The sequence below is a fragment of the Methylotuvimicrobium sp. KM1 genome (genome assembly GCF_044788715.1).
In the GTDB taxonomy this organism is placed as follows: Bacteria; Pseudomonadota; Gammaproteobacteria; order Methylococcales; family Methylomonadaceae; genus Methylotuvimicrobium.
Genome location: NZ_CP173170.1, coordinates 4,785,784 through 5,016,469 on the forward strand (window position 1 = coordinate 4,785,784; position 230,686 = coordinate 5,016,469).

The 230,686-nt window shown below is 49.2% G+C and carries 201 protein-coding genes, 1 tRNA gene and 2 pseudogenes (2 of these 204 running past the window's edge); 104 read left to right on the forward strand and 100 right to left on the reverse strand.

Annotated features, from left to right (window positions below):
* On the reverse strand, window positions 1-319 hold the 5' portion of the coding sequence (gene ftsH / locus ACINK7_RS20850) for an ATP-dependent zinc metalloprotease FtsH (protein ID WP_404358339.1). It extends 1,637 nt beyond the left edge of the window; 319 of the gene's 1,956 nt are visible here — the first part of the coding sequence; the start codon lies at window positions 317-319; the stop codon falls past the left edge of the window.
* Between the two features lie 122 nt (window positions 320-441).
* Here ftsH and ACINK7_RS20855 point away from each other — a divergent pair, with 122 nt between their 5' ends.
* The 22 genes from ACINK7_RS20855 to ACINK7_RS20960 all read left to right on the forward strand — a co-directional run bounded on the left by ACINK7_RS20855 (window position 442) and on the right by ACINK7_RS20960 (window position 25,522).
* Window positions 442-1,509 carry a TIGR03790 family protein gene (locus ACINK7_RS20855; protein WP_404358341.1) on the forward strand — a complete coding sequence of 356 codons (1,068 nt, stop codon included), beginning with the start codon at window positions 442-444 and terminating at the stop codon, window positions 1,507-1,509.
* A 152-nt stretch (window positions 1,510-1,661) separates the two neighbouring features.
* A complete protein-coding gene (locus ACINK7_RS20860; RefSeq protein ID WP_404358343.1) occupies window positions 1,662-2,420 on the forward strand; it encodes a rhomboid family intramembrane serine protease in 759 nt (252 codons plus the stop codon).
* A 45-nt stretch (window positions 2,421-2,465) separates the two neighbouring features.
* Window positions 2,466-3,029, forward strand: coding sequence for a Uma2 family endonuclease (locus tag ACINK7_RS20865; protein ID WP_404358345.1), 564 nt, complete (start codon window positions 2,466-2,468; stop codon window positions 3,027-3,029).
* A 338-nt stretch (window positions 3,030-3,367) separates the two neighbouring features.
* Window positions 3,368-3,931: a Uma2 family endonuclease gene (locus tag ACINK7_RS20870; protein WP_404358347.1), complete on the forward strand. Its 564-nt coding sequence runs from the start codon at window positions 3,368-3,370 to the stop codon at window positions 3,929-3,931.
* Window positions 3,915-4,967, forward strand: a complete 1,053-nt coding sequence (locus tag ACINK7_RS20875; protein ID WP_404358349.1) for a TSUP family transporter — start codon at window positions 3,915-3,917, stop codon at window positions 4,965-4,967. The genes ACINK7_RS20870 and ACINK7_RS20875 overlap by 17 nt, the downstream gene beginning before the upstream one ends.
* Window positions 4,967-5,530, forward strand: a complete 564-nt coding sequence (locus tag ACINK7_RS20880) for a hypothetical protein (protein ID WP_404358351.1) — start codon at window positions 4,967-4,969, stop codon at window positions 5,528-5,530. Before ACINK7_RS20875 ends, ACINK7_RS20880 begins: the two co-directional genes overlap by 1 nt.
* Before the next feature lie 2 nt (window positions 5,531-5,532).
* The gene (locus ACINK7_RS20885; protein WP_404358352.1) at window positions 5,533-5,739 is read left to right on the forward strand and encodes an addiction module protein; all 207 of its coding nucleotides are present in this window, start codon (window positions 5,533-5,535) and stop codon (window positions 5,737-5,739) included.
* Entirely contained in the window at window positions 5,740-6,036 is a 297-nt protein-coding gene (locus tag ACINK7_RS20890; RefSeq protein WP_404358354.1) for a type II toxin-antitoxin system RelE/ParE family toxin, read from the forward strand.
* Between the two features lie 39 nt (window positions 6,037-6,075).
* On the forward strand, window positions 6,076-6,705 hold the full coding sequence (locus ACINK7_RS20895) for a hypothetical protein (RefSeq protein WP_404358356.1): 630 nt from the start codon (window positions 6,076-6,078) through the stop codon (window positions 6,703-6,705).
* Entirely contained in the window at window positions 6,705-6,971 is a 267-nt protein-coding gene (locus tag ACINK7_RS20900; RefSeq protein WP_404358358.1) for a hypothetical protein, read from the forward strand. Before ACINK7_RS20895 ends, ACINK7_RS20900 begins: the two co-directional genes overlap by 1 nt.
* 292 nt (window positions 6,972-7,263) lie before the next feature.
* Window positions 7,264-7,911 (forward strand): LolA-related protein, encoded by a 648-nt coding sequence (locus tag ACINK7_RS20905; RefSeq protein ID WP_404358360.1) that lies wholly within the window; start codon window positions 7,264-7,266, stop codon window positions 7,909-7,911.
* A 1-nt stretch (window position 7,912) separates the two neighbouring features.
* Window positions 7,913-10,213: an MMPL family transporter gene (locus ACINK7_RS20910; RefSeq protein ID WP_404358362.1), complete on the forward strand. Its 2,301-nt coding sequence runs from the start codon at window positions 7,913-7,915 to the stop codon at window positions 10,211-10,213.
* 370 nt (window positions 10,214-10,583) lie between these two features.
* Window positions 10,584-13,010 (forward strand): N-6 DNA methylase, encoded by a 2,427-nt coding sequence (locus ACINK7_RS20915; RefSeq protein WP_404358364.1) that lies wholly within the window; start codon window positions 10,584-10,586, stop codon window positions 13,008-13,010.
* 305 nt (window positions 13,011-13,315) lie between these two features.
* Window positions 13,316-13,828 (forward strand): GIY-YIG nuclease family protein, encoded by a 513-nt coding sequence (locus tag ACINK7_RS20920; protein WP_404358366.1) that lies wholly within the window; start codon window positions 13,316-13,318, stop codon window positions 13,826-13,828.
* A complete protein-coding gene (locus ACINK7_RS20925) occupies window positions 13,803-15,203 on the forward strand; it encodes a restriction endonuclease subunit S (RefSeq protein WP_404358368.1) in 1,401 nt (466 codons plus the stop codon). Before ACINK7_RS20920 ends, ACINK7_RS20925 begins: the two co-directional genes overlap by 26 nt.
* Complete coding sequence (locus ACINK7_RS20930) at window positions 15,203-16,261, forward strand: YhcG family protein (RefSeq protein ID WP_404358370.1); 1,059 nt, start codon at window positions 15,203-15,205, stop codon at window positions 16,259-16,261. The genes ACINK7_RS20925 and ACINK7_RS20930 overlap by 1 nt, the downstream gene beginning before the upstream one ends.
* A 286-nt stretch (window positions 16,262-16,547) precedes the next feature.
* Window positions 16,548-19,580, forward strand: coding sequence for a type I restriction endonuclease subunit R (locus ACINK7_RS20935; protein ID WP_404358371.1), 3,033 nt, complete (start codon window positions 16,548-16,550; stop codon window positions 19,578-19,580).
* 342 nt (window positions 19,581-19,922) lie between these two features.
* The gene (locus ACINK7_RS20940; protein ID WP_404358372.1) at window positions 19,923-20,465 is read left to right on the forward strand and encodes a hypothetical protein; all 543 of its coding nucleotides are present in this window, start codon (window positions 19,923-19,925) and stop codon (window positions 20,463-20,465) included.
* Between the two features lie 9 nt (window positions 20,466-20,474).
* On the forward strand, window positions 20,475-21,797 hold the full coding sequence (locus tag ACINK7_RS20945) for an NAD(P)/FAD-dependent oxidoreductase (protein ID WP_404358374.1): 1,323 nt from the start codon (window positions 20,475-20,477) through the stop codon (window positions 21,795-21,797).
* An 852-nt stretch (window positions 21,798-22,649) separates the two neighbouring features.
* Window positions 22,650-22,877: a response regulator gene (locus ACINK7_RS20950; protein ID WP_404358375.1), complete on the forward strand. Its 228-nt coding sequence runs from the start codon at window positions 22,650-22,652 to the stop codon at window positions 22,875-22,877.
* Window positions 22,864-23,253, forward strand: a complete 390-nt coding sequence (locus ACINK7_RS20955) for a PleD family two-component system response regulator (protein WP_404358377.1) — start codon at window positions 22,864-22,866, stop codon at window positions 23,251-23,253. The genes ACINK7_RS20950 and ACINK7_RS20955 overlap by 14 nt, the downstream gene beginning before the upstream one ends.
* The gene (locus ACINK7_RS20960; protein ID WP_404358378.1) at window positions 23,240-25,522 is read left to right on the forward strand and encodes an EAL domain-containing protein; all 2,283 of its coding nucleotides are present in this window, start codon (window positions 23,240-23,242) and stop codon (window positions 25,520-25,522) included. The genes ACINK7_RS20955 and ACINK7_RS20960 overlap by 14 nt, the downstream gene beginning before the upstream one ends.
* Before the next feature lie 32 nt (window positions 25,523-25,554).
* On the opposite strand, the gene ACINK7_RS20965 is transcribed toward ACINK7_RS20960, so the two are convergent.
* The 13 genes from ACINK7_RS20965 to gnd all read right to left on the reverse strand — a co-directional run bounded on the left by ACINK7_RS20965 (window position 25,555) and on the right by gnd (window position 39,160).
* Window positions 25,555-25,926, reverse strand: a complete 372-nt coding sequence (locus ACINK7_RS20965) for a DUF86 domain-containing protein (RefSeq protein ID WP_404358380.1) — start codon at window positions 25,924-25,926, stop codon at window positions 25,555-25,557.
* Window positions 25,919-26,104 carry a hypothetical protein gene (locus tag ACINK7_RS20970; protein ID WP_404358382.1) on the reverse strand — a complete coding sequence of 62 codons (186 nt, stop codon included), beginning with the start codon at window positions 26,102-26,104 and terminating at the stop codon, window positions 25,919-25,921. The genes ACINK7_RS20965 and ACINK7_RS20970 overlap by 8 nt, the downstream gene beginning before the upstream one ends.
* Window positions 26,083-26,301 (reverse strand): nucleotidyltransferase domain-containing protein, encoded by a 219-nt coding sequence (locus ACINK7_RS20975; RefSeq protein WP_404358383.1) that lies wholly within the window; start codon window positions 26,299-26,301, stop codon window positions 26,083-26,085. Before ACINK7_RS20975 ends, ACINK7_RS20970 begins: the two co-directional genes overlap by 22 nt.
* Window positions 26,302-26,709: 408 nt before the next feature.
* Window positions 26,710-26,976, reverse strand: a complete 267-nt coding sequence (locus ACINK7_RS20980; RefSeq protein ID WP_404358385.1) for a hypothetical protein — start codon at window positions 26,974-26,976, stop codon at window positions 26,710-26,712.
* 41 nt (window positions 26,977-27,017) lie between these two features.
* A complete protein-coding gene (gene cas6e, locus ACINK7_RS20985; RefSeq protein ID WP_404358387.1) occupies window positions 27,018-27,884 on the reverse strand; it encodes a type I-E CRISPR-associated protein Cas6/Cse3/CasE in 867 nt (288 codons plus the stop codon).
* Window positions 27,884-28,669, reverse strand: coding sequence for a type I-E CRISPR-associated protein Cas5/CasD (gene cas5e, locus ACINK7_RS20990; protein ID WP_404358389.1), 786 nt, complete (start codon window positions 28,667-28,669; stop codon window positions 27,884-27,886). Before cas5e ends, cas6e begins: the two co-directional genes overlap by 1 nt.
* Window positions 28,670-28,678: 9 nt before the next feature.
* Entirely contained in the window at window positions 28,679-29,788 is a 1,110-nt protein-coding gene (gene cas7e, locus ACINK7_RS20995) for a type I-E CRISPR-associated protein Cas7/Cse4/CasC (RefSeq protein WP_404358391.1), read from the reverse strand.
* Between the two features lie 16 nt (window positions 29,789-29,804).
* Entirely contained in the window at window positions 29,805-30,392 is a 588-nt protein-coding gene (gene casB / locus ACINK7_RS21000; protein ID WP_404358392.1) for a type I-E CRISPR-associated protein Cse2/CasB, read from the reverse strand.
* On the reverse strand, window positions 30,389-31,969 hold the full coding sequence (gene casA / locus ACINK7_RS21005; protein WP_404358394.1) for a type I-E CRISPR-associated protein Cse1/CasA: 1,581 nt from the start codon (window positions 31,967-31,969) through the stop codon (window positions 30,389-30,391). Before casA ends, casB begins: the two co-directional genes overlap by 4 nt.
* Window positions 31,966-34,686 (reverse strand): CRISPR-associated helicase Cas3', encoded by a 2,721-nt coding sequence (gene cas3 / locus ACINK7_RS21010; protein ID WP_404358396.1) that lies wholly within the window; start codon window positions 34,684-34,686, stop codon window positions 31,966-31,968. Before cas3 ends, casA begins: the two co-directional genes overlap by 4 nt.
* Before the next feature lie 67 nt (window positions 34,687-34,753).
* The gene (locus tag ACINK7_RS21015) at window positions 34,754-35,734 is read right to left on the reverse strand and encodes a helix-turn-helix transcriptional regulator (protein ID WP_404358398.1); all 981 of its coding nucleotides are present in this window, start codon (window positions 35,732-35,734) and stop codon (window positions 34,754-34,756) included.
* A gap of 462 nt (window positions 35,735-36,196) precedes the next feature.
* Window positions 36,197-37,687, reverse strand: a complete 1,491-nt coding sequence (gene zwf / locus ACINK7_RS21020) for a glucose-6-phosphate dehydrogenase (protein ID WP_404358400.1) — start codon at window positions 37,685-37,687, stop codon at window positions 36,197-36,199.
* A gap of 27 nt (window positions 37,688-37,714) precedes the next feature.
* Window positions 37,715-39,160 (reverse strand): decarboxylating NADP(+)-dependent phosphogluconate dehydrogenase, encoded by a 1,446-nt coding sequence (gene gnd, locus ACINK7_RS21025; protein ID WP_404358401.1) that lies wholly within the window; start codon window positions 39,158-39,160, stop codon window positions 37,715-37,717.
* A gap of 633 nt (window positions 39,161-39,793) precedes the next feature.
* Between gnd and ACINK7_RS21030 the strand changes: the two genes are divergently transcribed.
* The 5 genes from ACINK7_RS21030 (at window position 39,794) to ACINK7_RS21050 (ending at window position 45,520) form a co-directional block, all read left to right on the forward strand.
* Complete coding sequence (locus tag ACINK7_RS21030) at window positions 39,794-40,429, forward strand: hypothetical protein (RefSeq protein WP_404358403.1); 636 nt, start codon at window positions 39,794-39,796, stop codon at window positions 40,427-40,429.
* Window positions 40,430-40,790: 361 nt separating this feature from the next.
* On the forward strand, window positions 40,791-42,155 hold the full coding sequence (locus ACINK7_RS21035) for a hypothetical protein (protein WP_404358405.1): 1,365 nt from the start codon (window positions 40,791-40,793) through the stop codon (window positions 42,153-42,155).
* A 586-nt stretch (window positions 42,156-42,741) separates the two neighbouring features.
* A complete protein-coding gene (locus ACINK7_RS21040) occupies window positions 42,742-43,728 on the forward strand; it encodes a Tim44 domain-containing protein (protein ID WP_404358407.1) in 987 nt (328 codons plus the stop codon).
* 62 nt (window positions 43,729-43,790) lie between these two features.
* Entirely contained in the window at window positions 43,791-44,519 is a 729-nt protein-coding gene (locus tag ACINK7_RS21045) for a response regulator transcription factor (RefSeq protein ID WP_404358409.1), read from the forward strand.
* 221 nt (window positions 44,520-44,740) lie between these two features.
* A complete protein-coding gene (locus ACINK7_RS21050) occupies window positions 44,741-45,520 on the forward strand; it encodes a methyltransferase domain-containing protein (RefSeq protein WP_404358411.1) in 780 nt (259 codons plus the stop codon).
* Here ACINK7_RS21050 and ACINK7_RS21055 read toward each other — a convergent pair.
* Complete coding sequence (locus tag ACINK7_RS21055) at window positions 45,517-46,761, reverse strand: mechanosensitive ion channel family protein (protein ID WP_404358413.1); 1,245 nt, start codon at window positions 46,759-46,761, stop codon at window positions 45,517-45,519. The genes ACINK7_RS21050 and ACINK7_RS21055 overlap by 4 nt on opposite strands.
* Window positions 46,762-47,323: 562 nt before the next feature.
* On the opposite strand from ACINK7_RS21055, the gene ACINK7_RS21060 reads away from it, so the two are divergent.
* Window positions 47,324-48,424, forward strand: a complete 1,101-nt coding sequence (locus tag ACINK7_RS21060; protein WP_404358415.1) for a hypothetical protein — start codon at window positions 47,324-47,326, stop codon at window positions 48,422-48,424.
* A 305-nt stretch (window positions 48,425-48,729) separates the two neighbouring features.
* Window positions 48,730-50,190, forward strand: a complete 1,461-nt coding sequence (locus tag ACINK7_RS21065; RefSeq protein WP_404358417.1) for a porin — start codon at window positions 48,730-48,732, stop codon at window positions 50,188-50,190.
* Window positions 50,191-50,443: 253 nt separating this feature from the next.
* Here the strand turns inward: ACINK7_RS21065 and ACINK7_RS21070 are convergent, their stop codons facing one another.
* On the reverse strand, window positions 50,444-50,998 hold the full coding sequence (locus tag ACINK7_RS21070; protein WP_404358419.1) for a chalcone isomerase family protein: 555 nt from the start codon (window positions 50,996-50,998) through the stop codon (window positions 50,444-50,446).
* A complete protein-coding gene (locus ACINK7_RS21075; RefSeq protein ID WP_404358421.1) occupies window positions 50,971-51,519 on the reverse strand; it encodes a nuclear transport factor 2 family protein in 549 nt (182 codons plus the stop codon). Before ACINK7_RS21075 ends, ACINK7_RS21070 begins: the two co-directional genes overlap by 28 nt.
* A 344-nt stretch (window positions 51,520-51,863) precedes the next feature.
* Between ACINK7_RS21075 and ACINK7_RS21080 the strand changes: the two genes are divergently transcribed.
* From ACINK7_RS21080 to ACINK7_RS21140, 13 genes are all read left to right on the forward strand, one after another.
* A complete protein-coding gene (locus ACINK7_RS21080; RefSeq protein WP_404358422.1) occupies window positions 51,864-52,811 on the forward strand; it encodes an acyl-CoA desaturase in 948 nt (315 codons plus the stop codon).
* The gene (locus ACINK7_RS21085; RefSeq protein WP_404358424.1) at window positions 52,808-54,049 is read left to right on the forward strand and encodes an NAD(P)/FAD-dependent oxidoreductase; all 1,242 of its coding nucleotides are present in this window, start codon (window positions 52,808-52,810) and stop codon (window positions 54,047-54,049) included. The genes ACINK7_RS21080 and ACINK7_RS21085 overlap by 4 nt, the downstream gene beginning before the upstream one ends.
* Window positions 54,046-54,813, forward strand: coding sequence for a DUF1365 domain-containing protein (locus ACINK7_RS21090; RefSeq protein ID WP_404358426.1), 768 nt, complete (start codon window positions 54,046-54,048; stop codon window positions 54,811-54,813). Before ACINK7_RS21085 ends, ACINK7_RS21090 begins: the two co-directional genes overlap by 4 nt.
* A 16-nt stretch (window positions 54,814-54,829) precedes the next feature.
* Window positions 54,830-56,095 (forward strand): class I SAM-dependent methyltransferase, encoded by a 1,266-nt coding sequence (locus ACINK7_RS21095; RefSeq protein WP_404358427.1) that lies wholly within the window; start codon window positions 54,830-54,832, stop codon window positions 56,093-56,095.
* Window positions 56,082-56,627, forward strand: a complete 546-nt coding sequence (locus ACINK7_RS21100) for a DUF2878 domain-containing protein (RefSeq protein WP_404358429.1) — start codon at window positions 56,082-56,084, stop codon at window positions 56,625-56,627. The genes ACINK7_RS21095 and ACINK7_RS21100 overlap by 14 nt, the downstream gene beginning before the upstream one ends.
* On the forward strand, window positions 56,620-58,449 hold the full coding sequence (locus tag ACINK7_RS21105) for a DUF1295 domain-containing protein (RefSeq protein WP_404358431.1): 1,830 nt from the start codon (window positions 56,620-56,622) through the stop codon (window positions 58,447-58,449). Before ACINK7_RS21100 ends, ACINK7_RS21105 begins: the two co-directional genes overlap by 8 nt.
* Window positions 58,446-59,753: a sensor histidine kinase gene (locus ACINK7_RS21110; RefSeq protein WP_404358433.1), complete on the forward strand. Its 1,308-nt coding sequence runs from the start codon at window positions 58,446-58,448 to the stop codon at window positions 59,751-59,753. Before ACINK7_RS21105 ends, ACINK7_RS21110 begins: the two co-directional genes overlap by 4 nt.
* A 239-nt stretch (window positions 59,754-59,992) precedes the next feature.
* Window positions 59,993-60,685, forward strand: coding sequence for a hypothetical protein (locus tag ACINK7_RS21115; RefSeq protein ID WP_404358435.1), 693 nt, complete (start codon window positions 59,993-59,995; stop codon window positions 60,683-60,685).
* A gap of 563 nt (window positions 60,686-61,248) precedes the next feature.
* A complete protein-coding gene (locus tag ACINK7_RS21120; protein ID WP_404358436.1) occupies window positions 61,249-62,490 on the forward strand; it encodes an acetyl-CoA carboxylase biotin carboxylase subunit family protein in 1,242 nt (413 codons plus the stop codon).
* A 28-nt stretch (window positions 62,491-62,518) separates the two neighbouring features.
* Window positions 62,519-64,534: a hypothetical protein gene (locus ACINK7_RS21125; RefSeq protein ID WP_404358438.1), complete on the forward strand. Its 2,016-nt coding sequence runs from the start codon at window positions 62,519-62,521 to the stop codon at window positions 64,532-64,534.
* 95 nt (window positions 64,535-64,629) lie between these two features.
* Window positions 64,630-65,229 carry a transposase gene (locus ACINK7_RS21130; protein WP_404358440.1) on the forward strand — a complete coding sequence of 200 codons (600 nt, stop codon included), beginning with the start codon at window positions 64,630-64,632 and terminating at the stop codon, window positions 65,227-65,229.
* Between the two features lie 16 nt (window positions 65,230-65,245).
* Window positions 65,246-65,500: a hypothetical protein gene (locus ACINK7_RS21135; protein WP_404358441.1), complete on the forward strand. Its 255-nt coding sequence runs from the start codon at window positions 65,246-65,248 to the stop codon at window positions 65,498-65,500.
* 619 nt (window positions 65,501-66,119) lie between these two features.
* Entirely contained in the window at window positions 66,120-67,691 is a 1,572-nt protein-coding gene (locus tag ACINK7_RS21140; RefSeq protein WP_404358443.1) for an FAD-binding oxidoreductase, read from the forward strand.
* A 390-nt stretch (window positions 67,692-68,081) separates the two neighbouring features.
* Here ACINK7_RS21140 and ACINK7_RS21145 read toward each other — a convergent pair whose 3' ends face one another.
* From ACINK7_RS21145 to gshB, 9 genes are all read right to left on the reverse strand, one after another.
* Window positions 68,082-68,810 (reverse strand): TIGR00730 family Rossman fold protein, encoded by a 729-nt coding sequence (locus ACINK7_RS21145; protein WP_404358445.1) that lies wholly within the window; start codon window positions 68,808-68,810, stop codon window positions 68,082-68,084.
* Between the two features lie 4 nt (window positions 68,811-68,814).
* Window positions 68,815-69,117: a c-type cytochrome gene (locus ACINK7_RS21150; protein ID WP_404358447.1), complete on the reverse strand. Its 303-nt coding sequence runs from the start codon at window positions 69,115-69,117 to the stop codon at window positions 68,815-68,817.
* The gene (locus tag ACINK7_RS21155) at window positions 69,110-70,399 is read right to left on the reverse strand and encodes a dihydroorotase (protein ID WP_404358448.1); all 1,290 of its coding nucleotides are present in this window, start codon (window positions 70,397-70,399) and stop codon (window positions 69,110-69,112) included. Before ACINK7_RS21155 ends, ACINK7_RS21150 begins: the two co-directional genes overlap by 8 nt.
* Window positions 70,399-71,361: an aspartate carbamoyltransferase catalytic subunit gene (locus ACINK7_RS21160; protein ID WP_404358450.1), complete on the reverse strand. Its 963-nt coding sequence runs from the start codon at window positions 71,359-71,361 to the stop codon at window positions 70,399-70,401. The genes ACINK7_RS21155 and ACINK7_RS21160 overlap by 1 nt, the downstream gene beginning before the upstream one ends.
* Before the next feature lie 3 nt (window positions 71,362-71,364).
* The gene (gene pyrR / locus ACINK7_RS21165) at window positions 71,365-71,883 is read right to left on the reverse strand and encodes a bifunctional pyr operon transcriptional regulator/uracil phosphoribosyltransferase PyrR (RefSeq protein WP_404358452.1); all 519 of its coding nucleotides are present in this window, start codon (window positions 71,881-71,883) and stop codon (window positions 71,365-71,367) included.
* An 8-nt stretch (window positions 71,884-71,891) separates the two neighbouring features.
* Window positions 71,892-72,338, reverse strand: a complete 447-nt coding sequence (gene ruvX, locus ACINK7_RS21170) for a Holliday junction resolvase RuvX (protein WP_404358454.1) — start codon at window positions 72,336-72,338, stop codon at window positions 71,892-71,894.
* Window positions 72,331-72,894 carry a YqgE/AlgH family protein gene (locus ACINK7_RS21175; protein ID WP_404361492.1) on the reverse strand — a complete coding sequence of 188 codons (564 nt, stop codon included), beginning with the start codon at window positions 72,892-72,894 and terminating at the stop codon, window positions 72,331-72,333. The genes ruvX and ACINK7_RS21175 overlap by 8 nt, the downstream gene beginning before the upstream one ends.
* Window positions 72,895-73,078: 184 nt before the next feature.
* Window positions 73,079-73,960 carry a TonB family protein gene (locus ACINK7_RS21180; protein ID WP_404358456.1) on the reverse strand — a complete coding sequence of 294 codons (882 nt, stop codon included), beginning with the start codon at window positions 73,958-73,960 and terminating at the stop codon, window positions 73,079-73,081.
* 212 nt (window positions 73,961-74,172) lie between these two features.
* On the reverse strand, window positions 74,173-75,120 hold the full coding sequence (gshB, locus tag ACINK7_RS21185) for a glutathione synthase (RefSeq protein ID WP_404358458.1): 948 nt from the start codon (window positions 75,118-75,120) through the stop codon (window positions 74,173-74,175).
* Window positions 75,121-75,822: 702 nt separating this feature from the next.
* Between gshB and rpmB the strand changes: the two genes are divergently transcribed.
* Together rpmB and rpmG are read left to right on the forward strand one after the other, a co-directional pair.
* The gene (gene rpmB, locus ACINK7_RS21190; RefSeq protein ID WP_014150285.1) at window positions 75,823-76,059 is read left to right on the forward strand and encodes a 50S ribosomal protein L28; all 237 of its coding nucleotides are present in this window, start codon (window positions 75,823-75,825) and stop codon (window positions 76,057-76,059) included.
* An 11-nt stretch (window positions 76,060-76,070) separates the two neighbouring features.
* A complete protein-coding gene (gene rpmG / locus ACINK7_RS21195; RefSeq protein ID WP_014150284.1) occupies window positions 76,071-76,226 on the forward strand; it encodes a 50S ribosomal protein L33 in 156 nt (51 codons plus the stop codon).
* A gap of 80 nt (window positions 76,227-76,306) precedes the next feature.
* Here rpmG and ACINK7_RS21200 read toward each other — a convergent pair whose 3' ends face one another.
* Window positions 76,307-77,677, reverse strand: a complete 1,371-nt coding sequence (locus ACINK7_RS21200) for a cyclic nucleotide-binding domain-containing protein (RefSeq protein WP_404358461.1) — start codon at window positions 77,675-77,677, stop codon at window positions 76,307-76,309.
* A gap of 268 nt (window positions 77,678-77,945) precedes the next feature.
* Here ACINK7_RS21200 and ACINK7_RS21205 point away from each other — a divergent pair, with 268 nt between their 5' ends.
* From ACINK7_RS21205 to ACINK7_RS21225, 5 genes are all read left to right on the forward strand, one after another.
* Entirely contained in the window at window positions 77,946-79,301 is a 1,356-nt protein-coding gene (locus ACINK7_RS21205) for a DegQ family serine endoprotease (protein ID WP_404358462.1), read from the forward strand.
* A 107-nt stretch (window positions 79,302-79,408) separates the two neighbouring features.
* Window positions 79,409-79,927, forward strand: coding sequence for a molybdenum cofactor biosynthesis protein B (moaB, locus tag ACINK7_RS21210; protein WP_404358464.1), 519 nt, complete (start codon window positions 79,409-79,411; stop codon window positions 79,925-79,927).
* A 1-nt stretch (window position 79,928) separates the two neighbouring features.
* Complete coding sequence (locus ACINK7_RS21215; protein ID WP_404358466.1) at window positions 79,929-80,306, forward strand: DUF423 domain-containing protein; 378 nt, start codon at window positions 79,929-79,931, stop codon at window positions 80,304-80,306.
* Window positions 80,307-80,539: 233 nt separating this feature from the next.
* A complete protein-coding gene (gene pepN / locus ACINK7_RS21220; protein WP_404358468.1) occupies window positions 80,540-83,188 on the forward strand; it encodes an aminopeptidase N in 2,649 nt (882 codons plus the stop codon).
* Between the two features lie 131 nt (window positions 83,189-83,319).
* Complete coding sequence (locus tag ACINK7_RS21225; RefSeq protein ID WP_404358470.1) at window positions 83,320-85,971, forward strand: UPF0182 family protein; 2,652 nt, start codon at window positions 83,320-83,322, stop codon at window positions 85,969-85,971.
* Window positions 85,972-86,042: 71 nt separating this feature from the next.
* Here the strand turns inward: ACINK7_RS21225 and ACINK7_RS21230 are convergent, their stop codons facing one another.
* Window positions 86,043-86,489 carry a sigma D regulator gene (locus tag ACINK7_RS21230; RefSeq protein ID WP_404358472.1) on the reverse strand — a complete coding sequence of 149 codons (447 nt, stop codon included), beginning with the start codon at window positions 86,487-86,489 and terminating at the stop codon, window positions 86,043-86,045.
* Between the two features lie 166 nt (window positions 86,490-86,655).
* Between ACINK7_RS21230 and ACINK7_RS21235 the strand changes: the two genes are divergently transcribed.
* The 4 genes from ACINK7_RS21235 to ACINK7_RS21250 all read left to right on the forward strand — a co-directional run bounded on the left by ACINK7_RS21235 (window position 86,656) and on the right by ACINK7_RS21250 (window position 91,128).
* Complete coding sequence (locus ACINK7_RS21235) at window positions 86,656-87,462, forward strand: hypothetical protein (RefSeq protein ID WP_404358474.1); 807 nt, start codon at window positions 86,656-86,658, stop codon at window positions 87,460-87,462.
* Between the two features lie 329 nt (window positions 87,463-87,791).
* On the forward strand, window positions 87,792-89,537 hold the full coding sequence (locus ACINK7_RS21240) for a GGDEF domain-containing protein (protein ID WP_404358475.1): 1,746 nt from the start codon (window positions 87,792-87,794) through the stop codon (window positions 89,535-89,537).
* 631 nt (window positions 89,538-90,168) lie between these two features.
* On the forward strand, window positions 90,169-90,405 hold the full coding sequence (locus tag ACINK7_RS21245; RefSeq protein WP_404358477.1) for a hypothetical protein: 237 nt from the start codon (window positions 90,169-90,171) through the stop codon (window positions 90,403-90,405).
* Between the two features lie 126 nt (window positions 90,406-90,531).
* Window positions 90,532-91,128 carry a DUF308 domain-containing protein gene (locus ACINK7_RS21250; RefSeq protein WP_404358478.1) on the forward strand — a complete coding sequence of 199 codons (597 nt, stop codon included), beginning with the start codon at window positions 90,532-90,534 and terminating at the stop codon, window positions 91,126-91,128.
* Window positions 91,129-91,234: 106 nt separating this feature from the next.
* Here ACINK7_RS21250 and ACINK7_RS21255 read toward each other — a convergent pair whose 3' ends face one another.
* The 3 genes and pseudogenes from ACINK7_RS21255 to ACINK7_RS21265 all read right to left on the reverse strand — a co-directional run bounded on the left by ACINK7_RS21255 (window position 91,235) and on the right by ACINK7_RS21265 (window position 95,190).
* Window positions 91,235-92,080, reverse strand: a complete 846-nt coding sequence (locus ACINK7_RS21255; protein ID WP_404358480.1) for a 2-oxoacid:ferredoxin oxidoreductase subunit beta — start codon at window positions 92,078-92,080, stop codon at window positions 91,235-91,237.
* Window positions 92,077-93,822 (reverse strand): 2-oxoacid:acceptor oxidoreductase subunit alpha, encoded by a 1,746-nt coding sequence (locus ACINK7_RS21260; protein WP_404358482.1) that lies wholly within the window; start codon window positions 93,820-93,822, stop codon window positions 92,077-92,079. Before ACINK7_RS21260 ends, ACINK7_RS21255 begins: the two co-directional genes overlap by 4 nt.
* A gap of 848 nt (window positions 93,823-94,670) precedes the next feature.
* A pseudogene (locus tag ACINK7_RS21265) lies at window positions 94,671-95,190 on the reverse strand (LexA family protein).
* A 765-nt stretch (window positions 95,191-95,955) separates the two neighbouring features.
* Here ACINK7_RS21265 and ACINK7_RS21270 point away from each other — a divergent pair.
* From ACINK7_RS21270 to ACINK7_RS21300, 7 genes and pseudogenes are all read left to right on the forward strand, one after another.
* Window positions 95,956-97,053, forward strand: coding sequence for an efflux RND transporter periplasmic adaptor subunit (locus tag ACINK7_RS21270; RefSeq protein ID WP_404358484.1), 1,098 nt, complete (start codon window positions 95,956-95,958; stop codon window positions 97,051-97,053).
* 21 nt (window positions 97,054-97,074) lie between these two features.
* Window positions 97,075-100,257, forward strand: coding sequence for an efflux RND transporter permease subunit (locus ACINK7_RS21275; RefSeq protein ID WP_404358485.1), 3,183 nt, complete (start codon window positions 97,075-97,077; stop codon window positions 100,255-100,257).
* Window positions 100,244-101,680 (forward strand): TolC family protein, encoded by a 1,437-nt coding sequence (locus tag ACINK7_RS21280; RefSeq protein ID WP_404358487.1) that lies wholly within the window; start codon window positions 100,244-100,246, stop codon window positions 101,678-101,680. The genes ACINK7_RS21275 and ACINK7_RS21280 overlap by 14 nt, the downstream gene beginning before the upstream one ends.
* Before the next feature lie 44 nt (window positions 101,681-101,724).
* A complete protein-coding gene (locus ACINK7_RS21285) occupies window positions 101,725-101,943 on the forward strand; it encodes an aminotransferase class V-fold PLP-dependent enzyme (protein WP_404358489.1) in 219 nt (72 codons plus the stop codon).
* Window positions 101,913-102,098: an aminotransferase class V-fold PLP-dependent enzyme gene (locus ACINK7_RS21290; protein WP_404361493.1), complete on the forward strand. Its 186-nt coding sequence runs from the start codon at window positions 101,913-101,915 to the stop codon at window positions 102,096-102,098. The genes ACINK7_RS21285 and ACINK7_RS21290 overlap by 31 nt, the downstream gene beginning before the upstream one ends.
* Before the next feature lie 131 nt (window positions 102,099-102,229).
* A pseudogene (locus ACINK7_RS21295) lies at window positions 102,230-102,805 on the forward strand (hypothetical protein).
* A 179-nt stretch (window positions 102,806-102,984) separates the two neighbouring features.
* Window positions 102,985-103,431, forward strand: a complete 447-nt coding sequence (locus ACINK7_RS21300; protein WP_404358491.1) for a hypothetical protein — start codon at window positions 102,985-102,987, stop codon at window positions 103,429-103,431.
* Window positions 103,432-103,837: 406 nt separating this feature from the next.
* On the opposite strand, the gene ACINK7_RS21305 is transcribed toward ACINK7_RS21300, so the two are convergent.
* Entirely contained in the window at window positions 103,838-104,068 is a 231-nt protein-coding gene (locus tag ACINK7_RS21305; protein WP_404358492.1) for a hypothetical protein, read from the reverse strand.
* Window positions 104,069-104,086: 18 nt separating this feature from the next.
* Window positions 104,087-105,037, reverse strand: coding sequence for an IS4 family transposase (locus ACINK7_RS21310; RefSeq protein ID WP_404358494.1), 951 nt, complete (start codon window positions 105,035-105,037; stop codon window positions 104,087-104,089).
* A gap of 279 nt (window positions 105,038-105,316) precedes the next feature.
* Between ACINK7_RS21310 and ACINK7_RS21315 the strand changes: the two genes are divergently transcribed.
* Together ACINK7_RS21315 and ACINK7_RS21320 are read left to right on the forward strand one after the other, a co-directional pair.
* Window positions 105,317-105,652: a type II toxin-antitoxin system RelE/ParE family toxin gene (locus ACINK7_RS21315; RefSeq protein ID WP_404358496.1), complete on the forward strand. Its 336-nt coding sequence runs from the start codon at window positions 105,317-105,319 to the stop codon at window positions 105,650-105,652.
* Window positions 105,649-105,966: a transcriptional regulator gene (locus ACINK7_RS21320; RefSeq protein ID WP_404358498.1), complete on the forward strand. Its 318-nt coding sequence runs from the start codon at window positions 105,649-105,651 to the stop codon at window positions 105,964-105,966. Before ACINK7_RS21315 ends, ACINK7_RS21320 begins: the two co-directional genes overlap by 4 nt.
* On the opposite strand, the gene ACINK7_RS21325 is transcribed toward ACINK7_RS21320, so the two are convergent.
* The 3 genes from ACINK7_RS21325 to ACINK7_RS21335 form a co-directional block, all read right to left on the reverse strand.
* Window positions 105,967-106,437 carry a hypothetical protein gene (locus tag ACINK7_RS21325; RefSeq protein WP_404358500.1) on the reverse strand — a complete coding sequence of 157 codons (471 nt, stop codon included), beginning with the start codon at window positions 106,435-106,437 and terminating at the stop codon, window positions 105,967-105,969. It lies immediately after the preceding gene.
* A 249-nt stretch (window positions 106,438-106,686) separates the two neighbouring features.
* Window positions 106,687-106,962, reverse strand: a complete 276-nt coding sequence (locus ACINK7_RS21330; RefSeq protein ID WP_404358502.1) for a helix-turn-helix domain-containing protein — start codon at window positions 106,960-106,962, stop codon at window positions 106,687-106,689.
* Window positions 106,949-107,311, reverse strand: a complete 363-nt coding sequence (locus tag ACINK7_RS21335) for a type II toxin-antitoxin system RelE/ParE family toxin (RefSeq protein WP_404358504.1) — start codon at window positions 107,309-107,311, stop codon at window positions 106,949-106,951. The genes ACINK7_RS21330 and ACINK7_RS21335 overlap by 14 nt, the downstream gene beginning before the upstream one ends.
* 947 nt (window positions 107,312-108,258) lie before the next feature.
* Here ACINK7_RS21335 and ACINK7_RS21340 point away from each other — a divergent pair.
* Entirely contained in the window at window positions 108,259-109,788 is a 1,530-nt protein-coding gene (locus ACINK7_RS21340) for a hypothetical protein (protein WP_404358506.1), read from the forward strand.
* 191 nt (window positions 109,789-109,979) lie between these two features.
* Here ACINK7_RS21340 and ACINK7_RS21345 read toward each other — a convergent pair whose 3' ends face one another.
* The 8 genes from ACINK7_RS21345 to ACINK7_RS21380 all read right to left on the reverse strand — a co-directional run bounded on the left by ACINK7_RS21345 (window position 109,980) and on the right by ACINK7_RS21380 (window position 117,016).
* Window positions 109,980-111,131, reverse strand: coding sequence for a hypothetical protein (locus ACINK7_RS21345; protein WP_404358508.1), 1,152 nt, complete (start codon window positions 111,129-111,131; stop codon window positions 109,980-109,982).
* A gap of 137 nt (window positions 111,132-111,268) precedes the next feature.
* A complete protein-coding gene (locus ACINK7_RS21350; protein WP_404358510.1) occupies window positions 111,269-111,556 on the reverse strand; it encodes a DUF2283 domain-containing protein in 288 nt (95 codons plus the stop codon).
* Window positions 111,557-111,579: 23 nt separating this feature from the next.
* The gene (locus tag ACINK7_RS21355; protein ID WP_404358512.1) at window positions 111,580-111,996 is read right to left on the reverse strand and encodes a hypothetical protein; all 417 of its coding nucleotides are present in this window, start codon (window positions 111,994-111,996) and stop codon (window positions 111,580-111,582) included.
* The gene (locus ACINK7_RS21360; RefSeq protein ID WP_404358514.1) at window positions 111,971-112,357 is read right to left on the reverse strand and encodes a helix-turn-helix domain-containing protein; all 387 of its coding nucleotides are present in this window, start codon (window positions 112,355-112,357) and stop codon (window positions 111,971-111,973) included. The genes ACINK7_RS21355 and ACINK7_RS21360 overlap by 26 nt, the downstream gene beginning before the upstream one ends.
* Window positions 112,358-112,472: 115 nt before the next feature.
* Entirely contained in the window at window positions 112,473-113,111 is a 639-nt protein-coding gene (locus ACINK7_RS21365; RefSeq protein ID WP_404358516.1) for a hypothetical protein, read from the reverse strand.
* Between the two features lie 147 nt (window positions 113,112-113,258).
* Entirely contained in the window at window positions 113,259-113,942 is a 684-nt protein-coding gene (locus ACINK7_RS21370; protein ID WP_404358518.1) for an NrdJb, read from the reverse strand.
* A gap of 168 nt (window positions 113,943-114,110) precedes the next feature.
* On the reverse strand, window positions 114,111-114,845 hold the full coding sequence (locus ACINK7_RS21375; RefSeq protein WP_404358520.1) for a DUF3800 domain-containing protein: 735 nt from the start codon (window positions 114,843-114,845) through the stop codon (window positions 114,111-114,113).
* A gap of 20 nt (window positions 114,846-114,865) precedes the next feature.
* Complete coding sequence (locus ACINK7_RS21380) at window positions 114,866-117,016, reverse strand: adenosylcobalamin-dependent ribonucleoside-diphosphate reductase (RefSeq protein ID WP_404358522.1); 2,151 nt, start codon at window positions 117,014-117,016, stop codon at window positions 114,866-114,868.
* 399 nt (window positions 117,017-117,415) lie between these two features.
* Between ACINK7_RS21380 and ACINK7_RS21385 the strand changes: the two genes are divergently transcribed.
* Window positions 117,416-121,651 carry a DEAD/DEAH box helicase gene (locus ACINK7_RS21385; protein ID WP_404358523.1) on the forward strand — a complete coding sequence of 1,412 codons (4,236 nt, stop codon included), beginning with the start codon at window positions 117,416-117,418 and terminating at the stop codon, window positions 121,649-121,651.
* 34 nt (window positions 121,652-121,685) lie between these two features.
* On the opposite strand, the gene ACINK7_RS21390 is transcribed toward ACINK7_RS21385, so the two are convergent.
* The 10 genes from ACINK7_RS21390 to ACINK7_RS21435 all read right to left on the reverse strand — a co-directional run bounded on the left by ACINK7_RS21390 (window position 121,686) and on the right by ACINK7_RS21435 (window position 131,307).
* Window positions 121,686-123,386: an NUDIX hydrolase gene (locus tag ACINK7_RS21390; protein ID WP_404358525.1), complete on the reverse strand. Its 1,701-nt coding sequence runs from the start codon at window positions 123,384-123,386 to the stop codon at window positions 121,686-121,688.
* 303 nt (window positions 123,387-123,689) lie between these two features.
* Entirely contained in the window at window positions 123,690-123,968 is a 279-nt protein-coding gene (locus ACINK7_RS21395; RefSeq protein ID WP_404358527.1) for an addiction module antidote protein, read from the reverse strand.
* Window positions 123,969-123,971: 3 nt separating this feature from the next.
* A complete protein-coding gene (locus ACINK7_RS21400) occupies window positions 123,972-124,181 on the reverse strand; it encodes a type II toxin-antitoxin system RelE/ParE family toxin (RefSeq protein WP_404358529.1) in 210 nt (69 codons plus the stop codon).
* A gap of 160 nt (window positions 124,182-124,341) precedes the next feature.
* A complete protein-coding gene (locus ACINK7_RS21405; protein WP_404358531.1) occupies window positions 124,342-124,518 on the reverse strand; it encodes a hypothetical protein in 177 nt (58 codons plus the stop codon).
* A gap of 22 nt (window positions 124,519-124,540) precedes the next feature.
* Window positions 124,541-124,930, reverse strand: a complete 390-nt coding sequence (locus ACINK7_RS21410; protein ID WP_404358533.1) for a type II toxin-antitoxin system VapC family toxin — start codon at window positions 124,928-124,930, stop codon at window positions 124,541-124,543.
* Complete coding sequence (locus ACINK7_RS21415) at window positions 124,927-125,151, reverse strand: hypothetical protein (RefSeq protein WP_404358535.1); 225 nt, start codon at window positions 125,149-125,151, stop codon at window positions 124,927-124,929. Before ACINK7_RS21415 ends, ACINK7_RS21410 begins: the two co-directional genes overlap by 4 nt.
* A gap of 55 nt (window positions 125,152-125,206) precedes the next feature.
* The gene (locus ACINK7_RS21420) at window positions 125,207-126,595 is read right to left on the reverse strand and encodes a hypothetical protein (protein WP_404358536.1); all 1,389 of its coding nucleotides are present in this window, start codon (window positions 126,593-126,595) and stop codon (window positions 125,207-125,209) included.
* Window positions 126,596-126,606: 11 nt separating this feature from the next.
* Complete coding sequence (locus ACINK7_RS21425) at window positions 126,607-129,084, reverse strand: tetratricopeptide repeat protein (protein ID WP_404358538.1); 2,478 nt, start codon at window positions 129,082-129,084, stop codon at window positions 126,607-126,609.
* 112 nt (window positions 129,085-129,196) lie between these two features.
* Entirely contained in the window at window positions 129,197-129,760 is a 564-nt protein-coding gene (locus tag ACINK7_RS21430) for a hypothetical protein (RefSeq protein WP_404358540.1), read from the reverse strand.
* Window positions 129,761-130,626: 866 nt separating this feature from the next.
* Window positions 130,627-131,307 carry a zinc ribbon domain-containing protein gene (locus ACINK7_RS21435; RefSeq protein WP_404358542.1) on the reverse strand — a complete coding sequence of 227 codons (681 nt, stop codon included), beginning with the start codon at window positions 131,305-131,307 and terminating at the stop codon, window positions 130,627-130,629.
* Between the two features lie 414 nt (window positions 131,308-131,721).
* On the opposite strand from ACINK7_RS21435, the gene ACINK7_RS21440 reads away from it, so the two are divergent.
* Window positions 131,722-132,090 carry a hypothetical protein gene (locus ACINK7_RS21440; RefSeq protein ID WP_404358543.1) on the forward strand — a complete coding sequence of 123 codons (369 nt, stop codon included), beginning with the start codon at window positions 131,722-131,724 and terminating at the stop codon, window positions 132,088-132,090.
* Window positions 132,091-132,285: 195 nt separating this feature from the next.
* Here ACINK7_RS21440 and ACINK7_RS21445 read toward each other — a convergent pair whose 3' ends face one another.
* From ACINK7_RS21445 to recC, 4 genes are all read right to left on the reverse strand, one after another.
* Window positions 132,286-133,797 carry a YifB family Mg chelatase-like AAA ATPase gene (locus tag ACINK7_RS21445; protein WP_404358545.1) on the reverse strand — a complete coding sequence of 504 codons (1,512 nt, stop codon included), beginning with the start codon at window positions 133,795-133,797 and terminating at the stop codon, window positions 132,286-132,288.
* Between the two features lie 178 nt (window positions 133,798-133,975).
* The gene (locus tag ACINK7_RS21450; RefSeq protein WP_404358547.1) at window positions 133,976-134,248 is read right to left on the reverse strand and encodes an accessory factor UbiK family protein; all 273 of its coding nucleotides are present in this window, start codon (window positions 134,246-134,248) and stop codon (window positions 133,976-133,978) included.
* A gap of 331 nt (window positions 134,249-134,579) precedes the next feature.
* Window positions 134,580-135,155, reverse strand: coding sequence for a MarR family winged helix-turn-helix transcriptional regulator (locus tag ACINK7_RS21455; RefSeq protein WP_404358549.1), 576 nt, complete (start codon window positions 135,153-135,155; stop codon window positions 134,580-134,582).
* A gap of 150 nt (window positions 135,156-135,305) precedes the next feature.
* Window positions 135,306-138,446: an exodeoxyribonuclease V subunit gamma gene (gene recC / locus ACINK7_RS21460; RefSeq protein ID WP_404358551.1), complete on the reverse strand. Its 3,141-nt coding sequence runs from the start codon at window positions 138,444-138,446 to the stop codon at window positions 135,306-135,308.
* A gap of 331 nt (window positions 138,447-138,777) precedes the next feature.
* On the opposite strand from recC, the gene ACINK7_RS21465 reads away from it, so the two are divergent.
* From ACINK7_RS21465 to ACINK7_RS21480, 4 genes are all read left to right on the forward strand, one after another.
* Window positions 138,778-138,954 (forward strand): hypothetical protein, encoded by a 177-nt coding sequence (locus ACINK7_RS21465; protein ID WP_404358553.1) that lies wholly within the window; start codon window positions 138,778-138,780, stop codon window positions 138,952-138,954.
* Between the two features lie 34 nt (window positions 138,955-138,988).
* The gene (locus tag ACINK7_RS21470) at window positions 138,989-139,501 is read left to right on the forward strand and encodes a hypothetical protein (protein ID WP_404358554.1); all 513 of its coding nucleotides are present in this window, start codon (window positions 138,989-138,991) and stop codon (window positions 139,499-139,501) included.
* Window positions 139,502-139,552: 51 nt separating this feature from the next.
* Complete coding sequence (locus ACINK7_RS21475; protein WP_404358556.1) at window positions 139,553-139,906, forward strand: hypothetical protein; 354 nt, start codon at window positions 139,553-139,555, stop codon at window positions 139,904-139,906.
* A gap of 116 nt (window positions 139,907-140,022) precedes the next feature.
* Window positions 140,023-140,400: a hypothetical protein gene (locus tag ACINK7_RS21480; RefSeq protein WP_404358558.1), complete on the forward strand. Its 378-nt coding sequence runs from the start codon at window positions 140,023-140,025 to the stop codon at window positions 140,398-140,400.
* A gap of 673 nt (window positions 140,401-141,073) precedes the next feature.
* Here the strand turns inward: ACINK7_RS21480 and ACINK7_RS21485 are convergent.
* From ACINK7_RS21485 to ACINK7_RS21500, 4 genes are all read right to left on the reverse strand, one after another.
* Window positions 141,074-144,088: an EAL domain-containing protein gene (locus ACINK7_RS21485; RefSeq protein WP_404358560.1), complete on the reverse strand. Its 3,015-nt coding sequence runs from the start codon at window positions 144,086-144,088 to the stop codon at window positions 141,074-141,076.
* A gap of 515 nt (window positions 144,089-144,603) precedes the next feature.
* Window positions 144,604-145,974 (reverse strand): nucleotide 5'-monophosphate nucleosidase PpnN, encoded by a 1,371-nt coding sequence (gene ppnN, locus ACINK7_RS21490; protein WP_404358561.1) that lies wholly within the window; start codon window positions 145,972-145,974, stop codon window positions 144,604-144,606.
* Between the two features lie 186 nt (window positions 145,975-146,160).
* Window positions 146,161-146,403, reverse strand: coding sequence for a hypothetical protein (locus ACINK7_RS21495; protein WP_404358563.1), 243 nt, complete (start codon window positions 146,401-146,403; stop codon window positions 146,161-146,163).
* A 78-nt stretch (window positions 146,404-146,481) separates the two neighbouring features.
* Complete coding sequence (locus tag ACINK7_RS21500; protein WP_404358565.1) at window positions 146,482-147,342, reverse strand: DUF3014 domain-containing protein; 861 nt, start codon at window positions 147,340-147,342, stop codon at window positions 146,482-146,484.
* 216 nt (window positions 147,343-147,558) lie between these two features.
* On the opposite strand from ACINK7_RS21500, the gene ACINK7_RS21505 reads away from it, so the two are divergent.
* The 4 genes from ACINK7_RS21505 to ACINK7_RS21520 all read left to right on the forward strand — a co-directional run bounded on the left by ACINK7_RS21505 (window position 147,559) and on the right by ACINK7_RS21520 (window position 150,345).
* Window positions 147,559-148,356, forward strand: a complete 798-nt coding sequence (locus ACINK7_RS21505; RefSeq protein WP_404358567.1) for a UDP-2,3-diacylglucosamine diphosphatase — start codon at window positions 147,559-147,561, stop codon at window positions 148,354-148,356.
* A gap of 3 nt (window positions 148,357-148,359) precedes the next feature.
* Entirely contained in the window at window positions 148,360-148,590 is a 231-nt protein-coding gene (locus tag ACINK7_RS21510) for a hypothetical protein (protein ID WP_404358568.1), read from the forward strand.
* A 178-nt stretch (window positions 148,591-148,768) separates the two neighbouring features.
* Window positions 148,769-149,296 carry a phosphatase PAP2 family protein gene (locus tag ACINK7_RS21515; protein ID WP_404358570.1) on the forward strand — a complete coding sequence of 176 codons (528 nt, stop codon included), beginning with the start codon at window positions 148,769-148,771 and terminating at the stop codon, window positions 149,294-149,296.
* A complete protein-coding gene (locus tag ACINK7_RS21520) occupies window positions 149,293-150,345 on the forward strand; it encodes an MJ1255/VC2487 family glycosyltransferase (protein ID WP_404358572.1) in 1,053 nt (350 codons plus the stop codon). The genes ACINK7_RS21515 and ACINK7_RS21520 overlap by 4 nt, the downstream gene beginning before the upstream one ends.
* A 118-nt stretch (window positions 150,346-150,463) precedes the next feature.
* On the opposite strand, the gene ACINK7_RS21525 is transcribed toward ACINK7_RS21520, so the two are convergent.
* Window positions 150,464-151,357: a CHAD domain-containing protein gene (locus tag ACINK7_RS21525; RefSeq protein WP_404358573.1), complete on the reverse strand. Its 894-nt coding sequence runs from the start codon at window positions 151,355-151,357 to the stop codon at window positions 150,464-150,466.
* Window positions 151,358-152,371: 1,014 nt separating this feature from the next.
* Here ACINK7_RS21525 and smbP point away from each other — a divergent pair.
* Complete coding sequence (smbP, locus tag ACINK7_RS21530; RefSeq protein WP_404358575.1) at window positions 152,372-152,728, forward strand: small metal-binding protein SmbP; 357 nt, start codon at window positions 152,372-152,374, stop codon at window positions 152,726-152,728.
* A 1,190-nt stretch (window positions 152,729-153,918) separates the two neighbouring features.
* Here the strand turns inward: smbP and cysI are convergent.
* Both cysI and ACINK7_RS21540 read right to left on the reverse strand, forming a co-directional pair.
* Window positions 153,919-155,625 carry an assimilatory sulfite reductase (NADPH) hemoprotein subunit gene (gene cysI / locus ACINK7_RS21535; RefSeq protein WP_404358576.1) on the reverse strand — a complete coding sequence of 569 codons (1,707 nt, stop codon included), beginning with the start codon at window positions 155,623-155,625 and terminating at the stop codon, window positions 153,919-153,921.
* A gap of 13 nt (window positions 155,626-155,638) precedes the next feature.
* Entirely contained in the window at window positions 155,639-157,435 is a 1,797-nt protein-coding gene (locus ACINK7_RS21540; protein WP_404358578.1) for an assimilatory sulfite reductase (NADPH) flavoprotein subunit, read from the reverse strand.
* Window positions 157,436-157,840: 405 nt separating this feature from the next.
* Between ACINK7_RS21540 and ACINK7_RS21545 the strand changes: the two genes are divergently transcribed.
* Window positions 157,841-158,233 (forward strand): thiol-disulfide oxidoreductase DCC family protein, encoded by a 393-nt coding sequence (locus ACINK7_RS21545; RefSeq protein WP_404358580.1) that lies wholly within the window; start codon window positions 157,841-157,843, stop codon window positions 158,231-158,233.
* A gap of 444 nt (window positions 158,234-158,677) precedes the next feature.
* On the opposite strand, the gene fba is transcribed toward ACINK7_RS21545, so the two are convergent.
* The 4 genes from fba to ACINK7_RS21565 all read right to left on the reverse strand — a co-directional run bounded on the left by fba (window position 158,678) and on the right by ACINK7_RS21565 (window position 162,777).
* Complete coding sequence (fba, locus tag ACINK7_RS21550; RefSeq protein WP_404358582.1) at window positions 158,678-159,691, reverse strand: class II fructose-bisphosphate aldolase; 1,014 nt, start codon at window positions 159,689-159,691, stop codon at window positions 158,678-158,680.
* Between the two features lie 124 nt (window positions 159,692-159,815).
* Window positions 159,816-160,640, reverse strand: a complete 825-nt coding sequence (locus ACINK7_RS21555) for a class I SAM-dependent methyltransferase (RefSeq protein ID WP_404358584.1) — start codon at window positions 160,638-160,640, stop codon at window positions 159,816-159,818.
* Window positions 160,641-160,688: 48 nt separating this feature from the next.
* On the reverse strand, window positions 160,689-161,858 hold the full coding sequence (locus ACINK7_RS21560; RefSeq protein WP_404358586.1) for an acyl-CoA dehydrogenase family protein: 1,170 nt from the start codon (window positions 161,856-161,858) through the stop codon (window positions 160,689-160,691).
* An 832-nt stretch (window positions 161,859-162,690) separates the two neighbouring features.
* Window positions 162,691-162,777, reverse strand: a tRNA-Leu gene (locus ACINK7_RS21565).
* A gap of 239 nt (window positions 162,778-163,016) precedes the next feature.
* On the opposite strand from ACINK7_RS21565, the gene ACINK7_RS21570 reads away from it, so the two are divergent.
* The 5 genes from ACINK7_RS21570 (at window position 163,017) to ACINK7_RS21590 (ending at window position 171,375) form a co-directional block, all read left to right on the forward strand.
* Window positions 163,017-163,688 carry a DUF3047 domain-containing protein gene (locus ACINK7_RS21570; protein WP_404358588.1) on the forward strand — a complete coding sequence of 224 codons (672 nt, stop codon included), beginning with the start codon at window positions 163,017-163,019 and terminating at the stop codon, window positions 163,686-163,688.
* A gap of 123 nt (window positions 163,689-163,811) precedes the next feature.
* Entirely contained in the window at window positions 163,812-167,129 is a 3,318-nt protein-coding gene (locus ACINK7_RS21575; protein ID WP_404358590.1) for an SNF2-related protein, read from the forward strand.
* A gap of 424 nt (window positions 167,130-167,553) precedes the next feature.
* Window positions 167,554-169,533, forward strand: a complete 1,980-nt coding sequence (locus ACINK7_RS21580; protein WP_404358592.1) for a GumC family protein — start codon at window positions 167,554-167,556, stop codon at window positions 169,531-169,533.
* 373 nt (window positions 169,534-169,906) lie between these two features.
* Complete coding sequence (locus ACINK7_RS21585; protein ID WP_404358594.1) at window positions 169,907-170,596, forward strand: TIGR04283 family arsenosugar biosynthesis glycosyltransferase; 690 nt, start codon at window positions 169,907-169,909, stop codon at window positions 170,594-170,596.
* On the forward strand, window positions 170,584-171,375 hold the full coding sequence (locus ACINK7_RS21590) for a sterol desaturase family protein (RefSeq protein ID WP_404358596.1): 792 nt from the start codon (window positions 170,584-170,586) through the stop codon (window positions 171,373-171,375). Before ACINK7_RS21585 ends, ACINK7_RS21590 begins: the two co-directional genes overlap by 13 nt.
* Before the next feature lie 230 nt (window positions 171,376-171,605).
* Here ACINK7_RS21590 and ACINK7_RS21595 read toward each other — a convergent pair whose 3' ends face one another.
* Window positions 171,606-171,812, reverse strand: coding sequence for a DUF6494 family protein (locus ACINK7_RS21595; protein WP_404358598.1), 207 nt, complete (start codon window positions 171,810-171,812; stop codon window positions 171,606-171,608).
* Between the two features lie 566 nt (window positions 171,813-172,378).
* Here ACINK7_RS21595 and ACINK7_RS21600 point away from each other — a divergent pair.
* From ACINK7_RS21600 to ACINK7_RS21645, 10 genes are all read left to right on the forward strand, one after another.
* Window positions 172,379-172,657, forward strand: a complete 279-nt coding sequence (locus tag ACINK7_RS21600) for a hypothetical protein (RefSeq protein WP_404358599.1) — start codon at window positions 172,379-172,381, stop codon at window positions 172,655-172,657.
* Between the two features lie 39 nt (window positions 172,658-172,696).
* Window positions 172,697-175,081: a TonB-dependent hemoglobin/transferrin/lactoferrin family receptor gene (locus ACINK7_RS21605; protein ID WP_404358601.1), complete on the forward strand. Its 2,385-nt coding sequence runs from the start codon at window positions 172,697-172,699 to the stop codon at window positions 175,079-175,081.
* A gap of 9 nt (window positions 175,082-175,090) precedes the next feature.
* Window positions 175,091-175,348 (forward strand): hypothetical protein, encoded by a 258-nt coding sequence (locus ACINK7_RS21610; RefSeq protein WP_404358603.1) that lies wholly within the window; start codon window positions 175,091-175,093, stop codon window positions 175,346-175,348.
* A 156-nt stretch (window positions 175,349-175,504) separates the two neighbouring features.
* Window positions 175,505-176,227, forward strand: a complete 723-nt coding sequence (locus ACINK7_RS21615; RefSeq protein ID WP_404358604.1) for a PEP-CTERM sorting domain-containing protein — start codon at window positions 175,505-175,507, stop codon at window positions 176,225-176,227.
* An 83-nt stretch (window positions 176,228-176,310) separates the two neighbouring features.
* Window positions 176,311-176,589, forward strand: a complete 279-nt coding sequence (locus ACINK7_RS21620; RefSeq protein ID WP_404358605.1) for a hypothetical protein — start codon at window positions 176,311-176,313, stop codon at window positions 176,587-176,589.
* Window positions 176,590-176,591: 2 nt separating this feature from the next.
* Window positions 176,592-177,590: a ChuX/HutX family heme-like substrate-binding protein gene (locus ACINK7_RS21625; RefSeq protein ID WP_404358607.1), complete on the forward strand. Its 999-nt coding sequence runs from the start codon at window positions 176,592-176,594 to the stop codon at window positions 177,588-177,590.
* Between the two features lie 317 nt (window positions 177,591-177,907).
* On the forward strand, window positions 177,908-178,456 hold the full coding sequence (locus ACINK7_RS21630) for a HugZ family protein (protein ID WP_404358609.1): 549 nt from the start codon (window positions 177,908-177,910) through the stop codon (window positions 178,454-178,456).
* A gap of 21 nt (window positions 178,457-178,477) precedes the next feature.
* Window positions 178,478-179,350 carry a hemin ABC transporter substrate-binding protein gene (locus ACINK7_RS21635; protein ID WP_404358610.1) on the forward strand — a complete coding sequence of 291 codons (873 nt, stop codon included), beginning with the start codon at window positions 178,478-178,480 and terminating at the stop codon, window positions 179,348-179,350.
* Window positions 179,347-180,417 (forward strand): FecCD family ABC transporter permease, encoded by a 1,071-nt coding sequence (locus tag ACINK7_RS21640; protein ID WP_404358612.1) that lies wholly within the window; start codon window positions 179,347-179,349, stop codon window positions 180,415-180,417. The genes ACINK7_RS21635 and ACINK7_RS21640 overlap by 4 nt, the downstream gene beginning before the upstream one ends.
* Window positions 180,418-181,221, forward strand: a complete 804-nt coding sequence (locus tag ACINK7_RS21645; RefSeq protein ID WP_404358614.1) for a heme ABC transporter ATP-binding protein — start codon at window positions 180,418-180,420, stop codon at window positions 181,219-181,221. It abuts the gene before it with no gap.
* A gap of 49 nt (window positions 181,222-181,270) precedes the next feature.
* Here ACINK7_RS21645 and ACINK7_RS21650 read toward each other — a convergent pair whose 3' ends face one another.
* The 3 genes from ACINK7_RS21650 to apbC form a co-directional block, all read right to left on the reverse strand.
* Window positions 181,271-181,429 carry a hypothetical protein gene (locus ACINK7_RS21650; RefSeq protein WP_404358615.1) on the reverse strand — a complete coding sequence of 53 codons (159 nt, stop codon included), beginning with the start codon at window positions 181,427-181,429 and terminating at the stop codon, window positions 181,271-181,273.
* A 594-nt stretch (window positions 181,430-182,023) separates the two neighbouring features.
* Window positions 182,024-182,590 carry a dCTP deaminase gene (gene dcd / locus ACINK7_RS21655; RefSeq protein WP_341326756.1) on the reverse strand — a complete coding sequence of 189 codons (567 nt, stop codon included), beginning with the start codon at window positions 182,588-182,590 and terminating at the stop codon, window positions 182,024-182,026.
* 397 nt (window positions 182,591-182,987) lie between these two features.
* Window positions 182,988-184,079 carry an iron-sulfur cluster carrier protein ApbC gene (apbC, locus tag ACINK7_RS21660; RefSeq protein WP_404358617.1) on the reverse strand — a complete coding sequence of 364 codons (1,092 nt, stop codon included), beginning with the start codon at window positions 184,077-184,079 and terminating at the stop codon, window positions 182,988-182,990.
* A gap of 201 nt (window positions 184,080-184,280) precedes the next feature.
* On the opposite strand from apbC, the gene ACINK7_RS21665 reads away from it, so the two are divergent.
* Genes ACINK7_RS21665 through ACINK7_RS21675 form a run of 3 tightly spaced genes read left to right on the forward strand, consistent with a single transcriptional unit; the run spans window position 184,281 to window position 186,121 of the window.
* Window positions 184,281-184,763, forward strand: a complete 483-nt coding sequence (locus tag ACINK7_RS21665; protein WP_404358619.1) for a hypothetical protein — start codon at window positions 184,281-184,283, stop codon at window positions 184,761-184,763.
* 12 nt (window positions 184,764-184,775) lie between these two features.
* On the forward strand, window positions 184,776-185,576 hold the full coding sequence (locus tag ACINK7_RS21670; RefSeq protein WP_404358621.1) for a hypothetical protein: 801 nt from the start codon (window positions 184,776-184,778) through the stop codon (window positions 185,574-185,576).
* A gap of 14 nt (window positions 185,577-185,590) precedes the next feature.
* Window positions 185,591-186,121, forward strand: a complete 531-nt coding sequence (locus tag ACINK7_RS21675; protein ID WP_404358623.1) for a hypothetical protein — start codon at window positions 185,591-185,593, stop codon at window positions 186,119-186,121.
* Between the two features lie 376 nt (window positions 186,122-186,497).
* Here the strand turns inward: ACINK7_RS21675 and ACINK7_RS21680 are convergent, their stop codons facing one another.
* Window positions 186,498-187,421: an HDOD domain-containing protein gene (locus ACINK7_RS21680; protein ID WP_404358625.1), complete on the reverse strand. Its 924-nt coding sequence runs from the start codon at window positions 187,419-187,421 to the stop codon at window positions 186,498-186,500.
* An 11-nt stretch (window positions 187,422-187,432) separates the two neighbouring features.
* The gene (locus ACINK7_RS21685; RefSeq protein WP_404358626.1) at window positions 187,433-188,749 is read right to left on the reverse strand and encodes a sigma-54 interaction domain-containing protein; all 1,317 of its coding nucleotides are present in this window, start codon (window positions 188,747-188,749) and stop codon (window positions 187,433-187,435) included.
* Window positions 188,750-189,086: 337 nt separating this feature from the next.
* Between ACINK7_RS21685 and ACINK7_RS21690 the strand changes: the two genes are divergently transcribed.
* The gene (locus tag ACINK7_RS21690) at window positions 189,087-189,758 is read left to right on the forward strand and encodes a hypothetical protein (protein WP_404358628.1); all 672 of its coding nucleotides are present in this window, start codon (window positions 189,087-189,089) and stop codon (window positions 189,756-189,758) included.
* Between the two features lie 133 nt (window positions 189,759-189,891).
* Complete coding sequence (locus ACINK7_RS21695; protein WP_404358630.1) at window positions 189,892-190,479, forward strand: hypothetical protein; 588 nt, start codon at window positions 189,892-189,894, stop codon at window positions 190,477-190,479.
* Between the two features lie 315 nt (window positions 190,480-190,794).
* Here ACINK7_RS21695 and ACINK7_RS21700 read toward each other — a convergent pair whose 3' ends face one another.
* Window positions 190,795-193,188, reverse strand: a complete 2,394-nt coding sequence (locus ACINK7_RS21700; protein WP_404358632.1) for a Lon protease family protein — start codon at window positions 193,186-193,188, stop codon at window positions 190,795-190,797.
* An 808-nt stretch (window positions 193,189-193,996) separates the two neighbouring features.
* Here ACINK7_RS21700 and ACINK7_RS21705 point away from each other — a divergent pair.
* The gene (locus ACINK7_RS21705) at window positions 193,997-194,833 is read left to right on the forward strand and encodes a PEP-CTERM sorting domain-containing protein (RefSeq protein WP_404358633.1); all 837 of its coding nucleotides are present in this window, start codon (window positions 193,997-193,999) and stop codon (window positions 194,831-194,833) included.
* 362 nt (window positions 194,834-195,195) lie between these two features.
* Here ACINK7_RS21705 and ACINK7_RS21710 read toward each other — a convergent pair whose 3' ends face one another.
* Entirely contained in the window at window positions 195,196-196,776 is a 1,581-nt protein-coding gene (locus ACINK7_RS21710; RefSeq protein ID WP_404358635.1) for a PAS domain-containing methyl-accepting chemotaxis protein, read from the reverse strand.
* A 275-nt stretch (window positions 196,777-197,051) separates the two neighbouring features.
* Between ACINK7_RS21710 and ACINK7_RS21715 the strand changes: the two genes are divergently transcribed.
* A complete protein-coding gene (locus tag ACINK7_RS21715; protein ID WP_404358637.1) occupies window positions 197,052-197,270 on the forward strand; it encodes a hypothetical protein in 219 nt (72 codons plus the stop codon).
* Here the strand turns inward: ACINK7_RS21715 and ACINK7_RS21720 are convergent.
* Window positions 197,259-198,353 (reverse strand): alkene reductase, encoded by a 1,095-nt coding sequence (locus tag ACINK7_RS21720; RefSeq protein WP_404358639.1) that lies wholly within the window; start codon window positions 198,351-198,353, stop codon window positions 197,259-197,261. The two genes, ACINK7_RS21715 and ACINK7_RS21720, sit on opposite strands and share 12 nt — an antisense overlap.
* A gap of 159 nt (window positions 198,354-198,512) precedes the next feature.
* On the opposite strand from ACINK7_RS21720, the gene mpl reads away from it, so the two are divergent.
* The 3 genes from mpl (at window position 198,513) to ACINK7_RS21735 (ending at window position 204,740) form a co-directional block, all read left to right on the forward strand.
* On the forward strand, window positions 198,513-199,865 hold the full coding sequence (mpl, locus tag ACINK7_RS21725) for a UDP-N-acetylmuramate:L-alanyl-gamma-D-glutamyl-meso-diaminopimelate ligase (RefSeq protein WP_404358641.1): 1,353 nt from the start codon (window positions 198,513-198,515) through the stop codon (window positions 199,863-199,865).
* A 212-nt stretch (window positions 199,866-200,077) separates the two neighbouring features.
* A complete protein-coding gene (locus tag ACINK7_RS21730; RefSeq protein ID WP_404358643.1) occupies window positions 200,078-204,151 on the forward strand; it encodes a hypothetical protein in 4,074 nt (1,357 codons plus the stop codon).
* A 124-nt stretch (window positions 204,152-204,275) separates the two neighbouring features.
* Window positions 204,276-204,740 carry a nucleoside deaminase gene (locus ACINK7_RS21735; RefSeq protein WP_404358645.1) on the forward strand — a complete coding sequence of 155 codons (465 nt, stop codon included), beginning with the start codon at window positions 204,276-204,278 and terminating at the stop codon, window positions 204,738-204,740.
* A gap of 622 nt (window positions 204,741-205,362) precedes the next feature.
* Here ACINK7_RS21735 and ACINK7_RS21740 read toward each other — a convergent pair.
* The 17 genes from ACINK7_RS21740 to ACINK7_RS21820 form a co-directional block, all read right to left on the reverse strand.
* Complete coding sequence (locus ACINK7_RS21740; protein ID WP_404358647.1) at window positions 205,363-205,776, reverse strand: Dabb family protein; 414 nt, start codon at window positions 205,774-205,776, stop codon at window positions 205,363-205,365.
* Window positions 205,777-205,945: 169 nt separating this feature from the next.
* The gene (locus ACINK7_RS21745; protein WP_404358648.1) at window positions 205,946-206,602 is read right to left on the reverse strand and encodes a potassium channel family protein; all 657 of its coding nucleotides are present in this window, start codon (window positions 206,600-206,602) and stop codon (window positions 205,946-205,948) included.
* A 2-nt stretch (window positions 206,603-206,604) separates the two neighbouring features.
* Window positions 206,605-208,071 carry a TrkH family potassium uptake protein gene (locus ACINK7_RS21750; protein WP_404358650.1) on the reverse strand — a complete coding sequence of 489 codons (1,467 nt, stop codon included), beginning with the start codon at window positions 208,069-208,071 and terminating at the stop codon, window positions 206,605-206,607.
* An 87-nt stretch (window positions 208,072-208,158) separates the two neighbouring features.
* A complete protein-coding gene (locus ACINK7_RS21755) occupies window positions 208,159-209,064 on the reverse strand; it encodes a F0F1 ATP synthase subunit gamma (protein WP_404358652.1) in 906 nt (301 codons plus the stop codon).
* Window positions 209,061-210,584: an alternate F1F0 ATPase, F1 subunit alpha gene (locus tag ACINK7_RS21760; RefSeq protein WP_404358653.1), complete on the reverse strand. Its 1,524-nt coding sequence runs from the start codon at window positions 210,582-210,584 to the stop codon at window positions 209,061-209,063. The genes ACINK7_RS21755 and ACINK7_RS21760 overlap by 4 nt, the downstream gene beginning before the upstream one ends.
* Window positions 210,574-211,374, reverse strand: a complete 801-nt coding sequence (locus ACINK7_RS21765; protein ID WP_404358655.1) for a F0F1 ATP synthase subunit B — start codon at window positions 211,372-211,374, stop codon at window positions 210,574-210,576. Before ACINK7_RS21765 ends, ACINK7_RS21760 begins: the two co-directional genes overlap by 11 nt.
* A 5-nt stretch (window positions 211,375-211,379) precedes the next feature.
* Window positions 211,380-211,658, reverse strand: coding sequence for a F0F1 ATP synthase subunit C (locus ACINK7_RS21770; protein ID WP_404358656.1), 279 nt, complete (start codon window positions 211,656-211,658; stop codon window positions 211,380-211,382).
* A 130-nt stretch (window positions 211,659-211,788) separates the two neighbouring features.
* Window positions 211,789-212,457 (reverse strand): F0F1 ATP synthase subunit A, encoded by a 669-nt coding sequence (locus ACINK7_RS21775; RefSeq protein WP_404358657.1) that lies wholly within the window; start codon window positions 212,455-212,457, stop codon window positions 211,789-211,791.
* 4 nt (window positions 212,458-212,461) lie between these two features.
* A complete protein-coding gene (locus ACINK7_RS21780) occupies window positions 212,462-212,746 on the reverse strand; it encodes an ATP synthase subunit I (RefSeq protein ID WP_404358659.1) in 285 nt (94 codons plus the stop codon).
* Complete coding sequence (locus tag ACINK7_RS21785; RefSeq protein ID WP_404358661.1) at window positions 212,736-213,074, reverse strand: AtpZ/AtpI family protein; 339 nt, start codon at window positions 213,072-213,074, stop codon at window positions 212,736-212,738. Before ACINK7_RS21785 ends, ACINK7_RS21780 begins: the two co-directional genes overlap by 11 nt.
* Window positions 213,067-213,471, reverse strand: a complete 405-nt coding sequence (locus ACINK7_RS21790) for a F0F1 ATP synthase subunit epsilon (protein WP_404358663.1) — start codon at window positions 213,469-213,471, stop codon at window positions 213,067-213,069. The genes ACINK7_RS21785 and ACINK7_RS21790 overlap by 8 nt, the downstream gene beginning before the upstream one ends.
* A 7-nt stretch (window positions 213,472-213,478) precedes the next feature.
* A complete protein-coding gene (gene atpD / locus ACINK7_RS21795; RefSeq protein ID WP_404358665.1) occupies window positions 213,479-214,864 on the reverse strand; it encodes a F0F1 ATP synthase subunit beta in 1,386 nt (461 codons plus the stop codon).
* Between the two features lie 615 nt (window positions 214,865-215,479).
* Window positions 215,480-216,961 (reverse strand): methyl-accepting chemotaxis protein, encoded by a 1,482-nt coding sequence (locus ACINK7_RS21800; RefSeq protein ID WP_404358666.1) that lies wholly within the window; start codon window positions 216,959-216,961, stop codon window positions 215,480-215,482.
* The gene (locus tag ACINK7_RS21805) at window positions 216,961-217,500 is read right to left on the reverse strand and encodes a PAS domain-containing protein (protein ID WP_404358667.1); all 540 of its coding nucleotides are present in this window, start codon (window positions 217,498-217,500) and stop codon (window positions 216,961-216,963) included. The genes ACINK7_RS21800 and ACINK7_RS21805 overlap by 1 nt, the downstream gene beginning before the upstream one ends.
* 836 nt (window positions 217,501-218,336) lie before the next feature.
* The gene (locus tag ACINK7_RS21810; RefSeq protein ID WP_404358669.1) at window positions 218,337-218,732 is read right to left on the reverse strand and encodes a glycine zipper family protein; all 396 of its coding nucleotides are present in this window, start codon (window positions 218,730-218,732) and stop codon (window positions 218,337-218,339) included.
* 237 nt (window positions 218,733-218,969) lie between these two features.
* Window positions 218,970-221,453, reverse strand: a complete 2,484-nt coding sequence (locus ACINK7_RS21815) for an ABC transporter permease (RefSeq protein ID WP_404358670.1) — start codon at window positions 221,451-221,453, stop codon at window positions 218,970-218,972.
* Window positions 221,450-222,142 (reverse strand): ABC transporter ATP-binding protein, encoded by a 693-nt coding sequence (locus ACINK7_RS21820; protein ID WP_404358672.1) that lies wholly within the window; start codon window positions 222,140-222,142, stop codon window positions 221,450-221,452. Before ACINK7_RS21820 ends, ACINK7_RS21815 begins: the two co-directional genes overlap by 4 nt.
* On the opposite strand from ACINK7_RS21820, the gene ACINK7_RS21825 reads away from it, so the two are divergent.
* The 3 genes from ACINK7_RS21825 to ACINK7_RS21835 all read left to right on the forward strand — a co-directional run bounded on the left by ACINK7_RS21825 (window position 222,141) and on the right by ACINK7_RS21835 (window position 224,502).
* Complete coding sequence (locus tag ACINK7_RS21825) at window positions 222,141-222,743, forward strand: arylesterase (protein ID WP_404358674.1); 603 nt, start codon at window positions 222,141-222,143, stop codon at window positions 222,741-222,743. The two genes, ACINK7_RS21820 and ACINK7_RS21825, sit on opposite strands and share 2 nt — an antisense overlap.
* A 64-nt stretch (window positions 222,744-222,807) precedes the next feature.
* The gene (locus ACINK7_RS21830) at window positions 222,808-223,230 is read left to right on the forward strand and encodes a heme-binding protein (RefSeq protein ID WP_404358676.1); all 423 of its coding nucleotides are present in this window, start codon (window positions 222,808-222,810) and stop codon (window positions 223,228-223,230) included.
* A 420-nt stretch (window positions 223,231-223,650) separates the two neighbouring features.
* The gene (locus ACINK7_RS21835) at window positions 223,651-224,502 is read left to right on the forward strand and encodes a DNA ligase (RefSeq protein ID WP_404358677.1); all 852 of its coding nucleotides are present in this window, start codon (window positions 223,651-223,653) and stop codon (window positions 224,500-224,502) included.
* 642 nt (window positions 224,503-225,144) lie between these two features.
* Here ACINK7_RS21835 and ACINK7_RS21840 read toward each other — a convergent pair.
* Genes ACINK7_RS21840 through ACINK7_RS21850 form a run of 3 tightly spaced genes read right to left on the reverse strand, consistent with a single transcriptional unit; the run spans window position 225,145 to window position 228,105 of the window.
* Entirely contained in the window at window positions 225,145-226,152 is a 1,008-nt protein-coding gene (locus ACINK7_RS21840; protein ID WP_404358679.1) for an ArsA family ATPase, read from the reverse strand.
* Between the two features lie 4 nt (window positions 226,153-226,156).
* Window positions 226,157-226,429 carry a cory-CC-star protein gene (locus tag ACINK7_RS21845; protein WP_404358681.1) on the reverse strand — a complete coding sequence of 91 codons (273 nt, stop codon included), beginning with the start codon at window positions 226,427-226,429 and terminating at the stop codon, window positions 226,157-226,159.
* Entirely contained in the window at window positions 226,426-228,105 is a 1,680-nt protein-coding gene (locus ACINK7_RS21850) for a carbon starvation protein A (protein WP_404358683.1), read from the reverse strand. The genes ACINK7_RS21845 and ACINK7_RS21850 overlap by 4 nt, the downstream gene beginning before the upstream one ends.
* Window positions 228,106-228,964: 859 nt before the next feature.
* Here ACINK7_RS21850 and pgl point away from each other — a divergent pair.
* Complete coding sequence (gene pgl, locus ACINK7_RS21855) at window positions 228,965-229,648, forward strand: 6-phosphogluconolactonase (RefSeq protein WP_404358685.1); 684 nt, start codon at window positions 228,965-228,967, stop codon at window positions 229,646-229,648.
* A gap of 104 nt (window positions 229,649-229,752) precedes the next feature.
* Here the strand turns inward: pgl and ACINK7_RS21860 are convergent, their stop codons facing one another.
* Complete coding sequence (locus ACINK7_RS21860) at window positions 229,753-230,241, reverse strand: DUF6515 family protein (RefSeq protein ID WP_404358687.1); 489 nt, start codon at window positions 230,239-230,241, stop codon at window positions 229,753-229,755.
* A 127-nt stretch (window positions 230,242-230,368) separates the two neighbouring features.
* Window positions 230,369-230,686, reverse strand: the 3' portion of a protein-coding gene (locus ACINK7_RS21865; RefSeq protein WP_404358689.1) for a hypothetical protein. Its footprint extends 66 nt past the window's final position; only the last 318 of its 384 coding nucleotides appear in the window; its start codon lies beyond the right edge, outside the window — the gene reads right to left on this strand; its stop codon occupies window positions 230,369-230,371.

Here is a 230,686-nt window from a genome sequence, read left to right on the forward strand (position 1 = left end):
TTTTTTCGGTGACCACGGCACGCTGGATTTTGTTATTCTTAACCAATTCGAGAAATTGGTTGTAGGGTAGTTCGTCTTTTTGCAGTTCGTTAGCCTGATTGAAGATCGATAGGATCATCAACACACCCAGGCCAATCAACAAATAGCGTGTCAATTTTTCGCTCTTATCGGGCTTTTCCGGCGCATTGATTTCCTTTTCCGGATCGGGCTTGAATAATGTCCGATAAAGACCGGTCAACGCCGTTTTGAGCGACTTCAGTAATTGAATCAGAAAACCGGTTAATATTTTCAGGAAATTATCGGAATTTTGCTTGTCCATAGTGATGACCTCGAATAACGGACGAAATGGTTCAATTATTTATTTCCACATAGTACCACTCAAATTATTACGCTCAACTTTTAAAAATTAGCTTTTCTTATGTATAACCGATGAGGATGTCAGTGCAATTCCTTCTAATCTTAACAAGATGTGCCGTTATTTTAAGTCTTTTATCGCTTGGCTTCAGCGTTTCGGCTCTCGGCGCAAGCGCACCGCAGATGCTAAGACCGGCTTCGGCGCTCACGGCCAATGATTTAGTTGTTATTGTCAATGAAGCCGATCCGCTTAGCGTTAAGATTGCCGATTATTATGGACGCAAAAGAGGCATTCCGAGCAATCAGATTGTTCGCGTTCGTTTCGACCCGGCAATGAAAGTCATGAAGCCGGAGCAATTCGAAGCGATCAAGACCGAAGTCGATGCGCAGACACCGGACCATGTTCAGGCATTCGTGTTGACTTGGCTGCAGCCGTTCCGGGTCGACTGCATGTCGATTACCACGGCATTCGCTGCCGGCTACAACCAAAAATTCTGCGCCAAAGGTTGCCTGAATACCCGCAAAAGTCCCTATTTCGCTTCGGAGAGCGCCAAACCCTACAAAGATTATCAATGGCGCCCCAGCATCATACTCGCCGGCAGAAATTTTGAAGAAGCTAAAAAATTAATCGATAGAGGTATCGCCGCCGATTATACGCATCCCAAAGGATCGGCCTATTTGCTGCAAACCAATGATAAGGCACGCAGCTCGCGTGCGGCATTATTTCCGAGAATAAGCGAGAGTTTTAGCGGTACATGGCCGGTTAATTTCCTTAAGCGCGAATTCATCAAGGACAAGTCCGATGTGATGTTTTATTTTACCGGCCTAACACATGTTCCGCACATACAAGATAATCGTTACCCGCCCGGAGCCGTTGCCGATCATTTAACATCGACCGGCGGCGTGCTAACCGGCAGTAAGCAAATGAGCATCATCGAGTGGATTGAGGCCGGCGTCACCGGGAGTTATGGGGCCGTAGTCGAGCCGTGCAATTTTCCGGAAAAATTTCCACACCCCGGTGTACTGATGTTTTATTATCTAAGAGGCAGTACGCTAATTGAATCCTACTGGAAAAGCGTGGCACGGCCCGGCCAAGGTATCTTTGTCGGCGAACCGCTTGCTAAACCGTTTGCCTACCCTGCAAAAAAGTTTTAGTGTGAGAAGCATTAAACCTAAAAAGAGCAGTTTGAGGCCTCACCAAGCCGGTGAAAGTATTGTAGACCCTTCATGCTTCGACTTAGCTCAGCACGAACGGTCTACAAAACATGTCAACAGCTCTTTTAAAGTTAAAGCCTACCGAGATAAAAATGATACCGATAAGAGACGATAACCCAACTGTTCGCCCTCCCGTGATCACGATCGTAATCATTGCGGCGAATATCGCGATATGGCTATTGCTTCAAGGTGCCGGCGGAGAGGCTGCATTGGTTAAGTCGCTGTGTCATTACGGCTTGATTCCGGGTGAATTATTGAATACGGTGCCTAAGGGCATGACAATTCAAGTGACTGCGAACTACGGCTGTATTCTGAGCGGCGAAACCGGCAATAGCACTCTGTTGACCCATGCCTTTTTACACGGCAGTTGGTTTCATTTAATCGCCAATATGTGGTTTTTATGGATTTTTGGCGATAACGTCGAGGATGTCATGGGTAGCTTTCGCTTCGTGGCATTTTATTTGCTGTGTGCACTCGCCGCGGCAGGGGCTCAAATTTATAGCAATCCGGGAGCCGCGATACCTATGGTGGGCGCGTCAGGCGCAATCGGCGGCGTCATGGGCGCTTATGCCCGCTTATATCCAAGAGCACGGGTACACACGATCATACCGATTGGCTTTTATATCACTTCGTTTTCCGTTCCCGCCGGCTTTATGCTGGGTTATTGGTTTTTGATTCAATTGTTGAGCGGCATTCCGGCAATCGGCGATGAGGCCGGCGGTGTCGCCTTTTGGGCGCATGCAGGCGGTTTTATCGCAGGACTGATTTTAATTAAGCCGATGCACCGCACCGACTATCTAGCCGAGCATAACGCGCTAATGGCTAGCCGTCGACCCGAAGATCGGTTTTGATTCGTTACCATTTTGTCATTTTAGATTCTCAGGATAAATAGATTTATGCAACAAGCAGAATCATTAACATTCAACGCCGATGACTTTTTGGCTTGGGAGGAATCCCAAACCGAGAAATACGAATTCATTGCAGGAGAGACCTTCGCGATGGTCGGCGCGCGGCGCGAGCATGTCTTGGTTAGCCTGAATTTAGCCTCTTCGCTTAAACAGCGATTACGCGGAACGCCATGCCAATCCTACATGGCCGACATGAAACTTCGGGTCGAGTCGGCCGACGCGTTCTTCTATCCCGATGTCATGGTAACTTGCCATCCGGAAGACCGCAATGCCGGGCAATTTTTAGCCCATCCGACGCTCATTGCCGAAGTATTGTCCGATTCCACAGCGGCATTCGACCGGGGCGATAAATTCGCCGCTTACCGAAGTTTGGAGTCGCTCAAGGAATATGTCATCGTCGATATCGACGCGCTCCGGGTGGAATGCTATCGGCGGACCACGGACAACGAATGGCTATTGCATGATTACACCGGCCAACAAGATTGCCGATTTGCCAGTCTCGACTTAACGGTACCACTCGCTGAAATTTTTGAGGACGTTCTCCCCGGCTGACCTAGTAAAAAAAAATTCATGTGCAAAAAATGAGCTCTTAGGATTTGGTCATAAATAACGTCCCTATTATTGGAGGGTTCGGTTGCTCGTTTGGCAGGTGTCGGCGGCAGGGAAAGCCGCCGTCAAGCCTACAAGGACGTATTCACCCAGCACCTAAATTCCATAGCCCATTGGCTATGGTTAACTATCTTAGATAATTTAGGTGCTGGGTTCACGGCGTCCTGCCAGGCGAGTTACCGAACCCTCGACAAAGCTCATAACTCCAGGAAGTTATTTTTCGCGAAATCCTTAGTTCATAACCAAGTGACTAATTACCGAATCTAGGATCAATAGACTCTATGCAACAAGCAGAAGCATTAACATTCAACGCCGATGACTTTTTGGCTTGGGAGGAATCCCAAACCGAGAAATACGAATTCATTGCAGGAGAGACCTTCGCAATGGTCGGCGCGCGGCGCGAGCATGTTCTCGTTACCGGTAACTTATTGGTCGCACTGAAGATACGATTACGCGGAACGCCTTGCCAATCCTACATGGCCGACATGAAACTACGAGTCGAGTCGGCCGATGCGTTCTTCTATCCCGATGTCATCGTGACTTGCCATCCGGAAGACCGCAAGGCCGGGCAATTTTTAGCTCACCCGACGCTCATTGCCGAAGTATTGTCCGATTCCACGGCGGCATTCGACCGGGGCGATAAATTCGCCGCGTACCGAAGTTTGGAGTCGCTCAAGGAATATGTCATCGTCGATATCGACGCGCTCCGGGTGGAATGCTATCGGCGGACCGCGGACAACGAATGGCTATTGCATGATTACACCGGCCAACAAGATTGCCGATTTGCCAGTCTCGACTTAACGGTGCCGCTCGCTGAAATTTTTGAGGATGTTCTTGCGGATTAAACGTTCACTAGCCTTGATCGACAATCAAGCGGTAATTCATCCAACCAGCCGTTTAAATAAACCATTACTGTTTAGCACGGCTTTGGCACTCGCGGTTTGGCTTGCCTGGTACGCCTACAGCTCGCCGGATAGTCTATCGATTATCGAAGAATATTGGGCCGTAACTTTGACGATGGTCTTCGGTTCGTTCATCGCCGGCGCGACCAGCGAAGGCGGCGGAGCGGTCGCTTTCCCTGTGTTCACGAAAGTACTGCATATCGCGCCGCTCGATGCCAAGGTCTTCTCATTGGCCATTCAAAGCGTTGGCATGACCGCCGCGTCGTTGACCATTATCGCGCTTCGCGTTCCGGTTGCCTGGCCGGTCATTGCCTGGGCCAGTTTGGGCGGCTTAGCCGGTGTAACGATCAGCTCGATGGCATTGGCGCCCTTGCTACCGCCCGGCCTGTTAAAAATGCTGTTTACCGCGATGATCGTTAGCTTCGCTTTGCCGTTGACGATCTTGACTTGGCAAAAACGACTGTATAACAACACGCTGCCGTTTTTCGGCGCGCGCGAAAAAGCCATTATGCTGTTGACCGGAACCGTCGGCGGCGGCATGACCGGCTTGGTCGGCAACGGCATCGATATCATTTGTTTTTCGGTGATGGTTTTGTGGTTCCGTTTATCGGAAAAAGTGTCGACGCCGACTTCGGTGATCTTGATGGCGGTCAATGCGCTGGCCGGATTTGCGCTACATGGGTTCTTGCTGGATAGCTTCACCGCGACAGTAGAGCGTTACTGGCTAGCGGCAGTGCCGGTCGTCGTGATCGGCGCGCCGTTGGGCGCTTATTGCTGTACTAAGCTGAATAGTCGGTGCATTGCCGTCATCTTGATCCTGTTGATCCTGGTCGAGTTGCTCAGCTCGCTGATATTGATTCCATTAACTGCTAATATTATCGGCATCAGCCTGACGGTTTTCGTCATTTTTTTGTGGTTCTATTATCGAATAACCCGGTCTACGCGTTACCGACCGGCTTGTGAAAGAGGAGAAGAATAATGATGCGTACGACTATTTACGGTTTATTTTTATTAATACTGTTTTCGCTGGCCTCCTGCACCAGGCCCATCAAGCCAGAAGCCCTGCCGTCACATATCTCATTGGGGGATAGCTACTACACGCAATTCGTGATGCGTTACGAAAAAGACGTCCATCCAACGACCAATTACCGGCGCGGCGCGTCGATTCCGGTCAATACCCCGGTTAGGCTATTGAAAATGACCAATAAAACGATCGAAGTCGAGGTCGATAATTCCAGCCAGCATTTGACGATAAAAAATGTTCAAAAACATACCGGAGATGACGTCTATCAGGCCTTCGATAAATTATTCGCGCCAAATAAGGTCGATTTATCAAGGTTCAACGCCTTGGAAAAGCAACATATTCAAAACGGCACGGCAGCCAAAGGCATGAGCAAGGATGCAGTACTAGTCGCGATCGGCTATCCACCGATCACCGAAACACCGAGCTTGGACGGCAACCGCTGGGTTTACTGGAGCCACCGTTTCAATCGTTTCAATGTGCATTTCAAAGACGGCAAGGTGAGCTGGGTCGAGGAATGATTATGAATACATTTGAAATCAACAAAATGACTACGACCGAACGTCTTGAAACCATGGAAGCAATTTGGGACTCCTTGGTTCGTGACGAAACTGAAATCGACATGCCCGACTGGCACCAAGATATTCTCGATGAAAGACGCTTGCGCATTGAACGCGGCGAAGCAACTTTTTTTTCCCTTGACGAGCTAAAATCCGGAAATGGTCGGTAAATGCCAATTATTCGCATGCTAGACGATGCCGTCAAGGATCTTGACGAGGGAAGAGTTTTTTACCAAAAACATGGAGTCGGCAACTATTTTTGGGATAGCCTTCTGTCCGATATCGAATCATTGCTAATACACTCAGGTGTTCACCTAAAGGAACACGGTTTTTACCGAATGCTGGCGAAACGATTTCCTTATGCAATTTATTACGACATTCGATTCAACTTCATTGATATCATCGCTGTCTTGCCTATACGCAGAAACCCTTTATGGATCCAAACGAAAATGAGTGGCAGGCGCTAACGCCCTTTTGTTTTTCCCTGCTATGTATCCTTGTTCGAAATGACCGCCCTCATTAAAAGCATTATCGCCACCGGCTTGTTCCTGACCTATCCGTACCTGGTTTACCGGGGAATCGAAAGCGGCATGGTCTGGTTGGCGCCGGCTATTTTTTCCGGCATCTATCTGATGCGGGCCTTGGCCGCGCCCAGCCTGAGAATCAAAATCTACAAAGGGTTGTTCGCTCTTGCCTTGCTTTTGGGCGCGTATTATCTGCAAACCGTCACCGCGAAAATATTGCCGGTATTGATTCAACTGATGTTGATGGGCGTTTTCGGGCGGACTTTGCTCAAAGACAAGGGGCCGCCGTTTATCGAAAGCTTCGTAAGGCTGGAGTTTCCCGAAATCCCTCCCGACATCCTGGTCTATTGCCGTCAATTGACCCTACTCTGGACCGGTTTTTTCGCATTCAATGCCGCGATGTGTACAGTCTTAGCAATCTGGGGCAGCGATTTTTGGTGGACGCTCTATAACGGTGTCTTGATCTATACGATGATCGGCGTGCTGACGATCGGTGAATACATTTATCGCCATTTCCGCTTTCCCGGCCTGAGCATTCCCGACCCGCGCTCGACGATTAAAACGATGATCGTCAACGGGCGAAAAATCTGGATGGATGCGCAGGCGCGTTAATGAAACAATTTCCCTCAATCTTGACCTGCCTTAAATCGGTTTCCAGCGTTCTCACGCTCTGCGCTCATCGTTATATACAAGTACCGTCATGCGTGTTGGCAACCGGTTATCGGAATATCCGGGAGCTGTGCTGTTTGATAAGTCACAGAACATTGCGCATCGGGGGCTTCGATAGTCGCGACGAAGGCGTCGCTCCCACAAAGGTTCCGAATGCTCTGTGGGAGCGATCCCCAGATCGCGATTTCGAAGCCGGGCGCGTTAGGTAACAATAAATGGTATCGAGGTCACATTAGCTAAGATGACATGACGGTAATACACCATTTATGTATAACAATGAACGCTCTGTATCACGGCCATTAAGTTAAGCTGTTCGTGGTGAGCCCTTCGGCTAAGCTCAGGAGAGCCCTGTCGAACCATGGGCGGCTTAACTTATCGACTCGGACTTTTCCATTCACCCTTCGACAAGCTCAGGGCGAACGGAAAAGTCCTTAACTTAATGGCAGTGACGCTCTGCATGGGAACTATTTGGGAATCCGGATGGATGCACAAACACTCTAAATGAATAAACCTAACCTAACCTCATTTTGCTCAACATTTGTTTTGCTGCTGTCGGCCTTGTTATCGGCAAATGCGGCCCATGCCGTCGATACCGAGTGGGAAGTCATGCAAAGGATGCAATCGGATACCGCGGTGCGAATCGCTTATCAAGAGACCCGCACGCTGGAACTTATCGACCAACCTTGGCAAGGCACCGGTTATCTGTACTCGCTGGCACCTGATTTGATGATCAAGGAACAATTGCAGCCGGAGCGGATATTGATGGGTATCAAGGGCGACCGGATGTTCTATTTCGATCCGGCGGCTAATATGCGCCATCGAGGCGAGCTGGATGCGGCAAACCCGTTAAGCTTGCATATCGCCTTCTTCAATGCCTTGGTCAATGCCGATATCGCCTTGCTGCACAGAGTTTATCGGGTCGATTTCGACGCCCGGGAGCAAGACTGGCTGATGACGCTGAAGCCCAGGCGGGGCGACCGGTCCGGATTGACTGTCGTTATTTCCGGCCTGCCCGGACAACAAGCCGAGCTTATCGAAATCAGGCAGGCCGACGGCGATCACAGCGAATTTTTGTTGAGCAAGGATGCCGAAGGCAAGACGATCGAAACCGAAGTGAATCGCTTGTATAAAGAATTGCTGGGGAACTGAATTGCCGAAGCTACGCAATAGCCTGTTTTATCTGTTGCCGCCATTGCTGACATTGCTGGTGGCATTAACGGTCGAATTCAAGACCGACCTTTCCGCTTTCATCATCGCCGGCGACAATGCCGAAGAGCTGATGCTCGCCAGCGAAATGCAGTCCGGCGCATTGTCGCGGCGTTATTTAATTTCGATCGGCTCGGATACAGGCGAGTCGGTGACCGGCGCTTTCATCGAGGCACTGCAAGAACGCTTGAATACCATCGACGGAGTGCTCGAAGCCTGGTCACCTGAAAGACAAAGCCAAAGCATCGAAGCGATGCAAACCCTCTACCGCGATTACGGTAGCGCGCTGTACAGTCTTGCGCCGGAGCAAGATTTAGCAGCGTTTTTTACTCAGCAAGGCTTGACGCAACGGGCCGAGTTTCTGAAACGAGCGCTCTTGTCTCCGCAAGGCGCGATGATCAAAAGCATCGCCTTGCAAGATCCCTTGTTATTGACGCTAAACGGCTTTCGCACCGTCGGCGCGCAAATGCAACAAGCCGGCATCACCAATACGCAATACCGGAATTTGATCCTGGAAACCGCGATGGCCGGCCTGGACGCACCGCAACAAAGCCGAATTCAGGCGGCGATCGATCAAGCCTTTAAAGAACTCATGCAAGCCCGGCCGGAAGCCTGGCGACTGGAAATGACCGGCGTTCCGGTGTTCGCGGTGGCAACGCAACAATTGATTCAGGGCGATATCGTCCAAATCAGCGTTCTGTCTTCCATTGCCTTAATGGCGTTGTTTCTGCTTTTGTTTCGTTCGTTCGGCGCGCTGCTGCAAGTATTCACGCTATTGATCATCGTGATCTTGAGCGCGATACTCACCACCGCTTGGGTATTCGGCTATGTGCACGGCATGACGGTCGCGATCGGCTCCACGCTGATCGGTATCTGCATCGACTACCCGATACATGCGGTTGCTCACGCGCAAACGGTTCGCGCCGAGGACAAGACCGCGGCAATTATTAGAATCTGGCCTAGTCTTTTACTCGGCGGTATTACAACACTGGTCGGTTATACGGCCTTGGGCGCGTCCGGTTATCCGGGATTTCAACAAATCGCGGTCTATGCCGGTACCGGCATCATTACCGCCTTGTTATTGACCCGCTTCATCCTACCGGGCTTGGTCGTCGCAGGCAGCCGTAGAACGTTAAAGGTCCCGCTTGTCGCGCGTTGGGCCAGCTTCTGCGCGCGTTTCCGGCCTTGGCTGTTGACCGTGCTGCTAGTGCTGCTAGGCTCATCGTTGTTAGGTTTGCAGTCGATACGCTGGCTCGAAGACATGCAGGATTTAACGCCGGAACTGGATTATCTGAAAGAAAACGACAAACGCATAAGGGCGCGCATGGTCAGCATCGAGCCGGGGCGTTTCGTACTAATTACCGGGCAAGACATCGAAGCCGCACTGCAAAAAGCCGAGCAAGTTTATCCCGTGCTGGACCGATTGAAACAACAAGGCGAACTGAACGAGTATTTCGGCCTGTATCCGTGGTTGCTATCGGCGCAACAACAACAGCGTAATCAAGCGCTATTTCAAGACTATCTGACCGACGATAACCGGCAGCTCTGGCAACAGGCCCTTCGGGAACAAGGCTTGTCGATCGAACGATTAGGCCAATTCGACTATCCGAAGCAGGACCCGCTGACATTGGAGCAGATATTCGAAACACCGGTCAAAAGACTGATAGACAGCCGTATCATCAGCACGGAGCGCCAAACCGTCGTGATGATCTGGTTGGCCGAACATAAGCCCGAAGCGCTACGGGCAGCGCTAGCGACGATTGAGGACGCACGTTATTTCAGCCAGCGCGATATGCTCAACGACATGACCCGCGACTATACCGAAAGAGCCCGGATCTTGCTGGCGGTCGGTTTATTCATTATCGTGCTGCTATTGGCCGTACGCTACCGAAGCCTGTTAAAAACGCTGCAAACCCTATTGCCTGCGGTATTGGCGGCGCTGTTCATTTTAAGTCTCTGGTCCTTGAGCGGCGCGGCGATCAGTTTTCTGCATTTGGTCGGTTTTCTGCTGGTCGTCGCAATTTGTGTCGATTACGGTATTTTTTACCAGGAAAATCGCGGCGGCGATATCAAGCTGACCTATCAAGCCATGGCCGCATCGATGTCGACCAGTGCGCTGGCTTTCGGCTGTCTGGGTACGGCCGAGAGCACATCGCTTAGAATTTTAGCCGGCGTCGTCGTGCTCGGCGTGTTGCTGGGCTTTTTGTTTTGTCCGCTGATTATCAAGCACCGGGAAGGCGCTTGAAGATACGGTAAAAAACAACATCCCCGAATGACTTTCACGCTCCGCGCTCGTCGTTATCTAGTCAAATTTCGGCGCCGGGGCGCTCGGGCTAATGGTTTGAATGACACACATCAGAAGCCTTAGGATTTCGTGATAAATAACGTCTTTGAACTATGCGCTTTGTTGAGGGTTCGGTAACTCGCTTGGCAGGACGCCGTGAATACGTCCGTGTAGGCTTGACGGCGGCTTTCCCTGCCGCCGACACCTGCCAATCGAGCAACCGAACCCTCCGTAAAATGGGGAAGTTATTTACGACTCAATCCTTAAAAAAATTGAACAACATCTGAAATGAATCAGTTCCCGATGAAACCGGGCACTCAAAGGAAAAAAAATGGACCACAGTGTACACAATAAGCTGATCTCGTTTATCTGGAATATCGCCGACGACTGTCTGCGCGATGTGTACGTTCGCGGCAAATACCGTGATGTCATTCTGCCTATGGTGGTATTGCGTCGGCTCGATACCCTGCTTGAGCCAACCAAAGAAACGGTGCTGGAAGAAGTAAAATTTCAGAAAGAAGAAATGCAAGCCACGGAGTTGGACGACGAACCGTTAAAAGCCGCCAGTGGCTATGTGTTTTATAACACGTCCAAGTGGACGCTAAAGTCACTCTTCAATACCGCAACGAATAACCAGCAAATCTTGCTGGCAAACTTTGAAGAATACCTGCTCGGTTTCAGCGACAACGTCAAAGAAATCATTGAATGCTTTAACTTGAAGTCTCAGATCCGCCACATGGCGTCAAAGCAAGTGCTGCTGGATGTCGTCGAAAAGTTTGTCTCGCCTTATATCAATCTAACGCACGAAATCGTTGAAGATCCGGATGGCAACAAAATGCCGGCATTGACCAACCTGGGCATGGGTTATGTGTTTGAAGAGCTGATCCGCAAATTCAACGAAGAAAATAACGAAGAAGCGGGAGAACACTTCACACCCAGGGAAGTCATTGAACTGATGACGCACCTGGTATTTGACCCGGTAAAAGACCGGCTTCCACTGACCATGACTGTCTACGACCCGGCTTGCGGCAGTGGCGGTATGTTGACGGAGTCGCAAAATTTCATCGAAGAAAAATACCCGAACGACAATCGAGATGTGTATCTCTACGGCAAAGAGATCAACGACGAAACCTACGCTATCTGCAAATCCGACATGATGATCAAGGGCAATAACCCGGAAAACATCAGAGAAGGCTCAACCCTGTCTACCGATGAATTTGCCGGTACCAAGTTCGACTTCATGCTGTCCAACCCGCCTTATGGCAAAAGCTGGGCCGGTGAACAGAAGCACATCAAAGACGGTAGTGATGTGATTGACCCGCGTTTCAAAGTAAGCCTGAAAGACTACTGGGGCAATGAGGAAGTGGTCGATGCCACGCCTCGCTCCAGTGATGGTCAGTTGCTGTTCCTGATGGAAATGGTCAGCAAGATGAAAGATCCGGCTGTTAGCCCTTTAGGCAGCCGTATTGCGTCTGTTCACAATGGTTCGTCACTGTTTACCGGCGATGCCGGTGGTGGCGAAAGCAACATTCGCCGTTACATCATCGAAAACGATAGGCTGGATGCCATCGTGCAATTACCGAACAACCTGTTTTACAACACCGGTATCACCACTTACATCTGGGTGTTGAACAACAACAAACCCGAATCACGCCAAGGTAAGGTGCAGTTAATCGACGCCAGCCTGCTGTTTCGCAAACTGCGCAAAAACCTGGGTAACAAAAACTGCGAATTTGCCTCCGAGCACATTGAAGAAATCACCCATACCTATTTGGCCTGCGCCGAAGTTGAACGCCAACTCAACGACAACCAAGACCCCATTGGCCTGGCCAGCAAGGTGTTTAACAATGCCGACTTTGGCTATTACAAAGTCAGCATTGAGCGCCCCGACCGGCGCAAAGCGCAATTCACGCCAGAGGCCATCGCGCCGCTGCGCTTTGATAAAGCTCTTAGCGAAGTGATGGAGCACCTCTACCAAGAACACGGCGAGCGCGTCTACGAAGCCGGCTTTTTAAAATCCATCGACAAAGCCATTCTCAGTTGGTGCGAAGACAACGACATCAACCTAAACACCAAAGCCAAAAGCAAATTGCTGGATGTGAAACACTGGCTGTCATTGCAAACCCTGCACCGCGTTGCCACCGAGCTGATGGCCGCCATCGGCCAGGAGGAATACAACGACTACAACCCGTTTAAAGAATTAGTCGAAGCCCAACTGAAAGCGCAAAAAACCAAACTGAGCGCCTCAGAAAAAAACGCCATTTTAAACGCCGTGAGTTGGTATGACGATAGCGCCGCCAAGGTGGTGAAAAAAGTGGTTAAACTCAGTAACGACAAAATGACTGAATTGCTCGAACGCTACCAATGCACCGAAGTCGATTTACCCGATTTTGGTTATTATCCGCTCAAGGGCAAAACCAACGAATTCATCACCTATGAAAGCAGCGCCGACCTGCGCGACAGCGAATCCATCCCGCTGACCTACCCAGCCAAGGGCGAATATTCCGCTATTCATCAATACTTTGTGGATGAAGTTCCGCCCCATGTCGCCGAAGCCTGGCTCAACCTTGATTCGGTGAAAATCGGTTATGAAATCAGCTTTAACAAATACTTTTATCGCCATAAGCCGCTGCGCTCGCTGGAAGACGTTGCCGCTGATATTATCCAACTGGAGCAAAAAGCCGAAGGCTTGATTGCGCAGATTTTAGGAGTTTCTGGCTTCGACTCCGCTCAGCCAACGGGGCATGACACTCCCTGAGCGTAACCAGCGGGACACAACGCTCCCTGAGCGCAGTCGAAGGGAAATAACCCTCCCTTAGCCTAACCAACGGGACACAACGTTCCCTGAGCGCAGTCGAAGGGAAATAACGCTCCCTGAACCCAGTCAGCGGGACATACCGTTCCCTGAGCGGAGTCGAAGGAAAATAACGCTCCCTGAGCCTAACCTACGGGACACAACGTTCCCTGAGCGTAGTCGAAGGGAAATAACGCTCCCTAGGCGTAGCCAACGGGACATACCGTTCCCTGAGCGGAGTCGAAGGGAAAATCAAAGGAATCTAAAATATGACAGGTTACGTATACATACTCCGTTGCGCGGATCATAGTTATTACACGGGCAGTACAAACAACATCGAAGCCAGACTTTGGCAACATCAGAATGGACAAGGTGCTAATCACACGCGTAAACATTTGCCAGTGGAGTTGGTATTTGTCGAACAATTTGATCGAATTGATGATGCTTTTGCTCGTGAAAAACAAATACAGGGCTGGAGTAGAAAAAAGAAAGAAGCGTTAATGCAAGGTGATTTTAATCAGCTGCATTTGCTAGCTGTTTGTAAAAATAATAGTCATTATGCCGGCGGCTTCGACTCCGCTCAGCCACCGGGGAATAAACACTCCCTGACCGAATCGGGGAATAAACACTCCCTGACCGAAGCGGAACATAAACACTCCCTGAGCTCAGCCAACGGAACACAAAGCTCCCTGAACCCAGTTAGCGGGACATACCGTTCCCTGAGCGGAGTCGAAGGGAGCGAAATCGAAGGAAACAATGAGAGCGGGACAGATGATGATTAGCGGTGCAAAAATGCCGAAGTATGAGGTCTATAAGGATTCTGAAGTTGAGTCACTAAACACTATCCCTGAGCATTGGGCACTTGCTCGCTTCCATGACGTTTTTAGTTTCGCTAAAGGGCTTAATATCACCAAGGAGAATTTACAGGAAGATGGTATACCCTGTGTGAACTACGGTGAGATACACTCCAAATATGGATTTGAGCTGAATCCAGAGATTCATCCGCTAAAGTGCGTTGATCCGAAGTATTTAGAAAAAAACCAGAAATCACTTTTAAAATATGGAGATTTTATATTTGCAGACACTTCGGAAGATTACGATGGCTCTGGTAACTTTACTTACTTAAAAAGTAATAAAAAAATATTTGCGGGATACCACACTTTAATTTGCCGTTTAAAAAACAATGTCAATGAACGTTATTTGGCCTATGTTTTGGATTCGGTGAGTTTTAGGTTACAGGTTCGTAGAGCTGTTAAGGGAGTCAAAGTATATAGTATTACTCAGAGCATTTTGAGGAGCACTAAAGTTTGGTTTGCTAATGAATTTGAACAAACCCTAATCGCCAACTTCCTCGACCAAAAAACCGCCCAAATCGACGAAGCCATTGCCATCAAACAGCAGCAAATTAGCCTGCTCAAAGAGCGCAAGCAAATCATCATTCAGCAAGCGGTCACGCAAGGCCTCGACCCCAACGTACCGATGAAAGATTCAGGTATCGATTGGATTGGCGAGATTCCTGAGCATTGGACAACTGTTAAATTAAAGTATGCAACACGTCTCATCCAAACGGGCCCTTTCGGAACTCAACTACATGCCCATGATTATGTTACTTCAGGGATACCACTAATAAATCCTAAACATATGATTCAGGGAAAGATAGTTCCGGAAAAGAATTGTAGCGTAGACGTAAAGACATCTGTTCGTCTCTCGCGGTACGCATTAAAGATAGGCGATTTGATTCTTGCTCGTAGGGGGGAATTAGGTAGATGTGCGATAGTTTGTGAAAATGAAGCAGGTTGGTTGTGTGGCACTGGATCTTTAATGCTAAGGCCAGACTCAAGCGTATTTTGCATTAAATACTTATCCACTCTTGTATCAGGGAATTTAGTAAGTGAAGTTTTAAGCTTGGACTCCGTAGGTTCAACTATGGACAATTTAAATACTTCAATATTAAGTAATTTGCCATTGCCTCTTCCAGCAATTGAAGAGCAGCTTGAAATCATCAACTACATCTATGACGTATCGGGAAGAATTGATGAAGCTGTAAGCATGCAGGCTCTACAAATCCAAAAACTCAAAGAATACAAAACCATCCTGATCAACAGCGCGGTTACCGGCAAAATCAAAATTACCCCAGAGATGATAGGGTACGTGTGATGACGAAAATTATCAAAGACACCCAATACGCTAACTGGATTCAGGCATTAAAACAGCAGTTTCGCCAATCACAACTCAAAGCCGTTATCAAGGTGAATCAAGCCTTGTTGCAATTTTACTGGCAGCTTGGTGGCGAAATTTTAGAAAAACAGAAAAAGACGCAATGGGGCGAGGGTTTTATTCCCCAACTGAGCAAAGATTTAATGGCGGAATTTCCTGCTGTCAAAGGATTTTCGGTTCGTAATCTTAAATATATCCGCCAATGGCGCAGCTTTTACGCGGAAATTGGGCAACAGGCTGTTGCCCAATTATGCCAACTACCGTGGGGGCATAACCTAGCCATTATTAGCAAAACGCAAGATCACCAAGAGGCGCTGTATTATGTTCAGCAGTCATTAATCCACGGTTGGAGCCGAGCAGTACTGGTTCATCAAATGGAATCAGGCTTATGGCAGCGAGAAGGTATGGCGGTCACAAATTTTGAGCAGACCTTGCCAGCCATCCAATCCGATTTAGCACAACAATCGCTAAAAGACCCTTATATTTTTGATTTTCTGACGCTAAGCGTCGATCACAGCGAGCGCGAGCTTGAACAAAGCTTGGTTAAACACATTACCCAATTTTTGCTTGAATTAGGCTCAGGCTTTGCCTACATGGGACAACAAGTGCCAATTGCTGTGGGTGAACGAGACTTCTATTTGGATCTGTTGTTTTATCATACGCAGCTCCATTGTTATGTAGTGATTGAGCTAAAAATTAACGACTTTGAACCCGAGTATGCGGGAAAACTGAACTTTTATATTAAAGCCGTCGATGAGCAATTACGTCGCGCTGGCGATCTGCCAACCATTGGCCTTTTACTTTGCAAAAATAAAGATCGCATGGTAGTAGAGTATGCGCTTAGTGATATCAATAAACCTATAGGCGTATCTGAATATCAATTAACTAAATCATTACCGAAAGATTTAAAGCCAAGCCTACCGAGCGTCGAAGATATTGAAGCAGAATTTGAAACTGAGCTGTTAGGTTCTCACGAGAAAAACCACAAAGAATCATAAAGAAAGCTATTTATACCCATCGGAGATCAAAATTCGGCACCGGGGTGCCCATCAAAGGACCCAGCCCCTAAATTAGTAAGACTATTAACCATGACCGATGGGCTATGGAATTTAGGGGCTGGGTGAATACATCCATGTAGGCTCTATGCCAGCTCCATGCTGGCCCCTCACCTAACGCTAGGTGAGGGGCCGAACACCCCGGTGCCTCCTAAGGCACTGCCGAAATTTGAAGTGCGAAAGGTATATCATAGGCTTGGTGATAATAGTACATTTTTAGGCGGGGTATATGGTCAGTCAAACAAACGAACAAGCGCTTGAAGCGGCGATTGAAAAATGCCTAACCGGCACTTGCTTAGAGGAGCTAAAAGCGGGCGTTCAAGAAGTAACACCTGATTTTCATAATCAACTTTATAGAGTTGGTCAGGCATCAGATTTTAATAGCCAATATGCCATCGATGAACGCTTTTTCTGGCAGTTTCTGGAAAAAACTCAGGAACAAGAGCTGGCCAAGCTTCAGAAAAACAACCCGGGTGATTGGCAACGTAAGCTGCTTGAACGTTATGACCGACTGATCAAAAAACACGGTATTCTACATCTATTGAAAAAAGGCTTAAGTGTCGATGACGCGCATTTTAACCTGCTGTATCCCGCACCACTCGCCAGTAGCAGTGAGAAAATAACGCAGAATTTTGCAAATAACATTTTCAGCTGCACAAGACAGGTCCGGTACTCGCTTGCCAATCCGCTGCAAGAGATCGATATGGTGCTGTTCATCAATGGCATTCCTCTGGTTACGCTTGAGCTAAAGAATGCTTGGACGGGGCAGACTGCGCGTTATCACGGCCAGAAACAATACCGTGAAGATCGAGATACAACACAGCCGTTACTGACGTTTGGACGTTGCTTGGTGCATATGGCGGTGGATACGGATGAAGTTTACATGACCACCAAATTGGCTGGGGAAAGTACCTTCTTCTTACCGTTTAACAAAGGGCATAATCTGGGCCAGGGTAATCCACCAAATCCGCAGGGTCATAAAACAGCTTATCTTTGGGAAGAGATCTTCACCAAAGACAGTATTGTCAACATCATTCAGCACTTTGTTCGGCTAGATGGCAGCAGCAAAGAGCCATTGCCAAAGCGAACGCTCTTCTTCCCGCGTTACCATCAGTTGGATGTTGTTCGAAAGTTGGTCGATCATGCGTCGAACAACGGCGTCGGTCAGACTTATTTGATTCAGCACTCTGCCGGTTCAGGTAAGTCAAACTCGATCACTTGGGCGGCTTATCAGTTGATTGAAACCTACCCTGCGTCGGAAGCGGTATCCGGTGGCAAAGGTCTGGAGCAACCTTTGTTTGACTCGGTGATTGTCGTCACAGACAGACGACTATTGGATAAGCAACTCAGAGACAACATTAAGGAATTCTCTGAGGTCAAAAATATCATCGCCCCGGCGCATAAATCATCCGAGCTGAAACAGGCATTAGAGAATGGTAAGAAGATCATCATCACGACCATTCAAAAATTCCCCTTTATTATTGACGGCATTAGCGATCTGAGTGATAAACGCTTTGCCGTGATTATCGATGAAGCACACAGCTCGCAGTCGGGTTCGGCGCACGACAGCATGAACCGAGCCATGGGGCGCACAGATGTCGAAGAAGCGGAAGATGCGCAAGACAAAATTCTGCAAGCCATGAATTCACGCAAAATGCGTGGCAATGCCTCTTATTTGGCGTTCACGGCAACTCCGAAAAACAGCACCTTAGAGAAGTTTGGCCAAAAGCAAGCAGACGGCACATTCAAACCGTTTCATCTGTATTCGATGAAGCAAGCGATTGAAGAAGGCTTTATTTTGGACGTGCTGGCCAACTACACCACCTACAAAAGCTACTATGAGATTGAAAAATCTATTGCCGAGAACCCTGAGTTTGATACCCAAAATGCCCAGAAAAAGTTAAGGGCCTATGTTGAGCGAAGCCAGCACACCATCGATACCAAGGCCGAAATCATGCTTGAGCATTTCATTCCGCAGGTGGTGAATGCCAAAAAGCTTAAGGGCAAGGGCAAAGGGATGGTGGTGACTCAAAATATTGAGGCAGCGATCCGCTACTACAAAGCCATTCGTCGTATTTTGGAAGCGCAAGGCAATCCGTTTAAGGTCCTAATCGCTTTTTCCGGTACCAAGGAAGTGGACGGTATTGAGTACACCGAAGCCGATATCAACGGCTTTGCAGAAACCGACACCAAAGACAAATTTGATACCGATGAGTATCGCTTATTGGTGGTTGCCAATAAGTACCTGACCGGCTTTGACCAACCCAAGCTTTGCGCCATGTATGTCGATAAAAAACTCGCCAGCGTTTTGTGCGTGCAAGCACTATCCCGCCTTAACCGCAGCGCGCAGAAATGGGGTAAAAAAACGGAAGACTTGTTTGTTTTGGATTTCTTTAACTCCGCTGAAGATATTCAGGCTGCATTTGATCCGTTCTATACCGCGACTTCGTTGTCTCAGGCAACCGATATCAATGTTCTGCATGAGTTGAAGGATGCTCTGGACGAGGTAGGGGTATATGAGTGGTACGAGGTAGAGAATTTTGTTGCGCGTTTTTTTAACAATGAAGACGCGCAAACGTTAAGTCCGATTATTGATACCGCAGCGGCCAGATTTGAGAGCGAATTGGAACTGGAGCCTGAAGCTAAAATAGACTTCAAAATCAAGGCCAAGCAGTTTGTTAAGATATACGGCCAAATGGCGTCGATCATGCCTTATGAGATGGTGGCATGGGAAAAGCTATTTTGGTTTCTGAAGTTCTTGATCCCTAAACTAAAAGTGGCAGACCCCGATGCGGATGCCATCGATGAACTGCTGGAGTCAGTAGACTTGAGCTCATACGGTTTACAACGTGTGAAACTCAACCATGTAATCAAGCTGAACGATCAAGAAACTGAGCTCGACCCACAAAACCCTAATCCTCGCGGTGCGCATGGCGGCGAGAAAGAGGCTGATCCGCTAGACGAAATCATCCGTACCTTTAATGAGCGCTGGTTCCAAGGATGGAGTGTGACGCCTGAAGAGCAAAGAATTCGTTTATTGAGTATGCGAGATGCACTGACTATGCATCCGGATTTTAAGAGTAAGTATTTGGAAAGCGCCGATCCCCACAACCAGCATTTGGCTTTTGAAAAAATGGTGAAGGAAATCATGTTACAAAAACGAAAGGATGATTTGGACTTCTATAAGCTTTGGGCAAATGATGCCGCTTTTAAAGCTTCGCTTATGAACAGTATACAGCGTATGGTTGACGGGTATATATAATGGTAAAAGCCGTATTGATCATGAAGAGCTAATTATACCTTTCGCACTTCAAATTTCGGCAGTGCCGGAGGAGGCCTCGGGGTGCTCGGTAAAGGCTTTGCCAGCATGGAGCTGGCATAGAGCCTACATGGACGTATTCACCCAGCCCCTAAATTCCATAGCCCATCGGTCATGGTTAATAGTCTTACTAATTTAGGGGCTGGGAGGCCGAATTTTCATCTACGATGAGTATATTCACATCCCCCTATCGTTCCTACGCAGAGCGAAGGAACGATAATTGCTGTGGGACTGAATACTTACGCTATGCTTATACGCTTGTTTATTAATACTAAGAGGAGGTAAATGATGAAATTAACTTATTTGATGTTATCGGTTTTTCTGTTGGGTTTAAGCGGCTGTGCTTCGCAAGGCTCGAAATCCGCCAGCCAGCCGATACAAACCAGCGGCACCGGCACTTTGATTATTAAACCTATCACGTTTAAAGACGAGTCTTATGTTCGAGGCGCTGTCAAAGAAGAGTGCAATCTAGACGGCAAGCTATCTGAGTTCATCAAGGAAAATGCCGCGCGGAACTATGCGACCATCCTGACCGATTCCGAAACAGGACCTGCGGACGCGAAAGTTCTAACAGTCACCATCGATGAAGTGCAAGGCGCCGCCGGCGGTGCTTGGTCCGGCCCTAAAATCGTCACGATTACCGGAACGCTCAGTGAAAACGGCAAAGAATTAGGCGATTTTAAAGCGCGGCGTTACTCCGGCGGCGGCATGTTCGGCGCCTATAAAGGCACCTGTGCCATTTTAGGCCGCTGCGTCAAAACCTTGGGCCGCGATGTCGCCGAATGGATGACGCATCCGACCGAAAAAGCCGTTTTGGGCGATTTGTAAGGTCACTTTATGACTGCTATCCCCAGCTCTTGCGATGTTCTGGTGATCGGCGGCGGCCCGGCCGGCAGCAGCGCGGCTACGCATCTGGCGCAAGCCGGAATCGATGTCGTGTTGCTCGACCGGGCGACTTTCCCTCGCAATCAAGTCGGTGAAAGCCTGATTCCGCATATTTGGAAATTCACCGACATGACCGGCGTATCGGAAAAGATCGAACAAGAAGGATTTCTGGCTAAAGCGGGCAGCATTACGGTCTGGAACGACAAGATCAAACAAATCCGCTTTTCAGACTTCGGTTATACCCGGCCCGGCCTGCATGTCGAGCGCGATATTTTCGACAACTTGCTGCTGCAACATGGCCAAAGCTGCGGCGCACGGGTATTTCATGAGATCGCGGTCAAAAAAGTCGACCTGACCGATAATCGGTGGCCTAAAGTGTTTTACACCGACAAGCGAGGCAGCAGCAACGAAGAAGGCGACATTCGTTGCCGCTTTGTCATCGACGCGAGTGGCCCGAGTTCCTTGTTGGCCAACCAGTTTAAAACCCGGCAAACCATCAGTACCGAGACGAATTTTTTATCGTTGTGGGGTTATTTTGAAAACTCACGATTTGTCGGCGTCGACCGTCAAAGCCATAGCGAAGACGAGCTGGCAAAAGTCAAACCGGTCACCTTTGTCATGTCCTTTGAAGACGGCTGGATCTGGCATATCGTATTGCGCGGCAAAACCAGCGTCGGCCTCATCGCGCCGACCGAACGCACCAAAGGCATGGACCGACGGCAACGGGAGGCCTTTTTTTTACAAACCTGTGCGCGCTTGCCGCATTTGAACCGCTTGCTGGAGCCTGCGAAATTTATCGAGGGATCGCTACAATTCAGACCGAATTATTCTTATTATTCCGAGAATATCTGCGGCGAAAATTATTACTGCATCGGTGATGCCGCGGCTTTTGTCGACCCGGTATTTTCCCACGGCGTGCAAAACGCCTTATACAATGCGGCGGCGGCAACGCTGGCGATTAAAGAATCACTCAAGCACGAACGGTACCGCTTGCGTTACAGTCAATTATGCGAAAGCCGTATGCAACAGTTTTATGGATTCTCAAGAGCCTTATCGCTCGGCGACTTCGGTGGTAACGGCGTCAATCCGCAGCTCGTTAAGAATCTGATGAAGGCGATGCCGCCGCTGGAATTGGAACTTATCCTGTTCGCCTCGGAAACCACCAATCGCTCCGAAAATTTCCGCCGCCTAGCCCGTGAAGCCGGCGTGTTAGGGCGCTTTGAAGAAAGCTTTTCCGGTAAAGCCGATGAGCGAATCGAAGCTTTGGATTTTTAAAAGCCAAGGGATTCTTTTGGTAACTACCTGCTAGCTGCAGCGGAATCCGGTAATTTCGAAACGCTAGACCTCTCGTATTCCGCCCTGTCCGAGTTAAGCACAATGTAAACAAAAATAAAAACGTGATAGTTGTCTCATTTTTCAAGAACAAAAGGTGCATTATCCTCCTATTAGCAAGAGAATTGGCGTTAGAAATCGTTATCGCCAGAGCACTATTTTGTCTATTTTTTGGTAAGGCCGCTTGTTCCAAATTACAACCCAACTTTTTTCTGGTTCCCACGGTCCTACGCTCACTGTTATACATAAGTCAAAAATCACCCTTTTGCAATCTTAACCAATGAGACCTCGATACCATTTATTGTCACTTAACACTCTCGGATCTCCCTCACCTAACGCTCACTGCCATTAAGTTAAGGGAAGCCCGTCATTCCGCCATGGACTGGCGGAATCCAGTGCCATGGATGGCAAGCTTTTGAGGCACATTAGAGCCTGAATGCAAGCATTACTTATCTCTGTGACGGCTTAACTTAATGGCAGTGTCACCTAACGCTAGGTGATCTGCGTAGGGTACGCTGTTCGTACCATGGTAACTCCGCGATGTTCATGTGCCAACCGAACCGCCAGGGCACGGCTTTGGTACGCGCAGCGTACAATTTATGTATAACGATGAGCAGTCCTACGTGGGAACGAGGAAGAGTCTGAATGTTGGCAGTCTGCCACATGATGGCTTAGCTCAATGACAGTATTGAAGATAAGTCCTCCGTACGTACGTAGAGCATGAGCAGGCCAACCATTAATTTGCCGATCCCGGGTTAGGGACATACTTCGCTGGCGCAAAGACATTTGCCCGACATGGACGGGCTGGAAGCGACTCGTCTTTTGAAAGAAGTGGACGCTACAAGGCATATTAAAGTCGTCGCACTGACCGCTTTCGCAATGAAGGGTGATGAGGAAAAGATGATCGCGGCTGGTTGCGACGGCTATGTCGCCAAGCCGATTCAATACAAACATTTTCTTGATGAAGTTGAAAAAACGCTTTCGATGAATTTCCCAGAGGAAGAGCGCAATGACCATACCTAAAAAAATCTTAATTACCGACGACGATCCGATTAACCGTAAATTGGTGGAAAACCTATTGAAACCAAACGGTTACGACGTTCGTTGCGCGGAGTCCGGACAAGCCGCGCTGGATGCGATCGACTTCGACCCGCCCGACTTGATTCTGCTCGATCTGATGATGCCGGGCATGGATGGCTTCGAAGTGGTCAGGCGGCTCAAGACCGATGCCGCTACCGGCCGAATCCCTATCGTCATGCTGACGGCGCTTGATGACGACGGTTCGCGTGCCCGGCTGACTTCGGCCGGAATCTCCGTGATCCTGACCAAACCCTTGGACCGCTGGGCCTTACAAGGGTGTATCAATAATTTACTGGGGGACTGTCGTGGAGTCGAATGATACGTCTGTCGGCGCAAGCCTTGCGGAATCTGAGCTGGAACGCAGAAACCGGCTCTACACGATGTTGAGCCATATTAACCGATGCATTATCCGCACCAAAGATCCTCAGGAGCTTTACGTTGCCGCTTGCCGAATCGCCATCGAAAGCGTTGGTTTCGCGCTCGCATGGATAGGCTTGATCGATTCGGAAGGAGGGAGACTGATACCGGTCGCCTCTGCCGGAACGGTCACATTAACTCAGCTCAAGAATTTAAATGAGGGAACATTCGAAACCTTGTCGAACGACAAGGAAACCGCCGGCGATTACCGCTTTGCATCCTGGACCGAAATGTCCGAGCAATTAGGCTTGCTTGAAGGCGCCTCTTTTCCGATACGGCTTGAAGGTAAAACCATCGGTTCTTTCAATATCGCGGCAATAGAACCGGGTTTTTTCCGCGACGCCGAAATCAATCTATTGCTGGAAGTGGTGGATGATATTTCGTTCGCGCTCGACATTATCCGCCGCGAGGAAAAGCGGATTGCCGCCGAGAGTAAGATGCGCTATTTCGTCTATTACGACGCCCAAACGGGGCTGCCTAGCCGCGCACTGTTCGAAGAACGCTTGGGCGAGTCTTGTTATAACGGAAACGCGCATCAAGTTGTCGTGATGGTCGTCAATCTTCGCAGATTACAAATCGTCTTGCATTTGCTGGAACCCGATGCTGGCCTGGCAATTATCCGGACTCTGGTCGACAGGCTCGAATCGGTATTGCCGGCCGTCCCTCGCGCGCGTATCGACGAGGCGAAATTCGCCCTGATATTGCAAGACCCGGAAGGCTTGCATGTCGCGGAAGAGTTGGCCTGGCAGATTCATGAGGTCTTGGCCGAGGCCGTCGAGCTCGATGGACAGGAGTACTATGTCGACCCGTTCATCGGCCTCGCAAGATTTCCATTGGACGGCGAACCGGTGGAGGTTCTCAAGCGCGCCATACTGGCCGCGTCTTCCCCCGATACCGACACTATCTGTCGTTTTTTCTTCGCCGATATGGATGAAGGCTCGCGGCAGCAACTAAATCTCGACACCGCCTTGCGCCGTGCCCTGGAGCGCAATGAATTCATTCTGCACTATCAACCGCAATTGGATTTATCGACAGGCAGGATCGTCGGCGCCGAAGCCTTACTGCGTTGGCAAAGCCGCGATTACGGCTTAGTATCGCCGCTGAACTTCATTCCGCTGCTCGAAGAAAACGGCATGATCAACACAATCGGCGAATGGGTGCTGCAAGAGGCCTGTCGGCTCAATCGAAAGTGGCAAGACGAAGGGCTTCCGCCGTTACGCATGGCGGTCAATCTTTCGGCTAGACAATTTTATGGCGGCGATATTCCGAACATAGTCAAGCGCGCGCTCGAGACAACCGGCCTTGAACCGCAATGGTTGGAATTGGAACTGACCGAAAACATTTTTTTGATGGATGCCGATAAAGTTATCCGCACGATGCACGAAATATCGGCGGAAGGCATCGGTTTCGCACTCGACGACTTCGGTACCGGCTATTCATCGCTCAGTTATTTGCAGAGGCTTCCGGTTGATCGAATCAAGATAGACAAATCCTTCGTTGCCAATCTTACCTCCAATCCGAGCGATGCGGCGATCGTTCGCGCGGTGGTCGGAATGGCGCACAGTTTGGGTTTGAAAGTCATCGCCGAAGGCGTCGAAACCGAAGGGCAACTGGGTTTTTTACGCGGCATCAACTGCGAAGAAATCCAGGGTTATTTATTTAGCCGCCCACTGCCGCCCGATGATTTTGCCTTGTTATTACGAGAGGGCCGAAGTATTCCGCCAAAGCAAATTGAGAAGCCGGAACGGGTCTTATTACTGATCGATGACGAGTCGAATATCATTTCGGCATTGACTCGCGTATTACGCCGCAAAGGATTTCGCATCGTCGGCACTACCAGTATTAAAGAAGGATTCGAATTGATGGCGATTCATCAGCCGGGCGTCGTAATTTGCGACCAGCGCATGCCGGAAATGACCGGAACCGAGTTTCTGCGACGAATCAAGGACATTTACCCCGACACGATACGCATCGTGCTGTCGGGCTATACCGAACTAAACTCCGTGATCGATGCGGTCAATCATGGCGAAGTCTATAAGTTTCTGACCAAGCCCTGGGAAGATGAAGCGCTTTGCCAAGTGATCGGCGATGCGTTTAATATTTACGAATTACGGCAAGAAAATCGCGATCTTTCACGAAAGCTAAATACAAATCGAGCTATATCCGAATAGACTTAAAGAGACCTTGCCCCACACGCATCAAGCTACTCCCTTTTTATCCGTCGGTTCATCCCCACGGGCGAGGGGAACGCATCGATGGTTAAATAATCGTGAACCAGCGCATTGCGCATGCCAATCACTTTACGCCATTGCATTAAATCGGATAACGAGATTTTTTGTAATTCCGCCAATTTATTAAAGCTCTCATAGGCATCCAGCGGCAAATGCTTGTTTTCCGATTTCAGCCAATATTTGGCAATGCCGATACACGCTTCGATTAAAACCTGCAAGGCGCGTTCGGCCGCACGCCGTTCCATGCGCGTAAAAGCACGCCGACTGGCAATTTTGGCCAATTGCTCCAGATCCTCCCGGCATTCGTTGATATGGGCGACAATGGAATTAAGGTAGTCAGGCATATTCAAGCTCCATGCGCCTGTGTATGCGTAATGTTTCTCGCCAGAGCCGTTCTTCGTCGCGACAAAATACGATGCTATCGGCACTAATAATCTCAAAGGCCAAAGGAATCGGTGCCAGATTGATATCGACAATCGATACCCTCCCTTCCCTCAACCCTAAGGCTCGTTGCCAATCCAACGCCAGGCACTCCGGTCGCAATCGACGTTCCACCGGGTCATCTTTAATAAAATCGTGAAAGCCACCGCCAAGTCGTAATCGCTCCGCGCATGCGCCACGCCCTTGGCACGCGAGCCATAAAGCCATACTACATCGATTGAACGATCTCTTCGGGCCAAATCGATGATACCATTTAAAGTCGCATCCATTTTCAACATTCAAGTCTCCGGCAACAGCAGGTTTTGAAAAGGTTTGTGGTTTTCCAACGGTAGGTTTGGAAGTCGCGAATATCGGTGGACAAAATACGACCATGCCCCAGCTTCTCCGCCAAAATGACTAACGATGCATCGGCTAGGTCCATGGGAAGGTCTTCGTATTTTTCTATCAACTGGGAAATTCGCACTAAATCTTGAGTAGATATCGCTGAAATTTCAATGTAATTAGATTCTAATGCAGAAAGAAAACGAAGTTGGCTCCGAACGCCTAATGCTGTCCCTAACAAATAACTGGTTTCAGTAATAACGGGCCAGGTTGTAATCTATCCTTCATCCAACTCTTGCATCATCTGAACCGATTTCAGATGATGTTTATCTTTAGTGTTGAAGAAAGCGTACCAGAACCCGGTATCAGTCAATATCATGTTTTTTTTGCCATCCTTGAAACAAATAGTCTTTATAATTTTCCGACAAGTCCTCAGGTCCTTCCGCTGTTCCTGCCAACATTTCAAGTAAACGCTGGTTTTTTTCTTTATTTGTTAACTTAATTTTTTCAGTTTTATCATAGAGTAAGTCCAAAGCCTGCTTAATAATTTCAGTCGTATTCAAATGAGTAACTTGTTGAATTGTTTTTATTTTTTTCTCATATTCCTCGTCTATGCGAGCAGTAATGCGCATGTCTAATCCCCTGTTAGCCATTTTGTCAGATAACTATAGCATCAAATTTTGGCGACAGACAGCAAGCCGCAGCCGAAGGCTTTGGCGCGCCCTATACCATTGAATAAAACGCCGATAAAGGCATCTACATCGGTGATTTCGATATCTCCAGTCAAATCCACCGAGCTAAAGCCGGCTGTTTTGCCTTTTTCCGGTATGGCGTGCCATTGGTAGGCGCTATTTTGTAGTTTTGCCATCCCGTCATTGTCACGAATCAACTGAAACCCGCAACGCCTTTCACCCTGATTTTGAAACCAATTTTCCAATGCCGCGTCGATTTGAGATTTGATAGCCCATTCCAATCGATCCTGCAAATAACCAATCTGGGTCAATCGCTCAGCATAGCGCTGATCTTTTGAAAGAACATCGGATAGATATTTATCAAGCGCTTCACCGCCCTGTTCCAGCAATCGTTTTTTATAGTCGGATTTCCTGGGGTTGAGCGGCAAGCTTGCTTTTAAACCGATCTGATCCACGGTTCCTTTCAAAAAATTCAGTTGTGTATCCATGAGTAAATCATGTTTGCGCCCATTTCGGGTGACTACCGGGTTTACCCGGCAATCGAATTTCAATTTTTGCCCGACCTGAAGTTTGGGATGATACGGCTTCACATCGACGTGAAAAATTGAATTTTCCGGTTCAATGGGTTTTTGTTGCGAAACCAAATAATAAATCGGTTCGCCGCGCACACTTTGCGAATGACCCAACTGCGCCTTGGCGATCTCCTCCCGAAATATGAAGCTACGCTGCTCTACTGAAAACAAGTCATACAATAACCGGTGTATGCCGTATACGTTACCCCGCAATACCCGATTAAGCTGTGAAGACTTGATTAACTCGGGACGCAATTTGACTCTGGAAAAATACATTATTCGCCTCCTTGAACGAAAAGATAGTGTTCCTGCCGGGGTGAAAATTGCCAACGTTTACGCGAAAGCGGTTGGTCGTGCCGAATTCGGGTTTGCCTGTGCGTCAAATCCAAAGTCGAATCGTCGGAAAAGTCTTCCGCCGTTCCTTCCCAGTAATAATGACGGTCTTTAGAGCGTCCCAGCCAAATAAAATCCCGTTCAGACAATCCACTCTGATTTTCCTTATGAGTCGGTAAAATCGGCTTATGTTGGTAGGCTTGAAAAGCCTGATAATAATTCGCCGAGTTACCGATAATCTGTGGTTGCAAAGGGGCAGATAACGGACAGGATTTTCGCCCCAAATACAGATGATATTTTGGGAATAACAAGTGCTGTTCGATTTCGGCAAGGCTAAACGGCGCGCCCTCCAACGCTTTGACGGCAACTAGCGCCAAGGCATCGGCACGGTATTCGCGGCTGGATAAAATAGTACCAAGACGCTCTCGGCCCAACACCAGTTCGTCACGCCGAGTTCGGTAATTGAACTTACCGACCGAATCGGGCGCTTGCGTGGTATGGTAATCGCGTAGTAATCGACCGGTACTATAAACCTCGACCGCTACCGCATAGCCTTGTTGCAACCGTTGTTGCGCCGTTTCATCTTCGCGTTTAATACCGAGCGCCGCGCCCAACAAGCCGATAATGGCCGATTTGCTGGGATAGCTTGCCGTGTGCCTGCTTTCGCCGACGGCAATTTCACCCCAACTCGCCAGTGCGCCGTACAAGCGGAATACAAGGTAATCCATAAAGTGCTCCTATTGACCGACGAAGTCCAGTAATTCGGATAAATTGCCTTTCACTTCGGGAACATTCAATTCATAACGGGCATCGGCGCATGCGCCATAGACTTGATCGAAGCTATCTTTTTGTTTGATCAATGCCTGAATCGAATCGGCGATAAAATCATTGCTTTTACCATCCATAATCGGTTTCAGATAGGCAACGGATAACGATCTCGGTTGTTGATCGCCTTTTTCCGCTAACAAAAACGAAGCGTAGGCGCGAGTGGCAAAACTGTTTTGTTTGCCTTCCGGCGCGACTTTGACGGCGGCTTCGGTCAAAGCGCGAATCGCGTTGTTCGCCAAAGCCTCATCGCCCCCTAAATTTTCGACCAACAACTCTCGATTAATACAGAGATAAGAATAAAACAAACCGGCGGCAAAACGAGTTTCGCCAATATGAGCCGCGCCCATATCCTCCAGGCCGTCATTCAAATCATCGACCGCAGTGAAATAATCATCTTCGATAACGACCGGATGTACACTGATGGCATGGGCAACCTGACAAGCGGCTTCGATGTTAAAAGCAGGACTTGATGCCAGCATACGGCCAAATAGCGCAATATCAACATCACAGACTTTTTGACGCAAGAATTTCAATTCATCATCCTCGGGCGCCGAGCCGCGTTCGATAAGCTTATCCGCCAAGGCAAAAATGCTTTTTTCTTCTTCGCTATCGAAAAAAGCCAGTTGTTCGATTTCGACCTCCTCCAACTCTTTCTTTTTACGTGCTTCTTCGGTTAATTTTTTCAGATCGTCTTTTTCTTTTTTTGATAACTGCTTCAGTTTGCCGAAAACTCCGGCAATCGGCTTGCTCCATTCCAACGCATTGTCATGATCGACACCTTTACTGGTCAGGTAGTGATAGAGTTTGACGCCCATTTCCTTGGTGCGCGTACCGATATGCCCGTTCAATGCCTGCTGAAAATGATCCGAAGTTCGCCAGGTTCTCTTCAGGCACTGCGAAGAAACCCGCAAACGGTCATAACCGCCCATCTTGGCGGTTTTCGGACTGCCCTGATCATCACGGTTTAAGTTGGCGGGCGGATAGGCGGTTAACAGATGCAATTGTAAAAAACGGCTCATAGTGTGGTCCTTGTTGTTAAGATTTAGGGTGTGCTAATGCGGTGAAATAATCGGTAGCCCAGCGGACCGCCAGGCGATTGTTCGGGTTGCGGTCGATGGAATATTCATATTCCCGATGCCAATGAATGATGTCATTGGCCAAGGAAAGAATGTTGACGTTGCCGTTGAGCAAACGGATAGCGCGCAGAATGCGCCGATAGAAATCGTCGATGGTTTTGCTTTTTTGCAATTGTTGGAAGCGTAATTCGCTCATCGGCGCTTTGCCTTTGCCTTCGATGGGCGTTGCCAGTTGTTCGGCGAAGCTGGCGGTTTGGCTTTCGCTGTTTGACTCTTTACTTTTGTAAATCCGGCTGATACTTAACTTATGGTTTTTCACATGAGACAAAGCACCGGCGACACTGGCGCTTACCAGCATATTCTTACGCCAGCGGTCGGTATCCGGCGTTTTTTCCAAAAAATGAAAAAACGCATCGGTCAATAAAATATCTTCCGGGCCTTCCGCTCGGCGTAAACGTGCGCGGTCGCCGCGATTGTCGTCCAGCCATTGATGCCAGTGCGCCAAGGCTTTTTGGTCGTCGTGCCCTAAATAGGGATACTGATTCATGATGCCGCCTCCTCCTCTTCCTGTGCTTTCGTTTTAAGGTTTTTAATGGCTTTATTGCCGTGGAACTTTTTGCTTAATTCATTTTTCGCCGCAATAATGCGTTTTAAATCCAGGTCTTCAGGAATCGTTTCCAGGGTGGCGGTTTCGAAAATCTGAAACATTTTATTTCGCAAGACTTTGAGCCATGTCTGATAGATTTCAGGCGGGGCCATGCCGGTATCGCCCGGTAATGTCGCCAGTTGTTCCAACAAACGGTAAAAATTCGCTTCGGTCGCCTGCCAAAATTGCGCATCGATGTGTGACATATCACCTTTGACATCTTTAGGACGGCGGAACCAAGCTTCTTTGGTGTAAGTGCGTAACAATTTAACGGTTTCTCGTGCCGCACCGATCAATTCTGTCGCCCATTCCATTAAATTGTTTCTTTGCTGTTCATCCATATAAAAAGCCGGAAAACGCGATTCATACCAACAACGGGCTTTCATATTGTCCATGTCATAACCGAAGCACCATATCGAAGCTAGGTTGTTGCCGAATTCTCTACCGCGCTCAGCATTAAAAAATTGAACGATTTCTGCAGCCTTGTCGCCATTTTCGCTATCTTGCAAGGCTAATCCTAACCAATGCCGATAACCCAAACCGCCCTGTTGGCCTTTAAGCGATAGTGGCAACTCTTTCTTGTTTGGATCAAAACGATAAGGCGTCAACGGATGAACCCAGGCGCCGTCGTAATTAACGCCGTAATTCTTGGTGCGATATTCGGTAAACAACCGCTCCGCCCGTTGACCGCAAAGATCGCAGCTTTCGTTCTCTATTTGTGTCGAGAGCCTGATGCGCCTGGGCATTCCCCAATAAGCCTGCAATGGGTGTACGTCTTGTGGCGTTGTTATCTTGCCGTTTTTGTCGGACACGCGGGTTGTTTCCAGCCATGGAAAAATGCTGTTATCCAAGGTTTCTGCCGATTCCATTTCTTCACGGTTAAACACATTCAGCCATAATGTTTGCCATAGAGTCGCGGTTCCAGCCGCAGGTACCAAAAGCGTGGTTAAAGGTCCACCGCCACGCAAACCAACCCGATGCCCCACACCGCCGGAGGGCGCATTGGTTTGCAAAGTAAAAAGGGCTGCAGCGGTGCAAGATGGGCAAAGTTTATTCACCTTGCCGCTCTTAATAAAATGATCCAGATTGTCCTTGATAGTTTTTCCGCCGGGCGCTTCAATTAACAATGCCGATATATGCTTGGTTTCTCCATCAGCTAAATCATAATCCTGCAAAAAAGCAGCGCCTTCCGGATTATCCAACTCGAAGGAAAACGCAACTTTTGCAAACGCCTCTTTTAGCTGCCGCGTTTCCGGCATCTCTTCCCAGTATTCCAGCCATTCGTCCTCGTCTTCCCGGGCAAAACAGGTTTGTAACAAACCGATTAATAACTGATATAGCGCGCCTTGAAAGTCGGCTCTGGGCGCGTTGATCTCAATCACCGGATTTTCGGTTTCGGCGATTTGCCAAGGAGCGATCAACGCTTGCGTTTGGTCTTGTCTGATCACAGGAATCCATGGATCATTAATCAGGTTCATTGTGTGTCCCTCGTGGGTAATTGCCAGCCGTCGCCGGCACTGTAAAAATCCGTAGTTGTTTCGGTCAACGGAAAGACCTCCAGCCAGCGCAAAGCTTTGGTTTCTGTTTTCAACGCTTCGATCGTTTCTTTAAGTTCTTTCGGGATGGCTTTTAGGGCGTTTTTCCACTCGGATTCCGGTACTTTGACTGTGCTCAGAGCCCAAGCATAAGTTGGATGCGCCGCGTAGGGTTTCAATTCGCCTTCTTGCCAAACCGCCAATGCCACGGAAACCGTTTCCTGTTCGCTCAAGCGAGTGGGAATTCGAGTTTCTTCGTCCCAATCGCCGCTGGCATAGGTATAGCCTTTGCTCAGTTTCAAGGCATTCAAATCGGCCATGCTTTTTTTGCAGGCATCATCCCCTTCGGCATTCCAGGAAAGATTATCCAAGGACTCGGGATAGCTTTCATTTCCGGAATAAACCCCTTCGATTAACCTTCTGGCGTCCTCCGGCATAGCAAAGGCTGAAGCTTCCAATAATTTTTTCGCCGTCAACCAGAGTTGTCCGGCATGCCGGTAAACCGCCAATGTTCCGGCATGATCCGGTTTCAACCACTCTTCGTTAACATCATCTTTCGGTTCCGGCGCATAAAGGTATAGCACGGCGGTTTCGCGTTGGTCTTTCGCGCCTTTTTCCATGAGACGGTTACCTTGAGCGTCCCGTACATGCCGCTGCAAGCGCCCGGCCCGTTGAATGATCAAATCGATCGGCGCAAGATCGCTAATCAAAACATCGAAGTCCAAATCAAGCGATTGTTCGACGACCTGCGTTGCAATTAAAACGCGCCCTTTTCTATCGGCAGCCCTTGAATCCTTACCGAACCAATTTAAGGTTTGATCTTCAATCCGTTGCCGATCGCACATCGCAAAGCGACTATGGAATAAACTCAGTTGCGCAGGACAAAGACCCTCAGCCAATAAATCCTGATAGCTTCTCCTCGCCTCTTTGACGGTATTACGAATCCAACACACGCATTGTCCGGCCTCGATGGATTTTCGGATTCTTTGCAAAGCAGCCGTTTCACTAGCCAAGCGCTCAACGCGAACCTTTCGTTTCACTTCTTCGCGCGTGTCGAGCGATTTTTCTATCTCTTTTTCAGTTGTGGTGTGCGTCACCAAAGGATAGTCTGTACTAAGTAAGTCCGGCGTATCCGTATTCAAACCTTGGTGAAAGGCTTTAACCAGTTCTTGGCGCATTGTCTGCGGCAAGGTGGCGGACAACAAAATCACACTGCCTCCTTGCCGGGCATGAGCCTCCAGCAAGGCGCTGAGTAGTTTTTGCATATAGCTGTCATACGCGTGAACTTCATCCACTAATAGTATTTTATGGCTCAAGCCTAGAAGTCTTAGGGATTGGTGCCTAGCGGGCAACACTGCCAATAAGGCTTGATCTAAGGTACCGACGCCAATATCGGCCAACAGCGCTTTTTTTCGGGAATCCGCCAACCAAGCATTGCAAAAAGCCGTGGCCGTCTGTTCTTGTTCATCGTCGGATTGTCCTTTTAAATAATCATCGTCCTGTAGTGGTTGTTCCGGCAAAATCACTGATTGTTTAAAGCCGGATGATAAGTCGCGAGCGCCATGCGCCAGGATTAAGGAGGGATTATCGTTAGTTCGATAAAATTTTCGATACACCTTGCCGAGCCGTTGATACATCGCATTCGCCGTCGCCATGGTCGGCAAGGCAATGTAGATCCCATTGGCCAACCCGGCCCCCATCAATCGTTGAGCAAGTACCAAGGCAGCTTCCGTTTTTCCGGCTCCGGTAACGTCTTCCAGTATAAACAACTGGGGCGATTGAACGAGCTCGACTTCAATGGCGTAGTGTTGCAGCGGCGTCGGTTCATCGACAAAATCGAATAAATGTTTTATATCGGAAAAATCATGGATTTCAGCTTGTTCAGGCAGCACACCCATTGCTGTCTCGGCATTGGGCAAGGCAATTTGTCGCCAATACTCTTCTATCGGCATCCTTCGATCGGAATATTCAAAATAGTCCCGGTTCGATCCCAGCCAGTCCGCTAACACAGCCACCCCGGCCAGTTGCCATGAAACCGCTTGAAGGCGTTTTTTTAATGCTTTATCCAGTAATGGCCGAAAATCGAAAGAATTCAGCAGTAAAGAAAAGCTTTCTTGAACAAATTCTAAAGCCGCTTGTTTGTCTTCCGGCAGGAAGTAATCTTCTAATCGTCGAGCTTGTTTAATAGGCGGTTGTCCATGATGTCCCGTCACTATTTCAAGCCAAGGCTCCATGTACTTGCAAAGTTTTTCCATCTCCTTTGCGTTGAAATCGGTGATGGAAAGATTTTTTGCGATGTCCTGTGCTGTCGAGCGAATCCATAACCAAAATCCTAAACTGTCATGGCGTTGGTCGTAACGCATTCTCGGCTTAGGTTTGACCAAATCATCGGACATATTTTCTTTCAATCCCTGAAAAGCCCGTGCGAACTTGCCTAAATCGTGCAAAGCCAAACAGAATACAAAAAAATCTCTGAGCCATGCCGGTTCAACTTGTAACTGCCGAGCCAATTGCCGGCATCTATCTTTCTCAGGGTCAAGCAAACAACAACCGACCGCAGCTACATCCAAACAATGATAAGGCAACAAATGATAGGCAGGCCCCGACTCGCCTTCCGGTTTGGCTTTGCCCCAGTATCGGTAATACAGCGCTTGATTCATATCGTCCTCGTCTAACGGTCATGTCGGGTATTATGCATAGCCACCGTATCAAAGCGTGATACGGTGGCTATTTTTTTTGATAAATTTTCGCCATTTTTTCGATTTGCTCGATCGCGGCTTCGCGTAAAAAGGCAGGTTCCAAAATTTCGACTTCGGCGCCGTGGCGGAGGATATCCATCAATAGTTCGCGGTGATCGCCGAACGGTACGTTCAGTTCGTAGCTGCCGTCTTCGAGCCATTGGTCGGTTTGTTTCGGATGCCATTGTTCGTCCGCGACCCAGCGGGCGCGTTCGGGCGTGAATTTTAGCTTTGCGGTGTGTTCCGCTTTGCCGGAGAAGATGCCGTAGGAAGCGCTGAAATAATCTTCGAGATGCTCTCGTTCGACAGATTGGGAGGGTATATCTTGGCGGGTGGCGGTTTTAATGCGTTCCAGTGCGAAGGTGCGCAGTTCTCTTCTAAAATGACACCACGCGTCAAGGTACCAGTTGTCCCGGTAGTAAACCAGATTTTGCGGGGATACGTTACGTGCGGTGGTTTGTCCGTCGCTACGTGCTTCGTAGATTAAATCAAGACGTTGGCTATCGAATAGCGCTCCGGCGATTTTGGAAAACCAAGGATTTCGAACTTTTTGACGTGAGGCGATCGGGATGATTTTGATGCATTCCAGTTTGCGTTCTGCGCTGCTACGATCTAACGCGAGAAGTTTTTCGATCCGGTTTTGCAGTTGGGCGATTTGTTCGCCGAACAAACCCGGCGATATTTTGCGTAGTAGGGTATGGCAGGTCAGCAGTCCCCATAGTTCTTCCGCGTTGAACCATAAGCCGGGCAGTTCGTAAGGGTGTTCGCCGGCTTCGGTGTCGTAGTGGTACCCGTTGCGTTTACGGTCGTAAACGATCGGCGCGTCGAAATGGTCGCGCATGAGTGTTACCAGCCGCTTTACGGTCGCTTCACTGCATTCGAGTTTTTCTTGCAATTGGGTATTGGATATCGGCGTTCGGCGACCGGATAGAATGTTATGTAATTGATAGATTCGTTCGAAGCGGTCCATCGCCGCATCTCCTGGTTTGGTGTCAGGTTTTTTAAGGATTGCGTATTTTCGGGAAACTAATGCTCAAATCTATTGATCAGAAAAAGCATTTAACCTAAAAAGAGCAGTTGAGAGCCTCAAACTACCGTTCGCCCTGAGCCCCTTCGGCTGCGCTCAGGAGGGCCCTGTCGAAGGGTGAACGGTAGTTTGAGGCTTCACCAGGTCGGTGAAAGTGTTGTAGACCCTTCATGCTTCGACTAGGCTCAGCACGAACGGTCTACAACACTTGCCAACTGCTCTTTTTAGGTTTAACCATGAATATCATAAATAATATTAATTTAGTTCAATAACTTACTATAGGTTTGTATAAAATATTTGTTTTTCCCCAATCCTAAAAAGCAGTTAGCATGCGTTGTAAACCGTTCGAAGTATAAAACACTTTGTTTTCGTTCGGCGATGATATTTCGAAAGAGGGCTTGAGCGCTATTGACACCACTCCGGCGTCAACGAGGTGCGCCAAAATTGATCTTCTTTTTCGAATAGACGGCGGCTTTCGGTGGGGCCCCAGCTACCGGCCGGATAAGTCGGAATGAAGTCGCGTTCGACGGCCCAGGTTTGCAGTATCGGATCGACGATACGCCAAGCATATTCGACTTCGTCGAAACGCAGAAATAACGAGCGGTCGCCTTTCATGACATCCAGCAATAAATCCTCATAGGCATCGATCGCTTTTTCATCGCTGTTTCGAAAACCGGCATCCAGGCTACTGGTGCGCGTGCGCATTTCCAATCCAGGTTCCTTGACGGTCATTTCCATGCGAATGCGTTCTTCGGGTTGAATGCTCAACAGGACCCAATTCGGATTCATGCACTGCACATGCGTATCGCGGAAAAACTGCAGCGGCGGATGGCGAAAGCAAATCGAGACGACTGATTGACCTTTGGCCAGTCGTTTGCCGGTCTGTAGATAAAACGGCACGCCACGCCAGCGCCAATTATCGATAAATAATTTTACGGCGGCATAGGTTTCGGTAATACTGGTTGGCGGAATGTTCTCTTCCTCCAAATAGCCTTTGACCTTTTCCTTGCCGACCGTGCCTTTGGCGTATTGGCCGCGATAGGCATGCGCGTGTACCGCCGATTTGGGTATTGGGCGAATCGATTTTAAGACCTTGACCTTCTCGTCGCGCAGCGATTCCGCTTCCATTGATGCGGGCGGTTCCATTGCAACCAGCGTCATCAGTTGTAGCAAATGGCTTTGCAGCATGTCGCGCAAAGCTCCGGCCCCATCGTAGTAGCCGCCGCGCGTGTCGATACCGATATCCTCGGCATGGGTAATTTGAACATGGTCGATGTAGTTGCGGTTCCACAGCGGCTCTAGCATGACATTCGCGAAGCGGAATACCAATACATTCTGCACCATGCCTTTGCCTAGATAATGATCGATCCGGTAGATCTGTTCTTCGCTTAAAAAACGGCCGATCCGTTTTTGCAACGATTGCGCGCTGTCCAGGTCGTAACCGAAGGGCTTTTCGATGATAACGCGTTTCCAGCCGTATTCTTGATTCAGTAAGTCGACGTTGCTAAGCGATTCGATGACATTACCGAAATCCTCGGGACTGATCGCGAGATAAAATGCGATGTTTTTGGAAAAATCTTCATCCTTACCCAAGGTAATGGCTAGTCCGCTATAGCATTCCGCTTCACCGAGATCGCCGCGATGATAGGAAAGCCGTTCGCTGAACCGGGCGAATACAGCCTCGTCGATACCTTCACGAACCTTCGCGCCGATCATTTCCCGAACTTCCTCAAGCCATTTTTTTTGGTCCCAAGGCCGTCGGCCAATGCCGACAATACGACTGCCTTCCGGCAGTTTGTTTTCGAGTTCCAAATGATAAAGCGCCGGCATCAGTTTAATTCGGGACAAATTGCCGGTTGCGCCGAAAATAACGTAGGTACAGGGTTCAGCAGACATAGAATCGACTCGTGATATGCGTGTAATTTAAACGTTGTAAGTAGACGATGCGGTTTTACCGCCGTGCCCGGTCCAGTCGGTATGAAAAAACTCGCCGCGCGGACGGTCGGTGCGTTCGTAACTGTGTGCGCCGAAATAATCGCGTTGAGCCTGCAACAGATTGGCGGGCAAGCTCTCCGTCCGGTAACCGTCGTAAAACGCTAGCGCACTGGAAAACGCCGGAGCCGGAATACCCAGTTCGATACTGAGTATGACGGCTTTACGCCAGCCGGGTTCGGCCTGCCGCATAGCATCGACAAAGAAATCGGCCAACAGCAAATTTTCCAAATCGGGATTGCTGTCGTATGCTTGTTTGATATCATTTAAAAATGCGCTGCGGATAATACAACCGCCCCGCCACATCAGCGCGATTTCACCGTAGTTCAACGACCAGCCGTATTCTTTCGCCGCTTCGCGCATGAGCCGGAAACCCTGCGCGTAAGAAATGATTTTCGATGCATACAAGGCATTGCGGATGGTTTCGATGGCTTCTTGCCGGTTTCCCTCAAAACGGTTGACCGGTTTAGGCAGCTTTTGCGAGGCATTGATGCGTTCGTCTTTCATCGCCGACAGGCAGCGCGCGAAGACTGATTCGCCGATCAGCGTCAGCGGAATGCCCAAATCCAGCGCATTGATGCCGGTCCATTTACCGGTGCCTTTTTGGCCGGCTGTGTCGAGGATCTTGTCAAGGAGCGGACTGCCGTCTTCGTCTTTATAGGCAAGAATATTGGCCGTGATTTCGACTAGATAGGAACTGAGTTCCGCGCCGTTCCATTCGGCGAAAATAGTGGAAATCTCATCGGCAGAAAGACCGAGCCCTTCGGACATCAGTTGATAGGCTTCGCAAATGATTTGCATGTCGCCGTATTCGATGCCGTTATGGATCATTTTGACATAGTGGCCCGCGCCGCCATCGCCGACCCATTCACAGCAAGGCTGGCCGTCGACTTTTGCGCTGATCGCCTGCAATACCGGCTTGACGCGGTTCCAGGCATCCGGGTGACCACCGGGCATGATCGAAGGCCCGTGCCTCGCGCCTTCCTCTCCGCCCGAAACGCCGGTGCCGATATAAAGCAAGCCTTTTTCCTTCAGCGCCTTTGTGCGCCGGTCGGTGTCGGTAAATAACGAATTGCCGCCGTCGATGATGATGTCGCCGGCATCAAGTAGCGGGGCTAGTTGCTCTATATAATGATCGACCACTGTTCCGGCTTTAACCATTAACATCACGATGCGCGGCGTTTCCAGTTTCTGCACAAGATCTTCGAGCGAGTAAGTTCCGACGATTTCGGTGCCTTTAGCCGGCCCCGTAAGGAACTCGTCGGTCTTTTCTGTCGTGCGGTTGTAGACGGCTACCTTAAAACCATGATCATTGATGTTGAGAACTAAATTCTGGCCCATGACCGCCAGTCCGATTAAACCGATATTCGCTTTCATATTACGTGCTCCCAAAACCTGTTCTAAGCTTCATAGTAGCACGGGGGCGTTTTTTTGCACGGCTACATTTAATGCTGATAATGCTGACGAATCTTTTTATTAAACGGAGTCTGCCGAATTTGGACCGATCCCGGGTTGTCGGTATACTGAAGCGTAAGCTTTTTGTTTTCCTAAACTTTCGTTTCAAATTCATACTCATCGTATGATCAAAATTCGGCAGTTTAGCCATGATGCGCATGAATTTCATGCAGTATTTCAAAAGGTTGCCTAAATATTCCCGCTAACCTCTTGGGTGAATGAAAGCTCCATACGAACTTATATACTCATCGTAGATCAAAATTCGGCACCGGGGTGTTCGTCAAAGGACGCCGTGAACCCAGCACCTAAATTCCATAGGTCATTGGCAATAATTTAATATGATGGCTAATTTAGGTGCTGGGTGAATACGTCCATGTAAGCTCTATGCCAGCTCCTTGCTGGTCCCACACCTAGCGTTAGGAGAGGGACCGAACACCCCGGCGGCCTCCTTAAGCAATGCCGAAATTTGAAGTGTGAAAGGTATACGAAAGGTATGATTGATTGAATCGTCTTAAAATAGATGTCGATAGACAATAATAATTTTAGGAGAGCGCGATGGAAGATACAGGTTATACAATGAAAGACGGCCGACATTGGTTTGTCGATGGTTGGAAGCTGTTTACTAAAAGCCCGCTGATGCTGATTCTAGGCACCGTGATCTGGATTCTGCTGGAAGTACTGCTAGCACTACTTCCAGTAATCGGTGAGATATTGGACGCTTTGATCTTTCCGGTGATGTACGGCGGATTTTTGTATGCCATTCGAGAAGTCGATGAGCAGCGAAAGATGAAAATCAGTCATTTTTTCCAAGGCTTCATTGATTCGGCCAAGCTGAAACCTTTGTTGATTCTCGGTTTGTTAATGGTATTCTTCGAAATTATTGAAGCGGGATTAATCGTAACACTCGGACCTTTCACGGCACTGATACTAGCCGCGCCATTGGGTCTCCTGGTCATTTCAGCATTATTGTATTCGGTGCCCCAAGTGATGTTCAGCGATAGCAAGCCTGTAGATGCAATCAAAAGTAGTTATTACAACTGCGGGCGTCATATTTCGGCGATGATCACGGTTTATTTGTTCTTGATACTCTTTGCCCTGCTGTCTGTCGTTACGATTGGTTTGGCGATGATTTTAATTATACCGGTAACGTTCTGCGCGCTTTATATCAGCTATAAGGCTATTTATCGTTAGCATATACCTTTCGTACTTCTAATTTCGGCAGCGACTGAGGAGGCGCCTGGTTGTCCGATAAAGACTTTGCCAGCATGGAGCTGGCATAGAGCTTACATGGAATGGACGTATTCACCCAGCACCTAAATTAGCCATCATATTAAATTATTGCCAATGACCTATGGAATTTAGGTGCTGGGTTCACGGCGTCCTTTAGCGGACATCCCGGTGCCGAATTTTGATCTACGATGGGTATAAAATCAGGTGTATTTTTCGGTAATTCCTGGCGGAATAATGAGTCAGGCTTCATGTTGGATATAGAGGTAAGCCTTTTATCCTAAATTGCTGTACGAACTAGTGCGTGTTTTTTGGAGTATATGAAATGGCTAGCTATGATCTGATCACTCGGCAACTTTATCCACTATCCATCACCTTGTTCGGATTGTTGTGCTTTAGTTCATCGGCTATGGCGCAGCAAAATGAAGCAATAGCGTCAGATGACGCTATTCAATCCGCTATTGAACAAGAACTCGCCTACCTGGACCGGGATTCGAAGAATTATAAAACTCCATTGGCCGGGGAAGGCTTCAGAACCGAGTTTCTGGGCGAAGAAATTATTGTCGATCCGCGCGACAGAACATCAGTAAATGCCTGGATGCTGGGTCTTCAATACAACACGCCGGGACCCGACGACCGAGATATTTTTCCGATTGGCAGCCTGTATTTTTGGCGACAACCCGAACAAAGCAAGTTGTTTTATGCGAATATTGCCGGGGCCTATAACGATTTGTTTTACGGCGAACAATTGCCCGATTGGGGCGATTTTCAATATGCATTAGCATTTAGGAATTTTACGCCGCCGAGTGCGATGAGCGAAGTCGTCGACGGACGAAGCGTGCTCGATGAAGAAATGTATTGGGGCCGTTTGCAATGGGATATCGGTCTTGGCTATCGAACTCAAGTCGACCCTGGCTATAACGACAATATCTTCATGGCCAATCTGTATTTCGAGCCGGGTTTTTTATATTTCAGCAAAGGCAGCGAAGCCGCCGATAATCTACTCGCGCCTCGCGATACCGTTGAGCTCGGTTCACGCCTGGAAGTGAAATACGACGGGTTAAAACGGAATATATTATGGCTGGCTCACGAAGGTTTTGCCGCCGGTGGAAACCTGGTCTACGGACACCGCGTGAATTGGCGCGATTGGGGGCTTGACGGCAATCAATACCGCGCTAGCGATTCTCGGGATCATTTGAGATTCGACGCCTATGCGTTAGGCGCCACCGGCGTTCCGTTTATCAATAGTGATAGACACCGGCTATTAGGCTCCATCCATGGCGGTACGGGCGCCAATCTGGACCGATTTTCGGCACAACGCATCGGAGGCGGTGTCAATCCAATGGGTTGGGATTTTGCCTCGACTGCCATGCCCGTGCTCCCCGGAGCTTCGGTATGGGAATATTATCCCGAACACTATTTGATCGGTAATGCCGAATACCGCTGGGAACCGATTTTTTTCAGTTACTTGAGCTTACACGGAACTGCGGGTTGGTTGAATCCAGTACGCAATATCGGCGGCGAATTTAAGAGAGAAGAAACGTTTTATAGCGCGGTGGGCGGTCGGCTCGCGACCGGTTTTCTCGGTGAATCGATGTTGGTCGTAGATGTTACCCATAATTTCAACGTACTAAGGGATGACGAACGTGGCGGAAGCGACATTACTTTCTTTGTGGTGAAGGAGTTTTGATGCGCCGTTACCTGAAAAATTGAGGCGCGGCGGCGGGTTATTCAACCCGCCCCGAATGTCTTATTTTTATACTGGACATGGTTGAAACATTCGGGACAGGGTCGCTAACCCTGTCCCGCATAAACAGTTTAGAACGCATCTCGCACCTAATGCTGTTCCTCAAGCTTGAGCTTGGGGAACCTGTCCAGGCATCTCTGGCTTCCCAACGATCGAAGTAGTTGTGAACGAACGAGTTGGGGTTGATTGAGATTATGTCGGTCTCAGGACGCTGGAGCTTCCGGAGCATGTTTCCCAAGCTTGAGCTTGGGAAACAGCGGGGTGCGGGTTGGCCGTTTTTAGCTTGATGCGTATGGTTACTCAATCCGCCCAGTATGCTTTTAACCCCATATTGCTTAATTCACTTCATACTAAGAAAGATGGGATTTTTGACTGCTTGCCGTGAGTCTATCGATGGAACTCAATCAGGTCTTCCCGTGTCGTAAACGAGAATCTTTAATGCGTAGTTAATAGGGCGAAAGACTGCGTTATACAATGAATAGCCCAATTATTTTTCTTGCCTTTATCAATAAAAATCAAAAACTTACTCATGAATAAATTAACCAGTATAGTGACAACCATGATCATCGGACTGTCCCTTGGATTGGGCAGCGTCTCGGATGCCGAAGCCAAGCGGTTCGGCGGAGGCGGCTCGTTCGGCGGCAAATCCTCGTTCAATAAACCGTATCAACGCTCTGCCTCACCGGCAAAAGCGGCACCAACACGCCAACAGCAACAAGCCCAAGCTCAAAACCAAGCGGCCAAACAAAAACTCGCTAGTCGCGGCGGCTTGATGGGCATGCTCGGCGGCCTGGCTTTGGGCGGGTTACTCGGCGCCATGTTATTCGGCGGCGCCTTCGAGAACTTCAATTTCATGGATATTTTAGTATTCGGAGGTATCGCGTTTTTACTCTATAAACTATTTGCCGCCCGAGCCAAAAATGCCGCGCGACCGGTACCGGCTTATAGCCGCGACAGCTATGAACCGCAACAGCGCTCAACTTCCGCTTATAGCAATTATGAAGCGCCTCAAGCCCAAGAGACATCACGCGCTTCGGTCGGCAATACGGGTTTCAATACCGACTTATTGTTTAAGAAAGGCCCTCAAGCCAATAACGATTCTGGATTCGAGCCCGCTATCGAAAATCGCGACCTCATCTTGCCGGAAGGTTTCGACGAACATGCTTTCTTGAACGGTGCCGAAAATGCGTTTAGAGCTTTGCAAACCGCTTGGGACGATCGCGATCTAGCCGAAATCAGAGGCTTAACCACCGACCGCGTGTTCGCCGAAATACAAGATCAACTCAAGGCCTCGACCGATGACAACCGAACCGAGGTCATCAGTGTTAAAGCCGAGTTGCTCGATGTCCGCGAATCCGGCAGCGAATTGGAAGCGACCGTATTGTTCGATTCCTTACTTCGCGAAGACATTTACGGACCGGAGCAAGCTGTTCGCGAAGTCTGGCATTTCGTTAAGCCGAGAAATAGCCTGCAGCCGAAATGGTACTTGGACGGCATTCAGCAAGTCGAAGAATAACCTTAACTCTAGCGATACAAGGTTCGGCGGGGTCTCCGCCGAACCTTCGCACTTTCCAAAATATGGACGTTTCTCCAGCCAATCCTCAATATCAGCCGAGCCCGCGGAATGCCTCATTGCTGCTGGTCGAAGATCATAAGAACCTGGCTCAAGCGGTCGGGGCTTATCTTGAAAGCAGCGGCTTTACGATGGATTATGCCTACGACGGATTGTGCGCACTGCATCTTGCCGCAACGCAACGCTATGATGCAATCATTCTCGATATTACGCTACCCGGAGGCATCGACGGCTTAGAAATATGCCGGAGACTGCGTAAAGACGCGCGTTTGTCGACGCCGATATTAATGCTGACGGCTCGCGATCAATTGCAAGACAAGCTGGAAGGATTTCAACGCGGCGCCGACGATTATCTAGTCAAGCCGTTCGAAATGCCGGAGCTCGAAGCCCGGATCAATGCCTTGATCCGCCGCGAACGCGGCGAATTGGACGAGTCCGTTTATCAAATTCACGACTTAACCTTCAATACCAGCACAATGCAGGTCATGCGCCAGGGCCGGATTATTCAATTGTCGCCGACATGTTTGCGGATACTGCGCATCCTGATGCGCGAATCGCCCAACCTCGTGACCCGAGAGCAATTGGAACAAGAACTCTGGGGAGAGCTAATTCCAGACAGCGATACGCTCCGAAGCCATTTATACAAACTGCGCAAAAAAATCGACAAGCCGTTCGATGTGCCCTTGCTCGAAACCCAATCGGGGATCGGTTATCGGCTAATCGCACCGAATTAACCTAGAAAAAGCATTTCACCATGAAGGGCATGAAGATAATGAAGGAAAGAGAATTGAGTGCAGGCTTCGCCTGCACTCCAGCGGCAATAATGATGACATAGGCTGTTAATGGTTAGTGACTCATTTAAATTGAAAACGCTGTATCTTCAAGACCTTCATGCTCTTCATGGTTAAACTGCCGAATTTAGGAATAAGCGCTTTTGGAACGAAACCCCTGCCCGATGAAACCACTGAAAGACCGTAATTTCGACCCGTTTGTCGAAAAATTCGAACAAAAAGTCTACGGCACGCCCAAAGGAAATTGGCGGCTCAAGCTATTGAAGGAAGATCTTGACGAGTTTTACCGGGCTGCCAAACCTCTGTCGATATGGGATGCCGGATGCGGTTTTGGGCAAATCAGCCAATGGCTCGCCGGGCAAGGCCACCGTCTGACGCTATGCGACGTGTCGGAAAAGATGTTGGCGCGGGCGCGGCAAAATCTTTCCGAAGCCGGCCTGATCGCCGAATTTCATCATGAACCCGCGCAAACGCTCGCGGCCAAACTGCCCCCATTCGATTTGGTTTTATTTCATGCGGTAATCGAATGGCTCGCCGATCCACTGCCGGTCTTGCAAATCATCATGGATAAGGTCAAGCCCGGCGGCTATTTGTCGCTGTTGTTCTATAACCGTAACGCGATGGTATATACCAATGCCTTGAAAGGCCATTGGCGCTGGAAAAACCTGCTTGACGACGCTTATCTCGGCAAAGGTAAAAAACTAACGCCGCCGAATCCTCAATATCCTCACGAAGTCATCGAGCGATTGCAAAGCCACGGATTTAGCATTACGGCGCATACCGGCATTCGCGTGTTTCACGATTATGTCAGCAAAGACACTTTAGACGGCAGCGATCCGGCCGAATTATTCGAATTGGAATACCGCTACTGCCGAATGCCGACCTACCGAGACATGGGGCGCTATATTCATCTATTGGCTCGTCGGCAAAGCGATAACGATTAATTCCCAGTCGCTTTCAACAGCGCTTGCAAATCCTGGCCGCTCGGCATTTGATGGACGCGCAGGCCGAATTCCGGCACTACCGCTAATACATGGTCGAAAATATCGGCTTGAATACTTTCGTAATTGACCCAGCGCGTATCGTTGCTGAACGCATAGACCTGAATCGGCAGTCCGTGCGCATCGGGTTCCAATTGGCGTACCATCAAAATCATCGATTGATGAATATCGGGATGTGCCTTTAGATAGGCATTCAAATAGGCGCGGAACGTACCTAAATTAGTCAGCCGCCGGCCATTCGCAGGACAAGATAAATCGGCACGCTCTTCTGCATTGGCCTTGTCGATTTCGGCCAGCTTGTGTTCGATATAATCGGTGAGCAGTTTCGTTTTACGCAGACGGACGATCGCTTCCTCGGATAGAAACGCAACGCTAGCGACATCGATTCGAATGCTGCGCATAATGCGCCGGCCGCCGGATTCTTGCATGCCGCGCCAGTTTTTAAACGAATCGGATATCAAGGCGTAAGTCGGGATCGTAGTAATCGTTCGGTCCCAATTCTGCACCTTGACGGTAGTCAAGCCGATATCGATTACATCCCCGTCGGCGCCGTATTTGGACATTTCCAGCCAGTCGCCGACGCTCAACATTTTGTTGGCCGACAGTTGAATGCCGGCAGCCAAGCCCAATAACGAATCCTTGAACACTAAGAGCAGTACTGCCGTCATCGCGCCCAAGCTGCTGAGTAAAATCACCGGCGATTTGTCGGTGATGATCGAAACAAATAAGATACAGGCAAAACCGGATGCAATCAGCTTGATGCTTTGGAAGACACCGCGCAAAGGCCAATGTCGTGCGACACGGTATTGATGTGCCAAGGACAGCAAGGTGTCGAGCAAGGAAAACAAACTTAAGAGCAGATAAAACAATATCCACAATTTAGCGGCTAATTCGATGCCGGATAAAAACAATGACTCCTGGGCCAGCCATAGCTGCGCTTGCCAGCGGACCAACATGGCCTGAAATACGAATGCAATGCGATTGAATAAATTTTGCTCGAATAAGGCGCGCTTCCAAACCCATTTGCTTCGGTAGGCCAATTTTTCGACTAAACGCAGAAAGACATAATGCAAAATGAGGTGGGTTAATATTGCTATGGCAACGATAGCCGCCAAAGCGATTGCCACTTTGGTGCTAGGCTCCAGATTTAAGTCTTGCAACCATTGTGTAACCGTATCGAACACTAATCACTCCTAAAAGAAATTCATTAAACTGCTAAATGCAGTAAACATTTGTGGTTATAGTAAAGACTATTCAGCTTTTTTGAAAAAGAGGTCTTAGAGGAGATTATATAAATAAATCCTCCTAAATCCCCTTCCTCAAGGCTATGTTTGCGTTGATGGTTGAAAAATTGGCTTTGACTTGGCGGGACGGGTTTTGTAACCCCGTCCTAAACGTTACCTATATGGATGTAGGTAAGGGGCGTGAGCAGGAGCGGAAGCTTTTCGACCGTGGCCCAAGCAAATCAAAACGTTCGGAGCGGGTTGAATAACTCGCCCCGCGTGAGGTAGCCCGGATGGAGCGCAGCGCAATCCGGGAAGTTCGAAGCTACGCCATTCCCGTATTCCGCTACGCTGCATACGGGCTACGTACTTTCAGCCGATTGAGACCAAGTTCCAATTTGTTTTAAATACTGTGGACTGAACAAATACATAGAAAGTCATAATCGGACTAAAACGATATCACCGAAAACAATGGTAACCTAATTGAGCCGCATGGGGCATAACCGATTGTATGAGTCATACTATGAAAAAAATTTTACTAAGCGCTTACCTTGGAATCCTAATTGCCTATTCTGGAAGCCTTAGTGCAAATCAGAAGACCATTCCACTACCGATCGATTACCGCTTAATTCGAAATGTGCTTGTTGAGCAAGTCTACACCGGGACCAATAAGGCGGCCCATTTATGGAAGGATAAAGGCGGCTGTAGTTTGCTCGATATGTTCAATCCTAGAATCGACGGGCAACAAGGCCTCGTTCGAATCGTCAATGACGTACATGCGCGAATCGGCACCGCCATGGGCGGCCAGTGTCTAACCGTGTTGGATTGGACCGGCAAACTCGAGACTTTTCAACGCGCGGTACTGGAGAACGGCGGTACTGTTTTACGCTTTCCGATCGACAAAGCAGTGGCTTACGATCCGGGCGGACAAGCGTTGAGAATCGATCAGTTGCAGGATTTGATCAAGCGTTTTGCCGAACCGAAATTGGCATCGGTTAAACTCGACCTACAAGAAGTACGAGGCGACATCGAAAAAACGCTTTCACCCGTTACGACTCCGGAAAATACGGCGGCGATGCAAGCCCTGTTGAACTCGCTACGATTCAGCGAAGTCACGGCCGGCGAAACCGGTTTAGGCGTAAAAGTCTCATTTCAAGTTCCGCAGGCGAATGCAAGAATAAACAAGCAACCCTCGCCGGTATTCAATGAAAGCGAAATGCAACAATGGAATGTAGCTTGGCAACGCTGGAACGCTTCATTATTTAAAGCGATCGATCGAGCCGCGGACGATAGCGTTTCCGAAGACGTTCGCGATACGCTTCTGGAGACTTTACTTGCGGCTAAATCGGCCTTCCACAAGGGTTTGACGAGCAACGACACGAGTGGCGGCGACCCGGTCCGGATGTTTTTCAACGATTCATGGGATCAAGTTACGCCGGTACTGCGAACGATAGCCAAAGACGTACCCGGAGCCGAGGGCTTGCGCTTTCTGACGTTTATCACTGCAACGGATTTGCTGTACGAACTTGAAGCCATCGGCTCGCCGCTCGGCTTGGACATATCGTCCGACGGATTGCGCCGCTTGGGCCGTATGCTATTGCTTAAGCAGGCCGTAACGAATTAAAGATTCTTCTCCCGACATCCTCGTCAAGCCCATATCTTTTTAGAAATTCCACTACCGGAGTGCCGTTATTTTTATGTATACCCCCTCGTAGATCAAAATTCGGCACCGGGGTGCCCGTCAAAGGACGCCGTGAATACGTCCCTGTAGGCTCTATGCCAGCCCCTCACCTAACGCTAGGTGAGGGGCCGAGCCTCTCGGCTCCTCCTTAGGCACTGCCGAAATTTGAAGTGCGAAAGGTATAATTGTCACAAAATTGTCATAATTTTGTCATAATTCGCATTTTTCTTGCGAACCCAGTGCAATACATGAAAATGCCATCTCGCTACAGGCCCTTGCCACGCGCCATTCCGGCCGTGCTGTTCGGGTTATTTTTGTCCGGAGTCGTTCTAGCCGCTGAACCCAAAGACCCGGAACGTTATATGCAGGAATTGCTGGCCGTTGAAAAGCGACTCGACGCAAAGCTGCAAGTTTTAGATGAAAAGCTAAAACGGCTCGAACAATTAGAAGCGGCGCAAGCCGCCACGGCTAGTCAAACGGAGCATGGGCTACCGAAAAAGGACGTGCAAACTGCGCTTGCCCAAGCCGAAGTTGAGGTCAAGTCGGATGAGCCGAAACCTAAAACCCAGAGCAACCTGCCCTCCGGCGTCAGCTACGGCAAGAACGGCTTTGAATTCAAGACCGATGACGGCAAATTCGCCTTGTCCATCCAAAACCGGATACAAGCACGCTATGCCAATCCTTTCGACAGCGATCCGCGCTCGATCGACGATCTCGATCGCGACCAAAGCACCTTCATGATCCGCCGCGCGCGGACCAAGCTCAGAGGTCATGCTTATTGGCCGTGGTTGAAATACTATTTGCAATACGACTGGTCACAGCCGGTTTTACGAGATTTGAACTTGACCGTGGACAAATATCAATGGGCTAAATTATGGTTCGGTCGCGGTAAGGTTTTGTATAACGACGAACGGGTGACTTCTTCCGGCAATCAGCAATTCGTCAACCGGTCGATCGTCAACGACATCTTCACGGTAGACCGGCAACAAGGGGTACAGATCTTCGGCAATCTCTTTCCCGGCACCTGGCACGATATCAGTTATTATGCCGGCGTCTATACCGGACTCGGCGTCGGCGAGCGTAATAATGACGATAACAACATGATGTATTCCGGCCGTTTGCAGTGGAATACCTTGGGCGGAGAAATGCCGTTTTCCCAATCCGATCTCGAATATCATGAAAAACCGGCCCTCAATTTCGCGTTCGCGGCGGCGACCAATCAAAGCCGATGCACCGCCTTCGAAACCGATAGCCGAAGCTGCCGCGCACTGCCCGGCTTTAGCGTAGGCGAAGACGGCCAATACCGTATCAATCAAATGATGGAAGAAGTCCGTTTCAAATGGCAAGGCTTATCGATTCAACATGAAATGCACTGGAAGGAAGTTATCGATACATTCCAAGCCAAAGGCGCCGGCGAGAGAGAAACGAATCTCATGGGCGGCTTGATACAAGCCGGCTATTTTCCGCATTATATTTTGGCGATCGTTCCGAAGAATCTGGAGTTTGCCGGACGTTATGCCTTTGTCGATCCCAATGTCGATGTCGATAACGACCGACAACAAGAGTTCAGCGGCGTAATGACCTATTTCTTCAACGGTCATGCCAATAAAGTGAATTTTCAAGTCAGTCACTTGATCGTGGAAGACCCGGCGCAGGGAATCAGCCAATCGGATCAGCGATTTTGGTTGCAGTGGGATTTGTCGTTTTAACCTGCGCCCTTGATCGTTCATTATTTATGAACGGTGTTTGTTTCGTTCCCACGTTCTACTTGGGAATGCTTACCTTTAAGCTCTGCTTATCGCCCGTCAGGCGGAGCTTGAAGCTAGACACTCCCAAACAAGCGTTTGGGAGTGAGCAATTTTGGTAGCGCTCCAGGAAATTGGAGCGAGACAAACTGACGAATTTGGATTAACACATATAGAGCTTTTAAGCTCGGCATTCACAAGAGCGTGGCGGCAGATATTACATTTCCGGCGTCAGTAAAGCCTCTTTCAGCGCATTTGAGAACGGGTCTTTGCCGAACCAGATATTGAAATAAGCCAGCCCCTGTTCGGGGTCTTCTAAGGCTCCGAGCAGTTCATTGTTCAGAAAAAGTCTCAAACCGTTATCGGCATCATAAATTAAATCGTAAAAATCGCCTTTATCAATATCCTTATATTGACGGTTGAATCGATCGAAAGCGCTACGCCAGTCCTGATATCGATCGCCTAAATTCGCTTTTAGATATTCCTCGGAAGCCTCACGGAATGCCTTGGCCGGAATCGAGCGCTCGTAAATAAAGCGTAATTGTTTCGGAGAATCGTTGAAAACATCGATCGGGTTTTTGCAATTGTTTAGATAAAGTTCGGCATAACCGACATGAATCCAGCGGAAAGCTTTCAATTCACCCTTACTGCAACGCGGTAGTTCGGCCTGCTGATTATTGATGCTCGAAGATAGTAAGTCTTCGGCGTATACATTGCCGAACGACATAAACCCTAACAAGATCGCTAGTCGTGTAAACCGTTTTTTATCCATTGTAATACTCCTCCGATAATCGGAACCTGTAGAAAAAAGCCTTGCGTGCTGTCCCAGTAGTCTTGATGCAAGACGATTTTGCCATGATCGTCGAAACGCAAATGGCTAAAGCCTATCGTCGTGACATCCTTGCTTCGACCCAATAGCGTGAACCGAGTTCGCATGTTCCAGCGCACAAACGCATCGTCGCCTTGTTCGAATACCGACATAACTTCAATACTGATCGAATCGAGGTTTTTCTGGGTTTGTTCGAGATAACGCTGTAGGGCTTGCCGGTCATGCAAGGTGACAAGCGTATCGTTAAAATACAGTTGCTCGGCATAGGTATTTTCAACCTTACTCTTAATCGGCAACACTTCCAAGTTGTCGTATAACTCGACAAAATGCCTGATTTTAGGATGTTTTCCGGCATTCTGTTCGGCAGAAGCCATCGCTAAATACTCGCGCATCGGATTCGTTTCGACGCTGCTGCAGCCGGTCAGCGCCAGTAATATGCCGAATAATGATGTCATTCGTTTCATTGTCCACTCCGTTATTCAATTTTCTGCAGAGTGTTACCGATCTCCATGCACTATTGTGTGAACAAATCGCACGCAGGCGTTCACATATTTTTCACACGCTTAGTATTCTAATGACCAACATACTCTTAGGATTTCGTGAAAAATAACTTCCTGGAGCTATGAGTCTTGTAGCGGGTTCGGTAACTCGCTTGACAGGACGCCGTGAATACGTCCGTGTAGGCTTGACGGCAGCTTTCCCTGCCGCCGACACCTGTCAATCGAGCAACCGAACCTGCTTACCGCGTATTAAAAATAGGGAAGTTATTTATGACCGAATCCTTAAATGAAAGAGTGAGTTTTATGAGATGACTAAGATGTTTATACAAAACGCATTAACAAAATTTTTCGCCTGGTTCGACAGCAGTAGCGTCGAAACCGGCAATGACGCCAGCGAGGCCGTAGATTGGTTTCGCGTGATTCCGTTCATACTCATGCATGTCGCGTGCCTGTTGGTATTCGTAGTGGGCTGGAGCCCGATCGTGATTGTCGTGGCGCTGTTTTCCTATTTTATTCGGATGTTCGCGATCACGGCATTCTATCATCGCTACTTCTCGCACAAGACATTTCGAACCAGCCGCGTATGCCAGTTTCTTTTCGGTTTGCTCGGTTCGACCGCGACGCAACGCGGCCCAATCTGGTGGGCCTCGCATCACCGCCGTCATCACCGTTATTCCGACACCGATCGCGACATGCACAGCCCGCGCAAAGGCTTCTGGTGGAGCCACATGGGCTGGTTTTTGAGCACCAAGCACTTTGTTACCCGCGAGCAATGGGTGCGCGATCTGATCAAGTTTCCCGAACTGCGCTTCCTGGACCGCTTCGACATCGTGATACCGGTGCTCTATGCAGTCGCCTTGTGGGGTCTGGGTAAATGGCTCGAAATCGCTTTTCCGGAACTCGGTACGACCGGTTGGCAGATGTTGATTTGGGGTTATTTCGTGTCGACGATCGTGCTGATCCATTGCACGCTGTTCATCAATTCGCTGTCGCATGTCTGGGGCAACCAACGTTACAAAACCGGCGACGACAGCCGCAACAACGGTTTTCTGGCACTGATCACGCTCGGCGAAGGCTGGCACAACAATCATCACCATTATCCGGTCTCGGCTCGCCAAGGCTTTTATTGGTGGGAGATCGATATTAGTTATTACTTGCTGAAACTGATGTCTTGGTGCGGTTTGATCTGGGACTTGCAACCGATTCCGGCTTCACGCTTGAATTCGAATCGCTGGGATGAAGGAGAAAAAGCATGAACATCGCGATCGTCGGCAGCGGGATCTCCGGCATTTATGCGGCTCATTATCTGGCCAAGCAGCATGAGGTTACGCTGTATGAAGCCAATACTTATCTGGGCGGACATACCGATACGCACAATATCGTCTTGGACGACCGCCAATTTTCGGTCGATACCGGCTTCATCGTGTTCAACGAACACAACTACATCCATTTCTGCCGCTTTCTGAACGAATTGGGCGTGGCTTCGCAGCCTTCGGACATGAGCTTTAGCGTGGCCGATGCGAAAACCGGCCTTGAGTACAATGCAACGACGATCGACAAATTATTCTGTCAACGCCGCAATCTGTTCAGTCCACGCTTTTACCGGATGATCGCCGATATTTTCCGCTTTTACCGCGAAGCGCCGGCCTTATTGAAAAGCGGCAACGATGCGCTGACCTTGGGCGAGTATTTGCAACAAAACCGTTACAGCGAAGCTTTCATCGAAGATCATATTCTACCAATGGCTTGCGCCTTATGGTCGGGGCCGCCGGAAAGCCTGAAAAACTTTCCGGCACGCTATTTTGTGGCATTCATGAACAATCACCGCATGCTGAAAATCGATGACCGTCCGCTATGGCGCACAGTTAAAGGCGGCTCGTCGACCTATGTCGAAGCATTCAAGCAGCGCTTCGGCGGCGAACTCCGGCTAAATAGTCCGGTACGATCGATCGCACGGGACAATAACGGCGTCACTATCATCGGCGATAGTGGCGAGCGGCGTTTCGACCACGTCGTCATGGCTTGTCACGGCGATCAAACGCTTCAGCTCTTGTCCGATCCGAGTCCGGAAGAGACCGAAATACTCGGTGCGTTCTCATTTCAGGACAACGATACGGTACTGCATACCGATGCGGGGTTGATGCCGAGGCATCCGAAGGCCTGGGCAAGTTGGAATGCGTTGAAACCTGCTGGGGCTCAGGCGAATTGTACTGTGACTTATTATATGAATATGCTGCAAAATCTAGACGCTCCTGAGCCGTTGCTGGTGTCGCTGAATTGCACGGACCGCATTGATCCGTCGAAAATTTTGATGCAGCGGCATTATCGACATCCAGTGTACACGCCGGAAAGCCTGGCCGCGCAAAAAAGACATGCCGATATCAATGGCCATAACCGCACGTTTTATGCAGGCGCCTATTGGGGTTGGGGCTTTCATGAAGACGGCGCGGCCAGTGCGCAGTTGGCGATCGATAAACTGAACGCGCCGTCATGAACGCGCTGCACAGCCGCATCGGCAAAGGTTGGGTGCGCCACCGGCGCCACTTGCCGAAACCGCATGCTTTCCGCTATCCCTTGTTCATGTCGTGGCTCGATCTCGACGAATTAGATCAGGTCATCGATAAAAGCCGTTTTTGGTCGAAGCAACGCTTTAATCTGGTCTCCTATTATCGCGAAGACTATCTCGGGCCTACGGATTCGGATTTGCGAGACGCGGTAAAAGCCCGAATTGAACAACAAACCGGTGAAATGTTTGAAGGACGCATTTGCTTGCTTACGCATCTGAGATACTTAGGCTTTGCATTCAATCCGGTCAGTTTTTATTTTTGTTTTCCGGAAAGCTCGGATCAGCCTCGCTTCATTCTCGCCGAAATTACCAATACACCCTGGGGCGAACGGTTTTGTTATGTCTTGGATACTCGGCAAAGCACGGCCCAAAACGGTAAATGGACCTTCGAGTTCGGCAAAGCTTTTCATGTATCGCCGTTCATGCCGATGGACATCGATTACCGGTGGCGGTTCGCCTTTTCCGGCGATAAGTTGACGATACACATGCAATTGTACCGCCTGGCGCAATGCTGTTTCGATGCTACCCTGCAACTGGACATGCTCGACCCATCCCCGAAAATGATGCGCTCAGTGCCATTGCGATTTCCTTTCATCACTTGCGCCATCGTTTTTAGGATTTATTGGCATGCTTTCCGGCTTTGGCTGAAAGGCATTCCGTTTTATTCGCATCCCGATAAACAAACCGAATGACATCAAGGAGATAAGCATGAATGCCACAACAGCCGAAATAAGCAAGAACCCGGCTAGATTCGATTTGCTGCTGCGCAAAGCGCTGCTGAATAAACTCAGTCATTTGCAAGATTCCCAATTAACGGTGACCGACTCGCTCGGCAAAGTCGTGTTGGGTAGTCCCGGTCAAGATGGGCTCAGCGCCGAGATCGAAGTCTTCGATATGAGTTTTTACCGGCAGATATCGTTAGGCGGCTCGATCGGCGCCGCCGAATCCTATATGGACAAATTATGGCAAACCGACGATTTGACTTCGGTGATCCGAATTTTGGTGCGCAATCGAGACCTGTTAGACAGCATGGAAGGCGGGTTGGCAACCTTAACCAATACTCTGTTGAAATTCTGGCATTTCGCGCGCCGAAACTCCAAGCATGGCTCGCGCAAAAATATCGCCGCGCATTACGATTTGGGTAATGATTTGTTTTCGTTGTTTTTAGACAAGCACGGGATGTATTCGTCGGCAACTTATCACGACTTGGAGCTAAGCCTCGAAGAAGCCTCGACAGCCAAATTGGAGCGTATTTGCCGAAAATTGGATTTAAAGCCCAACGATAATGTCCTCGAAATCGGCACAGGTTGGGGCGGCTTTGCCACTTATGCCGCCAAGCATTACGGCTGCCGCATAACGACTACGACCATCTCGAAAGAACAGTTCGAGGCCGCACGTCAACGCATCGACGATGAAGGAGTCGCCGATCGCGTGACAGTGCTGATGGAGGATTACCGGGATTTGACCGGAGTTTACGACAAGCTGGTGTCGATAGAAATGATCGAAGCGGTTGGACATCATTATCTCGATACTTACCTCAAGCAGTGCGCGAACTTACTAAAACCGAACGGCCTGGCCTTGATTCAGGCGATTACGATCGAAGATCAGCGCTATAAACAGGCTTTGAAGAGTGTCGACTTTATCAAACGCTATATTTTTCCGGGCAGTTTTATTCCGTGCGTCAACGCGATCATCGCCAGCGCGTCGCGGAGCACCGATTTGCGCTTGATCAATTTAGAAGATCAAGGCGAAAGTTATGCACTAACATTAAAAGCCTGGCGCGAACGTTTCATGGCTTCGCTCGATAAGGTTCGGGAACAAGGCTACGACGAACAATTCATCAGGATGTGGGAGTTTTATTTGTGTTATTGCGAAGGCGGCTTTTGGGAAAAATCGATTTCCAACGTGCAATTGCTGCTGGCCAAACCTAGCAATCGCCGCGAACAATGGCTACCTCGTTATGAATCGCAATAACCTCATTAATATGGCTTGGATGCAAGGCTTGTGGTTTGCCGCGGTCTTGTCGGCAGCGTCAAACCAGTATTGGCCGGCACCGGTTATTTTAGTGCTGTTCGGGTTGTGGCATATCCGCCCTGCGATTCATGTGGCCGGCGATTTTCGTTTGGTGCCGGCTGCGTTGGTGCTCGGTATGATTTTGGATAGCGCCTGGATTCGGCTCGGTTGGCTTCAATATGCTTCTCCTTGGCCGAACACCGGTTACGCGCCTTTATGGATTTTGCTGTTGTGGTTTGGCTTGGCGCTAACCTTGAATCATTCTTTGGCTTGGCTTCAGTCGCGTCTTTGGCTGGCCGGACTGCTCGGCGGCATTACATGTCCGTTTTCTTATTGGGCGGCGGCGAGACTCGGTGCGCTCAATATCACTGAAAACTCCGGAGTTTGGATCTTCGGCCTGGCTTTGAGTTGGGCAGCGGCGCTACCGCTTTTGTTATGGATGGCGCGTGTAGTCAGACAAAAAAATCATCCACTGGAGGCGAAACATGTTTAGTTTAATCGTAATTGCGTTACTAAGTACCGTGGCGATGTTAATGGCCTGGGTGTGGCAGCAAAACCATAAGAACGCCGGTATCGTCGATGTGATTTGGTCATTCGGGATGATGTTGGCGGGTCCTTGGTATGCGTTGACGGGAACCGCCCCTCTGTATTTACAGCTCAGCTTAGCTTTACTGACGTTCGCCTGGTTTTTACGATTGGGAAGTCATTTGTCTGCACGGGTATTCGGGGAGCCGGAAGACGGTCGTTACCAAGCGATGCGGGCAGCGATGCGGGATAAGGCCGATAGCGGGTTTTTGCAGTTTTTTTTATTGCAAGCCGGTTTTATCTGGGTGTTGTCTCTTCCGTTTTGGGCGGTCGCGCATACTCGCGACCCTAATTCGGTCATGGTTTTTTGCGCATTACTGGTTGCCTGTTTGGCCTTATGGGGCGAAACCACAGCAGACCGGCAATTGGCCGAATTTCGGAAAAATCCCGATAATCGCGGACTGACGTGCCGAACCGGTTGGTGGCGTTATTCCCGGCATCCGAATTATTTTTTTGAATGGCTGCACTGGTTCGCTTACCCGTTGATGGGTTGGGGCGGCGAATATCAATACTGGCTATGGCTCGCGCCGGTCGTGATGTTTTGCTTTTTGTATTTTTTGACGGGTATCCCCTATACCGAACAACAAGCCTTGCGTTCTCGCGGCGATGATTACCGCCGCTATCAACAAACCACCAGCAAATTTTTGCCATGGTATCCGAAATCGACTTCTCCTTTGCAAAATCGATTTTCTATGTTGAATGCGATCGAACTGGCCGAGCGAGGTTTAATTCCGGACGCATTGATGCGAATCGGTATCCGAAATTTGTTGAGGCAACGTCTTAAAGACGAATGCGCGAATGATGTCGAAAAGCAAAGCTTGCGTTACCTATCGTTGCTACAAACTCTGAGAGAAAGCCCTATCGCGATAGAAACCGATGCGGCCAATCGCCAACATTACGAAGTTCCGGCAGGTTTTTATCGACATGCACTGGGCAAGCATCTGAAATATTCGTCGTGTTACTGGGACGAAACGACTCAAACACTCGATGAAGCCGAAGCGCGTATGCTAAGGCTGACTTGCGAACGGGCAGAATTGGCGGCCGGCCAGCAAATACTCGAGTTGGGTTGCGGCTGGGGTTCGTTGACTTTATGGATGGCCGAGCATTATCCCGGCAGTACAATTACAGCAGTATCGAACTCGAATAGTCAACGCGAATATATCCTCGAACAGGCAGAGCTAAGGGGCTTGCGTAATCTCGATGTAATCACCTGCGACGTGAATCGCTTGTCATTGACTGAGCGGTACGATCGCGTCGTTTCGTTGGAAATGTTCGAACATATGCGCAATTACGAGCATTTAATGAGCAATATCGCCAACTGGTTGAAACCCGGCGGCAAGCTGTTCGTGCATATTTTTTGTCACCGTTATTTAGCTTATCCGTTCGAAACCGAAGGCGATGACAATTGGATGGGACGCTATTTTTTCACCGGCGGATTGATGCCGGCCCGGGACACCCTACTGCATTTTCAAGACCGGCTCAGGATAGAATGCCAATGGGACGTTTCCGGCCAACATTATCAAAAAACGTCCGAAGCCTGGTTGAGCAATATGGACCGGCACCCGTCCGAAATCGATCGGATTTTTGCGGAAACCTACGGGCAAGAACAAGCAGCCGTTTGGCGGCAACGTTGGCGGTTGTTTTTTATGGCCTGTGCCGAATTGTTCGGTTATCGGGGCGGGAACGAATGGTTGGTTACCCACTATCGCTTTATCAGGCCGAGTGAATGATGAGCAAGCAAGGTCTGCAATATAAACTGATTAAGGCTTTTTTACTGCAGATTCTGTTGATCAGTGTTGCGACGCTAATGGGTGTATTTGCCGCCGCTAAAATCGTCGAAGATGTTCTGGTTCGCGAAGCCTTGCAAGGCGAAGCCGATCATTTTTGGGAACGCTACCGGCAAAACCCGAATTTTTCCGCACCCGATACGCTCAATATGAGCGGTTATCTGGCTTCCAACGGCGATTTCTCTAAGGTTCCCGAAGCATTACGACTGCTGCAGCCCGGCTTCGGTCGTGCTTTAATAGATGGACGGCAGCCGATCGTGTATATCGAGGATAATGACGATTCGCGGCTGTATTTAGTCTTCGATGAACAGCAAGTCGCAGCCTTGTCGTTTTATTTCGGTGTCGTGCCGCTGAGCTTGGTGTTGGTGCTGATTTACGTGTTCGCCTGGATGTCCTATCGGCAATCGAGGGATGCTATTTCACCGGTGATTTCACTCGCGCATATCGTCGAAAGTTTCGACTTCAAAAAACAAGGACTCGCCGAACTGGATTTGAGCGAATTTCGACAAACTACCGACAGCGATGTCGCCAAGCTGATCGATGCCTTAGATCACTTTACCGAGCGCTTGGAGTTGTTCATCGAACGCGAACGCAATTTTACGCGTGACGCCAGCCACGAACTCAGAACGCCGCTGGCCGTCATCAAAAGCTCGTTAGCCTTGTTGCATAAGCGCTCGGATTACCAGCCGAACGAACAACGATCGTTGCAAACGATAGAATGTACATTACGCGACATGGAAGGTTTGATCGATACGTTGTTATTACTGGCCCGCGAGGAGTCTTCACCGCTGCCCGAGGATGATGTGTTGATTAACGATCTGCTCAGCAATCTGGTTGAGCAAGTCGGCAGGGCGGTCACCAACGACAAAATCAGTGTCGAAGTCGAACAAAATTGTTTGTTGTCGGTGCCGGCCGCTGAAAAAGTCTTGAGTATCTTATTGACCAATTTACTGCGCAACGCATTTAGCTATACCCAGGCAGGCACGGTTTGCATTACCATCGACGAAAATCGCGTCACAATCGCAGATACCGGCATCGGCATGGAGCAAAAACAACTCAAGCAGGTATTCGAACCCTTCTATCGCGCTCAAGACGGTCAAAACGGCCACGGCTTAGGGTTGACGATCGTCAAGCGGCTTTGCAATCGTTTCGGCTGGAAACTCAAAATTCGCAGTAAACCCGGCGAAGGCACGGCTATATCGGTGGTTTTTCCGAAAGCGCGCCGGGTCGGGGGGAAAAGAAATTAAAAGTTTTTCCTGCTTGCAAAGAATCGCCGGATTAGCAGAGGCGAGCAACGATCAAGAGAAAACCCTCTTGGCCGGGCACTGCCGGGAAACCGGGCGGCAAACAGAGAAAACCAACATCACCCTACTGGGCAGGGAGTGTCTGCCCTACTCATCAAACCTCTGTTTTCGCGCTCGACAATTTTTTACATGCCGAGTAGTATCTTGAAGTTATTGGTTTGTCTTTATTTCAGAGGTGTCTTATGAGTCCCAAAAAACGATTTTTTATCGGCGGGTTCGGGGCACTGATGCCTGTGCTTGTTTCATTACTGGCAATCGATATCGGCGCAATATTCGATGACGAAAGCACTCTCACAACCGGTAATATCATCGGTGTTTTCATTCGCTATATCATATTATTTCTGATCGGCGGGTTTATAGCGTACCTACATGAAGACGAAATAAAGCCGTTCAAGCTATTCGAAATAGGCATTGCCGCACCTGCACTAATTTCTTCATTAATCACCGCGCAAAGTGCGACGGCAACGGCAACAGTCGATACGACCGAAAAGATATCTTGGTCGATCATTGCTTCGGCTTACGCAGCCGACGACTCGAAAGAGTCGAGTTTTGTTTCCGATATATTCAAAGGAATTACCGGATCGATCTACCGAGCTCCAACCGAAAGAAAAACAGAAACACCGCAAAAACCCGTGCCGGAGCCGATCCGCCCTAAGCCTTCTCCTTCAAAGCCTGAGAATGTTCAATCTATCCGACTCAGATCCTTATACAGCCAAGCACGGGATGAGATGGACCGGAGCGAAGCCTTGGCGCTTGAAATTAAGGCGCTGGAATCGGAACTAAAAGCCGCCAAAAGCACCGCTGCCGAACTTGAAAAGCAAATTCGGGAAAAAAATACGCTTCTAGACCTTATAAAACGGGGCTCAGGTAATTGAGTTTATACCGATCGTAGATCAAAATTCGGCACCGGGGTGACCATCAAAGGACGACATTAATACGTCCATGCTGGCTCTATGCCAGCATCCATGCTGATCCCTCTCCTATCGTTAGGTGTGGGACCGATCACCCGGCACCTCCTTAAGGACTGCCGAAATTTAAAGTGCGAAAGGTATAAATAGGAATCTCAGCAAGCAAGCTTCGGACTTCAAGGAAATAGAGTTGTTGATCGACCGATTAACTTGGCAATATGTACATGGGAATCTTTATTACCCAAGACATTATCTTTTTCCACATTATCATTAAATTCCTCAACCGTTTTCTCTGATACCTGGCTTTTAAAGTAACGTTCATGAAGGCCAGGTTATCTCCCCTACAAATGAAAGTTCGAAACGCGTGGGGAGGGTGCGCTGAAAAACACCGAAACTACCGTTCATTAATTTTCAACTCATGCGACAACTATCCTGACACAGGGGGCACAGGTCCTATAGGGGCACCAATTAGTCAAAGTGGAAAAAAAAGAGTAGTGTATAAACGCCAATGAATGCAAAGGCTATCATTTATGAATACGAATCGAAAAGAAAACTTTAATCCCGAAAAAGGTTATGTAGCGCTTCTCGGTTGGAGCATTAACGCGATTGAAGCCGCTGACCGTTTTGACCGACGCTATGTGGTGGTGGCTCCCGATTGGGCCGAGAATTACTGCAAAGAACACGATATTCCCTATATTCCCTGGAACTTTGAGCGGCTTAACGATCGCTCCATGGAAATTGCGCAGACCTTGAAAGACATGGGAGTGGATGTTTCAATTCCGCTGTTCGAGGAAACGGTGGAATGGGCCGGCGCGATCAATTCGGTACTGCTGGATAACCCTCGCCTTTTCGGCCAGGCCATGTTATTGCGCGATAAGGCGCTAATGAAACGGCGCGCTCAACTGGGCGGTATCCGCGTGGGTATTTTCGAGGAGGCACACGATAGAGAGGATGTGGTGCGTTTTCTCAAACGCGTGAACCAAACCCTGCTCAAACTGGATGGTGACCCCAACGACCCCATTCATCTCAAAGCCTTCGACAAGGCCGGTTGTTTGGGGCACAGAGTGATTCGCACGCCCGACGAGGTGGATACCATTCCCGATGAAGAATTCCCCGTGCTCATGGAATCCCACTTGGACGGCTGGGAATTCGCAGTAGAAGCCTGGATTCATAACGGCAAAATTCACTTTTTGAATATTTCCGAGTACGTGACCCTGGGTTATTCGGTGTTTGTTCCCGCCACCCCTGAACTAGAAAAATACCGGGCCCAAATTACCACCCAAATTGAAAAACTGATCAAGGCATTCGATATCGATTTCGGCTTTGTCCATCCTGAGTACTTTGTAACCAACGATGGCGAAATGTACTTCGGAGAGGTGGCCTATCGCCCACCCGGATTCAAGGTATTCGAGCTACTTGAACGGGCCTATGGCTTCAATGCCTATCAGGGCCTGATCTTGTCCTTCGACCCGAAAACCACCGAAGAAGAAATCACGGCATTTTTCCCCAAAGAAGTAGTAGATGCCAAAGGTGTTGCCGGCTGTTTTGGAGTCTATCCACGGCGCCGCGTTGTAAGTAGACTGGAGATCCCCGAGGAGACCGAAGAGCACGAGTATTTCGAGTCTCACGAATTGACACCACCTCTGGAAGAAACCGTGACCAAACGCACCGCCTTTGGCACTCACTGGGGACTGGTCTACTTTTTCGGTCACGATCCTCACGTTATGAGAGACTTATTGAAGCATCAGGAAGACCTCGATTTTTATGTATAATCTGCCTCTACGATTATAAGGAGGCAGCTTGACTGATTCTGACACGCTAGATATTGCCAGGCTAGACAACTTGTCGGAAAAACTAGACAAGGCACTACAAGCCCTGGCCGAAGTCAGTGACTTTGCAAAAATCACTCGCATTCGCCGGGTTTTCGACACGGCGCGACTACTGATGCTGCTGGAGGGCGGGTGTGCCAGAGTTGAGGCCCGTGCTCAGCAGATTGAGGAAGCGGGGGTGTTTTTAGGCTCGGATTGGGACGAGCCCCAGCTTCTGATTGCCAGCTTGACCAGCCACTCGCTCAAAAGCTCCAATTCCGACACGGTGGTGGTTGAGGCCTTGAATGAGCTGCGCCTACTCGCTATTGCCATGGGTGATTACCTTCACCCCAGCATGTCCCTAGAACAGGCGCATCACTATCTAACTCAGGTAATGGCCATCAATCTAGGCTTCCTCTTTGCAAACCCCAGTGAGGCCGAACGGGAACAACAGGGCAAACTGTCTCTGCTGCCCCGAAAATTGTTTCGTCACTTAGCCGAGCGCATCGGCTTCGAGCATGTGATCGATAAACTGATTGAAGAGATTTGGCGCATTCTGCAACAGCGGCCTATACAGGTGGATAGCGTAAAACAGATGATTACCCAGATTGCCATCTGTCAGGCCAACCCGGATATCGACCTCGGAATCAGCGGTCAGGGCGCGGATCGGTTGATCAGCAGCCTTTATGGCGCCACCCAGGCATGCCGGGAGGATCCCGGCGTCGAAGTTTACCGTCAGCGCTTGAGTAGTATGGATTCCAGCGCTCTTCAGTACGAGGCCACCGGTTTTGCCCGGGCCATGCACGATACTGGTCTGGTTTCGCCTTATCACGCCGTACTGTTGCGTTACCTGCAGGAACACGGCGACCACCTGCTTTCCGAGGCCCTAGGATTGTCCAGTACTGGCCGCGATTGCCTGCTCTGTTATGGTGATCTGGTGCGCGCTATGATCAATGAAACTGTGTATTCCCAAACGGCCCAAGCCATTTACGGCCTCGCATTGCTTCTGGAGCGAGGGGTTTTGTATCAACCTCCTGTGGCACCGGCACTCTGGCGCCAACTGTCATTACCCATTTCATCTCACTGTGAACAGCGCCTGATACAGGCCTTTGGCCCCGAACCCACGGCTCGAGCCTGGTTGATGCAGGGCGTACTCTGTATGCTGGGCCTACCCCTGGGGGTCGGACAAGGCAATAACCCCACCTGCCAATCGGCTCGAGCCCTCTCCATGTGGGCCTACAACGACCCTGATTATATGCTGCAAATGGTGGTCTGGGCCGCCCGAGACGACGAAATCATTATTCACTTTGAGGGGCAACCGATTTCCTCGCGGGAAAGTGTTTCCGGGGTTGCCAAGGAACTTCCCTTGGATCTGGATCCGGTTTCACTTCTGGTGGTACCGCACCTAGATCGCATATATGCGGAAATGGGGCGGCGCTGCAGTGAACGGGAAGGCGATCCACACCGCTGGATTAACCCAGAGTTTCATGGCTGGTGGTCGGGCCGGGGCTTTCGCATCAATGTGGATGTAAAAACCGGAAAGCTGGACCAGCTGGAAGATTTTCTGCGCCACTTTTATGCCAGCTACCACCCCTACTACAACGGCAATCAACCGCTGATCCACCCTCAACCCGCCGGTATTGCCGTTACCGACAGCGCGGGGCGATTTGTGGGCTGGCACGCCATCACCATCCTGCGAGTAGCGCTGGACCCCAAAGAGGAGATGCGTGTCTATTTCTACAATCCCAATAATGACAGCGGCCAGAACTGGGGCAATGGAGTAAAGGTTGACACCTCGGGCAATGGCGAACGTTTTGGCGAGGCGTCACTGCCTTTCGAACAATTCGCTTCCCGGCTATACATTTTCCATTACGACCCTTTGGAAAGGGGCGAGTTGGCCCAGGTGAGCGCCGAGGAACTCAACAGAGTCAAAAATCATATTTACCAGAGCTGGGGCGCCAACCGCCTGCCTGCCGATCCCATACAAGCCAGCGCATCGCAATACTAGAGAACATGGAAGGGGCATAGGGTCAGGCCTTACATTTGACATTCGAGTCTTATTGATCTAACTTGAGACTCAAGTTTAATTAGACAGGATCTCGAATGGCCAGGCCTTTACGCATCGAATTTGTAGGAGCGCTGTATCATGTGACCGTTCGCGGCAACGCTCAAGAAAATATCTATCGTAACGATGCCGATCGGGAGCGGTTTTTGGCGTTGTTACAAAATGCCGTTAATCGTTACGACTGGTATTGCCATGCGTATTGTTTAATGGACAATCATTACCACTTATTGATTGAAACCGGCGCGCCGACTTTATCCAAGGGAATGAAATATCTTAACGGTACTTATACGCAGTCTTCTAATCGTCGGCATCACCGCGTCGGTCATGTTTTTCAAGGCCGTTTCAAAGCGATATTGGTACAAAAAGACGCCTACCTGCTGGAACTGGCGCGTTATATCGTTTTGAATCCGGCAAGAGCGCAAATGGTAAGAACAATCAAGCAGTGGCGCTGGAGCAGTTATCGTGCAACAGCCGGTTATGATGATGCTCATGCCTGTTTAACCACGGACTGGATACTTGCAAGATTTGCGGACTCAAAAAATGAAGCGCAGCTGCGATACCGCGAATTTGTAAAAGCCGGCAAGAGACAGCCCTCACCTTGGCAATGCTTAAAAAAACCAAATCTATTTAGGCGATGACGACTTCATCAAAGACATGCAGAGCAATCTCGACCCTGAGCAGTCGCTGAAGGATATACCCAAAAAGCAAAAACAGGCGCCGATAAAACCGTTGGCGTATTATGCCGAGCATTATAAAACTCGCAATGAAAGCATGGCGCATGCCTATTTAAGCGGCCACTATACGCTGGCTCAAGTGGGCGAATATTTTGGTGTGAGCTACGCTACAGTGAGCCGAGCAGTGAAACAGGTGGAAAAAGGGAAGACAAATGTCAAACGTAAGGTAGAGTAGAGAGCAGTTTTTTACACCAGCCCTCCCTCATCAAACCGGGCATGCGATTTTCCCGCACACGGCTTTCCCTATACAGGCACGAGGTCGGCAACCGCATTAAGTTTACGAGACTACATCTAGGTTCACTTGCGTTACGGCCTGCATCTTTGCCGTTTAGGAACTCACGACCCTTGATTGCTCAAACGCCGCTCCTGCGTACTACCAAGGCGTATGGACAACTCCTTGGGCGGGACTTTAACCCGCTAGCTAAATTACTGTTACTGCGAACACCTACCCCCTATTGCCTATTGCTTGCGATAACTTGCCATTAACCAACAATCCAGACAAATAAACCTGTCTATAAAATTGCAACCGACTTTAGACGGTATTTTTTCGTTGTCAATTTCACCGACCTTAGCTGACAACATAAGGAATATCATTCATATTGAGCATGCGTCCCTGCAGACCAGGCCCACTGATCGCGATAGTATCAAGCCGTTTCACCGAATGACGTTCGCTATTCGTGGTCAACAAAGCTAAAATTGAGACTTTTTTGACTTGCTGTGCATGTCGCCGGATCGACGCAGAATAAAGCGATGAACGCTTTGATGTTTTTATATTTTGGATTCCAGTTAACCTTATGATCAAAATCGATACCGTTTTCGAACACCTATTGACCCATTACCGGGGGCAATTCGCCACCGTTTTTTTGTTGCCGATTTCGGCTGTTTACGGCGCCTATTCCGGATTTCGCAATTGGTTGTCATTTCGCCTCAGCAGCGCCCCGGCAAAACACGATACCCGCGTTGCCGAGGTCATTCGGCAAATTGAAGATTGGAAAGCACAAGGAGCCCAGCAAAAACTGTGTACGGCACGGTCGGGCTGGAAAACCATGAGCGAACTGGTGCCCAAGTACAAATTGTCTCATCGTAAGATCGATATAGGGTTGTACGATGTGTTGGAAATCGACGCGCAGCGCAGTATTGTCCGGGTAGAGCCGCTCGTTAGCATGGGTCAGCTCTCGCGAACGTTGATCTCGCAAGGCTGGACCCTACCGGTGGTGCCGGAATTGGACAGCCTAACGGTAGGCGGTTTGATCATGGGCTTCGGCGTCGAAACCAGCAGCCATAAATACGGCTTATTTCAGCATATTTGCGAAGCTATCGAAATCGTGACGGCGGAAGGTAAGTTGGTCAAATGCAGCGCGTCGGAAAATCCCGAGCTATTTTATCAAGTTCCATGGAGTCATGGCACACTGGGTTTTCTGGTGGCTGCTGAGTTGAAAATCATCCCGGTCAAAAAATTTGTCAGGGTTCATTACCAGCCTGTTCATAGCTTGGATCATCTAGTACGGGTGTTCGAGCAAGCCTCGCGCGATACCGAAAACAACGATTTCGTCGAAGCTTTGGTCTATGGGCGCGACGAGGCGGTGATCATGACCGGTAAATTCGCCGATGCCGTCGGACAGGACGGCCATTTGAATGCTATCGGAAAGTGGTATAAGTCTTGGTTTTTTAAGCATGTTCAAGGCTATCTGCAGAGCAATAAGGAAGGCGTCGAATATCTGCCGGTGCGGGATTATTACCATCGCCACACGCGCAGTTATTTTTGGGCGATGGAGGAAATCATACCCTTCGGCAATCATCCTATTTTCAGGGCTTTGTTGGGCTGGGCTTTGCCGCCCCGGATCGAGTTATTGAAGTATACCGAAACGCAAACTACTCAGCGGCTAAGGGAAAAATATCATGTCGTTCAGGATATGCTGGTGCCGATGCGTTTTCTGGAAACGTCCATCGATTATTTCGATAAGCATTTCAATCTATACCCTTTATGGCTATCGCCGATGGCGATCAAAGACAACGGCGGGCAAGGCGGATTTGTGCAGCCGTATAAGGCTGAGAATGGCGAAATTGACGAGCTCTATGTCGACATCGGCGCTTACGGTACGCCAGCGAAGAGCGATTTCGATAATGCCGAAGCTCTCCCGTTGTTGGAAAAATTCGTGATCGAACATAGCGGTTATCAAGCACTCTATGCGAGAACCTTCATGAGCCGGGATGACTTTAGAAGGATGTTCGATCATAGCAGTTACGATCGGATTCGGGAGCATTTGCCTCACTGCCGACAAGCCTTCGATGAAGTCTACGATAAAGTTTCATCGATAGGCAGGGTTGCCCCGGTCGAAATGAGGAAATTGGAAAAGGCGAGTTAAGGATATGCAAACATGGCAGGCCGGGCTTACACCCATGCGCGTCTAACTAAAAACGGCCAACCGACATCACGCTCTTTCTCAGGCTCCAGCTTGGGAAAGACATCCCCGGAAGCGCAGCCGAAGGGCTCAGGGCAAGAGCTTCCTGAGACCGACACAACCTCCGCACACTCTCAATCACCCCCCCCACGCGCTCGATCAATCTTTCTTGATTGTCGGGAAGCTAGAGCTTCCTGAAAAGGTTACCCAAGCAGGAGCTTGGGTAACAGTATATTTTTGTCTTTATGACCTCGATACGCGCTTTCCCAAGCTCCAAGCTTGGGAAAGCGCGTATGCGGGTTGAATAATTCGGCCCCGCTGCTGCTAAAAGCAAAGGGGATGCGCTTCGCGCGGTCAACTGTGCCTATAGTCGATACTATTGGACCCTAAGCTTTGTCTTCGCTGTTGGTTTTTCCATTCGCGGTGCCTGACCATGATATCGACGACTTTCTGCGGATCGTCGGTGAGGGTGATGAAATTGAGGTCTTCTTCCGAAATCGTACCGTATTCGATCATCGTCGTCCGCACCCAATCCATTAAACCTTTCCAATAATCGCTGCCGAATAACACTAAAGGCAACGGATAAATTTTATGCGTCTGCATCAAGGTTAGCGATTCGAAAAACTCATCGAGCGTACCGAATCCGCCCGGCATGCAGACATAGCCCATCGAATGACGAACGAACATGACTTTTCTGACGAAGAAGTACCGAAAATTCAGCGAGATATCCTGATAAGGATTCGGGTGTTGCTCCATAGGCAATTCGATATTCAAGCCGACCGCAGGCGGTTTTTGGGATTTTGCGCCCTTGTTTGCTGCTTCCATGATTCCGGGACCGCCGCCGCTGATAACCGCGAAATTATGCTGGCCGAGTAATTCAGCAATTTCGACCGTTTTCAAATAATAATGATGATCCGGTTGTATGCGCGCGGAACCAAAAATAGAAATCGCATCGCTTAAACCGGATAACCGGTCGAAACCTTCGGTAAATTCGCTGATAATCCTAAAAATTCGCCAAGATTGATCGCCTTTGACATCATCGATGATGTTGGCGGTATCGTGTTGCTTGTTTGGGGGTTTCATCGCTTTATTTGGCTACACTATGATTGAGCACGTAAGTACTGAGCGAGCGCATTTTGCTACCGGTGATCTTCGGGAACTTGGGCATCATCAGCGAGCCGCCCTGCACTTTGTGCGTGATATACCGTTCATTGGCATTTTTCTCGTTGAGTGAAAAAACGACTTGCGGGACTGCCGGGTCTTTGGGTTGATGGCATTCCGCACAGGCTTCTTTGAAGATGCTTTCGCCGGTCGCCGAGGACGCCGGCGTATAGTCGCGCGTGCAAGCCGCCAATAAAAAAAAGGCCGAAACGAGCAGGATCTTAATCATGAAACACTCCTTGATAAATAATTTTACCGGATTGCAATGTGGCGCTGACGCGACCGGTTAATGTTTCTCCCCAATAAGGCGTATTGATACCTTTGCTATACCAGGTCGAACGGTCGACTTGCCATCGACGGACGGGGTCGAATATGCAAATATCGGCGGATTTCCCAGGTGTCAATGTACCACTTTCCAATCTCAGCACCTTGGCGGGGGTTTGCGTTAACGCGGCAATGCCTTCAGAAAGTGTAATCAATTTTTCATCGACCAGTTTCAGCATTAACGGCAATAACGTTTCAAGCGCCGATATACCGGGTTCGGTTTCCGGAAACGCCCCTAATTTAGCATCGAGGTCGTGCGGTTGATGATCCGAACACAGTGTGCCGATAGTGCCTTGCGTCAATGCCTTTCTGAGAAAGACTTTATCCAGTTCGCTCCGTAACGGGGGCAAAACATGGTAAACGCTATCGAAAGGCTTCATGTCGTTTTCGGTCAGATGCAACTGATGCGCCGCGATATCGGCACTGACCGATAATCCGTATTTTTGGGCCTGCTGGATTTTGATCACCGAACGGCGGCAACTGATTTGTCCGAAATGCACACGGCATCCGGTCAGTTCGGCCAGTTCGAGACATTGCGACAATGCGATCGTTTCGGCGGTTTCGGGTATGCCAGGCAAGCCGTAGCGGGTCGCAAATGCCCCTTCATGCGCGCAACCTTCATTGCTCAGGCTTTGCTCATTGGGCCGGTAGATTAACAATAAATCATGACTGGCGGCATATTCCATTGCGCGCCTCAATACCAGTAGATTGCTTATGGGTTTGCCGCCGTTGCCGACCGCTATGCAGCCGGCCTCCTGTAGCGCCAACATCGAACTGAGCTCTTGGCCTTCAAGGTTTCGCGTCAGCGCGCCGATTGGCAGGATTTGCCGGTAATTGGAGTTTTCGGCCAATTCTTTGACCAATTCGGTAATTGCCGGCGTATCGATGACCGGCCGCGTATCGGGTTGTAAAATTAAGGTCGTAATGCCGCCGGCCGCAGCCGCCTTGGTTTCGGTTTGAAACGTGGCTTTATGGCTTTGGCCCGGTTGACGCAGGCGAGTGCTGATATCGATAAAGCCGGGGCAGACGATTTGACCGGAAGCGTCGATGACGCTGTCGGCCTCAAAGCCGTCGGGTTTTTCGAATAAGGCAAGGATTTTGCCGTCGGCAACATAAACCGGACCGGTTCGATCGGTCGAGTAGGCTGGATCGATCACGCGTCCTTGTTCAATCAGAATTCTTTTCATCAGGTCGCTCCTTGAGTTTGCATCGCCATCGACATGACAGCCATACGTATCGCGATACCGTTACTGACTTGCCGTAATATAACCGATTGCGGACCGTCGGCAACGCGAGTATCGATTTCGACGCCGCGATTGATCGGCCCCGGGTGCATCACGATCGCATCGGGCTTGGCGATTTCCAGTTTTTCAGGCGTCAAACCGAAACATTTGAAGTACTCGCTTTCGCTGGGTAGCAGAGCCGAGGTCATGCGCTCTTTTTGTAAACGCAGCATGATGATGACATCGATGTCTTTGAGTCCTTCGGTCAAGTTATGACAGACCGTGACGCCGAGCGTTTCGACATAGGCGGGGAGCAAGGTTTTCGGTGCGATAACCCGAACTTCGGCCGCGCCCAAGGTATTGAGTGCCAGAATTTGCGAGCGTGCAACTCTGGAATGCAGAATGTCGCCGATGATCGCGACTCTCAATGTGCTGAAATCCGGCTTGAACTGCCGAATCGTGAACATATCCAGCATTGCCTGAGTCGGATGACTGTGACGACCGTCGCCGGCATTGATCACGCTGATATGCGGCGCGGTATGTTCGGCGATAAAATGCGCGGCGCCGCTGGTCCCGTGACGTACGACAAACATATCGACAAACATTGCTTCCAGATTGCGGATCGTATCGAGCAGGCTTTCACCCTTCGAGGTGGCCGAAGTCGCGATATTCATGCTGATGACATCGGCCGAGAGTCGCTTGGCCGCGAGTTCGAAGGTCGTTCGGGTGCGCGTGCTGTTTTCGAAAAACAGATTAACGATGGTCTTACCCCGCAATAAGGGAACTTTTTTTACATGATGCCCCGACATCTCGGCAAACGATTCGGCAGTATCGAGAATTTCGGTCAACAACGCTTTGTCGAGTCCGTCAATCGTCAAAAAGTGCTTCAATTTACCTTCGGCGTTTAATTGTAAATTGTGACTCATGCCTTAAGCCGCTACGTCAAGAGTTTGAATATCGATGCCCAAAGGGTCCGGGCCGGTTAATTTGATGCGTTGATTGGCGTCAAGACGAATCGATGAGCCGATACAGTCCGGGCGCAACGGAATTTGCCGCCCGTCGCGCTCGATCAATACCGCCAACACGACTTGATTAGGTCGGCCGTAATCGAAGATTTCATTGAGCGCTGCACGAATCGTTCGTCCGGTGTAAAAGACATCGTCGACCAGAATAATATCGCGGCCCTCGATCGTATTCGGCAAGGCGCTTGGCTTGACATTCGGATGCACACCGATTTGCGAAAAATCGTCGCGGTAAAACGTGATATCCAATAGCCCTAAAGGCTCTGTCAAACCCAGGCGTTGATGGAGACGTTCGGCAATCCAGACGCCGCCGGTGCGAATGCCGATCATCAACGGATTTTCAAGATTTCGGGTAGTAATTATATTGCCGATAGCCGATTCCAGCCGAGTCAATAATTCAGTAATATCGAGTTGTTGATGGGTCATATGTCGGGTTATTGAGTGTTGAGCCATGTTTGTAATATGAGCTGGGCGGCAAGCCGATCTTGCACTTCCCAGAGCTTGCCGGCGCTGACTCGCACGTCATCGTATAGCATTTGTTTGGCTTCAAAAGTCGTCAGGGTTTCATCCTGCTGAAAAACCGGTAGTTGAAAGCGCCCTTCCAATTGCCGGCAAAATTTGAGCATACGCGGGGTAATCGGATTATCCTGGCCATCGCTCTGCCGGGAAATACCGACGACTAAGCCCGCCGGTTGCCATTCTTGAATAAGCCGGCCGATAGCCGTCCAGTCCGGTGCTTGATTAACCGAGCGTAAAGTCGATAAGGCATTGGCCGTTCCGGTCGTGGTTTGTCCAACCGCCACGCCGATTTTTTTATTACCGAAATCGAAACCGAGGTAGGTATCGTGATTGCGAGGAGCAAGCGGATCGTGTTTAGCCATGTCCTGCCGGCGCGGTTAATTGATTGATGTCGATGCCGATTTGATGAGCTGCGGCCTGCCAGCGTTGATTGACCGGCGTATTAAAGATGATATCATTGCCGCTAGGCGTGTTCAGCCAAGCATTATTGACAATTTCTTGCTCCAATTGGCCTTCGCCCCAGCCGGCATAGCCCAAGGCAACTAGATATTGCTCGGGGCCTTCGCCGATCGCGATGGCTTCGAGAATATCGCGCGACGTCGTTAGCGCGATTTCATCCGATATCGAGATCGAGGAATCCCATCTTCCGCATGGATTGTGGATCACAAAACCGCGTTCCTGTTGTACCGGCCCGCCGAAAAATACCGGAGCTTCCGCAGCGGTGGGGAAGGTCACGTTAATTTGCATTTGTTTGAAGATGTCGCCCAGCTTCATGTCGATCTGCCGATTGATCACAATACCTAATGCGCCATCGGCGTTATGCTGACATAAGTAGGTCACGGTATGAAAAAAACCAGGATCGGTCAGGTTGGGCATCGCGATCAGAAATTGATTGTTTAAATAAGTCGTATCGGTCATATCGGTAAGTGTGTTCATGGATATGCGAGTTAATGAGTTAACCCAGCTTTAACAAATGTAGTGTCTACGGATTATGTTATTGAATCATAAGGATTAAAAAACGCGCCTAAATGGGCTTGTAGTGCCGTAACATTGGTTTTTTTATAATATTCAAAACTTATGCTCAGTAAATGTTAAAGCTGGGTTAACGTGCTGACATTCCCGATTCGTCCGAAAACTTCCAAACCCGGGTAATCACTAATACATCCAATTCCTTGAGCAATTCTTGAGGCAATGGCGGAAACGGCGCGCTTAAACGAACGATTCTTTTGGCGGCTTCGTCTAAGGCTGCATTGCCTGAAGGACGTTTAATTCGAATATTATATATCGTACCGTCCGGATTGATGCCGACTTCCATCGTCAACGTGCCGAAAAAGTTTTTTTTGCGTGCGACTTCAGGATAATTAAGGTTACCGGTCGCTTCCACCTTTTTTTTCCAGTCCATCTCATATTGCGAAGCAACATATTTATGAGTGCTCACCGCATTGACATGCTTGATTTTGCTGATATCGGCGCTGAGTTGCTGTTGCCGAACTTCCGTTCCCAGTTGCGCAATTTGTTGTTGCAAAGCTGCGGCGGTAATTTTCGGAACCGGTTTGCTTTGCGGTTGAACCGGGGCTTTAACCGGTACGGGAGGTGCTTTTGTCTCGGCTGGGCGAATCGTGCTGATTATTTTTTTGGGGGCTGCGGCTTGACGTTGAACCGGTTTGCTTTGCGGTTGCTTGTTAGGCAAGGTCCCGCGGCTAGGCAGCTTTTGTTTAGGCGGGGTTGGTTTGGTTTTTTGTTTGCCGGCGCCGATTTGATTTTCCTGGGCTAGAAAACTCGCCTGTTTAGGGGCTTTTTGTGCCGGCGTCGTGGCTAACGTGATTTCAATTGCACGATGAGTCTCTTCTTGTTTAGGCATTGAAAAATTAATGCCTAGAATAACCATAATATGCAGTATAGCGGCAATAAATAGGGTGATCATTAAGGCATCGTTTTCCGATGTGTTGGAAACTCCGCCCAAGAAAGCTCTTGATGTTGTCATAATCTATTGATTGCTAAAGACTAAACGGAAACCGTACTTGTTTTCATTAAACTATAAACTTTAACTTAAAGGAAGTATCTATGCGGGACGGGGTTGGTCACCCAGTCTTGCACGTTTCGACCCTACCCAAAGCAAACCGAAACGTTCGGGGCGGGTTGAATAACTCGTCCCGCGCCAGTGTCGAAAATGAGTTCGATAAACTTTCGAGAAATTCAGCGAAGCTTTAATTCAATATGGTCCATCAACTGGCCGGCAATGTTCAGTCCGAATTGTTTATCCAGTTCTTGTACGCAAGTCGGGCTAGTTACGTTGATTTCGGTTAGATAATCGCCGATGACGTCGAGGCCGACAAAAATTAAACCTTTTTCACGCAAGGTCGGCCCGATTTGTTTGGCAATCCAAGAATCTCGAGCGGTAAGCACACGGCCTTCCGCATTCCCGCCGGCAGCTAGGTTGCCACGAGTTTCTCCTTGAGCCGGAATTCTGGCCAGCGCGTAAGGTACCGGCTCGCCGTCTACGATCAGAATACGCTTATCGCCGTTTTTTATTTCGGGTAGATACTTTTGCGCCATTACATACCGACAATTGTATTGCGTCATGGTTTCCAAAATGACACTTAAATTCGGATCGTCCTTGCGCAAATGAAAAATCGACGTACCACCCATACCGTCCAGCGGTTTTAAAATAATCTCGCCTTGTTCCGCCAAAAAATCGCGAATCCGTTTCGGCTCGCGGGCCACCAAGGTTTCCGCGCAGCATTGCGGAAACCATGCGGTAAACAGTTTTTCATTGGCATCACGCAAGGATTGAGGTTTATTGATGACATAAGTGCCTAAGGTTTCGGCTCGCTCGAGCAGATAAGTCGCATAGATGTATTCTTGATCGAAAGGCGGGTCTTTGCGCATCATGATGACATCGAGTTGATCCAGCGCGATATCCTGTTCGCTGGAAAATCGATGCCAACGCTCCGGGTTTCTTTGAACTTCCAATAAACGGGTACGCGCATAGGCGCGTCCGTTCCGCATATAAAGATCATTAAGTTCCATATAATGCAATTCCCATCCCCTGCTTTGAGCTTCAAGAAGCATTGCAAAGCTTGTATCTTTCTTGATGTTGATGCGATCGATCGGGTCCATGACCATGCCGAATTTTATAGACATAAAAACTCTCAATAATCCGAAATTAAAAAGGGGTGGCAATAAGTCGTCAACTATAGCGGTTTCAGAAGCCTTGGGAAAGAATGTTTTAGCTTGTCATGCGATGGTAATGAGGTTTCAATGATCTATTCCGCATGCAAGTCTATCTATTCTTTACTGTGAAAGTTCGCAGTTTTGCATTCCTTATCTATTTTTTCGATATGAAAAAACAATGTCGGTTCCGAAGAGGGTGCGGTTGCTCGATTGACAGGCGTCGGCGGCAGGGAGCCGCCGTCGAGCCTACATGGACGTATTCACCCAGCACCTAAATAAGCCATGATTTTGAATCATTACCAAAGACCTATGGAATTTAGGTGCTGGATTTAGGTGCTGGGTTCACGGCGTCCTGTCGGGCGAGTGACCGCACCTTCCGCCACCAGAGAACTTTCATTTGCCGGGGCGATGGCTAAGCCTTCATGAACGTTACTATTTACGAATACTCCATATAAACCTTCCGCACTCCAAAATTCGACAGCGCCCCAAGGAGGCGCCGGGGCCGAATTTTAATCTACGGGTATAGTCACGAAAACCCCAAAAGAAGTGAAATACCCGCTTTTATTGAACAATCGTTTTTCGTTCGGATAGGAGTAAAAGGTTTACCTGGCGGCTAAAGTTTGGTATAAAAGCGGGCTAATTTTTGAATAATGGCAAACAAAGAGGTTAATCATGTCCAGAGTCTGTCAGGTTACAGGAAAACGCCCCGTAACCGGTAATAATGTATCGCACGCAAACAATAAAACCAGAAGACGTTTCTGCCCCAATCTACAACACCATCGTTTTTGGGTGGAAAGCGAGAATCGCTGGGTTCGCCTGCGTGTTTCCACGAAAGGCATGCGCGTTATCGACAAAAGAGGCATCGATGCCGTTTTGGCCGATTTGCGTAAACAAGGTATTAAGGCATAAGGGGATCAACCATGCGCGATAAAATCAAACTCGTTTCATCTGAAGGCACCGGACATTTTTATACCACGACAAAAAACAAACGCACTATGCCTGAGAAAATGGAGATCAAAAAATTCGATCCTGTTGTTCGCAAGCATGTGATGTACAAAGAAGCTAAAATCAAATAATTTTTGACGACACTTCTTTCGTTGCCCGGAAAGCCGCGGTTACGCATACAGCGCCGTGGCTTTTTCGTCTACCGCCGTAATCATTGTTTTTTCAGTTTATCCAAAACTTCTTTCAGCTTTTCCGTTTGCTTGAATAATATTCGGTATTGCTTGATTGCATCTTCCTTGGCAGCTTCCAGCTGTTTGCATCTTTCAGTAAGCTCCTGATTTCTATCCGATAGGGCCTCGTTTTGCGCTTTTAGCCGTTCGACTTGCTCGAGTAATGCTTCGTCAGCGGGATTCGTTTTATGCGTCACGGTCTGAGTGTCTTCTTTATCTGGGGCGGCTTCCGAGCTTTCGCTATTGCGAAAAGTGGTTTCAAAACCATCGTCGATCGTGAATAGAGCCGCCGTATTTTTAAGTTCAGGCGAGACCTTTTGCATGCCGCCTTCCAAAATAAGCGCCTTGAATTTATTGCGGAGCAATAAAAAAGCAGCCGCCTCGCTTGTCTTGCCATTACCGCAAACGACCACGACGGAGCGGGCGCGATTGAGCGTTTTCAATTGCATTCGCAGAGTAAAAAACGGCGCACTAATACTGTCGTTCAAATGGAATTGGTTATAGTCTTCGGTAGAGCGCACGTCCAGCAATAGAGCTCCATTGGCTTGCTCTTGCCGCATTTGCTCGAAATCGATGTATTTCAGCGCAGGTTCTTTAATTAGCGTTATAAAATGCAGCTTGGAAAGACGTAACAAAGACAGCTTGCTGATGGCTGTAATCGTGACATTCCTGGGTTTATCCGATAAGAGAGAGTCTTCTCCGAACGTATCGCTCGTTCTTAGGAGCGCTAGTTTGATCTCCTTGGCATTTTCGGAAGGCTTGCGAGTCAGCAAGCACTGGCCGGATTTGATCAAATAATAATAATCGCCCGGATCGCCCTGATGGAAAACGGCTTCGCCTTTCTCAAAGACGACCTCTTCGAGACTTATTATTATTTTTTGTAGGTTGGCCGGCGGCAATCTTTGGAAGATAGGAGACTTCAATAAAGTTGTCATCCAGTCATCAGAGTTGTCTTCCGGTTCGACTATAACCATGTAACTACTTTCCTCTTCATAACTAAGCGACGATAAATAATTCAGTGTTTCCGTGGGCAATCTTAAATAACGAATGCTGTTGCAGGCCACGGCATCGATTTTTCTGGGTAATTGATGAGCTAAGGCGAAGCGGGCCGATTCGCTTTCCGCGTCAATTATTTCGACTTCTAGGCCTTGAGACTGCAAGGAAACTTGGCCGCTCAATAAATAAAATAAGTCCGCCTCCGTGTCCCCTTTTTTGAATAATACCGAATCGCGCTCTGCCGTTTCGATGGTGATTTCGGCGCACAATACTTCGAAATGAGGTCCGGGCAGAGTGGATAGTGGAACAAGTTTACGAATTGCTTGTGCGTCTGCGGAGCTGATATCTACAGCCATTCAAATTCATTGGAAGGATTAAAGTGACTAATATAGCTCATTATCCTAGATAAAGCATTTCACCATGAAGAATAAGGAACGTGCATTTTATTGTTTGGTAATCCGTTGAAAGACTTAATGTGCTTCATGGTTAAAATGCCGAATTTAGGATAACGAGGGCCTGATGAGCATATAGTTCGCGCGCCCACATTTTCAGTTTTTTGACTTGTTTTAAACATTTTTTGCCTTATATTGTCTACGTTGACTTTAAAGCCTGTCGAGGACTTTCATGAAGAATTACTTATTCGGTCATTTAATATTGACCTTAGCATTCGGGTTTTTAGCCGTCACGCAAGTATCGGCAGGATTGCCGGTTGCGGTGGAGGGGCAGCCCTTGCCGTCGCTATCGCCCATTCTCGAACGCAGCATGCCGGCAGTCGTGAATATATCGACATCAACCAATATTCAGGTTAGAGAAAACCCGTTATTGCAAGATCCGTTTTTCCGGCATTTTTTTCAATTACCGGACCGGCCTCGCCGGCAACAACGCAACAGCTTGGGATCCGGAGTCATTATCGATAGCGAGAAAGGCTATGTGTTGACTAATAACCATGTCATCGACAAAGCTGATAAAATCATGGTGACACTGCATGATGGACGCCAACTCGATGCCAAATTGATCGGTACCGACCCTGAAGCCGATGTGGCGGTCGTACAAATTGCCGCCGATAACTTGGTTGCCTTGCCTATTTCCAACTCCGACGAATTGAGAGTCGGCGATTTCGTCATTGCGATCGGCAGCCCATTCGGACTGAGTCAGACGGTGACTTCGGGTATCGTCAGTGCGCTGGGTCGATCCGGTTTGGGCATCGAAGGCTATGAGGATTTCATTCAAACCGATGCGTCGATCAATCCGGGAAATTCCGGCGGAGCGTTGGTCAATTTGCGCGGCGAATTTGTCGGCATGAATACCGCGATATTGGCGCCGGGCGGCGGTAATGTCGGTATCGGCTTTGCGATTCCGGCCAATATGGCGATGACGATCAAGGAGTCTCTGGTCACTCATGGTGAAGTGCGGCGCGGCTTGCTAGGGGTCACGACTCAGGACTTGACTCCCGAACTGGTTAAAGCCTTCAATTTAAAAACCAAACATGGCGCCGTAATCAGCAAAGTGGCCGGAAATTCTCCCGCGGCAAAAGCCGGACTTGAACCGGGCGATATTATCACTGAAGTCAATGGACAAAAAATCAAAGGCAGTCACGATATTCGTAATATGATCGGTTTAATGAAAATCGGTGCCAAAGTCGATATCGGCATTATGCGTGATGATAAAAAAATGCTGGTTCAGGCTGAAATCGGCAAGCCTCAGCGACCTCATTTAGCCGGTAAAACGATTCATCCTCGTCTCGACGGCACCGTGTTAAGCTCGACACAAAAAAATCAAATCGAAGGGGTTTTATTCGAACAGATAGCAACAAACTCCTACGCTTGGCGAGCCGGGTTACGACCGGGTGACATTATCGTTTCAGCCAATCGCTATCGGATTCGCACAATAGAGGAACTTGCTCAAGTTGCCAACCCCAACAACGCATTGTTGATCAATATACAGCGCGGCGAAGAAGCCTTCTTCTTGGTTTTAAAATAACCTTTTGTGACTATTCAGCGCATGTGGTTGGGTGGTGTCAGGCACCTTCTCATACATAACTTGTGCTGAATAATGACAACTTTTTTGTATCACTGATGACGAATTCAATGACCGAACGAACATTCATAGCACTCAATATTGCCGTGTTGACAATATCCGATACCCGTAACGAAGCCGATGACGTTTCGGGTAAAATCCTGGTCGACAAAGCGCTGGCATCGGGTCATCGAATTGCCGAAAAAAAAATCGTTCCGGATAATATTTATCGAATCAGAGCGGCGCTCTCGCAGTGGATCGCCGATGACTCAATCGATGCGGTTTTAACCACCGGCGGCACCGGCGTGACCGGTCGAGACGGAACGCCGGAAGCGGTAGAGCCGTTGCTCGATAAAACCTTAGACGGTTTCGGCGAAGTATTCCGAATGATTTCCTATCATACGATTAAAACCTCGACGATACAGTCGCGCGCAGTCGCTGGCGTCGCCAACGGAACCTACGTTTTTTGTTTGCCGGGTTCTTCGAATGCTTGTAAGACGGCTTGGGATGAATTGATCGAAGCTCAACTGGATTTTCGGACCAAGCCATGTAATCTAGTGCAATTAATGCCGCGTTTAAAGGAGCGATAACATGCGTTGGGATTTTTTAGTCGTCGGCGCGCTATGTGCCGGCATTGGCGTCGGCTTAGGTGCATTCGGCGCCCACGGCTTAAAAACGGTGCTAAGCCCCGATATGCTCGAAGTTTACAAAACCGGCGTGACGTACCAAATGTGGCATGCGTTAGGTTTGTGTGCAATCGGCCTACTGGATCGGCAAAATCCTCGGCAAGCGCTGTTGTCATGGTCTGCTTGGCTCATGTTTGCCGGCATCGTGCTCTTTTCGGGCAGTTTGTACCTTTTAACTTTGCTTGACCAAAAATGGTTGGGCATGATTACGCCATTCGGCGGTCTGGCATTCATTATCGCTTGGGTAACGTTGGCCTTATATGCCGCCAAAGAACAGCGGTAGAAGGCGAATAATGAAGCACCGAGGATTCGATTAAACGAGTGCGGTCTATTTTTTCGTCCTCCTGCGCGGCCGAATTAGGAATTTTCACTTCACCATGAAAATCTTGTTTTATCGTTCCCTTCATTATCTTTAAGGTAATAAAAGCAAGCGACTAAACCGAACAAAGGATCAATTAGCTTTTTTACGGTAAACTTTACCGAAAACTCCCTTCACAAAAAATATCGAATTACATTATGCGTGACGCCTCTCCCCAAACTATCTATCTCAAAGACTACAAACCGCCGGAATATCTGATCCACGATACCGACTTGAATTTTACGTTGGATGACGAATGCACGCGAGTCGTTGCCACGTTGACGATGAGCAGAAATCCCGCCTTGAAAGCCGATGACAGTGCTTTAATTTTGTTGGGCGAAAATCTGACCTTGCTCGGCGTTCAGCTGAATGGTGATACATTAAACCCCGATCGCTATGCGCAAACATCCGAAGCCTTAGTCATTCACGACGTGCCGCAGCACGAAAAATTCGTCGTCACGATTGAAAACACGATCAATCCCAAGGCAAATACGGCACTTGAAGGCTTGTATCTCTCCAAAAACATGCTGTGCACGCAATGCGAAGCGGAAGGCTTTCGCAAGATTACTTATTATCTCGACCGACCCGATGTGATGAGCCGCTTCACGACCACACTAGTCGGCGACAAGGATAAATATCCGGTATTGCTGTCGAACGGCAACAAAAAGGCTCAAGGTGATCTACCCGATAATAAACACTGGGTTACCTGGGAAGACCCGTTTAATAAGCCCTGTTATTTGTTTGCGCTGGTGGCGGGGCAGTTGGAATGCGCCAGAGATAGCTTTACCACGCAATCGGGGCGAAGAATAGCGCTTGAAATCTTTGTCGAAGCCCACGATCTCGATAAGTGCGATCATGCGATGCAATCGCTAAAAAATGCAATGCGCTGGGACGAGAAGACTTACGGACTCGAATACGACCTGGATTTGTATATGATCGTCGCGGTCGGCCATTTCAACATGGGCGCAATGGAAAACAAAGGCTTGAACATATTCAATACCAAATTCGTCTTGGCGCGCCCGGATACAGCCACCGACAGCGATTATGAGCATATTGAAGGCGTGATCGGGCATGAGTATTTCCATAATTGGAGCGGCAACCGCGTGACTTGCCGGGATTGGTTTCAGTTGAGTTTGAAAGAAGGCTTTACTGTATTCCGCGATCAGGAGTTCACCGGCGATCAAACCTCGAAAGCGGTCAAGCGCATCGAAGACGTTAACGCGCTACGCACTCGTCAGTTTGCCGAGGACGCGGGGCCGCTGGCACACCCGATCCGGCCCGACGCCTATATCGAGATCAATAACTTTTATACCTTGACGGTCTATGAAAAAGGTGCCGAAGTCGTGCGCATGCTGCATACGCTGCTCGGTCCACAAGGTTTCCGCAAGGGCTGCGATCTGTATTTTCAGCGTCACGACGGTCAGGCTGTGACCTGCGACGACTTCGTCAATGCGATGGAAGCGGCCAATGATGTCGGCTTGACCCAATTTCGACGCTGGTACTCACAGGCGGGCACGCCGGTATTGACCGTTTCGGAACATTACGATAGCGACGCGCAAACATTATCACTGACCATTAAGCAAGACAACCCGCCGACACCCGGCCAGCCTCGCAAGGAACCGCTGCATATACCGATTAAAACCGGATTGATCCTGCCGGACGGTAATCTGGCGCAATGCCGATTGCAAGGTAGCGAACAAGTCAGTCATAAAATTGTGCTCGAATTGACCGAGACAGAGCAAACTTTTGTATTCGAGCAATTGCCGCAAAAGCCGGTGATTTCATTGTTGCGCGGTTTTTCAGCGCCGGTGAAACTTAAGATGCAACGCTCTCTTGAGGAGCTGGCTTTCTTGTTGAGCCATGATCCGGACACGTTCAATCGCTGGGAAGCCGGGCAGCAATTGGCTGGTCGCGTCATCGCCGAACTGATCGACGATTTGCAAAACGGTCGTTCGCTTGAGATCAATCCGGTCTTGATAGAAGCCTATCGAAAAATCGTTCAAAACTGCTGGCTGGATTTGTCGTATTTCGCCTTGTTGTTAAGTCTACCTTCGGAAACTTATCTGGCCGAACAAATGCCGGTCATTGATGTTGAAGCGATTCATACGGCACGCGAATTTGTTGCCGGTCAAATTGCAAAGCACCTTGAAGACGATCTAAGAGGCTTATATCTGGATAATCACCGAGACGAATCGGGTTGTTTCGATGCCAAAGCTATCGGTCGACGCCGCGTTAAAAACGTGTGTCTCGGCTTTTTGAGTAAGCTGGACGATACCGAAATACAGCGTTGGTCGCTCAAGCAATTCGACACGGCCAAAAATATGACCGATCAAATCGCCGCATTGGGCGTCATCGTTAATACGCCGCATCCGGCCCGCGCAACTTGTTTGGATGCTTTCTACCGGCAATGGCGCGACGAAGCACTGGTCTTGGACAAATGGTTTGCCTTGCAAGCAACAGCAACTCCGCCGGATACTTTCGAAGCGGTGCAACGCCTGTTGAAACACACCGACTTCGATTTAAAGAATCCTAACCGCGTCCGTGCGTTGGTCGGTTCTTTTAGCCAGGCCAATCCATTACATTTTCATGCAGCCAGCGGGCAAGGTTATCGATTTTTAGCCGACAGGATTATTGAGTTGAATACGCTCAACCCTCAAGTCGCATCGAGGATGGTTGGAGCACTGACGCAATGGCGACGTTATGACGAGGCCCGGCAAGCTTTGATGAAAGGCGAGCTCGAACGCATCATGTCGACCGAGGCGATTTCCAAGGATGTGTATGAAGTCGCAAGCAAAAGCTTGGCATGAAAGAAGGCATAAAACGATGCGGAGATAACTATGGCCCTGGCTCGATAACGAGGCAAATTCGGTGATGAATGTTAGAATACGTGCAATTCGACAAGCACAACACGTAAAGCCATAGATTTAATGAGGAAACTATGCGGATTCCGAGACATTTAACCAAGATTATTGCGGCAACCCTCGGCATATTGCTTGTCGTTTATGTCGCATTCTATTTCGTATTTCTCGATCTGATCGTCGATTATTGGTGGTTTCAAGCATTAAGGTATGAAGGCTATTTTTGGCTGAGATTGCTTTACCGCTTTTTTCTTTCGGGCGCGGTCACCGCAGTTTTCTTTTCGATTTTCTTTTTGCATTTTTGGTTGGCAGCCCGTTATCTGGGGTTCAACCCTAATCAAGATGTATTGCAAGATTCGACCAAGCGCAAGCGCTTCGAGAGCCTAGCCGATCTATTCATGAGCTTGTCGATCAAATTTTCGACGCCGGTCGCATTGATTTTAGCCATTGCGATTGCGATGCCCTTTTACCATCAATGGGAAATGGGACTGCTGTATTTCTTTGGCGGGTCATCCGGGGTCGTTGAACCCGTTTACGGACAGGATATCGGCTTTTATTTGCTGTCTTATCCGATTTATTTACTTATCCAGGAAGAGCTACTAGCTACCGCGGTCATTATTTTATTAATGGTCGCCTTTCAATACTGGGTGCAGCATACGTTTATCCCAAGTCAAGCCAAAGAATTTCCGAAGGCCGCTAAAGTTCATCTGGCGGTATTATTCGGCTTTGTCGTGTTGTTCGTCGTTTGGGGCTTTATGCTGTACCGGTTTTCGCTGCTTTATGTCGACCGACACGAGCCCGTGTTTTCAGGGCCGGGCTTCGTCGAAATACGCTATCAACTACCGTTGATTTGGCTCTCGATTCTGGGATTTCTGGCAGCTGCAATTTCATTGCTGTTTTATTATTTCTCCGAAACGACGCAGACCAAAGTCCCGTTTTTGATTTCATTGGTAGTCTTTGTCAGCGCATTAGGGCTGCAAGAAGTCAAATTCATACCTGAATTGATCGATAAATTTATCGTCAAGCCTAATCCGGTTAGGACGCAGCGCCCGTTTATCGATCACAATATCGTCGCGACGCTCGATGCTTATGATTTAAAAAATATCCATATCGTCGATTTTACGGTGACGCTCGACCCGACCCAAGATATCGAAGCATGGAGCACCCGAAGACGTTTCGAAAATATTCCGGTTTGGGATCGCGAATTTTTGAGCGATGTTTACAACCAAATTCAAAGCATCCGACCGTATTATCATTTTCTCGATGTCGACGAAGGCCGTTATTTCATTGACGGTTTCAAACGCCAGGTCAATCTTGCCGCACGGGAAATGAATATCTCCAAACTCCCTAAGGAAGCGCAAAACTGGGAAAACACGCATTTGCGTTTTACGCATGGTTTCGGCGCGGTAGTCACGCCGGCGGCGCAAGATGCAGGTCAACCGATACGTTGGTTTTTGCGAGACTTGAATTTAAGTTCTAATGTCGGACTAGATGTGAAGCACCCCGATATCTATTACGGAATGGAGAATTATAAGTACGCAATCGTACCCAATAAGCTCGACGTGGTCGCGCTTTCGGGAACCCAGCCGGACCCGGCGATCGACGCGGTTTATACCGGCAGCGGCGGAATCCCTATTCCATCGCTGTTTAGAAAAGCCTTGTTTTCGTTTTTTTTCAAAGACGAAAAAATATTTTTCTCGACCAATATATCTCGAGAGAGCCGCTTGTTGATTCGTCGGAATGTCGTCGACCGAATCAGTCACCTGGCGCCATTTCTGCATTTAGACAAAGACCCTTATCTGGTCGTCACGAAAAACCGATTCTATTGGGTGCAAGACGCCTATACCTTGTCGAATTGGTATCCGGTATCGAAATCGGCCGAGGATGATTTTTTAGTCGGTAGCAAGGAATTCAACTATATCCGCAATTCGGTCAAGATCACCGTCGATGCTTACAGCGGTTTAACTCGTTTTTATGTTACCGATCCGTCGGATGTGATTATTCAGGCTTACGACAGAGCTTACCCCGGCGTATTCCGCGACATCGATGAAATGCCGACCGAATTAAAGCGACAATTACGTTTTCCGCGTGATCTGTTCTATTTGCAAATGAAAGTCTATGCCAAATATCATCAGCGTGACCCGGCATTATTTTATCAACAGGCCGAGACTTGGAATTTTGCGGAAGTGAGGGATAAAGAGGTCAGGCCTTATTACCAAACGGTAGACTTAGGCCATTGCGGCGGCAAGGAAGAATTTGTCATGATCAATCCGATGACGCCGATCAACAATCAGAACTTGAGCATGGTTGGCGTCGCCAGCGTGATGGATAGAGAAAAGTGCGGTGACGCCTTCAAAAAAAGCATCACGGTTTACCAATTCGCGAAGGAAGTTCAAGTCAACGGGCCGGCACAGGTCGAGGCCTTGATCGAGCAAGACCCGGACATCTCGGCTCAGCTTACGCTCTGGGACCAGCGCGGTTCTCGGGTGAGAATGGGACGGATGATTATTTTGCCGATGGAACACTCGATTCTGTATGTCCAGCCGCTTTATTTGATCGCAAATAAAACGAGCATACCGGAATTGGCTAGAGTCATCGTGTCGATCGGCAATGAGGTCGTTATGGACACCACGCTATGGAGTGCATTTTCACGATTGAGAGAGCGCTTTATTAAGGTGCAAGACGACGATACCGGAACCACTTTCGATCCGGATAATGATATACCGAAATAAGAGGATGAAAAAAGCCGCTATCGAATTACCCGACAGCGGCTTATTTTTTATAGAGCATAAATTTTTATCATTTAATTTAGCAGCATATTGCAAAGCTTGTCTTCTAGTGTCATGCGGATGGCCAAATGCTCGCCTAGAACGGATAAGTCTTGCTCGAGAGAGCTGGGCGTTAGATGGTTTTTGGCGTGTTCGTACTTATCGTTGAAAACGATTGCCGCATCGGTGGTCCTCGATAGCTCGGGATAGAGTTCGTTCGCAAAAGATAACAACGCTTGGCGTTTTTCGTTACCGGACAGTAATCGTTCATAAATACCGAAGTGCCACAGCGACACATAATCGACTAGTAATTGCGAAAATTCAGACAGCCGAGTTTGAACTTTTTTACCTGCCGAAAACGGCTTCAGCTCGGCAATACGGCAATACATTGCCCACACCTCATGCCGTTCTTTTCTTAATTCATCGATTAAAGCTGCCGTTCCCCGGCGTCTTTCTGGAAAGGTTTGCATAACAGCGCTCATCAGTCGATCCTCGTTTTTGTTGTTGTAATGCAAATCTAATCCAAAATTTAATATAATGCAACAATCTATTAATTATTATGAAACTTTCTTGTGAAATTGCTCAAGTTTTTCAATTTGATTGTTGTATCTTTGCAACAAAGATACAGAAGGGTTGATTATTTTGGCAGTGAATATTTTTCTTGCGGTGGCGCTGCCCTGCGAGGCGAAACCGCTAGTTGCGCACTTCGGTTTGAAAAAAGACACTACGGTGCGCGCTTTTGCTATGTATCGTAATGAAGCGGTTTATTTAACCGTAACGGGACCGGGAAAAAGCGCAATGGCGGCAGGTTTGGCCTATACGCAAGCCGTTAGTACCGGCCTTGAAAATGCGCTATTCGTCAATGTTGGTGTTGCGGGTCACAGGATGCATGATATCGGTAGCGCTTGGACAATCAATAAAATCAGCGATGCCGATACCGGTAGAAATTACTATCCGATGCCTATCTACGGCTTGCCATGTACCGCGACATCGCTTGTGACGGGTTCCAAACCTCAGTTCGATTACAATCATGAGCATTTATGCGACATGGAAGCCTCGGCATTCTTTGAGACGGCGGCGCGATTTTCGACTGGGGAATTGATCCAGTGTTTAAAAGTCGTTTCGGATAACCGTTTGGAGCCGGGACGCAATCTCGATCCGAAGGTCGTCGAGAAATTGATAAGAGACAACATCGGCCTTCTGGACCTCCTGCTCGAAAAGCTCGAAGAACGCGCCAAGCTTGTTAACTCCCCCGAAGTACCTAACTTCGAGTATTGGATTCAGCAATATCGTTTTACCGTTAGCGAACAAAACCGCCTAAAGAATTTGTTATCACGATTCTCGGTATTAACCGGCAAAAGCCTAGAGCCGGCCGATTTTGGAACGGTCAAATCCGGAAAAGAGTTGTTGGCGGCCTTGGAAAGCCGGCTTAGCACGATAAAGTATGAGCTTTAGGCTACCATATCGCCGCCGGACGGGTTTTATCAACCCGTCCGAAACGATTGTCATAAATCACCTTAGCTTGAAACGTTCGTGTCTGAATTGCAGCCCCGACACGGATGGAGAAACAAACTACCTTGATTCGAATAATTTAATGAATCGCTTATACCGGCTTGTGAAACATGACCATTTTCCGAAGCGTTACGCTGCTATACTTCGGCCATGAGACTTATGCAAAGCCTTATTTATACATTTTGGTTAAAAAACGGGTGTGAAATAAATTATCTACCCAACGCAATCTTCGATTTTCCCGTCAATCTATATTATCAGGCCGATTGATACAGTTGCTTACACGATTAGTCGCTTACTTCATAGATCTTGTAACGGAACACCGACTGAAAGGCGGCTTATTGCTTTGCCTGTCACTTTTTACGGTCTGTCTCCAAGCACACGAATCACCCCTGCAATTGCATAACGACTGGCAATACCGCTGGGGCGACTCGCCTTTCGATGCTCAAGGGCGACCGGAGTGGGCTCAGCAAGACAACGCTAGCGAAGCATGGCAAGCAATCGACTTTCCTTCCAACCCTCCGGGACGCGACGGACAGACCAATGTTTGGTTCCGTACTGCTTTACCGAATGGCAATTGGCACGACCCGGTCATTTATATCTACAGTGTCGACTTAATTGTTCAAGCTTATCTGGATGGGCAAAAAATCTATCAGTACGGCTATTTCGATCATAACGGTCATGGACGTTTCGAAGGTTGGCCTTGGCACATGATCCAACTGCCTGCCGATTTTGCGGGCAAGTTTCTTTATTTTCGGGTGTTTTCCGACTATAGCGACATCGGCCTATGGGGCGAGGTCAGGTTGATGGAACGACTCGATTTGATCAAATTGATTCTCGATCATTCGGTGGAACAAATTGTCGTTAGCGGCTTTTCCTTGCTGATCGCCGGTTTGGCCTTTTTTTTCGCGTTACTGCAAGCCGAACGGAGAAGTTTTTATTATCTAGCATTGTTCGCCTTGGCTTCCGCCTTGATGGTCTTCGGTCAGAGCCAAGTCAAATTGTGGTTGATCAACGCACCGTTGTTTTGGGATCATCTGGCTGCGACCGGCTATTTTTTATTGCCGGTCGCGATGGCTTTATTGTTCGGGGAATGGTGCGCCGGAATTAAGTATCAAAAATTGATCGGGGCGCTATGGCGATTTCATTTAGCCTATGCAGTAGGCGCCAATATATTGCCATTGCTCGGTTATAGCGCAATTTCCAGAATGTATTTTGTTTTTGACGGTTTATTTGCGATCAGCCTGTCGCTATTGTTTGCAGTGGCTTTCTCGAGATTTCGTCATGTCAACAATGAGCAAAAAGTCATCATCGTCACATTTGCTTTTTTCGGTCTATTGTTATTGCTCGACATGGCCGTGGCACACAGTATTCTACCTTGGCGGCGAATACCGCTGGCCTGGGGCTTGTTAAGCTTTTCTTTGGCATTGATCGCCATTTCGTTACACCACTTCGTACAAACGCAAACCGAGTTAAAGCGACTCAACGCAACGCTGGAACAAAAAGTCAAAGACCGCACACGGGAGCTCGAATTATTAGCAACAAGAGACCCGTTGACCAATATTTTTAACCGGCGCGCATTCTATCAAAAAGGCGAACCGATATTTCGCGCCTCCCAGCGTTACAAAAGGAACCTGTCGGTCATCATGCTGGATATCGACCACTTCAAACGCTTCAACGATATCTATGGTCACGCAGTCGGCGACCAAGTGTTGGTTATGGTCGCCGATTGTTTTCGAAAAAGTTGCCGAGACAGCGATTTTGCCGCGCGTTTCGGCGGCGAGGAATTTGTCTTACTTCTGGAAGAGGCGGATTCGCATAGCGCGCTTAAATTTGCAGAGCGACTGCGTGAGGCCATCGCCGAATTGAGTCTTCCCGGTATTGAGCAAACAATTACCGCGAGTTTGGGTATTGCGTGTTTGAACCCGGAAACGCAGTCTATCGATGAACTGATCACAAGAGCCGACCGTGCGCTTTATGAAGCCAAGCATAGCGGGCGCAACCGATGTTGTTATGTATAATTTTGGGCTTGATTTAATTCGAATATTTAAACAGATACCAATCGTCCAATTCGGTTATAGATGCTTGACTGGAAGACTTGGCAGTGTTTTTTCTCACGATTTTCTTCGGTCACTCTCGTGGGGCGGGTTATTCAACCCGCCCCGAACGTTTCAATTTCCTTTAGTCACGGTCGAAACGTTTAGGACAAAGTTGCCCCCCTTCCTGCCAAAATCTCAAATTAGAATCACAAGGGCTAGGGGTCGAATGTAATTACTGCCCCGTTTATTATAGTTTTATTCGCAGTGGCTCCAGAACCGGAGAACGTTAACCACTCAAATGCCTCATAGAGTAGGCGCTAATGCCCCTTTACCCGCCCCTTTACCGATCGTTTTCATGATATGGTAACCTTTTTATTGAAAATGGGGCATCTTGTTTTAGCAATAACTATTGGTTCGAACCAAAGAAACCAATATGATTACGCCATTGCCCGAATTGGTTTAACAACGCGCGCACGCTCGTGGCATAAATTATCCTGATTACTTAGAACCTTCAGCCAATTTGCTTTGGCTTAGAGCTCCCGCCCGGGCCCCGTTAGGCCGCGCCGAGCACTGACGATTTTGCCGAGAATAGCCCGCCAGGGGAGCGGCAGGGATGCCGCTCGTTTTCGGAGGGCTAGGGATAGCCCTTCCTAAAACCCTCGGCAAAATCGTCAGCGCGCAGGATACAGCGGCCTCCGGGTGTCTGCTGACTCGCGCCATCCGGGCGCTCGCACTTCGTGCGCCTTTGGCGTCCCAATCCGCTCCCGGCGGATTGGTCTTTTGGATACTTTTCTTTGGACAAGCAAAGAAAAGTATCGCGGTTGTCGGTCCGCGAACCGACTCCACATAAACGTCGCGATAGCGACACAAAACCTTGTCTGGACTTCAAATAGGCTGAAGCTTATACGTAATCAGGTAAATTATTGAAAGGCTGTGATTTTCCTATCTAAAATTATGTTTTAAAAAGGAGAAAGAAATGATTTCAACCGAATCGAAAACCGAATTCGACCATTTTCTCAATCAGCGCAATACGCTATTAGTGCGAGGCTTGGCATTGTCGATTGCCGGCATACTACTGACCGTTTTGTCCGCATTGGCCCCTGGAGTGCGTATCATGAATCAAAACAGCTCCTGGCTGCCGATAGTATCGATCGTGATTTTGGTAACCGGTTTTATGGCCTGTTACGATACTTTCCTCCAGCGTCAAACCAAGGAATTCTATGTAAACTTGCAAATCGGAGTTTTGGATACCGTGTTTGGCTTAATCATCCTGACCGAGCTAAATAAGTCCTCGGATAAGCTCATCTTATTGGCTGCGGCGTATTTGCTGATCAAAGGTATTTTTCGGATATTTGCGGCTTATAGCGTGCGATTTTCCCACTTTACCGCAGCCACCCTTGGCGGCCTGATCTCAGTAATCATGGGCTTGATTCTTTGGCAGGAATGGTTTGGCGCATCCATGTGGTTTATTAGTTTTTGTTTGAGCGTTGACATCATGACCCGCGGCTGGGCTTTGACTAGGTTCGGCATTTGGCTCAAAACCCAATACAAACTCAATAAGCAGGATGAATGATCTACAGGCATTGTTCTCACGACTTCATCTACTCCCTTTTGATCGAAAAACCGGCTAAGAATAAAAGGTATGGGATGTGTCTACCGAGGACCGCCGTTCAGCATTCTCATGCGGGTACCTCAAAGTCGGCCGCGATAGCCGCCAGGCTTCGGGGCGCGGCGGTATCGTGCTGAAAGCAGGGCCGTGGAGCACGATACAGAATCCCAGTACCGATGCCGTCATCGTCAAGTAATTTAAGATAGGCCTCGCGCTTATCAGCGGTCGGCGTAAAAGCCTCGTGTACCTGTTTCTTCCAGTTAAGCTGTTCCGGACGGAAAGTAACGCACGGACTCAATATCTGCACAAAAGCGAAACCGGGAAATTCGATGGCCTCGCGGATGATCTGCGCGAGTTCGTTGGGGGCATTAGAGAAGGCCCGCGCGATGAACGGCGCACCGGCAGCCAGCGCCATTTCCAGCGGCTGAAAGGGCAGTTGATGTGTGCCTTGCGGGGCCAGTTTCGAACCGGTCCAGTCACTCTCAGTGGTCGGCGAAGCCTGTCCCTTCGTCATACCATAAACAGCGTTGTCCATCACCAGATAACTGAAATTAGCATTGCGCCGGCAAGCATGGATGAAGTGGTTGCCGCCGATCGAGAAACCATCTCCGTCGCCGCCTACGGCGATGACCGTGAGCTCCGGCCTGCTGATGGCTAGCCCTGCGGCCACAGGCAATGCACGGCCATGTACGCCGTGGAAACCATAGGCCCGGGTATAGGCCGGAAGCCGCGATGAGCAACCGATACCCGAGATCAAGGCAACCTGTTCAGTTGGAATTTCCAGTGCTGCGAGCGACTTCGTGAGCGCGTTGAGCACGCCGAAATCACCGCAGCCTGCGCACCACACAGGCTTGTAGCTCGACTTATAGTCCTTGTGCGCGAGGGCACGGGTCTTGACTTGATGTTCTCTGCTCACTTGACCTGCTCCATCTCTAGTACGCGAAGCGCAGCGGCGATCCGGCCCGGTCGCAAGAGCAGGGGACCGGGCTCGGCAAGACTGCGAGTGTGCGGCGGCAGCTCGCAGCCGGCCCGCAGATACCGAAAAAACTGCGCGCCGTGGCTTTGTTCGACCACCAACAGGCGATCTATCCCTTCCAAAGCCCTAGCGATTCGTACAGGATCAAGCGGGGCGATCAGCCTTAGCGACACGAGCCGTACCGCCGATCCATCGGCACGAACCCGCGCAACGGCCTCGCGAGCCGCTTGAGTAGTGGAACCCCAGGTCAGCAACCCAAGAGATCCTCCACCCTCGATGTCGGCCCAGTCATCGCCGTAATCGAATTGCTCGAGCTTACGGCGTTGCTTGTCCAACTGTAGGCGATGGTCGGCGGGCATGGCCGAGGGGCGCGCCGACGGTTTGTGGCTCAAACCCGTAGCGGTGTATTCGCTGCCCGGCGTGCCGGGAATGCCCATCATCGAGATGCCGTCGCTGGAATCCCCGAAACGTTGGAAGTCCGCGATGTCCGCCGGCGCCCTGCGCCGCTCGGCGTGCCACTCGCGATCCTTCGGCGGATTAATGGCAATGCGTGACTGCCCCAGAAACTGGTCGCTCAACACCACAGCCGGGCATTGCAGCGCCTCGGCCAGGAACACGGCCCACTGGGTGGTCGTCACGCAGTCGCCAATGCCGTTGGGCGCCAACACCAGCCGAGGCGCGTCGCCGTGCGCGCCATAAACGGCAATGGCGAGATCGGCCTGCTCGGACTTGGTGGGAATGCCAGTAGATGGCCCGCCACGCATGACGTCGACCACAACCAGTGGCGTCTCGGTCGCCACCGCAAGACCCAGCGCCTCGACCATCAAGGAAAGGCCCGGGCCCGAGGTGGCTGTCATGGCCGGCACGCCGCCAAACGAGGCACCAATGCACATGTTGATCGAGGCGAGTTCGTCCTCGGCCTGCACCAGACAGCCGCCTACCTCGGGGAGCCGCCTAGCCAACCATTCCTGAATCTCAGTGGAGGGCGTGATCGGATAGGCGGCGCAAAACCGCACACCGCCGCGCAGTGCACCCATGCCGACGGCTTCGTTACCGGTCAACAGCCAACGCGGTTGAGGTTGGGGCGGTGCGAGCCTGCAGGCACATTGGAGCGACTCGGCCTCGGAAATACTCGCCTGCAGTCCATCCTGTATGACATCGAGCAACAGGTTCCCTTTTCTGGTTAGCCGGCGTTTAATAGTATTCTTTATGAGTTCTAAATCGAGACCGACAAGCACTCCGACCATGCCCACTGCAATGATATTGGCACGCAAGCCGGAATGTTCGCGCGCAAGTTCGCTAAGCCTTACGCCGTAGCGGCGAGCACCTGAATTCGTCACCCAGGCGGGCGGCTCGCCTGCAGCGGGGTCAGCAATAACTACGCTGTCGGCATCCAGCACCAACTCGTCGGAAAAGTGCTCGGTCTTGCCCCAGTCCAGCGCGACTAAGAGATCGATGCGATCATCCTGGCAGCCGACAGGCGTCACGCCGAGCCGAAGCACCGCTGCGGCTTCGCCACCACGGATCTGTGGACCGGTGGAACGGGTCATCAAGCCGAAATAACCTGCCTCGGCAGCAGCATCCAGCAGGATCTGCCCGGCGGTCATCACGCCGGCCCCGCCACTGCCGATCAGAGCCAACGAACAACTGTCTACTGGCGGTTTTTCTTTCGCCTCGTTCATCGCCGGCCGGTTCCTTCAGGCTTATTCATTTTTATAATGTTCATGATTCATTCTCTGCACGGCACGGGACTACACGCCCCGCACTTTTACCTGTTTACTTGCACGGACCGGCGGCGTCGTTGTGTGGAATTACTCATAAGAAATCCAATGCGCCTAATCGCGCATTCCGACCGGATTATGATCTGGGGAGAAAATGCCGTCAAGCGGGAGAAGAAGGGTAGAAAAAAGGGGGGGGCTGGGTTGAATCACAAAATAATAAACCCGCCTCCCTCTATTTCGCAATGACGACTACTGAATATCAGCATTTTGACTGGTATGCTGGACATCGATACCGACCGAAGCGCCCTTTACATCAAAATCCAAAACAACACCATCGGTTATTCATCCGAATCGACGGAAGGTCGTTCTGCTATACCTTTCGCACATCCAATTTCGGCAGTGCCGGAGGAGGCCTCGGGGTGCTCGATAAAGGCTTTGCCAGCATGGAGCTGGCATAGAGCCTACATGGATGTATTTACCCAGCACCTAAATGAGCCATGAATTTTATATCATTGCCAAATACCTATGGAATTTAGATGCTGGATTTAGGTGCTGGGTTTACGGCGTCCTTTAACGAGCACCCCGAGGCCATTGACATTTCTCAACAACGAACGTTTTTGAGGGACTACCTAACCGGCCAAAAATCCCCCCTAGTACCGTTACCAAACCACACCCACCAACAAAACTCCAGCAATCGCCAAAAACTGCAGCGACATCCGCGCGGCGGTCGTCCATCAGCACGGCTACCCGATTTCTGACTTGGTCCTGCATGTGAATTTTTCTCGACATGGCCATTCTCCAACTGAGGTTTAATAAGCGCGGTAACTGCGCATTTGTCCGACTAAGACACCTTGAATCTCAACCTGTTCAGGAAGATAAGTCATGACGGTCATTGCCGTATTGGCCGGGAGCAACAGCACTTTGTCCGGCGATTGCTCAATGTATTTCAAGGTCGCTTCGGTTTTATCGATCAATGCCACGACAATCTCGCCATTGCGCGGGTAGTCGCGTTGTTCGATCACCACCCAATCGCCGTCGAAAATGCCGATTTCTTTCATCGAATCGCCTTGGACCTGCAACACATAAGAGGCTTGTCGCTTTTCAGCCGTTCCGGAACCGGCATATAGTTGACGCTTTCCAGCGCTTCGATCGGTTTAACGGCGGCAATCCGGTCGCGATCAATGCGGCAATGTGCTTATGCAACGAACCGCGTGAAGCCATACCCAAGGTTTGACAAAGCTCAACCAGTGTTGGCGGATAGGCGAAGCTTGAATAGTTATCGCGTAAATACTCAAATATTTGTCGCTGTCGGCGGGTCGGATTAACTATTTTGTTCTACTTTAGTAAGCGTCCAAAAACTATCTCCCGATTTTGCTGGGAAATTCAGGCAAAATTTCAGGAAGTAAATGATGGACACTTACTTAGGGTAACCCAATACCGTTTATTTGGCATACCAACAAATATTCTCTCGCCCTTGTAGCCGCTACATAATTCGCAAACCTGTCATTAACTTCGTTTTATTCATCTATAAAAAGTAAAGCCACGGCTTTGAACTCGTTTGAGCTCGCCAGCGCTGGCTTGACCAGTGAAGCTCTTCATGCGTTTTGCCGCGAACGGCGCTTATTTAGCCATTACCTGGACACTTGGAAATAGGACTTTATTCAACAGCGGGAAACGGCCGAGTCAAGTCCGGAAACTATTAACAGCGAGCTGATATCTGGTTCATTTAAACCAACTGCCAGCTAAAGAATTGGTTCATTTCGTACGCTATCTAACCAAAAACTCTTTTTGCAAATGTATTTCGCTGGCGTTTACCAATACTAGTTGGAATCCATTTGCTATGTCGCCGAAAAAATATCAGCGTCGTATATCTTTTTTAAACAGAAAACGCCTCCTAAAAATTTAACCTTTTCATATAAAAACAAATATATAGAGTAATTTCTTCAAAAAATGGCATTCAGTTATTGGGTGTTTCGTAAGCCTCTCAAATAAAAATAGGCATGCTTCATGCCTAATATATCAGCGATAGATAGGTTTTGCTTCTAGAGCTTGGCCTATCCACTTTTTTGCGTACATCCGATGATCCAGAGCACTATGCAAACAAATATAAAAGTACCTGTAGTTTTTAGCTTGATTACTTGTCTATTGATGGTTGCTTGCAATCAAACAGAACCTGAAAAACATGAACAGCCGCCTACTTTAGAGGCAACCAGACCTCTGCGGGAAGACACGTCGGTGACCAAAGAATATGTCTGTCAGATTCGTGCGATCAGACATATCGAGGTCCGAGCGCTGGAAAAGGGTTATTTACAAAATATTTTTGTCGATGAAGGGCAATGGGTGCGCAAGGGCGAGCGAATGTTCAAAATCATGCCCAATATCTATCAGGCAGAGCTGTTGAAAGCACAAGCCGAAGCCAACAACATGAATATCGAATACCTGAATACTAAAGGATTAGCCGATCAGGGTATCGTATCGTCTAACGAATTGGCTTTGGCAAAAGCCAAATTGGATAAGGCGAACGCCGAAGTGAAGCTGGCGGAAATCCACTTGAGTTTCACCGATATTAATGCGCCTTTCGACGGCCTGATGGACCATTTGAATGTCCGAAACGGCAGTTTGTTGGACGAAGGTTCTTTGTTGACCACCCTGTCCGACACCAGCAAGTTGTGGGTGTATTTCAACGTTCCAGAAGCCGAATATCTGGACTACAAACTGCATCAGTCGGAGGACGAGCGCATTAAGCATGTGCAGATCAGAATGGCCAACGGGCAGATTTTCAATCAGGCTGGAGTTATCGAAACCATCGAGGCTGATTTTGATAATTCTGTTGGCAATATCGAATTCCGCGCCACTTTTCCCAATCCCGACCGACTGCTCAGGCACGGCGAGACGGGCACGATTCTAATGGAAAAACCCTATAAGAACGCCCTGCTGATTCCGCAAAAGGCGGTGTTCGAAATCATGGACAAAAACTATGTCTACGTCATTAATAAAGACGGCAAATTGGAACAACGGCTGATCGAGATCGAAGCCAATATCCCGCATCTGTTCATCATCAAAGAAGGCTTGCGAAGCGATGACAAAATACTGCTCGAAGGCTTGCGCAAAGTGCATGCTGGTGAAGAGGTGAAGACCGATTTGAAGCCGCCCGAAAAGGTTCGCTCAGAACTGGATTTGTATACCGAGTAACCTTTTAACTGGTGGTTGATTATGTTTAATATCTTTATCAAAAGACCCGTGATGGCGATCGTGTTGTCACTGGTATTCCTATTCATGGGCGTATTGGCTATCCGAACCTTACCTATCTCCCAATTTCCGGATATTGCACCTCCTCGCGTAGTCATTTCCCTGGCTTACCCGGGTTCCAGTGCGGATGTGTTGGTGCAATCTTCCCTGATTACCATAGAGCGGGCCATCAACGGAGTACCCGGTATGAACTACATCGTCTCCGATGCAACCAGTGCTGGCGAAGCGGTAATTCAAGTGATTTTCGATCTCGGTGTCGATCCAAATACTGCGATGGTGAACGTTAAAACTCGCCTCGATCAAGTGATGAGTCGGTTACCAAAGCTGGTGCAATTAGAAGGGGTCGTCGTCGAGCGCATACAGCCCAGCATGTTGATGTATGTCAACCTGTACAGTAAGGATAAAAACGCCGATCAGAAGTTTTTATTTAACTATGCCAATGTTTCGGTTATCCCTGAAATTCAGCGCGTCTATGGCATTGCTCAAGCAAAAATTTTAGGTAGTCGCCAATATGCCATGCGAATTTGGCTGAATCCAGATCGGATGCGGGCCTATAGTGTCTCGGTAAACGAAGTGATGGAGGCTATTGGCAGCCAAAGCATTATCGGCCGGCCTGGCCGGTTGGGGCAAAGTACCGGGATTGCCGCCCAATCCAAGGAATATGTGCTGATTTATAAGGGGCGCTACAACAAGCCGGAAGAATATGAAGACATTATTATCCGGGCTAACTCGGAAGGCGAGATTCTTCATCTAAAAGACATTGCCAAAGTCGATCTTAGTAGCGAGTTTTATGATATCTACTCCGATAAAGACGGCTATCCTTCCGCTTCCATCGTGCTCAAGCAAAATTACGGCAGTAATGCCAGTAAGGTTATCGAGGACGTCAAAGAAAAACTACAGGAGTTGAAAAAGGATTTTCCGGAAGGGATGGATTACGAAATCAACTACGATGTTTCGCGTTTTGTGGATGCCTCCATCGAAAAGGTCCTGCATACCCTAGCGGAAGCGTTCGTATTGGTTTCCTTAGTAGTTTTTATATTTTTAGGTGATTGGCGCTCTACCTTGATTCCGATATTAGCGGTACCGGTGTCATTAATCGGTGCCTTCGCTGTCATGTCGGCATTCGGCCTGTCCATTAACCTGATTACCCTGTTTGCCTTGGTGCTGGCCATCGGTATCGTGGTTGACGATGCGATTGTAGTGGTCGAAGCGGTGCACGCCAAAATGGAAGCCGAACATGTCACGCCCTATGTGGCGGCGCGCCAGGTATTGGGGGAAATCGGCGGTGCCATCGTGGCGATCACTTTGGTGATGGTGTCGGTGTTCGTCCCGATTGCCTTCATGTCGGGGCCGGTAGGGGTATTTTACCGACAATTCGCCATCGCCATGGCTTCGTCCATCGTCATCTCGGCGGTGGTCGCCTTGTCTTTATCCCCCGTTCTGTGCGCGATGATCCTGAAAAACACGCATGGACAACCGAAACGCAGAACCCCGATCAGTCTGTTCATCAATGCCTTCAACACAGTATTCGAAAAAGTGACCGGCCGCTATATTCAGCTTTTGAATGTGGTGGTCATGCGGCACCTGCTGACGATTTTGATTCTGGCCGGGTTTTCCTTCGGCATTTACTCCGTCAGCCTGACGTTGCCGTCGGGTTTCATTCCGGGCGAAGACCAGGGCATGATTTACGCCATCATTCAGACGCCGCCCGGCTCAACCATTGAAGTCACCAACAAAGTGGCGCGGCAGTTGGAAGAAGTGGCCAGACAAATCGACGGCGTGCAGTCAGTGTCTTCCTTGGCCGGCTACGAAGTACTGACCGAAGGACGTGGTTCCAACGCCGGAACTTGTATCATCAACTTGAAAGATTGGTCTCAGCGCAAACATTCCGTCGAGGACGTCATTCACGAACTGGAGGAGAAAACGCATGATTTCGGTGCGGTGATCGAGTTCTTCCAGCCACCCGCGGTGCCGGGTTACGGCGCGGCTTCCGGTCTGGCGTTTCGTTTGCTCGACAAGACCTTGGACACCGATTACCACGAGTTCGACAAACTTAACCAGAAATTTATGGCTGCCTTGCGTAAGCGTAAAGAGCTGACCGGATTGTTCACCTTTTATGCAGCCAACTATCCCCAATACGAACTGATCGTCGACAACAAACTGGCCATGCAAAAAGGCGTTTCCATCGACAAAGCCCTGGAAAATCTGGATATCATGATCGGCAGTACTTACGAGCAGGGCTTTATTCGTTTCAACAACTTTTTCAAGGTTTACGCCCAGGCCCTGCCCGAATTCCGCCGTTTCCCTTCGGACGTGCTGAATTACTACGTGAAAAACGATAAAGGGGAAATGGTGCCCTACTCCGCCTTCATGACCATGGAAAAACGCCAAGGTCCCAACGAAATAACCCGTTACAACCTATACAACTCGGCAGCTATTCGCGCCGAACCGGCGGCCGGTTATACCACAGGCGCTGCCATCAAGGCGGTGCAGGAAGTCGCTGCCGAAATGTTGCCGCAAGGCTTCGATATAGCCTGGGAAGGCCTGTCGTTTGATGAAGCGCGCCGCGGTACCGAAGCGATCGAAATCTTCGTGGTGGTTATCGTGTTCGTCTATTTGGTGCTGGCGGCCCAGTACGAAAGTTTTATGTTGCCGTTGATTGTTTTATTTTCGTTGCCTCCCGGCATTTTCGGCGCCTTCTTTTTACTGAAAACATTAGGCCTTGCCAACGATGTCTATTCACAACTCGGTTTGGTGATGTTGATTGGTTTGCTTGGTAAAAACGCGGTGTTGATTGTGGAATTTGCCGTGCAAAAGCAGGCTCAGGGCATGTCGGTCAAGGATGCTGCCATCGAAGGCGCCAAAGCCCGTTTCCGGCCGATCTTGATGACCTCGTTTGCTTTTATCGCCGGCTTGATACCGCTGGCGATCGCGACCGGGGCTGGCGCGGTCGGTAATCGAACCATAGGCACCTCATCTCTGGGCGGAATGCTGTTCGGCACCGTGTTCGGCGTCGTGCTGATTCCCGGACTTTATTACATTTTCGCCAAGTTGATTGAAGGAAAGTCCTTGATAAAAAAAGAAGACATCGATCCATTAACGGAAACCATTCACTTCGCTTCGGGGGATGAAAATGACTACGACTAAAGCAGTTCGCCTTATTGCGTTGGCCGCGGTGGGATTGACAATGCAGGCCTGTGGTATTCCGGACATGATGACCAAAAAGGCTGACACCCAACTGCCGGAACAGTTTAAGCAAACGCCGGCAGAGCAAAATTCAAGCGCCTCGGTAAAATGGAACGAGTTTTTCGACGACCCGAATCTGTTGAGTTTGATCGATACCGCCATCGCCAATAACAAGGAAATCAATATTGCATTGCAGCGTATCAGCATGGCGCAAAATGAAATCCAGGCTCGTAAGGGGGCGTATATGCCGTTTGTTAGCATCGGCGCGGCTGCCGGAGGCGATAAAACCGGCAAATACACCCGGAATGGTGCGGTAGAAGAAGGCTTACCGCTCGCCAATGGCCAAGCATTCCCGGCGTTCCTCGGCGATTATCAATTCGGTTTGTTTTCGACCTGGGAAATCGATATCTGGAAAAAGCTCAGGAATGCTAAACAGGTGGCCGTGCTGGAATACATGGCCTCGCAGGAAGGCCGGAATTTCCTGCTGACCAATCTGGTCGCGGAAGTGGCGCATTCGTACTATGAGCTGATTGCGCTGGATAACCAATTGGAAAATCTGGCGCAAAACATCGCTATTCAGAAAAACGGTCTGAAAATTGTCGAGCAGCTGCGGATATTTGCCAGAACGAACTCGCTGGCGGTCAAGCGTTATCAAGCCGAGGTAGCAAAAAACCAGGCCAGACGCTATGAAATCGAGCAGCAGATTACTGTGGTCGAGAACCGTATCAACACGCTGCTCGGACGCACGCCGCAGCCTATCCAGCGAAGCTCAAAGGTTTTCATGGACATTAAACCCAAAATACTCTCGGCGGGCATTCCGTCACAATTGCTGCAAAATCGACCCGACATTCGCAAAGCCGAGTACGAATTATCCGCGGCTGAGTTGAACATAGAAGTGGCCAGGGCTAATTTTTATCCCTCCTTCGGTATCAAAGCCGGCATAGGCTTCGAAGCGTTCGCGCTCAAATACCTGATCAATACGCCCGAATCGTTAGCCGCGATGGTTGCCGGCGAATTGGTGGCGCCGCTGGTCAACAAAAACGCTATTACTGCGGAATACAAAAACGCCAACGCCAAACAGATTCAGGCAGCCTATGAGTATGAGCAAAGTATTATCAATGCCTATGCTGAAGTCGCCAATCAATTATCCAATATCGACAAGCTGAACAAAAACTACCAATTGAAACAACAGCAGGTTAATTCGTTGGTGCAGTCGACCGGTATCGCCAACCAGTTATTCAAATCGGCACGCGCCGACTATCTGGAAGTTTTGTTAACGCAACGGGATGCCCTGGAAGCAAAAAAAGAACTGATTGAAACCAAACAAAAGCAGTTCAGTGCAATGGTCGATTTGTATAAAGCGCTTGGCGGTGGTTGGCAGTAGATCAGGATTTACTTGTAAATAATTACTGCTGCCACCCGCGCGACTTGATTTTTACCACGGGAGCCACCGAGTCAAATAATCTGACACTAAAAGGGATTGCCTATCGTTATCGCGATAAAGGCCAACATATTGTCACCTCGGCGAGTGAACACAAAGCCGTTTTGGATTCGTGTCATTATCTTGAACGATTGGCTTTTCGCTTACTTATCTGCGTCCGGACAGAAACGGCCTTATCACGACCGATCAAGTTTTATCGGCGCTAACCGATGACACGATACTGGTTTCGTTAATGCATGTGAACAACGAAACGGGGATCGTCCATTGTATCGCCGCAACCGCTCATGCACTTCGGGAAAAAGTCGTTTTTTTTCATGTCAACGCGGAGGGAAAAATAGATGAAGATCGTTCCGGTCAATGAGGTGTTAGGCATCGGCGCTAGAACCGCCGCGAAGCTCGAACAGCTCAGGCATTGTCACCGCGTGGGATTTAGCCAGCCAAGCGCCCGAACGTATGCAAGCGCAATTCAATATCGTCATCGCCCGCACTATCATGGAATTGAATGGTATTCCCTGCCTGGGATTGGAGGAAATCGCCCCGGACAAACAACAAATCGTCTGCTCGCGCAGTTTCAGCCAGCGGTTGAGCACGCTGAACGAATTTCGCTCAGCCATCGCCGAATTCGCCAGCCATGCCGCTGAAAAACTCCGCCAAAAACACTCGACGGCCGGCGATATCTCGGTCTTCATCCGCACCAATCCGCTCAACCCGAACGAAGCGCAGTACTAACGCGCGGCCAGCGTCAAACTCGATGCGCCGACACAAGACAGGCGCGTGCTGAACGCCACGGCAAACCGCTTGGTTCAATCTCTCTACCAGCCGGGCTACGCCTACCAAAAAGCTGGGGCGCAGTTGAGCCGGATTAAGCTGGCCACCATGCCGGGCCAATTGGATTTATTCGATATGGTCAACAACGGCTTGCCGATCGATAACCGGTCGCTGATGGCAACGCTCGACCGCATCAACCAGCGCTTTCCGGGCGTTTTGTCGATCATGGCCACGTGCTTTGATCGCAGTAGGCAGCCGAAGGCGGAACGAAATTCGAATTGTTCCAAAAGAAGACCTTAGCTTTTGTAATCGAATATAAGCACTGGCCGTGAAATTTCTTGCAAACGACCGTTTAACTGATAATTTGATCTTGCAGCATGATAAATTGAAAGTTAACGTCAACATAATTTAATCATTATGAGTCAACAACGTATATCACTGATACTGCATCATTAACCTGCCACAGGAGTCCGTTCCAAATGAAAAAAACAAACTCAAACCGCATGATAGTTGCTTGGTTAAGCATCTTGTTTTTTAGTTTTTTTATGAGCCAAATTAGCTTCGCCGCTGACCATGAAGACCAATGTTTCAACGAAGTTCAAGGAAAAATCCCCTGGAATGATGAAAAAAACATGAATTGGCGTGATGATAATGTAAAGCAGCTATGCAAAGGCACTACTAAGCCACTTGAGCCAGGTAAATGTTTCTCGAAAGTAAGATCGGAACGAGTGAATTGGGGTAAGAGTAGCCAATGGGAATGGAAAAACATCATCAATTTGTGCGCTGGCACCAATGACGCGGAGAAGACCGTTGAATGCTTTAACAAAGGGATTGCTAGCGGCGCAGACTGGAGGGATGCTATCTTGACCTGTCAACGAAACTTAAGCAGCCAAGGCAAAAATAATAAACTAGATTGGAATCGATAATTATTTTTTTCTGATATAACATCTGGACTTAATCAAGCTGGATAGGCAGTTCAAAAGCCTTTTCCAGCTAGTTACGGGTTATTCGTAATACCTTTTTACCAATTTTTTTCAGGTATAAATGCTTAACCGTTTTCTACCTGAGTATATTAAATTAGTTCTTTTATGGATTTAGGACTAAATTCAAAGGGCGAGACCATCCAGCCAATAACAATTGCTTTGCTCAAAGAAAACTCGCCCAATCGAAGCGCTTAGGATACAGTAAACTACGTACGCCGCAACAACACTTCTCCAAACACAATCAACCACTCAAACCTCCTGCCTCAACCGCCCCACTGGAAAAAGGGGTCTGGAAAAAGGGGTCGGGTTTAATTAATAATTTAACCCGACCCTGAGGTATCCCCACAAATTACGCCTTTTCCAGAGTTCTGAAATAATCAACCAAGAGAGCCTGAGCGTGTTCCAATAAATTTTCCGGCAACTCAAATACCACATATTGGCAAGCGATACGGGCCAGAAAAATGACCGAATAGGGCGAACGGTCACGGTTGCTGCAGACTTTGATTTGCCGTTCGATGGCCGTTCCTTTTAAGCCCAGCCCGATCAACCAAAGCGCAAAAATGATAAGCGCCGCAATCAACAACAAATTCGCCCGGCGTTAGGCACTTATCCGGCTATCTTGAGTTAAGTCGGCGCCATAATGCGTGCTTTTCGTGTCTCGGAAACCTTCCTCGATTTGCATGCGCGAGCGATAATAATTCACGACGTCAACCGACGTATAATCCTTCAACGAGGGCGATACCACCAATAACCAAGGTTCTTTTTCGCGCGCAGCCTGTTTTCGGCTGGATCTGGATTGAGCTGGGCGGTGTTGAACCGTCAGATCTTTACGATGTTTGGGAGCACGGTAAAACGCAACTAAGGTACCGGGTAACGGATTGCTGCGAACCCAAAGAGCCTTGCCCAGGCATTTGGCTTTGCGGGTAGCGCGAGCATACAAGGATTTGGCTGGGAGCCATTGCTTGGACTCATCGGCCCAAGCGATAAAATCCCGGCCGCGAATCCGCCCCAACCAATGCCAATTGAAAGCTTCGACGGCCCGAAAAAATGGGGTTCGAAACCCGGAGTCAGCGACAATGATGGGGGTAACGCCAGGCGGCAGAAACGCCTGAAGACGACTCAGAAACTGCTGCTGAACCCGGGGATTCCCCAGTTTTTTGCGCGGATGGATTTCCTCGCATAAGGTAATAGTGCGCCCGCCGGTCGGTAGTGCCGCGCGTAACAACTGCTGACTTTGATCGGCGGTGAGCGGTGACCAGTCGACAATAACCAAAGGCAAGGCCAGCGACTGTAGTAACCACTGCGTCATAACCCCATAGAACTTCTGTCGCTCAGACTTGAGATTGGAATTGCCGAGAAGACGGTCGATGCGCTTGATTTTATGTTTGAGATAGGCCCGCCCGGAAAGTGCGCGCCCCAGAGCTGTTAGCGTCACTGAGGTACCTTTCAAGCCGGCCTCTACGGTGGCCATGAGCGCTTTAAGCCGGGTTCGATGAAGCTCAGGAAGCGCCTGTTTGATCAAACGATGGAGTAAGCTTATGGTCGACATAGGGCTTCCCCGGCGAAGCTGAAAGACTACGAATTTCAGCAATTAGACCCGAAAAACCAACTTTTCTATCAATCTTCATCTATAGCAAATTGTTTTATATAGCTATTTTGTGGGGATACCTCAGAACCCGACCCTTTTTCTACTTTATTTCAAAAAAGCTGTGAATCTACACCTGACTCTGTTCCCACGCAGGCGGTGGCGACGATTTGCGGGACGTATTTATTGATGAAGGAGGAATATTGTCATTGATCATCAGTAACCCATAGGTTACTATCAAGCATGATTCAGGTCCATGAATATACAGATACGAATGGCCGAAGCCCTTTCGCGGATTGGTTTAATCATCTTGATGCATCTAGTGCCGCCAAGATAGCAACCGCGATTATTCGGCTGGAACAGGGGAATTTCTCGAATGCAAAAGGTGTCGGTGCCGGCGTATTAGAATTTCGCATCGATTCCGGACCGGGATACAGAATTTATTTTGGCAAAGACGGCGAGCGACTTGTGATCCTGTTGGCTGGCGGCACAAAGAAACGGCAGCAACGCGACATTGAGGATGCACAAACTAGATGGAACGATTACAAGCGGCGAAAACGCCAGAGAGGTGACAAATGACTTTAACACGCAGTTTCAAAGATACCGTGATAGCGCGTATCGGGCAGGACACAGAATTTCGCGATGCTTTGCTACGCGAAGGAATTGAATGTCTTTTATCCGGGGATGTGGACACAGGCAAGGCCGTTTTACGTGACTATATCAACGCAACGATTGGCTTTGAACGACTTGGCGAAGTTACAAATACCCCGCCCAAAAGCCTGATGCGCATGTTTAGCCAGAAAGGCAATCCACAAGCTAGAAATCTCTTTGCTGTTATCTCTCAGCTCCAAACCCAAAGTGGCGTTCATCTTGAAGTCAGAGCCGTGCACTAACTAGAGCGTGGTGACTTCCGGCCGCGATTGGTTAAAACCTATGGCGAGATACGGCTTGGCCGTTTGACAGAAAAGCCATGAATCTAGACTTGACCCTATCGTCATAATGGCATTGGCCTGAGCGAGTCTACGACGCAGGCGCTCATTATCCTGGGTAAGTTGGCGCACACGACGGTCCTCGGCCTGAGCCGGATCGGTCTTGCGCCCGCGCTTTTGCGGAGCCAGCGCGGCACGCTGATCGGCAGCACGCTGTTTGCGCCAAGTGGCTAATTGGGATGAGTAAATCCCTTCTTTGCGTAATAGGGCGCCAATCTCGCCCGGCTGAGTACAGCAATCAGCGGCATCCAGGATGCGGCGCTGGGCGGTGGGAACCACCTCCGGATCGGGCCGTGCGCCGGAGGTCGCGTTTCCAGCCGCCCTACGGGCGTCTTCCAACGCGACCTCCGGCGCAGTTAATTGTGGTGATTCCATGGTCTCTGCTTTTGATTTGCTCATGATTCTGGCCTACCTTTATACTCTAATTTCCGAGGGGTCGGTGTCTCAGGTCATATTGGCACAGGGGGCTGACGGTGTCTCACTAGCCCGGGAGAAGGGGCCTAGGGCGAAAAAGGGGGGCGGTTGAATTATAAAATAAACCCGGCCTTTTTATTTCCCATTTCCCAAAAAAGCTATGAATCTAGACCTGACCCGATTGCCTGCCCCGATTGCCTTTTAGCTGTTTTATCGGATTGATACCTCAAGTTTCCGCCCCAATACGGCAGCAAACTTTTCAAGAGTTGACAATCTAATGTCTTCGGCATGATTTTCTATGCGAGAAATTGCCGATTTCTTGGTGTGAAGTTTTTCCGCAATTTCCTCTTGAGTTAAACCAGATGCCTCTCTAGCTTGTTTGAGAAGAACACCAATTTTGAAAGACTGATACCCTTCATCAAATTCTTCAGAAAATTCACTATCAATCGCTTTTCGTTTACTAATATACTTTTTAAGGTCGCTCATTTGACTGCCTTCTCTTGAGGTAATCCCGTTTTCGCATTTCGGCCACCTTGATTTCTTTCTTTGGCGTCTTCTGAGTTTTCTTTTGAAACGCGTGATTTAGAACTATCAAGTGGTCACCATCAAGAAACCCGAGGATTCTGAATATGCTTCCTCCAGCCTGGACCCTGACCTCCCACAACTCATCGGTGTTCACGAGTTTCTTGAAGTATTGGACAGGGATAACATCGAGTTCTTCAATGAGTTGGAGTACCCAGGCAACTTTTTGCGCCTGCTTGCTCTGCAACGAATCAAGAAACTCTTCAACTGGGGAAACACCCGACTCCATCCGATAAAAATGGATTTCTCTCATGCATAAATGTTAACCTATTCGTTAACTAATTACCACGTTGTGCTTTGCTGACTTCCAGCAGCTAGAGGTCAATAGAGTCTAGATTAGTGCTAATCATCAAGGTAGAACAGCCAGTTACCTGACCGCCCCCTCATAAATCCCGGCGTGCGGAATTACCGTACCGGGCTTTTCAAAACTCTTCGCTTTGGAAAAAAAGTAGCAGGTTGAATTATAAAATAAACCCGGCTCTTTTATTTCCCATTTCCAAAAAAGGCTATGAATCTAGACCTGACCATATTGCTTCTATTGCTTAGACCTGACCCTATTGCTCAATAGGGTCGGTGAGCTTGACATCGGAAATAATGCCGTCTAGAGTCAGTTGCAATTTAATAGATAGGCAAATTTGCCTGAATAGTCGGTTAATAGCAAGTTCCCGGCGGCTTCGCCGCCGGGAATCGCGGCAAATATGCGCGGATTATCGAATATCAAGGCAAACGTACCTGAAAATACCGGTAATTTCGACTTGTATGGGCAGATTTGCCTGGGAATCAATAGTTAGCTGCAAAGGAGATCATATGGCGACAATCAAAAGAAAATCGAGCATAGCAGGCACAGGGTGCCTCCTGCAGTTCCTTGGACTCGCAAGCCTCCTCGTTGGCCTAGTCACCATTGTCACTGTGATTGGCCCAATTATTCTATGGCCACTTGGCCTATGGCTTGTTTTCGCCGGCAGCAGAAAGGCATCATGGTACGAATGTTCCGATTGCGGAACAAAACTTAGCGGGAAGAAGATCAAAATATGCCCAAACTGCAATTCCAATTTCTAGCAACACAAGCGGCTAACAAGGCACTGCACCGGACGCCGACAAGCGGTGCCGGTGATCTTTAGCGTTAGGCTCTCAGAAACACATCAACAAATGCTTCCCGATACATATCTTAGTCTTCAACCAAATCGAAAAGGCTCCTTTGTGTCCTGGCTTGAAGAACTTGGGCTGAAAAATTTAATAAGCCGTTATTCATTGCCAAAATTGCTTGAATGGGGTTGGCTTGTTCCAAAATATAAATGTTCTTTTCCTGCTGAATATTTTGAGGAAGTAACTCCTGAAAATTTTGACAGAATACAAAATCAGCCAAGGCATAACGACCCTATTTATCGTTTATTAGGCTATGGTGAATCGTGGCAGATAGAAAACACCGAAGACACTTATTGGTTTTTACATCCTTTTTTCCGCGCTGATAGTGATTACAGCAACTTGCTGAACCAAACAGATAGCTCGGCAATGCCTAATGTTTATTATTTTTTCCATTGGCAGGCTTACGCTTTAATAGACGTTGTGCGAATAGCAAGCATGGGAGCTTTTCCTATCCTAAATACGCCGGATATTGAAGAAGATATTGCCAGTATCTCAAACTGTAAAATACAACCAAGCGACGCACTCAATCAGCTACATAGATGGGGTGGGTTTGCTAAGCCAATGACTTGGATTTCTCATTATCGTGCGTTTCGTAACGCATTGTCTGATATAGATGATAGAGCAAAACGCAAAGCACTACATAAACAAGGCGCAGAAGCATTAGCCCTGTATTTGGAAATTGATGCTGAAGTATTGGAAAAGGCCATCAAAGAACAGTTATTACAAGAATTGGCCGGTAGTTGGCTAAAGACAAACTATGATTGCGAAGAATGGACACTTCAGGCTTGGCCTTATCTGCAAAAAGACATTTTCTTTGCAATGGAATGGCTTTGCGCTCTCAATGGTAAATCGTTTAATGACTATTTCAAAAAATGGCAGTTTTCTCATAAGAGAGAAGTATGGCCACCTTTTCATAAAGTTCTACCTTTTGAATATTTTGAAGATAGGCAATATTTTTTAGCTACTGTGCCTCACTACAAAAAGTTTTATAACGGCATCCTTCCAACGGATGAAAAACTAGAGCAATTAGTAACGCGCTTACAACAAACGAATTATCTATTTGATAGCTTGCTTAATGCGTTTCGTCAATTTCACGAGCATTTGATGTACAAGCCTCAGAAAAAAGGTAGTCTTGATTTTCGGGTATTGCGACCACTTGATTATTATTCGTTACTAGCTATTCGTGCTGAAACGTGTCTTCGCTATGCTTTGGAGAAAAGTGGCTCTTTATCAGGAATGCCCGACAGCGAACAAAAACTAGAGGGTTATATTATTAAGCTTGCCCCAAAGATTCTTTCTGATAAATCAATAAGATGCCTTAAAAACCAAGTAAAAGCATATACCAAGCTTCATGACACAGCAAATATGCCAAATCCAATCAGAAGTATCATGGACATTTCCTATAGCAATCGTAGTAAAAAAGACACATATTTGATTAAAGCATTTTTAAGTTGTGTTTTAGCAAGAAACTATTTTGCCCACCATACTTATTTAGATAATGAATTTATGCAGAATCAGAGAGAAGAGTCAGCCTTTATGTTGATCGGCGTTTTAGTGACTGTATTGAAACTACTAGACGATTAAAGCAAAAATTAGGTAGTCATAGTGATTGAGCTAAAAGAATTGATGAATCTGTTAGATGTCAGCGAAACCGATGCCATTAAAGCAATATCGAATTTGGTTTCACCGCCGCCACCGCCTGCAACTCGGCAAAATTGGACGAGATTATCTACTTTTGGTCATTGCGCACCCAAAAAAGGGGTCGGGTTAAATTATTAATTCTTGCCGTTCTTGTATTTTTGTGCATCATAGCCCCCAACGTGAAACTCAAAAATAGGCTCTCCTTCTTGGTATATAGGAACTTGAAGGCGAACAATCTTGGCAGCACGCATCTTTTTGACAAAACCTGATTCGTTCCTCAAAAAAATCGAGGTATTACTGTGATCCGAAGGTCCAACGGCACCCCACCGCGTAGAGGAACCATTATCAAACCGTATCCTTATTGTGCAGTCTGAGTATGACTCACACAAAATCTGTCCTCGCTCGATAGAGAAGATTACATTGTTGCCGTAAGTTGGGTGGTCCCTGAGCATTAACTTACCTCGTTGCAGACCTTGGTATGGAAAATCAAAGGAAACTGCGTTCTCTGAAATGATGCTCGCATATTTGGCCTTGCGGCTACTCATTGGATCGTCACTAACTTGATACGACCACTTTGCGGCAAGTCTCTGAGCTTCTGCGGCTGCCACAGCCACAGCAGCATGCTTAAGCTTCTCTTCCTCTATCTTCCCGGCGTAAAAGGCAACTTTAGTTTTGTACAGCTCATTTTTGGGATGCAAATTAAATAACTGCTGGTAAAAACTTAGATTTTTTTCGTATTCATTAGTCGGAACACCCTTCACTTCAGCCAATAGATTCTCTGTTTTTTCGGCTTTTTGAATCGCTGCAAATTCTTTTTTTGCTTGAGCATTCATTTGCTCAAGCTCTTTGTCGCCAGACACAAGGTATTTATTAGATTGGGAAATAACTGACTGATAGTCGCTTCCCGAAAGTGCCTTCTTAACAGAATAAATTATCTGTTCGCGGTTGGCATTGAAATAATTAATGTTTTTCTGCCGTAACTCAGCGGCCTTTTCCGCTTTCTCGCGGGCTTGTTGCGCCGCCAACTCTTGAGCCATCTCATCTTTAGCTTGGTTATCAAAGAATCCAAAAGCTAGAAACAGGGCGAATATAGAGATAGCTCTAGCCTTTACAGGAAGCGCCTTGTTAGTCTTTGAGTAGACAAAACTTCTTACCGGTGGAAGCAGAAGGGCGGCAGCAGCAAACATGCACCCCCCTGCCAATGGTGCGTAACCAATAAAAGGCAGTCCAATTAATAAAAAAAAGACACCAAACACCCAATTAAGCGTCAGATACACATACCTCATTATTCTTACTCCTTGATGTTGCGGAAAAGGGGGCCGGTTGAGTTAAAAGAAAAGGGGGCGGATTACTTTTATGGCTAATGGAAGCCGATATTAAAAGCAAACCACCGCCTTTTGAAGCAAGTCGAAAACCGATAGCGTCAAGCGGCATCCAATTCCCTCAAAGGCAAATGCAGCAACGACAGATTCTGAATATCCGCCTTTTGACTGGCGTGCTGGACGTCGATACCTACCAAAGCGCCGTTTTCATCAAAATCCAAAACAACGCCGTCGGCCACTTCGTCTGAATCGACGGAAGGCCTGTCCGCTAAATGAATATAAAGAGAATCCGTTATTTGGTCGTATTTAGTTTCATGGTCTAAATCTCCGATCAGGAAAAGCGTTATGACCGTTTTACCGTCTTCAAGCGTGACGACCCGTAAGGGCATGACGTCATCTTTGGATCAGCCGGTTAATCGGCGATATTCGAGTCAATCTTGATCGTAATTGGAACGAAATCCAAATATAGAGATCCCCAGGGGCCGCGTGCTGTCATTTCTGCTAATCGTTCCCTGATAACGCCGGTAAGCAGTTGAGCGCCGGATGTTTCTATATGAGGTTCGGCCACTACCGGATCAACTTCATCTTTTATAACGAGAATGCCGAAGGCGGTAATCGTTATAAAGTAGGGTGCATTGCCGTTCTTTTCCTGATTAAGTTCAACTTTAGCGCTAATGCCATATTTACCTGGCTGTCCTTCAATGCGGTTTGCGCTGGCATCCACCAAAAAGTCGATATGTTTAACATCGGCTATTTCGTAATCCGGGTTGGCGATAACTTGTTGCTCTGTAAAAAAATAGCGTTCAAGCCGCAGTGGAAATTCTGTCATTTGTTTTCTTTCCGGCTATTTTCCATTCATTGCCAATTTGTTCCGGCTGTTTTTGAGTTTGTAAAACATCGAACCAGTGACTTTTCGAATGCTTTGGCGAGATATGTATATGCAATTGCCCGTCTACTGCCCGTGCCAATTTGGTCATCGTTTCGATAGTAAAATTAACATCGCCGCGAAATACTTTGGTGATATAGGCTGGGCTGGCACCCAGTTTTTCGGCAAGCGCTTTTTGTGACATGCCGCTTTTTTCAAACAGGTGATTCAACGCAACGGAAAAATCCAGCTTTGCTTTTTCTACCCAATAGCTGTCGCGTTGTTTGGCATCGGCCAACAATTTTTTAAAGGATTTTAGCGCCATTTATTCCTCCTGATCTTCTATTAGATCGATGTTTTCTGCATCATGTGCTTGTTGATATTGTTTCTTATATCGAACGGAAAAAGGGGTCAGGTTGAATTGTAAAATAAAACCACCCCTAAAAGGCACTGGAAACTTGAGCAATAATATTACCTATTTTTATCGCAATTTCTGAAACTCCCTCTAAATCTGTTGTTAAATCTTTAATATACGATAAAGATTTACGAACAATGTTTTGTTGTTTTTCTCTTGGTTGAGTAGTAATTTCAGCTATGATTTCAGTTTCGTCAATAGCTTCTTTTTTATCTGCTTCAGGCAAAGAGCTATTGTTAATCAGTTGTTGCAATTGGCTTACTAAAGCTTGTAATTCTTTGTATTCACTAGATAACGATTGAGTTGTGTTAGCTTGGGTGTTGTAGTCGCCAACTTGAAATCCAGTTGAATTACTTATATTTACGTTGTTAACTATTTTCGGTAGATGGTTATGTATTTGTTGCTCTTTTCTGAGCTTCAATTCATATCCACCAGGTATTGCTTCAAAATCTTCGCGGTAGTCCGCTCTTAGAACAGTGTATTGTTCTTCTTTTTCATTTGGCAGGGTTCGTGTAATTAAGTCGCCAGGATCTACATCCAATGTTTTGTCATCTATCGCACAGTTATCAGACATGAGCATACATTTATATGGACCATATCGTTGATCTGTTGCCTTTTTAATCAAGTAGACTTGTTCGGTCATTAAATCATCAAAAGGATTCATATTTATTTTCTCAGCAGCCAATGGGAGCAAGGGTTAATTAAGTGGATGCCTAAGTCCGTAAGGCGGAACGCCCCAGCGGTTCCGCCGAAAGCTAACCGGCTCCGGCGGCCCACCATCAGGCGGATCGCCTATCGGCATCCGGCCTACTTAACCGCACTTCGACTCCCCGCAATTCAAGCAAGTCATGCAGCCGTCCATCAATACCATTGCCTTGGTGCTGCATTTGGTGCAGAGTACGGCTTGTTCCGGGAAGGCGTCGCCGTTGTTTGCCGCGCCGTGATGGGCTTCGAATTCGCGGCGTTTTTCGGCGAGAAACTGTTTTTGGTGATCGCTCATTTCTTCGGGCTGGATCATGCCGATGTGTTTCAGGTGCGATTCGATCGCGTGGCCGATTTCGGCGACCAGCGAGGGCATGAAGACGCCGCCTTTCTTGAAGTAGCCGCCGCGCGGGTCGAATACCGCTTTCAGTTCTTCGACCAGGAAGCACGCGTCGCCGCCTTTACGGAAGACTGCCGAGATGACGCGCGTCAGCGCCAGCACCCATTGGAAATGCTCCATGTTTTTCGAGTTGATGAAGACTTCGTAAGGCCGACGTTCTTCGTGCTCGGAGCCTTGGTTTAGGATGATGTCGTTGACCGTGATGTATAGCGCATGTTCGGATTGCGGCGTTTTGATCTTGTAGGTCGAGCCGACCAGAACTTCGGGCCGTTCGATGTTTTCGTGCATCGATTCCGGAGACGGTTTTTCCGCTTCCGGTTGTAACGTTTCGGCGCTGTCTTTGGTCAGCACTTTGTAGCTGACGATTTTTTTGTTGATTTTGTGTAGTGTCATGTTTTTTGCCTAGAATTCTCGGGACTCGCGAGCCCGGTTAAATTTATCTGTTGTCCATGCCAAATATCGAATTTGACTCTCCAACCTTGCCGGTAGGATAATGGCGACAAGGATTGAGGATACTCGGTCGACAAAAAGCCTCGGTGGTAGCATCGGGGCTTTTTGTTTTTAAGGGTAACGCTTCAGTCCAAAGCCATGTTTGTTACCCCGGCTATTTCTGTAAAATTTGTTTTCGATAATGTCGAACGCTCTATTGCTTTGCTCGGGTTTTAGGATATGCAATCCAATCGGTCGAGCGATCAAATCGGCCAATTGTAAGCCGGCCGAATTGCTTTTTTTATCGGCAAATACCAATTCGAACGGTAATGGGCGATGTAAATAATTCTCTCCCGCACATATTCTGCGAAATTCCAATTCCAGTTCATTGTCTTCAACCTTACCTCGTTGCTCGACCACAATGTGAGTGAGTGCCGGTTGTTGCCGCAGGTGATAAAAAACCCTTTCCAAACCAAACCGTAGTCCAATGTGATAAGGATTTTCCACCGTTAGATGCCGTTGCCGATAGGCTTGTTTATCGATTACGGAGCTAATCAGTGTAAACGGCGCTTTTTGGACTAAGTCCGTTAGTTCGTTTAGAAAATCGGATTTATGCTGTTTACTTTTCAAAAAAGCAAAACTACCGCGGTCGCGGCGGATATCGGTTTCATGCAAAATAACTTGATCGTGTCCGAAATGTTTGAGTTTAAATTCTTGTATTAAAGGGACTACGGTTTGCACATAGTCCCGTTTATGAAAGATACAAAACACCAAGACGAATATCGGATAACTGGGATCAATACTATTTAAACCGTGATCGCCGCTTTCATCGACATAGACGATAGTGTCGGAGAAAGATTCGCTCATCTGTTCAGTATGCACAATAGTTAAAACTTCCCGTAATATCCTTCCTTCAACGCATCGAACAGGTTCGCGGCGGAATGGATTTCGCCGTCATACTCGACTTCTTCGTTGCCTTTCAATTCGATGACATGGCCGTCTTCGAGCGTGAATTGGTAGGTCGTGTTTTCCAAATCCTTTTCCTTGACCAGCACGCCCTGGAATACTTCAGGATTGAAGCGGAATGTCGTGCAGCCTTTTAAACCTTGGTCATAGGCATATTCGTAGATCGACTTGAAGTCTTCGTACGGATAGTCGGTCGGAACGTTGGCGGTTTTGGAGATCGACGAATCGATCCATTTTTGCGCGGCGGCCTGGATATCGACATGTTGTATCGGCGTGACATCGTCGGCGGCGATGAAATAATCCGGCAATTGCGCGTTTGGGTCTTCGCTGTACGGCATTGCGTCGGGATTGACCAGGTGGCGATAAGCCAACAGCTCGAACGAGAACACGTCGACCTTTTCCTTGGACTTTTTGCCTTCGCGGATCACGTTGCGCGAATAATGGTGCGCGAAGCTCGGCTCGATGCCGTTGCTGGCGTTGTTCGCGAGCGATAATGAGATCGTGCCGGTTGGCGCGATCGAGCTATGATGCGTGAAGCGGCAGCCGACCTTGGCCAGTTCTTCGACCAGTTTGGGCTCTTCTTGCGCCAGTTGCTGCATGTAGCGGCTGTATTTCGCGTGCAGTATTTTGCCCGGTACTTTGTCGCCAACCTTGTAGCCGTCTTGCTGCATTTCCGGGCGTTTGTAAAGCATTTCGCCGGTGACCGTGAACATTTGCTCCATTATCGGTGCCGGACCTTTTTCTTTCGCGAGTTCCAGTCCGACCTTCCAGCCTTCAATAGCCAGCGCTTTGGTGACTTCTTCGGTGAAGGCCAGCGATTCTTCCTCGCCGTATTTCAGGCCTAGCATCGTCAGTGTCGAGCCTAATCCCAGGTAACCCATGCCGTGGCGGCGTTTGCCGAAAATTTCGTCGCGCTGCTGCTGTAGCGGTAGACCGTTGATTTCGACGACGTTGTCGAGCATGCGCGTGAAGATGCGCACGGTTTTACGGAAGCCTTCCCAATCGAAACCGGCTTCTTTGCCGAACGGCTTTTCGACGAAGCGGGTCAGGTTAATGGAGCCGAGTAGGCAACTGCCGTAGGGCGGCAATGGTTGTTCGCCGCAGGGGTTAGTCGCACGAATGTTCTCGCAGAACCAGTTGTTGTTCATTTCGTTGACCTTGTCGATCAGGATGAAGCCCGGTTCGGCGTAGTCGTAGGTCGACGACATGATAATGTCCCACAGGCGGCGAGCCGGTATGGTTTTGGTGATACGGCAGGCGACCAGGCCGGCTTCATTGACGACATAGCCTTTCTTGTTCGGCAGATCGCGCCAGACGATTTTGTCGGAATCGGCCAAATCGATAGCATCGGATTTGACTTCGCGCTCGGTGACAGGGAAAGACAACGGCCATGGCGCATCGTTTTTGACCGCTTCGACGAATTCGCGGGTGATCAGCAATGATAGGTTGAACTGACGCAAACGACCGTCTTCGCGTTTGGCCCGGATGAAATCGACGACATCGGGGTGCGCGACATCGAAGGTCGCCATTTGCGCGCCGCGGCGACCGCCGGCAGAAGACACCGTAAAACACATTTTGTCGTAGATGTCCATGAACGACAACGGACCGGATGTGTAGGCGCCGGCGCCGGAGACGTAAGCGTTTTTCGGACGCAGGGTCGAAAATTCATAGCCGATGCCGCATCCCGACTTGAGCGTGAGCCCCGCTTCATGCACTTTCGCCAGAATGTCGTCCATCGAATCTTCGATGATGCCCGAGACGGTGCAGTTGATCGTCGAAGTCGCCGGTTTGTGTTCCAGCGCACCGGCGTTCGATGTGATGCGCCCGGCCGGAATCGCGCCTTTACGCAGCGCCCACAGGAATTCCTTGTGCCAATGCTCCTGCAAAGACTTGTTGGTCTCGACTTCGGCCAAGGCTTTCGCGACGCGTTTGTAGGTGTCGTCTATCGTGCCGTCAACGGCTTTACCGTCTTTGGTTTTCAGGCGGTATTTGCTGTCCCAGATGTCCAGCGATGCGCTTTGCAGTGGAATTTCGGTCGCGTGTTGCGTAACGACTTGGAGTTTTGCGGTCATTCTTTGATTCCCTTGTCTGGTTGAACGTATTGGCTTATCGCATCCGAGAAAGGCCCCGGATCATTGATGTTTCGTGCGCTTGAGCGAGAAAATCCGCAAGCAACGCGAATCCCTCATATAGTGTTTATGGCTATATCTTAAATCAATATGTTGTGTTTTTCGCGGTTTTTTTGCGTGCCAAAAGGAGCGGTTGAGAGGTAGTTTTTTAAGTTCAATGAGTTAGCTTTAAAAAAAAATTTTACGCGACTCGAACACGGGAAAATCTTATTTTTTTGAACTAATCGATAAGAAAGTTCGCAATTGTGACTTCGCACAGCCGATGGTTTAACGATAGCATTGATATAAACCGATCATGACTATCAGTGTTGTATAATCGCCGTTTTTTCAACGCTCCTCGTCATGATCAACGAACAACGCTCCCTGTTACTCGAGAAATATCAAAATCTGACTGGTAGTGACAAAGCCATCATGCAGTTTTTAGCCGTTTGCCATAGTTACGAAACGGCCACGGTCATCGCTCAAAATCTTTCGAATCTGGGCATTCGCAACGACCAAGGCAAGTCGTTTACGGCCGTTTCGATAAAGCCGGTTCTGGTAGCTTTAAAAAACAATCAATTGCTGGAAGTCCAAGCCGGTAAAAGCGGCTACCGATGCAACCGCTTGCTCGCCGAACCGATCGCTCGGCAATTGGTCGACGATCAGCAATTCGAGCGCTACGCGTCGTTATTCGAGCAACCGACGCCGATCGCTAAGAAATCTTTCTACGCCAATCAGGATCACTGTCTGCGCGATGCGCGCATCTCATTTCATCGCGGCGATTATGCTCAGTCCAATCAATGCCTTAGTATCGGAAATCTCTATTATTATAAATACCAATTGCCAGACCAAATCGATGTGTATTTATCGTGGCTACTGAATCCGATGGATATCGCGTGGTTCAAGCGGCGGAACCCGCAGCTGATCCACGACTTGACCGGCTTTATCGGCCTGCATCAGCTCGTTTATCTCTATCACGATCCTGATATATTCAATTTTTTAGCCGAATACGCTTCGGGAGACGCAGACGCTCTGCTATTGAAAATGGCGCCGCGGATTTATGCCGAATTATTGCTGTTACGCGGCGATTGGGACATTCTGTCGCAAAGAATCACCGACAGCGGCGATCCGGAGTTACAGGCGGTTAGCGCCGCATTGGCGTTTTTAAAAGGCGATTTTGCCGGAGCCATCGCGCAATATGAAACTGCGCTAAAGTTAATCAGAAAAATAACCGGAAAAAAGACTGTTTATTTTTACGGATTGGCCGGCATATTTTATCCGTTGGCGATTCTGAAATGCCGCGATGCGCGCGATAAAAAGTTGACGACGTTGTTGGCCCAGGCCATCAAACTCAACGGCTTTTGGGCCAATTGCTATCGTTATTTGGAAATTTTCCAGAAGTTTTTGCAAGGCGACTTGGGGCAACGCGACAATGCGATGTTCCATAACAAAATCGACCCCTTATCGAAGGGTTATGACGACAATGGCGAATCGCAGTCCGCAATCGAATATCCGAAGTTAATTCTATTATTTCGCTTATTGGTCCGCTCTTGGATGACCGATACGCCATTATCGGGAGATCCGGTAGTCTCATTGGAGACCGTCCAAAACTTATACCAGCGTTTAGCCGATAACGGTTACCGCTGGCCCGCCGCCGAACTGGCGAAATTATCAGAGCGCGCCCAAACCCTGCCGTCCAAACCCTGGGATAGCGGCTTTTTGGAAGGCCGCCCGGTTACCCTAGCCGATCTGTTCGCGAGCCGTCCCGATTGGGATTTGGCGCTCGATGCCTTGCTGGGCCTCGGCAATACCGGGCAACAGAGCGGCGCTGTTCAAACGGAAAAGCCGACCCGTATGGTCTGGTTGGTCAACTTTCAGGAAAAGTATAAATCGGTATCGATTGAACCGCGCGAGCAAAAACAGCAAGCCAAGGGCGGCTGGAGTAAAGGCCGTGCGGTGGCGTTGAAAAGGCTGCATTCCGAACGCAACAGTTTCGATTATTTGAGCGAGCATGACTTGAGGATTTGCTCTACGGTCAAACCTTATATCGAGAGTAGTAGTTGGTACGGCGGCAGCACTTATTATGAGTTCAGCGAAAAAATGCCGCTCGCTCTGGTCGGGCATCCGCTGTTGTTTTGGTCCGACTCGCCGGATGTTCGGGTCGAAGCGATCAAAGGTGAGCCGGAGCTGCGCGTCAGCAAGGCCAAAGGCGGCAAAATCAAAATTACATTTACACCTGAGCCTAGTCATCAGCAAAACATAATCATCAGTAAGGAAACGCCAACCCGTTTGAAAGTGATCGAATTGACCGCCGATCATCATAAAATCTATCAACTTCTGGGCCCGAAAGGCCTGGAAGTACCGGTAACGGCTCAAGAACGCGTGCTGCAAACGCTAACCGGCATCTCCGGGTTGTTGACCGTGCAATCGGATATCGGCGGCAGCTCCAGCACGGCCGAACAGGTCGAGGCCGATGCCACGCCGCGCCTGCATTTATTACCGCTTGGCGAAGGACTCAAGGCCTCGCTGCTGATTCGCCCATTTTCGACTAGCGGCGCTTATTATCAGCCGGGCCACGGCGGCGCGAGCGTTTTTACCGAAATCGACGGCAAGCCGCTGCAAGCGAAACGCGATCTCAAGCTGGAAAAAATGCGTTGCGAAGAGGTTTTGTCCGCATGCTCCGCACTGGCCGAAGCCGAACGGGACGATGGCGGAGAATATCTGCTCGAAGATCCGGAACACTGCCTCGAATTGTTGTTACAAGTACAATCCTTGCCGCCGGATCGCGTGTTATTGGAATGGCCGGAAGGCGTCAAATTCCGCTTGCTCGAGCACAGTACCGGTAGCGGTTTCAGCATGCAGATCAAGCGCGATAACGATTGGTTCGCATTGCAAGGCGAGTTGCAGGTCAACGAAGATACCGTCATCGATATTCGCCAATTGCTGGGCTTATTGGGTAACCGCCAAGGCCGATTTTTACAATTGCAAGACGGTCAGTTTATCGCGTTGACCGACGAATTCCGCCGCCGCCTCGACGACTTGAAAGCCTATGCCGATTTGACCGGCAAAAAAGTCCGCATCAATCCTCTCGCGGCATTGACGCTCGAAGACTGGCAGGACGAAGCCGGCTTCAAGGCCGACAAACATTGGCAGGCGCATATGCAGCGGCTCAAAGCGGCGCGCGAATTTCAACCGGTCGTGCCGTCTACTTTTCAAGCGGAATTGCGCGATTATCAGGCGGACGGGTACAACTGGCTGGCGCGCTTGGCGCAATGGGGCGTCGGGGCTTGCCTGGCCGACGACATGGGGCTCGGCAAAACCATACAAGCCTTGGCATTACTAGTCGACAAAGCCCCGAACGGCCCGAGCTTGATCATCGCGCCCACTTCGGTGTGTATGAACTGGGAAAGTGAAGCACTGCGTTTCGCGCCAACGCTCAATCCGATCCTGTTCGGTAGCGGCGACCGCCAACGTAAGCTCGACAATCTAGGGGCTTACGACTTGTTAATTTGCAGTTATGGGTTGCTGCAACAGGAACAAGCCGCCGAGATGCTCTCGAAAATCCCTTTTCAAATCGCGATACTCGACGAGGCGCAGGCGATCAAAAACATCGCAACGCGGCGCTCGCAAGGCGCGATGAACCTGCAGGCCGAATTCCGGGTTATCATGACCGGCACACCGCTGGAAAATCATCTCGGCGAATTATGGAATCTGTTCCGCTTTATCAATCCGGGGTTACTCGGTTCGCTGGAACAATTCAATAAACGCTTCGCGGGGCCTATCGAGCGCGACCGCAGTCAAGAGGCGCGCCAGCAATTAAAGAAATTGATTCAGCCGTTCATTTTGCGCCGCACTAAAACCCAAGTTCTGCAAGAGCTTCCGCCAAAGACCGAAATCCCGGTCTACGTCGAAATGAGCGGCGAGGAAATGGCGTTTTATGAGGCCTTGCGTCGCGAAAGTCTCGAAATTTTGAACAGCACCGACAGTCAGGCCGGCGCCAAGCATTTGCAAATACTCGCCGCGATCACCAAGTTGCGCCGCAGTTGTTGCAACACGCGGCTCGCCAATGCGGATATCGCACTGCCCAGTAGCAAACTGGCGGCATTCGGCGAAATCGTCGATGAATTGCTCGACAACAAACACAAAGCTCTGGTTTTTAGCCAATTCGTCGATCATTTACAATTGATCAAAGACTATATCGAGCATCGCGGTATCGGCTATCAATATCTGGACGGCAGCACGCAAGCCAAAGAGCGAAAAAAACGCGTCGATGCGTTTCAGCGCGGCGAGGGCGAATTGTTCTTGATCAGTCTGAAAGCCGGCGGCGTCGGTTTGAATCTGACCGCGGCCGATTATGTCATTCACATGGACCCCTGGTGGAATCCTGCGGTCGAGGATCAAGCCTCGGACCGCGCGCACCGCATGGGCCAACAGCGGCCGGTGACCATTTACCGGATGATCGCGAAGAACACGATCGAGGAAAAAATCGTTGCGCTGCACAGCCACAAGCGCGATTTGGCCGACAGTCTATTGAAAGGCGCGGACATCAGCGGCAAGATGTCGGTCGACGCGTTGCTGGATTTGATGCGCGGGGAATGAAACGAAACCTAAAGACACGTTTTCGGCTCGGGGATCAACCAAGATAACGCACCGCAAACTTCACGATGCCTGCGTCTCGGCGGACCAAATTTCTCAAGCCTAGCGCTTGGAATCTCAGGTCTTTGTGCAGACCTTTTTTGTAGGCGTCCTCGGTTTTTATTGCGAGGTCATTGTCGACAGAGAATTGGTTTTCAGTGAGCGATTTCAATCTATGGGCCAATTCCAGAGAAATTTTGAAGGCCTCGGATTTTTCGCCGACGTGACCGAACGCGGTATCGAACGATTGTCTTCGGATCGTGACCGGTATTTTGCTGGTTACGCCATTCAAATCGCCGGGCGCCACCACGAACGAAAACAACTCATCGGCAAAAAAGACCGATAACGGCGTCATCGATAATCGAAACAACTGATCCTTATGATTCTCGATAAGCCAATTGCTGCCGTTCGATAATGCAGCCAGCTCGATCAGTTCGACTCGCATCGACGAAGTCTCGATGATTTCGACCCAGCCACGGGGATGTAAAACCAAGTTTTCCGCCAATTTCGTAAATTCGAAACCGCGTAAATGGGCGGCCAAGCCCAGAAACAGCGCCAATTGCCGGTTGCTCAGCATCAAAGCCAACGGCTTTTCCTTGCCCAATAGACCTGCCGCTACCGGTTTTCCTGCATCGATCGGCAACGTGATGCCGAATTTTTCTTTGTTTAATACATATCCGGGTGCGAAGCTGTCCGGCAATTCCGACAGATCGGTCGACAGCGCCGCACGATCGCCGGCATAATCCGCGTACAGCGCTTTGATATACGGAATTTTGCCGTCCACTGCCTCGCCGTCCGCGATATCGGCTATCGAAAACCAAACCAGCCGCGCATCGCTGTCGACTCTGTGCCGCAAAAACAGGTAACCGTCCAGCGTCAATTCGACATAAAAAATAGTCAAATAATATTCGGTCAAGGCATGATTCGGCGCTGCGCCCTGCACCTGCCGAAAAGGCTTCAAGGTGCGCCAGGGTTTGAAGGTGTAATGCGTTTCAAACTGCAAACCGGTCTCTTCGCGTAATTCGCGTTTCAGGGTCTCCGGTAAGGCGTTTTTTATGATCGGGGAATTCGGCGATTGTAACGCTTTCAGCAACTCGGTTTTGTTTGTGATGCCGCGCACATCGTTTTGGTTGGTACGTCCGCCGATTAGACCGTAATCGCCGGCGGATTGGTCGAAACGTTTTCGCGTGTCTTCGCGCTGATAAAACAAAATAGCGCCGTCGAGCTTGACGATGCTCCAGGCGACATAGCAATAACGAATCGGTTGCGCTTGTTGACGCGCATGGTGTTGATGGCGAGCCAGCTCGATAGCTCGCAATACCTCGCGCTGCCGGTCTTTTTTATCGTCGGCAATACCTTGGGTATTCCAAAAATTATCGGCAAACAAACGGGAATCGGTATCGCTCATCGCGGTCAAGACCGACATCGCCAGCAATTGCGCCGGAAAAGACACGAAGCACCATTCGCCGCGTTGCAAGTTATCCGTTTTCAAGGTCGCCAAGGTATCGAGCAGCGTTTCGCATAGATAGACCGTATTCTCGGCAACCGCCGGGTCTATTTGCTGTTCGCGGCACAACGCGCCGATCAAGTCGCTGCGTTTGACGATGCCGTGATCGCCTTCTTCTTCGGCGAAGCGGGGTAATTGAAGAAGCAAGGATTGAATAATTTCGGGTATCGAATTATTTTTCGAAAGACTCATCGTGGATTTTTAAACCTATTAGGTGGATTCGCAGAGAGGCAAACTGACATGGCTTTGAATGGTTCCGGGATTTTGCTTATCGCGAAAACTCCCTACAATTCTTGAGGTGTCACTCGGGAATGGATAATTCCTGTGGTACCGAGCATTCGTTTGTTGCAGCATGACAACGAATACGGTTTGTTCGGCTCGTAAAAGTGTAGGATACGCACCGCGAACAATTTCGCAAAAGTTCCGCGGCGCTACCAAATCTACTATAAGGCACGCGCTGCGTACCTTATGACTTAAAAATCTTCTAACGGTTGGTCAGGACACTACCAATTTGCACCCGAAAACCTCAACAATCTTGGCTATCGTATCAAAACGAGGATTGCCGTTATCGGCCAGCGATTTGTATAAGCTGGCCCGCGTGACACCCGCTTGTTTGGCGACCTCGGTCATTCCTTTGGCGCGGGCGGCGATGTTCAGCGCGTGGATAAAATCGGACGTATCGCCCGTAATAGCCGTTTCTCGCAAAAAAGCTTGAATATCGGCATCGGTTTCCAGGTGTTCGGCAATGTCGAACGCGGTAACGGTTTCGGTCATGTTTCAATTCTCCAAGGTTTTCAGCAAAGCTTTGGCTTTTTCGATATCGCGGTCTTGGCTGGATTTATCGCCACCAACCAACAACAGCACGATTTGTTCATGCCGTATCGTGTAATACACTCGAAGGCCGCCGCCAAAAAAGCAGCGTAATTCAAACAACCGGCCGTCCAGAGGTTTACAATCGCCGAAATGGCCGTTTTCAACACGCGCCAATCGCGACAACAATTGGTTTTTTTACGGTGCGGTCTTTCAGGCCGGACAGCCAGCGATTGAGCGTTTGAGTGCTTTGCAATTCGTATTTCACGGCACCATTGTATCCTATGGAATACAACAATCAAGATTGCCGCCGCTCTTAAAGCGGTCCCGGCATTGCTTAACCCGACCTACGATTCCAGTCTTTTCCATGCAGACCCCAATCGACATCCTCGCGAATGAACTCTTCGGTTATGGCTTCACGGTGAGACTCCAAATAACGGTGCATAACCTCGTTATGATCGCCTTCTTCTTTGGCGAAACGGGGAAGAACAATAAGTAGTTCATAAATATTCATGCGAATCGCGGCTTATCGTTGATTACCAAGCCGTAGCAACAGGATAGGCGCTTATCATTTCATCCGGTGTCAGCAGGGTCAAATCGTGCTCTAACGCCTGACAAATCAGCATTCTATCAAAAGGATCACGGTGATGATTCGGCAAACGACTTAAATGAAAAACCGCTTTTTCATCAAGCGCTAAGAATTCAATGAAATGCTTACCGCACTGTTGTTTAATAAAATGGTCTGCGGAAACCGGTAAAGGCAGTTTTCCGAGTTGATGTTTGACGATCATTTCCCATACGGAAACACTGCTCAAATAGACTGGATTATTTGTATCTTGAAACAGCATTTTGGCTTTTTCGCTGAGTTCCGGCGCATCTGTTGTCACCCATAAAAAAGCGCAGGTATCCAACAAAATCTTCATCATTTACCCTCAAAATCATCCAGCATGTCATCGGGTAAAGGATCAAAAAAACTTGTCGGAATTTCAACCAAGCCTTTTGCTAAACCTATTGGGCGCTGCCGGACGGTTTCCGTCTGCTTTTCCTGGGCTAGGCCTAATCTGAAGAAATGAACCAAGTCATACACCTCAGCCAATTTTTCATCGGGAAGTTGTTTAATTTCTTCAATTAATTGTTCTTGTAACATCGGCATCTCCACTGGCGTAATATAAATTCTAGGAAGAGGTTGAGCTCTAGGAGTTTCATGGCTGTTCGTCTTGCTGGAAACTTCGAGAGTAGATGTGTCTTGCGAGTTCGAAAATAAAGTTCGATTTTTTATAATCGAAGTATTTGAATTGATATTTCAAAACTGAGAATGTTTTGATTTGCTCCTCGTCGGGTGGAAGGTAAACACCGCCGTTCGAAGTTAAAAACCAAAACGCTTGATAGAGTCCCTTGGTAAAAAATTCGCTTTCGATACCGTTGTCTTTATTTTTTTGTAGATTATTCAATGCATCATGAAAATTAATGGCTTGCCACGTATTGCCGGTTTTTTTCAATGTGCTCGCATAGTGTTCAATCAATGGGATCTTTCTATTTCTGAAACTATTGCCGCATATCTCGGACATCTCTGGTTCATCGAGCGGAGAATCGAACAGGCTTAACAGATGTCGTTCATACGGTAAAACTTCATCGTCCAATTCGAACAGGGTTCGCATATTGGCCATAAACAAATAAGCCACATCTGTAGCTTCCAGCCGTTCGAAAATCTTGCTGTGAGCCGACCAATTACGGGTCATTTTCATGATCCATGAAAATGCGTACAGCTCATTCTTCCCATTGAGCCGCTGCGGTTCGGCGGCCTCCCATTCGTGGGCCAATGTTCGGGTCAAAAGTTTATAAAAAACCGCCGCGTGTTCCGGCTCGCGTAACGGTAAAAAATTGGCCAATACGTCCAAATAATCGTGGACATCGTCCAAGCCGGGTTGTTTTTCCGTTTCATTGATAAACCGCTTAAAACGATAGTGGTCTTCGGGAAGGCTTTTCAGAAAATGGCAAGCTTCTATAATGCCGCGCCGCAATCTTGAATACGGATTTTGATAACGGCCTTTGGTCCAGTCCTGCACGAACGGATCGGCCTTTTCGTAGATTTTCGGCAAGGCGATTTTGGCGGTTTTGAATGCTTTCAGAATCGATTTGGTCTGATTGGCGTGATTGGAACAGAAGAAAATATGCTGTTTGGGAAAACCCAGTTCAACAACCAGCTTCGTGTAAAGATAAAAACCCGCAATTTTTTCCAATTCGCTGCATGCGGTTTGCAAAGCCTGTTCATTATCCGTCTCGTCCTCCTGCTTTTGATAATTTTCGAAGGTCTCTAACAACTGCAAAAGCTCTTCATTGATTTCATCATCAAAAGCAGGTAAGTCGATGTCGAGAATAATGTAATCGACTTTTTTATCCAGATCCGGGGTAATAAATTCCAGGCCATCCTGAAGTGTCAATTCAATAAAAACGCCTTGGGTTTTCATGTTTTGCTTCAGCGCCCTTTTGTCTTCATCGAACAAGCTATCGTCGAGCACGCTTCCTAACACATTGCTTGCGGTTACCTTGGGCGAGCTTCCAAAATCCTCGACCCACAAAAAATGGCTCATGTTTAACCTCGTCAATCGGTTTTTAAAAGTTCGTTGGGTATACCGAATTCCAACATAAAATCATCCAGCGGTTTGGGTTTGCTAAACTGGCCGCCGGTCTTTCTGGCCAATGCCGATAAAAAAACGTGGCCTTTACCGCTACCTTTTTGCCTAGTCCGTTCGTTTCGGACGCTGGGATTACGGCAGCTCAACCAGTGATGAGCATCCCGCTCGGTCCATACCAATCGCACCGGTTGCCGGTCGGTTGACGAGTAATACTTGAACGCATTGACCAAAATCTCGTTCAGCAAGATGGTCAACAACGACTCGGTCACGCCATATTCTTTGAATTGTATATCGGCGCGGTCGAATCCGTGCAATTCCAGCGCGAAAAAATGCTGCTCGATCCACGACAATCGCTGTTCGAGCGTCGCCGATCGGTTCAACAACGCTGCATAGCTTTGTTCCCAATCGGTTTGTAATTGCCGTTCCAGTTCTAAGTGCTCTTCTTTCCAGGCTTTGCGGCTAATATCGGGGCCGCACAAACCATGCGCGTTGGCGTAACTCAAATAATGCTGCTGAATTTTTTCGGCACCGGAAACCGAAAGCAAATGCAGTAGGATCATGTTCAGCGTTTTGTCGAAAACCGGCATTAAACCGCTGTTTCCGCTCATATCCTGCATCAGCCGGTCTTTAAGTACGGTTTCATCGGTGGAAATGATGCTGAAAACATCCAGCAAGCCGCGCATGGTTTGAGCGGCCTGGGCGTAAAGTTTCGGTTGATTTTCGTGCTCGGTATTGTAGATGATCGCATCGAGCGGACTGCGGAATTTGTGCGCGAACATAGCCATCATGTCTTCAAGTCCTTTTTCGGATTCTTGGAGTTTTTTATTTTTGGCTTCGAGTTCTCGATTCTTTTCTTCAAGTTTGACGGCCTGTTGTATGCTCGTCAAACAAATGTTTCTTAAACCTAAATCGATGATGTTGATACCCTTGAAATCCTTGGCCTCCTTGAAAAACACATGAAAATAAGCTTCCGCTTGTTTTATGTTGCTTCGGACCAGTAAGTTCAATTTCAACAATCCAAGCTCTTTTGAAAGATCCAAACACCTATAGGCTAAACCAGGCGTTAGGCCATCCATCAAAAATTCTACAAATTCCACTCCGTAGATTTCATTTCTACATTTTCTCGCTTTTTCTGAATCTTTTTCAACCCCTTTGCCCAATGCATGACAAATCATCAAAAATACATAAACAACGTCATAGGAAATATCTTCATTGATCAGATTTCCTAATTCTGCCTTTGCCATGTTGAACCGTTGGTAAGCCAAAGATTCATTTAATTCAACACCTTTTCCGGTCAGGTATAACAAACCCATGATCAAATTAGGCGTGACGCGTTGTAAATCACTGGAAGTGTCGGAACACCATTCGGCTAATAGCCGGTAAGACTGTTCGTCTTCTTTCAAGGACGCTGGGATGAATTTAGATAGATATTGTTCGATCAGCCAGTCGGCGGCTTCAACATAGCCGTGTATGACACATTCACTTATCCATTCAATGCCTTGATCGTAGTTTTTTTGGGAAAGCAGAAAGAGAGCGGATCGAAACTGTCCTTCAAGAAAATCGTTCGTTGGACTTTTGTCTTGCCAATGTTCAGCGACTTTTTTAAAACATTGGTAAGCCCGTTCGCTGTTTTGCTCGACGCCGTTGCCCAATGCGTAAAGCTTGCTCAACAACAAATAGGCTTCGATGATACCCAAGCTATAATCCGGTTCTTGCTCCGGATTGGAGTCAAAAAAGGACTCCGTTTGCTCAACAACCTTGTTTGCCCAAAAAAAGGCATTTCGATCGTTTTTTTCGACACCGTCCCCGTGGTGGTAACAACTAGCCAGTCGATATTGCGCAGCGGCAAAATGGTGTGCCGCTGCCTTGCCGAACCATTCGACAGCCAATGTTTTGTTTTGTTGAATACCGATGCCGTCAAAGTACAAATAACCCAACCAATATTGCGCTTCCGCGCATTCTTGCTCGGCCGCCTTGTTCAACCAATGGAAAGGCTGCTCCGGACTTGAAGACAAATGTTTATGATCAAAAGATTTATCGTTACGTAAATGGCGTTTTATTCTCCAATGAGCAATAATTCGCACAATTTCAGTTGCATCGAGTGAATCATATTCTTCAAAAATCAATATTTTTTTAAAAGTTACTAATGTTGGCGTTTTGTATATAAAAAAGTTGTGTAAAATTGTTGAATGAAAATCTTCCCTGCCAAATGCAGGCTGCAAAGCAATAAGAGATAAAATACCCAATGCCAACTGCGCCTCGGCAAGCCCTTCCTCCGCCGCATTTTGCAGCCAATTAAGTGCTATGGCGTGGTTTTCATCCGCGCCTTCTTCGTCATCTTTTCGTAAATTTACATAACGCTCCAAAGCCAAACGCAGTTGCGCTTTCTCGTCGTTTTTGTTGTTCTGCGTTTGCAACTTGGAAATCGTGTTTTGTTCGCTCATGATTCTGGTCTCTGGTTTTTCGTTTGTATCGGTCGGTTCGGTTTCGTTCGATACCGGTTTTTGCTTGTTCGCCGCCGGTGAGGCGGCGGTGAAATATTTTTGTTCTGAACGTTTATCGTTCCAGAAACTCGACTTTTACCGGGATATTCAAATCCTTGCCGATTTCTTCAATCAACGCAGTCGCATTGTGTTTGTTGACATGCGTCGTAATGTACCAACCATCACAACGTTTCTGCGTTTGATAGCCGTTCGCCGGCGTTTTGGCTATGAGCGGGACCGCGCTCAACGTTTTATTCAATTTAGCCACCCGCTCCAAGTTGAAAATCCTCAAGGTTTTCACGAAAGTTTCGGCAATCGTGGCTTCCTCGATGATTTTACCGGCGATGGTGACTCTCAATCGACCGCGGGAATTGCGCGGGCGGCGCCGGGCTTTTTTATTTCCAGCGCTTTCCTGTGGTTTTTGTTTGAAGTGAGACTCGAAATGACTCAAGCAAGTTTTGATTTCCAGCTCCAAGGATTGCAAACGTAAGCAATGCTCGGTGACGGCGGAAACTTGATCGAAGTTCCCGGCCATAGCGGCTTCGGCGGTCGCCAATTTCAAATCGTCGCCGGCTTTGCCGATAACGGCGAACAGTTCATTGAATTTTTGGTTGACGCTTTCCGGCAGTCTGTTCATATCGTCATTCTCCTACGGTTCGTTCGGTTAAACGGCATTGCATGGTCGGCAATCCCATCGCTTATACCTTTCGCACTTCAAATTTCAGCAGTGCCTGAGGAGGCGCCGGGGTGCTCGACAAAGGCTTTGCCAGCATGGAGCTGGCATAGAGCCTACATGGACGTATTTACGGCGTCCTTTGACGGGCACCCCGGTGCCGAATTTTGATCTACGATGGGTATATATTCTTAATCGATAGTATGAATCATTAGCTTGAACGGGTTTGTAACAGTCGATATGAGCCGTACCGTTCGCTTCAACTTGGCGTGTAGTATCGCGGAATAATTCGACTTTGTAATGGGAGAACTGTGGGAGTTTTTTGGAGTTGCGGATAAAACCAAACGCGTTTAGCTGAATTTGGAACAGTTAGCGCTTCGGCCGAATGCGGCATCACGAAAATGCCTTCCATATTTCGGCTTACCGTTTAAAACGGGACAATGAACAAGGCTTAATCATTCGGCCTGAGCCCTTCGGCCGCGCTCAGAAGAGCTTTGTCGAAGGCTGGACGGTTAAGCCGATCATGGTTCGACAAGCTCACCACGAACGGCTTAACCTTAAACTGTCCCGTTTTAAATTGATAGCCCATATTTCGGACTTTTCTTCGGGCAAAAAAAAGCGGACACGATGTCCGCTTAAAAAAACCCTTGAAACCCTTTAGGAGGTAAGAATGTATACGCAATACATTTAAGAGTTGCGGCGATTCTAAAGGGATTTCCAAACGCTGAAAATGTGGCGAATTGCCGCGCGGCAGGTTGTCGCAGGCAATCCGCCCATCTTTACGGCTTGTGGACTCAACAGCTTCTTACAATAAAGCCGACCCAACGCGCTCATGAACGGTCAGGCTCTTTTTGTTCCGCTGTCTCGATAGAGTGCCCGCAGTTGTGGCAGAATTTTTGATCTTCCTGCAATGCTTCTCCGCAGGCCAGGCATTTGAATTCCTTGTGTTTCGGATGACCGCAATGACAGCAAAACCTGGCGCTTCTGGATGATAATTGCCCGCATTCGGAACAAGCACTGGTGCGCAGACTCGGCAGCGCCGGCAGGGTTTCCTTGACTTCTTCCATCGAGTCGATCAAATAGGGTGCATTCTGAAAGGCAACCCATACCAACCAAATACCGATCAATACGATCAATAAAATCGCGATACCGAAATAGAGCGATTTGCCGGATGCGCCGACGAAAAGCCCCAAGACTTGCCAAATGACACCTTGTCCGATAATGACAATGATCAACAAAGCCGCCGGTACGCTGACCGCCTTGACAAAAAACAGCGCGCCGCCGGTTTTCGGAAGTGCTGCGATCGCATTGACCGCAAAAAGATAAAACAAGACCAGCGCGGTCATTTGCGTGACGAACAACACCAAATCCGTCGCGGCCAAACGATCGGCGATCACTAAACGGGACATGACCGGTAGCAGGCTCATTAAATAACCAACCAACAACACGATCAGAATCGTAATCAGATATTGCGCGGCGCGATAACCGCCGCTGCTTTTGAAAGACGGCATTATTTCCACGGTAATCTCCCAATTGGTTTAAATTTCTGAGTATAACCGACATCACTAAACGACTGCCTATTCCTTTATCCGTAGGGTGCGCATCGCGCACCTGGGTCGGGACCTCTCGTCGATTCGGTACCGTGGAAAGGTGCGCGATGCGCACCCTACGTCGCTCAAAATATCTTGGAAATTGTTGATAAACATAGTTAATTTAATAACTTGTTATGTGTTTGTATAGAACTATCATTCACCCAAGAGGTTAGCGGGAGTGTTTAGGTAATCTATTAAAATACCTCATGTTCTTTATAGTTAAACTGCCGAATTTAGGATCATCGGCAATTAACACGCTGGTGCCTGCTTTTCGGGAATATAAATAAGAATGTTATAATATTGTTTCTATATGACAAATTTAGGAGATTTCCTATGAATTTTTTAATTCGCTTTCTTTATCCGGTCGCTTTTGCTTCTACAATTGCCCTTTCGGGATGCGCTAGCGAGCCGACGATGGCCGATTTGATGCGTGAGCACGCCGAGACAGCTAAGTCCGAATCCGAATTAAAAACGCGTTTGTCCGGAGAATGGGAAAGAGGATCTAAATTGTTGTCTTCAGGCGAAAACAAAGTGTCTAAAGGTAATCAATTGATCGAAGATGCCCAAAAAGACCTGAAAAAAGGCCGGGACATGGTCACCGAAGGCTATAAAGAAATCGATGAAGGTCGTTCGCTGATGGGTTCTAGCGAGCAGCTATTTCGTGAAAAATTCCCTACGCTAAGGCTTGAAACAGGCAAGTAATTTCATCGATACATAACCAAGTAGGGAGCGCATCGCGAACCTTTTTATGGTTTTAAATTCGGCTAGACGTCCCAGCACCGGTGTGCGATGCGCACCCTACATCTAAAGCCGCAAACGGAATACGAGCGATCAGCCGTATTAAACAGGCTTTGAAACAACACAACTTTCCATTCATTAACCTTTTCGAGTAAGGCTTCAGTCGGCTTTCCTATCCAATCTGCGGTAGCCGATGGCCTCGCTCAAATGAGAAATTTCTATCGTTTCGGAACCGGCCAAATCGGCAATGGTTCTTGCGACCTTGAGAATACGATGATAGGCGCGGTGCGACAGCCCGAACTTATCCATGGCTTGTTCGAGCAGTTCATGGCCTTGATCGGACAATCGGCAATGCCGCTTGACTTCGCGGGCGTTGAGCGCCGCATTGGTTTTTTCTTGCCGCGACATCGCGATATTCCGTGCCGCAACGACCCGGGCTCTAATTTGCGCGCTGCATTCTTCTCCTTCCGCTGAACCTTTTCGCAGCACCTCGCGAGACACTCTCGGCACTTCCAAATGCATATCGATGCGATCGAGCAACGGCCCTGATATTCGGGCACGGTATCGTGCGACTTGTTCTATCGAGCAATGACAGCGCCCCGAAGGATCACCCAGATAACCGCACGGGCATGGGTTCATCGCGGCAATCAATTGAAATCGAGCAGGAAATTCGGCTTGCCGAGCCGCCCGTGAAATACTGATATGTCCGGTTTCGAGCGGTTCGCGAAGCACTTCCAACACCCTGCGATCGAATTCGGGTAATTCGTCCAAAAACAATGTGCCGTTATGGGCCAATGAAATTTCTCCAGGTTTCGGATTGCCGCCGCCACCGACCAACGCCGCAGCCGATGCGGTATGATGCGGCGCTCTAAACGGCGGCTTCAACCAATTGGCGACATCGAGTCCTTTGTCGCTAATTGATGCAATCGCGGCGGTTTCCTGGGCTTGTTGCTCGGTCAGCGGCGGTAGAATCGTCGGCAAGCGTGCGGCCAGCATCGATTTACCGGTGCCGGGCGGCCCGAGCATGATTAAATTATGCGCACCGGATGCGGCGATTTCGAAGGCGCGTTTGACATGATATTGCCCATGCACATCGGAAAAATCGATCGATTCTACCTCAGCCGTCAACGCGAGAGTTTCCTCGTCGACGACGATCGATTTCTGCCCGTTTAGATGGGCGCACACTTCAAGTAGATGATTGGCCGGCAATAGGTCGATATCTTTGATCAAGGCCGCTTCTGCGCAATTCTCTTTGGGCAGAATTAATGGTTTGTGGCTGTTCCGTGTTTGTATTGCTATCGGTAAAACTCCGCTGACCGGACGCAATTCGCCGCCGAGTGATAGTTCGCCCACGCATTCGACTTCCGCCAAGCGACCGGCTGGAATTTGCCCTGATGCTGCTAGAATACCCAAGGCGATTGCCAGATCGAAACGCCCGCCTTCCTTCGGTAAATCGGCCGGAGCCAGATTGATCGTGACGCGCTGCATCGGAAATTCGAAATATGAATTGATGATCGCGCCGCGCACCCGGTCCCGGCTTTCCTTGACCGCCGTTTCGGGCAAGCCGACGATATTGAGTGCGGGTAGGCCGCTCGTGACATGGACTTCCACCGTCACCAACGGCGCATCGATTCCGGAACGGCCGCGGCTATAGGCTACGGCTAGAGTCATAAGTAATTTGGAGAAAAAAGCCGAATTTTAGCGAAAAACCGGCTTGAAAGGGTCGCTGTTAATTATCCTAGAAAAAGCATCTACCATGAAGATCGTGAAGAATAAGAAGATTTAATGCAAACCCTTGAAATGCTTAATGAGCTTTATATTCCTCGTGGTTAAGCTGCCGATTTTTGTATTATGAATTAACTTGATCGGGTGGGTTTTGATTAAGTTGTTTTTCCAGCGCGGCAACACGAATTTCCAAGTCTTCGAGTTTGGTTCGTGTTTTAGTCAATACGGCTTTTTGAACTTCAAACTCTTCGCGGGTGACTAGGTCCAGTTTGCCGAGAGTGCCTTGTAAAACGGCATGGAAGTTTTTTTCCATGTCTTCTTTCAAATGGGACAAGCCGGGCGGCATGGCATTCGCTAGGCGGTTTGCGATATCGTCAATGGCTTTGGGATCGAACATAGTAATACCTCATAAATAATAAAGTGATGACTACTCAGCAAGAGCGGTATCAATGATTTGAACACAAATTAAGCACGATGCAAATTTTTTCACCGATACTATCGTAAAAAAATGATAATAAAGAACTTATCCCAATGGCTTCTATGCTCTGAGTTTATTGTTGTAGATAATTGGTACGCTGCGCATTCCTTCATGCCAATAAGCACCACCACCTACTCATGTCGAATCATATCGACTTGCGGTTAACAGCGGAGGTATCAAGGTACGCATAGCGTACCCTACACGGCTTATAACGCGAAGCTAGAGCTTCTCGCATCGGCTTCTTAATCCTTCACCCAACATTCCCTTCAAATAAAACATGCTCGCGGCAAATTTTCAAGGCATCCTGCTGATTCAGCGACTGCTGCATTAAATCGCATTGATAATGTTGGTCCAGCTCTGAAAAATAATAGCACGTGTAACAGACGCCGAAGCTTTTTAAATTGTTGCTTTTTTGCAATACCAATAGTGTCGACAGCAATGCTTGGTTTAGCGCATCAAACTGTTCTTTAGGAATCGCTTGCTCGGCAGCATGATAAATGTCATAAGCCTGCATTTCCTTTAAAACAGACTCGCCGGCTGCCGAAAGACGCAAATGCAAGATACGCCGATCTTGCTCATTCGGTTTTTTTTCGATATAACCTTTTCGTTCGAGCACTTGTAACGATTGCGAAACAGTGCCTTTGGTCAGGCCGAAATATTCGGCGACAGCGGCAGGCGTGTCGCTCATGTTATTGCATTGAGCTAAATAATCAATAATTTGCCCCTGTATCGGTTGCAAACCCAGCGCGGTGTATTTTTTTCGTTCTTCCGAACGCACCAGGGTACTGATCCTGTCGATCAATTTAAACGTGCTTAATTCCTGCATGGATAGTATTTGGTAAGTTGCCGCGAGAGCCATTTTTTGTGTTTACAGCATTATACCGATTACAAAGTAATTTTCGGTATTCGCTTTAGACGAGATGTTCGAGAGCGAGCATATTCGTATCACTGGGTATAAGAATTTTCACAACACTTTTTAATTCTCTGCCGCTCTATCAATCATTCCCCATACCGGCAACAGCAAGTTTCGACAATGGTCTTCAAACACCTCGTTCAACAACGCCTCCGGGTTGTAGTCTTCGAGAAATAATTTTCTAAGCTCAGGTTCGTAAGCTTGTTCGATCGCACGGGTTAGCTGATCGATTGCCGACTCTATGGCGGGTTTCGCCGCGCGGCTGCTTTGCGACAATTTATGCGCTTGCCTGACATAAGCGAAGGCCGGCTCGACGAAAAACGCATCGGGTCTGTGCAGTCCTTGCCGATAGATTTCAATCCATGCTTCCAATTCGCCCGGCACGCAATAATCCGGCTCGAACGTAATGTCTTGGTCGAGAGCGATTAAGCCGGTCTTTTGCGGCTCGATGTTATTTATGATCAGATGATGCAGCCAGGCAAGCATAAAGTCCTTACCTTTCAAATCGGCATACCGATAAAACAAACTGCCGTGCTCATAACGATTGCCGAGTTTACCGACCAACCGATAATTTCCGATCGTCAGATCGACCGATAAATCCTCGAGCGGTTCGCCGAGCGCCTTGGCCTTTATTACTTCGGCAAAGGCATCGATGTTTTGTTGTTGCCGGGCAAATTCGAGATCTCCGGCCACGCCAGACAGCCATCGCCCTTGTGCCTTGAGTTTTTGTGCAGTCAGCGGTTTATCGTGCAGTACCCCATCGATCCATTCGTGATAAATCGCATAACCATCCAATTGACCGATCGCGAAAGGCTCGCGCTCTTCTGCATCCGAAGCAATGCCATTAAAACGGACATCGAGTCGGCGTTGCATGAAATATTTTTGCGGATGTCGGTAAAAGGCGAATAATTCGCTTATTTCAACGATCGTTTGGTCGGTTTCGTCCTCTAAACTGCCTTGCCACCACGGTACCGGCTCCGGTTTAGGTTTAACTAACGCCGCCGCGGCCTGGCAATCTGCCTCGGAATAACTAAACAAAGCCGATTCCGACTCGAAATAACGTGGGCTGAAAGCCTGTAGCGGATGATAAGTCACGCCATTGTCCAGGCCGTAATGATCGCGAAGTACGGCGAGCAGTTCACTGATCACAACCGAAGGCGGTATCGTTTCGTTATGGCTGATCGACCGTCCGATATAAGTCACAATCAATTGTTGCCGCGCCGACAGCAGGATCTCCAGAAACTGATAACGGTCGTCGGCGCGGCGCGAGCGGTCGCCCTTGCGAAAATGGGCGGCCAGTAAATCGAAGGTCGGGTTGCGGTCGACTTTCGGAAACTCGCCGTCGTTCATGCCGAGCAAGGCGATCACTTTAAACGGAATCGAGCGCATCGGCAGCATCGAACAAAACGTGAGTTGGCCACGTAAAAAGCCGTTTGACGATTTGTGTTCTTCCAATCGACCTTCAAGCCAGGCGCAGACGACTTGCCACTCGATTGGCGCGTCGTGAATTTCGGGCAATTTTTCGGTTAATTCCGCCAGTAATTCGTTGAGTTGTTGACGCTCGACGGCATCGGCTTCGGGCAATAATTGATCGGCATAATAATAAAGCTTTTCGCCCCATGCCTTGAGCGGCTTGGCCGTGCTTAAATCGTTGCTGGCTCTAAACAACAATTGTATAAAATCGTTCAAGCCGCCAAGCGCCAACGCCGAAGAACCCTCGATATCGATATAAGGCAAGACGCCGTCGACAAAATCGTCGTCGGTACCGACAGCATACCCCATCAACAAGCGATCCAATGCGGCTTGCCAGGTATTTTCATCGAGCTCGGGCAGGCCCAATTCGCGTTTGTGTTCGGCCGATTTCCCCCAACGCACTTGCGTATCCCGAACCCAATGTTTGATCAATTCCAAATCGGTTTCGGACAGGCCGAAGCCCGGATAAACCGACGGTTTTTCGAGCAAATCCAGGACCGCGCGCCAACCGAACCGGCTTTGGCTCAGCTTCAAAAAAACAATAAAAGCATCCAAGGCATGATTGCTCAAGCGCAGGCTGCGATCGGCAACCGCATGTTGAATATCGTCGAATACTGCGGCAATAAACGGTTCGTATAATTCGATGTCCGGCGCCATCACGACAATATCGCGCAGTTCCAACTCCGGGTCGTTTTCCAATGCGGCCAACAGTTGGTTTTTCAAGACTTCGACTTCGCGCATACGGGAATGACACGCATGAATAGCGATAGACCCGTCGCGGGTTAAAGGCGTCGATTCGCTGCCGTTATTGAGAATATCGTTTTGCAGCCGCCGCAGAACCGTGCTTGGCTCGTCTTGTTCGAAACTGTCCAACTCCAATTCGAACTGCACCTGCTCCAACAACATCTCCTGAAATTCGCGGCCTTGTTGACCCAAAGCCGACAGTAGCGGATGTCCGCCGGCATCCTCTTGATCGATACGCTGTCGCTTAGTCGCCAAATCCGCCCAAAAAGCTTGAGCGGGGTTAAGCAAATACAAGTGCACTTGCGCATGATTCGCCAAACCTTGTAAAAAACCGAGAAACAGAGGCGGCATGGTATTGACGCCGAAGATAGAAATTCGCTCGGGCAAAACGGCGGAAAATTGTCCCGACGGCACCGAATTAAACCGCTCGATCACTTCCAGCCATAAACTACCCCGGTGCTTCGTGCCTGCATTTTCAGTAATCCGCTGCCATAACGCGCCTTGCCAGCGTTCGGTTTGCGTATCGTAAAGCGTTTCGCCTTGCTGCCAGGCAGCCAGCATATCCGGACGCATGATTTGATATTGGTCGAAAATCAAAGCCAATTGCAACGCTAGCTGATAACGCTTTAAGGCTACTGTGTCGCCGGTTAAATAATTATTCAGCGGCGCAAAAATCTCGCTGTCGAGTTCGCGAAGCAGCGCTTCGAAGCGCCAATGCAGTACATGGCGGTCGAAGGCTTCGTCATTCAATCGACTGTCGATTCGTTGCGCCAAGGAACTGAAAAATCGTCCCGGAAACAAAAACTCATAATTTCCCCAGACACCGAGCCGGCTTGCCAATTGCTGCGACAACCAACGTTCCATGCCTTGGCTTTGGATTAGAAACACTTCTTTGGCAAATGGCGAACTCAGCGGCCGGGTTTCGATGACGGCTGCCAAATGCTCGAGCAGATTTTCGGTTTTATTGGAACTGTGCAGAATGAACATGGGTTGGTTTGATTTTTTTCGGTTTTCGCGGCAAGCTCTTTGCTGGTTAAGGAATAGGCACGAAATTACTTAATCGAGGGAATTTCTACTGATAGTCTCGGCAACCAAGGTATGGATTCCCACAGAGCACCGTGGGAACCAGAAAACAATTACCTCGGGCAAAACGATTTGACCATATAACAAGCGGAGACTGTAAACTAAGGGTATCGGTTAAACTAATGCTCTTGATGGTTACTATAGCCTTTTTTATCGGAGGCTCTGTATAAAATATTTGCATCATTGGGCTATAAAACATTGAGCTATTAAATACGAACTTTGGAACGATTAAATAATGAACGAAACCGAACAAGCTAAAAAGGTAAGACGCTTAACGGCAATCATTTATATCCTGTTAATGCTTTTTTTAGTGATAGGGACCCTCTATTCCGAACAACGTAAGGAACAAGCGCGCGAGGCGCAAAAGCTTGCCGAACAAGGCATTATCGGTCAGCCGATCGAAGGGGAATAATTCGCATCAGAACCATTAATACAGGAAGCGACTCATGTTCATCAATAGCTTGTCGACTCTATTTACCTTTACCGATTTCATCAGTCCGATCGAAACCGTCCTCATTCTGGTCTCGCTGTTGTTACTCGTTCATGTTTCCACGCGAGAAGCGCTTTACGATAGGGCATGGCCGGCGGCGCCCACGCCTTACCAAGCCTTATTAAACATCTGGTTGGGACAGGCGCCGTTATGGAAGGCATTTTGGCCTTTTTTTATTTTCGTGAACGGTGTTTTTCTTTATATCGATTACCGAATCATGAACGTCACGTTTACGATCGCCAGTTGGAAAACGGTACACGGCATGCTCTTCATCCCGGTGATTTGGTGGATCGTATCGGTCTGGCGTTGCGCGAAATATACTCGCTACCAGTTCGCCAGCACCTTGGCGAAAACCTTTACATTGTATTTTTTATTCGACTGTTTTTTGCGCTTCGTCATTAGCGCTTATTATCCGAATAGTTTTTTCGATTGTCGCTTGTTGGTCATGGAATATGGCGATTGCTTTTGAGTAATGGGTGTGTAGAATCGAACACTCCAACTATCAAGCGGAGGCCTGGTTATGAGCTGCTGCGATGACCCCACCGAAATACACAAAGTCGATCCACGGGAGTTAGTCCGCGAACAACAACATTACGGCAATCTGGTTCGCGATTTATTCACCGACGATCCCGAAAAAGTCCTACTGAAACTATTGAACGAAAGCAATGCTTATCTCAGGGAACTGGCCGCATTAAGAGCCCATTACCCGTCGGTTCGATTGCGAGCGATCGAATTGTTGGATAAAAAAAGTCAAGCGGTACTCGAACAATTGATCGAACAAGAACCGGATTCGTCATTCGGAATTGCTGCAAAACAGCACATAGAACAATTAAATAGCGAAACCGGCCTGTTCGGCAAACTGTTCGGGTCCTAATCGACCCAAGCATATACCTTTCGTACTTCAAATTTCGGCAGGTTCTAAGGGGGCACCCCGGTGCCGAATTTTGATCTACGATGGGTATAATTACAATAACTACACGAGGCGGAATCATGAAATCACTAGCACTGATCGGAACACTTGTCTTAATGACAGCTGCAACCAACTGTTGGGCTTACGGTAGCAGCAGTAGCACCAAATCTTGCGATAAGCCGCGCTTCAGCGACTTCAATCCGGCCGAAAAATCGGAAGTAACCGCGCAATCGGCCTTTTCATTTAGCGCATCCGGCGTTAGCGACCCGAACACTATTAAAGTCACCGTTAAAAAACAACCTGTAGAACTTATCATTAACGAAAAAGGCATTGGCTATGAGGTTTCGGGTAATTTGCCTGAAAACTTAAGCGACACCTATGCCAGAATCGCCATCAGCGCCGACGGCCGCAACCGCTGCAAAGGTATGGGCGGCTGGCTAATTAAGATTACTGACTGATCGATCATTCTTAAAAACTCGAAATCAGCCTGCGAAGAGCTTGATGTTCTATCCATTAGCCGTAGGGTACGCTATGCGTACCATAACAACCCGCCGAAGTTAAAAAGCCCATAGGATTTGACTTTAGCAGGGGGGCGGTGCTGAGTTATGAGGGTACGCGCAGCGTACCCAATTCATATATACCTTTCGCACTTCAAATTTCGGCAGTGCCTGAGGAGGTGCCTGGGTGTCCGATAAAGGCTTTGCCTACATGGACGTATTCACGGCGTCCTTTAGCGGACACCCAGGCTCCGAATTTTGATCTACGATGGGTATATAACGATGAGCACAGAGTGCATGGTAACCATTTGGGGACTTTCGGCACTTTAACCATTACGGCCTAGATAGCTTTTATTGACCCCCCAACCGAACCGACTTCGATCGCGATTAGGGGGAGTGCTCCTACAGAGCGTCAGTCGCCCCTGTGGGAGCGACGCCTTCGTCGCGATTTCGAAGCCGGGTATGTTAGGTGGCAATAATTAGTATCGAAGTCACATTTGCTAAACCTCTGAGTGTACGCATGCGAACCAAGGCGGCACTATCGAGGACGGCAATCCCTGCCGGATTAACGATTTGTGTAGATACTTGTGTTTTAACAACCAGGAAAATTTGAATCTAGGCGGTCAAATCACCGTCAAGTCGCGCGATTTTCGATTGATTTTCCGTAATCGGCGCTGGGCCGGCCTAAATGATAGCCTTGGGCCAAATCGATGCCGAGTTCCTTGAGCATCTGCAGGGTCGCCGCATCCTCGACAAATTCGGCCAACACCGTTTTGTGCATGCCTTTCGCAATACCGACCATCGCTTTGACAAAAACCTGGTTCTCTCTGTTATTCGGCAAATCGCGAATAAACATGCCGTCGATTTTTAAAATATCGACTTCGAGATATTTTAAGTACGCAAAGGTGGAAAAGCCGCTGCCGAAATCGTCCAGGCAAACCGTGCAACCCGCTTGACGAATCCCTTCGATAAAGCGCTGCGCATCGCGAATATCCGAAACCGCAGCGGTTTCGGTCAACTCGATGATCAAGCGGTTCGCGTCGACTCGGTTTTCTTCCAAGCAAGCGCGGATAAATTGCGGCAATTCGGGGTCGTCGAACGAGCGCCCCGAAATATTGACCGCCAAGGACGGTAAAGTGGGATTTTCGCTTAATAAGGCAATACTGCTCCGTAAAACCCAACGGTCGATTTCCAGTATCTGTCCGCTATTTTCGGCGATTGGGATAAATTGGCCGGGCATGACTAATTGTTCGGGATGTTGCGGATCGTGCATGCGAACCAGTACTTCGAAATGACTGAGTTTACCGCTCTCGACTCGATAAATACCTTGAAAATGCAATTCCAACAAATCTTGCCGTAAAGCTTGTTCGATGCGTTGACGCCAGGACATTCTTTCCATAGCCGCGCCGGAGTCGTCCCGCTTGGAATCGTAAACCGCCCATGTGTTTTTTCCATTCGCTTTGGCCTGATACATCGCGGTATCGGCATGAGCCACTAATTCCTCGACCGTTTCTCCGTGTTCCGGAAAAAAAGCCAACCCAACACTGGTCGTAAGACGAATATTGGTGCCCCGAAACCGGAACGGAATCGACGCGACGGCTTGATTAATCCGATTCGGCAACACCGAAATGTCGTTTTGCGGATGTAGATAGCTCAATATCGCAAACTCGTCGCCGCCCAAACGCGCGAATATCTCAATCTCGCGTAAAACCACCGAAATTTCGCCGGCAATCCGCACCAACACGGTGTCGCCGGCTCGATGACCGAAGTTATCGTTAATATATTTGAATTCATCCAAATCGAAATAAATCAACGCGAATTTATCGTGATTGCGGCGCGCCATCGCAATCATGTGATCGAGCTGTTCTTGAAATCGGTGTCGATTGTAAAGTCCGGTTAACGCATCGTGTTCGGCTAAATAAAGCAATTGCTGAGCGGTTTGCCGCTCGTGGGTAATGTCTTCATAAATCCACAAGCGGCCTAAAATTCGCCCCTCGGTATCGGTCACCGGATAAGAAACTTGGGTCAGAATGCGACCGTCATAGAGATCCAGTTCGAAACGTTCGCTGATTTCATGCGTATCCAGGACTTTCAACACGTATTTGGAGGCATGGTCGGGCCGCGCGAACCGGTGCGTCGAATTTTCCAATACGAATTGAGTCGATTGTCCGACCGGGTCCAAATCGTCTTCTATGGCCCACATTCGGCGAAAGGCAAGATTAACGTATTCGATGGCGCCGGCCTTGTCTTCGAATAAAATGCCGATGCTCATCGCCGATAACAATGCCGCCATCCGGCCTTGTTCGGCTTCGGCAACGATGCGTAACTCCCTTTGTTTTTGTTCGGCGCGGCTCAAATCTTCGAAGGATTGTTGAAGGGCCAATTCGGCTTGTTTCAATTGGGTAATGTCTTGCACGGTACCGACGGCGCCAATCATTTTTCGTTGCCGATCGAATTCCAATTCGGCTCGTTCGCGTAACCATTTGACCTTGCCGTCGATCAATGCTCGGTGCTCTATATTGTATTCGGCACCGGATAAAGCCGCGTGCCAAGCTTGATCGACAAACGCTCGATCGTCCTCGTGCACGCGCTCCAAGAACTCTTCATAGGTCAACGGCATACCTGGCGGCACGCCGAATATCCGATAAGTCTCGGGCGACCATTCCAAGCCGTTATCGGCCTGATTTAAATACCAACTGCCGATATGGGCAACACTTTGGGCACGATTCAAGTTTTCTTGACTTTGCCGAAGCGATTCTTCGATACTTCGTCGTTCCTCAACTTCCTGTTGCAATTTTTCATTGGCACGCTCTAATTGTACGGTGCGAGCAGTAACTGTAGTTTCCAAGCGAGCATTTAAGTCGGCCAATTGCGCCGATGCTTGAAACTCCCTACGATGTTTTTCGACATTAACTCGATACAGCATAATGCCGGTTGCCGTCGCCAAGGCCAAAGCGCACAAGGTGCGCAATATTTCGATAGGAATTCCAGTCGTCGCCGAAAATATTTGGGCATCGACAAGACTCTGTGTTGCAAACCAAGGTGCTGCGTTGACGACCAATCCAGTAAAAAGGCTATAAAAAGCCAGGCTATAACCGGCTAAAAGTATTGCAAAGTTGAGTTTGAGTGTACTTAAATACGGTCGGTTGCGGTATTCGTAAACCAAAAACGCGATGCCGGCCGAAGCCGCGCCGGGAAATCCGAGCAAATAGCGAATACCGCTATCGAATGTAGCGGCGTAATTTTGCGATAGGGCCGACGTTATTCCTGCAATGAGTAGGGAAGCAACGGGTAATAAACGGATGTATTTTAATCGACGTCGGTTGTTTTCCGAATTACATGTTAGCACCAGCCAAAAGCGTCGGGAGAATTCGAACAAAGCATAAAAGGAAGCGAAGCTCAATAAGTTTCCGACCAAGGAATTTTTTTCATTTAAGGAACCATCAATTAGCTCCCAGGCACATTGAAGCTCGCTAATGCCATGCAAGATTCCGAAGCGAGCCAGCCAAACCAGTATTGTCGAAAAAGGCAGAACCGAATTATCCTTGGGTTGCAAATAAATTGCCGCGGCCAGGAATAAAAAAGCCATTCCGTAAACCAGATAGATTTCCGTCATATGCGCCTGAATGACCGGCGATAAGGTATCCATAAACGAGCTCCTAATTGTTATTTTTATTTTTCGGCTTCGTGTGTTTTTCTATAAACCTAACGTTCATGAAGGCGCGGCCACTCGCCCCGGCAAATGAAAGTGCGAGGGATGGCTGGGTGCGGTCACTCGCCCGACAGGACGCCGTGAACCCAGTACCTAAATTATCCAAGATAGTTAACCATAGCCAATGGACTATGGAATTCATCCAGCACCTAAATTAGCCATGATATTAAACATAGCCAATGGGCTATGGAATTTAGGTGCTGGATTTAGGTGCTGGGTGAATACGTCCATGTAGGCTCGACGGCGGCTCCCTGCCGCCGACGCCTGCCGGTCGAGCAACCCCACCCTCTTCGGAACCGGCATTATTTTTCATATCGAAAAATTAGATCAGGAGTCCGAATCCACGAACTTTCACAGTAAAAAGAGCGATTAGAATTTGATATAGACCGTTCATGCCAAGCCCTAGTCTCTAAAACTATGGCATCGACAAGGTATCCGGCAACTTCGATGGTTTATTTAACGATGCGGTAACACGGTTTATATGTCTTGCCGGGCAACTTCATGCGTTGTTGATTAACAAAAGCGCTCAACAATTCGTCTACCGGCCCCATGATTTCGACATCGCCTTTAATCTCGAAATGGCCGTGCTGTTCTATCGCTCTAATTCCATCGTCTTTAACATTGCCGGCGACTATACCGGAAAAAACCCGGCGCAGATTCGCGGCCAAACGATGACTTTCCTGATCTTTATGCAATTTCAAGGCGGCCATGTTTTCGTGGGTCGGATTGAAGGGTTGTTGAAACTCGGGGCTGATTTTTAAACCCCAGTTAAAATAATAAGCGTCTTCGCGCTGCTGGCGAAACTCGCGTACCCGCTGCATACCTTCTTTCATATCGCGCGCGACTCTGGCCGGATCGTCGATAATGATTTTGTAACGTTGTTGCGCGGCCAGCCCTAAGGTCTCGCCTATAAAACGGTTGATTTGCTTGAAATATTCCTCGGTGTTTGCCGGTCCGGTAAAGATTAGTGGAAACGGAATGTCCTTGTTGTCGGGATGCAGCAAAATGCCCAATAAATATAATATTTCCTCAGCCGTGCCAACTCCTCCCGGGAATACGACGATACCGTGACCGGCCCTCACGAAGGCTTCGAGCCGTTTTTCGATATCCGGCATGATCACCAAATCGTTAACGATTGGGTTCGGTGCTTCGGCGGCGATGATGCCCGGCTCGGTAATACCGATATAATGCCCGGTACCGATACGCTGCTTGGCATGACCTATCGTTGCGCCTTTCATCGGCCCTTTCATCGCGCCGGGCCCGCAGCCGGTGCAAATATCCAGGCCTCGCAAGCCCATTTGATAACCGACCACTTTCGAATAATCGTATTCCTCGCGCGAAATCGAATGACCGCCCCAGCAAACCACCAATTGGGGCAGCTTGCCGGCTTTCAAGATATTGGCATTGCGCAGTATATGAAAAACCGAATTGGTCACGCCTTCGGAGCTTTGCAGATCGAATTTCGGGTTATCGTTGATCTCGTCGCTGACATAGATAATATCGCGCAAAACGGCAAACAAATGTTCTTTGATGCCTTTGATCATGTGGCCATCGACAAATGCGGTGGCCGGTGCGCCTTTTACTTCGAGTTTGATGCCGCGCTCTTCCTGAATAACTCGGATTTCAAAGGATTTATAGCGTTCGAGCAGTTCCTTGCCGTCATCCATATAATTGCCGCAATTCAACACCGCGAGCGAGCAATTGTGCAGTAAGCGGTAAAGCCCGCCTTGACTGGTATCAAGTAACTTGTTGACTTCGGTCTTGGACAAAACGGCTAAGTGGCCGGCCGGAGAGATTCTTGCGTCTACGACATCGTGTTTCATATTTTCCTTAGGATGTGTTGCGGTGTTCTTAAAATATAGTCCATAGGCTATGGAATTTAGGTGCTGGGTGAATACGTCCATGTCGGCTTGACGGCGGCTTTCCTTGCCGCCGACACCTGCCAATCAAGTAACCGAACCCTCCAAAAATAGGGAAGTTATCTATGACCAAATCCTAATTTAGCCGAGTCAATCGTGGTTAGGTTTGTTTTCGTTGCTTATTTCCTGTTCGGGTATTTCGTTTTCAACTGGCGTCTGCCCGGCATTAAGCGTACGCAGTTCTTTTAAAATGGATCGCAAAATACGCGTTTGCCGGTCTTGCTTCGCCTTGATACCAAACACGGCAAACGGCAGTAATGTCCATAACATAACCAGCAGAACTAGCACAACCAATCCGGCTATGTGCAAATGAGGTAATAAATCGGTCATCATTTAAAATCGGGGTTAGTCGTCAGTAAGTGTTTATCGTAGTACATTGATTCTATGGCTAATCGGTTAAACCTGGCATTTTTAATTGGTGTCGTTCATGTTTATCAAGGCCTCGATCAATAAACGCAATTTATTTTGAATGATACGGGTATTTTGCGGCCCCATTCTGAGCATTTGTTTTTGAACGGGACTGAGTGCTTCCAGATCCTTATCGGCAAATTGATATAGTACCGACGGTTTCACCAGGGCAATGCGCGTTTCGACGACCGGTGCCGATAAAATTTCGGCGCCTGCTTTTTTGATCAAATCCTCTAACCGATAATTATCCGGATAGCCGAATTGTGCAAAGACTTCTTGGCAAAGCGGTCTGATTTTTTGATAAAGTGCCAGAACGTCATGGACATTGGTCGAATCGATTGCTTCGGCGAACGCGTTATAACGCTGATAACTTTTGGACGGAAGATAAAGTCCTTGCGGGTCTTCCTTGGCAATGAACGGTTCATCCAAGTTAAGCCAACGCATGTGTTTATGAAGGCGCTGGCCTTGAGAAAAATCGTTGATTATCAAAATAATCTTAGGAATCTGTCTGTCTGTTTTCAACAATTTGGCGAGTTCAGGCGACAATTCAGTCAATTTATCGTGTATAAATTCGTCGCTTTCTTTGAGACTGGGTAAAGGGGTAGGCGCCATTTCTTCAGTCTCGGCTTGTTCGATATCTTTTTTTAATTCGTTATCCGAGAGTAAGTCCGGCTTCGACGTCTCATCAAGTTTTGTTGCCGAGGGAACCGGCAGCTCATAAGTTTCTAAACCCACCTCAGATTCAATCGTCTGCATTGAACGCCAATAGAGCCATGCGCCCCCGGCAATAATTAATAGCAGTATTAACAAGAAAACGATCATTCCGATCGGTTTTCTTCGTTGATACAAATCATAGCGCCCCATGTTCTCCCCTTTTATCATTATGTATTTTCATCTCAGGTTTACTTCGCGCAGGCATATTTTCGTCAAACACAACTCGTAACTCCTGAATATCAGACGTTTTTTGTGGTTAGCCTATCAAAACCCTCGCCTTTCATGGAAACGTCATCGAACGGTTAACAAGTTGTAACATTATCCCGGTAGTTTAGCCGCCATGTACCGCATTTGGGATCTATTACAATGAAACTACATTACCGTTCCATTTGGATATCCGACACGCATTTAGGCACCCGGGGCTGTAAAGCCGAATATTTGCGCGACTTTCTCGATCATACCGAATCCGATTATCTGTATTTGGTCGGCGACATCATCGATTTTTGGAAATTCAAAACCGGCGCTTATTGGCCGATGCTGCACAGCGATATTGTGCAGCGCATCATCAATAAAGCGCAAAACGGCACCCGGGTAATCTATATTCCGGGCAATCACGACGAAATATTTCGCAAGCATGCCGGTATGCATTTCAACGGAATCGATATTCAACTGAATGCTGTCCATACCACCGAAGACGGCCGTAAATTTTTGGTTTTGCACGGCGATGAGTTTGACAGCATCGTCTGTCATAACAAAAGCCTAGCCTATATCGGCGGCGAAGCCTATGAAGTCTTGTTACTGGTCAACCGCTGGTTCAATGCCGTCCGTACTCGATTGGGCTATAAATATTGGTCTTTATCCGCGTTTTTAAAACACAAAGTTAAAAACGTGGTCAGCTTTATGACCAATTATCAGCACATTTTGAGCCTTGAGGCGCAAAAACGCAAAGTGGACGGCATTATTTGCGGCCATATTCATCATGCCGATATCGCTACGATGGAACTCGGTAAAACTTATTGCAATTGCGGCGATTGGGTCGAAAGCTGCACCGCGCTAACCGAGGATGAGCACGGAACACTCAGGATCGTACGCTGGCTCGAAGATAGCCATGTATTGCTCGATGATGCCGTCAACGAAGACACCGGACTTGCGCAAGCGGCATAATCGGTGCTCAAAAAAACCATTCTCATGTCGGTCGGCGGCACTGTCTTTGTCGCCGGACTCATCCTTTTTCCGTTGCCGGTTCCGCTTGGTCTGCCGACCATGGTCATCGGCTTGTCGATCATGCTCAAGGCGTCGAACCAAATCAAACGCACCGTTATCAGACTCTTCAAGAAAAACCGCCATAGCTCACACGTCTGGCGCAAGGGTCGCGCTCTACGCCGCAAGGTTCGTTAATGCCATCTCAGTTCGGCTTGCTGTCATCAAATCTTAAACAAATCTTCATCTAATTGTCACAGAGCAGCCTTAAGCTTCGCTCTGAAATTAAGGAGCATAACATAAATGGAAAATCGATGATTTTCACCGCCTTACGCTGTCGCGGTCGACGCGTATGGCACCTAACGAGGGCAAGACTATGAAACTGATTTATTCGATCCACAAATGCGACGTGTTCATGTTTACCTGGCTGAATAACGTAAGCATCCACACGCATCTGGTTCGTCTATGCCGTTATATTTCGAAAACCGGCGACGGCATACTTTATGTGTTAGCAGCCGCTTGGCTGTATTGGGAAAGCGGTACCGAATCGCCGCTGTTTAAAGCCATGGCTCTAGCGTTTCTCATCGAACGTCCGGTTTATTTCATTCTCAAAAATAGTTTTAAACGTAATCGTCCGCAAGCGGCGCTGGAAAATTTTCGTAGTGCCATTATCCCTTCGGATCGGTTCAGTTTCCCCTCCGGACATACTTCCGCAGCCTTCATGATGGCGACCTTAATTGGTTTTTTCATACCGGTCTTATTGATTCCGCTTTATCTATGGGCGGCATCGGTCGCTTTCTCACGCGTGGTACTGGGCGTGCATTTCCCGACCGATACTCTGATGGGGGCCGCAATAGGCGTCGGCACGGCAATTTTCAGCTTGGATTACTTATTATCACTATGAAGATATTTTATGGAGTACAGGGCACCGGTAACGGACACATTACCCGTGCCAGAGTCATGGCGAAAGAACTTTACGCCCAGGGTTTCGATGTCACATTTCAATTTAGCGGCCGTCCCGCCGACAAATATTTCGACATGGACGTGTTCAACGGATATCAGCTTAAAGAAGGACTAACCTTCAACACCGAAAAAGGCCAAGTCAATTACCTCAAAACCGCATTACAGGCCCGGCCGATTCGTTTCTTACAAGATATCAATACGCTGGATCTAAACGGTTACGATTTGGTCATCAGCGACTTCGAGCCGGTGACTGCCTGGGCCGCCAAAAAGCAAAAAATACCGGTGCTCGGTATCGGCCATCAATATGCATTTAACCATAAAATTCCTAAAACCGGCTCGGATCCGTTCGCCGACCAAGTGATGAAATATTTCGCTCCAGCCGACCAAGGCATCGGCTTGCATTGGCACCATTTCGGCCAACCGATCCTGCCGCCGATCATCGAAACGCCGGAATTTCCGAAGTCGATCGTCAACAATAAAATCATCGTCTATTTGCCGTTCGAGGATCAAAACGAAGTCATCAAGTACTTGTGCCCGTTCGAAAATTTCGAATTTCATATTTATGCGCCGCAACCGGTCGAATCGAGATATCCTCATATTCTGTGCAAGCCGCTATCGCGTGACGGATTTCAACAAGATTTATACGACAGCGCCGGCATCATCAGCAATGCCGGTTTTGAGCTGGCCAGCGAATCGCTGCAACTCGGCAAGAAAATTCTCGCCAAACCACTGCACTCGCAAATGGAGCAAATTTCCAACGCCGCCGCGCTCGAACAACTCGGCTATGGCCATACGATGTTCGACATGGATGTCGCCGTCATCGAAAATTGGTTGCATAATCCGCATGCAGTACGCATCACCTACCCGAATGTCGCCAAAATTATCGTGCAATGGATCAAAGATGGCATGCCGGAATTGGACATGGCATTTACCGAAGCGGTTTGGGATAGCGTTGACGTATTGCAAACCAAGTCCATCAATACAAGATAAAAGCTAAACGCACTTTAGTTCTGTAACCAAACGTTTTGCCCAAAACACAATAGGGTCAGGTTCAATTAATAATTCAACCTGACCCCTTTTTTGGACCCCTTTTTTGGCGCATGTGAAATCAGTCTTCCTCGGACCAAACACTGAAGTAGATGGCGAAACGGCGAGCCAGGTGCTTTGGTTTCTCCGCAAACAACCGACGCCCCAGCGGCTTACTTTCCCGCTCGATCTGCGCGGTCCTCTCCTCGACATGATTGATAAAGTTCGTAAAAACTTCTTCCTTTGCAGAGGATGCCGGATCATTCAGGACCCATGCACGTAAAACACAAAGATCATGGTGATTGCCTAGCAATTCACCGAGTTTCTCCGCCTCATCCCGCCGTGCTCGCACGACGGTAGGCCAGGTGTCACGCAGGAGGCGCATGTGATACCAGTGGTACTTCACTCGCTTGCGCCACTCGTGAAAAGTATCAGGTGTAGGATTGTCGCAGGCTGCATCCATGGCATCGCATGCCCGAGAGTACGTTCTACACATACCCTCGAGTGCTGCCCCATAGCCATCGCTTTCGATACTCAAAGATGCCAAACGCTTGTGACCTACCACCATAGCGGACTCAAAATCTTGCAGAAGCTTATCGATCCGGCCCGTATCCTCCATCAGCGTGTTCTTATGCGTCTCCAGTCGCAAGCGGATGGGCCGTATGATCTTTCTATCAACTTGGGCATCGAAATGCTCAGCGAGCGCGCCGCAGGTTTCGATCATAGCCTCCGTGTCACGTACATCCGAGATACGGCGCGCAGCATCGCGGTACCAGGCGTTCTCCTTGGAGTAATTCTTGCCGAGAGCGCCCCGAATAAGCCGCAACGCCGCGCGTATCTTCTTACAGCGCTTGCGCACTTGATGAATCGTATCTGCCCGATCCAGGTTCGTATCTGCCACTTCGCCGAGCGATTGTTCGATCTGCTCGGATATGACGCGGCGGATACCGTTCTGAACCGATTCGCCGGTTTTCAAACGATATGGCATACTTGATAATCTCCAACTGGGCTATATGACATCGACGTGCAGGCTTAGATGAAGCCCAATGCCTCATGCCTCACATCACTGGCGGTAAAAAGCAGAGCGAAAAATGAGCGGCACTTTTTACTATCCAACTGCATGTGCTTGTTAGCTTGTTTCTTCTATTTAATAACCCGGCTTCTTGGTTTGATCAATAAATTTTTCAATATTTCTTTTGCCCCATTGGTTTGAAATAGCATATCTGGTTGAATCCAAGAATTCTAAAACTTTATCATCCCCAAGAAAATGCCGATATACTCCTCATCAAATGTAAATTTCCTTTGCTTCCTGTTCAGGTACAAAGGGGAAAAGGAAAGGCGGATGTCAAATGTATGGCTTGATAATCATCGAGCCTGTCTCCGCGAACGTTTTGATTTGCTCAGGTCCTGGTCGAACTAAAAAGGGGTCAGGTTTAATTATTAATTAAACCTGACCCCTTTTTACCTTTTAAAGCCATTGACGCTCGGCAACGGATGGCTTTGATCGAAGCTTTGGCGTTTTGATTTCGATACCTTCAACTGGTTATTCGAACTTCTCGGCATCGATAATCGCGATCTGGGGATCGCTCCCACAACGGAGTAAGGAGGCATTAATCGTTGGTGCGCGATATGTATCACGCCTCATTGAAAAAAACATGCTAGGTGGCTGTGTGTCCGGCTCTCGAAATGATATATAGAGCCCGTGATTAATTAAGCTACATTCATGAAAAAGGGGCCTGAAAAAGGGGTCAGGTTGAATTAAAATTCAACCTGACCCCTTTTTCAGCAGGCAAACCTGCGTAAGACATGGCTTACAGAGATATTGGCATGTAAGCGAAAAATATTAGTTGAGTAAATAAGTAGGTAATTACTACAATAATCTCTACAATTACTGTAGCATGAAGATTCGCGTGAGTTTTTAGCGATTCTCGATTTTGGGGTCGTTAACAAAAGGTTTTGGCGCGACAATGCCTTTTATCAGGAAAATATTATGAAAAAAATGATTACTTTATTGGCCACGTTAATACTAGTGTGTTTCTCACAAATGGGATATTCCGCAGGCGGTCCAATGAACGAAGACTTGACACCTCTCATCCCGATGGCGCAAAAAGCGGTAGACGCCGGTAAGCAAGGTGACGTAGATAATTTCATCAAAGAGGCAACTGAAACGTATAATGCGACTGAAACCCATCCCATGTCCGCAAGTCAGCAACGGGTTCTTACTAGAATGAGAAAATCACTGAAGCGTGCAAATTCCGGTAAGCTTGATGAAGCCGTTAAACTGGTTGAAGATGCTATGACGCATATGGGAAAAAGTGATGGTCCAAGTTTCGGCGGTGGGTCATAATTAAATCAGATACAAAAGATATAGCACGATAAGATGTTCTAATAACGAAGCTCATCAACCGAGCTTCGAGTCAAGTAGGTTCTTTCAAAGTCTTTTGACAAATCGGCGCACTGCTGGAGTAGCTTAAAACGCGTGTGCTGGAAATGACCAAAAAAGGGTCAAGGTCAAAGAAACATGCGCTGGTTAAGTCTCACGGGCGGATTGAAAAATCTGTCCTGACTGGTGGACTTAGCTAGCGCATGCCGGAGGACAGGCACATTCAACTGCCGACTCCACGCGGTCTGTGTGCACAACCACATAACTATCGAAATCTACCCGCAAGATCCCATTCATCCTAAAAACGGCAGTTAGTCCACGAAAATCACGAGAGACATGTGAGAAATCAATATGTTATGTTGATTTAGCCATTCACCCTTTGGGTGACGATCTGCAATCGAGTATCTCTTTGAATATTTTCGTGCTTTTTGTGACGCCTAGAGGCGCCTACTTTTGGTTTTCGTGGCTCAAATGATTTTACCAGGTTCATTTGCCAGTTCATGTCTTGCCCAACCGGCAATACTTCTGGTCGGTTCGGGCGCTGATTCCTGTCTGTGGAATGAATATATGTACGGTACAGCTCATCCCTTTGACTTCGCTGCAATTATTCAGTCTCCCTCTGCCTAAAACTCGCAAAGTGTAACCGTTCAGACCTCTATTCAAAAACCAGCATTTTTTTGTAAAAAATGTTGCAAGCCATTGATATTTGGTTCTCGCACTATCATAAAAAGGGGTCTAAAAAGGGGTCAGGTTTAATTAATAATTAAACCTGACCCCTTTTTGTTCTTGCATCGCATCTCTGGGCCGCCTGATATATCTTGCGCGCGTCCAGTTACGATGCGTTTGCCGGATCGGCATTTATTGTGGGACCGACGCCTTCGTCGCGATCGTCGAAGCCATTGACGCTCGGCAACGGATGGCTTTGATCGAAGCTTTGGCGTTTTGATTTCGATACCTTAAACTGGTTATTCGAACTTCTCGACCTCGATAATCGCGATCTGAGGATCGCTCCCACAACGGAGTAAGGAGGCAATTAAACCTTGGTATGCGATATGTACCGCCTCGTTCAAGAACACACACTAGGGTTGCTGTGTTTCCGGCTCCCGAAATGGTATTAAGGGTCTTTACAGTGACCAAGTTTGAAGGGGCTTTATTCAACGTTGAAAATCGCGCCCCGTTAGCATTGCTTCGACATAGCCGGTTCTGATCACAAAGTCGCCGAAACGTTCGCCGGTTTGGCGGTCGTCGGCATAGTGCTGCAGTAACGGTGTTAATTCAGTCAGAATCTGCTCCTCATTGATATTTTCCCGATACAGCTTATTCAGTCGTTGACCTTCGAACCCGGCGCCTAAATACAGATTGTATTTGCCCGGCGCCTTGCCGACCAGGCCTATTTCACCGAGAAAAGGACGGGCGCAGCCGTTTGGGCAACCGGTCATGCGCAGCAAAATCGGGTCGTTTTCCAGGCCAAACCGTTGCAGTAGCGGCTCCAGTTTGTCGAGGAAAGCCGGCAGATAACGTTCGCTTTCGGCCATCGCCAGGCCGCAGGTCGGAAAGGCGACGCAGGCCATCGCATTCAAGCGTAACGCGCTTTGTTGTCCGGGCTCCATAAAACCGTATTGGCGCAGCAGCGATTCGATTACCGGTTTGTTGTGATCGCTGACCTTGCCGATGATCAGGTTCTGGTTCGGTGAAATCCGGAAGTCGCCGTCATGGACCTTGGCGATTTCGCGTAGCCCGGTCATGATGGGCGCATCGTCGTCGGCGATACGGCCGTTCTGGATGAACACGGTGTAATCCCAGGTGTCGTTGACGCCCTTGATCCAGCCGTAGCGGTCGCCGGAATATGCGAACGTGAATTCCCTGGGCGCTTCCATTTGCCAGCCCAGGCGACGATTCAATTCGAATTTGAACCAGTCGACGCCGCGGTCATCAATGGTATATTTCAGCCGCGCATGCTTGCGGTTGGTCCTATCGCCGAAATCGCGCTGGATCTTGACGATTTCTTCGGCGACTTGCAGGGTCTTGTGTTTGGGGCAGTAGCCGATCACGTCGGCCAGACGCGGATAGGTGTTCGGCTCGCCGTGGGTCAGGCTCATGCCGCCGCCGACCGTGACATTGAAACCGACCAGACGGTCGTTCTCGGCGATTGCAATGAAGCCTAGATCGTTGGCGAAGATATCGACATCGTTGGCAGGCGGCACCGCGATTGCGGTCTTGAATTTACGCGGCAGATAATGTTTGCCGTAGATCGGTTCCTCGTCCTGGCGGCTGGAGTCGATCAGCTTTTCGTCCAACCAGATTTCATGGTAGGCGGTCGTTCTCGGAGTCAGGTGATCGTTGATGCGGCGGGCATATTCGTAGGCTTCCCCGTGCAGCCGGGATTGTTCCGGCACCGGGCTGCACATGACATTGCGGTTGACGTCGCCGCAGGCGGCGATGGTGTCGAGCAGCGAGGCGTTGATTTCGGCGATACTGCGTTTCAGGTCGCGTTTAAGGATGCCGTGGAACTGCAGCGCCTGGCGCGTGGTCAGGCGTATGCTCCCATTGCACCAGGTAGTGGCGATGCGGTCCATCTCCAGCCACTGCGCCGGCGTACAAATGCCGCCGGCGACTCGGACCCGAACCATGAATTGATAATGCGGTTCCAGCTTTTGCTTGCGCCGTTCGTCGCGCAGATCACGGTCGTCCTGCTGATAAATGCCGTGAAACTTGGATAGTTGAGTATCGCTATCGGTCAGTGCGCCGGTCAACGGGTTATTCAGGCTTTCCACCAGGCTGCCTCGCAGATAATTGCTGGCATCCTTGATGCGTTCCACTTCGACCCGTTTGTTCAATTCTTCCTCAGACACGTCGGTCATGTTTGTATCCTCGTTAATAAATGTCACGCTGATAGCGTTTTTCTTTCTGTAAGGTTTTCACATAGTGTTCCGCCGCATCGCGGTTCATGCCGCCTTCACGCTCGACCAGCCCCAGCAGGGTCTCATGCACGTCGCGAGCCATGTATTTTTCGTCGCCGCAGACATAAAGATAAGCGCCTTCCTGCAACCAGGCGTATAAATCGCGGCTGTGTTCCTGCATGCGCTGTTGCACATAGACTTTCTCGGCCTGGTCGCGGGAAAAGGCGACGTTCATCCTTGTCAGCAAGCCGCTTTTCAGATAACGCAGCCATTCGCTTTGATAGAGAAAATCGGTCATGAAATGCTGATCGCCGAAAAACAGCCAGTTCTTGCCGGTGGCGCCGACCGCATCGCGTTCCTCGACAAAGGCGCGGAACGGCGCGATACCGGTGCCCGGACCGATCATGATGATCGGCGCGCTGGGGTCGCTCGGCAGCTTGAAATTTTTGTTGTGATCGACATAGACCGGTATTGTCGTTTCCGAGCCGATGCGGTCGGCCAGAAAGCTTGAACAGACGCCATGACGGCGGCGGCCGTGACTTTGATAGCGGACCGTCGCAACGGTCAAATGCACTTCATCGGGATGCTGTTTCAGGCTGGAGGCGATCGAATAGAGACGCGGGGGCAATTTGCGCAGACTATCGATGAAATCTTGCGGATTCAAACCGGCGCCGGGAAAATCGGTGATCAAATCGATGATTTCGCGGCCATATAGATAGTCGGCCAGGTCTTGCTTATGCGCCTCGTTCAACAGGCCTTCCAGCTTGGGGTTGCCGTTCAGAGCGGCATATTTTTGCAGCATAGGCCGGGTCAAGGTCGTGATTTCATAGTCGCAAAGTAGAGCGTCATACAATGAGCGGTCTTTGCCGTCGCTGCTGACCGCATCATCCCCATTGAAATGCAGGGATTCGAGCAGTTCATCGACCCGCTCCGGCGCATTGCGAGGATAGATGCCCAGGGCATCGCCGGGTTCATAGCTTAAACCGGAACCCTCCAGCGACAGTTCATAGTGATGGGTTTCCTTGTTCGAGCCGCGCCCGTTCAACACGATGTCGTCCAACAGCACGGCCGGGAACGGGTTTTTGCGTGAATATTGGGATAAGACGGCGGTCTTAGCCGTAGCTGGGGTCAGGCCTGTTTCTTCAGTGATACTCAGCGTGCGCTGGCTTAATACGTTCAGCACCGAAGTCATCCAGTCTTCCGCCGCCGTCTCGTAATCGACATCGCAATCGGCCCGCTCGAACAGCCGCGTGGCGCCGAGTTCTTCCAGGCGTTGATCGAAATCGGCGCCGGTCTTGCAGAAGAATTCATAACTGGAATCGCCCAACGCCAGCACGGAGAATTGAGTGTGTTTTAATGAGGGCGCCCGTTTGCTGAATAAAAAGTCATAGAGATCTCGAGCATTATCGGGAGGATCGCCTTCGCCATAGGTGCTGACGATTACCAGCAAATACTTTTCAGTCTTCAGTTGCGGCGCCTTATAATCGCCCATGTCCTTGATCACGGCTCGCAGACCGCGCTCGGCGGCTAGGTCATGAACTTGTTCGGCCAGCTCTTCGCAGTTGCCGGTTTGCGAACCGACCAGAATGGTGATTTCGTCGGCTTTTGCCTCATGGGTGGTGGCGCTTACCGTCGATGACAATTGCGCGGTCAGATAACCGGCTACCCAGGCCTTTTGTTCCGACGTCAGCAGGGATGAAAACTGTCGGAACAACCGATAACGTTCCTCGTCTAGCGGCGTTTGAGTTTGTTCGGGGAAGGTATCACGCATAAATATTTTCCTTATACAGTAGGGCTGAATAGTTTTTAACTATTGAAAAGTCCCATGTCTACCGACAAAAATCTATCAACGTTTGGCCCTGATTGAACAGATTCAGTTTTAAGTCGGACGTTAATAACCAAGCATTTTACTCAGCAATTATCATTAAAGCTAGTTTCCGCTCGGTATAAATTATGCCTTTCGCACTTCAAATTTCAGCAGTGTCTTAGGAGGCGCCGGGGTGCTCGGCAAAGGCTTTGCCAGCATGGAGCTGGCATAGAGCCTACATGGACGTATTCACGGCGTCCTTTGACGGGCACCCCGGTGCCGAATTTTGATCTCCGATAGGTATAGCTTTTATTTTTTGGTCGTCGTGGTATAGATGAAACAAGGTTTGGCGATTTTTCGGGATAAATAATGACGACACCAAAATTCTCAACGAAAGTCAGATGTTTCCATGATGGCGACTGCCCTATATGCAAAGCCGAAGTTAAGGCGATGAAAAGACTCGATCGAGACGGCGCGATTGAATGGGTTGATATCGTCCGCGATCAGGCAACTCTCGATAGCGCCGGAATCAGTTATAAACAAGCGATGGACCGTATCCATGTCATCGACGAAAACAGGCAGTTGCAAACCGGGGCGCGTGCATTCTTGGTTCTGTGGAAGCGTTTGCCCTATTATCGCCGACTGGCTGTCTTGGTCGAAACGCTTCCTGGACTCTTGCCGCTGATGGAATATGCCTACCGCCTATTCGCCTATTATCGTCTGCCGTTGACCGGAAAACGGCGCATCAGCAAAAAAACTTAATTCAACCTGACCCTGATGTATCCCCACAAATTGCTCGTTCCCACGCAGAGCACTCGCCGTTATACACAAGTATAAATATACCTGCTTGTACAAAACGTAGCGACCAATCGCTAGATTGCCGTGTCGTCCGAAAAGGCTATTGGTGTTTGAGCGATAGCGGCTTCGATAGTCGCGACGTAGGCGTCGCTCCCACAGCGCTTGTCACCCTTTGTGGGAGCGATCCCCTGATCGTCCCTCACCTAACGCTAGGTGAGGGAAAGTCAAGATTGTTAAGTGACAATAAATGCTATCGAGGTCTCATTGGCTAAGATTGTAAAAGAGTAATTTTTGACTTATGTATAACGATGAGCGCAGAGCGTGGGAACGAGGATGTGCGCAAGGCGTGAGTACCATTTAAGGAAGTTATTTTTACCGTATCCTTAACCTCTTTCGCTCGATATGTTCTTACCCTCGATAGCGCTTCGCCATATCGCGCAATGACACGGCTTTGATTTTACCCGCATGCCCGGCCGAGCCGAACGCTTCGTAGCGCAATTGGCAGAGTGTCTGCATTGCATCTCTGGCCGCCTGATATATCTTGCGCGAATCCAGTTCCGATGCTTTGGCCGGGTCGGCGACATAGCGGCGAATCGCACCTGTTGAGGCCATGCGCAGATCGGTGTCGATATTGATCTTGCGGACGCCGTATTTTATGCCTTCGACGATTTCATCGACCGGCACGCCATAGGTTTGCGGTATGTCGCCGCCGTATTCGTTGATAACTTTCAGCCAGTCTTGCGGCACCGAACTCGAACCGTGCATAACGAAATGGGTATTCGGCAGGCGCTGTTGCAATTCGCGTAAACGGTCGATCACCAAGACCTCGCCGGTCGGCGGTTTGCTGAATTTATAGGCGCCATGACTGGTTCCGATGGCTACCGCCAACGCATCGACTTGCGTTTGTTCGACGAATTCGACCGCTTCGTCGGGCTCGGTCAACAAGCGACTCGTCGCCTGTCCCGTTTTGTTTTCCAATGAACCCAAACAGCCGATTTCGCCTTCCACGGACACGCCGCAGGCATGCGCCATCTTGACGACGGTGCGTGTCACGTCAACGTTATAGTCGAAAGAGGCCGGCGTTTTCATATCTTCCAGCAAGGAGCCGTCCATCATCACCGAGCTGAAGCCCGATTGAATCGCCTGGGCGCAGATATCCGGAGTGGGCGCGTGGTCCCGATGCATGACGACCGGAATATGCGGGTATTGTTCGACGGCGGCCAGGATCAAATGGCGCAAGAAGACTTCTCCGGCATAACGATTGGCACCAGCCGAGCCTTGCATGATTACGGGACTGTCGCAGGCATCGGCCGCCTGCATGATGGCCTGGACCTGCTCCATGTTGCTTACGTTGAATGCGGGAATGCCGAAGCCGTGGTCGGCAGCGTAATCCAGCAGTTGTCGTAATGAGACTAAAGCCATGAGCGGTTCTCCTTCGATTTGTTTTTGATTCCGGTTAAGTGCTGACATCAACGCCTGCGGGAAAGGAGGCGAGTTTAATTGTTAAATCAACCCGCCCCCTTTTAATTTAGTTGAAAATACTCCGTCAACTCAGCGCCGGGTTATGCTCGATTTGATAAATATAGCGCACCAGCGTTCCCTGTTCGGCATGATCCTTAAACCAGCCGTTTTCAGCCATGCGAGCCTCGCACAGAAACGCGTTGCCTTCGGCGTCGAAATCGGCTCTGAGCTTGTGCGAGTATTCGTAGTTTTTGATCCAGTGATTGCGCACGTTCGGCGTGAAGTCGTGCTGCACGTAATTGCACGCCAAGCCCTTCAACACCTGATCCATGCGGGTATGACCCGGCTCGAGGATGGTATCGGGATCGTCGTCTTCCTTGACCTGAAACGCCGCGACGATCATGCGCCCGCCGGGCTTCAGCTTCGCGTTGAGTTTGCGCAGTGTCGCCCCGTAATCGCCCATGAAATAGATCGAATCGATCGCGACGATAACGTCGTAGTCGCCTCCCGGCAGGTCGTCGTGAATCAGATCGACGCATTGAAAATTCAGCGTATCACGCTTGTCTTCGGTTCTTCGCAATGCCTGCCCGACCGCGACATCGGCGTAGTCGACACCAAGTATCTCGCAGCCGACTTGTTGATTAAGATGCTCAGTGATATGACCGTTCGAGCAGCCGATTTCCATGACTTTTTCGCCGGAGTTGAGCATCGTGGCCAAAAACGCCATTTCGTCGACGTCCATCATGCCGTGCTGACACAAATCGCGGCCATACACCGCCTCGCAGAAACGCGCATGCGACGAACTCTCCGCCGCGCGCCTGAAATATTCGTTGTACCACGCCTTCGAAAACATCTCAGCCTGCCCCAATTCGGCGGTGTGATTCATCAATTCGTTCATCGTTTGTTCCATGTTGCTTTCGCCTCGCTGGATTTAAGATTGGAAATAGGCGGCCGGCCGTTAAAATTTGAAAAACGGCCATTCCGGTTCGAGTCCGAGCAAGATTTGTCCGACAGATTCGAACTTGCTCGCGTTCAAAAAACCGTGCTGGGTGATGACATGAATGTCCCGGAAATGCCGCGCGAAACCGTAGTCCTCGCGAATGCCGGACGCGCCGGTGATCTCCTGTATCAAGTCGACCACCTGTGCGCATTCGAGCACCGCATGGGTCGATGAAAGCTGCAACTTGCCTTTCAGTTGCAGCGTGATCGCTTTGCCGGCAAGCGTTTCCTGCCAGGCTTCGTCGAATGCGCCGAAAAAATAGGCGCGGCTCGCGTCGAGCTTCGCTTGAGCCCGCGCCAGTTGCGATTGCACGATGCTTTGCTTGATCAACGTCGTCGAACCGTATGCCGGTATCTTGTTGCCGATCAAACCGAGCGCTTCGTCGATCGCCGCGCGTGTAATGCCGAGCGCCGGCGCGACCAATGCCGCGATCGCGGGCCAAATCGTCAACCGGTACAACGGGCCGGTATAAGCGCTGCCGGGATTGCGCAGCGGTCCCCACGGCGCGGCCCAGTGTTCGGGAATGACGACGTCGTCGACTTCGACGTCATGACTGCCGCTGCCGCGCATGCCCATCGTGTTCCAGTTGTCGACGATCTTGACCTTGTTGGCCGGAACCGCGATCAAACGCGTATCGGGCATTCCGTTTGCATCGACGCGCAATGTATCACCGTCATGCACGTTCGCGAAGCCGAGAAACACCGTCGCATGATGCGCGCCGCTGACGAACGATGTGCGCCCCGAAATCCGATAACCGCCGTCGACCGGAACGGCCTTGCGCGCCGGATTGAAGGCGCCGACCGGAATCGCATCGCGCCCGAAGATTTCCCGCGCGGCCCGGTCGCCGAACCACGGCGCGAACAGATCGTGCGCGGCGGCGATTTGCAGATTCCAGCCGGCCGCGCTGTCGATGCGCGAAACGGCCTCGATGATGCGGAAACCGGATACCGGATCGAGCTCGAAACCGTCGAAAACTTTCGGCCGCCACATCCGGTACAAACCGGCCTGTTGCATCGCCCGAGCGACCGGTTCAGACATTTTCCGCTCGCGCTCGGCCGCTTCGGCATATTTACGAATGATCGGCGATATGTCTCGAACGGCTTCGAGTAGGGTTTCAGTCGCTGTCATTGATATCTCCTGGATTGCCCTTCGTTCTAGTGACGGCCATTATACAAAAACCTTACGAATCTTGGGAGTTATCGACACCCAAAATGTAGACGGGTTCCCGTGATCCCTTGGGGCTACCCATGCTGCGCGCTACGTCGCGCCAGACTGAATTTCTGATGCGGTTTTCGTCGGTTGGACTTGGCCGGCGTTCAATCCGACCGGCGAATTGAATACTGCATGGTTACGAATTTTTGCAAGGGCATTTCCTGACGATGATCGAACACTGAGAGATCAAAGCCACGATGGTTAACGACAGGACAACATTTAACCGGAATATTTCTTGAAGTGTGGTGATTTGTTCGAGATTGTTGCCGCCTTTCACATAAATCAGCGAAGCCGGCGATACTGCAAAAAAGACAAAAAAGGAAAAAAGGGGGCAAGCGGGCGGCGTTAGCGGCAACATGCTACGATGACAAAGATTGACACCGAAAATACCCGTTAGAATGCAGGCTACATTTAAACTGTAAGGTCAATATTTAATTCTTTGATTATATCCATCCAGACGTAAACTCGGAGTTTACATTTAGGAAATTATCCCATTCCCCGAAGCTCCGTATTATCTAGCCTCAAGCAGTTTTTTGACTAAATTTATTATCGAAAAGCGCGAAGGTTTTTTAGATGCAAATTAATGCGCAAAAAGGATGATCCAAAAATGGACCCTCTTTTGTTGCGATGACGGCAAAGCTTGCCGTTATAGCTGGCGTATTTTTTTGGAAGTGCGACAAAATTGCGACAAGAACCAAATTATTAGACTTCGCTAATAAACTAGTTTTGTATAACCTATTGATTTGATTGGTGCCTGGGGCCGGAATCGAACCGGCACGGTGTTGCCACCGAGGGATTTTAAGTCCCTTGCGTCTACCAATTTCGCCACCCAGGCATTTGAGGATGTCGTAGAGCTGTGCATTGTACCTTATCCCGGACGGCATTCGCCAGTATTTTTTTGCTTGTGTTTTAATTCAAAGGGTACGGACCTTTCCTATTTTCCGTTACGTCTGTAAGTAAATTGATGAAACGGCGACCCATTGCTAATTGACAATGGCGGAAGCTTCTTCCGTTTTGCCATTGTGTGGTTTCGAGATACATTTGAAATGAATACTTTTGCTTGAGGAACTCGCTTTGCATTCATTATTACTTCGTCCGTTTATATCCCGTTGCCTGTTGATAGCTTTGCTCTCAAGCCTTGGCTCGGTCGCCGCCGATACAAGCCGGCTTGCAGTCGGTGAATTCTCCTCCGGCAGCCTTGCCGGCTGGAAACCTAAGTCATTTAAAGACACTACACTTTATACGATCGAGTTGTTAGATGATGTTCGCGTATTAAGAGCGAAGAGCGAACAAACGGCGTCCGGCTTATTTAAAGAGCAGCGTATCGATCTTCAAAAAACGCCTTATTTGAATTGGCGATGGCGCATCGAAAACCGTTTAGGAAACATCGACGAGCAGAGTAAGACCGGCGACGATTATGCGGCCCGTGTCTATGTGGTGGTTAGCGGCGGCTGGGCATTCTGGCGAACGCGGGCGATCAATTATGTTTGGGCCGGGAATTCACCGAAAGGCATGGTCTGGCCGAATGCTTTTGCCGGTCGTAATGCGATGATGATCGCTTTGCGTTCGGCTGACGATCAAACCGCTACTTGGTATCAGGAAAAACGTAACATACAGCGCGATTTGGAAGCGCAATTCGGCGAAGCTATTCGCTACATTGATGCCGTGGCATTGATGACCGATACCGATAATGCCGGCGGCAGCGCCGAGGCTTATTATGGCGACATCTATTTCTCGCGGGATTGATAAATTTGCGCGTTCCTAAGATAAAAGTCATTTCGTTATAACGTCAAAAATAAAACCGCGCATCGGCATTGTTTTGCGCAAAGTATATAATGACCGGTTTGCCGACTTTATTCAGACGTAGCAATGACCGATCAAAAGAAGATTTTAAGTTCCGATATCCGTTACGAATGCGGCGACTCCGCTTATACGCGCGGGCTCAGCTATTACCAAAGCGGCATGGTATCGAAAATGAACATTGCCGAAGAGGGTGACCGGCATATCCAATTGAAATCTTCGGTCAAAGGGAGTGGTAACAACCATTATCAACAAAATATAAAAGTCACCTGGAACGACAAATTCAATAATGTTGAAATCTTCGGCTATTGCTCCTGTCCGATGCATTTTAACTGTAAGCATGTCGCGGCGGTTTGCCTTAAATACCGCAATGACATGACCGACATGCCTATTAAAACCGCTAGCCATACATCAAGTTGGCTGGGTTGGCTCGAAACACTTAACAAACAAACATCCGCCAAATCGCCTTATCAAGATTTTCTTGCCTATACCCTGCTGCCGGCCTCGAAAAAAGGGGAGTTCAATCTCGATTTGACGATTACCCGTGAAAAGAAAACCGGCGGTCTATCCAAGGGCCGTAAAACTACAGTCAATAATCTGCGCTATGGGTATGCTTCAAACACTTATTTTCAAGAAGGCGACGAAGAACTCATTCGTTTAATCACCGCTTTACCCAGTACTTATGAAGGCGTACCGATCATTAACGGCGCGACCGGTTATTTGGTTCTAGCACAAGCCGTTAAAACCGGACGTTTGTTTTATCAGTCATTAGATGAACCGGCGATAACGAACGGCGAATTACGCGATTTAAATTTCGAATGGCTCATGCAGGATAATGGCGATTTTCAGTTGGTATTGACCATCGAACATGACGCTATTTTAATCTTGACCGAACCGCCGATGTATCTGGAGCCGGCAAACGGTTTAATCGGGCCTTTGAATGTACATGGAATCGATTTTCAACAATTGCAAAAAATTCTGACGATTCCGCGTATTCCCGCCGAAGCCGCCGAAGAGTTTAGCGAGCGTTTAACGCTTCAGCATCCCGAATTACCTTTACCGCCGCCGCGCAGGATTGAAATCATTGAACTGCGGGGTCAAAAGCCCCGCCCCAAACTGACATTGTTCGGCACGCAATTTACGACGTCGAATTATGTCCATGCAATGACGGTCAGTTTCGATTATGCCGGGCATATTTTTGCGGCGCACCCACTCGAAAGAAACAAGGCGAACAGTTTTTATTCGAAAACGGATAATGCTTCAGCCGAATCGGAGCGCCTTGTTTGGGAAGTGATTAAAACCGAACAAGGCTTATTGCGTATCGCACGCGACCAGGCTGCCGAATCCGAGGCGATTCAACGCTTAACCGACCAAGGCTTCCGATCGATGGATTGGCCCGGCAACACGGAATTCGTCATGACGGCGCAGGCGGAACCCTCGGACGCGAATGGGGCGGTTCGATGGGGCACATTCGTGCAAAACAGCGTTCCCGAACTGGAACAAGCCGGTTGGTTAATTGAAATTAACGATAGCTTTTTGATGAAATTCCAGGAGGCCGATACTTGGAATGCTGAAATCGACGAAAGCGGTAACGATTGGTTTGAAATGCGTTTTAACATCAACGTGGACGGTCAATCGTTACCGCTGTTGCCATTGATCATGCCGGTCTTGGAAAATTTTAAAGGGGACCAATTACCCGAAATTCTTAGCATTCCGATGGGTGAGCATCAATACTTAAACATTCCGTCGGAGCGTATCAAGCCGTTTTTGGATATCTTGTTCGAGTTATTCGATGCCGGTACTTACAGTGACCAGGGCGTATTGACCCTATCACGTTTCAATTCGGTCGCATTAGCCGATTTGGAAACGCACAGTTACGGCCTTTTCAGCCTAAAAGGCGGTAAGGCGCTTCGCGAAGTCGCTAAGAAGTTACGGGATTTCAAAGGTATCGCCAACGTTGCGCCGCCCGAAGGCTTGAATGCGCAATTGCGCGACTATCAACAACTAGGGCTCAATTGGCTGCAATTTATGCGCGAATATCAATTCGCGGGAATTTTGGCCGACGATATGGGACTCGGTAAAACCATTCAAACGCTAGCGCATATCCAACTGGAAAAAGAGCAGGGGCGTTTGACTGCTCCTTGTCTAATCATCGCCCCAACCAGTCTGATGGGCAATTGGCGACGCGAGGCCGAGCGCTTTACACCGAATTTGAGCGTCTTGATACTACAAGGCGTCGACCGAAAACAACATTTTCATAAAATCAACGATTTCGATATCGTGCTGACGACCTATCCTTTGTTGCCTCGTGACGAGGAAGCGTTGATCGAACCCGATTATCATTATTTAATTCTCGACGAGGCGCAAATTATCAAAAACCCCAAGGCCAAGGCATCGGCCATCGTCAGAAGAATTAATGCGAATCATCGATTATGTTTGACCGGCACGCCGCTGGAAAATCACTTGGGCGAATTATGGGCACAATTCGATTTCTTGATGCCGGGCTTTCTCGGCGACAGCGCTTTTTTCAAGCGTATCTATCGTACGCCGATCGAAACGCACGGCGACTATGAACAACGCAAGCGCTTGTCGCGCCGACTCGAACCTTTTTTACTGCGTCGAACCAAGCAAGAGGTTGCCAAGGAGTTACCACCAAAAACTGAAATGATCCGATCGGTGCCGCTAGACTCCAAACAGGCTGCCTTATACGAGAGTATAAGATTGACCATGGAAAAGAAGGTTCGCGATGCGATTGCGCAAAAAGGACTGGCGCGCAGCCACATTACGATATTGGACGCCTTGCTGAAACTGCGCCAAACCTGCTGCGATCCGAGAACGTTAAACTTGAAAGAGGCGCAAAAAGTCAAACAGTCGGCTAAACTCGATTTATTGATGGAGTTGCTGCCCGAGTTACTCGAGGAAGGCCGTAGAATTTTGGTATTCTCGCAATTTACGAAGATGATCGCACTCATCGAAGCGGAATTGAAAACCCGGAAAATTGCTTATAGTAAATTGACCGGCCAGACTAAAAACCGTGATGAAGCGATTAATTTATTTACCGGCGGCACAGTCGACGTATTTCTGATTAGTCTCAAGGCGGGCGGTGTCGGCTTAAATCTTACCGAGGCCGATACCGTGATCATTTACGATCCGTGGTGGAATCCTGCTGTGGAAAGTCAAGCCGCGGACCGGGCTTATCGAATCGGTCAAGACAAGCCGGTATTCGTTTATAAACTGATTACCGAAAATACGGTCGAAGAGAAAATTCTTGCCTTACAGGAAAAAAAGCGTGCATTGGCGTCCGGGGTTTATCAGGAAAACAACGAGCAAGGTTTTAATTTGACTGCGGAGGATTTGACCGCATTGTTCGATCCGGTACAGTCGTAGGCATTGATCCAATAAAAAGCATTTTGTCCACGAAACACACGAAAATATTTGGCATTTTGGCTGGCCGGGGTTTGCAACCCAGCCCCGCTCGAAGGGACGACGAAGGCGACTCTCCCTCAGAGGGTTGTTAATGCACTGTGGGAGCGATCCCCAGATCGTCCCTCACCTAGCGTTAGGTGAGGGAAGGCCGTGAATGTCAAGTTACAATAAATGGCATCAAGGCCACATTGTCTAAGATTGCTAAAAGGTAATACATGACTTATGTATAGCGATGAGATCCGTAAATTGGGAAAGCAATACGGATTGACCGTTTTTTTAGCTTGATGCGCATGGGTTTGCAATCCCAGCCTAAACCGTTTAAAAAATGCAAACTTCGTGTAATCTGTGATCATTGAGATCAATCATAATAACCGGGCTTTAAACGATGAACGATTACCCACCGCATATTGAAGTCATCAATGATGCAGGTCATTACCCGCCTGGCTCGCCGCCTCAACGCTGGTTTATCTCCCGTTTGCCAATCTTTCTCGGTGTATTCCTGAGTGCATTGTTCATCGGCTTGGCTTACAACTACAGCCGCCCTGCAATATACCGCAGCACGGCAACCTTACTGACTTCGGCAATGACCGCGATCGATCAGGTCTCGGAAACCGCCGATATCCAGCATGTCGCGATACAACGGCAAATTTTGCTGGGCCGCGAACTATTGGATGAAACGCTCAAGAGACTCGAGATAACACATCCGCAAGCCAATCTCACTTTAGAAGACGTCAAGGAAATCTTGCAAGTCCAATCGTTGCCCGACACGCAATTGGTCGAGATGCAGGCCGAGGGCGAAATGCCGGAGATTTTATCGGCTTTGATCAATACTTGGATAGACGTATATTTGGATGCCAGAGCGACGGAAATCGAAAGCAGCAAAGGTAAGACAATACAAATCGTCAAGGATGAGTTGGATGAATTGGAAATTAAAATCGAACAAGCTCGGAACGCGCTGATAGAATTTAGGAACGAACATGACATCGCCTCGACCGAGCGACAAGAAAATACGGTATTGGCCAAATTAACCGGGCTAACTGCGGCATTGAATAACGCCAATGAGGCCGAAGTCAAAGCCAAGGCCCGACTCGAAGCCGTCGAAAAGGCCATTGAGGAAGGTCAAGCCGTCGTGCCGACTCAGGATCAACGCAGCCTTGAACAACTGGAACAGCGGTTGCAACAGCTCAAGGAAAAACTGGCCGAATTCGACAAACGCTATACCCGGGAATACCTAGCTCGGCAACCGTCGATGAGATTCATTCCCGAGGAAATTAAAAAGCTCGAAAAGGAAATCGCAGCCAAGCAGCAATACGGCACAAGAATCGTGCATACCGATGCGATGCAAGAATACCAGGCCGCTAAAATGACGCTTGATCGTATTCGTCAACAGCTGGAGGACCACAAACGCATGGCGTCGGAGTTTAGCTCGCGTTTCGCGCAACACGAAACTCTGAAAGCCGATCTCGATGGACTCGAAAAAATTTACCGTGAAACGCAAGAACGCCTGGTTCAAATCGAAACGCGTCCGGTTGAAAAATACCCTCAGGTTACCGTGATTGACCGAGCCTTTCTTGCCCGCGATCCCATCAGCCCGAATTACAACCGAGATACAGTGATTATCGTTATCGGTTCAGTCATGCTCGGACTGTTCGGCGTTTGGCTCGCCGAGTTTTTACATCCGCCGAGGGAAAAGCAATCGGACGATGCGTTATCCGGTTTATCGGCCTACGCGAACCTAGGTTTTGGCGCAGGAAGGCTGGATTTGCCGCAAATCTCTCCCGAAAGGCTTGCGCAAATTCGCAATCATCAGCGACTGCATGCGCCAATGCTACGGGAATTGTCGGATGCCGATTTGCGCGCGCTGCTCAATGCTTCGAATATGATGGGCAAACAGTTAATTGTTTTGTTATTGCTTGGCGTTACATTAAAGGAAGCCGCGGCATTGACTCCCGAGCATCTGTATGCCGAGTCTGGAGAAATCCGGTTGAGCGGTCCCGTACCGAGAAACATTCCGCTCGACGGTCTATTGAGTTATTTTAACGAGCAACATCGATTTCCGGCCTGGTATACCGATAGCCCGCTAGCGATCGACGATCTTTCCGCGATTATAAGCGTTGCGGCGATCGATGCCGGCATGACACATCCCGAAGATTTCAATGCCGATGCCATTCGCCATACCTACATCGTGTATCTCATAAGACAAGGTTTGAAGTTATCCGAACTTGAAAACATCGTCGGAACGATAGCGCCTGCCGATTTAGTCGAATACGGGCGTTATTCGCCGTTACGCCCCGGTCTTTCAGTAACTGAAATCAACCGAATCCATCCGGCTTTGGAAACGGAAGCACTTCCGCCGGCGCAATGATAAGGATTTGGTCGTAAATAACTGCCCAATTTTATGGAGGGTTCGGTTGCTCGATTGGCAGGTGTCGGCGGCAGGGCAGATTTTTGCTCCTCGGCAATTGCTCCTGCATCGCCTAAAGCGCCTACTGTTGGTGCCCTAATACACGCCATCCATGGCGTAATGCAAAATCTGCATTCATGCCATCCTTGGCAATCAGTCGCCGCCGTCAAGCCTACACGGACGTATTCACCCAGCCCCTAAATTCCATAGCCCATCGGTCATGGTTAATAGTCTTACTAATTTAGGGGCTGGGGGTCCTGTCAAGCGAGTTACCGAACCCTCAACAAAGCTCATAGTTCCTGGATGTTATTTATCACGAAATCCTAAATAAATCATGCACTTTTCGATCATAATCCCGACACTCAACGAACAAGCCTCGATCGTTGAATGCCTTGGCAAATTGCAACACTTACGTAGACATGCGGAAATCATCGTATCGGACGGCGGCAGTTGCGATGAGACCGTGACTCTGGCCGAAGGCTTGGCCGACCGCGTATTAACCGGCCCGGCCGGCCGCGCCAAACAAATGAACCGGGGGGCAAAGTATGCGTATGGCGAAATCTTGATCTTTTTGCATGCCGATACGGTCTTGCCCGAACAAGCATTGAACTCGATTAATCATGCCTTAAACGAAGGCGCATATTGGGGGCGTTTCGATATTCGCCTGAGTGGTAGTCATGTCATGTTGAAGGTGATCGCCGCACTAATGAATCTACGTTCGCGATGGACCGGTATCGCGACCGGAGATCAGGCGATTTTCGTGAGTCGCAAAGCCTTCGATGCCGTGGGGGGCTTTCCCGATATCGCCTTGATGGAAGATATCGCGCTAAGCAAATCTTTGAAAAAATGGGGTAAACCCGCTTGTCTAATCGATCGTGTCGTCAGTTCCGGCAGGCGCTGGGAAAGCTATGGCCTATACCGAACGATTCTATTGATGTGGGGTCTAAGACTTCGCTATTTTTTGGGCAGCCATCCGGAGACCTTGGCTCATCTCTACCGAACAGGAAAATTATGGAAACCGTAATCCGCTTATCTATTGCGCTAGGCATTTTTTTGATCATGATCAGTTGGGAAGCGCTGCGGCCAAGACGCAAACAATCGCCCGACCGCAAACGACGCTGGCCAATCAATATCGGCTTGGCGCTGTTCAACATGCTGCTGATGCGATTGACGGTCGGGGGAGCGGCCTATCTGAGCGCGGTTTATGCGCAAGAGCAGTCTTGGGGAATTTTGAATGCGCTTGATATTCAAGGCTGGCCGGCGGTTGCGTTTACCTTGATCGCGCTCGATTTTGCGATTTACGGTCAGCATGTGCTCTCGCACAAATGGCCGTTGCTATGGCGTTTGCACCAGATTCATCACACCGATATGGCCTTCGATGCAACAACGGCGGTTCGCTTTCATCCGTTGGAAATTGTTTTTTCGATGTTCTATAAAATCGCGTGGATCTTATTGCTCGGCGCGGACCCGCTGGCCGTGATCGCCTTCGAAATTATCCTGAACGGTGCGGCCACGTTCAATCACGGCAATGTCGATATCCCGGAACGAGTCGATAAAATACTCCGTTGGCTCATCGTCACGCCGGACATGCATCGTATTCATCATTCGACGATCCCAGTCGAAACCGACAGTAATTATGGCTTTTCGATTTCGTGTTGGGATCGCCTATGCGGCACCTACCGCACCGAACCCAAACAAGCACAAACCGAGATGCCGATCGGCCTAGCGCCTTTCAGAAACCCCGAAGAACTCGGATTCGCGAGCTTGTTGCGTTTACCGTTTAGCGCGTTACGCCGGGAGTGACGCGAGCTATCGCTTTATTCTAAAAAAGCATTTCACCATGAAGATCATGAAGAATAAAAAGTGAAATCAATAGGTTGCTGAGACTTCGTAAAATAATTTTGCTCTCCGGAAAGGTTGCTCAAAGTCTATGGATAAACTATTGAAATACCTCAAGAACTTCATGCGCTTCATGGTTAAATTGCCGAATTTAGGATTAACGAGTTATGCTGGAAGTGACGCGAGATATCGATTTATTCCAGCTTAATTTGATCCTCGATCGTATGCGTTAACCGAACGTCCGGCAATTCCAAGGTCATCTTTACCTGCAAGGTTTCGGTTCCTTTCAACTCGCCCGTTTCAATGGCCTTAACAATCGCGTGTTCAAGTTCTCGCTGTGAAGTCACGCCGACTTGTTTCAAAAATTTTCTGACTTCCATATTCAATGTATCTTCGTTCATTGTTGTCTCCGGTAAATCATCAAAAAAATTGAAAAAGACTCGAAAGCACTAATGCAATTCGGATTCTCGTCACCCCTCCGATTATACCCCTCGTAGATCAAAATTCGGCATTGGGGTGCCCGTCAAAGGCCCAGCACCTAAATTATCCAAGACAATTAACCATGGCCAATGGGCCATGGAATTTAGGCGCTGGGTAAATACGTCCATGTAGGATGTAGGCTCTATACCGATTCCATGCTGACCCTTCACCTAGCATTGGGCGAGGGACCGAACACCCCGGGCGCCTCCTTAGGCACTACCGAAATTTGAAGTGCGAAAGGTATAACATAAACCATAGCGCTTGAAACGATGTAGTTTTTTAAACTGGATTCAACTCAGCATTCTAATCGAATAATAAAACAAAGAAGAAAGATTTCTGTTGACATATTAATGAGAATCATTATTATTAGCACTACGATAGATGTTTGACCTCTCCTGACTATCGTTTGGCGCACGATGCTTCGCTCTCTTAAATATATCGCACACTGCGTGCGCCAATTTTTTTTGCTTACTCGAATGAGGATGTCATGTTGGAAAATCAATCGGAAACATCGGCTCTGCATGAAATTACACATCTTCATGCGAGCACGTTAATGCTAATCACCCAATTCAGTAACGGACATCATTGCCCGAAACTGGCGCACATGATCGTCAATCAACTACGCCGACTCATTACCGAGTCCGAGCTGGAACAACTGCCCGCGGGCCAACAAATGTACCGGCAATTACTCAGTCATTGGCAACAAGTGACGCATACGTTGTTGGAAAAGCGGCAACAAAACCCTAAGCGCACTCAATTACACTGAGTTTGTTCAGGATGAAACCCAAAAAATTCACCCGCCAACATGTTAAACGCCTTTTCGTTTATTCGGCTATGTCCTGCGCCGCTAAACTGCAAATATTCGAAAACCGCATGCGCTTGCTTTTGCGTACTGTTGGCGAATGCGCCGGCGATTGCCGATGAGAAGGCCGCGATGAAAGATACGGTGGAATTCGCTACGATGATTGTCGAAGGCAATTCAAGCGCCCGTCCGTTGGATGAAGAGCCGGGCACCGCTTCGGTAATCGACGCCGAGACGATAGAACGGCGAATGGTTCGCAGCATCAAAGATTTGATCCGTTACGAACCGGGCGTCAACGTCGGCAACGATCCTCAACGTTTCGGCGCGACCGGCTTTACGATTCGCGGTCTCGGCGGCAACCGCGTGTTGATGCAGGTCGACGGCGTTCGCTTGCCGGACGCTTTTTCGATCGGCTCGTTCGCTTCGGCGACGCGAAACATGGTCGACATGGATGCGCTGAAATCGGTCGAAATCATCCGCGGCGCAGGGTCTGCCCAATACGGCGGAGATGCGCTGGGCGGCACGGTCGGCTTTGTCACTAAAGATCCGCGTGATTATCTCGACACATTCGGCAACGATTATTATGCCGACGCCAAACTCGGGTACAACACGACCGATCAAAGTTTTCTGAAAACTGCTACATTGGCAGGCGCATCATTTGGTTTTGAAAGCTTGCTGCTGTTAACGCACTCCGAAAGCCGAGAAACCGACACGAAAGGCGACAACAAGGAGCTGAATCCGAGGCGGACCGCGCCAAGCCCTCAAGACAACGAAGTCTACAACGGACTCGGCAAGCTGCTCTACCGTTTCGACGATGACAACGTGCTGCGCTTAACCGGCGAGTGGATGCACAGCGAGTCTGAGCTCGACGCTTATCATGCCAGAGATCCATTGGGCATCGGGTTTCCCCCGAACACGAAAATATTCAGCCTGATCACCGATGACAGACAAACGCGTTGGCGGATTTCGTTGGATCATACGCTTAAACATGTCGACTTTGCGTTATTCGATCATGTGTTTTGGCGCGTATATCGGCAAAAAACCACGGCGACACAAGAGACTTGGCAAGATCGCGACAATCCGCTGAATAAACGCCATTTAATCCACCGTATTTTCAGCTTCGATAACGACGATTTCGGTGGAGAAATTCGCTTCGACAAGCTTTTTTCGACCGGTATTTTCGATCATGCACTGCAATACGGCGGTCAAATCAGCATGAACACGATTACGCAGAAACGGGACGGCACAATAACCTATACCAGCGGTAATCCACCATTCATTCAACCGGGAACCGTTTCGAAAACCGTCCCGCCCGACACGTTTCCGGTCCGCGATTTTCCTGAAAGTTTAGTGACGAAGGCGGGTGCTTATCTTCAAGACAGCATCACGTTTCTCGATCGGCGCGTAGAGCTGATTCCCGGTGTACGTATCGAGTTCTATTCTTTAAAGCCGCAAAAAGACCGTCTATACGATGCGACGTCGGAGGTGCAGCCGACTGAACTCGACGAGTACAAGATTCTGCCTAAGTTGGGCGCGTTATTCCATATCACCGATGAATTAACGATTCACGGGCAATATGCAGAAGGGTTCCGCGGCCCGAATTTTGGCGAAAGCAACTCCGGTTTCGTCAACGATCAATTCGGTTATCAAACGATCCCGAACTTCAATCTGACACCCGAAACCAGCACCGGATTTGAGATCGGTTTGCGCGGCAAAGGTGCGGCCGGAACGTTCGATCTGACTTTTTTTCGCAACGATTACAAGAATTTTTTGTTTTTGGATACGGTTTGCGTACCTTCGGCGGCGACCGGATTCTGTTTGGCCTACGGTGATACGCCAAGATTGACATTTCAGCAAATCAATAACCCGGACGATATCCGGATTCAGGGCGTCGAATTCAAAAGCCAACTTTACTTGGATTGGTTTCACGAAACTTTGGAAGGAGCGAGTTTAATAGTCAGCGGATCGTATGCAGAGGGCGTCAATCTCGAAACCGGTTCCGTAAACGACGTGTCCTTACGCGGCATCAGTCCGGCCAAAGGCGTGATCGGCCTGCGCTACGAAGAACCTACTGGAATCTGGGGTTCTGAATTGATATTAACCTTGGTCGACGCCAAGCATCCGAAGACAGCGCCGGACGATGCGCAATTCCTGCCCCGAGGATACGGCGTCGTCGACTTTAACGGTTACTACCGTTTCAACGACCATGTTTCGGTTAACGTCGGTGTTTTCAATTTGTTCGACAAAACCTACATCGACTGGGAAGACATCAATACGCGGGCCGGCGACCCGCATGCGACGTTCGGGGCCTACGCGAACGCCGATTTCTGGAAGCGTTATTCGCGACCGGGGCGCAACGTCGGCGCGACGCTAAAAATAGCATTCTGAGATACGGCGATGCACACAAGTTACAAAGACATCAAACACAAGTTATCGGGATTGTTCGACGAATTGTTCGCGCATAACGGTTATGCTGATTTGCGTATCGAAATGCGCATTCTCAAACGAGGGCAAAAAGAAGTGATTCTATATTGCGGGAAGCAATACCGTTATATCGCCGAATACCGCTCAGAGCTCGCAGCAAAAGTACCCCAGAGCAATTCAAGCGAAGCTGAGGAAATCGAAACGGACGAACCGAAGAAAGATATCAAGTGAATTTAAAGTGCAGCACCGCCGCTTCTCCTCCTAAAGAAAAGCTGCGGATGGACGGTTTGGCACCGAAATGCGGCATATCGAAACGACAACATCGAAAGATCCTTTTGTCTTTGCGGCTAAGAAAAGGGGCTTAATTTTCATTAAAGAGGACAAGCTATGAATAAAAGATCACATTTTATGCTCGCCGCAGCGATGCTAAGTTTTTCCGGTATCACTTCGGCGGATTTTACCAATGGGCCGAATCCTTATAATCCGGGATTCGGTTTCGATGCCCCGCATGAGGCATCTTGGGGCGGATGGACGCGCGGCGATGCCGGTACGCTCTACGCCGAATGGGATACCTTCTTCGATACTTCCTACGGCACTGCAACCGACCGCACCGCGGCTCCGGACGTCGGCAGCGCCAATACCGGCGATGCCTATCTTGGTTGGAGTGCCGGAACTTTTGCGGCAGGTACCGGCAATTTGTATAGCTTTTCCGTTCCGCAAAACTATAACGCGATCGTCGCGGGCAGCGTCGGGGAGGGACCTGTTCGTGCCGTCCTCCAGTTCGAAAGCTGGGGAACCGAAATGAATTATAGCGCAATCACTTTGAACGGTTTGGCACCGACGTTTACCGAGCAGACTTATTTTCAAGCCGATTATCCAAGCTCGTTCGGTCCGGTTGATCTTGTCCAATTTTTAGCGTACTGGGATTTGCCAGCCGAATTGTTGACCTATAACTTCTCGTTCGGCAGCGACTCTCATCAAAGTCTCGCACAAGTAGCCGTCGACATAGCCGCGGTTCCCGTTCCTGGCGCCGTCTGGTTAATGGGGTCGGCTCTGCTGGGCTTAACCGGTTGGCGGCGTAAGCAATACTCGACTGTAAGTGTCGGCTAAATGCGACTAACCCCGAGCCGGACAACTCGGTTCGGCTCGGACCCTATTTTAATCTAAAAGCGCCGATGCGCCGGGAGGATTAAATGTATCGAATACAGACGCAACCGGTTAGACCCGGACCTACCGAACTCGAGGAGGAAATTCGGCTGTACATGCGGCTATATCTCACGCAACGGGTATGGTTCATATCGCAGGCGGTGGTCGAACTGATCGACGCACTAATCGGCCACCCCGAGTTCGACGGAACGCCTGAACAACGCTGCGGTTTCATACGCCTAGCAGGAATTTGGCGCTGCATTGCATGGATAGACCGCTGTACGCAGACTCAGGCGGCCGGTTACGAAAATTCGCAAGAGGAATGATCATGTGCCAAGCAAAAGATAGTCAAACGAACTCGATTTCTCCCGAGGCCTTAAAACGCCGCTGGGACGAACTACGCGAAAATAAGCCGCAATTGCGAATTAGGGAGGCCGCTTCCGCTTTGGAAGTCAGCGAGGTCGAGCTCCTGGCTACCGGTTGCGGGGAAAACGCGACGCGTCTTGAGGCCGATTGGCTTGGTCTGTTGAACGGAATCGAATCCCTTAGCCCGGTGCTTGCGTTGACTCGTAACGATGATGCGGTGCATGAAAAAACGGGTTTTTATCAAAGTATCCGGCTGACCCATGCCGGCGGACAGATTCAGGGCGATAACATCGACCTGTTTCTGGATTTTCGCCATTGGCATTCGGCTTTCGCCGTGACCGAACAAACACGTCAGGGAGATCGCGACAGTTTGCAATTTTTCGACCGCGACGGTACTGCCGTGCATAAGATTTATATGACCGAAAACAGATGTATACCGGCCTACCGGGCCTTGATCGAACGTTACCGGTCCGAAGATCAATCGCAACGGCAACATGTCGAACCTCCGTTACGAAACATTGATTCGGTAGCCGCCATGGCCGGCAACGATAGGCTAGGACAGGCATGGCATGAGCGCTTGATCTCCTGCGGTGCCGTGCCTTATCAAAGCACCGAGCCACTGCAAACCGAACGACTGCAGCCCTCGTCGTTTCGGCGTTTCATGGAAAAAGCGTCAGAAGTTGGCGCCGGTTTGACCGTTTTGGTCGGCAATGACGGTGCGGTGCAGGTCCATACGGGCCCGATCGAGAAATTAATGATCACCGGTCCCTGGTTCAACGTGCTCGACGACGGTTTCAACTTGCATTTGAAGGAAGACGCGTTGGCGGAGCTTCGTCTGGCCGAACGGCGGGCCGGGAATACTTCAGTCAATACACTGGAGCTTTGCGATGCCGCCGGGCGTCATATCGCGATGATTCTCTTCGAACATGCGGATTTGGGCAAATGCCTTACTCCATTTTGATTGAAAGACCGTCTAAGAATAAAAGGTATGGGATATGTCTATCGAGGACCGCCGTAAACCCATCCATGGGGGCTTGACGGCAGCTAAGCGCCAAGGATGGCGTGAATGCAGATTTTGCAGGAGCAAAAATCTGTCCCTGCTGCCGACATCCTCGCTAGCCACAGCCCATACCTTCTAAAGTTATCTAATTTTTGACTATAAAGGGAGTAGGACGGATGTTTGAAATGGTTATCAACCCAAATTCCGCAATGCCGACCCCAGTAAATGCAAGAACATAACGGGCAATTCTTTTTTGAAATAACTAACGAGACAACGACATGAACGATACCACAGTAGATTTTGAACAAGTCCGGGAAGACTGCAGCCGCCTGACCGATTCTTTCGATTCGGTATTAATGGCGACCGTAGGTTTGGACGGCAAACCGGAAGCCAGTTACGCAGCCTTTGTGAAATACGAAGGCGATTATTACATCTATATCAGCGAATTAGCGGCCCATACCCGCAATCTTTCGGAGAACGGCAAGGTCAGCCTGCTGTTCATCGAAGATGAAGATAAAGCATCGCATTTATTCGCGCGGCAACGGGCTACGTTTCAAGGACAGGCCGAAGAAATCGCGAGGGATAGCGAACAATTTCATTTTGTCATGGATGCGTTTCAACAGAAATTCGGGCAATTCATCGAGATGTTGAAGAAATTGCAGGACTTCCATTTGTTTCGTATTCATCCAACAAAAGGCTCGTTTGTACAAGGCTTTGCCCGCGCTTTCACGATCGAAGGCGAAACCTTGGACGAATTCCGTCACGTCAACGATACCGGGCATCGTGGCAGCGTGCGCAGCAAGCCGGAATCGATGCCGGCGCATTGATTGCGCGAACGGAAAAGCAGCATGAATAAAAACACACTATTCAAGTTCGTCCGCACCGTCATGTGTTGCGCCATGTTCGTAACTGCAAGCGCTTCAGCAAAAGAGCCACGCATCGTTGCGGTCGGTGGCGCATTGACCGAAATCGTTTACGCACTCGGCGAGGAACGCTTGTTGGCCGGCGTCGACACAACCAGCCAATGGCCTGAAGCGGCGAAAGCATTACCGCAAGTAGGCTATATGCGAAACCTTTCGGCAGAAGGCATTTTGTCGCTGATGCCGACTCTATTGTTGACGACGCAAAGTTCGGGGCCGCAAACGGTTATCGAACAGATCCGGCAAGCCGGTGTGGAAATCAAAACCGTTAACGAAGACAATTCGGCGGACGGCGTGGTGTCCAAAATTCGAGCCGTCGCCGAATGGTTGAATGCGTCCGAACAGGGCGAGTGCTTGGCGAAACAGGTAAAAGAAGACTTCGATCGACTCGAGCGGTTCACGTCCGGAATTGCGCAGCGCCCAAAAGTATTGTTTGTGCTGGCCATATCGCGCGGCGCACCGATCGTCTCGGGTGAGGGAACGCCTGCCGATGCGATGATCCGTATCGCCGGCGGCGACAATGCTTTGAAAGGTTTCGAAGGCTTTAAGCCGGCAAGTAGCGAAGCGTTGATCGAAGCAGCGCCGGATGTGATCGTTTTAACCGATATGGCAGCGAATGCGATCGGCGGCATCGACCGCTTGTTCGGAATGCCCGGTTTCGGTGCGACACCGGCCGGCAAGCTACGCAAAGCGGTAACGATGGATGCCCTGTATTTGTTGGGATTCGGCCCGAGATCCGGTCAAGCCGCGTTGGATTTGGCGACGCGCCTGCGCACCGTCAATACTTTGGCGTCCGAATGATGAAAGCGGCGTTTGCTGTGTCAAGCGTAACGAAACGCTCCGCAGTCCTCGGAGGTTTGACGCTGCTGCTGTTTGTAATGGTCATTGTATCGCTTGGAATCGGCGCCTATTCGATTTCACCGGGCCAAGTACTCGCCATTCTGAGCGAGGTTTTCGGTCTGCAACTGCCCTGGCCGTTCGATGACGGCCATCGCGCCGTACTGGAATCGATACGCGGTCCGCGTATCGCACTCGGCGTGTTGATTGGCGCGACGCTGGCCGTCTCGGGTGCGGCAATGCAGGGCTTGTTCCGTAACCCGCTTGCCGACCCGGCATTGATCGGCGTATCGAGCGGCGCGGCATTGGCAGCGGTCGCTGCGATCGTGCTCGAAACCAGCCTGCTGCGAAACGTGGCGCAAATACTCGGTTATTATTATCTGCCTGCAGCGGCTTTTTCGGGCGGATTCGCGGTGACTTGGCTGGTCTACCGTTTCGCCGGTTCCGGCGGCCGTCTCGATATCGCTTCGCTGCTGCTGGCCGGAATCGCCGTCAATGCATTGGCAGGTTCCTTAACGGGTTTGTTGACTTCGATTGCCGACGATCAGCAATTACGTACCTTAACATTTTGGAGCATGGGCAGTCTCGGCGGCGCTAACTGGAGTCAAGTCGTCGCCGGCTTGCCGTTTTTTCTGCTGAACTTGTTGTTACTCCCCTATTTTTCAAGCGCGTTGAATGCGCTATTACTCGGCGAGGCGGAAGCTGGGCATCTCGGATTTTCGGTCGAAACCGTCAAAACCGCAGTGATCGTTCTGGTTGCACTCGGTGTGGGCTGTTGCGTCGCATTGGGCGGCATCATCGGTTTCATAGGGCTGGTCGTACCGCATTTGCTAAGGCTCAGGCTCGGTCCAGACCATCGCATCATACTGCCGGGCTCGGCTCTGCTCGGCGCCAGTCTGTTGTTGGTATCGGACGGTTTGGCGCGCAGCTTGGCCGTGCCTGCCGAAATACCAATCGGTATCGTCACCGGTGTTTTGGGCAGCCCGTTCTTTTTGTGGTTACTGTATCGGCAACGGATGCTAGGAGGCTGAATGCTGGAGGCGCGTAAGATAGTTGTCGGCATCGGCGGCAAGCGTTTGTTGGACGATATTACATTGTGCGTTAAGCCCGGCGAAGTACTCGCGGTCGTCGGGCCGAACGGTGCAGGCAAGTCGACACTGCTGAAAACAATGTGCGGCGATTTGATACCGCAGCACGGTTTCATTACGATGAACGGTACAGAACTCGACGACTGGCCTATAGCCGAATTGGCCCGCGTGCGCGGCGTGCTGCCGCAAAACTCGACGCTATCCTTTCCGTTCACGGTACTGGAGGTCGTAGCGATGGGGCGCTGTCCGCATCGGCGTAACGGCGATCCGGCGCACGACGATGCTATCGTTCGGCAAGCAATGGCATTAACCGATACCGAAGGGTTCATCGATAGAATTTATACTACGTTATCGGGCGGCGAGCGTCAGCGCGTACAATTGGCGAGAGTTTTGACGCAGATATGGGAACCGGTCGGTGATCTGCCACGCTATTTATTGCTCGACGAGCCGACCTCGGCGCTCGATCTTGCGCATCAGCATAGCGTGTTAGCGATCGCCAGACGATTCGCCGACCGTTTTCAGGCCGGCGTTCTGGCGATTCTGCACGATTTGAATTTGGCTGCACTCTATGCCGACCGTATTGCGGTTCTGCATTCGGGCCGCTTGATGGCGTTCGACAGTCCAGAGCGGGTTTTAGATGCCGATTTGATCATGGAAATTTTCGGCTATCCGGTAACGATAGCCGTTCACCCGATTAAAACGGATTGTCCGCTGGTGATTCCGCATTTGTTGCAAAATGCCGAATGAATAAAACTAGGTTGCCTAACGGGCCGAATTGCGGATACAGAACGACAAATTACAAGCGAGTCATCTTATCTCGATTTCTTTTGCGATAAATAAAAATGCCCGCGCCGACTATTCCGGCGGTTAACGCCAGCATCAAAATGGGATGCTGATAAAACAAATCAAAAAAAGCGCCTACGCCTTGCGATGAACTGCGATAGTAAGGTCCCATAAGTTCCTCCTGGGTTGAATATGCATTATAAAGAGCATACCTTCGGAATGTGCTTTGTCTACTCCATTTATACTCACATTACCGAACCCGACGACAGCTCCCTACCCAGGTGCGCGATGCGCACCCTACACCTGGCGTTCTCTAGCCTATGACCACCAACAGTTTCTAAGATATTTTGGATTAAAAAGCGTGACTAGCTAAAATAGCTTTTTTTCGACAGCCTACCCAACATCCCCATGAGCACCAACTTAAGGCGCAATACATTGATTCATAGTTGAAAAATAAGAGTGTAGCCACAAAATGATGGATTTCCGTTTCGCTACTACCCAGGCTACTGCTCTGCACAGACCTTCCTGCATGGATGATTTTGCGTAGGATGGGTAGAGGCGGAAGCCGAAACCCATCGTTTTTCAACCAGACGCAGTTTCTATCGCAGGACGGGGTTTATAAACCCTTCCGTAACGTTTTTTACCGTTTGCGGGTGCCCATGATGGGTTTCCGCTTCGCTCCTACCCATCCTACTGCTTAATCAATCACTTAGATGCTTAGCGCTTATGCCCAACATCCCATGCTTAAGCCGAATGTCCAGCGCCGTTAGGCTTTCGGTAATGTCACTCCGGTTTGGCCTTGATATTTACCGCCTCGGTCCGCATAAGATGTATCGCAGACTTCGTCGCCGCCTAAAAACAGCATTTGCGCGACACCTTCATTTGCGTAGATTTTGGCCGGCAACGGTGTGGTATTTGAAAACTCCAAGGTTACATGACCTTCCCATTCCGGCTCAAGCGGCGTGACGTTGACGATAATACCGCAGCGTGCATAAGTCGATTTGCCAAGGCAGATCGTCAGCACATCGCGCGGAATGCGAAAGAATTCGACAGTGCGCGCCAACGCGAACGAATTCGGTGGAATGATGCAGACATCGGATTTAACGTCAACGAAACTCGCTTCGCTAAAATCCTTTGGATCGACGATTGCCGAATTAATGTTTGTGAAAATTTTAAATTCGTCCGAGCAACGTACGTCGTATCCGTAACTCGAAGTACCATACGAAATCACTCGGCCTTTTTCCGTCTCCCTAACCTGCGTTGCGGCGAACGGCTCGATCATGCCGTGTTGTTCCGCCATCCGGCGTATCCACTTATCCGATTTGATGCTCATTGAATTCTTGTCCTAATTAATTGAAATCCGGCTGTATTACCATAGAAGTAAGCCATTATAAAACAATAAGGATTTAAGGAACGTGCATTTTATAAGTTATCCTAGAAAAAGCATTTCGCCATGAAGAACATGAAGAATAAGAAGTTAATTCAATAACTTGCCAAGCCTTAACAAATGAAGTACCCATGACCTAAAAACCGAAAAATGTATAAAGCTGGGCTTGTCATTCGTTTGTATAGAGCTTTCGTTCATCCAAGAGGTTAGCGGGATTGTTTAGGTAGTCTTATGAAATACTTCATGAACTTCATATGCTTCATGATTAAACTGCCTAACTTAATTTCATGCCCATCCCTTAGCCTTTTTCAACATCTCGTTTGCAAAGTCCGTCCGCACGAATTTAGGTATTCTGAATCACGATATTCGGAAATTTGCTACTGAAATCTTTGGCTTTCAAGGCTAGTTTCGCGGTCATTTTTCGCGCAATTTCATGGTAAATCTCAGCAGAACGACCGTCGGGATCGGCGATGACGGTTGGACGACCCGAGTCGGCGTTTAGCCTGATGTCCTTGTCTAACGGTAACGCACCCAATAGCGGCACTTGGTTTTTTTCAGCCATCGCCGCGCCGCCGCCGCTACCGAAAATCGCTTCTTCATGACCGCACTGGCTACAAATATGCACGCTCATATTTTCGACAATACCCAACACCGGTACGTTGACCTTTTCGAACATCGCTAAACCGCGTTGCGCATCGAGAAGCGCGATATCTTGCGGCGTCGTGACGATAACCGCACCGCTAACCGGTATTTGTTGCGACAGCGTTAATTGAATGTCCCCTGTGCCGGGCGGAAGATCCACTATTAAATAATCGAGATCGGTCCAACGCGTTTCCTTGAGCAGTTGCTGTAACGCGCCGGTTACCATAGGGCCGCGCCAGATCATCGGCTGACTGGTGTCGACCAGATAGCCGATCGAATTGGTTTGTAAACCGAACGACATCTTCGGCAGCATGGTTTTGCCGTCTTCGCTTTCCGGAAAGCCGGATTGTCCAAGCATCATCGGAATGCTCGGACCATAGATATCGGCATCCAAAATACCGACCTTTGCGCCTTCGGCCGCCAAGGCCAAGGCCAAATTGACTGCCGTTGTCGATTTACCAACGCCGCCTTTACCGGAGGCGACCGCGATGATGTTTTTGATGCCCGGCAGCGGCTTCAATCCTTGCTGAACCGCATGCGACAAAATATTGATAGCAATATCGATCGTCACAGTACCGATGCCTTCCAGCGTCTTCAAATGATCCAAAACCGCTAACTTAAACTCGTCGAGATGTTTTTTAGCCGGGTAGCCTAATTCCAGTTTAATCGAGACATCAGCGCCGTCAATGTGGATCGATTTAATCGATTTAGCCGAAATTAAATCGGTTTCAACATTGGGATCGATAAACGTTTTCAATCGATTTTCGATGTCTGCTTGGGTAATTTGTGCCATGAATGCTCCGGGGAAAGAAGTGTTGAATTAATAACCAACTAAAATACTAAGGATTAGTATTGTACAATCTGAAACCATTATTGACCACTGAACAAGCTTTTTCAAAACTTAGCGGTCGTTATCCCAAGCTTGCGAAAATTGCTTTAGCGAACTATTTTTTAATATCTTGATGTCATATCGCTCATTTTCCAGGTTGTTGAAATGGTCAAACGAATATCTATTTTTGTCTTAGCGGTGTTGACGATGACGGCTTATTCTAACGAGAACTTGAAACAAAAGGCCTATACTGCTTTACGTGACTTTTTTCAATTAAACGGGAAATCGCAGGGCTTTGATGGGACTTATGTCGATACGCCGGCCGAATTTGGTCGAACATGTCGCATAAAAATTGATTTCACAATTCCGGGCCGGGAATATTTTACGATTAGCGGAGAATATACCGCAGTTGGCACATTGGGCGACGGCATTTATTTCGATGCCGCTCCCGATACTTTTACCAGGGTCGAAATACAAAACGGCAGCCTAATCGTGGAACAACAATTTCGCGATAGCTTTGTTACCGGTTCCGAGTCCGTGTTGCAGGCAACTAAGCATTCCGGTCGACTCGAAATCCGGTTAAAACAAAAAAATCGGTTTTTATTTTTTACCGATACCGTGGAAAAACGCTGTATCGCAACACTTTAAAGGAGAGCTTCCATGGCCGTAGACCCGAAAAAACCGCGGACCGTTTTGATCATTCATGGCGTTCAGACCGGCGACGATAACGATTTAATTCAAGATCAACTCATCGAACAGTTACTAAAGAGTCGTCTAGGCAATATGCCGCTCCAATTCAAGACCGATCTTTATCGTTATGAAAATTTAAACAATCAAGCACAAAGCAAATATCAGAAATTAATCAAACTCATTGCCGCCAATCCGATAGGCGAAGTTTTGGCCGGCAATGCCCTTGATCTCATCGGCGATGTCGTCACCGCGCGCCTCGACACCAGCACCGCCGCGCAAATTAGGCAAGGCTTCAAGAATAAGATTCTCGAAATTTTTACCGAGGGCAGTCCTTGTTATGTGGTCGCTCACAGTTTGGGTTCGATCTATGCCTTTGATGTGATTAATGAGCTGATCAAGGATAAACACTATTTCGACAGAAATTCGCGCCGAACTTGGCCGGTACAAGGCTTAATAACGCTCGGTTCGCCGATAGGTTTGTCGATGTTCAAGAAAAGGCGTCAGAAAGTTCAACCGCTTGGGGAGGGGACCAAGATGTTCCGTTGGCTCAACTATTGGGACCGGACCGACCCTGTCGTGTCAGGAAAATTGTTCGGTCAAACCTTAAACGGATTCGAGATCGCCGAAAAATACCGTACCCAATCGCCGGACTTAGGCTGGGTCATCCGCGACCGGCCGGTCGATACCGGTAAAGCTTGGCTCATGGCACATGTGGCGTATTGGGAAAACCCGATGGTCGGCGACGGCTTGTTCGATTTAGTCACTAACTAAGCGGAACAAAAAACATGAAAAAACTTTTTACTTCGATTTATTTATTAGTCCTGCTCAACGGCTGTACGCTTTCAATGTATACCGCAGAACTGGATGCATTGAATTCCAACGGCGAGCCGCGCAAAGCCCTGCTGTATTGGTCGAAAACCGACCGGTTAATCGGCGCCGCGAAAGCCGGTCCGATCATCTTGATAACCGAATGCAGCACCCGCAGGCTGAACTTCGATGAAACCGAAGCCGGCATTGTTTACCGAGGCGAGCCCGGCCGAGACCGGGTTGCCGGCCAAAACAAAACTATCGCGGACGGGACAGTTTGCGCGAAAATCGAAACGCAGTCGAAACTCACCGAATTGCAAGCCGGCGAGTTAATGCTGACAATGCTTTGCGAAGCCGTGTTTGACGAATTCAGTATACAAGAAGGTTTATATACGCCCGCTTACCTTCAAGCCCGCGAAGCCCCTTACCGTTTCGACGTTAGAGAAAGTAAGAGTTGGAGCGTGTTCGGGGAAACGCCGAAAGCGCCGGAACCGCCGGAGTGTATGTGAGCAATGCGCGTTCGGGGCGGTTTGAATAACCCGCCCCGTATGGGTTGGCACGTAGCCCGTATGCAGCGAAAGCGGAATACGGGAGTGTCGTGGCTCCGAGTTTCCCGGATTGCGCTACGCTCCATCCGGGCTACGCTGTTTAGACTCGCAGAAACAAGTCGGTAGCGATTTAGCCGCGGGAATCTGTGCCTAGGCAGGACGGGGTTTGCAACCCCGTTCTAAATATTTCGATCGTGGCCAAAGCAAATCAAAACGTCCGGGTTGTATACCCCGCTTCGCATAAGGTGAACAAATTCGAATACAAACGGAGCGGAGTACCTTATTTTTAAACGCCGAGCGAAGGCTCAATAGGCTAGTTTAATCGGATTATCGATCATTATGCGGTCAATTGGTCAGCCATTACTGCAATATCGTCAAGCGAAGCGCTGAGTTCGGCGAGTTTTTGATGAACCGCATCCGAATTCAAATTCAATACGGCGAATTCCTCTTCGCCGTAATTTTGATTTTGCCCGTCACCGATACCTAAGGTTCCCAATAAACAATCGCTTAAATACACCAATAAATTAAGCCGGTAATTGTCGCCGCGGTAATGAGGGTTATGGTGATGATAAACGACATCGACAATCGGTTTCGGCATCGACCAACTGCGCATGAGCCAAGTGCCTAGCAAAGTATGGTCGACGCCGAAGGCAAACCGCTCGATGTTATAAACGCTTAGCGTGGCATTCGCATCGATGATTCTCGATAAATAAGCAAACTCTTCCGGAAACTCATGCCCAAGCAACGGAAAGCCGATGTTGTGCAGCAACGCGGCTAAAAATAACGTTTCACGGTCCGGCCTTTCTTCGGCTAGCATCATTTCACCGAGCGCCAATGCCAGGCGGGAACCGGCAATGGCTTGAATCCACAGCATTCGAGTGCCGACCTTCCCGATTTTCGGCGCTTTGAGCGGCGATAGCGCACTGAGGCCCAGGGCCAAATTCATCACAAAATCATAGCCTAATACACGGGCAATCGACTCTTGTATCGATGCGATCTTGCCACGGTAGCCGTAAAGGGCCGAGCTGGCCCAACGAATCACTTGCGAACTCAGAATAGGATCCATTTCGATGATCGACGCCAATTTTTTTGCATCCGCCAATGGGTCCGACGCCAATTGAATAATTTGTTGAGCTATGCCCGGCAAGGGTGGTAGCGCCTTGATACGATTGATTTCTTCTCGCAAGTCGACCGGGTGAGAAAAATTATCCAAGCCTGGATCGATGGTGTTGATAGTCCAACTACTCAGTGATGATTCCATTGCCAACTCTATTAATTGATATTGAGGCGATTTAATTTTCGGTATAAGGTTCTTTCGCTGATATTCATTTCGGATGCAATCAGCTTACGGTTGCCTTGATATTTTTTGATCAAGGACCGTATAAATTCGGCCTCGATATTATCCAATGGGTTTATGTTCGATGCTCCGGTTTCTTCGATTGCAGCTCCTTGGCCGCGTCTTTCTATCATGCCGGGTTTTAACGTAACGCCTTGACGCCGCATGATGGAAATGTCCAGTTCATCGATAGTGTGGCTAGTGCAAAGGCACGTAGCCAGCTGTAGACAATTTTTCAGTTCGCGTATATTGCCGGGCCATTTGTGCTGCATTAATTTTTGCATAGCGGCTTTGGTCATACTATAAACACAGTGGTCGCGGTGCCCGAACGACTTAAGAAAATGTCCTACCAGTGCCGGCATATCCTCTATCCGGTCTCTTAAAGCAGGTATTTCCAACGGAAAAACCGACAACCGGTAAAACAAATCTTCCCGGAACAGTCCGTTTCTCACCATTTCTCCAAGGTTTCTGTGCGTGGCAGTCACGACTCGAACCGTCGATGTCAACGATGAGGTACCGCCTACCCGCCTAAATTGGCCGCTTTCTAATGCTCTTAATAACTTAGGTTGCAAAGAGACCGGCAATTCGCCGACCTCATCGAGAAACAAAGTACCTCTGTCCGCCAGTTCGAACAATCCTTTTTTGGCGGATGCCGCCCCGGTAAAGGAGCCCTTTTCATGGCCGAACAGTTCGCTTTCGAACAAGTCTTCTCCGAGTACCGTGCAATCGACGATGACAAATTCTCCCTCGGCATTTTGCGATTTCCGATGAATAAATTCGGCGGCTAGCTCTTTGCCTGTTCCGGTTTCGCCGTTTAACATAACCGGTACATTCGATTGAGCGGCCTTTTGCAATTTAGTTTTCAGATTTATGAAAGCAGAAGACGTGCCAACCATCTTCGGGTTTTTATCCAAGGATTCCGACGCACCGGCGGTAAGTACCGACTCACCTAGATAAAGCGTGCCGTCGGTATCGAGCAAAGGATAGCCCCGAACTTTCAATAAATACTCGCGTTCGTCCACGGTTTCGTTGAATAAACCGGCATATGGTTCAAGCGTTTGAAAAAAACGTCGATGCCGGCAATCGACCGGATTATTGCAGCATGCATTACCCAAAATACTTTCTCTGGCCTGCCCGAAATGATTTTCCCAAGCGCGATTAACGGCGACGACTTGTTGAGCTGCATTAACAATAATAAAAGGAAGGTCATGGGTTTCAAGCAGCGAATTCAACGTGAACGAGTTTGTTTGCATAGTTCCAATCAGCAAGTTATATCCGAAAACCAACTTTCAGCGCCACTTTTCGGTATTTCGGTTCAATGACGTGTCAGCCCTGGCAGTCAACATGACATTGTTGTCAGGTCCGGAAAGCATTCTAACTGATTCGTTCATTAATAAAAGGATTTCGGATTTAATCGAAAAAGAATTGTTGGTTACCGTATGAGGCGGTTCGGCGCTTAGAAGGCATTGGCGTGGTTTTATTCATTGACGCAGTAAGCAAAAATAGGGGCTTAAGAGAGTTGGCTTGAAAAATGCTTTTACCTAAACAGCAGTTACTTATTTGAAACTTACTTGAATTATAGGATCAACAATGAACGCAAAATCAACTTTGCAGCATTCAGTCTTTGCCCTACTTTTGATAGCTTTGCCGCTCCAAACTCAAGCCGCTTTATTTGTCATTGATAATTTTAACCAAGATCAAGACGCTTGGTCTTTTAATGGTGACTCAATAAACAGCGGACCTTTACAGCTTAATACCCCGGGATCAACCCATTTGAGCAATGCCGAAAGAACGCTATTTTCACAATCGGGTGCTGGTTCAAGTACATTTCAGGCGGTTCAAGCCGTTGGCGGACTCTTACAAATTACCAATAGTGTAACGTCGGACGGAATCGCTTCCGTATTATGGGATGGGTTCGATTCTGTTGATTTTATTTCTCTAGGTATCAACGCATTTCTATTGGATATTCTGGCCATCGATCATGATGTAGATATCGACTTTGTGGTAAACGGGACATCTTCTTCACCGCTTCAAAACTTTGCCGGGCCCGGTAATAATTACGTTAACTTTAACGATTTCAGCGTTCCGAGTGTTTTTAATGAAGTCACATCGATACGCTTGAATTTAAGAGGCCCTGCAGCATGGGACGGACAGGTTAAATTAGTCGGCGCACAAAATCCTTCAACGGTGCCTGAGCCAGATTTGTTTATTTTGTTGAGCTTTGCATTGATTGTTTTTGGTTTAGTAAAAAAACAGAACTGAATTGTCGTATCCAAATTTTAACCCACTTGAACTTAATTAAGGTGAAATGATGAATACGAAGCGGTTAATTTTTCCAAATTTGATGGTATTTTTTACGCTTTCGATTTTACCATTAACCGTCCAAGCGGTATCCATGATCGATAACTTCTCCGATTCTCAACAAGTTATGGATTTAGGGAGTCCGGGAATAACAGCCTCAACGACTTTCCTTTCCGATACTTCCAGCGAATTAACCGGAATCAGGAGAACCTTGAGTGCGGAAGCCGGAGTCGGCGCAGTTAATTTTGTGGTTATTCAAGTCATCGGGTCCGGGAGTATTTTAGGTATTACAAACAGTCTTGGTTCCGCTGGTACGGCATCGATTCTGTGGGATAATTTCGGTACGGTTGATTTCAACCAATTTGCCAATGCCCTGAAATTAGATGTTGTGAAGCTAGACGACAAAATGATAACCGTCGAAATGATCGTCAATGGAACTTCGAATTCCGCTTTTACCATTGCTGAAGTCGGCGAATATCTTTTCGATTTTACCTCTTTCAGCAATGCATCGTTATTTGATCAGGTTATTTCATTAGAAATGAAATTAACCGGTCCTTTGGCGTGGGACGGCCAATTCAAACTATCGGCAGTTGCCGCGCCGGTTCCTTTGCCGCCTTCTATTTTTCTGATGAGTTTGGCTTTAATTGGCTTTGCCGTTGTACGAAGGAATACGATTGTCTAATCGAAAAAGCGTCTATACCTTTCGCACTTCAAATTTCGGCAGTGCCGAATGAGACCTCGGGATGCTAGGTCGATTTTTGCTCCTCGGCAATTGCTCCTGCATTGCCCTAATACACGCCATCCATGGCGTAATGCAAAATCGACATTCACGCCATCCATGGCGCTCGCAAAGGCTTTGCCAGTATGGGGGCCTACACGGACGTATTTACGGCGTCCTTTGACGGGCACCCCGAGGCCGAATTTTCATCTACGATGGGTATAATTATCGGAAGGAGTGGAGGGCGGTTAGCGAGTGCAATCGAACCCTCCTAATTTACTATTCCGGCCCCTCTTCTTTATCTTCCTCATGCGCCATATCGGAGATTTCCTTAAGTCTCGAAATCGCCTTGAAATTAATACTGTTTTCAGGATAGTTGCCTTCCGAATCCATGGCGCCGGCTTCATGGCCGGTTAATAGTTCCAGTGCTTCATCGACGATCGAGACCGCATAGACGGCAAATTGTCCCGCTTCAACCGCATCGATAACATCCTTCATCAACATAAGATTGCGTTTATTCGCCGCAGGTATAATCACGCCTTGCTGACCGGTTAAACCACGCGCTTTGCATAGCCTAAAAAAGCCTTCGATTTTTTCATTGACACCGCCGATGGCTTGAACCTCGCCGTATTGATTTATCGATCCGGTCACTGCAAAACCTTGCTTGATTGGCGTTCGTGTCAGCGCCGATATCAAACAACATAATTCGGCCAGGGATGCGCTATCGCCATCGATATAACCGTAGGATTGTTCGACTGCGATACTGGCGGAAATGGCAAACGGAAATTGTTGTGCGTAACAATGCCCGAGATAGCCGGTCAGTATCATCACGCCTTTCGAATGAAGGGCTTGACCGAGTTCGGCTTCGCGTTCGATATCGACGATGCCACGGGAGCCGGGGTAAACCGTCGCGGTGATCCGCGCCGGCGCGCCGAAACTGCTGCCGCCGATTTCCAGAACAGTCAAGCCGTTTGCCTTGCCGATTGCGGTGCCGTCGGTATCGATCAAAATCGTACCGTCGAGCATTTCCTCAAGAATTTCCTCGGACAACCTACCGTTGCGTTGTTCACGCGCGGAAAGGGCCTGTTCGATATGAGCTTGGTCGATGTATTCTGCGGCGCTACATGCACACAAGAGGTTTGCTTCGCCGATGATTTCGAGGGAATCGTTAATGTGCGCCGATAAACGGTGCTGGTTTTCGGAAAGCCTGCAGCTATGCTCGATGAGGCGGGCAATCGCGGTCGAAGTCAATGTTTTGGAACCGGTATCGCGCGCATGTCTCATCATCAGTTGCGCAAAATTTTGCATCGAATCCGGATTCAGCAAAATGCGGTGATCGAAATCGGCCAGCACTCTGAACATTTCGTTAAATTCGTCGTCCAGTTCATGCAATAAGTAATAAATATCCCGCGAGCCGACCAAAACCACTTTGATATTGAGCGGGATAACTTCCGGCTTTAGCGTCATTGTATTGATGCCGAGCTCCGAATACGGCGACTCGATTTCGATACGACCGGACTTCAGCGCGCGCTTTAAACCTTCCCAGACAAAAGGATAAGTGAGCAATTTTTCGGCGTCGAGTATCAAATAACCGCCGTTAGCCTGATGCAGCGAGCCGGGGCAAATGCGCCGATAGTTGGTCACAAGCGTGCCTTGATCGCTGATATATTCGATGCGCCCGAATAAATTCGGATAAATCGGATGCGGCTCATAAACGACCGGCGCACCGCATTCGGTTTTATAATCGACCAAGACGTTAGGAGCGTACTGCTCTTTCAGCAATAGGCGCTTACTAATCTGATCGCGACTATCAAGTCCCGGATTCGCAGCCAATACGTCGACGATGGTTTGGCTCAGGTTTTTTTTGATTTCATCCAAATAAGTGATGGCATCGTCGACGTTTTGATAGTCTTCGATCAACGCCTCGAAGAGCGGTTCGATGGCTTGATTAATCGTCGCATCGTCCAATTGCTTGAGTTGTTCAACCAGCGAACGCCGCCATTGCGGCAGCTCCAGCAAGACATCGCCTAGATAGTTTTCAAGCTCCTCGGTGTGGCGGTGAAACGCTTCGCGTTCGGCTTGCGGCAATTGTATGAATTGCTCGTCTTCCAATAACTTGTCGTCCTTAACAGGCACGAAAGTAATCGTTTCACTCTCGCGGTAGAGCGCAACATTCAAGGATTCCGCTTTTTTCTCGACTTGATTAATCGCCATGTTGTAGCGTTGATTAAAGGCGCGTTCAATCGCGGCCTTTTTTTGCTGATAGGTCGGACTTTCAAAAACGGCCGGAAAAGTAGCCAGCAAATTGTCGATCAATTCATCAATATCAGCGCAGAATTTTTGCCCGTATCCTGCAGGCAATTCGATCGAGACCGGTTCGCGCGGATTATCGAAATTATCGACATAAGCATAACTTGGCGGCGTCGGTTGATTTGGAGCCGATTGTTCAAGCTGTTGGGTAATCATTGACAGGCGCCCGGTGCCTGGTTCGCCCATAACATAAATGTTGTAGCCGGGATTTTGCATCGCGATTCCGAATTCCAATGCCGATCGGGCACGGGCTTGACCTAAAATTGAGGTTTGTTCGCTTGCTGTTGCCAAGGGGATATCCAGGTCTTCCGGATTGATGGTTAATTTCAAGGCTTCCGGCGGAAGCGGTTGGTAATGAGGCATGATGCAGTAATTAGTTCTGAAGTATTAAACCGTGCATTATACATTTCACTCTTTAAATTCCAGTACTTATTAGAAAAGAACCCGTGCTTTAGTCGAGAGTGTACTGATACTGCACAATGTTTATAGATTGTTTTTTTATTACCATGAAGGGCATGAAGATAATGACTAAAAAATATCAAAACGATGGCGTGACTGGAGTGCAGGAAAAGCCTGCGCTCTAGCAGCAATAATGATGACATAGGCTGTTAATCCTAATAAAGAGCAGTTGGCATGAACGGTCTTCAACACTTTCACCGGCTTGGTGAAGCCTCAAACTACCGTTCACCCTTCGACTGGCTCAGGGCGAACGGTAGTTTGAGGCTCTCAACAGCTATTTTTAAGTTAATGGTTAGTAACTCATTTAAATTGAAAACGCTGTCTCTTCAAGTCCTCCATGCTCTTCATGGTAAAAAACAAATGACAATTTTTTGGAATCAGCACCTAATCGAAATGTTCTCCGGAAATACCGTCCAAATTCACTCGCGACCACAATTGCATTGATCGAAGCGTCATTGAGAATACCTTTGTCGAGGCGATGATAAGAATTGATAGGTAACCACCGAAAAAAACAACCTTTTTTTAGCAGAAGCAAGGATCAAAGCACATTAGATTGCCATATAAGAGTTGACTAACCTGGCAGTCGGAATGACAAAATTGTCAGTGTTGGCGCTTCAGTGCCGCCGATTAAGCCCCAATATCAACCTTTTTACAAATTGGCATCAAATATGCTTAAGAGGATTTAACGAATTAATTTATCTGGATAATCCTTATGAAATTGAACACAAAAGCAGCCTTGCTTATTCTTGCATCTTGCCAATTCAATGCTCAGGCCGACATGATCAACATTACTGTCGACGGCGATTTATCGGACTGGGGAATTCAACAAACAGAGCAGGCCAGCGATTGGCTTCCTAACGCTGGTGTGCATTACACGATTCAAGACCAAACCGGCGGCCTAGGTGTACGTCTTGGTGCCGGTTACGGAGGACAAGCATACGATGCAGAGGCCCTATACGCTCATTTAACCGATACACACCTCTTTATTGCTCTTGCAACCGGACACAATCCCGAAACCGCTCAAAACCCGTCAGCTAACAGTTTCGGCGCCGGCGACTTTGCTTTAGACTTCGGCCTCAACGGAGTTTATGAGTTGGGCATCAACGTCAAACCGTCATGGGATACTTTCGGCATCGCGGGAGGCGTCTATGGAGTAACCGAGTGGGCTTACGGTTTATGGGAAGATGACACCTTGACTGGTTATAAAAAGTCGGATCACCCGACTTCGATTATCGATGGAATATTGCTTGGCCAGTCTGTTATGGCAATCAGCGGGCCTAAAACCGGTTATGGCGAATGGGCAAGCGATAAACATTATTTTTATGAAGTTGCACTTGGGCTTGATCTATTGAGAACGGCTGGCTGGGGAGGCGAAAGCTTCAATGTCCATTGGACTCAAATGTGCGCGAACGATTCGATCATCGTCGATCCGCCCAGCGTTCCGGAACCTGAAGTCGTTTCATTGCTTCTGCTAGGGTTGATTGGTACAGCTTGGGCACGCCTTAGGAAAAATATCCAAATGCAAGGCTTGGCGTTTGAATTGGTGTGATACCTGACTAAAAAAAGAAATCCTAATGCGCTTTCGGTGAATGAAATATACCTTTCGTACTTCAAATTTCGACAGCGGCTAAAGAGGCATCGGGATGCTCGATCCCTCTCCTAACACAAGGTGAGGGCCAGCATAGAGCCTGCGTGGATGCATTCTCCCAGCACCTAAATTCCATAGCCCATTGGCCATGGTTAATTGTCTTGGATAATTTAGGTGCTGGGCCTTTGACAGGCGCCCCGGTGTCGAATTTTGATCTACGTTGGGTATAATTAGAAAAGTGACGGCTTAGATATCGGCACCTCTGATTTCAGGTTTGCAAATTTTTATTTGTATTCGACGAGCTCTTTTCTTCCCCCTCTTTTTCAGCGTTGACTGTCATCGAACTGCTCGACCATTAGATCGAGATCCTTACTGAGTTTCGAAAGATTGCGCCCGGCTTGACTGGCTATCGTTGCGTGATCGGATGTCTCTTTCGACAAGCGATCGATGGCTTCGATGTTTCGAGCGATTTCTTCTGAAACGATGTGTTGCTCCTCGGCTGCACTGGCGATTTGTAAAATCATATCGCTAATCGTGCTGACCGATTGCGTGGTTTCGGTCAATAATCTGGCCGAATTTTCTCCGTGTTCGACGCCATCGGCTGCTTTGATTCGTACCTTGGTCATTTCATCGACGGCATTTTTTGCGCCTTGTTGTAAAACCTCAATCATTTTATTGATTTCTTCTGTCGACTTTTGCGTGCGTCCGGCCAAAGTTCTGACTTCATCGGCAACGACAGCGAAACCGCGGCCTTGATCTCCGGCTCGGGCGGCCTCGATTGCGGCATTGAGCGCCAACAAATTGGTTTGTTCGGCGATACCTTGAATGACCTCTAATACGCCGCCGATATCTTTACTGTATTGAGCAAGATTTAAAATGACTGATTCGGCGCTGTCGACCTCGGAAGACAAGGCGCCGATTAATTTGACCGTCTCTCCGACCCGTTGCATCGTTTGCTGAGATATTTGGTCGGCGTCGGTTGCAGCCTTGGCAGCATTGCTAGCGCTTTGCGCAACTTCATTGATCGTCGCGGTCATTTGATGCATTGCCGTCGCCACTTGCTCGGTTTCTTGCAATTGGTGTTTCATGGCTTCGCTGACTTGTTCGATTTCCCGTTCGGTGGCTTGGGCTTGTTGCGTAAGCGTCTCGGTCGCTTGTATCAAACGGCGTACGATAGTCCTCGATTTAGCTTTAAGAAGTTTAATAGCGAGTAACAGCTGTCCGGGTTCGGCGCCGTCGTTGGTGTAAATATGCTGCATGACCGGATTATCGATAACCGAGCGCGCTTCTAATGCGGCATCGTTTAGCGGGCGTACCAACGCCGATATCAAGCCGAACGTAAATAACAGGGATATCACCAAGGTGATCGTGGCAGGGGTAAGTTCGATAATACCAAAGATAAATAGGCCGGCAAAAATTAGCGTTTGTAGCAACGAGAATCCGATCAATAATTTAGATCCCAATTTCATGCGGTTAAGCAAGTTGTTGATACTTTTCCCCGAGGCTAGTTTCGGGTAAGTTTTCTTTGCCTGTTCAACCGTATCGGGCTCGGGCTTTACCCGAACCGATTCGAATCCGATGACTTTCCCCTTGTCGAAGCGAGGCGTTACAAAGGCGTCGACCCAATAATAATCGCCATTTTTACAGCGATTCTTGACGATACCCATCCACGGCTTGCCTTTCTGAATACTATTCCATAAGTCTGCAAACGCGGCCTCCGGCATTTCCGGATGGCGAACGATGTTATGAGGCTGTCCAAGCAATTCTTGCTCATTGAAACCGCTTATTTTTAAGAAATCCTGGTTAATATAAGTGATCTTTCCTTTAGGATCGGTTGCCGAAGTAATCGTGGCGGTACTGGGATAGATGATTTCGTTTTGTGTAATAGGAAGGTTTTTTCTCATGGTTTAGCCATATTGGGAAGCACGGGATTCGCTGAGAATAAGCGAATTAAATCGGTTTATTTGCCATGTTCAGTCATAACGAGACCGTTGAAAGACTTCATGCGCTTAATGGTTAAACTGCCGAATTTAGGATGATCCGAATAAACTTGGAGCCTTGTCCGTCTTGATGACAAAAGTCGCTGTATTATTTCATAAATACATCACAACCCGATTATTTGTTTCAACGTTGTCACATAAATGTAAAACTCCGCACTTATCATGAGAGCTGAATTGAGATGAGAGCAAAAAACATGATAGTTAACGAGTCGACCGGCATATCGCAATTTTTGGGTAGAGAATTGGATGAAGTCTGCATCAGTTTTTATCCGGACTTGAGCTCGGAGTATTTGAGCACCTTATCCGGTGAGAAAAACGGTTCCGAGGAGGATAAGAGCGAAAAATCATCTTGGTCTTACTCGGAACTGGATGAGCATGAAGTCGCCTTAGTCGACTGAAGCTAAGGCAGGGTAGTCAGTGTAGCCTTTCCCATCGCCGCCGTAAAAGGTATCGGGATCGGGCGTATTGAGCGGCGCATTCAGGCGAAAACGTTCGGTCAAGTCAGGATTGGCGATGTAAAGCTTGCCGAAAGCAACCGTGTCGCATAAATTTCGGGCAATACTGTTTCGTGAGCTTTCCGCGTCATAGCCGCCGTTCGCGATATAAGGCCCGTTGAAATGCCGTCGCAAAGCGGCAAAATCGAATTCGGCGGTATCTTCCTCGATCGGAACCATGCGTTCGACGATATGCAAATAGGCCAAATCGAAGCGGTTCAATTGCTCGGCCGCATAATTGAAGTGTTTTTGCGGATCGCTGTCGCTCATGCTGTTGAAGGCATTAGTCGGCGACAAACGCAAACCGGTACGATCGGCGCCGACGGCATCGATGACCGCTGCGGTAACTTCAAGCAATAGGCGCATTCTATTGTCGATATTACCGCCGTAAGCATCGGTTCTGTGATTAGAACCGTCCCTCAGAAACTGGTCCAGCAAATAACCGTTCGCGGCATGGATCTCAACGCCGTCGAAACCGGCAATCAGCGCATTTTCGGCCGCGATGCGGTATTGGTCGATAATGCCCGGTATTTCCGACAACTCCAACGCTCTAGGCGTCACAAAGGGTTTTAAACCTGTCTCGGTAAATGCCATGCCTTCGATACCGATAGCCGAAGGGGCGACCGGCAAAGCATGGCCCGGTTGCAGGTCGGGATGCGAAACGCGGCCGACATGCCAGAGTTGCAAAAAAATTAATCCTCCCTCTTCATGCACCGCATCGGTTACTTTGCGCCAGCCGTCGATTTGCGCGGCGCTATAAATACCCGGCGTGAAGGCATAACCCTTACCTTGTGGCGAGATATGCGTGGCTTCCGAGATAATCAATCCGGCGCCGGCACGCTGCCGGTAATAGTCCGCATTCAACTGCCACGGAATATCGCCGGGTTGCTGCGCGCGGCTTCGGGTCAGCGGCGCCATAATGATGCGGTTTCTCAGCGTATATCTGCCTATTTTTACGGGGGTAAATAAAATATCTTCGGAAGTCATTTTTTCTGCTCTTGAAGTGTTACGAGAATTCCGGGTGAAGTCAACGCTCCAGTGATCCCATTGAATCGGAAAATTGGTTTTTCTTATAAGGTTGCAAAAAGAATCGCTACGGCTATGATTGTACCGGACATTATATTGTTTTCGTAAAAGGATAAGACTTTGCATATACACATACTGGGCATTTGCGGAACCTTCATGGGTGGACTGGCGCTGATCGCGCGCGAAATGGGCTATAAAGTCACAGGTTCCGATCAGAATGTCTATCCGCCGATGAGTACTCAGCTCGAACAGCAAGGCATCGAATTAATGAGGGGTTACCGGCCGGAAAATCTCGATTGTAAACCCGACCTGGTCGTGATCGGCAATGCGCTGTCTCGCGGTAATCCGGAAGTTGAGGCGGTTCTAAACCGCGGTTTGAAATACGTTTCCGGCCCGCAATGGCTCGCCGAACACGTCTTGGCCGAACGCTGGGTACTCGGTGTCGCCGGCACGCATGGAAAAACGACGACAACCAGTATGTTGAGCTGGATATTGGAATATCAAGGCTTCAAACCGGGCTTTCTGATCGGCGGAATTCCGCTCAACTTCGGCATTTCCGCCCGGCTCGGCGAATCGTCGTTCTTCGTGATCGAAGCCGACGAATATGATTGTGCATTTTTCGACAAGCGCTCGAAGTTCGTTCATTACCGCCCGAGAACCGCGATCCTGAACAATCTCGAATACGATCACGCCGACATTTTTCCGGACCTCGATGCGATCAAGAAACAATTTCATTATTTGCTCAGAACCGTGCCTAGTGAAGGTCTCGTGGTCGCACCCGAATCCGATGAGCATATAAGCGATGTGTTAGGCATGGGCTGCTGGACGCCGGTCGAAAAGACTTCGATCGAAGGCCGGTCGGCCTGGAATGCCGAATTGATCAATCCGGACGGCACTCGATTCAAGGTTAGTTATGCAGGAACGGAGCAGGGCGAGGTGCTCTGGACTTTGACCGGCAATCACAATGTCGGCAATGCGCTTTCAGCCATTGCGGCGGCACGCCATATCGGCATTATGCCTAAGGATGCGATTGCAGCATTAGGCGAGTTCAAAAATGTCAAACGGCGCATGGAAGTCTTGGCCAAAATCGACGGCATAACGATTTACGATGACTTTGCGCATCATCCGACCGCGATCAAGACGACCCTGGAAGGTTTGCGCAAACAAGTCGGTTCGGAGCGCATCATCGCGATCGTCGAGCCTCGCTCGAATACGATGCGCATGGGCATTCATACCGAATCGCTAGCTAAATCGCTGGTTGAAGCCGATCAAGCCATTCTATTCCAGCCTGAAAACCTGGGCTGGGACTTAAGCAGTCTAAAAAATTACGCCGGCAATATCGAAATCTATCAAACGCTCGACGAAATCATCGCCAAGCTCAAATTGGAATCCCGTTACGGCGGTCACTTCGTATTGATGAGCAACGGCAGTTTCGGCGGCATCTATACACGCTTACAGCAAGAGTTAGTGTAGGGTGCGCATCGCGCACCATTTGTTGTGGACCTGTTATAGAAGTTTTGAAAAGGCGCGGATTGCGTGCGCTACGATGCTGGTCGGCCCTCATGAGCCATATGAATACAAAGCGTTCGGAATATAAAAGCTTTGCAAAAGATACGCAGTGTTTACGAGACTAACGCATACTTTAGCAAATGCTTCCCTCGCCCTTATCGACAGGAGTTCAGATCATGCTCAACGTTCGGTGTTTATTATTGCCTCTATTATGGCTTACCTTGCCCTGCTGGGCCGAGTCGCTCAAACCTGAAAACGTTCCCGAACCGCTCAAGCCATGGATCGACTGGGTCCTACTCGACGATACCGAGCGAGGCTGTCCGTTTCTCTATAACAGCTTCGAACAAAAGCGTTGCGCCTGGCCATCGCGATTGGACTTAGCGCTTAACAGCACCGAAGGCCGCTTTACGATCGTTTGGAAAGTATACCGGGAAAGCTGGGTCGGCTTACCCGGCCATGACAAGCAATGGCCGCTCAATGTAACGGCTAACGGCAAGCCGCTCTTAGTTACGGAAAAAAAAGGACGTCCAAGCGTTTTTCTCGAACCCGGCACTTACACGATTGAGGGCGCTTTTGCTTGGGATAAATTACCCGAAAACTTGACGGTCCCGCAGGACACAGGCCTCATCACTCTAAGCATCAACGGCCAATTTATCGATCGACCCAACCTGAAACGAGGCCAATTGTGGCTTACCAGAACCGACGACAGCCCCGTAAAACCCGATGTCCGCAATAGCTTGGAGATTCAGGTATTTCGGCAACTGATCGACGACATACCGATGCAGGTGCTCTCGCGTTTGGAATTGAATGTATCGGGCGAACAACGCGAAATCAAGTTGGCTTATCCGATGCTGGAAGGCTTTCTGCCATTACGTATCGACAGCGCCTTGCCGGCACGATTGGAACCGGACGGTCAATTATTGGTACAAGTCCGCCCCGGACGTTGGCAGCTTGACATCCTGTCGCGCAGCACCGAGGCTCTCAACACGATACCTTTATCCGATCAGCCGGAAGATTGGCCGAAATCCGAACTCTGGGTCTTCGATGCCCGGCCGTCTTTGCGTGTCGTTGAAATCGAGCGTCCTGCCGCAATCGATCCGAGTCAAACCAATTTGCCCGAGCAGTGGAAGCGACTCCCCGCTTACGAGATCAAGCAGGGTGAAAGCCTGGTCTTGAAAACCATTCGCCGCGGAGACCCGGACGGCGAACCGAACAACCTGAATTTAACCCGAACCCTGTGGCTCGATTTCGATGGTAAGGGGTATACCGTCAACGATAAAATCACCGGAACCCTGTCGCAAGGATGGCGACTCAATACATTGCCCGGCATCGAACTCGGGCGCGTTGGCCTGGACGGTGCGAATCAATTGATCACGCGCACGCCCGACGGACAAAGCCGAGGCGTCGAAGTCAGAAAAGGCGCGATTCGATTGGATGCCGATAGCCGAATCCCCGGCTCGCCAGGAACTTTAAACGCAGTCGGTTGGGCGCAATCCTTTCATCAGGTTCGCGCTGAGTTGAACTTGCCCCCGGGCTGGCGCTTACTTGCCGCCGGCGGTGTCGATAATGTGCCGGATTCGTGGTTATCGCGTTGGACCTTACTCGATTTGTTTTTAGTGCTGATCGCCTCACTTGCTGCACTGCGGCTATGGGATGTTTATAGGTCCGCATTGACTTTACTAACCTTGATATTAATCTGGCATGAACCTGGCGCACCGCAATGGGTATGGCTTAATATATTGGCGGCGGCGGCCTTATTGAAAGTCTTGCCGGAAGGCCGGTTACGAAGCGTGATCGGCGCTTACCGCAATGTCGCCTGGGCTGTGTTGGTACTGATTGCGATACCGTTCATGGTCGATCAAGTACGCATTGGCCTTTATCCGCAATTGGAAAAGCCGTGGCAGACGATTCAAGGTCCTCGTTACGAGCGTCCCGTTGCCGGCGCAATGCCTGAAACGGCCGATGAATTGATGATGATGGAAGCCCCGTCGCTGGATGCGGTGCGTAAAAAGGCACGAAGTGCCGCCGGCATCGTCGCGCAAGCCGTGCCTTCGGCCGCACAGCAAAAGCGGCTGTCCGAACGCACCGATCCGAATGCAAAAATCCAAACCGGCCCCGGTTTGCCGCAATGGCAATGGCAGAAAATCAATTTGAGCTGGAACGGATCGGTAGCTCCCGAACAGCAAATCAGCTTATGGTATCTGCCGCCGTTCGTGACAATGCTGCTGAATTTTCTGAGCGTCGGCTTGATTGCGCTCTTGGCGATCGCGATGCTCGAGCGTCTGCCGAAACACTTCAAATTCAATCGTTCGACAGCAAGTTTGTTAATACTAATGGGTCTACCGCTATTGATGATGCCAAGCGCCCCGGTGCAAGCGGCGTTTCCCGACCCTGTATTACTGGACGAATTGAAAAACCGGCTCCGGAAAGCGCCCGATTGCGTGCCGAATTGCGCCGGTATTTCGCTGATGAGACTTACGATTTCCGACAAGGAATTGACGATCGATTTGGAAATACACGCCCGGGACAAGGTCGCGGTGCCCATACCTGGACACTACGAGCATTGGTATCCGAACACGGTCAGCATTGACGGAGAACCGGCAAAAGCGCTGTACAGTTTCAATAATGGATTATGGCTCGCTCTCGAAGCCGGTTTGCATCGTGTCGTGATGAAAGGCGCAGCACCTCCATTGGCAAAGTTTACCGTACCGTTGCCATTGAAACCGAAGCGTGCCGAATTGTCGGTCAGCGATTGGCAGGTTTTCGGCATTCATGAAAACGGCTTGACCGACGATCAACTCCAGTTTTCCCGAATAGCGCAAACCGAAGCCGTAACGGAAAAAGCCGCATTCGATCCGGGCATCTTGCCGCCGTTCGTCAGAATTGAACGGACTTTACAATTAGGCTTGGATTGGCGTGTCGAGACCCGCATCGTCAGAGTCTCGCCCCCCGGGTCTTCAATCGTCTTGGCCGTGCCGCTACTTAACGGGGAGTCGGTGATTACCGGCGGCGTGCGTGTCGAAAAGGGCAGCGCCTTGGTCAATATGACCGCTACGCAAAACGTCATGCACTGGGAGTCGGTGCTTAAAAAATCGGATCGTATCGAATTGACCGCCTCGGCAACCGATCAATGGATTGAAATCTGGCGCGCCGATGTCAGTCCGGTTTGGCATATCGAAACGGCAGGCATCGCGATGATGCATCAGGACAAGCGCGGCTATTGGTTGCCCGAATGGCGGCCTTGGCCCGATGAGCAGGTCGTGTTGACGGTAAGCCGCCCCGAACCTGCATCAGGCCAAACACTGACGATTGAGAGCAGTCGCTTGAAGTTGACTCCCGGAAGCCGCAGCCGTAATGCGCAATTGGAGCTTGCTTTGGATAGCTCGCTCGCCGTGCAACATACGATTCGACTCCCCGAACAGGCCGTACTGGAAGCAGTCACAATCAACGGTCAATCTCGTCCGGTTCGGCAAAAAGACCGCGAAGTCGTGTTGCCGATCGACCCGGGCAAACAGCAAATCGTCTTGAATTGGCAGGAGTCGGTGCCGATGTCGAGCGTGCTCGAGTCGCCGCAAGTCGATCTGGCCTTGCCGAGCGTCAACAGTAATCTGCATCTCACATTAGGCGAGGACCGTTGGGTTCTCATGACCATGGGACCGCGTTTCGGACCGGCGGTGTTGATCTGGGGCGTGCTGGTCGTGATCGTAATTTTGTCGTTCGGCTTGGGGAAAATCACGTTGACGCCGCTCAAAAGCCGTCACTGGCTGTTGCTGTTGATCGGGTTGAGCCAGATACCGGTGCTTTCGGCACTGATCGTTGTGCTCTGGCTTATCGCATTGGGGCTTCGCAAAGATCGGCCAGCGCAATCGACCAAAACCTTCAATACCGGGCAAATCGGTCTCGGGCTTTTGACGTTACTGTCGTTGATGTTGTTATTCTGGGCCGTCGAACAGGGACTCCTGGGCACGCCGGACATGCAGATTACCGGAAACCAATCGAGCGCCTACCGCCTGAATTGGTATCAGGACAGAAGCGCCGAGTTACTGCCGACCGCAACTGTCGTTTCGGTGCCGCTAATAGTCTACCGATTGCTGATGCTGGCCTGGTCGCTTTGGCTTGCAATTGCATTATTGAACTGGCTGAAATGGGGTTGGACTTGTTTCTCGTCGAATGGGCTATGGAAAAGGGATATCGTCAAGCTGGAATCGCCATTGGGTTCAGGGCACCGGGAGGAGAATAGTGAACAGTAAGCAGGTAGTAGTGAATAGTGACACATACTACCCGTCCCGCATGTTTAGCTTGACTTGAAATCTGGTCGAAACGTTCCGGTGGTGTTGCTTACCGCTACGAATAGCAAGTGTACGAGGTATGTAAATGACTCATGAAGATTATATGCGCCGGGCGATCGAACTGGCTTTGCTGGTTCCCGAGTTTCCTTTCGGGGCAGTGATCGTGCGACGTACAGCCGGCGAGATCGTCGCCGAAGGCCATAACCGGTCGTCGCTGAATCCGACTTGGCATGGCGAAATCGATGCGATCAACCGCTGTGCCGAGGCATATCCTGCGGGCGACTGGAGCGAATTCGATCTTTACACGACGGCCGAACCGTGTCCGATGTGCCAAAGCGCAATCGAATGGGCGGGAATTGGTACGGTTTATTACGGCACGTCGATTCCGTATTTGCAAAGCCGAGGGTGGTGGCAGATCGAAATCCGCGCCGAGGAAGTCGCCGAAAAAACACCGTTTCGAAAAAGCCGTGTCGTCGGCGGGTTGTTGGAGGCCGAATGCAATGCGCTATTCGACAACGCGCCGCGCGGCATGTTTCACCAGACGGCATAGGGTGAACAGGGTGAGAGGCGATCTCAATGCTGTTGACTTTTTCTGGTTCCCACGGTCCTCCGTGGAAACCCATACCTTGGTTGCCGAGGCAAGATCGGTATGCATTCCCACCCTGGAGCGGTAAGAACGAAGAAAAAACAGCCAACCCGCATCCTGCTCTTTCCCAAGCTCCAGCTTCCCGAGACCGACACAACCTCAATCAACTCCGGCTCGTTCGATCTTTCTTGATCGTCGGGAAGCTAGAACTTCTTGAACAGCTTACCCAAGCTGGAGAGCTTGGGTAACAGCATTAGGTGCGGGGAGCGACGCCTACGTCGCGACTATCGAAGCCGCTAACGCTCAATCAACAATAGATTTGCCGGGCGATGGGACAATCTAGCGCTCGATAAGGTGTACTGGCTTCCCACTTAAGGCGGAATAATTCACTAAGGATTAACCGTTCGCCCTGAGCCTGTCGAAGGGTGGACGGTTAATCCGCCCATGGTTCGACAGGGCTCTCCTGAGCGCAGCCGAAGGGCTCACCACGAACGGATTAACCTTAAACTGTCCCGCGTTAAGTGAGTAGCCGGTATATTTATGCTTGTTCCTAAATTTGAACTCCGCCACTAATCGTGGCTCATGGTCATTCGATGAAATCGTAAGCCTTGTATTTTTCGACCAGGGGTTTCAAGACTTCTTTGAGGACTTGATCATGGACCGGGTGATTCAAATAATTTTCCAGCGCGTGCTGGTTCTCGAAGGTGCTAGAGATCGCGATATCGTAGGAATCGTCTAGCGAGTGACTGGCGTGCTTGCGCTTGACGGCGGTCGGCGTGCCGATGTTGTAGGCAAGCACTCCGGGCAGCTTGGCCAGGCGTTTGGTGCCTTCGATGTATTTTTGCCGCGCGTTTTCATCGCCATGTTGTTTCAACCAGATGATCACGACATGATGCGCCTTGCGCTGTTCGCCGGATTCGGTTGTTGGTTCCGTCGCGCCTGCGGCCGAGCTCAATGCGGCCAATATCATCAAGAGTGAAAGCGGTTTCGCTAATTTCATTTTTGTCCTCCTCGGAAATAAGGCGATGGTCGATCGCCGAATGCTGGAAGCCGGTTACTCTATTTAACAGGAAGCGGTAACCGGCGGTGACGAATAGCTAGGGTTTTTTGGTGCTGTCGATTTAAACTAAAAAGCCACTATAACCGAAAAGCGAACCGGCAACCACAGCCTACCTCGCCTTGCCGTTTGACCATTTGTCATGTAATTGCTCATATTCGCCGGACGTTGTTACCAGCACGACTTCATCGCCTTTTTTGAGTTCGGTATCGTGATCGGCGGTATGGTAACTATTATCCCGGTAAAAAAAGATCGCTCGTGTGTGCTTCGGTAAGTCGAGGTCGTCGACAGGGCCTTCCTCGGCTTCGTCGGCAATAAAACTGAACAGCCTGACATTGCCGCGGATCGCTGCGGATAGTTCCAGAATATTCCTGCCCGCGGCGATATTCGCCAAATAGCGGGCATTGGTCAGCGTCGGAACGATCGTGTCGTTCAGACCCAGCTCGACGCAGATATGTTCGAATTCATGATCTTCAATTCGGGTAATGACGCGTTTAACACCGAGCGAACGCGCCACCAGGCTCGCAATGATGTTGGCTTCATCGCTCTTGGTCAAGCAAAACAGTACATCGATCGATGTCGGATCGGTTTCCTTCAGAATCGCCGGTTTGCTGCCGTTACCATGTATGAAAACGCAATCGAGGCGTTCCATCAATTCATCGATCACGGTCTTGTCATTATCGATGATAATGACTTCGTGACCTTCCTTCAATAAACGTTCGGCCGTTGCGGTCGCCAACGACGACGCGCCGATAAATACGACTTTCAAGTTCAACTCCTAATTTTGATCCAGGTTCGAGGATAAAGGAACACTAAAAAAGCGATGAATTCAACCCGCCCCAGTAACATGTCGGCTATTAAAACCGCTTTCAGCCACGGTTCCAGACCTCTTCCGGTAATGCCGGTCGACAAGCCTGTCGTCGAACACGCCGAGACCACTTCAAACAAGGCATCCATCGGATCGTAACCCGCCATCAGAAACGGCAGCCACGAACATAACACCGTGCCGATGAATATCAAAATCAGCAGCAAGACTCTTTCGATCTCATCCGATTCCAGCTTATCGTCGCCCAATTCCCGCTCCAATACGGCATGAGCCGGCAGCGCCGTGCGCTCGATAAAAAACTGAAGCAAGCGCAGTACGATCAAGAATCTGAGAATCTTGATACCGCCCGCGGTCGAACCGATCGAGCCGCCGACCAGCATTGAAAAAATAAGGCTCAGTTTAGCGGTATCATCCAATGATGCAACATCGGCATTCGCGAATCCGGTCGTCGTTTGCGCCGAGAGCCCCATGATCACGGCTATTTTCAGTCTGGATAAGACATCGGCGCTGCTCGAATCCAAACACAAAAACAACAAGCCTATTATCGTAATCGATATTACCGGCAATGCCAGAACTTCCGGATTGCATGACAATTCTTTGATACCGGTTCGAGAGAGACGATAATAAAAAGGCAACGAAACAGCTCCCGCCACACCGCACAACATCATTAAAAACTGGACCGGCCAGGCGTCTATCGCGGCGAGGCTGGAGTCGTAAATCGAGAAACCGCCGGTCGATACGCCGCTCAAAGCATGCGTGACGGCGCTCAACGGCGAGGCGCCGGCTATCAATAACACACCGATTGCAAACAGCGTCAGCGCACAATAAATGATCAGTAAATTGATCGAATGACTGTGTGCATTGCCCAAAAAATCGCGACTATCGTTGATTTCGCCCATCGCCAAACGGCGGGAGGCAATGCCTCTATCCAAAAATAACAACGCAACCGAAAAGGCCACGACACCCAGTCCGCCATACCATTGCATCCAGGAGCGCGCGAACAGAACACCGGTCGAATGTTCCTGTAATCCTGTCATCGTGCTCAAGCCGGTCGTCGTGACGCCCGATACCGCTTCGAAAAAGGCGTCGATGCCGCTCAGACCGGCGCCGACGAAAGGAATCGCCTCCAGTGCCGCGGCCAGGACGAAAGACAGCGCCGAAATGACCATCACTTCATTGCGCTTGATGTCTTCGGGCGGACGTAACCGGGCCAAAGGCAGACAGATCGCGGAAAGTACGGCCAAGGCCAGCAACTGATGTATCGTGAATAGCCATTCGCCGTTTATCCCGGAGACCAAGATCGGGATTAACCTCAATAGGATGATGACCAGTCCGATGCGTGACAGATAACGGGCCAAGACCCGGTAACGCACGGGTTGAGCCAAGGCGCGGGAAACATCGGAAAGACTCATGTCGAAAATGCTCCTCCGGAGAGAACACGTATCATTTTGTAGTATTGATTAATAGGCAAGTTTTTGACAGGGTATGTTATTCGTATCTTACCGTTTGCCCGAATCGGCTTTTTTAGACATCGATTCATAACCGGAAATGACATCGAACAATTCCTCGTCGATACTTCGCTGGCGTGTCTGATTGAAGGTTCGGCTGAGTTCATCCAACAGTTCGTCGATATTCTTTTCGGCCCGCTGCATCGCCGCCAGACGACTGGCGTTTTCGCCGGCGAGCGACTCGGCGCAAGCTCTGTACATCGAAACAAAGAGATACTCCCGGATCAGGGCTCTCAGCGTCCCATCGTAATCGCCGACAGTCTCCGGTAGATTATCGGTTGGCCAAGCCGCCTTGACAAACTTGAGCCGCCACGCGGAATCCAGTGGCAACAAACGCAGACAGACCGGCTCATAGACTGCTCCGACCTCCGACTTGGGCCGGTTATGGAAAAGATAAAGCGAACTTTCATGGCTCAGTTGCCGGGTTTCGGTTTCGATCAACAGTTGGCCGATCAGCGGTGTAATGGCAGCCACCGAATTGGGCGTCGCAAACACTCCGCTTACCGTTAATCCCGAGTCGAGCAGATGCCCGTGAATGCGTTCGCCAACGGTCCAGATGATTTGCTCGCCCGCCAATTCTTGTAATCGCTTGGTCGCGAATTCAACCAACACATCATTGAATTGTCCGACCAAGCCTTGATCGGTGCCTAAAACGATCACGCCGATCCGGTCCGCAGCTTTGTGCCGCGCGGTTTCGCCATAGGCGCCTACCCCCATCGGCGTGAGACTCGCCGTCAATGCCAGTTCGACGGTGCGGGCGTAATCCTCCAATGAACGTACGGCTTCTTCGTATTGAACGATGCTGGAAGCGGCCAGCGCTTTCATGGTCCGAACGACACCTTTTAAATCGCCCGCGCCTTCGATTTTACGGCGCAATTCGTTCGGTGTATCGGTCATTTTTGCATCGGCGCCAGTACCTTGCCGGCGAGTTCGACGATAGCGAAGCGGTTCGAATCGCTTAATGATTCGTCCGACAACAGTTTTTGTCGTAGCGCTTCGGGCAGCTCCCGTGATGCATCGCGAACCGCGAGCTCCGCCTCGGGCATTCGGTCCAGCGGTACGGTATCGAACAATCCTTCTGTCAATGCCAGTAAAACCGCTATTTGTTCGGCTACCGAAAACGTTTCGAATTCCGGCTGTTTAAGGCAGGTGCGGATACGGCGACCGTGTTCGATCGTCTTGCGGGTATGTTCATCAAGACGGGTGCCGAAACGGGCAAAAGTTTCCAATTCTTCGAATTGCGCATAAGCCAGCTTCAGGTCGCCCGCAACCGAACGGTAGGCGGGGCGCTGTGCCTTGCCGCCCACCCGCGATACCGACTTGCCCACATCGATGGCCGGCAACACGCCTAATTCGAACAAGGCCGGCGACAAATAAATCTGGCCGTCGGTAATCGAGATCAGATTGGTCGGAATATAGGCGGCCAGATTCTGAGCTTCGGTTTCGATGATCGGCAGCGCGGTCAATGAGCCGCCGCCGAGATCCTCATGCAAATGTGTCGCGCGCTCCAATAATCGGGAATGAATATAAAAAATATCGCCGGGGAAAGCTTCGCGTCCCGGCGGTCGGCGCAATAGTAATGACAGCTCGCGGTAAGCGCGGGCATGATTGGTTAAGTCGTCATAGACGATCAGAACGTCACGGCCTTGTTCCATGAAATATTCGGCTATGCTGGTCGCCGCATAAGGCGCGATATAGGCTAGACCGGATGGGCGGTGGCCGCCCGTGACCACGACCAGCGTATAATCCATCGCGCCTTTTTCCTGTAAGGTGGCGATCACTTGAGACACGGCCGAAGCCCGTTGGCCGATCGCGCAATAAATACATAGGACATTTTGATCGCGCTGATTAAGTATCGTGTTGATCGCAATGGAGGTTTTGCCGATTTGCCGATCGCCCAGGATCAGTTCGCGCTGACCTCGGCCGATCGGGATCAAGGCGTCGATGACTTTAATGCCGGTTTGCAGCGGAACGGTCACCGGAGACCGGTCCATGATCGCAGGCGCTTCGCGCTCTATGGGACGGCGCTCGCTAAAATCGAGCGGTCCTTTTCCGTCCATGGCATGACCTAGCGGGTCGATCACGCGTCCAATGAGTCCTGTGCCCACCGGCACGTCCATCACCCGGCCAGTGCGTTCGACTTCATCGCCCGCCTGTAAATGCCAATAATCGCCGAGCAGCACGACGCCGGTCTCATCCTCTTCGACATTGAAGGCGATGCCGTATAAATCGTTCGGAAATCTGACCAACTCTTCAAAACCCACGCCCGGCAAACCGGACACTTTGGCGATGCCGGTAGACACGGTTGTGACCGTGCCCACCTCTTGCAAGGTCATTTGCGGGCTAAAGGTTTCACGAGCCTGTTTGATATCCTCAAAAGCGCTTTTCAGAATGCTTGCTAGTTGTTCAGATGACATGAGCATCGGTTCCGGAATTGGTCTGAGATACGGTTTTAGCCGTTAGTGTCCGGCCTATACTGTTCTCAAACTCTTGCAGATAATCTGCGATGTTCCAGGATAGTTTCTGACCGTTCGAACTCAGTTCGATGCCGCTGATTTGATCGGCATCGACATCGAATTCAATCTCGGCATTCACCGAGAATACGTCGTTGACGGCTTGTTTGATCGCGCTTTGCTGTTCCGGCATCAGAGCGAAAACGCTACGGACCTGGATAGGACTCGATAACGCTTGGATTGCATCGCTAAGGCGATTTTTTTCGGAGTCGTCGAGCGTGTGCAGGCCTTGTAGGAAGACTTCGCAAATACGCTGCTCCAGGCTCACGGAAGCCAAATCGGCAAGCGTTTTGCGGCTGATGGCAAAAACTTCCTCCCGGGTAGTTCGCATGAGTTCCCGGTGTAGGCGGCTTTGCTCGTTTTTTAGCGCTTGCTGCCAGGCGGAACGAAGCTCATTGGATTCAGTTCTTGCCGCTTTAATCAACTTGTCGCGCTCATAAGCCGCATCATCATGCGCTTGTTTCAAAATGCCTTCTCGTTGCCGCTCGAAACGTTCGATTTTTTCGACATACTCGATGCGTTCTCGTTCGGCAGCAGCCTTGATTTCACGGGCTTCCTCCAATTGCCTCGCTATTTTGGCTTCGCGGTCTTTCAGTGCCTGCATGATGGGCTTGTAAAGAAAACGTTTCAACAAGGCCATCAAAATCAGAAAATTGACCAGTTGCGCGAAGACGGTGAACCAGTCGATTAGCATGACATTTATCCTGCTACTTGGGCTAAGGCATAATTCCAAAAAGGATTGGCGAAGATCAGAATCATCGACACGACAAAGCAATAAATCGCAGTCGATTCGACCATAGCCAAACCGACAAACAGCGTTCGCGTGATCGTCGCCGCGGCGTCGGGCTGTTGGGCCAATGCAGTCAGTGCCGATGCAAGAGCTCGCCCTTCGCCGAGCGCCGGACCGATACTGCCCAAGCCGATCGTGATCCCGGCAGTGACGATCGATGCAACGGCAATGAAAGCGGTAATATCCATAATGACACCTCTAATTTTTAATAGTCGATTTTTAAGGTAAGCCTAGCGTGACTTTTGCAAAAGTATCCCGGCTAATTTGCCCCGTAAATGGTATGCGATGCGTGCCCTTCACGCTTACCCCCGCATATCATCAATCATGACCGCGCGTGGCCGCGGCGATATAAACCGTCGCCAGTATCGTAAAAATATAGGCTTGTACGATGCCGGTCAGTAGACCTAATGCATTCATGATAATCGGAAAAAACAAGGGCGTCACAACCAATAATATTGCGACAATCATCGTACCGCTCATCATATTGCCGAACAGACGCACGGCCAATGCCAAGGTGCGGGATAATTCACCGATGATATTGAACGGCAACATAATTAGCGTCGGCTTCAGGTAGGACTTCAAGTATCCACCTAAGCCTTGTTTGGCAATACCGTAAAAAGGCACCGCGACAAATACAGCGATGGCCAACGCAGCCGTAGTCGACAATGAACCGGTCGGCGGCTCATAGCCGGGGAAAATCGCAAACAGATTGGCGGTGACAATAAACAAAAATAATGTCCCCAGAAACCCGAGATATTTTTCCGGCCGCTTCAGGCCGACTTCCTCGATTTGTTGATTCAGTGTGATGACGATGACTTCTAAAATACTCTGCCAGCGTTTGTGTTCGATATCGTTCGTTAGATTTCGGGTGATCAGTATCGCGCCGACAACCAATATCAACATGATGACCCAAGTCGTCACGATTGTGCCGTTGAGTTTGATGAAATCGTATTGCCAAAAAATGATTTGATCGGAGCTCAAGCGCATGCGTTTATTCCTCTGCCGGTTTGAAACGGGTCAATCTAATCACGATAAAACGGGCAACGATAAATCCCAATAGACAAACCAAAAGCCGTTGCCAATGATCGGCGGCCAGCCAATAAAACCCGGTCAGCGTGACTCCGGTTCGAAGAAGTATACTGCTGAAAAACCAGAACCCGGGACGTTTTGACTGAAGACCTTTTTGTACGGTCCACCAAAGTCCTCCGAAAAAAAACATTCCCAGCAAGGTGCCGGCTCCGAAAGCCAGTGCCAACATCAGATTTTCAGTCATCATGTTTATCCTGCTTTTTATGGATTCGGATATCTTCGTTGGATACCCAGCGCCAGGCGTTCCAACACCCCAACATCAGCCCGCCAATCAATAACATCAAGGTCCAGGAATGAGGCCCCGGATACCGGTCATCCAGCCACAAGCCTAAAAATATTCCCAGCAATGCCGGCACCGCGACCGACCAGCCGATCAATCCGAACCAACCGAAGCCGAACCAGATCGTCTTATTCACTTGCCGTTGGGCTTCGAGTTTGCGTTCTGCTTTCGCACCGACTTGACGGCTCAACGGCGAGTCGTCAGGTCGCTTTTTTTTATCGTTATGCTCAGCCACGATGATACTCCATAAAGCGCCGGACAAAACCGCTTTCGAGTTTAGCCATGACCGACCGGACGCTTTTTTCGTGTTCGTCGAATTCCAAAAATTCGCGCTCCACAGCTTCGCGTAATCGATCCAGTTCGATACCACTGATTGCGTTACGCACCGAGACCAGCACCTCGGTTCCGGTCTTGACCAGAACGCCTTGATCGATGGCCAGATAAACCTCGTCAGCCGCCGCCGTTTCATAGGTTAAAATGCCCGGAGCCAAGGCTGCCGCGCAATCCAGGCGGTTCGGCAGTATACCGAACGAACCCTGATAGGTCTCGGCAACGATCCGAGTGACGTCCTCGTGCTCGGCGAATACCCGGAAAGGCAACAAGATTTTAAGACGTATCGATGACGAGTTCATAGTGGCCTCACTTTTTGGCTTCGTCAATCGAACCGATCATATAAAGACCGCTTTCGGGATAATCCTTGAATTCATCGTTGAGAATGCACTCGCAACCGTTCAGCGCGTCGTTGCGGCTAACGAGCTTGCCGTTCAGGCCGGTGAATTGCTCGGTCGTGAAAAACGGCTGCGTCAAAAAACGCTCCAAACGGCGGGCGCGATAGACGATATTTCGATCTTCCCGAGAGAGCTGTTCGAGTCCCAACATCGCGATGATGTCTTTCAAATCTTCGTATTGAGCCAGCGTGCTTCTGACCTCCTGTGCGATTCGATAATGCCGTTCGCCCACGATACGCGGTGTCGCCATCTTGGAGTTGGATTGCAGTGGATCGATCGCAGGAAAGAGCCCCTCGCTCGCCCGTTTGCGAGACAACACGATAGAGGCCGACAAATGAGAAAAGGTATGAACCGCGGCGGGGTCGGTAAAGTCGTCGGCCGGAACATAGACCGCCTGTATCGATGTGATCGCGCCGGTATCGGTATTGGCGATGCGTTCCTGCAACTGCGAAAGTTCGGTGCCCATCGTCGATTGATAACCTAAACGAGAAGGCATTTGTCCCATGAGCCCGGAAACTTCGGAGCCGGCCTGAATGAAGCGGAAAATATTGTCAATCAGCAGCAAGACATCCCGGCGTTCATCATCGCGGAAATATTCGGCCATCGTCAACGCGGCATTACCGACCCGAAACCGGCTTCCCGGCAATTCGTTCATTTGTCCGAATACCATGACCATGTTCGGCAGCACCCCGGCGGTTTTCATTTCCCGGAACAACTCTTCACCTTCCCTGCAGCGTTCGCCGATACCGCAAAACAGACTCACGCCCTCGTGTTGCCCGACCATGTTGTGAATCATCTCGGTCAGTAAAACCGTCTTGCCGACTCCGGCGCCACCGAATAATCCCGCCTTGCCGCCTCTTTCCAAAGGCGCCAATACATCGATGATCTTGATGCCGGTCTCGAACAGCTCCGATTTTGTCGAAAGACGCGCCAGCGGAGGAGGCGTTTGATGAACCGATCGCCATTCGATGTCGGAAGGCATCGGCAAGCGATCGATGGGGCGACCGAACACATCGAACATACGCGACAGAATGTTCTTGCCGACCGGCGCTTTTAACGGGCCGCCTGAATTTTCGACCGGCATGCCCCGGGCCAATCCTTGCGTTGGCGTCAATGCGATGCCGCGAACCCGTGCATCGTCGAGCTGTGTCAACACCTCGATGATGACACGGCGATCATCACCGGCATACAGAATCGTATGAATAGGCGGCAAACAACGATCGAATTGGATATCGATCACGCTGCCGGTGATCGAAACGACTGATCCGGCTTGTTTAAGGCTCGTTTCATCATTCATATTTGCCGCCTGCGTCGAGCTATTTAATGCAGTATTGTATCTGTCGTGCCTTTGGGTCCGATCGACTTACCTTATAGAGGCTAGGTTCGCGTTAAAATAGTTGAAGTTAATACTACACCAATAGATGAAGTTAATACTACACCAATCTCGAAACTTGAAGACTGTAGGGTACACTGTGCATACCACAGCAGTACCATCCGTAGTTTAACGTGCCCTCATGTGTTGCATTGTGCCGACATTAGGTACGCGCAGCGTACCCTACACTACACTTCACTTTGGATTTATAAGTGCTTCCGGTAGTGGTGGGTGTTTTCAACTATTAACGGACACATGGCCTTAATAGATAGATATTGCAAGAACAACATTTTGTATGCATTCCCACGCTGGAGCGGTGGTAACGAGGAAATAGTCGGGCATTTGCTATACTGAGGGCCGTCAATATATATACCTTTCGCATTTCAAACTTCGGCAGTACCTTAGGAGGCGCCGGGGTGCTCGACAAAGGCTTTGCCAGCATGGAGCTGGCATAGAGCTTACATGGACGTATTCACGGCGTCCTTTGACGGGCACCCCGGCGCCGAATTTTGATCTCCGATGGGTATAAATGAAGCCGGGCTAGGACAAATTAGCATGCTTTTCTTCAACCATCTCGCTGATCAAAGCCATCACTTCAGCGCTGGCATCTTCCGACTGTTGCATGTCGTTTATTATGTTATCGATGATCGCCTTGTTGCTTTGCCAGTTGTTTCGAGAATATTCATAGGCGCGTCGCGTGAATTTATGCACGTCTTCATGAGGCTTATTCAGCCTGACATAGGCTTGCGTGGACCTAAATTGCTCATGCCCAAGTCCTTCGAAATACCATTTGCCAAGTCTGCAATGCTGATGATCGATATCGATCGCATCGGCTTGCGGACAACGCTTTAAGTTTTCGATCGCAATATAGCCATTCTGTTTATAAACGATATGATCGACTTTGGTTAATAGTGCGAAGGTTTTATCCTTGGCATAACTAATATAGCCGACCGATGCTTTTGCCGAAACTGAAAGGTCGGCAAACTGATTCCTAAATTCGTCGACTTTTTCCATGATTTCTTGGGAAAGTTCGGCGGATGCCTCTGCTTCGGCATGCATTTGATTGACGCGCTTATTGAAGGAATTGAGTGTTTTAGTGACCTCCAGCGCCGCATTCTTAGTGTGATCGGACAAGTTTTTGACTTCTTCCGCGACGACCGCGAAACCTCGCCCGTACTCGCCGGCTCGAGCCGCTTCGATCGAGGCGTTGAGCGCCAACAGATTGGTTTGGTCGGCGATACCGGTTATCATCGATAAGGATTCGGTTACTTTTTTACTGTCATCAATTAGTGCGGTGATGACATCGGTAACCGAATGAATATTGTCATTGATATTGATTAACGAATGGCTAATCGTATTAACCGACGACAAGCTATTTTCGGCGTTATTCCCTGTTTTGATCGCTATGCCTTCAACCTTATGCATTTGTTCGGTAATGCTCAGCAGGTCTTCCTGATTGGATTTGAGATTATCGAGTAAATTCGAGGTGTTCAGCATGTGCAGTCCGGCGGATAGGCGATTTTTCGTGATCATCGTTTCATTATCGCTCATGACTCGCAATGCTTTATTGACAGATTTCGCAGACGATTTAAGTAATCCGGGAAAGCCGTCCGCTAGAGCATAACGGCTATGATTGCCTTTGGCCGCTTGATCGAAACAAGTCGTGATTTCTTTGAAATAAGACTCCATGATGTCGAGCATTTCGTTCAATTCCCAGGCGATTTTGCCGAGCTCGCCCATTCCCTTGGTTCCGGTGATACGGTGGTAAAGTTCGCCGTCATTGGTTCTTATTAATACATCTTGGATGATGGCAATAATACCCAAATATTTTTTTGTCTCTGCGAGTGCATAAAACGCAATGACAGTCAGTCCAAGGTTAAAAAGTAGAATTAGCCATGAAAAGCCGCTGATAAAAGTCGCGTAAAAAAAATTGATCGCAGCGAGTAAAACAATACCGGCTACGGCATAATTGACCTTGGCTTTGAGATAGGGAATATCGGCACTGGTGTGGCGGCTCATCATTAAACTCCATTCGGTTTATAAAGCCCCAGAACGAGACTGTCATAATTTTTGGCGCCGGTCTGCGCGACGATATCGAATAAATAAGCCAACGATTTATCCGGAGCTTCTTTTGCGGAACAGTTTTTTTCTATCGCCAGCATTTCCCGATAAATCGGCACTAAAACATCCAATGCCGATGTCGGCGGTTTGCGCCTAACCGAATAATAACCCTGTAATTTGCCGTCTTTGTCGTAGTCCGGCGTAATATTTGCGAAAACCCAATAAAACCCTCCGTCGGAACACAGGTTTTTGGCAAAACCGAAAAATTCGTTTCCGGACTTTAGGGTCTCCCACATAAACCGAAATACGCCGCGCGGCATTTCGGGATGCCGAATAATGTTGTGCTGCACGCCGAGTAACTCGGACTCTGCATATCCGGCGATTTCCATGAAAATACGGTTAGCGTAGGTGATCTTGCCGATAATATCGGTTTTCGAAACAATAAAGTCGTTATCGCCCAGTTTCTTTTCGTTATTATTCGGGATAATATTTTTTTTCATCGTTGTGATGCGCCTTATAAGGTTCGATACATTTTTAGCAAAAGTCTATGCCATAAATTCTAGCTGTTGTAAAAAATATCGCCACCAACTTAATATTTTCCTCGCTACCACTGATCCAAAGCGGGAGTGCATACCGATCTCGCCTCGGTAACCAAGTTATGGGGCTTGACTTTCTTATGACAGGGTACGCTGCGCGTACCTCCATACGCTTAAATACTGAATCCCTGCCGGATCAAACCATAAGTGCTTGCGTTAGCATTAGTGAGGTTGTCATGGTACGCATAACGTACCCCACAAAGCTATTTCGAGAAGTTATTTCATGCTAGTTCCTAAGTAACGTTCATGAAGGCCTAGCCATCGCACCGGCAAATGAAAGTGCGAGGGGCAGCTGGGTGCGGTCACTCGCCCGACAGGTCGCCGTGAACCCAGCACCTAAATTATCCAAGATAGTTAACTATAGCCAATGGGCTATGGAATTCATCCAGCACCTAAATTAGCCATGATATTAAACATAGCCAATGGGCTATGGAATTTAGGTGCTGGATTTAGGTGCTGGGTGAATACGTCCATGTAGGCTCGACGGCGGCTCCCTGCCGCCGACGCCTGTCGATCGAGCAACCGCACCCGCTTCGGTTCGCATACTTTCACAGTAACCTTATATACCCTTACTATTGTCCGGTTTTGTAGGGAAGTATGATGGAAAAACGGAAATCGTTCGAGTTTTTTCGACAATAGACAAACTGAAGTTGAAAAGAAGATGAGACGAGTTGTTTCATCAAGTGACCTTAGAGGCAATAAGTTTATCGCCTCTAAGGATTTAGGTAGCAATAAGCCGATTAATTAACGACTCTATGACCGCGGTTACGTAAACAAGTGCGGAAAGCTCTTTTGAAGGCTTCCTCGGCTTCGAACCCTTGTTTAGCACCGCCGCCGAAACCGCCGGCCGCAGCGCCGATTGCAGCCCCTGTTCCGGGGCTGCCTGTAAAGGCGCCGACAACAGCGCCGCCCGCCGCACCGATAGCGGCACCGACGCCGGTGCCGATCGCCGTTTCTTTAACAGTCCCACCTGCTGCCTGACGAGCCAATTGTTCGCATTCGTACAGGTCTTGATTCAAGCGGTAGGCATTGGGGCTATCGTAAGTATCGACCGTGGGTGTCCAGCCGGTTTGAGTTGCACAAGCGGATAGCAGCAATCCGCAGATCATGGTGATTCCAAGTGTCGATTTTTTCATAAGCGTACCTCTTTAGTAGAGTTTATAGTCGGAGCAAAAAATAAACCTTTTTATATGAATAAAGAATGAATTATCCCTTTCGCACTTCAAATTTCGGCAGTGCCGGAGGAGGCCTCGAGGTGCTCGGTAAAGGCTTTGCCAGCATGAAGCTGGCGTAGAGACTACTTGGACGTATTTACGGCGTCCTTTGGCAGGCACCCCGAGGCCGAATTTTCATCTACGATGAGTATATATCGATTAAAGTTCCCTTAAAACGGATACCGGGGGTTTGTCGACTACATGCCTAACTCCCCAGAAACCTGCGAGTCCGATAAAAAAACCGCTAAGCGTAGGCATGACCAACCATAGCAGAAAATTGGGTTGGTAATTTAAATGCAGCACTTCGGTATATAACGCGAAAAGCACGATTTCGGACAGACCGATCGCCAAAATGCCCGCACTAAAACCCAATAGTGCAAATTCGATTACATGTGTCTTCCTTAAAAATTGCCGATGCGCACCTAGCGTTCGCATCAGCGCACCTTCATGAATGCGTTGGTCCAACCCGGCTTGAACCGCCGCGAACAGCACGGTAAATCCGGCCAACAACGCGAAATATAACAAATAATTGATCGCCTGCGTCAACTGCGCCAAGATCGTTTGAAACTGCTTGAGAATTAAATCGACTTCCAAAACCGTCACGCTCGGATAGCGTTTGACCAATTCATTCAAGAAATGTTTTTGATCTTCCGGTAAATAAAAACTGGTCATCGAGGTGCTGGCAAATCCGTCCAAGGTCCCGGGCGAAAAAATCATGTAAAAATTAGGCTTCATCGTATCCCACTTAACGCTGCGAATACTGATGACTTCCGCTTGCAATTGTTCGCTGCCGATCGTAAAAGTCAGCTTGTCGCCGAGCTCCACGCCTAGACTCGAAGCCAACTTTTGTTCGATCGACACCAATCCCGGTCGTTCATCCGTCCACCACCGGCCGGATAGAATCTTGTTTTCATCGGGCACCTGCTCCGACCAGGTTAGGCTCAAGTCCCGATGCGTAGCTTGTTCGCCTTGGGAATCCTTACTGACGATTTTCTGCACCGGAATGCCGTTGATTCGGACGAGTCGTCCACGCACGATCGGATAAAAGCGGCTACCGGTAAGGCCTTGATCATCCAAATCCTGCTGAAAACCGGCCTGTTGTTCGGGAAAAATATTCAACACAAAATGATTCGGCGCCTGTTCCGGTAACTGACGTTGCCAGTCGGTCAATAAATCGTTTCTGACCGTAAAGCTCAAGGTCATCGCCACCAGCGTGATGCTAAAGGCCAAAATCTGACTCACCGATGCCTGCCGGTTACGAATCAAACCTTGCACACCGAAACGCCAAGTTAGCGGCAAACCGGGCAACAACTTTTGACAGGCCCAAAGGATTCCGTAAACCGCGCTGCCCAGAACGAGTAACGCAATTAGGCCGACGCCGATGATGATGCCGGTCATTTTAAAATCTTCGGTATAACGCCATATCAAAACCTCGATAATAGCAATCGCTAAACCGTAAATTAGCCAAGCCGCGGACGGTAACGGCTCCAGATCGCGGCGTAACACGCGTAGCGGCGACACCCGTTTGAGTCTCAGCAGCGGCGGCAGAGCAAAACCCAGCAGCACCGCCATACCCGTCGCAAAACCGAAAAATACCGCAAACCAGCTCGGCGAGGCGATCGTATCCGGTAACAAATCATGCAAAAGATGAAACAGCCCGGCCTGCGCAAACCAGCCAAAAAGACAGCCGATGGCACTGGCCAGCATTCCGAGAATAAAAAACTGACTACCGTAAAGCCATAAAATTTCTTTTTGTTTCAAGCCTAAGCATCTTAACACCGCCGTGGCATCGAAATGACGCTCGCTATACCGGCGCGTTGCGGCGGCAATCGCGACACCGGCGATCAAAATCACGACGATGCTGGACAGTCCCAAGTAACGCTCGGCCCGATTAAGCGCATTGCCGACTTCCGGGCGGTCTTGATGAATATCCATGATGCGCTGGGACGGATTCAGCTGCGGCTTGACCCATCGATTGAATGCCATGATGCCTTGTGCTTCGCCGGCGAACTGAAAGAAATAATGCACATGGCTGCCCGGCTGTATTACTCCCGTAGCCGGTAAATCGTCGGCATGCATCATAACCCGGGGCGACAGACTGTAAAAATCGCCGCGCTTGTCCGGCTCGTAAGTCAAGACACGGCTGACCGTCAACGCTTTTTCGCCGACCGTCAAAGCATCGCCGATTTGCAAATGCAGCGCCGACAGCACGCGTTTTTCAACCCATACCGACCCCGGCTCAGGCCCGGACGCCAATGTTTGCTCATCGCTGAAATCGGCGCCGGTGACCTTTAAAAAACCGCGTAAGGGATAACGGGGGCTAACCGCCTTCACCCCTGCCAGCAACAGTTCGTCGTTTTCGATCAAGACGCTTGAAAACTCGGCGGTTTCCGAACGAGTCAAAGCCAATTCGCCGGCTTTTTCCAACCATGCGCCGGGAATACCTTCCGGACTCGTAATTACCAAATCGGCCGCGAGAAAATCGGCGGCTTGTAAGGTCATCGTCCGATGCAGGCGATCGGCAAACAGCGTAATTGCAGTCGAACTGGTCACGGCAATAATCAATGCGGCAATCAGAATCGTGAGTTCGCCGGAACGGCTATCGCGAAACAACAAGCGTAGCGCCAGATTAAAACGCGTCATACCAATCTCCCGGCATCGAGTTTAATGCTGCGCCGGCAGCGTTCGGCCAAATGGTTGTCATGCGTGACCAATATGAGCGTGGTGCTGTTTTCGCGATTCAATTCGAACAATAAATCGATGATTTGTTCGCCGGTTTTACTGTCCAGATTACCGGTCGGCTCGTCGGCGAATAAAATAGCCGGCCGCGTCACGAAAGCGCGAGCCAACGCGACGCGCTGTTGTTCGCCGCCGGAAAGCTGCCTTGACGTATGATTGAGTCGATGGCTTAACCCCACCCTGCCGAGCAAATCGGCGGCCAAGTCGCGCGCATTTTTGTTGCCGCCCAACTCCAATGGCAACATCACATTTTCGACAGCGGTTAAACCCGGCAACAATTGAAACGACTGAAACACAAATCCGATCAGCTCGTTACGTACCGCAGCCCGCCCGTCTTCGTCCATCGCCGTCAAATCGCGATCGTCAATCGTCACGGAACCGCTTGTCGGTGTATCGAGCCCGGCCAACAAACTCAATAAAGTCGATTTGCCGGAACCGGACTCGCCGACCACCGCGAGACTCTCTCCCGGTTTGATTTGTAAATCGACCGATGCCAAGATATGCAAAGTACCGTCCGAAGTTTGCACGGTTTTACCGAGATTTTCGGTGACGATAATATTTTTTAACGTTCTTTCAGTATGAGTCTGTGTCATGTCCAAATTTTTGCTTGCAGTAATGATGGCGTTAGTTTCAGCGGCCGCGCCGGCTAAAACGATTGTCGTATTAGGCGATAGTATCAGCGCCGGTTACGGAATAGAAGCGGGGAAAGGCTGGGTCGATTTACTTCAGAAAAAGCTGGAGGCCGAAAAGTTCCCGCACCAGGTGGTTAACGAAAGCATCAGCGGCGATACCAGCGCCGGCGGATTGGCGCGCATCGACAGCGCGTTGGCGCGGCATAGCCCGGAATGGGTACTGCTGGAGCTTGGCGGCAACGACGGTTTAAGAGGATTGACCCCCAAACAAATGCACGACAACTTGAGCGAAATCGTCAAGCGTTCGAAACAAGGCGGCGCGCAAGTTTTACTGCTGGGCATGCGCATGCCGCCGAATCTCGGTAAACGCTATATCGAGATGTTTTATCAGGTTTATCCGGAATTGGCCAAGGAACACGACCTGACTTTCGTGCCTTTCATTCTCGAAGGCGTGGCCTTGAATCCGGAATTGATGCAACGCGATAGAATACATCCGAATGCCAACGCGCAGCCGATTATCGCCGAAAAAGTATGGGAATATTTAGGTCCGCTGCTAAAATGACAAGCCTTATTTCGGGTTTTTACCCGGCCGATTTATTCTAAAAAATATAATAACGAGATCATCGATGAATGCCCTAACTCTGGAAAAAGCCAATCAAATCATTCATGTCGCATTAACCAATGCCCGCCAACTCAACCTGGAACCGCTGACGATCGTCGTGTTGGACGGAGCCGGCCATCTCAAAGCGATGCAACGCGAAGACGGCGCCACGATGATTCGAGAACAAGTTGCCATCGCCAAAGCCTGGGGTGCGGTAAACATGGGCATGTCGTCGCGAAGTCTTGCCACCGTTGCCGAACAACGCCCCGACTTCATGAACGCGCTGATCGGCTTAGCGGGAGGTAAGGTCATGCCCGTGCCGGGCGGCGTATTGATTCGTAATGCCGACCATAAAATTCTCGGCGCGGTCGGGATCTCCGGCGACGTCTCCGATCAAGACGAGCGTTGCGCGATCGCCGGAATCCACGCGGCCGGTTTATTTTGCTAAGGGTTACCTACTCCCTTTTGATTGAAAAACCGTCTAAGAATAAAAGGTATGGAATGCGTCTATCGAGGACCGCCGTTCACCCAGCACCTAAATTCCATAGTCCATTGGTTATGGTTAACTATCTTGGTTAATTTAGGTGCTGGGTGAATACGTCCATGTAGGCTCTATGCCAGTCCCTTACCTAGCGTTAGGTGAGGGACCGATCACCCCCGGCGCCTCCTTAAGCACTGCCGAAATTTGAAGTGTGAAAGGAATAAAAAGCGGGAACACAGAAATGGCTTTTTTCGCCAGCTTAGCGCTAACCCTCATCGCCACATGAACTCATAATAGTTATGCTCTCTTTGCATTTTTTCATTTTCTGAAGGAAAAAATAACGAATTACAGGGTTTTTCGCCATAAAGACCCCGCGGAAACAACAGCATGAACAAATCTAAACGTTTCAACTTAGTCCGCTTGCTGATCATCCCGATATTTTTATTTGTTTCATGCGCTGCGGCCATTGAAAAACCGGACATCATGCAGGCCAAAGTTTTCGATCCGTCGATCGATGTCTCTGAATATTGGGTCAGCGAAAAGCTTGATGGGATCCGGGCGCGTTGGAACGGAAAACAACTGATTTCTAAAAACGGCCATCTGCTCCATACACCCGCTTGGTTCATCGAAGACTTTCCCGATGTAACGCTGGATGGCGAACTATGGTTGGCAAGAGGTCAATATCAGCAGACCGTTTCCATCGTTAGTCGCAAGGCCCCTCATTCCGGTTGGAAGAAAATCAAGCTGATGGTCTTCGACCTGCCTGACAACCCGAAACCCTTTTCAGAACGGGTCGCCGCAATGCGGCACATGGCACAACAACGGTATACGCCGTATCTGAATTTCATCAAGCAATTTCGGGTCGCATCCTCCGACGAATTAAAGCAAAGACTGGATCAAATCGTGGGCGAAGGCGGCGAAGGCCTGATGCTGCATCATCAAGATAGTCTTTATCAACATGGACGCAGCAATCGGTTGCTTAAATTAAAACCTTACGACGATGCGGAAGCGGTCGTGATCGGTTATCGGCCCGGCAAAGGACAATTTGCCGGCAAGATGGGCTCTCTTAAAGTCCGAACCGAAAACGGGAAGGAATTTTACATCGGCACCGGATTCAGCCAGCGGGAAAGAGAAGATCCGCCGCCTCTGGGCAGCCTTATTAACTTTCGTCATCAAGGCTACACCGATAAGGGCTTACCTCGTTTTGCCGTGTTCATCAGAATACGCGATGAGCCTTGAGCCTCTGTCAGCCTGCTACCTTCGCGCCGATAGCATATAGGCGCCAAATTTAACAAACGCGTCAGTCCGGCATGGATTTTCGAAATCTAAATACCAGGGATAGCAATGCTTAGGGTTCGGTTGCTCGATTGGCAGGTGTCGGCGGCAGGGCAGATTTTTGCTCCTCGGCAATTGCTGAGTTACATGGATGTAATGAATGCAGAAAATGCAGGAGCATTTTTCTGCCCTGCAGTGCCCTAATACACGCCATCCATGGCGTAATGCAAAATCTGCATTCATGCCATCCTTGGCAATCAGTCGCCGACGTCAAGCCTACATAGACGTATTCACCCAGCACCTAAATCCAGCACCTAAATTCCATAGCCCATTGGCTATGTTTAATATCATGGCTAATTTAGGTGCTGGATGAATTCCATAAGCCATTAGCTATGGTTAACTATCTTGATAATTTAGGTGCTGGGTTCACGGCGTCCTGCCAGGCGAGTTACCGAACCCTCGACAAAGCTCATAACTCGAGGAAGTTATTTTTCGCGAAATCCTTAGCGTCATATCCCTACGTCCGGGATAATGATGCTAATGCACTATAGAATGCCGTTCAGTTGGCGCTTATACCATCCCCGATAAACCGCTTGAAAAATACCATCATAACCCCGCATTTTTTAATAAATCCGCCATTCTGTTCAGCCCTTCTATCCCCTGTATGTCGGTTGCCTGCAACGGAATCGGGTACCTCGGTAGTTCGTTAAAGTCTTGGTCTATTTGCTGCAAGTGTATTTTTTCTTGCCGACGGCGTTGCGCCAAAAAATCACCTTCGGCTTCTTCCGGTAATATGCGGTTGACGACCAAGCCGACTAGAGGCAGCCGCTCTTGCTGCAAGATTTTTACGGTGCGTGCGGTTTCGAGAATCGGCAATTTTTCGGGCGTTAAGACAAACAGCAAGGCCGTTTGCTCGCTGTCTTGAAACAGTTCGCGGGTTCGCTGTAGCAAGCGCTGCCGGGTCAGCAACGTTTCGGCGATAGCTTTGGTGCGTGCGTCCATACCTGCCGTGGCATGCTCTTTTGGATCGGACAGCGGATTATCGATGTCGCGCCCGGCTTTAGGCGTTAAGTGCTCGAGAACTTCAGCCAATTTTTCCGATCGTTGATTGGCGTTTAGCAAGCCCTGAGTCCAAGCGGCGATGGCCTCGGGTAGACTCAATAAACGCAAGGTATGGCCGGTCGGTGCCGTGTCGAAAATCGTCAGATCGTAGTCCTTGAGTCCCAGCGTTAGGGTATTGGCAATGCGTTCGAGCATCGCGGCTTCTTGCGCGCCCGGCGATTGACGGGTCAAGCGCATTTGCCTTTCGATCGCACCGTACATTTCCGGTCGGGTAAACCGCTTCAGTTGGGTGCTCACCCGCTCCAGATGTTGTTCCACTTCGCGGTCGGGGTCCAACTCCAGGCCGTCTATATTGGCCGCCAGCCGGGTGATGTTGTCGCCGATCCGGCAGCCGAATGCATCGGCCAGGCTATGCGCCGGGTCTGTCGAAACCAGCAGCACTTTTTTTCCGCGCCGGCCGGCGAGTAAGGCAAGCGCCGAGGACACCGTGGTTTTTCCGACACCGCCCTTGCCGCCGACCAACAGAATCCGCTTTTCGGTTAACAAACTCATCGCATCAACAGCATTTGATATGGTCCAGCGGCGAGTGCTCCATGCCCATGCGCCGATGCCAGTCGTGAAAACGTTCGAGTAGGATGGGCTGTAATTCCAATGTGTAATAACTAACGGGATTGGGCACCCCCATCATTTCACTGAACACCAGCAACATAAAGAGATCGTCCTGCTCGCGGCGGGCGCGGGCGATAGCCGCTCGATAGGGGGCGTTATAGAACGCTTCGGCATAATGATCGGCACGGTCGAACAAGGCCTTTAGTTCGTTCAATTTCATGGGTTGACGACCCCGGCTTTATTGGCTTTGATTTGTTTGCCGAGTACCCAGCTCGACTCCAGCGAAATAAGGATGGCGGCGATCAATACCACGATATCGAGCGATAGCAGGAACCAGTCTTGTTGGTCGAAAAAACTTTTCAGTTGGATTAGCAGGCCCAGCGTGGTCATGATCAGTAAAAATAGCAACGGTGCCAGGGTATACCACATCGGTCGGCCGCGTTTTACCAGCATCACCGTAATCACCAATAGCGTGAATCCTGCCAGCAATTGATTGGTCGTGCCGAACAACGGCCATATCAAGAGCCCCCCGGAACCGTCGCCGCCGACGCCGAAGGCCAATAGCAAACACGAACCGACCGCCAATAGAGTCGCCTGAAGCGGTTTTTGCAGCCAGCCAACCCGGTAAATAACACCCCATTCCTGAAAGATATAGCGCTGCAAACGCAAGCTGGTATCCATCGTGGTACCGGCAAACAATACGACCATCACGGTCAGTAGTGTTTCCGCCAAAACGTTATCCAGCCCAAGACCTTGCTGCAGGATATTCCCGCCGCCTTGGATGAATGCGCCGACGCCGCCTTGCCCGAAGCTGTGATAAATCGCCTGCCAGTCGCCTAGCGTTGAAAATCCCGCAGTTGTCGCAATGATGGCCGACAATGCTAATAAACCTTCGCCGACCGCGCCGAAATAACCGACAAAACGCAAATCCGGCTCTTTATCCAACTGCTTGGAAGTCGTACCGCTCGACACCAAGCCATGAAAACCGGAGATGGCGCCGCAGGCAATGGTCACGAATAAAATCGGAATGATCGACGGTGTGCCTTCCGGCAAATCGGTATTGAAGGGAGGAGCAACAATCTCGGGGCCTGCAGCCAATACCGCACCGTAAAACAAAATCAGTCCGATGAACAATTGAATGCCGTTGATATAATCTCTCGGTTGCAGCAACACCCATACCGGCAATAACGAAGCGATCGCCGCATAAGCGAATAGGATAATGATCCAGCTTTGGTTTGCGTTTAAACCGGCTACTTGCTCAGGCAATGAAACCGGCAGTTTGGCGCCTACATAAATCATTGCGTACAGAGCAATGACGCCTAACAGTGTTACGCTCATCAAGCCGATGGAGCGGCGATAAATTAGTTGGCCGATAATCAGCGCCACAACGATAGCCCCCCACACCGGTATCGTCGCACTGGGAAAACCAATCAACTGGCGGGCAATGACCACCGCGAACACGGCATTCACCATCAGCAGCAACAGAAAGATCACGATCATGAAACAGCTGCGGGCGCGTTTACCGATAATGTCGCCGGTCAATGAGCCGATCGATTTGGCTTGATTTCGGTTACTAGCCCAGATGCCGCCGGCGTCATGTACGCCGGCAAAGAAGATGGTACCTAAAACAACCCAAACGAAAGCCGGTACCCAGCCCCAAATTACGGCGATAGCGGGACCGATGATCGGCGCGGCGCCGGCCACCGAGGTGAAATGATGCCCCCATAATACATATTTGTTGGTCGGTACATAATCGATACCGTCGTTCAATTCATGAGCCGGGGTCAGAAACTTGGGATCGACTTTAAAGATTTTTTCGCAGATAAATTTTGCGTAGACAAAATAACCCAGCGCCATGGCAGCCAAGCCTATTAACATCAGAAAAATTGCATTCATTCAGCCGACTCTTGAGAGAAAAAGTGCCCTAGATTATCAAAATCCGGCCGATTATACCCCTCGTAGATCAAATTAAGCCCCGAGCATTACTGAAATTTGACGTGCGAAAAGTATAACAAAAATGGCGGCTTGTTTGAGTAGACGGGATGATGAACATCAATATAAGTTGCCGATTACAGTAAAAGTTCGCAGATTTGGGTTCTTTATCTAATTTTTTGATATGAAAAAAAAGAATGTCGGCTCCGAAGAGGGTGCGGTTGCTCGACCGACAGGCGTCGGCGGCAAGGACAGCCGCCGTCGAGCCTACAGGGACGTATTCACCCAGCACCTAAATTCCATAACCCATTGGCTATGGTTAACTATCTTGGATAATTTAGGTGCTGGGTTCACGGCGTCCTGTCGGGCGAGTGACCGCACCCTCCGCCACCAGAGAACTTTCGCAATAAAAAGGGGTCAGGTTTAATTTCGTAAAAAGGGGTCAGGTTTAATTTCAATAAAAAGGGGTCTAAAAAGGGGTCAGGTTTAATTTCGCACTTGACTACGAAACTCGTTGCACAAAAAGTTCGTACATTAAGCTCGAAAGCATGTGCCGTTCTTCAGGTTCTGATTTTTCTTGTTCCTTAAGCTTTAAGTTTGAGGGGGCCGTCGACTTCCAAGTTCCAACTTACCGGGACGAGATTTGTAAACCCGTCCTAAACGTTACCTATATGGATGTAGGTAAGGGGCGTGAGCAGGAGCGGAAGTTTTTCGACCGTAGCTCAAGCAAATCGGAACGTTCGGAGCAGGTTAAATAACCCGCTCCGCGTGAAGGAACTGATACAATTTACTCATTATTTACACAGCAAGAGGACTTATCACCATGCAAAAAATCCATTGGCATTCGTTTGCGACAGCGGACAAAGTTGCCGCGTCCGCTGCACAACAGATCCTTGCAGCCGCCGAACAAGCCATCGAGGCAAGAGGCGCCTTCAAATTGGTCTTGGCGGGAGGAAGCACGCCCAAAAAGGTATATCAATTGTTAGCTGAAAGCTCGGCCGATTGGAGTAACTGGCATATTTATTATGGAGACGAGCGCTGTTTACCGGTTGATCATGCCGAGCGCAATAGCCGAATGGCCGGCGCGGCATTTTTGGGCAAGGTGGCGATTCCAGCCGGCCAAATCCATACGATGCCGGCCGAACTCGGCCCGGAAAAAGCGGCCGAAGCCTACCGCACAACAATCGAACTGGCCGGACGATTCGATATGGTCTTGTTAGGCATGGGCGAAGACGGACATACCGCGAGCTTATTTCCAGGCCACGTTCATTCAACCGATGAAACGGTACATGCCGTTTTCAATTCGCCGAAGCCGCCGCCGGAAAGGGTTTCTTTGAGCGCTAAAACCCTGAGTAATAGCTTGCAGGTGTTGTTTTTAGTGACCGGCGCCGGCAAGCAAGAAGCCGTGAAGCAATGGCGTCAGGGAGAAGTCCTGCCGGTCGCATTAATCAGACCGGAAGCCGGCGTCGATGTTTATATCGATGAGGCCGCTTTAGGCGATGCTTGAGATAGTTGTCAATAAGCCTCTCGCCGAGACCGGCTACTAAGAACACGAAGGAGAGCGAATTTTAAATTTCGGGCCTTCCGTGTTCTTTGTAGTTGAAGTAGGGATTATCGCCAAAGCACAATGCCCGGATTATTGACGACGATATAGCCTCTCGGGTGCCTCCGATAAAACGTATTGCCTACGACAAAATAAGGTGATCCTCGCCACATCACTTGATGATGCAGTCTCGGCAATATCGCTATAATCGCGCCGATCGGCGCATCGACGATGATATAGCCGGATTGAAACGGCTCATAATAAAAGCCGTCATAAAAATAATAACTTGAACGATCGACGACTACCCTCGATGCGCCGCGAGGCAAAGGCCTAGTCCGGTGACCGGGTTTATAATAATGCGGATAGGGCGGCGCCGGCGTGTAGTGTTGCCTAGGCGTCGAATATATGCGTGATCGCGGCGCTTGCGGCGGCGCGGTCCGTTGTTTCGAATGACTGTGCCGGCTCGACCGAGGCCGGTGATCTTGAGCATAGACGCCGCTATTCATCAACAGCATCGCACTGATGGCCAGGGCGATTATTTTTGTTAGATTTTTCATAACGATCTCCCGGTGATACCGAGCGAAACCGCTATCCATCCCTGGCTTGCGGTTGCATTTTGTCCATCGATACTTGCCTTCTCAGCCGTGCTCTTTGTCTATTGCTTAGAAGATCAAGTCGTTGCGCTTATTGTACGTCGACAGTTTTGCCGGATTTTCTTTCCTGTCTTTCCTGGCGTCTCTCTTGACGTTTTTCCTGGCGTTTTTCTTTCCATTTTTCATGGCGCTGCTGTTTTAACGCTTCCATTTTTTGCATTTGCTCTTCATTCAGCACTTCCTGCATACGGCCGCGGGTTTCTTCGTGGATCGCTCTGTATTTTTCATGCTGTTCCTTGAAGATGGATTCCAGCTGAGTGCGTTGTTCTTCAGTCAAGTCCAAATCCTTGGCCAAACGTTCTATTCTTTGTCCATGACGGCCTTCCATATCGCCTTTTCCGCTGCCGGG

Excerpts from the sequence above, each read along its gene's own strand:
- ACINK7_RS20925 (WP_404358368.1), top strand. The coding sequence starts at position 13,803 with ATGAGAGCGGGACAGATGATGATTAGCGGTGCAAAAATGCCGAAGTAT.
- ACINK7_RS21470 (WP_404358554.1), top strand. The coding sequence starts at position 138,989 with ATGTTCATCAATAGCTTGTCGACTCTATTTACCTTTACCGATTTCATC.
- ACINK7_RS21375 (WP_404358520.1), bottom strand. The coding sequence starts at position 114,845 with ATGAGCGAATCTTTCTCCGACACTATCGTCTATGTCGATGAAAGCGGC.
- ACINK7_RS21115 (WP_404358435.1), top strand. The coding sequence starts at position 59,993 with ATGAGTCCCAAAAAACGATTTTTTATCGGCGGGTTCGGGGCACTGATG.
- ACINK7_RS21395 (WP_404358527.1), bottom strand. The coding sequence starts at position 123,968 with ATGACCGAAACCGTTACCGCGTTCGACATTGCCGAACACCTGGAAACC.
- ACINK7_RS20895 (WP_404358356.1), top strand. The coding sequence starts at position 6,076 with ATGACCGCCCTCATTAAAAGCATTATCGCCACCGGCTTGTTCCTGACC.
- ACINK7_RS20860 (WP_404358343.1), top strand. The coding sequence starts at position 1,662 with ATGATACCGATAAGAGACGATAACCCAACTGTTCGCCCTCCCGTGATC.
- ACINK7_RS21790 (WP_404358663.1), bottom strand. The coding sequence starts at position 213,471 with ATGAACTCGTCATCGATACGTCTTAAAATCTTGTTGCCTTTCCGGGTA.
- ACINK7_RS21045 (WP_404358409.1), top strand. The coding sequence starts at position 43,791 with ATGGACGTTTCTCCAGCCAATCCTCAATATCAGCCGAGCCCGCGGAAT.
- ACINK7_RS21420 (WP_404358536.1), bottom strand. The coding sequence starts at position 126,595 with ATGAGCCATTTTTTGTGGGTCGAGGATTTTGGAAGCTCGCCCAAGGTA.
- ACINK7_RS21805 (WP_404358667.1), bottom strand. The coding sequence starts at position 217,500 with ATGAAAAAAAATATTATCCCGAATAATAACGAAAAGAAACTGGGCGAT.
- ACINK7_RS21110 (WP_404358433.1), top strand. The coding sequence starts at position 58,446 with ATGATGAGCAAGCAAGGTCTGCAATATAAACTGATTAAGGCTTTTTTA.
- ACINK7_RS21845 (WP_404358681.1), bottom strand. The coding sequence starts at position 226,429 with ATGAAATTGAACGAACTAAAGGCCTTGTTCGACCGTGCCGATCATTAT.
- ACINK7_RS21215 (WP_404358466.1), top strand. The coding sequence starts at position 79,929 with ATGCGTTGGGATTTTTTAGTCGTCGGCGCGCTATGTGCCGGCATTGGC.
- ACINK7_RS21245 (WP_404358477.1), top strand. The coding sequence starts at position 90,169 with ATGCCGCTCGTTTTCGGAGGGCTAGGGATAGCCCTTCCTAAAACCCTC.
- ACINK7_RS21495 (WP_404358563.1), bottom strand. The coding sequence starts at position 146,403 with ATGATGACCGATTTATTACCTCATTTGCACATAGCCGGATTGGTTGTG.
- ACINK7_RS20940 (WP_404358372.1), top strand. The coding sequence starts at position 19,923 with ATGATGAAATTAACTTATTTGATGTTATCGGTTTTTCTGTTGGGTTTA.
- cas5e (WP_404358389.1), bottom strand. The coding sequence starts at position 28,669 with ATGGATTACCTTGTATTCCGCTTGTACGGCGCACTGGCGAGTTGGGGT.
- ACINK7_RS21355 (WP_404358512.1), bottom strand. The coding sequence starts at position 111,996 with ATGACAGAATTTCCACTGCGGCTTGAACGCTATTTTTTTACAGAGCAA.
- ACINK7_RS20870 (WP_404358347.1), top strand. The coding sequence starts at position 3,368 with ATGCAACAAGCAGAAGCATTAACATTCAACGCCGATGACTTTTTGGCT.
- gshB (WP_404358458.1), bottom strand. The coding sequence starts at position 75,120 with ATGTCTATAAAATTCGGCATGGTCATGGACCCGATCGATCGCATCAAC.
- ACINK7_RS20915 (WP_404358364.1), top strand. The coding sequence starts at position 10,584 with ATGGACCACAGTGTACACAATAAGCTGATCTCGTTTATCTGGAATATC.
- ACINK7_RS21685 (WP_404358626.1), bottom strand. The coding sequence starts at position 188,749 with ATGCAAACAAACTCGTTCACGTTGAATTCGCTGCTTGAAACCCATGAC.
- ACINK7_RS21095 (WP_404358427.1), top strand. The coding sequence starts at position 54,830 with ATGAATGCCACAACAGCCGAAATAAGCAAGAACCCGGCTAGATTCGAT.
- ACINK7_RS21755 (WP_404358652.1), bottom strand. The coding sequence starts at position 209,064 with ATGACCGATACACCGAACGAATTGCGCCGTAAAATCGAAGGCGCGGGC.
- ACINK7_RS21345 (WP_404358508.1), bottom strand. The coding sequence starts at position 111,131 with ATGAGGTATGTGTATCTGACGCTTAATTGGGTGTTTGGTGTCTTTTTT.
- ACINK7_RS21635 (WP_404358610.1), top strand. The coding sequence starts at position 178,478 with ATGAATAAAAACACACTATTCAAGTTCGTCCGCACCGTCATGTGTTGC.
- ACINK7_RS21455 (WP_404358549.1), bottom strand. The coding sequence starts at position 135,155 with ATGCAGGAATTAAGCACGTTTAAATTGATCGACAGGATCAGTACCCTG.
- rpmB (WP_014150285.1), top strand. The coding sequence starts at position 75,823 with ATGTCCAGAGTCTGTCAGGTTACAGGAAAACGCCCCGTAACCGGTAAT.
- ACINK7_RS21315 (WP_404358496.1), top strand. The coding sequence starts at position 105,317 with ATGATTCAGGTCCATGAATATACAGATACGAATGGCCGAAGCCCTTTC.
- ACINK7_RS21615 (WP_404358604.1), top strand. The coding sequence starts at position 175,505 with ATGAATAAAAGATCACATTTTATGCTCGCCGCAGCGATGCTAAGTTTT.
- ACINK7_RS21610 (WP_404358603.1), top strand. The coding sequence starts at position 175,091 with ATGCACACAAGTTACAAAGACATCAAACACAAGTTATCGGGATTGTTC.
- ACINK7_RS21435 (WP_404358542.1), bottom strand. The coding sequence starts at position 131,307 with ATGCCGTCTTTCAAAAGCAGCGGCGGTTATCGCGCCGCGCAATATCTG.
- ACINK7_RS21800 (WP_404358666.1), bottom strand. The coding sequence starts at position 216,961 with ATGATGAGCCGCCACACCAGTGCCGATATTCCCTATCTCAAAGCCAAG.
- ACINK7_RS21555 (WP_404358584.1), bottom strand. The coding sequence starts at position 160,640 with ATGGAACAAACGATGAACGAATTGATGAATCACACCGCCGAATTGGGG.
- ACINK7_RS21700 (WP_404358632.1), bottom strand. The coding sequence starts at position 193,188 with ATGCCTCATTACCAACCGCTTCCGCCGGAAGCCTTGAAATTAACCATC.
- ACINK7_RS21370 (WP_404358518.1), bottom strand. The coding sequence starts at position 113,942 with ATGACACTACACAAAATCAACAAAAAAATCGTCAGCTACAAAGTGCTG.
- ACINK7_RS20935 (WP_404358371.1), top strand. The coding sequence starts at position 16,548 with ATGGTCAGTCAAACAAACGAACAAGCGCTTGAAGCGGCGATTGAAAAA.
- ACINK7_RS21715 (WP_404358637.1), top strand. The coding sequence starts at position 197,052 with ATGAGAGCAAAAAACATGATAGTTAACGAGTCGACCGGCATATCGCAA.
- ACINK7_RS21585 (WP_404358594.1), top strand. The coding sequence starts at position 169,907 with ATGCACTTTTCGATCATAATCCCGACACTCAACGAACAAGCCTCGATC.
- ACINK7_RS21180 (WP_404358456.1), bottom strand. The coding sequence starts at position 73,960 with ATGACAACATCAAGAGCTTTCTTGGGCGGAGTTTCCAACACATCGGAA.
- ACINK7_RS21695 (WP_404358630.1), top strand. The coding sequence starts at position 189,892 with ATGATCGATAACTTCTCCGATTCTCAACAAGTTATGGATTTAGGGAGT.
- ACINK7_RS21815 (WP_404358670.1), bottom strand. The coding sequence starts at position 221,453 with ATGACGCGTTTTAATCTGGCGCTACGCTTGTTGTTTCGCGATAGCCGT.
- ACINK7_RS21545 (WP_404358580.1), top strand. The coding sequence starts at position 157,841 with ATGACGACACCAAAATTCTCAACGAAAGTCAGATGTTTCCATGATGGC.
- ACINK7_RS21735 (WP_404358645.1), top strand. The coding sequence starts at position 204,276 with ATGACTCATGAAGATTATATGCGCCGGGCGATCGAACTGGCTTTGCTG.
- ACINK7_RS21625 (WP_404358607.1), top strand. The coding sequence starts at position 176,592 with ATGTGCCAAGCAAAAGATAGTCAAACGAACTCGATTTCTCCCGAGGCC.
- ACINK7_RS21360 (WP_404358514.1), bottom strand. The coding sequence starts at position 112,357 with ATGGCGCTAAAATCCTTTAAAAAATTGTTGGCCGATGCCAAACAACGC.
- ACINK7_RS21335 (WP_404358504.1), bottom strand. The coding sequence starts at position 107,311 with ATGAGAGAAATCCATTTTTATCGGATGGAGTCGGGTGTTTCCCCAGTT.
- ACINK7_RS21070 (WP_404358419.1), bottom strand. The coding sequence starts at position 50,998 with ATGGATAAAAAACGGTTTACACGACTAGCGATCTTGTTAGGGTTTATG.
- cas7e (WP_404358391.1), bottom strand. The coding sequence starts at position 29,788 with ATGAGCCGTTTTTTACAATTGCATCTGTTAACCGCCTATCCGCCCGCC.
- smbP (WP_404358575.1), top strand. The coding sequence starts at position 152,372 with ATGAAAAAAATGATTACTTTATTGGCCACGTTAATACTAGTGTGTTTC.
- ACINK7_RS21760 (WP_404358653.1), bottom strand. The coding sequence starts at position 210,584 with ATGTCATCTGAACAACTAGCAAGCATTCTGAAAAGCGCTTTTGAGGAT.
- ACINK7_RS21155 (WP_404358448.1), bottom strand. The coding sequence starts at position 70,399 with ATGAAAAGAATTCTGATTGAACAAGGACGCGTGATCGATCCAGCCTAC.
- recC (WP_404358551.1), bottom strand. The coding sequence starts at position 138,446 with ATGTTCATTCTGCACAGTTCCAATAAAACCGAAAATCTGCTCGAGCAT.
- ACINK7_RS21380 (WP_404358522.1), bottom strand. The coding sequence starts at position 117,016 with ATGACCGCAAAACTCCAAGTCGTTACGCAACACGCGACCGAAATTCCA.
- ACINK7_RS21740 (WP_404358647.1), bottom strand. The coding sequence starts at position 205,776 with ATGAAATTAGCGAAACCGCTTTCACTCTTGATGATATTGGCCGCATTG.
- pepN (WP_404358468.1), top strand. The coding sequence starts at position 80,540 with ATGCGTGACGCCTCTCCCCAAACTATCTATCTCAAAGACTACAAACCG.
- ACINK7_RS21415 (WP_404358535.1), bottom strand. The coding sequence starts at position 125,151 with ATGTTACAAGAACAATTAATTGAAGAAATTAAACAACTTCCCGATGAA.
- ACINK7_RS21140 (WP_404358443.1), top strand. The coding sequence starts at position 66,120 with ATGATCAAAATCGATACCGTTTTCGAACACCTATTGACCCATTACCGG.
- ACINK7_RS20890 (WP_404358354.1), top strand. The coding sequence starts at position 5,740 with ATGCCAATTATTCGCATGCTAGACGATGCCGTCAAGGATCTTGACGAG.
- ACINK7_RS21680 (WP_404358625.1), bottom strand. The coding sequence starts at position 187,421 with ATGGAATCATCACTGAGTAGTTGGACTATCAACACCATCGATCCAGGC.
- ACINK7_RS21605 (WP_404358601.1), top strand. The coding sequence starts at position 172,697 with ATGTTAAACGCCTTTTCGTTTATTCGGCTATGTCCTGCGCCGCTAAAC.
- casB (WP_404358392.1), bottom strand. The coding sequence starts at position 30,392 with ATGAATCAGTATCCCTATTTAGGGCACGACGACCAAAAAGCCTTGGCG.
- cas6e (WP_404358387.1), bottom strand. The coding sequence starts at position 27,884 with ATGTATTTTTCCAGAGTCAAATTGCGTCCCGAGTTAATCAAGTCTTCA.
- ACINK7_RS20980 (WP_404358385.1), bottom strand. The coding sequence starts at position 26,976 with ATGCGCATTACTGCTCGCATAGACGAGGAATATGAGAAAAAAATAAAA.
- ACINK7_RS21385 (WP_404358523.1), top strand. The coding sequence starts at position 117,416 with ATGATCAACGAACAACGCTCCCTGTTACTCGAGAAATATCAAAATCTG.
- ACINK7_RS21575 (WP_404358590.1), top strand. The coding sequence starts at position 163,812 with ATGACCGATCAAAAGAAGATTTTAAGTTCCGATATCCGTTACGAATGC.
- ACINK7_RS21430 (WP_404358540.1), bottom strand. The coding sequence starts at position 129,760 with ATGAACAGACTGCCGGAAAGCGTCAACCAAAAATTCAATGAACTGTTC.
- ACINK7_RS20975 (WP_404358383.1), bottom strand. The coding sequence starts at position 26,301 with ATGTTGAAAATGGATGCGACTTTAAATGGTATCATCGATTTGGCCCGA.
- ACINK7_RS21750 (WP_404358650.1), bottom strand. The coding sequence starts at position 208,071 with ATGAGTCTTTCCGATGTTTCCCGCGCCTTGGCTCAACCCGTGCGTTAC.
- ACINK7_RS21425 (WP_404358538.1), bottom strand. The coding sequence starts at position 129,084 with ATGAGCGAACAAAACACGATTTCCAAGTTGCAAACGCAGAACAACAAA.
- ACINK7_RS20920 (WP_404358366.1), top strand. The coding sequence starts at position 13,316 with ATGACAGGTTACGTATACATACTCCGTTGCGCGGATCATAGTTATTAC.
- ACINK7_RS21840 (WP_404358679.1), bottom strand. The coding sequence starts at position 226,152 with ATGAGTTTGTTAACCGAAAAGCGGATTCTGTTGGTCGGCGGCAAGGGC.
- ACINK7_RS21050 (WP_404358411.1), top strand. The coding sequence starts at position 44,741 with ATGAAACCACTGAAAGACCGTAATTTCGACCCGTTTGTCGAAAAATTC.
- ACINK7_RS21160 (WP_404358450.1), bottom strand. The coding sequence starts at position 71,361 with ATGAGTCACAATTTACAATTAAACGCCGAAGGTAAATTGAAGCACTTT.
- ACINK7_RS21830 (WP_404358676.1), top strand. The coding sequence starts at position 222,808 with ATGAATGCCCTAACTCTGGAAAAAGCCAATCAAATCATTCATGTCGCA.
- ACINK7_RS21090 (WP_404358426.1), top strand. The coding sequence starts at position 54,046 with ATGAACGCGCTGCACAGCCGCATCGGCAAAGGTTGGGTGCGCCACCGG.
- ACINK7_RS21150 (WP_404358447.1), bottom strand. The coding sequence starts at position 69,117 with ATGATTAAGATCCTGCTCGTTTCGGCCTTTTTTTTATTGGCGGCTTGC.
- ACINK7_RS21630 (WP_404358609.1), top strand. The coding sequence starts at position 177,908 with ATGAACGATACCACAGTAGATTTTGAACAAGTCCGGGAAGACTGCAGC.
- ACINK7_RS21320 (WP_404358498.1), top strand. The coding sequence starts at position 105,649 with ATGACTTTAACACGCAGTTTCAAAGATACCGTGATAGCGCGTATCGGG.
- ACINK7_RS21505 (WP_404358567.1), top strand. The coding sequence starts at position 147,559 with ATGAAACTACATTACCGTTCCATTTGGATATCCGACACGCATTTAGGC.
- rpmG (WP_014150284.1), top strand. The coding sequence starts at position 76,071 with ATGCGCGATAAAATCAAACTCGTTTCATCTGAAGGCACCGGACATTTT.
- cysI (WP_404358576.1), bottom strand. The coding sequence starts at position 155,625 with ATGACCGACGTGTCTGAGGAAGAATTGAACAAACGGGTCGAAGTGGAA.
- pgl (WP_404358685.1), top strand. The coding sequence starts at position 228,965 with ATGCAAAAAATCCATTGGCATTCGTTTGCGACAGCGGACAAAGTTGCC.
- ACINK7_RS21670 (WP_404358621.1), top strand. The coding sequence starts at position 184,776 with ATGGCCGTAGACCCGAAAAAACCGCGGACCGTTTTGATCATTCATGGC.
- ACINK7_RS21665 (WP_404358619.1), top strand. The coding sequence starts at position 184,281 with ATGGTCAAACGAATATCTATTTTTGTCTTAGCGGTGTTGACGATGACG.
- ACINK7_RS21350 (WP_404358510.1), bottom strand. The coding sequence starts at position 111,556 with ATGCCCTTACGGGTCGTCACGCTTGAAGACGGTAAAACGGTCATAACG.
- ACINK7_RS21710 (WP_404358635.1), bottom strand. The coding sequence starts at position 196,776 with ATGAGAAAAAACCTTCCTATTACACAAAACGAAATCATCTATCCCAGT.
- ACINK7_RS21515 (WP_404358570.1), top strand. The coding sequence starts at position 148,769 with ATGAAACTGATTTATTCGATCCACAAATGCGACGTGTTCATGTTTACC.
- ACINK7_RS20945 (WP_404358374.1), top strand. The coding sequence starts at position 20,475 with ATGACTGCTATCCCCAGCTCTTGCGATGTTCTGGTGATCGGCGGCGGC.
- ACINK7_RS21580 (WP_404358592.1), top strand. The coding sequence starts at position 167,554 with ATGAACGATTACCCACCGCATATTGAAGTCATCAATGATGCAGGTCAT.
- ACINK7_RS21850 (WP_404358683.1), bottom strand. The coding sequence starts at position 228,105 with ATGAATGCAATTTTTCTGATGTTAATAGGCTTGGCTGCCATGGCGCTG.
- ACINK7_RS21120 (WP_404358436.1), top strand. The coding sequence starts at position 61,249 with ATGAATACGAATCGAAAAGAAAACTTTAATCCCGAAAAAGGTTATGTA.
- ACINK7_RS21730 (WP_404358643.1), top strand. The coding sequence starts at position 200,078 with ATGCTCAACGTTCGGTGTTTATTATTGCCTCTATTATGGCTTACCTTG.
- ACINK7_RS20965 (WP_404358380.1), bottom strand. The coding sequence starts at position 25,926 with ATGCCTGACTACCTTAATTCCATTGTCGCCCATATCAACGAATGCCGG.
- ACINK7_RS21650 (WP_404358615.1), bottom strand. The coding sequence starts at position 181,429 with ATGGGACCTTACTATCGCAGTTCATCGCAAGGCGTAGGCGCTTTTTTT.
- ACINK7_RS21175 (WP_404361492.1), bottom strand. The coding sequence starts at position 72,894 with ATGACCGATACGACTTATTTAAACAATCAATTTCTGATCGCGATGCCC.
- ACINK7_RS21145 (WP_404358445.1), bottom strand. The coding sequence starts at position 68,810 with ATGAAACCCCCAAACAAGCAACACGATACCGCCAACATCATCGATGAT.
- ACINK7_RS21035 (WP_404358405.1), top strand. The coding sequence starts at position 40,791 with ATGGCTAGCTATGATCTGATCACTCGGCAACTTTATCCACTATCCATC.
- ACINK7_RS21765 (WP_404358655.1), bottom strand. The coding sequence starts at position 211,374 with ATGCTAATCGACTGGTTCACCGTCTTCGCGCAACTGGTCAATTTTCTG.
- ACINK7_RS20905 (WP_404358360.1), top strand. The coding sequence starts at position 7,264 with ATGAATAAACCTAACCTAACCTCATTTTGCTCAACATTTGTTTTGCTG.
- ACINK7_RS21500 (WP_404358565.1), bottom strand. The coding sequence starts at position 147,342 with ATGGGGCGCTATGATTTGTATCAACGAAGAAAACCGATCGGAATGATC.
- ACINK7_RS21595 (WP_404358598.1), bottom strand. The coding sequence starts at position 171,812 with ATGAACGAAGATACATTGAATATGGAAGTCAGAAAATTTTTGAAACAA.
- ACINK7_RS21475 (WP_404358556.1), top strand. The coding sequence starts at position 139,553 with ATGAGCTGCTGCGATGACCCCACCGAAATACACAAAGTCGATCCACGG.
- ACINK7_RS21405 (WP_404358531.1), bottom strand. The coding sequence starts at position 124,518 with ATGAATATTTATGAACTACTTATTGTTCTTCCCCGTTTCGCCAAAGAA.
- fba (WP_404358582.1), bottom strand. The coding sequence starts at position 159,691 with ATGGCTTTAGTCTCATTACGACAACTGCTGGATTACGCTGCCGACCAC.
- ruvX (WP_404358454.1), bottom strand. The coding sequence starts at position 72,338 with ATGGCTAAACACGATCCGCTTGCTCCTCGCAATCACGATACCTACCTC.
- ACINK7_RS21590 (WP_404358596.1), top strand. The coding sequence starts at position 170,584 with ATGGAAACCGTAATCCGCTTATCTATTGCGCTAGGCATTTTTTTGATC.
- ACINK7_RS21410 (WP_404358533.1), bottom strand. The coding sequence starts at position 124,930 with ATGATGAAGATTTTGTTGGATACCTGCGCTTTTTTATGGGTGACAACA.
- ACINK7_RS21105 (WP_404358431.1), top strand. The coding sequence starts at position 56,620 with ATGTTTAGTTTAATCGTAATTGCGTTACTAAGTACCGTGGCGATGTTA.
- ACINK7_RS21200 (WP_404358461.1), bottom strand. The coding sequence starts at position 77,677 with ATGGCTGTAGATATCAGCTCCGCAGACGCACAAGCAATTCGTAAACTT.
- ACINK7_RS21825 (WP_404358674.1), top strand. The coding sequence starts at position 222,141 with ATGTCCAAATTTTTGCTTGCAGTAATGATGGCGTTAGTTTCAGCGGCC.
- ACINK7_RS21775 (WP_404358657.1), bottom strand. The coding sequence starts at position 212,457 with ATGCGCTTGAGCTCCGATCAAATCATTTTTTGGCAATACGATTTCATC.
- ACINK7_RS21445 (WP_404358545.1), bottom strand. The coding sequence starts at position 133,797 with ATGACTCTAGCCGTAGCCTATAGCCGCGGCCGTTCCGGAATCGATGCG.
- ACINK7_RS20950 (WP_404358375.1), top strand. The coding sequence starts at position 22,650 with ATGGACGGGCTGGAAGCGACTCGTCTTTTGAAAGAAGTGGACGCTACA.
- ACINK7_RS21300 (WP_404358491.1), top strand. The coding sequence starts at position 102,985 with ATGAAAAAAACAAACTCAAACCGCATGATAGTTGCTTGGTTAAGCATC.
- ACINK7_RS21310 (WP_404358494.1), bottom strand. The coding sequence starts at position 105,037 with ATGTCGACCATAAGCTTACTCCATCGTTTGATCAAACAGGCGCTTCCT.
- ACINK7_RS21225 (WP_404358470.1), top strand. The coding sequence starts at position 83,320 with ATGCGGATTCCGAGACATTTAACCAAGATTATTGCGGCAACCCTCGGC.
- ACINK7_RS21640 (WP_404358612.1), top strand. The coding sequence starts at position 179,347 with ATGATGAAAGCGGCGTTTGCTGTGTCAAGCGTAACGAAACGCTCCGCA.
- ACINK7_RS20885 (WP_404358352.1), top strand. The coding sequence starts at position 5,533 with ATGAATACATTTGAAATCAACAAAATGACTACGACCGAACGTCTTGAA.
- ACINK7_RS20900 (WP_404358358.1), top strand. The coding sequence starts at position 6,705 with ATGAAACAATTTCCCTCAATCTTGACCTGCCTTAAATCGGTTTCCAGC.
- ACINK7_RS21060 (WP_404358415.1), top strand. The coding sequence starts at position 47,324 with ATGAAAAAAATTTTACTAAGCGCTTACCTTGGAATCCTAATTGCCTAT.
- ACINK7_RS21030 (WP_404358403.1), top strand. The coding sequence starts at position 39,794 with ATGGAAGATACAGGTTATACAATGAAAGACGGCCGACATTGGTTTGTC.
- ACINK7_RS21275 (WP_404358485.1), top strand. The coding sequence starts at position 97,075 with ATGTTTAATATCTTTATCAAAAGACCCGTGATGGCGATCGTGTTGTCA.
- ACINK7_RS21860 (WP_404358687.1), bottom strand. The coding sequence starts at position 230,241 with ATGAAAAATCTAACAAAAATAATCGCCCTGGCCATCAGTGCGATGCTG.
- ACINK7_RS21135 (WP_404358441.1), top strand. The coding sequence starts at position 65,246 with ATGCAGAGCAATCTCGACCCTGAGCAGTCGCTGAAGGATATACCCAAA.
- ACINK7_RS21720 (WP_404358639.1), bottom strand. The coding sequence starts at position 198,353 with ATGACTTCCGAAGATATTTTATTTACCCCCGTAAAAATAGGCAGATAT.
- ACINK7_RS21365 (WP_404358516.1), bottom strand. The coding sequence starts at position 113,111 with ATGAATCCTTTTGATGATTTAATGACCGAACAAGTCTACTTGATTAAA.
- ACINK7_RS21705 (WP_404358633.1), top strand. The coding sequence starts at position 193,997 with ATGAAATTGAACACAAAAGCAGCCTTGCTTATTCTTGCATCTTGCCAA.
- ACINK7_RS21770 (WP_404358656.1), bottom strand. The coding sequence starts at position 211,658 with ATGGATATTACCGCTTTCATTGCCGTTGCATCGATCGTCACTGCCGGG.
- ACINK7_RS21835 (WP_404358677.1), top strand. The coding sequence starts at position 223,651 with ATGAACAAATCTAAACGTTTCAACTTAGTCCGCTTGCTGATCATCCCG.
- zwf (WP_404358400.1), bottom strand. The coding sequence starts at position 37,687 with ATGTCTGCTGAACCCTGTACCTACGTTATTTTCGGCGCAACCGGCAAT.
- ACINK7_RS21250 (WP_404358478.1), top strand. The coding sequence starts at position 90,532 with ATGATTTCAACCGAATCGAAAACCGAATTCGACCATTTTCTCAATCAG.
- ACINK7_RS20930 (WP_404358370.1), top strand. The coding sequence starts at position 15,203 with ATGACGAAAATTATCAAAGACACCCAATACGCTAACTGGATTCAGGCA.
- ACINK7_RS21065 (WP_404358417.1), top strand. The coding sequence starts at position 48,730 with ATGAAAATGCCATCTCGCTACAGGCCCTTGCCACGCGCCATTCCGGCC.
- ACINK7_RS21040 (WP_404358407.1), top strand. The coding sequence starts at position 42,742 with ATGAATAAATTAACCAGTATAGTGACAACCATGATCATCGGACTGTCC.
- ACINK7_RS21390 (WP_404358525.1), bottom strand. The coding sequence starts at position 123,386 with ATGAGTCTTTCGAAAAATAATTCGATACCCGAAATTATTCAATCCTTG.
- ACINK7_RS20875 (WP_404358349.1), top strand. The coding sequence starts at position 3,915 with ATGTTCTTGCGGATTAAACGTTCACTAGCCTTGATCGACAATCAAGCG.
- ACINK7_RS21015 (WP_404358398.1), bottom strand. The coding sequence starts at position 35,734 with ATGGACCGCTTCGAACGAATCTATCAATTACATAACATTCTATCCGGT.
- ACINK7_RS21645 (WP_404358614.1), top strand. The coding sequence starts at position 180,418 with ATGCTGGAGGCGCGTAAGATAGTTGTCGGCATCGGCGGCAAGCGTTTG.
- ACINK7_RS21330 (WP_404358502.1), bottom strand. The coding sequence starts at position 106,962 with ATGAGCGACCTTAAAAAGTATATTAGTAAACGAAAAGCGATTGATAGT.
- casA (WP_404358394.1), bottom strand. The coding sequence starts at position 31,969 with ATGAACCTGATTAATGATCCATGGATTCCTGTGATCAGACAAGACCAA.
- ACINK7_RS21485 (WP_404358560.1), bottom strand. The coding sequence starts at position 144,088 with ATGGATACCTTATCGCCGGTCATTCAGGCGCATATGACGGAAATCTAT.
- ACINK7_RS21675 (WP_404358623.1), top strand. The coding sequence starts at position 185,591 with ATGAAAAAACTTTTTACTTCGATTTATTTATTAGTCCTGCTCAACGGC.
- atpD (WP_404358665.1), bottom strand. The coding sequence starts at position 214,864 with ATGAATGATGAAACGAGCCTTAAACAAGCCGGATCAGTCGTTTCGATC.
- ACINK7_RS21230 (WP_404358472.1), bottom strand. The coding sequence starts at position 86,489 with ATGAGCGCTGTTATGCAAACCTTTCCAGAAAGACGCCGGGGAACGGCA.
- ACINK7_RS21205 (WP_404358462.1), top strand. The coding sequence starts at position 77,946 with ATGAAGAATTACTTATTCGGTCATTTAATATTGACCTTAGCATTCGGG.
- dcd (WP_341326756.1), bottom strand. The coding sequence starts at position 182,590 with ATGAGCATCAAATCGGATAAGTGGATACGCCGGATGGCGGAACAACAC.
- ACINK7_RS20865 (WP_404358345.1), top strand. The coding sequence starts at position 2,466 with ATGCAACAAGCAGAATCATTAACATTCAACGCCGATGACTTTTTGGCT.
- ACINK7_RS21325 (WP_404358500.1), bottom strand. The coding sequence starts at position 106,437 with ATGGAATCACCACAATTAACTGCGCCGGAGGTCGCGTTGGAAGACGCC.
- ACINK7_RS21600 (WP_404358599.1), top strand. The coding sequence starts at position 172,379 with ATGTTGGAAAATCAATCGGAAACATCGGCTCTGCATGAAATTACACAT.
- apbC (WP_404358617.1), bottom strand. The coding sequence starts at position 184,079 with ATGGCACAAATTACCCAAGCAGACATCGAAAATCGATTGAAAACGTTT.
- ACINK7_RS21480 (WP_404358558.1), top strand. The coding sequence starts at position 140,023 with ATGAAATCACTAGCACTGATCGGAACACTTGTCTTAATGACAGCTGCA.
- ACINK7_RS21075 (WP_404358421.1), bottom strand. The coding sequence starts at position 51,519 with ATGAAACGAATGACATCATTATTCGGCATATTACTGGCGCTGACCGGC.
- ACINK7_RS21465 (WP_404358553.1), top strand. The coding sequence starts at position 138,778 with ATGAACGAAACCGAACAAGCTAAAAAGGTAAGACGCTTAACGGCAATC.
- ACINK7_RS21520 (WP_404358572.1), top strand. The coding sequence starts at position 149,293 with ATGAAGATATTTTATGGAGTACAGGGCACCGGTAACGGACACATTACC.
- ACINK7_RS20955 (WP_404358377.1), top strand. The coding sequence starts at position 22,864 with ATGACCATACCTAAAAAAATCTTAATTACCGACGACGATCCGATTAAC.
- ACINK7_RS21260 (WP_404358482.1), bottom strand. The coding sequence starts at position 93,822 with ATGAACGAGGCGAAAGAAAAACCGCCAGTAGACAGTTGTTCGTTGGCT.
- ACINK7_RS21080 (WP_404358422.1), top strand. The coding sequence starts at position 51,864 with ATGACTAAGATGTTTATACAAAACGCATTAACAAAATTTTTCGCCTGG.
- ACINK7_RS21560 (WP_404358586.1), bottom strand. The coding sequence starts at position 161,858 with ATGACAGCGACTGAAACCCTACTCGAAGCCGTTCGAGACATATCGCCG.
- ppnN (WP_404358561.1), bottom strand. The coding sequence starts at position 145,974 with ATGAAACACGATGTCGTAGACGCAAGAATCTCTCCGGCCGGCCACTTA.
- ACINK7_RS21100 (WP_404358429.1), top strand. The coding sequence starts at position 56,082 with ATGAATCGCAATAACCTCATTAATATGGCTTGGATGCAAGGCTTGTGG.
- ACINK7_RS21810 (WP_404358669.1), bottom strand. The coding sequence starts at position 218,732 with ATGAAAAAATCGACACTTGGAATCACCATGATCTGCGGATTGCTGCTA.
- ACINK7_RS21440 (WP_404358543.1), top strand. The coding sequence starts at position 131,722 with ATGAATTTTTTAATTCGCTTTCTTTATCCGGTCGCTTTTGCTTCTACA.
- ACINK7_RS21540 (WP_404358578.1), bottom strand. The coding sequence starts at position 157,435 with ATGCGTGATACCTTCCCCGAACAAACTCAAACGCCGCTAGACGAGGAA.
- ACINK7_RS21280 (WP_404358487.1), top strand. The coding sequence starts at position 100,244 with ATGACTACGACTAAAGCAGTTCGCCTTATTGCGTTGGCCGCGGTGGGA.
- ACINK7_RS21270 (WP_404358484.1), top strand. The coding sequence starts at position 95,956 with ATGCAAACAAATATAAAAGTACCTGTAGTTTTTAGCTTGATTACTTGT.
- ACINK7_RS20880 (WP_404358351.1), top strand. The coding sequence starts at position 4,967 with ATGATGCGTACGACTATTTACGGTTTATTTTTATTAATACTGTTTTCG.
- ACINK7_RS21450 (WP_404358547.1), bottom strand. The coding sequence starts at position 134,248 with ATGTTCGATCCCAAAGCCATTGACGATATCGCAAACCGCCTAGCGAAT.
- ACINK7_RS21620 (WP_404358605.1), top strand. The coding sequence starts at position 176,311 with ATGTATCGAATACAGACGCAACCGGTTAGACCCGGACCTACCGAACTC.
- ACINK7_RS21820 (WP_404358672.1), bottom strand. The coding sequence starts at position 222,142 with ATGACACAGACTCATACTGAAAGAACGTTAAAAAATATTATCGTCACC.
- moaB (WP_404358464.1), top strand. The coding sequence starts at position 79,409 with ATGACCGAACGAACATTCATAGCACTCAATATTGCCGTGTTGACAATA.
- ACINK7_RS21130 (WP_404358440.1), top strand. The coding sequence starts at position 64,630 with ATGGCCAGGCCTTTACGCATCGAATTTGTAGGAGCGCTGTATCATGTG.
- ACINK7_RS21780 (WP_404358659.1), bottom strand. The coding sequence starts at position 212,746 with ATGATGACTGAAAATCTGATGTTGGCACTGGCTTTCGGAGCCGGCACC.
- gnd (WP_404358401.1), bottom strand. The coding sequence starts at position 39,160 with ATGAAAGCGAATATCGGTTTAATCGGACTGGCGGTCATGGGCCAGAAT.
- ACINK7_RS21085 (WP_404358424.1), top strand. The coding sequence starts at position 52,808 with ATGAACATCGCGATCGTCGGCAGCGGGATCTCCGGCATTTATGCGGCT.
- pyrR (WP_404358452.1), bottom strand. The coding sequence starts at position 71,883 with ATGACCCATCAACAACTCGATATTACTGAATTATTGACTCGGCTGGAA.
- ACINK7_RS21690 (WP_404358628.1), top strand. The coding sequence starts at position 189,087 with ATGAACGCAAAATCAACTTTGCAGCATTCAGTCTTTGCCCTACTTTTG.
- cas3 (WP_404358396.1), bottom strand. The coding sequence starts at position 34,686 with ATGAATCAAGCGCTGTATTACCGATACTGGGGCAAAGCCAAACCGGAA.